Genomic DNA, 187,154 nt, shown 5'->3' with positions numbered 1-187,154 from the left:
AAGAAGTGCGGGTGGACAACCTGACCCGGCGCTTCACCTACAACGACGGCGGCCACCTGACCCGGCTGGACGAAATCGGCTACGGCGAGAACGGTGAACAGCCCCAGCGCGAAACGCTGTTCGAACGCGATCCGATTGGCCGGCTGATGGCCAAGCTCAACCGCGATGCGCGACAAGACTATGCCTATGACGATGTTGACCGGTTGCTGAGCATCCAACGTCAACCCAGCGGCATCGGCAAACAACTCGGCATCACCGAAGAAAAGCTGGAGTACACCTACGACCTGCTGGGCCGACTGACCCAGGAAATCACCCCACAAGGCGTGCTCGGCTACGAATATGACCCGCTAAGCAACCTGACCACACTGACCCTGCCGGACGGGCGCAAGGTCAACCACCTGTACTACGGCAGTGGCCACCTGCACCAGCTGAACCTGGACGGCCAGGTGATCAGCGACATGGAGCGCGATGACCTGCACCGGGAGGTGTTCCGCACCCAGGGCAAGCTCACCAGTTGCTTTGGTTACGATGCGATGGGACGCAAGGCCTGGCAGTTTGCATCGACCCTGCCGGCAGAAAAGCTGTCGCAGGTGCACAACACCGGTATCAACACCTCGTTGCTGGTGGAGCATGCCTACAACCCGATTCACCGTCGCTACCAATACGATCCGGCGGGCGAATTGGTGCGCACGCTGGACAAGCTGCGTGGCGAGATCAAGTACGAATACGAAGCCAACGGCCAGTTGCATAGCCGCGATACGGCTCGTTGGTGGGCAGCGAAGAGTTCCGCTACGACCCGGCTGCCAACCGCCTCGACTTCAATGCGCGGCAACTGGAGAAGGTCAAAGACAACCGCATCAAGCGTTGGCGGGACCAGGAGTATCGCTATGACCCGTGGGCAACCTGATCGAGAAGCGGTCGGGGCACAGCAAGCTGCAGAGCTTTAGCTATGACTGTGAGAACCGGCTGGTGCGGGCGGAGGCGCTGGTGAATGGCAAGCTGGAAAGCACCGGCGCGTATCGCTATGACAGTCTGGGGCGCCGGGTAGTCAAGCAATCCGAGATCAACGGCATCACGGAGCAGAAGCGCTTCCTCTGGCAAGGACTTAGGATGTTGCGTGAGGAGACGCCTGAGCTAAGCATCTTGTACTTGTATGAGCGGGCAGCTATGCGCCGTTGGCACGGGTGGATCAGGCGGAAGGGGAAGGGCAGGAGGTCTACTCCTTCCATACCGATCAAATCGGTACGCCGCTGGAGCTGTCGGATAGCGAAGGCAAGATTGTTTGGCAGGCGACATATCGCTCCTGGGGGGCGATTGAGCAAATGACGGTCAAGGAGGTCGAGCAGAACCTACGCTTTCAGGGCCAGTACTTTGATGCCGAAACTGGACTGCACTACAACACATTCCGATATTATGATGCGGAAGTAGGGCGCTATGTAACAATTGACTCAATCGGACTGGTGGGGGGCAACCTATATAAGTATGCACCTAATCCGGTTAGCTGGCAGGATCCATTAGGTTGGATTACCTATAATACAATGCCGGGAATTGAAGGCTTTCAAAAGCACTATATTGTTCCGCAGCAGCTTTCTAATCATGCGGCCATGCAGGCAGGAGAAGTAAATATTCACAAGCTCTCTAATATAATATATTTGCCTAAGTATGAGGAAAATCATCCTGCTCGAACTGTGCATCGTGGTTCTCTTGCGCAGTATACTGCCGCCGTTGAGAAAGAGCTGGATATTATCCATGATTATGGTAAGAAGAACGGTTGGAGTAAAACCGATTACCAGAAAGCTATCCGTGGAGTAATGGTTGATGAGAGGAAAGGTCTTCGTTCCGGCAAAACAATGTTGAATAAAAATTCTGTTCGAGGGGTGGGTTGTGGCTAATAATTATATTCTGAGTATTTCAGATGACTATCCGGAAAGCTATTGGCTTAAAGCTAAGGTTTTATCGGGCGAGGATTCAAGTATCTTTAAGGAAGGTTTGGTTGTAACAAAATCTGTAATTGTCCGGTTTGAGAGTGCTAAAAGAATTAGTGCTGCAAAGTTATTGACATACGATTTTTTCTTTAGTGATGGACCAAATTTGATCTCGCCGCGACTATACGAGCTAATGATTAAGGAGGGTATTTCTGGTGTTCAGTTTATTGATGCTGGATTAATAATTTCAGGTGTTTCCTATGCCGGCTATAAGATATTCAATGTTGTCACTAGATCGGCTGTTTTTGATTTAGAGAAATCTGAAAGTGAGCCGTTGCTTAGTTACTTGCCGGATGGGGCGAGATGGTATAGTAAGATTGTGTTGGCTGAGAGGGCTAACTTGCCCAGTGATATTGTAAGGGCTGAGGAAGAAATCGCTACCATTGTTGTGGCTGCTCGGGTAAAAACTATTTTTGAGAAAAACAATATTTGTGGCTTGCAGTTCAAGGCATAGCGGCCTTTGGTAAGTCAGGTGTTATGCGTCGCTGTTGAGACTTGATGGTCGTTGGCAGATTGTTCTTTTAAAATTTAGCTTTTTTTTGGGGGGCTTGAACACCGCCTTAATCAATGATTGTTCTTCCTATGACGAGTTGCCACTAACGTTCAACCGGAACGGTCATTGGGTCCGACAGTTCAGTAAGTCGTGGCCGGTTACAGCAACGCACTTGATCTGATCTGCGAGTAACGCTGGCAGCCCGATGGTGAAGTGCTGCGTATCCACCACCCGGATGGCACGGCAGAATCCTTTACCTACAACGCCCTCGGCCAGGTACTGACCCACACCGACGGCAAAGGCCAGACCACGCGTCTGCAGCGCACCTCGCGTGGCTTGCCCAGCAGGCGCCAGGATGTTGCGCCTGAGCCATTCTTTGTGCAAGGAACATCTAACAAACAAAATCCTGTGGGGGTGAATAATCCAAACAGAGAACGTTATCTCGCCGCTGCAGATAATCATAGCGCTTCCAGTGGTAGGCCGAAGTCTAGCGGGACATTAAAAGGAGCTGCGACATTTTGAAATCCTTGAAATGGCAAGAAAATCTTGTTTTGAGCATCCAGGTGGAAGAAGACCTATATGCTATCTCGCAAATGAGGAAAAATCATCTTTTGGAAGTTTTTGATGTGTTTGGTAGTAATGGTGACTGGACAGGTGTTGACTTAAATAAAGTTGACGTATTGTTCACGATCTTTGTTTCCATAAAAAATATTAAAAGTATATTTTCTAGCTTAGTTTCTAGCGAGTCAGTTACGCCAAATGAATGGCCTGTGGAAAAGCGTATGCTATCGGCGATATTTGGCGCTCCAGGAAGTACTGGTGCGAAACTCATAGACCTGTCAGATGAGTATTCGAATATTGGTGCGCAAGTAATCAAGGAGAGCCTCTCTCCACAAGATGACCTAAGCTTGATTCATCGCTACGAACTATGCGGCATGGTTGGTGATCCAGAAAAGATTATTGCACGCATTAAGAACTATCGGGAAACTGGAATTAACTGGGATCCATCTAAGGAATTCTTATTTCCAGGTATTCAGCGCCCTGTAATATGATTTTGGCGTCAGTATGAAAAAAATAGAGGCTGAGGTTTTTTGGGCTCAATTGCAGTTTTTGGAGGGCGATGAGACTTGCTTGTGTGAATTGAGGTCCGTAATTGGTGAATTGGTGGTCGAATTAATTGGCGTTCCTCATGCTCACTATGGTAGCTCGATGCTTCCTCTATTTAGAAGGTGTGTTCTAGGTATTAATGCCATTGGGTTGACGATTGAGACACTTGAAAGAGACTCAGTACTGGAAGTGTTATATCGGCTGGGTGAGATTGTTGGATTGTCTAGAGAGCGTCTCTATCTTGAGGAATGGCGCGGAGATTGGTGAGTCTTTATGTGTCTTTAGTGATGGGTTTGTGTTCTTGTCCACTCTTTAAAGTATAAGTTCGGTTTAGAGGGAGGGAGCCTTCTAATCTTACTACGAATTCGGCCATCTGACCCTTCTGGCCGAAATCGGCTACGGCGAGGACGGTGAGCAGCCACAATGCGGAACACTGTTCGAGCGCGATCCGATTGGCCGCTTTCTATGAGTAGGGTAGCTAGCGCCGTTGGCGCGGAGGGATTAGGTAGAAGGGGAAGCGCAGAAGCTCTACTATTTACACCTAGTGATAGCCACTGGTTAGGGTGTAATTGTTTTGTAGACAACTTCTAGCAAGATTATCAGTCCACATAAAAGCTTTAAATATTGAGGTGTCTATGAATGATCTTTCGGAAGTGAATCTGCAGTTGTCTCAAAATATCGTAGATACAGTTGAATCTGGAAATGAACTTGAAGCATCGGGTGACTACGATGCTGCGCTACAGAAATATAGTAAATCTTGGGACATGCTTCCAGAGCCAAAGGAGAAATGGGATCTCTATCATTGGATTTCCAAATGTAATTCTGAGGTTTATTTGAAAAGGCAGGATTATGAAAATGCTAAAGCATGGGCGTTAAAAGCGGTTGAATCTAAACCTGCTCGAGAAACGTCTAGCTTGATAATTCTGGGTGCCTCTTTACTTGGGTTGGGCGAAATTAATCCTGCATTTGATTCCTTCAAGACGGCTTTCGACATGGGCGGCGAGAGAGCTTTTGAAGGGTTCGATAAACAATATCTGAATGTCGTCGTCAGCTTCAAAGGATAGTAATAAACAGGAACTTGCAGATCAGGCTTCGATCGATCAATTAGGGTTGGCCCCCTTTGTCCTAAGCGCGAAGTTAGGACCAATAGTCAGAGGATAAAGAGAGGTGACGCACCTATTGGCAGAGATGGGTAAGAAGTGAATCTTCATCATCTCACTCAAGATGAGCCTGGCCCCATGGCGGAGGTCTTGAGTACCTCCCACTCGAGGCATGATTGGGTTTTACATATCATTCGGATTAATGAGATAAAAGCTCGGTTGGGCACGATGGCGTTACACGCCTATATAACAGTGCTCTGCTAAGTATAAACAAAGGACTATTCAATACTTGCAAAAAGATCATGCTGGAAAATTTGAGCCTTGAATTTTTTAAGAGAGGTATGTGATGAGTTATATAGATCAACTGGAAGTGGAAATCATTGCGAGTGGGGAGGATCCTGCTTTTGCTGGGGCAGCGTCGGATGACGTAATAAGTGATTTCGAGAATGCTCTGGGTGTTAAGTTTCCCCCATCTTACATACTGTTTCTTAAAAAATATGGAGCGCTATCCTTTGCCGGCGACACGTACTACGGTATTACAAAAGACGGTGTAGACGCTTCAGCCATTCCGAGTGTGGCTTTTGCTACACAAAGTGCGCGTGCAGATGGTGATGCTGATGGGTCGATGATTGTAATTAAAGCATCGGGGTGTGGGCCTATTTACTCTATAGATACCTCGATTATTGGTGATGATGGAGAGCCAGTGGTGGTAGAGACGGAGCTTTCTTTTAAGCGTACAGGTGTAAAAAATATCATGCACTCAGATTTCAAAGAGTTTTTCAGTCATATGATCAGGCAGTCTATTAAAGAGCTGGGTTGATCACTAGTTGATGATTGTGTTGAAGGCTCGGATGTTTTTTGAGTACGACGAGGCAGACCGTCTGCTGAGTCTACAGCGCACGGCGAGCAGTCTAGGCTAACAGTTTGGCATCACGGATGAAAGTCTGACTTACCGCTACGAGCCGCTTGGATGGCTGACACAGGAACTGACCCCGAGCAGTGCGCTGGACTATGAGTAAGACCCGCTCAGCAACCAGACCGATGTTTCGGGGCAATTTCCGACGTGGGCAGATCTATAGGGTTAGGGAGTAGTGTCGGTAGGTTATTTTTGTAAAGTCGCTATCAAGTTCTTTGCAAATCTCTACGAACCCGGTAGCTATGCGTCGTTGGGATAGAGTAGTTTGAAAGCGGACAAAAAAATCAGCAGAATTTGCGTTTTTAAGGGCTGTATTTCCACAGAGAAACATGGTTGCATATAATATATGGATATTATGCGCCGGAGAGTAGTCGGTTGAATGCTCAGGTTCCGCCATTATAATGCCTTTAGATACTACAATCCAAAAAAAATTTCGGTTCAGCTTGGAGTTCGTAGGTATAGCGCAAGATAAGGGGTGGCTTAAAGGTCGCCGTCAAAACACGCATTTTCCACTTGTAGAGTGTTGATAATGACTGACTTTAAACTGTTGCACTGCGGCTCGCGGATCTCTGGTGCTGATATTGAGGCGCTGGAAGCGCAGATCGGCTTTAAGTTGCCCGTGAGGTTTAGGGCGATATATCAAGCATACAATGGCGGTTCACCTGTTAGAGAGTTTTGGATATCAGATGAAGATTTTGAGCCGGTGAGAGTTGAGGGTTTTAAAAGTATTTCAAGTGTAGGAGCTCAGGATGCTAATGAGACAAAATATATCGGTGGATGTTACAGGCGGATGCGCGAGAGAAATGTTATCCCGTCCCAGTTAGTCCCTTTTGCAAATGATGAGGCTGGTAACTTTATCTGCTTGGAGAAAGGTGCGGGGAGAGTTGTCTATTTTGCTGTTGATACTTTTCAAGCGGATCTTGACATGTATCTTAACCATATCAATGCTCAAAGAGTCATGTCGGATTCCTTTGGTGATTTTATCGATTCTTTAGTTGGTGAGGTGGATGTTGATTTTTGATTATATGGGGATCGTTGATCATCTTTGGAAAGATTGTTGAGATCGATGTTAGTATTTGATGGTTGCGGCTGTTGTTTTTCAAATTTGGGACTCTGAGTTTCGATAGCCATATTTAATCTTCAAAAAACTGCTTAATCAAGTGGGGGGCAGCGCGAGCACGACCACTTCTGCTATGACTGCGCAGCGCGCACCAGCTGGGCCACCGCCGTGCTGGGCCGCGAGCTGGAAATTCACTACAACGAAGACCACCGCGTCATCGCCAGCCGCGACTACGGCGGCGAACGCTACGCCATCGACCTGGACGATTTCGGCAACATGGTCGGCCTGACCCTGCCGGACGGCAACAAGTTGCACTTCGAGTACGACGAGTTCGCCCGCCTGCTCGAAGAAACCGACCCGCTGGGCCGCACCATCGCCTACGAATACCACCACCTGAACACCTTGGTGAACAAGGTGACCTACCCGGACGGCAGCACGTGGCAAGCGCGCTACGACGACAAGGGCAACCTGCTGGCCGAGTTCGATGCGCTGGGCCAGATGACCGAGTACCTCAACGGCGAAGAGGGCCTGCCACACACCATCATCGACGCGACGTACAAGTCCAAGTACCTGTGGTGGAACACCCTGGCCCAGGTCGAGCGGTATCAGGACTGTTCGGGCCAGAGTACATTTTAGTTAGAATGAGCGTCATGATCTGGTGGTGGTGATCGATGCGCTAACCCAGACCACCATGCTTGAACCTAAGCCGAACGGAAGCGGGCCGGCCTTAAGCCTGGCGATATTATTGGTGAAATTATTAGGAGTAAGTATGGCTGCTGAATTCTCGGTGATTACAGAAACTGCTACATTGGCGATATTTGATCTTGCCGCTATCCGTCATCGAATGAGTGATACGTTTGATTGGTGGAGTATCCGGAGCGATGAGATCTATGAGATGAATGAGGGTAATATCGCTTTTTTAAATCTCGGTGAAGACGGAAAGTACTTGGTCAAGGTTCTCGCTGAGTTGCCCAATGCTTTAGGCAGTATTTTTCTATCCATTCCTTCCGGGGGCTTATTTATAGGCGCTGGTGAGGATACTACGGGGGGAGGTATGGAGCCTGATGGTTCTGATGCTATACAAGGAGCTTGTATTGCTTTCACTCCAGGTAATTATCAGATGGGATTCGCTTTTGAATGCGGGGTAATAATGCTGTCGTTTGCGCGGGCAGATAGTCATCGCAATAACTTTTCAGATTCAATCCGGCTTGGCTGAATTATAGATACTCCAGAGTTACGAATGTGAAGGTGATCTTTAAAAATGGGCGTGAAGGGTTGAGCGTAGGTCCCAGCCTTCTGGAATTCTCCCTTGCTCATCATGAGTGCGGCCCGCTCATGAACCTGACCATGCTGACCTTGCCACACGGTCGGGAGCAAGATCTATCAGCTGTACTACGGCAGCGACCACCTGCACCAGTTGAACCTGGACGGGCAGGTCATCAGCGACATGGAGCGCGATGACCTGCACCGCGAGGTGTATTGCATGCAAGGTATGGTCAGCAGTTGCTTTGGTTAAGACGCGATGGGGCGTAAGGCGTGGCAGTTTGAGTCGACCTTGGCTGCAGAAAAGCAGAAAGCACATAAATTGATATGGCATGCTGCGTACTCTTTTCGGCAGGCTGGTCCAGGAAAACCAGCCATCGGAACAAAGACATATGATAAGCGCCTGGTAGATATGGAGTTGAACCCCAATGGGGTGATGGCACAAACTCTGCCAAGCTCCCCTAAGATGTGTTTAGAGATGGTGAGCTTACTGATGATAACTTATTCACTAACTAACTTGCGTGATGAGTATCGTGATGCGCTGTTGGGTTTTATGGGCGCTATGTACGAGTGGGAATTGTCTGGGTACAAAAAGAAATTGGCGGCATTTTCGGATGATTCCTTAGAGCAAGAAGTCGAACTGAGCATTAAAAATGACCTTTTGGTAATTTTTAAGAAATATGTTGTTGACGAAGGGCGAAACTATGATCGCGTCAAAAATCTAGTCTGCGGCAGGTTCCCCGATTATGATCTCGTCAGTGATGGAGTTGGGATGTGTGAGTGCAAGGGAGGTGCGGTCTCAGTTATTATCAGGAAGAACACAGGGTTGCGCGCTTCCTTCAAACTGACGTTAATCATGGAGGATGATGCCTGCAAAGTTAGCGGGCGATATCTAGAAAGTGATGGAAGATGGCAAAGGACCTATATCTAGTTGCTGGCGAGTGAGGTTTTTTACCTCGGGCAACGGGGGGCATGATAAGAGATGCGTGCTGACATGCAAGATGTAAAGAGTTTGATTTCAAGAATAGCTGATACTGAATTTTTCTCGAGGATGGGGTGCGATCCAGATTCGAGAGATGATGTAATCTACATAAGGGATGTCTTCAGGGTCTTCGTTGAGCCTGTATATTCAGATTTCCATGGTTATTATGAAAATCTTGAGTGGTTGCCTACTTCTCCTTATCAAGATGATCCGTTCAATTCATTTCCAAAACCACCTAAGGAGCTAGTGAGTTGGCGTATCGATGTCACTAAAACTGTTATGCAGTCGATTAAAGTTGGCTCAACGGTGAAATTCATTGCCGGCCCCCATGATTACAGTCTGGCTGCGCGAGATGGAGCTTGTTTTGCATTTCGCCAGTACATTTCGGAGTCGTACTATGGTGTGTCTGGGGAGTGGTCGAAAGTGATTGAACTTTATTTGTCGGGTAGGTGGCCTGTTGGCTACTCCGACACTAAGCTGATTGTTATTTGAATTCGGCGTGAAAGCCCAAGCGCTTCAACAGCAGTCAAAAAGGGGAGGTGAAGGGTGAGTTTAACTTTTGGACAATGGAGGTACCTAAACTACAGCAAGGATGTAGGATGTCTATCGTAAGGCTGATAAAACTCTCGAGAGGTTCTGGAAAAAGATATGGTCAAAAAAGATGTTGTAGAGGTCGTTCCTGACGCTCTTATGGAATTCATGCAGCAGATGAATGAGTGGGAGTGTGAATTTTTCGATAAGCGCAAAGATGGGTTCGCTGAGGGAAAGGATGACATTGGGTTGAAGCAGGCTTATGCTTCGAAGTTGGAGACAATTTTTGACGCGTTTGCTTTTAAAGATAAGCCGAACTACGGCCGGCTGATTGATTTGGGTTGTACAAGGCCGGCGACTTATGACCCAGGGACTGATGTCATTGAGTTGGTGGCTTGTAGCAATGGTAGTATGGTGGTGCAGGTACAGCAGGTGAAAGGCGCGGAGAGCTGTTCTAGATTTTATCTGGTTATGAAGGGCGGGGAGTGGAAGATAAAAAAGAGAGAGGTATTGAGTTTTGATGGAAAGTGGCAGCGTGTTGCTCTTTAAATGAGCCTGCGGCGCTTGTGGCTATTGCTCACGTCTTGTGAGAAAGGTAATAGTGATAAGGCTGGTTGGAGTGCTGCACTGTACTGAAGTACTCTGAGAGTGGGACGCAATAATGCTCAATGTAACACCCAATCTTAGTCAGGCCGACCTATCACAATACGCTGTTGTTGATGTTGCAAAGAAAATGGCTGCAATCTCAGTGAACGCATAAAAGGAGTAGGGGATGGGGGAGCGAAATAAATTGTATATTTTATTCAGCTCGGTAGTAACGGCTGTGGCCGCGAAAAAATACAAGGTGGGAACCAGTCATGAAGAAGCACAATATTTTGTGCAGGGGCTATTTGATGAGTACATGAGCCAAGGATTGGAAGCACCTACGTTGGACTGGATCGACGCTGCTCCCAAACAAGCCAGATCCTGGATAAATTCTAGGTTGGCTAATAGCTTCCGATGCTACGGATCGTCGCCCAAATGGCTGGATGAGCCAAGCTGGCGATTTTTAGGTAACACCCCTATGGATTTTGTTCATCAGTTCGAGGTAGAGGGTTGCTCTAAAGGTGATCAATACGAGGGTGTGATGACGTATGTGTTTTTTGGTAGGACAGAATGCAAGGATGGAGGTTGGGAACTGGTTGTCAAACTCATACATCAGGATAAGAATGAGCCGGGGTCTGTTTTGGCCGACTGATTGCTTCATTGCAAACACGTCTAGATGATGTGAGTACTTGCGTGAGACGTGCATTTAAATTAAATTCACGTAGGTCGTGAGGCGTGGGGCACGAACAGTGGGTTATTTTCGGCATTGATGCTAATTTCATTACAGCAGTCAACGGAGTGTAATGCATAGTGACGAAAGACAGAAGCGTTTCGGAGCAAATAGTTTTTACGGTCGACTACCAGGCAATGATTTCAGAATTGGCAAAGGTCGGGAGGATAGAGATTGAGTCCGGCTACTCTGAAGTTATTGCGAATTTAGATTCTGCGAAAGTGGTGAGGTCGAAATTAGAAGCGCACGAGATCTTAAACTTTCTCACAGAAAATAGCGCTGAAATTATGCGATATTCGGTCAGCAAGTTTGCTGTACTTTCGAATGAAGAGGATGAAGAGGAATATCCTCTAGGACTGGAGCCAGGACAAGATGAGAAAGCTAAGGTGGTGTCGGCCGGAAAGTACTCTCAAGGCTTTCTCTTGACCAACCTTATTGAATACCTGCTTGCCCGGAAAGGGCGGGAGCAATTGCTGGGGTACTTGAGAACATCACGAGTACCTAAAGCGAAGCAGTATGCGGATCAGATAATTCATCTTATGTGCGCTAAAAGCTAGGTGACAACGTGCCGCCAGAACCGCTGGTACATGTGGCGACTTCTAGCCATGAAGGGCCTAGCAGTTTGGGGGATATTCTGAGCGCCTCTGTGTTCGCGTGCGGGTACGCGCTCTGCAATTAATTTGGGTAGCTCGAGCGCATGAAATCACATTCGCTTGTAGGAGCTGGCTTCCCTGCAATCGGCTGCAACCCAGTCGTCAACTCTACTTCCGCGCTCTGTCAGGCACTGCGCGGATACCGATTTTACGACTGCTTCGCAGCCGATCGCAGGCAAGCCAGCTCCTACAATGCCCGCGATACACATATGTGTCGTGTAGTGCCTAGCTGCCACTCCACGGGCCTACCCGCCGCTGCAGGCACCTCGCGCATTTGATGTTCCACCACGTGAAACCACATTCCGTTGAACTCCCGCCCCACTCGCGCTTATCTGTCCCCAAGCACGACCTGCCTTCCCCGTCGTGATCTCAAAGCGAACAACAAGAACGGGACCCACCCGCGCGAGGAGATTCCCCATGCAGCAACACCAGCACATCCTGGCCTGGCTCAACGACGTGGCCAGCGACCTGCACGCCATCCGCCACGACATCCACGCTCACCCCGAACTCGGTTTTGAAGAAAGCCGCACTTCGGCCCTGGTCGCCCAGTTGCTCAAGGACTGGGGCTATGACGTGCACACCGGCATCGGCAAGACCGGCGTTGTCGGCGTGCTGCGCAACGGCAGCAGCCCGCGCAAACTCGGTTTGCGGGCGGACATGGATGCACTGCCAATCCATGAGGCCACCGGCGCTGCCTACAGCAGCCGCCACCAGGGTTGCATGCACGCGTGTGGCCATGACGGGCATACCACCATGCTGCTGGGGGCGGCACGCTACCTGGCGGCGACGCGGCAGTTCGATGGCACGCTGACACTGATTTTCCAGCCGGCCGAGGAGGGCCAGGGCGGCGCCGAGGCGATGCTGGCCGATGGGCTGCTGGAGCGCTTCCCGTGCGACGCGTTGTTCGGCATGCACAACATGCCGGGGCTGCCGGCGGGGCACCTGGGGTTTCGTGAGGGGCCGATGATGGCCTCGCAGGACTTGCTCACGGTGACCATCGAAGGTGTCGGCGGGCATGGCTCGATGCCGCATTTGACCGTCGACCCGTTGGTGGCTGCGGCCAGTGTGGTAATGGCGCTGCAAACGGTGGTGGCGCGCAATATCGATGCGCAGGAGGCGGCGGTGGTGACGGTCGGTGCGCTGCAGGCGGGCGAGGCGGCCAACGTGATCCCGCAGCAGGCGCTGTTGCGCTTGAGTTTGCGGGCGCTGAACGCCGAGGTGCGGGCGCAGACCTTGGCGCGGGTGCAGGCGATCATCGTCAGCCAGGCGCAGAGCTATGGCTGCACCGCCAGCATCGAGCATCGCCCGGCGTACCCGGTGCTGGTCAACCATGCCGCAGAAAACGCCTTCGCCCACCAGGTCGGGGTCGAGCTGCTGGGGGCTGAGGCGGTGGACGGCAACACCCGCAAGCTGATGGGCAGCGAGGACTTCGCCTGGATGCTGCAGCGCTGCCCGGGCGCTTACCTGTTCATCGGCAATGGCGAGAAGCGGCCGATGGTGCATAACCCGGCCTACGACTTCAACGACGACATCCTGCTGACCGGCGCCGCCTACTGGGGCGCGCTGACCGAGCGCTGGCTCAAGCCCGCCTGACCCCTTCATTGACGACTGCCGCTGGAACCCGGGCGCGACCGCGCCTGGGCGATCACTTGAAGCGTTTCTGGCCAACAGATTGATGGAGTGTTCCGCATGCAGACTTCACACACAGGCGCGTCGCGTACCCGGCAAGTGGTCGCGGCGGTCATCGGTAATGCGTTGGAGTGGTACGACTTTATCGTGTACGGCTTTCTGGCGAGCATCATCGCCCGCCAGTTTTTCCCTTCCGACGACGAGTACGCGTCGCTGCTGATGGCTCTGGCCACCTTCGGCGTGGGCTTTTTCATGCGCCCGGTGGGGGGCGTGCTGCTGGGTATCTATTCTGACCGCAAGGGGCGCAAGGCGGCGATGCAGCTGATCATCCGGCTAATGACGGTGTCGATCGCGATGATTGCCTTTGCGCCCAGCTACCTGGCCATCGGCATGGGGGCGCCGCTGCTGATCGTGGTCGCGCGCATGCTGCAGGGCTTCGCTACGGGCGGTGAATACGCCAGTGCCACGGCGTTTCTGGTGGAAAGCGCGCCGGCCCATCGCAAGGGCCTGTATGGCTCGTGGCAACTGGTGGGGCAGTGCCTGGCGGTGTTTTCGGGGGCGGCGATGGTCGCGCTGGTGACCCACCTGTGCACGCCGCAGGCGCTGGACAGCTGGGGCTGGCGGATCCCGTTCGTGATCGGCTTGCTGATCGGGCCGGTGGGGTTGTGGATTCGCAAGCACATGGAAGAGCCCGAGGAATTCCTCGAAGCGCGCAAGCAGGCCAAGGGCCAGGCGCCGAGCCTGTGGCAGGTCCTGCGTGAGCATCGGCGCAGCTTGCTGGTGTCGATGGGGCTGGCCTGTGGGGCCACCGTGTCGTTCTACGTGGTGCTGGTGAACATGCCGACCTTCGCCCACAAGAACCTCGGCCTGCCGCTGGACCAAGTGTTGCTGGTGCAAATGTTGGCTGTGGGCCTGATGACCGTGGTGATTCCACTGGCCGGCGCGCTGTCGGACCGGCTCGGTCGCCGGCCGGTGTTGATGGCCTTCACCCTGGCGTTCTTCGTGATGGTCTACCCGCTGTACGTGTGGGTGGCCGCGGCGCCGTCGATCGAACGCCTGCTGGTGATGCAGCTGTTACTGTGCACCGCCATCGGCGGTTTCTTCGGCCCCGCGCCCACTGCCTTGGCCGAGCAGTTCCCGATCGAAGTGCGCTCCACCGGCGTGTCGGTGGCCTATAACGTGGCGGTGATGGTGTTCGGCGGCTTCGCCCCGCTGATCGTCACCTGGCTGAGCAAAGCGCTCGGCACCCCGGTGGCGCCGTCGTTCTACGTGCTGTTCGCCTGCCTGCTGACGCTGCTGGGCACCTATTGCCTGAAAGAGGCGCCGCGTGCCGGCAAGCCTGTGGCCTTCAACCTTGGAGTCAAACCGTGAACCAGTTAGCCATCGACCCAATTGTCGCCCTCGATGCCGAGGCGCTGTCCCAGGCGATCCATGCTCGCCAGCTGTCGTGCCGTGAGGTGATGTGGGCCTACCTGGGGCATATCGAGCGCTTCAACCCGCAGGTGAATGCACTGGTGTCGCTGCGCGAGGGCGAGCTTTTGCTGGCAGAGGCCGATGAACGTGACCGGGAGCTCGCGCGCGGTGCGTCGCGTGGCTGGATGCATGGCATGCCGCAGGCGATCAAGGACCTGGCGGCCACGGCAGGCCTGCGCACCACGCTGGGTTCGCCGCTGTTCGCCGAGCAGGTGCCGGCGCACGATGCCGTCAGCGTGGCGCGGGTGCGGGCGAGCGGGGCGATTATCGTTGGCAAAAGCAATGTGCCGGAGTTCGGCCTGGGGTCGCAGAGCTACAACACGCTGTTCGGCACCACCACCAATGCCTACGACCACCGCCGGGTGGCGGGTGGCAGCAGCGGCGGCGCGGCCGCGGCGCTGGCCATGCGCTTGCTGCCGGTGGCCGATGGCAGCGACATGATGGGCTCGCTGCGCAACCCGGCGGCGTTCAACAACGTGTACGGCTTGCGCCCTTCGCGCGGGCGGGTGCCCTATGGGCCGACGCCGGAGCTGTTCATGCAGCAGCTGGCCACCGAGGGGCCGATGGGGCGCACGGTGACGGACGTGGCACGGTTGCTGTCGGTACAGGCGGGGCATGACCCTCGGGTGCCGTTGTCACTGAGTGACGGCCCCCGCGATTTTGCGGCCGGGCTGCAACGTGACTTCAAGGGTGTGCGGGTGGGGTGGCTGGGCAACTTCGACGGCTACCTGCCGATGGATGACGGCGTGCTGAGCCTGTGCGAAGCGGCGCTGGCCGACTTCGCCGAGCTGGGCTGCGAGGTCGAGGCGTGCCAGCCTGGTTTCGACCTGGCGCGTTTGTGGCAATGCTGGCTCACCCACCGCCACTTCCTGGTGCACGGCAACCTGGGCGCAGCCTACGCCGACCCCGGCAAGCGTGCCTTGCTCAAGCCCGAGGCGCAGTGGGAAGTGGAGGGCGGGCTGCGGTTGACGGCAGCGGCCATCTACAACGCCTCGCTCGACCGCAGCGCCTGGTACCAGGCGTTGACTACGTTGTTCAAGCGTTACGATTACCTGCTGTTGCCGTCTGCCCAGGTGTTCCCTTTCGACGCAGCCGAGCCGTGGCCCAAGGTGGTCGGCGGGCAGGTGATGGACACCTATCACCGTTGGATGGAGGTGGTGATCGGGCCGACCCTGGCCGGCCTGCCGAGCATGAGCGTGCCGGTGGGTTTCAATGCCGCAGGGCTGCCGATGGGCCTGCAGATCATAGGCCCGGCGCAGGCCGACCATGCCGTGCTGCAGTTGGCCTTTGCCCATGAGCAGCTGACCCGCTGGGTGGCGCGGCAGCCGCCGATGTGCCTGCAGGCGCGCTGAAAACCCTGGGCAGGCCCGTATCTTGCTGGGCATGATGACCATCCACGCACAGACAGGGAGGTCGAACCCATGGGTACTACGGCAGAGAGCGGCGGCGTGCGCTCGGTGGAGCGGGCGCTGGCCATCGTCGAGTTGCTCGGCGAGCACCAGGCGCTGGGGCTGGAAGAACTGCATTACCTGACCACGCTGCCCAAGGCCACGGTGTCGCGCATGCTGGCTACCTTGCAGGAGCAGGGCTGGGTTTACCGTGGCCTGAGCGACCGGCGTTACCGCTTGTGCGCCCGGCGCCTGTTCGGCGACCGCCAGCAGCGCTTCAAGCGCCAGCTGGTGGAAAGCGCCGCGCCGCTGTTGCTTGAGCTAAGCGAGCGTACTGGCCTGGTGGCCGACCTGTCGTGTTTTGACGGTGAGCGGCTGGAGGTGATGGAAAGCGCCATCCCGCAGGTGCTGCGCAAGCGCTACCCGGTCAACTGCCAGATCGTCGGGCACCATGCCAGCCTGTTTCATTCGGCGATGGGCCGGGCTTGCCTGAAGGAGCTGGCGGCGGACGAGGTGCAGCGCCTGGCGGCACATGAGCCGGTGGGCGGTGATGCGCTGTTACGCGATATCGAGGCGGATGTGCACAAAGGCTTTGGGCAGCGGACCGAAGGGTTTTGGGAGTACCCGGTGCGGTTGCCGTTTCTGATCCGCGCGATTGCCTTGCCGGTGCGGGTGGAGGGGCGGTTGGCGGGCAGCATTGCGCTGCATTGGCCGCTGGACCAGGCGCCGGTGGAGCGGGTGTTGAGTTTGCATCTGAACAGCCTGGCGGGGACGGTGGGTGAGGTGCAGCGCGCGTTGGTGCACTGAGGCGTGTTTTTTGACCACCCGGTGTTCGTCGATCGATTGATGGTGCCGGTGAAACCGAGCGCCGCCCGCGCGGCGCTTCGTGAAGCGCTTGGCTTGGGATCTTCAGCGCCTTTGAGATCGAGCGCCGCCCGCGCGGCGCTTCGCGGGGCAAGCCCGCTCCCACATTTGTTGCAACGCGCCGTTCCAGTCAGGCCATGGTTGTTCGCCTTGGCGCATGGCTGAAAACAGGCGGGGCGCCGGCAGCACCAGCCGAAAAATTGGTTCATGCCAACAAGGCTGGCAACTATGGCCTCACAGGCCATGGCACGTTGCAACAAATGTGGGAGCGGGCTTGCCCCGCGAAGCGCCGCGCGGGCGGCGCTCGATCTCAAGGGCGCTGAAGATCCCGAGGCAAGCGCTTAGCGATGCGCCGCGCGGGCGGCGCTCGATCTCAAGGGCGCTAAAGATCCCAAGGCAAGCGCTCCGCGATGCGCCCCGCGGGCGGCGCTCGATCTCATCGGCGCAAAACATCCACCGCCATGCACCTTACCGCCATACTGCAATAATCACCCATCGACAAAGGTCCCCCCAATGCTGGTAGTCGAACACCTGCGCAAGTCGTTCGCCACCGCCCAAGGCCCGCTTGAGGTACTGCGTGGGGTCGACCTGACCCTGGAACGCGGCAGCAGCCTGGCGCTGATGGGCGAGTCCGGCAGCGGCAAGAGCACCTTGTTGCACCTGCTGGCCGGCCTCGACCGCGCCGACGGCGGGCGCATCCTGATCGACGGCGAACCCCTCGACAGCCGTGGCGAAGCCGCCCTGGCACGCTGGCGGCGTGAGGGCATTGGCCTGGTGTTCCAGCAATACAACCTGATCAGCAGCCTGGACGTTGCTGCCAACCTGGCCTTCCAGGCGCGCCTGGCAGGCCGCCATGATCCTGCGTGGAGCGCGCACCTCGCATCCCGCCTGGGCCTGACCGCGTTGCTGCAACGTTACCCGGAGCAATTGTCCGGGGGCCAGCAACAACGCGTCGCCATCGGCCGGGCCCTGGCAAGCCGCCCCCTGTTGTTGCTCGCCGACGAGCCCACCGGCAGCCTTGATGAAGCCAGCAGCGACGAGGTGCTGGCGCTGCTGTTGCAGCTGGTCGAGGAGGCCGGCAGCAGCGTCTTGATGGTAACCCACAGCCAGCGCCTGGCCGCCCGCTTGCAACGGCGCTGTGTATTGCAGATGGGCCGGGTACAAGCCTGATGAACAACCTGCGCATCACCTTGCAGGCCCTGTGCAGCCATTGGTGGCGCCATCGCCTGCAGTGCATCAGCATTTTCACCGGGTTATGGCTGGCCACTGCGTTATGGACCGGCGTGCAGGCGCTCAATACCCAGGCGCGCAACGACTATGCCTTGGCCAGTGCCGTGCTGGCCGGGCCTGCCCGGGCGCAACTGGTGGCGCGCACTGGGCAGCGTTTCGACCAGGCGCTGTATGTGCAGTTGCGCAGGCTGGGCTGGCAGGTGACGCCGGTGCTGGAAGGGCGCTTGCGCCTGGCCGGCGAGCCGCCGGTCGCGGTGCGGCTGATCGGCATCGAGCCGCTCAGCCTGTTGCCCGGTATGGCAGTCGCCGGTGCCGACGTGCAGGGTTTTGACCTGCAGGCGTTCGTCGGTACGCCCGGGCAGGCGTGGGTCGGGCCGGACACGCTGCGCCAGCTGGGGAGGCAACCCGGCGAGCAGGTCAGCACCGCGACCGGGCAGTTGCTACCGCCGCTTACGTTGCACGGGCAGCTGGCGCCCGGCGTGATCGTGGTCGATATCGGCCAGGCGCAGGCGCTGCTCCAGGCACCAGGGCAACTGTCGCAGCTACTCGGCGACAGCGACTGGCCGTTACCGGCCGCCATCGCCACAAGCCTGAAGCTGCAGCCGCCGGGTGATGACGCCGACCTGCAACGCCTGACGATGAGCTTTCACCTCAACCTCACAGCCCTGGGCCTGCTGGCATTCGTGGTCGGGCTGTTTATCGCCCACGCGGCGATTGGCCTGGCCTTGGAACAGCGGCGTGGGCTGATCCGCACCTTGCGTGCCTGCGGCGTGAGCCTGCGGGTGATGCTTGCGGCCCTGGCGCTGGAGCTGGGCCTGTTCGCCATCGTCGGCGGTGTGGCGGGGGTGGCAGCGGGTTACCTGCTGGCGGCGCTCATGCTGCCCGACTTCGCCTCCAGCCTGCGCGGGCTGTACGGGGCGCAGGTGGCCGGGCACCTGCACTTGCCGCTGCAGTGGTGGTTGCTGGGCATCGCCGTCAGCCTGCTGGGCGCGCTGCTGGCCGGGCTCGACAGCCTGCTGCGGGCGGCCCGCTTGCCGCTGCTGGCATTGGCCCAACCCCAGGCCTGGCGCTTGGCGCAAGTGCCGTGGCTGCGGCGCCAGGCGGTGGTCGGCGCGGTGCTGCTGGTGGTCGCCCTGGGGTGCGGCATTGCCGGCGCAGGGCTGCCCAGTGCATTCGGCATGCTTGCGGCACTGCTGCTGGCGGCGGCACTGCTGTTGCCGGGGCTGCTGGCACTCGTACTCAACGGCCTTGCGCGGTATTGCCAGCGCCCGCTGGCGCAGTGGTTCGTTGCCGACAGCCGCCAGCAACTGCCGGCCTTGAGCCTGGCGTTGATGGCGCTGTTGCTGGCGCTGGCCGCCAGTGTCGGGGTCGGCGGGATGACCGAAGGCTTCCGCCGCACCTTCATTGGCTGGCTGGACCAGCGCCTGGCTGCGGACCTGTATGTCACACCCCGCGACAGCGACCAGGCGCAGCAGATTCATGACCGGTTAGTGCCAGACCCTGCCATCAGCGCCGTACTGCCGAGCTGGCGGGTGGACTGGCGCTTGCAGCAATGGCCGGTGCAAGTGCAAGGGGTGATCGACCATCCGTTCTACCGCCAGCACTGGCCGTTGCTGCAGCAGGCGCCGGGTGCCTGGCAAGCGCTGGCCACCGGCCGCGGGGCCATGCTCAGCGAGCAACTGGCCCGCCGCCTCGGGCTCACTGTGGGCGGTACGCTACGCCTGCCGAGCGACCCTGAGCAGGCGGTGACGGTGGTTGGCATTTATGCCGACTACGGCAACCCCAAAGGCCATGTGCTGGTCAACGCCGACTGGTTGCGCCGCCACGCGCCGGGCGCGAGCCTTTCTGGGCTGGGCCTGCTGGTACGGCCTGGCCAGGTCGCCGCACTGAAGGACGAACTGCAGCAACGCTTCGCCCTGGATGACAATCAGGTCGTCGAGCAGAGCCGCCTTAAAAGCTGGTCGAAAGACATATTCAGCCGCACCTTCGCGGTCACGGCCGCCTTGAACAGCCTGACCCTGGGCGTGGCCGGGGTGGCGCTGTTCATCAGCCAGCTCACCTTGAGCCAGCGCCGCCTGGGGCAATTGGCACCGCTGTGGGCGCTGGGCGTGCCACGCCGCTGGCTGGCCTGGCTGAGCCTGGGGCAAACGCTGATGCTCAGTTGTTTCACCGTGCTGTTGGCGATGCCTTTAGGGCTGCTGCTGGCCTGGTGCCTGGTGGCGGTGGTGAATGTGCAGGCGTTCGGCTGGCGGCTGCCCTGGCATGTGTTCCCCGCGCAACTGCTGCAGCTGGCCGTGCTGGGGCTTCTGACCAGCTTGCTGGCCAGCGCCTGGCCGTTGTGGCAACTGGCGCGCAGCCAGCCCAGCGCGCTGTTGAGGCAGTTCGCCGATGAAAACTGAAGCCTGGGTGTTGATGGCCTGCCTGTTGCTGGCCGGGTGCGACCCGCCTGCGCCCGAACCCAAGAGTTTTGCAGGCCTGGGCGCCGACGCGGCGGCTTTCAAGCAAGTGGTACCGGGCGCGCCGCTGGTCTTTCCCCGCGACCATGGCGCCCATGACGGCTTTCGTATCGAGTGGTGGTACGTCACCGCCAACCTCAAGGATGAACAGGGCCGCGATTGGGGCGTGCAATGGACGCTGTTCCGCTCGGCCTTGCGGCCAGGGCCGGAGACGGCGGACTGGCACAGCCCCAACCTGTGGATGGGCCATGCCGCGCTGACCGGGCCGGGCGGCCACCAGGTCAGCGAAACCCTGGCCCGGGGTGGGGTTGGCCAGGCCGGCGTCGAAGCCCAACCGTTCCATGCGTGGATCAACGACTGGTCGCTGCAAGGCAGCCCCGGTGTCGACCGTTTGCAAATGCGCGCCGGTGGCCAAGGGTTTGGCTATGACCTGGCGCTGAGCAGTGACCGGCCGTTGGTGCTGCATGGCGCGCAAGGCTACAGCGAAAAATCCGGCAAGGGGCAGGCGTCGTACTACTACAGTCAGCCGTTCTACACGGTCAGCGGCGAGGTCGAGCGGGGCGGGCAGCGCATCGCCGTCACAGGCCAGGCATGGCTTGACCGGGAATGGAGCAGCCAGCCGTTGGCGGCCGGGCAAAGCGGTTGGGACTGGTTTTCGCTGCACCTGGCCAAGGGTGCGAAGTTGATGCTGTTTCAGGTGCGTGAAGCGCAGGGGCTGCCTTACCGGGCGGGTACCTGGATCGATGCGCAGGGGCGCTCGCGGGCGTTGCAAGGCGAGCAGATCGCGTTGACGCCGTTAGCCTGGACCACGTTGGCCAATGGCAAGCGGCTGCCGACGCGCTGGCGGGTGGCGGTGCCGTCGATTCAGGTAGATGTCGAGGTCGATGCACTGGAGCCACAGGCCTGGATGGGGACGCGGTTTCCGTACTGGGAAGGGCCGGTACGGGTCAGTGGGAACGGCCGGGGGTACCTGGAAATGACAGGGTATTGACCCTGGCATCGTCTGCTAGCTGCGGGCCTTGCCGCCCCGAAATGCACTCGGGCTCACCCCGCACTGCTTGCGGAAAAACCGGCTGAAATACCCCACATCGGCAAAGCCCAGTTCATGGGCGATCTCCTTCACGCTCGCATCCGAATGCCCCAGCCCTCGCTTGGCTTCCAGTACCAAGCGCGCGTTGATCACGTGCATCGGCGTCATGCCCAGATGCTCCTGGCACAACCGCCCCAGCGTCGCCAGGGTCATGCCCAGCTCGCTGGCATAGAAGCCCAGCGGCCGATGCTCGCGGTAGTGCATGTCCACCAGCTCGCGAAACCCCGTCAACTGCTGGCTGCGCCGTGAGGCCGGGCGGCGCGCTTCGCCCGCAAGCGCAGGTTCGTGGCGCAGCGCCTGGATCAGCAGGGCCAGCAGCAACGACATGCTGCTGGCGACGTGCTCGCGGGCGCGGTTGTGGTATTCCTCGCCCAAGGCGCGGCACAGCGGCAGCAACGGGTCGTCCTCGTCGCGCCACAACGGCAGGGCGATGACATGGGGTTTGCGGATCTGTGCCAGCAGCTGCGGCGCCAGCACCTGGGCGATGCTCTCCAGCGGCGGCTGGGCGGCGGTGATGACCTGGCCATCGACCTGCTGCGTCCAGTTGAACCCGTGCACCACCTGCGCCGGCACATAGACCACGCACGGCGCCTGCACCTGCAGGCGCTCGCTGTCGAACAGCACCTCGCCACTGCCACTTTGCAGGTACAGCAACTGCAGCAGCCCGTCGTGGCGGTGCGCGGCAATCTCCCAGTTGTACGCGCCCGAGCGCAGGGAGATCCGCTCCACATGCAGGGCCTCGTGCCACACCGGCTGCGCGGTTTCGCCATACAGGGCGTAGTTGGGGATCTTGGTCATGGTCTTGTAATTGTTCTGATCGCTACCCGGGCACTGTGCCACAGACCTGCGGCGGGTTCAGGGCGCTGTGGGCGAAATTGTCGGGAATGTGGGGGCGGTTGCAGGTTTTGTCCATTCTGCCGGCAGGCCCACCGGCCATAGGCTGTTCGCCAGACGAAGCGACACTCTGGAGAGCAGCATGCATAACAACAAGATTTCTTCCCACTGGCTTGGCCTGAATTCGGCCGTGTGCGTGGTCACCGGGGCCGCCGGTGGCATCGGCGCGGCGCTGGCCGCCGCGCTGGTCGAACAGCACGCCCATGTGGTGTTGCTGGACCGCGACGGCGACAAGTGCCTGCAACTGGCGGCGACGCTCGGCGAGCACAGCGTCGGTGAGGTCAGTGCCCTGGCCTGCGACATCGCCGACCCGGCCAGTGTCGAGCAGGCTGCCGCGCAGGTGCAGGCGCTGCATGGGCGCTGCGACGTGCTGGTCAACAACGCCAGTGTGCTGCGCCCAGGCGCCCTCGAAACGCTGAGCCTTGAGCAGTGGAATCAGGTGCTGGCGGTCAACCTCAGTGGCTACCTGCTGTGCGCGCAGGCGTTTGGCCGCTCGATGCTTGAAAGCGGGCAAGGGCGCATCGTGCATGTCGCCTCGATCGCCGCGCACTATCCGCAGCCCAACAGCGGTGCCTACAGTGCGGCCAAGGCCGGGGTCGGCATGCTGTCGCGGCAGATCGCCGTGGAGTGGGGGCCGCGCGGGGTGCGCAGCAACGCGGTGTGCCCGGGGCTGATCCGCACGCCGCTGTCTGCCGCGTTCTACGCCGACCCGCAGGTGGAGCGCCAACGCAGCGCCATGACGGCCAACCAGCGCATCGGCGAGCCGCAAGACATCGCCGAGGCCGTACTGTTTCTGGCCAGCCCGCGTGCCGACTACATCAACGGTGCCGAACTGACCGTGGACGGTGGCCTGGAGAGCATGCCCATGGCGCTGATCCCGCGCCCCGGTTTCGAAGGGGTACGCGCATGAACACGCGCACCTGCGATGTGCTGGTGATTGGCGCGGGGGCCGGCGGTTTGGCCACCGCGATCACCGCGAAAAAACAGGGCCTGAAGGTGCTGGTCATCGAGAAGGCCGACTGCTTCGGCGGCACCACGGCGTTTTCCGGTGGCGTGCTGTGGGTGCCGGGCAACCGGCATGACGTGCACCACGACCCGGCGGCAGCATTGGCCTACCTGCGCAACGAAACGGCTGCCTGCTTCGACGCGCCGGCCGTGGAGGCGTTCTTGCGCTACGGGCCGCAGATGGTGGACTTCTTCGAGCGTGAGACCACGGTCAAATTCATCCCCACGCTGTACCCCGATTACCACCCGCAGGCCGAGGGTGGCGTCGACATCGGCCGCTCGATCCTCGCCGCACCCTACGATATCCGCGGGTTGGGCGCCGACATGGCGCGGCTGCGGCCACCGCTCGAGAGCATCACGTTCATGGGCATGATGTTCAATTCATCGAATGCCGACCTCAAGCACTTCTTCAACGTCACCCGTTCGTTCACCTCGTTCGTGTATGTCGCCAAGCGCCTGTTGACCCACTTCAAGGAGCTGGCCTTGTACCGGCGCGGCACTCAGGTCACCAGCGGCAATGCGTTGGCCGCACGGCTGGTCAAGTCGGCCCTGGACCTGGGTATTCCGATCCTCACCGGCACCCCGGCCAGGCAGCTGTTGCGCGAGGGCGGGCGGGTAGTGGGCGCGTTGGCCGGGCAGGGTGGTGGCGAGGTGCGTATCGAGGCGCGGCGCGGTGTGGTGCTGGCCTGTGGCGGTTTTTCCCATGACGTGCAGCGGCTGAAGCAGGCTTACCCGCACGTGCGCCGGGGCGGCGAGCACTTTTCGCCGGTGCCGGCGGGCAACACCGGTGATGGCGCGCGCATGGCCGAAGCATTGGGCGGGCAGGTTGATATCCGCCTGCAAGCGGCGGCGGCCTGGATGCCGGTGTCCAAGGTGCCGATGGGCGCCCGGCAGGTGGCTTTTCCGCACCTGCTAGACCGCTACAAGCCCGGCGTGATTGGCGTACTGCGCTGCGGCAGGCGGTTTACCAATGAGTCGAACTCGTACCACGATGTGGGCGCGGCGTTGATCGAGGCATGCGCGGGCCAGGCCGAAACCGCCATGTGGTTGATCTGCGACCGGCGCACCCTGGCCAAGTACGGCCTGGGGTACGCCAAACCGGCGCCGATGCCGCTGGGGCCGCTGTTGCGCAATGGCTACTTGCTCAAGGGCACCACCCTGGCCGAGCTAGCGCAGAAGGCGGGCATCGATGCGCAAGGGCTGGAGCGCACCGTGCGTGAATACAACCTGGGCGCCGTGCAGGGCGAGGACCGCCAGTTCGGCCGCGGCAGCACCACCTTCAACCGCTACCTGGCCGACCCGCAACAGCAGCCCAACCCGTGCGTGGCACCGGTGGGCGAGGGGCCGTACTTCGCGGTGAAGGTAATCATGGGCGACCTGGGAACGTTCGACGGTATCCGCACCAGTGTGGTGGGCGAAGTGCTCGATGCCGAGCACCAGGCCATCCCCGGGCTGTACGCGGTAGGCAACGACCGGGCCAGCATGATGGGCGGCAATTACCCCGGTGCCGGCATCACATTGGGGCCGATCATGACCTTCGGCTACATCACCGGCCGCCACCTTGCCGGTGTCGAGCAGGGCCTGGCGAGCGCGGGCTCGGCGCGGGAGGTGGCGTGATGGGCAAAGCCATCGTCGACCACCGCATCTACACCATCCGCCCTCGCTGCATGGCGGCGTTTCTCGAAGCCTTCGACCAGTTGGCGATGCCGATCCTGCTGCGCCACCTGGGCGCGCCGCTGGGTTTTTACGTCAGCAGCATTGGCCCGCTCAACCAGGTGGTGCACCTGTGGGCTTATGAAAGCCTGGATGACTTCGAGCGGCGCAGCGCCGCCCGCGATGCCGACCCGGACTTTGCCGCGTACCTGCAGGCTACGCGGGACCTGGTGGTGGCCCAGGAAACGCGGATCATCAAGCCGGTGCAACTGCGCAGCCTTGGCCAGTCGATGCCCCTATCGCCGGCATAGCCAGCGCGAAACCTGTGGGAGCCGGCTTGCCGGCGATGGGCCGCAGCGCGGCCCCAACCATCCTCGAATAAAAACAACAAGAGGCAAGGCAAAAAATGAAAGCCCCCAACCCCGTTGACGTGCGCCAACTGATCGACCAGCTACCCATCGGCCGCTACCAGAAATGGGTAGTCTTCTTGGGCTTTTTGATCATCGCCCTGGATGGCCTTGACGTCGCCATCATCGGCTTCATAGCCCCGCAACTGAAAAGTGAATGGCACCTCGGTGCACAAAGCCTGGGCCCGGTGCTCAGCGCTGCGCTGATCGGCCTGGCCCTGGGGGCGTTGATCGCCGGCCCACTGGCAGACCGCTACGGGCGCAAGGCGGTGTTGCTCGGCAGCGTGCTGCTGTTCGGCCTGTGGACGCTGGCCTCGGCGTTTTCGCCTAACCTGGAAACGCTGATCGCCCTGCGTTTTCTCACCGGCCTCGGGCTGGGCGCAGCAATGCCCAATGCCAGTACGTTGGTCAGCGAATACGCGCCGGCTCGCAGCCGCTCGCTGCTGATCACCCTGGCATTTTGCGGTTTCTCGCTGGGGGCGGCGCTCGGCGGTTTCGTCAGTGCCTGGATGATCCCCAACCTGGGCTGGCGCAGCGTGCTGGTATTGGGCGGTGTACTGCCGCTGCTGGCCCTGCCGCTGCTGTGCTGGCGTTTGCCGGAATCGGTGACCTTCCTGGTCAGCAAAGGCGCCGACCCGCAACGCATTCGCGCCATTGTCCGACGTCTGGCGCCGGAACACTGCGGCCCCGACAGCACTTTTGCGGTGCCGGCCGCCACGCCGAACCCAGGCGGGGCGATCGGCACCATTCTCTCGCCGCGCTACCGCTTCGGCACTTTCATGCTGTGGACGGGCTATGTGCTGGCGCTGTTTCTGGTCTACCTGTTCAGCGGTTGGTTGCCGACATTGGTGAAGGAGGGCGGTGGTTTCTCTGTTTCGCAGGCGGCCATCGTCACGGCGTGCTTCCAGATCGGCGGGCCGCTTGGGGCGATATCGGTGGGTTGGGCGATGGACCGGTGCAACCCGCAGCGGGTGCTGATGCTCACCTTCCTGTTCAGTGGTGCGGTGATCTTCGCCATTGGCCAGGTGGCGGGCGACTTCACCGGGCTGTGCATCATCGCTTCGGCCGTGGGCTTTGGCCTGAATGGGGCAAGCGTGGGGATGAATGCCCTGGCGGCTGCGTTCTACCCCACCGAGGCCCGGGCCACCGGAGCGAGCTGGATGAGTGGTATCGGCCGGTTCGGGGCGATCATGAGTGCGTTTGCCGGGGCGCAAATGCTGGCGTTGGGCTGGAGTTTTGCCCAGGTGTTCGCATCACTGCTGATACCGGCGGGGTTGGCGGCGCTGGCGGTGTTGCTGCAGGGGTGGCACGCGCGCTCGGCGGCACGTGCTGCTGTTGCGTTGGGGTAATGCTGGGCGGAGTACAGATGTACTCCGCTCCATTTGTGTTTACTTGAAGCCGGTCACCGCATGCGGCACATAAGGTGCCTCGAGCCGCGCGATCTCATCGGCGCTGAGCGTCAACGCCAGCGCCGCAATCGCGTCATCCAGCTGCGCCGCCTTCGAGGCCCCAACGATGGGCGCCGAAACCCCCCGCTTGCCCAGCACCCAGGCCAGCGCCACCTGTGCCATCGGCACACCGCGCTCGCGGGCAATCTGCTCGACCACGTCGATCACCCGGCCATCTTCCACCTCGGTGTTGGCGTAGAACGACTGCCCGGAAATATCGGTACGCGTGCGTTCGGTCTGCTGCCCGTGCGGGCGGGTCAGGCGGCCGCGCGCCATCGGGCTCCAGGGCATCAGGCCGACGCCCTGGTCGAGGCACAGCGGGATCATCTCGCGCTCTTCTTCGCGGTAGATCAGGTTGAGGTAGTTCTGCATCGACACGAAGCGGCTCCAGCCGTTGCTCGCGGCTACCTGCTGAGCCTTGGCGAACTGCCAGGCGTACATCGACGATGCGCCGATGTAGCGGGCCTTGCCGGCCTTGACCACGTCGTGCAGGGCTTCCATGGTTTCTTCGATGGGGGTGTGGTAGTCCCAGCGGTGGATCTGGTACAGGTCGACGTAGTCGGTGCCCAGGCGGGTCAGGCTGGCGTCGATATTGGCCATGATCGCCTTGCGCGACAGGCCTTGTTCGTTGGGGCGGGTGCTGCCTTCCCACATGTTGGCCGGGAAGAACACCTTGGTGGCGATGACCGTTTCTTCGCGGCGGGTGAATTCCTTCAGCAACTTGCCCAGGATGATTTCCGAGGTGCCGGCCGAGTAGCTATTGGCGGTGTCGAAAAAATTGATGCCGTGCTCGACAGCGTGGCGGATGATCGGGCGGCTGTCGGCCTCGCCGAGGGTCCAGGGGTGGGTGCCGGCGTCGGGTTCGCCGAAGGTCATGCAGCCCAGGCACAGCTTCGAGATATCCAGGCCGGTGTTGCCCAACTTGACGTACTGCATCCGCGTCTCCTCAGTGATCGTTTGCGATGCAGGGAAGCTTAGCGGGGGTGCGGGGTTGCGGAAATTCCGTATCGGTGCAGGCGACCTCTGCAGAAATTCACAAGCGCAGCAGGGGTTTGACCTGTTGCTGCAGGAAGTCGGTAACGGCCTTGATGCGCGGGGTGTTGCGCACATCCTCGTGCACCGCCAGCCAGATCTCGATGCTCATGGTCTGTGCTTCATCGCCGGTAGCCTGCAGCCCATGTTCCTCGGCCATGAACGCCGGCAGGCAGGCTATGCCGATGCCGCCGGCGGCGGCCTGGGCCTGGATGCGCAAGTCGTTGCTTTGCAGCACGAAGGGTTGGTGGTGGGTCTGCTCAAGCAGCCATTGTTGCTGTGGCGACTTGGCCTGGGACTGGTCGTAGCCGATGTAGCGCGGCGCGCGAGTGCTTTGCAGGTACCCGGGGGCGGCGTACAGGCGGTAATCCAGATAGCCAAGCAGGCTGGCCACCAGCGTCGGTTCGGTGGGCCGGGCCAGGGCGATGCTGATGTCGGCTTCGCGCCGCGCCAACGAGGCGCGGGACTTGCTGCCGACCAGCTTCAGGCGCAGTTGCGGGTAGTGGTTGCACAGCTGGCCTAGCTGCCGCGCGATGATGCTGCCCAGCAGCGCGGGCGGGGCGGCCAGCACCACCTCGCCTGCAACTTGCTGCTGGCCGGCGGTGGCGAAGTGCTCGAGGGCGAACGACGACTGAGTCATCTGTTCGGCGTAGTCGCCCACTCGGCGGCCATGCTCGGTCAGCACATAGGCCCTGGGGCGGCGGTCGACCAGCTTGAGGTTGAGCGCAGCTTCCAGCGCAGCGATGCGCCGGGCCACGGTGGCGTGGTCGACGCCCAGTTGCTTGGCCGCGGCCGAGAGTGAGCCTTGGCTGATGAAGGCAGAGAAATGGCGCAGATCTTCCCAATCGAACATGGCGGGCCTCAGGTAGGGACCACCATGATAAAGCCGTCGGGTACTTCTGTGGGAGCGGGTTTGCCCCGCGGAGCAGGCGACGCGGTGAATGGCACCGGCGTCGCCGGTGTTCGCGGGGCAAGCCCGCTCCCACAGGATTTGCATCAACTTTCACACCGTGACCAGGGCAGTAGATCCCACAGGATTTGCATCAACTTTCACACCGTGACCAAGGCCGTAGATCCCGCAAAGTAGGCCCGAATCGATGCTAGCATTGCTGCCATTTACAGCCCGGACAACGCCATGCAGCCCCTCGATCACCTTTCCCTGCACCTGTTCATCGTGGTCTGCGAAGAGGGCACCATCGCCGGTGCCGGTGAGCGGGCGTTCATGGCGCCGTCGGCCGTCAGCAAGCGTATCTCGGACATCGAGGCGCGCTTTGGCACCGCGTTGTTCAAGCGCAGCAAGCGTGGGGTCGAGCCCACCCCGGCGGGGCTTGCCCTGCTGCGCCATGCCCGTGGCCTGACCCGGGCCATGGAGCGCCTGGACAGCGAGCTGAGCGAGTACGCCGAAGGCGCGCGCGGGCATGTGCGGGTGCTGGCCAACGTGTCGTCGATCATGGAGTTTCTGCCCGAGGAGTTGTCGGCCTTCATGCTGGACAACCCGCTGATCCAGGCCGACATCGAAGAGCGCTTCAGCGCCGATGTGGTCCGCGGGGTGGCGGAGGGCAATGCCGACCTGGGCATCTGCAGGCAGTCCGCTGCAGTCGGCGACCTTGAATTCGTGCCGTATCGGCAGGACCACCTGGCCGTGGTGGTCAGCGCCAATCACCCCCTGGCCGCACGCAGCAGCATTGCCTTTGCCGAAACGCTGGGCTACGAGCACCTGGGCCTGTCGGCGTTCGCCACCTTGAACAATTTCATGCGCACAAGTGCCGAGGCAGCGGGCAAGGAGCTGCGCTTTCGCTCCTATGTGTCGTCGTTCGACGCCGCGTACCGGCTGGTGCAGTTCGGCCTGGGCCTGGCAGTGTTCCCGCAGGAGGCGGTGGCACGCTATGCGCCGTTGTTCGACCTTCGGGTGATCCCGCTGACCGATGACTGGGCGCTGGGCGAGTTCGTCATCTGCATGCGCGACCGGCATGCATTGTCGCTGTCGGCGCGGCGGCTGGTGGACCACCTGCTACTGCGGGCCCCCGCTTGGCAAAGCGTGCGCTGACATCCATCGTGGCTGACGATGGATCAGCCCGTGAAAGACGTCTTTTCTGCCCGTCGCGCTGCTCTTAGTCTGGCCGCACGCTTCAGACAGAGAGCCCCTGATGACAACAATAACCATCAACGAAGTCGGCCTGCGCGATGGCCTGCAGAGCCTGCAGACAGTCATGCCTACCGCCGCCAAGCAGCGTTGGATCGACAGCGCCTATGCCGCGGGCGTGCGCCATATGGAAGTCGCCTCGTTCGTGCCGGCCCGGCTGCTGCCGCAGATGGCCGATGCCAGGCAAGTGGTCGCCCACGCCCTCACATACCCGGATTTGCGGGTGACGGTGCTGGCGCCCAACCTGCGCGGTGCCCAGGATGCGCTGGAGTCCGGGGCGCATCGCATCGTTGCGCCGGTGTCGGTGAGCACGGCGCACAGCCTGGCCAACGTACGCCGTACCCCCCAGGAAATGGTCGAGGAGCTGGGGCGCATGTGCCAGCTGCGCAACGACATGGGCCGCCAGGACGTGCAGGTGATTGCCGGCATGTCGGTGGCCTTCGGCTGCACCCGCCAGGGTGACGTGCCGCTGAGCGACCTGTGCGCATTGACCCGGCAGGTGATCGAGGCCGGCTGCGACCTGGTTTCGCTGGGCGACACCACCGGCTATGCCAACCCAGGCCAGGTCGCCACGGTGATCCAGGCCGTGCGCGCCATCGCCGGCGAGCGGCTGCGTGCCGCGCACTTTCATGACACCCGTGGCCTGGCCCTGGCCAACAGCCTGGTCGCCGTGCAGCAGGGCATCCGCGAGCTGGACGCTTCGCTGGCAGGGCTTGGCGGCTGCCCGTTCGCCCCGGGCGCCTCGGGCAATACCGTCACCGAGGACCTGGTGTTCATGCTGCAGAGCATGGGGCTGCAGACCGGCATCGACCTGCAGGCCCTGATCGATTCGCGCCAGGTGCTGCGCGACGCCTTGCCCGATGAACCGCTGTATGGCGCTATCGCCCGCGCCGGCCTGCCGCTCAACTATTAAGGGATAAAACAATGTCCAGCCTCCCCTTGGACGGCATTCGTGTCGTCGAGATTTCGCACATGGTCATGGGCCCCACCTGCGGCATGATCCTCGGAGACCTTGGCGCCGAAGTGATCAAGATCGAGCCCACCCGCGGTGACGGCACGCGCCGCCTGCTGGGCGCGGGGGCCGGGTTTTTCCGCACCTTCAACCGCAACAAGCAGTGCATCGCCATCGACGTCGAAACCCCCCAGGGCCGCGATGCGGTACTGGAACTGATCGACACGGCCGACGTGTTCATCGAGAACTTCAAACCCGGGCGCATGCACAAGCTCGGTTTCGACTACGCCGCATTGCGCCAGCGCAACCCGCGGTTGATCTACGCCTCGCACAAGGGCTTCCTCAGTGGCCCCTACGACAACCGCCTGGCGCTGGACGAAGTGGTGCAGATGATGGCCGGCCTTGCCTACATGACCGGGCCGGTAGGCCGGCCGTTGCGCGCAGGCAGCTCGGTCAACGACATCATGGGCGGCATGTTCGGCGCCATCGGCGTGCTCGCCGCGCTCAACGAGCGCAACAGCACCGGCAGTGGCCGCGAGGTGCAAAGCGCGCTGTACGAGAACTGCGTGCTGCTGGCCGCCCAGCACATGCAGCAGTACGTGGTGACCGGTGAAGCCGCAGCGCCGATGCCCAACCGCATCAGCGCCTGGGCCATCTACGACGTGTTCACCTTCGCCGGGGGTGAGCAGATGTTCGTGGCCGCCACGGGCGAAGGGCAGTGGAACGCGTTGTGCCAGGTGTTGGGCCAGGCTGCCTTGCGGGATGACCCGACGCTGGCCACCAACAATGACCGCGTGCTGCAGCGCCCGCGCTTGCTGGCGCACCTGGCCGAGGTATTCGCCACCGTCGACGCTCAGCAACTGGCGGTGGAGCTTGAGGCCAACGGTATCCCGTTTGCGCCGATCCGCCGCCCGGAAGAGCTGTTCGACGACCCCCATCTGCAGCAAAGCGGCGGCATGGCCGACCTGACCCTGGAGGACGGCAGCAGCACGCCGATGCCGTTGCTGCCGTTGTCGCTGGATGGCCAGCGCCTGCAACCGCGCAGGCCCATACCACGCATTGGCGAGCACACGCACAAGGTCATGCGCGAGCTTGGCTACAGTGACGCACACATCGCCGAGCTGTGCGCGGCGGGCGTGCTCAAAACCGACGAACAGGGGCGCTAAGCATGGCTATCTATCGCTACGACACACTGACCCCAACCCTGCACCCTGAAACCTTCGTTGCCGAGCAGGCCACGGTGATTGGCGACGTGACCCTGGAGCAGGGCGTCAGCATCTGGCCCCAGGCAGTGCTGCGCGGCGACAACGCAGCGGTGCGCATCGGCCAGCACAGCAATGTTCAGGAGGGCGCGGTACTGCATGCCGACCCTGGCTTTGCGCTGACCGTGGGCAGCGGCGTCACCGTGGGCCACCAGGCGATGCTGCACGGCTGCACGGTGGGCGATGGTGCACTGATCGGCATTCAGGCGGTGGTGCTCAATGGTGCGGTGATCGGCCGCAACTGTCTGGTGGGCGCGGGCGCCATCGTCACCGAAGGCAAGGTATTCCCGGACAATTCACTGATCCTCGGCGCGCCGGCCAAGTTAGTGCGCGAGCTGACGCCTGAAGCCATCGCCCACCTGCACGCCAACGCCGCCGACTACGTTTGCAAAGGGGCCGCCTACAAGGAAAAGCTCGTGCGTATCGGCTGACAGCTTTCAAGCGGCGCCTACAGGGGCGCCGCCGCTCTCCAATAATTACAAGAATGGAGATCCACCATGGTTGCCTTGACCGGTGTTCTGGCGCGTGAGCGCAACGACAGCCACATCAATGAACTGCTGCTGTACCGCCGCGTGGCCTGGCGCATCATGCCGCTGGCCATCATCTGCTTCCTGTTTTCCTACTTCGACCGCATCAACATCAGCTTCGCCAAAACCCAGATGCAGGCCGAGCTTGGCCTGAGCGACGCGGCCTACGGCCTGGCCGCGAGCATGTTTTTCATCGGCTACGTGCTGTTCGAAGTGCCAAGCAGCCTGGGGCTCAAACGCTACGGGGCGCCGGCGTGGATCTGCCGGATCATGGTGTCGTGGGGGCTGGCCACCGCCGCGCTGGTGTTTGCCTACACCCAGTACACGCTGTACTTCCTGCGCTTTCTGATCGGCGTGATGGAGGCGGGCTTCGGGCCGGCGATCCTGTTCTACCTGGCATGCTGGTTCCCGCGTAAACACCTGGCGAAAATGAATGGGCTGTGGTTCCTCGCCGTGCCCTTGGCCGGCGCGGTGGGTGGGCCGGCGGCGGGCTTTCTACTGGGGACCATGGATGGCGTACTGGGCCTGGCTGGTTGGCACTGGCTGTTCCTGATGTCGGGGTTGCCGTGCGTGGTGCTGGGTGTGCTGGTGTTGTGGAAGCTCGACCGTGACATCGAGTCGGCCAAGTGGCTGAGCCGCGCGGAAAAGGACCTGCTGGTGGAAAACCTGGCGCAGGACAAGCGCGCGCAGAAGCCGGTGCTGGGGTCGCTGTGGCGGGTGCTGCTCACCCGCGAGGTGGCGATCATGGCGTTCATCTATTACGTGGTGAAAACCGCGTCCTATGGCCTGAACTTCTGGATGCCCCATCTGATCAAGTCGTCGGGTGTGCAGGACATGTTGTGGGTGGGCGTGCTGTCGGCGCTGCCGTATGCGGTGGCCTGTGTCGGCATGGTGCTGCTGACCCGGCGCTCGGACCGCACCGGCGAGCGCAAGCGCTACCTGGTCTATTGCCTGCTGGCGGCTGCGGTCGGCTACTTGCTGGCGTGCCTGTTCTCGGACTCGTCATGGGCGATGATGGCGGCGCTGGTGCTGGCTACGGCGGGCACGTTCATTGCCATCCCGATCTTCTGGACTATCCCGCAGTCGACCTTCTCGGGGTTGGCGATTGCCACCGGCACGGCGGCGATCAACTCCGTGGGCCAGCTCAGTGGCATCGTGGCGCCGGTGATGGTGGGGCAGATCAATGACCTCACGGGCAGCACGTACATGGGCATGCTGTCGATTGCGCCGCTGATCCTGCTGGCCTGCCTGGTGGTGATGCGCTACGTCAAGAACCCCAAAGCCTGAAACCGCCCGACAACAACAATAAAAAGGCACACCCATGACCACTTCCACCTCCCGGCGGGCATCGCTGATGCTCGCGGTGTTCTGCTGCGCCTGGCAATCGGCCCACGCGGCTTTTGTCGAAAACGGCAAAGGCAGCCTGGAGCTGCGCAACTTCTACTTCGACCGCGACTTTCACGGTGCTGCCGCCAGCCAGTCCCGGCGTGGCGAATGGGCCCAGGGCTTCATGCTCAAATGGCAGTCCGGCTATACCGACGGGGTGCTGGGTTTCGGCCTGGATGCTGCAGGCATGCTTGGCCTGAAACTCGACTCATCCCCAGCGCGCAGTGGTACCGGGCTGTTGCCACGGGGCAGCGACAGGCGCGCGGCGGATGACTACGGCAAGGCGGTTGCCACGTTCAAGGCCAAAGTGTCGCAGACCGAGCTGCAGGTAGGTGGGCTGAGCCCGCAGTTGCCGTTGCTGGCGTCCAACTACAGCCGGCTGTTCCCGCAGTGGTTCAACGGGGCACAGCTGGTGAGCAAGGACCTGGACAACCTGACCTTGACCTTGCTGCAGGTGGATGCGACCAAGCTGCGCGACTCGACCGACTTCGAGGACCTGACGGCGATGGCGCAACAGGGCGCGTATTCAGCGACGGCGACCAGTGACCGCCTTTATTACCTGGGCGCCGATTATCAGCCAATCAAGAATCTGACCCTGAGCGTGCACAGCAGCCAGCTGGATGACCTGTTCCGCCGCGATTACGCAGGGTTACGGTACCGGACCGGCCTGGGTCCGGGCGAAGCCTTTACCGAATGGCGCTGGTTCAATGCGCGGGAACAGGGCAGGGCGTTGCTCGGTGAGGTGGATAACCGAACCTTGAGCACCAATTTCGGTTATAGCCTCAAGGGCCATACCTTCAGCGGCGGGTATCAGAAAGTCAGTGGCGATACGGCCTATGCGTATGTAGGTGGGACAGACACCTATCTGTTCAGCGAACAGCAAGTCAGCACCTTTGCCTTGGCCAATGAACGTGCCTGGATGCTGCGTTACGACTACAACTTTGTGGCCCTGGGCATCCCCGGGCTTACGTTCAATGTGCGTTACGTGAAAGGCGACCAGGTCGACCCACAGCGGATCGCCAGCGCCAAGGGGAGGGCGCTGGCAGCGCGGGGTGGAGAAGGCGCGGAGTGGGAGCGGACCACGGACATCACCTATGTGGTGCAGTCGGGGGCGTTGAAGAACCTGTCGCTGCGCTGGCGTAACGCAAGCATGCGTTCGAACTTTGCCGATGCGGCGGATGAGAACCGGGTGATCGTGGGGTATGTGGTCGAGTTTTGAGGGGGGCATGGCGGCGGTTTTATGGGGATGCGCATCGCGAAGCGCTTGGCTTGGGATCTTCAGCGCCTGTGAGATCGAGCGCCGCCCGCGCGGCGCATCGCGGGCAAGCCCGCTCCTACATTTGTTGCAACGCGCCGTTCCAGTCAGGCCATGGTTGTTCGCCTTGGTGCATGGCTGGAGACAGGTGGGGCGCCAGCAGTGCCAGCCGAAAAATCTCGTCGAGCCACCAAGGCTAACAACTATGGCCTCACAGGCCATGGCACGTTGCAACAAATGTAGGAGCGGGCTTGCCCGCGATGCGCCGCGCGGGCGGCGCTCGATCTCTAACCCACCACACCCCTCAAGCGAACCCTCAAGCGAACCCTCAAGCGAACCCTCAGCGAACCCTCAAGCGAACCCTCAAGCGAACCCTCAAGCGAACCCTCAGCGAACCCTCAAGCGAACCCTCAAGCGAACCCTCAAGCGAACCCTCAAGCGATCCCTCACACTGAAACCGGTTTCAAAACATTTCCGAACCAGCTAGATTACCCGGCTTTCTCAGGGCCTGGCCCCTGATCGAAACCCAGACGGCGCACCCCAAGGCCGCCCCATTGCTGATGAGGATTCGTTATGCCTGAGCATGCTCCCGATAACCCGCGCCGGGATTTCCTGCGCAAAACCCTGACCCTGATACCGGTGGTCACCGTGGCCAGCAGCGGGCTGGGTGCCAGCCAGTTGCTGGCCGAACCGGTTCGCGAACCCAAGGTGCCGGCCACACCACCTGCCGGCAATTACCAGCCGACTTTCTTCACCGCCGAAGAGTGGGCCTTCGTGCAAGCGGCTGTGTCGCGCATCATCCCCGCAGACGAACTCGGCCCAGGTGCGCTGGAGGCGGGTGCCGCTGAATTCATCGATCGGCAAATGAACACCCCCTACGCCACCGGCGCCCAGTGGTACATGCAAGGCCCGTTCAAGGCCGACGCCGCCCCCGAGCTTGGCTACCAGCTGCAACTCAGCCCGCAACAGATCTACCGCCTGGGCATTGCCGCAGCGGACGCGTGGTGCAAGAACGCCAGCGGCAAAACGTTTGCCGAGCAAGACAGCGCTACCCGGGACAAGGTTCTCGGCAAGATCGAAGCCGGTGAGATCGTTTTCGAGCAACTGCCGGCCAAGGTGTTTTTCAGCCTGTTGGTGCAAAACACCCGCGAAGGCTTCTTCTGCGACCCAATCCACGGGGGCAACAAGGGCATGGTTGGCTGGACGCAAATCGGCTTCCCCGGTGCCCGGGCAGATTTCATGGACTGGGTCGAGCGCAACGAGCCGTACCCGTTCCCGGCAGTTTCGATTCGCGGCGAGAGGGCGTAAGGCATGGCCAATGCAATGAAGAAGGTCGATGCAGTCATCGTCGGGTTCGGCTGGGCGGGCGCCATCATGGCCAAGGAACTCACCGAAGCCGGGTTGCAGGTGGTCGCGCTGGAGCGCGGGCCGATGCAGGACACCTACCCCGAGGGCAGCTACCCGCAGGTCATCGATGAGCTGACCTACAGCGTGCGCAAGAAGCTGTTCGTCGACGTCTCGAAAGAAACCGTCACCATCCGCCACAGCGGCAACGACGTGGCGCTGCCCAACCGCCAGCTGGGCGCGTTTCTGCCGGGCAAGGGCGTGGGCGGCGCCGGCTTGCACTGGTCCGGTGTGCACTTTCGGGTAGACCCGATGGAGCTGCGCATGCGCAGCCACTACGAAGAACGCTACGGCAAGCGCTTCATCCCTGAAGGCATGACCATCCAGGACTTCGGCGTCAGCTACGAAGAGCTCGAACCGCATTTCGACTTTGCCGAAAAAGTCTTTGGCACCTCGGGCCAGGCGTGGACCGTGAATGGCAAGGTAGTTGGTGAAGGGAAGGGCGGTAACCCCTACGCGCCAGACCGTTCCAACCCGTTCCCGCTGGTGTCGCAGAAGAACGTGGTGTCGGCCAAGCTGTTTGAAAAGGCCGCTGCAAGCCTGGGCTACAAGCCTTACAACCTGCCCTCGGCGAACACCTCCGGGCCCTACACCAACCCCTACGGCGCGCAGATGGGGCCGTGCAACTTCTGCGGCTTCTGCAGTGGTTACGTGTGCTACATGTACTCCAAGGCGTCGCCCAACGTGAACATCCTGCCGGCGCTGCGCCAGGTGCCGAACTTCGAGCTGCGCGCCAACGCCCATGTGCTGCGGGTCAACCTCGATGACAGCAAGCGCAAGGCCACCGGCGTGACCTACATAGACGCCCAGGGGCGTGAAGTCGAGCAGCCGGCAGACATCGTCATCCTCGCCGCCTTCCAGTTCAACAACGTTCGCCTGATGCTGCTGTCCGGCATCGGCAAGCCCTACGACCCGGTGAAGAACGAAGGGGTAGTGGGCCGCAACTTTGCCTACCAGAACATGGGCACGGTAAAAGCGTTCTTCGACAAGGACACCTACACCAACAACTTCATCGGTGCCGGCGGCAATGGCGTGGCGATCGACGATTTCAACGCCGACAACTTCGACCATGGCCCGCACGGCTTCGTCGGCGGCTCGCCGATGTGGGTCAACCAGGCCGGCAGCCGGCCGATTGCCGGCATCGCCAACCCACCCGGCACCCCCGCCTGGGGCAGCGCCTGGAAGAAGGCCACCGCCGACTACTACACCCACCAACTGTCGATGGACGCCCACGGCGCGCACCAGTCGTACCGCAGCAACTACCTCGACCTCGACCCGACCTACCGTGATGCCTACGGCCAGCCACTGCTGCGCATGACCTTCGACTGGCAGGAAAACGACATCAAGATGAACCAGTTCATGGTCGACAAGCTCGGCAAGATCGCCCAGGCAATGAACCCCAAGGCCATCGCCGTGCTCGGCAAGAAGGTCAAGGAGCACTTCAACACTGCCAGCTACCAGACCACCCACCTCAACGGTGGCGCGATCATGGGCACCGACCCCAGGACCAGCGCCTTGAACCGCTACCTGCAGAGCTGGGACGTGCACAACGTGTTCGTGCCGGGCGCCTCGGCGTTCCCTCAGGGCCTGGGCTACAACCCGACCGGCCTGGTGGCGGCGCTGACCTACTGGTCGGCCAAGGCCATCCGCGAGCAGTACCTGAAAAACCCCGGCCCGCTGGTCCAGGCTTGAGGAGCGATGAACATGAAGACACTGTTGATCGCAACCCTGATGTTTGGCGCAAGCATGGCTGTACAGGCCGATGACGCGCTGGTGAAAAAGGGCGAGTACCTGGCCCGTGCCGGTGACTGCGTGGCCTGCCACACCGCCAAGGGCGGCAAGCCGTTCGCAGGCGGGCTGCCGATGGAAACCCCCATCGGCACCGTGTACTCCACCAACATCACGCCCGACGCCACTGGCATCGGCCAGTACAGCTTCGAAGACTTCGACCGGGCCGTGCGCAAAGGCATCGGCAAGGATGGCAGCACGCTGTACCCTGCCATGCCGTACCCGTCTTACGCACGGGTCACTGACGGCGACATGCGTGCGCTGTACGCCTACTTCATGCAAGGCGTGCAGCCCGTCGCCCAGCCGAACAAGGCCACGGACATCCCCTGGCCCCTGAGCATGCGTTGGCCGCTGGCGGTCTGGCGTGGCCTGTTCGCGCCAGCAGTCAAAGCCTGGCAAGCGCCGGCCGAAACGGACCCGGTGGTAAACCGCGGCGCCTACCTGGTCGAAGGCTTGGGCCACTGCGGTGCCTGCCACACACCGCGGGCGTTGACCATGCAGGAACAGGCGCTGAGCCCCGCAGACGGTGAGCAGTTCCTGGCCGGCAGTGCGCCGCTCGAAGGCTGGATCGCCAAGAACCTGCGCGGTGACCACAAGGATGGCCTGGGCAGCTGGAGCGAGGAGCAGCTGGTGCAGTTTCTCAAGACCGGCCGCAGTGACCGCAGCGCCGTGTTCGGCGGCATGAGCGATGTGGTCGAGCACAGCATGCAGCATCTGAACGATGCGGACTTGACCGCTATCGCCCGTTACCTGAAGACGCTGCCGCCAAGCAACCCGGACGACCAGCCGCATGTCTACGACAAGCAGGTGGCAGAGGCGCTGTGGAAGGGGGATGACAGCAAGCCAGGCGCGGCGGTGTACATCGACAATTGCGCGGCCTGCCACCGTACCGATGGCCAGGGCTACACCCGGGTGTTCCCGGCGCTGGCCGGCAACCCGGTGGTGCAGACGGCCGATGCCACTTCGCTGATTCATGTGGTGCTGGCTGGCGGCACGGTGCCAGCGACCCACGCCGCACCGTCGAACTTCACCATGCCCGCATTCGGCTGGCGCCTGAGCGACCAGGAGGTAGCTGAGGTGGTGAATTTCATTCGTAGTAGCTGGGGTAACCAGGGCGAGGCTGTTACTGCAGGGGATGTAAAAGCCCTGCGCTGATAGCTGGGGGCTTTCACCATTTGGCATGTTCTGTGGTGCGAGTGCATGCCGGTAGGTTCTCGTCGCCATTGAGATCGAGCGCCGCCCGCGCGAAGCGCTTGGCTTGAGATCTTCAGCGCCTTTGAGCTCGAGCGCCGCCCGCGCGGCGCATCGCGAAGCGCTTGCCTTGGGATCTTTAGCGCCCTTGAGATCGAGCGCCGCCCGCGCGGCGCATCGCGGGCAAGCCCGCTCCCACATTTGTTGCAACGTGCCATGGCCTGTGAGGCCATAGTTGCCAGCCTTGTTGGCATGACCCAATTTTTCGGCTGGCGCTGCCGACGCCCCATCTGTCTTCAGTCATGCGCCAAGGCGGACAACCATGGCCTGACTGGAACGGCGCGTTGCAACAATTGTAGGAGCGGGCTTGCCCGCGATGCGCCGCGCGGGCGGCGCTCGATCTAATGATCAACAAATCAACAACGGCGAGCGCCTGCGATCTTGTAGAATCCCGACGAACGGTAGGTGACGAAACCCCGCGGTTTTGATGTATTGAAACCGGTTTCATTCACGTCACCGACAATAATCACAAGGGACCCCAATGACCGACCTGCCTGCCCATACCCGCGAGCGCGTGACCATCAGCGAGGTGGCGCGTGTTGCCGGCGTCTCCAAGGCCACGGTGTCGCGCTACATCGGCGGCGACCGCCAACTGCTCGCCGAAGCCACCGCCACGCGCCTGGCAGAGGTCATCGAGCGCCTGGGCTACCGGCCCAACCAGATGGCCCGGGGCCTCAAGCGCGGCCAGACGCGGCTGATCGGCATGCTGGTGGCGGACATCCTCAATCCCTATTCGGTCGCAGTGATGCACGGCGTCGAAACTGCCTGCCGCCAGCACGGCTACAGCCTGGTGGTGTGCAACACCAACCGCGACGACGAGCAGGAGCGCCACCACCTGGTGGCCCTGCAGTCCTACAACGTCGAGGGCCTGATCGTGAATACCCTCGGCCGTCATCCGGGCGAACTGCTGAACCTGCAGCGTGACATCCCCATGGTGCTGGTCGACCGGCAACTGCCCGAGCTCAACGTCGACCTGGTCGGCCTGGACAACGCCGACGCCATCGAACAGGCCCTGGACCACCTGCAGGCGCGTGGTTACCGCGACATTCTGGCAGTCACCGAACCGCTGGACGGCACCAGCTCCCGCCTTGAGCGGGTGCAGGCGTTTACGGCTTCGATCAGCCGCCGTGCCGGCATGCGTCAGCAACTGCTTGAAGTCGATGCGCACCTGCAAGCCGGGCTCGGTGCCTTCCTTGCTGGCAACGGCCACGGCCCGCAGGCAATCTTCACCTTCAACGGCGTGGCCACCCTGGCGGTGACCCGGGTACTCCACGATACCGGCTGCCAACTGTTCCAGGATGTCGGCCTGATTGCCCTGGACGAGCTGGACTGGTACCCGCTGGTGAGCAGCGGGATCACCGCACTGGCTCAACCCACCGAACGCATCGGCGTTGCTGCCTTCGATTGCCTGCTCGGCCGTTTGCGCGGCGAGAGCGGGGCGCCACGGCGCATCGACTTCAAGGCCGACCTGATTATCCGAGGCTCCACACACCCACGCGATTAACCCACGGGCAGCAATGCTGCCCGTTGCTTCATATCAAAATGAAACCGGTTTCATAAGGACAAAAACAATGCACGCGAACCCCGTTTCCATCAGCCTTTCCAGCTACGGTGCCGACCTGGTTCGGCAGCAAGGCCAGGAGAGCTTTCTTGAACTGCTGGCCGCTGCTGGCGTAACCCGTGTCGAATGGCGCGAAGAGCTGTTCGACGACGCCCCGGACGCCCCGGACGCCGCGGTGCTGTCTGCGGCCAGCCACGCGCTGGGCCTGGAGTGCCTGTACTCCTCGCCACTGGAACTGTGGACGCCCGACGGCCTGCTCGACCCACGCCTGCCTGCCAAGCTGGCGTTGGCACGGGCGTTCGGCGCGGTGGCGCTGAAGGTGTCCCTGGGGCATTACCACCCACAGCTCGACCTGACGGCCTTGCAGGCGCTGCTGCACGACGGTGCCCCCGTATTGCTGGTAGAGAACGACCAGACGCCGCAAGGCGGGCGCATCGAGCCGCTGCTGCAATTCTTCCAGCGCAGCGAAGCGCTGGCATTGCCACTTGGCATGACCTTCGACATCGGCAACTGGCAATGGCAGGGGGAATCTGCGTTACACGCTGCGCAGCAGCTCGGTCGCTGGGTGCGTTACGTGCATTGCAAGGCCGTGCAGCGTGAGGCCAGTGGCCGCCTGGTCGCTGTTGTGCCGCAGGCTGCCGACCTGGTGGCCTGGGAAACGCTGTTCGATGAATTCACCCCGGGGCTGGTACGCGCCGTGGAATACCCGCTGGCCGGCGCCGACCTGCTGGCACTGACCCGCGCCCAGGTCAACAACCTGGCGCGCATCGGCCTGGGCGAGGAGGTGAGCCATGCCTGAGCATGACGTGCTGTGTTTTGGCGAAACCATGGCCATGTTCGTTGCCGAGCAGGTGGGTGACCTGGCCAGCGTCGGCCAGTTCAGCAAGCGTATTGCCGGCGCCGACAGCAACGTGGCCATCGGCCTGGCCCGCTTGGGGTTTCGGGTGCGTTGGCTGAGCCGGGTGGGCGACGACTCGCTGGGCCGCTTCGTGCTCGACAGCCTGCGCCAGGAAGGGCTGGATTGCAGCCATGTCGAGGTCGATGCCAGCCACCCGACAGGCTTCCAGCTCAAGGGCCGCTGCGACGATGGCAGTGACCCGGTGGTCGAGTATTTTCGTCGCAACTCCGCTGCCAGCCACCTTTCCCCCGCATTGTTCAGCCCGGGGTTGCTGCAGGCCCGCCACCTGCACGCTACGGGTATCCCGCTGGCGCTGTCGGCCGGCTGCAGGTCGCTGGCCCATGAGCTGGTGGAGCGCATGCGCGCCGAGGGCCGCAGTATTTCCTTCGACCCCAACCTGCGCCCGTCGCTGTGGCCCGACCGTACGAGCATGGTGCGTGAAGTCAACGCACTGGCAGTCAAGGCGCACTGGCTGCTGCCGGGGCTTGAAGAAGGCCGCTTGCTGACCGGCCTGCAAGCACCGGCCGACATCGCCGCGTTCTACCTCGACCGCGGTGTGGAGCAGGTGGTGATCAAGCTGGGCGGCGAGGGTGCCTACTACCGTAACGCCCAGTGCGAGGGGTGTGTGGCCCCGGTGCCGGTGGCCAAGGTAGTGGACACAGTCGGTGCCGGCGATGCCTTCGCCGTCGGCGTGGTCAGCGGGTTGCTCGAAGGCCGCCCGCTGGCCGAAGCGGTGGCGCGTGGCAACTGGTGCGGCAGCCGCGCCGTGCAATCACGCGGCGACATGGAAGGTTTACCGTTGCGCCACGAGCTGGAGGCATACGCGTTAGCCAAGAGTGCCTGAAACTTTGATCGCCGGTACGCCGGCCCTGCTGCGACAAAAACAACAAGCTCAGGAGCACGCATCATGCAATCGACAAGCCTGGCCCCACGCCGTTGGTGGTACATCATCCCGATCGTCTTCATCACCTACAGCCTGGCCTACCTGGACCGCGCCAACTATGGCTTTGCCGCAGCCTCCGGCATGGCCGACGACCTGAACATCACCCCCGTGCTGTCGTCCTTGCTGGGTGCGCTGTTCTTCCTCGGCTACTTCTTCTTCCAGGTGCCCGGCGCAATCTACGCCGAAAAACGCAGCGTGAAGAAACTGATCTTCGTTAGCCTGATCCTCTGGGGCAGCCTGGCGACCTTGACCGGAATGATCAGCAACGTCTACCTGCTGATCGGCATCCGCTTCCTGCTCGGCGTGGTCGAGGCGGCGGTGATGCCGGCGATGCTGGTGTACCTGTGCCACTGGTTCACCCGTGCCGAGCGCTCGCGCGCCAATACCTTCCTGATGCTCGGCAACCCGGTAACCATCCTGTGGATGTCGGTGGTTTCGGGTTACCTGATCAAGCATTTCGACTGGCGCTGGATGTTCATCATCGAGGGCTTGCCGGCGGTGCTCTGGGCGTTCATCTGGTGGCGCCTGGTGGCTGACCGCCCGGCACAGGTCGACTGGCTGAGCGAGCAGGAAAAAGCCGCGCTGCAAGCGGCCTTGGCGGCTGAGCAGCAAGGCATCAAGCCGGTCAAGAACTACCGCGAGGCATTCCGCTCGCCGCAGGTCATCGTGCTGTCGCTGCAGTACTTCTGCTGGAGCATCGGCGTGTACGGCTTCGTGCTGTGGCTGCCGTCGATTCTCAAACAGGCGGCCAACGTCGATATCGTCGAGGCCGGCTGGTTGGCGTCGGTGCCTTACATGGCGGCGGTGCTGGCAATGGTTGGGGTGTCCTGGGCCTCGGACCGCCTGCAGAAGCGCAAACGCTTCGTCTGGCCGCCACTGCTGGTGGCTGCGCTGGCGTTCTATGGCTCCTACGCCCTGGGCACCGAGCACTTCTGGGCGTCCTATGCGCTGCTGGTGGTGGCCGGGGCGTGCATGTATGCGCCCTATGGCCCATTCTTCGCCATCGTGCCGGAGATCCTGCCCAGCAACGTGGCTGGTGGCGCCATGGCGTTGATCAACAGCATGGGCGCGCTCGGCTCGTTCGGGGGCTCGTGGCTGGTGGGTTATCTCAACGGTGCGACCGGTGGCCCGGGGGCCTCGTACCTGTTCATGTCCGGGGCACTGCTGACCGCAGTGGTGCTCACGGCCGCGCTGAAAACAACACAGACTTCTGGCCAGGCCAAGCCCCGTGGCCAGCGCCTGGCAATCAGCCAATAGGAAACCGACCATGAAAAAGCGAATCGTCCTTTACAAGCGCCTGCCCGAAGCATTGCTCGCGCGCCTGCAGCAGCAGGCCGAGGTGACCTGGGTGGATACCACCGGCACAGACGGCCTGGCGCGGCTGCGCGACGCCTTGCCCGGCGCCCATGGCCTGCTGGGTGCCAGCCTGAGGCTGGACAGCAGCCTGCTGGACCTGGCGCCGCAGTTGCAGGTGGTGTCCAGCGTATCGGTAGGGGTGGACAACTACGACATCGCCGAGCTGACGCGCCGCGGTGTGATGCTCACCAACACGCCCGACGTGCTCACCGAAACCACTGCAGACACCGGCTTCGCCTTGATCCTGGCCAGCGCCCGGCGCGTGGTGGAGCTGGCCGGCTGGGTGCGTGACGGCCACTGGCAGGCCAACCTGGGGCCGGCGCACTTTGGCACGGATGTGCATGGCAAGACCTTGGGCATCGTCGGCATGGGGCGCATTGGCGAAGCCTTGGCCCGGCGTGGCGCCGCCGGGTTCGGCATGCGCGTGCTCTACCACAGCTCGCGGCCCAAGCCTGAGGTGGACGCGCGTTATGGCGCGCGTTATTGCGACCTCGATGCGCTGCTCCGCGAAGCGGACTTCGTCTGTTTGACGGTGCCATTGAGTGCCAGCACCGAGGGCTTGATCGGCGGGCGCGAGCTGGCGCTGATGAAGCCCGAGGCGATTCTGATCAACATCGCGCGCGGGCGAGTGGTGGACGAGCCGGCGCTCATCGAAGCGTTGCGGGAAAAGCGCATTCGCGCCGCCGGGCTGGATGTGTTCGTGCAGGAGCCGTTATCAACCGCCTCGCCGCTGTTGCAGTTCGATAATGTGGTGGCGACGCCGCATATCGGCTCGGCAACCCACGAGACACGCGAGGCGATGGCGCGTTGTGCGGTGGAGAACCTGCTGAGTGCGCTGGCGGGTGAGCGGCCGGTGAACCTGGTGAATGAAGCAGCCTGGAAAGCGGCCACCGGGGCAAACAAAGCTTGAATTGGGGCCGCGCTGCGGCCCATCGCCGGCAAGCCAGCTCCCACAACCACAGCGCAAACCCCAAGCACTGCGCGGCCTCTGTAGGAGCTGGCTTGCCGGCGATGGGCTGCGAAGCGGCCCCAATAACGTCATCTGACTAGTGACCACCCTTCATGCGCCGTGCCACCAGGTAGATACCCAGGCCGGCCAGCGCAGTAGCGGCGCCGATGTAGCCGGTGCTGGTCCAGCCCAACCCGGCACTGATCGCCATGCCGCCAAACCAGGGGCCAAGGGCATTGGCCAGGTTGAAGGCAGCGTGGTTGGAGGCTGCGGCCAGGCTTGGCGCCTCGTGGGCGATGTCCATCAGGCGGATCTGCAGCGGCGCTGCCAGGGCGATCATGGTGCCGACCAGGCCGATGCCCAGCAGAATCGTCCACAGCGAGTGCGCGGCGAAGGTGAAGAACAGCAGCACGGCGGCCGACCACAGCAACACGATGCCCACCGCGCGGAACTGCAGGCGGTCGAACAGTTTGCCGCCGGCGATGTTGCCAATGATGCCACCGGCACCGAACGCGGCCAGGCCGAACGGAATCCACTCCGGCGATACCTTCGTCACCTGCAGCATGGTCGGTGCCAGGTAGCTGAACACACAGAACATGCCGGCAAAGCCGATCGAGGCAATCGCCAGCGCCATCCACACCTGGGGCAGAGTGAACGCTTGCAGCTCCTTGCGCGGGTCGCTGCGCGGCTCATCGTGCGGCTGGGGCACGTAGCGCCACACCAGTGCGATGGTGCACAGCGCGATCACACCCACCAGGATGAATGCCGAGCGCCAGCCGAAAAACTGGCCAAGGAAGGTTGCCACCGGGTTGCCCAGCAACATGGCCAGGGTCAGGCCCATCATCACCCTCGCAACGGCCCCCGCCCGTTGATTGGTCGGCACCATGCTCGACGCCACCACGGCGGCAATGCCGAAGTACGCGCCATGGGGCAGGCCGCTGATGAAGCGGAAGGCGACCATGCTGGTGAACGACGGGGCAAAGGCGGTGGCCAGGTTGCCAACCGCGTACAGCGCCATCAACAGCAGCAGCATGTGCTTGCGCAGCAGCTTGGCGCCGAGAATCGCCAGCGCCGGTGCACCGACCACCACGCCCAGCGCGTAGGCACTGATGGCGTGGCCCACCTGGGGTTCGCTCAACTGCAGGTTGCTGGCGATGTCGGGCATCAGCCCCATGATCGCGAACTCGCCGGTGCCGATGGCAAAACTGCCCAACGCCATGGCCGCTTCCATCTTGCCGATATCGCCTTTGGAGCGGGTGAGCGGCGGTAATTCCTGAACAGACATCTGAATCCTTAGCTGAATCGTTATTTGCTCGTTACATTTTGCATTAATTCGCTGTACTCATAAAATGGCTGAATCAATCCGCCTGTCCGAGTGCGCGCCATGGCCATCAATTTCGACCTCAACGACTTGCAAGCCTTCCGTGCGGTGGTCGACCAAGGCAGTTTCAGCAAGGCCGCGGACGCCGTGCGCATCTCGCAGCCGGCGCTGAGCCGGCGCATCGAAAAGCTTGAAGATGCGCTGGGTGTGCGGCTGTTCGAGCGCACCACGCGCAAGGTCAGCCTGACCCAGGCCGGGCGGGGTTTCATGCCCAGCGTCGAGCGTTTGCTGGACGACCTGGACAACGCGCTGCTGGGCATCAGCGAAGTGGCCTCGACGCGCCTTGGCCAGGTGACGGTCGCCTGCGTGCCGTCAGCGGCGTATTACTTCATGCCCCAGGTGATCGCCCATTACCACCAGCAGTACCCGCGCATCAAGGTCAAGGTGCTGGACTCCAGCGCCCACGACGTGCTGAGCGCGGTGGTGGATGGCGAGGCGGATTTCGGCGTGAGTTTCATGGGCACCCTGGAAGCCGACGTGGAGTTCGAGCCGTTGGTGCAGGAGAGCTACGTGGTGGCGTGCCGGCGCGACCACCCGCTGGCGGGGCGCAGCAGCGTCAGCTGGGAAGCGTTCTACCAGCAGGACTACATCTCGTTGGGCAAGACCTCGGGCAACCGCTTCCTGCTCGACCAGGCGCTCAGTGGCATCGTGCCGCAGCGCCAGAGCATCTGCGAAACCCGCCACGTGACGACCATGATCGGCCTGGTGGAAGCCGGCCTGGGCGTTGCCGCCGTGCCGTTGATGGCGATGCCGGCGGCGGACCACCCGATCCTCACCCGGGTACCGTTGACCGACCCGGTGGTCATGCGCAGCGTTGGCCTGATCAAGCGCCGGGGCCGTACGCTGACCCCGGCGGCGTTGGCGCTGGAGCGCCTGGTGGTGCAGATGAAGATGGGGGGCGGCTAGGGGGCTTGGCATGGCATTTCTGGCGCTCGATCTCATGGGCGCTGAAGATCCCAAGCCAAGCACTTCGCGAAGCGCCGCGCGGGCGGCGCTCGATCTCAGCTGCACCTCATTCCTCTAGCGAGGAAAACCCTCATCACCGCCTCACCGAGTCCAGCCCGGTGGCCTGCACGTCCCGCTGCGCGCCTGGCGAGGCCAGGTAGTCGAGCAGTGCCTTGGCCTGGCGCGGGTGCTGCGCATTGATCGGGATGCCGGCAGCGAAGCGCGTCACCGACTGTACCGCCTCGGGCAACTTGCCGACAAAGCTCACGCCGGGCACCGGCAGCAGCTCGCTCACCTGTTGCATACCCACCTGGTAATCACCCTTGGCAACCACCGAGCCTACCGGGATTTTCGGCACCATCGTGGCTTTGGGCTTGAGCTGATCTTCGATGCCCAGGCGCTTGAACAGCTGATTTTCGACGTACACACCACTGGCACTGTCCGAATAGGCCACCGAGTTGGCCGCCAGCAGGGTCTGCTTCAGCGCCTCCACCGAACCGATATCCGGCTTCGGCGCGCCAGCGCGCACCACCATGCCGATCCGCGAATCGGCCAGCTCCACCCGAGAAGCCGGGTCGACCTTGCCTTGCTTGATCAGCTCATCGAGTGCGTAGCCGACCATGATGACAACGTCGGCCTTTTCGCCGCGGGCAAGGCGGTTGGGGATGGCTTCCGGCGCCTTGCCCATCGACGGCCCGAGGCTCGTTTCCAGGGTATTGCCGCTGGCTGCAGCGAATTTCGGGCCCAGCAGCTGGTACGCCGCCGTGAAGCCGCCGGAGGTCATCACCTGCAGTTGTTCTGCCTGGGCGGCGGTGGCCAGGCCGGCGCTGGCCAGCAAGGCGATGGATTGCAGTAATTTACGCATCGTTGTGTTCTCGGGCAGTAAGGTTCAAGACATCGCCGGTTGCAGGCGCCCGCTGGCGCGGCGATAGAGGAACAGCGTCGCACCCAGCGCGCAGAGCGCCGCGAAACTCATCCAGTAACCTGGCGCTGCCTTGTCGGCGGTGTACTGGATAAGGAAGGTCGAAATCGCCGGGGTGAAGCCACCGAATACGGCCGTGGCCAGGCTGTATGCCAGCGAGAAGCCGGCAACGCGCACTTCGACCGGCATGATTTCGGTCAGCGCCGGGATCATCGCGCCGTTGTACAGGCCGTAGATGAACGACAGCCACAGCAGCACCAGCAGCATGTGCAGGAAGCTGGGTGCGTTGACCAGGTAGTCCAGCGCCGGGTAAGCCGTGGCCAAGGTCAGCAGGGTCATGGCGATCAGCACCGGGCGGCGCCCGATGCGGTCGGACAGCGCGCCGCCCAGCGGCAGCCAGAGGAAGTTGGAGACGCCCACCAGCAAGGTCACCAGCAGCGCATCGGAGGTGCTCAGGTGCAGCACGGTCTTGCCGAAGGTGGGCGCATACACGGTAATCAGGTAGAACGCCGTGGTGGTCAGCGCCACCATGAGCATGCCGGCGAGCACTGTCGTCCAGTGTTGCAGCAGGGTGCGGAACACTTCAGCCATGCCTGGGCGATGCTTGCGTGCGGCGTACTCCTCGGACTCCGCCAGGTTGCGGCGCAGGAAGAAAATGAACGGCACGATCAGGCAGCCGACGAAGAACGGAATGCGCCAGCCCCAGTCAGCGATCATCGCCGGGGCCATCCACTGGTTCAGGCCAAAGCCCAGCGCCGCCGCAACGATGATCGCCACCTGCTGGCTGGCAGACTGCCAACTGGTGAAGAAGCCTTTGTTGCCGGGCGTGGCGATTTCCGCCAGGTACACCGAAACGCCGCCCAGTTCTGCGCCCGCCGAGAAGCCTTGCAGCAGCCGGCCGACCAGCACCAGCGCCGGCGCGAGCAGGCCGATGCTTTCGTAACCGGGCACCAGCACGATCAATATCGTGCCGCTGGCCATGATCGACAGGGTAACGATCAGGCCTTTGCGCCGGCCCACTTCGTCGATGTAGGCACCCAGCACCACGGCACCCAGCGGGCGCATCAGAAAGCCCGCGCCGAACACGGCGAAGGTCATCATCAAGGATGCGAATTCACTGCTGGCAGGGAAGAACACCGCCGCGATCTGCGTGGCGTAGAAACCGAAAAGGAAGAAGTCGAACTGTTCGAGGAAATTGCCCGAGGTGACCCGGAAGATTGCACCGGCCCGGGAACCGCCGGAGGAGGTTGCTGCTGTCATTGCCTGTACTCCATACCGCTTTTGTGACGTGCGCCGGCGGGAGACGGCGCACGGTTCTTATTGGCGGAGCATGGTGCGGCAGGGTGATTGATATGAGAATTGCATTGTTCGCATTGATTGATGTGCAGGTTGGATCAATCCGCCATCTGCAGCTCCGGCAGTTTTACCCGGAACGCGCGGGTCAGCCCCAGCAGGCACAGGAAGCCTGCGGCCATCCAGCACAGGCCGATGGTGAACGACATGCTCGACAGGCTGCTCCATAGCCACAGCGTGCTGAGAAAGCCCAGGGCCGGTATGCCGCCATACAGCAGGTAATTGCGCGAACCCCGCAGCTTGCTGTCGACCAGATAATGCTTGACCACCGCCAGGTTGACGGCCGAGAAGGCGAACAGCGCACCGAAGCTGATCATGTGGGCCACGGTGTCGAGGGTGATGAACAGGGCGACCAGCGACAGCGTGCTGACCAGCATGATCGCCGTGGCCGGCACGCGCTTGCGGGTCGCCAGCTGGCCGAACACCCGGGGCAGGGCGCCGTCACGGCCCATGGCGAACAGCACCCGCGACACGCTGGCCTGGGACACCATGGCCGAGGCGAAACACCCGGCCACGTAGGTGGCGGTGAAGCCTGTGACCAGCAGCTCGCCACCCACCCGGCGCATGACATCCACCGAGGCCGAGTCCGGGTCGGCGAACGTGGCCCATTCCGGGAAGACCATCTGCGCGAAGTACGACACCAGCAGGAACAGCAGGCCGCCGATTACCGACACCGCCATGATTGCCTGGGGGATGCGTGTGGTCGGGTTGCTGGTTTCTTCGGCCATGGTCGACACCGCGTCGAAGCCCAGGAACGACAAGCACAGCACCGCTGCACCGGTCATGATCAACGGCACGCTGAAGCCCTCGTGGTGGAACGGCGCCAGCAGCGAGACCGGCTCGGCCTGCCCGGCCAGGTTACGCACCGACAGGGCAACGAAGACGACGATGAACACCAGCTGGGCCACCACGAGTATCCAGTTGACCCGGGTGATCGACTCGATGCCGATCAGGTTGAGGAAGGTGACCAGGGCAATGGACCCCAGCACCCATACCCAGGCGTGCACTGCCGGAAAGTACTCGGACATGTAGATACCGATCAGCAGGTAGCTGAGCAGCGGCAGGAAGATGTAGTCGAGCAGCAACGTCCAGCCGGCGATGAAGCCGAAATGGCTGCCGAACGCCTTGCGCGTGTAGGTGTAGACCGAGCCGGAGTAGGGGTGGGCCTGGACCATGCGGCCGTAGCTGTAGGCGGTCAGCAGCATGGCGGCGAGGGTCAGCAGGTAGGCGGTGGGCAAGTGCCCCTTGGTCATCTGCGTGACCAGCCCGTAGGTGGTGAAAACAGCGAGCGGGACCATGTAGGCGAGGCCGAACAGCACCAGCGCAGTCATGCCCATGGATTTTCTGAAGCGGCCGGCGGAATCGGGTTGCGACGCAGGGTGGGGTGGATGGGCTGTAGTTGTTGTTGTATGCATTGCTGACTCCTGGTTTTGGATGCAGGACGCCGCAATATGCGAGCGGGCTCGATACTGTGGGTGGCGTTTGATCAGGGGCAGAGCTAGGGGGTGGGGCTGGGGGAATGCTCCCACACTCGCGTCCCCCCCGAAATCACCCTTTGGGGGGAGCTACCTGGGTGCCGATCTGGTTGCGCCTACAGGCTGAGCTACCCCTTCAGGTCAACAGCGTTTCCAGGTTCTGCAGGATCGAAGCAGCGTCGTAAGGCTTGCGTACCACAGGCACATGCTTCAGATGCGCGGGGATGATCACGCTGTCGCCATAGCCGGTGGCGAACAGGAACGGAATGTTGAGCTGCGTGAGCGCTTCGGCCACGCCAATCGAAGTGCCCGCACCAAGGTTGATATCCAGCACCGCCACGTCCGGTTTTCGGCCGGCGAGCACATTCATGGCCTCGGTTTCGGAACTTGCAGTGATGACATCCTCGACCTGCGCATCGGCCAGGATCTGCTCCAGGCCCACGGCGATCACCAGCTGGTCTTCGAGGATCAGCACGCAGGCGTTGGCCAGCCGTGCGCAGTCTACCTGCGGCTGAGCCGGCGCCGTTGCAGGCACCTCGGTGTCGACATCCTCCAACAAGGTCAGGTGCCTGGCGGGAATTCTGAAGCGCCCCAGCAGGCCCTCGGGCCGGTATTCCAGCGCGCTGGTGCCGCCTAGGTCGAATGGGATGCTGCGGTCGATCAGTACCGAGCCGAAGCCGCTGCGCGTGGGCGGGCGCACGGTTGGCCCGTCGCTCTCGCACCAGGTGATGTCGCAGGCGCCGCCAGCATCGATCGCCCAGGTGACCGAAAGCTTGCCGCCTGCCCGCGACAGCGCGCCGTACTTGGCGGCGTTGGTGGCCAGCTCGTGCAGTACCAGCGCCAGTACGGAGAAAGCACGGGCATCGAGCAGCAGGTTGGGGCCGCGCAACTCGAGCGCATCGGCTGCGGTGCGGTAAGGCGAAAGCTCCGCCTCGAGCAGCGCCGAGAAACGCCCGCCACCGTCACCGCGCACCACCTGGTCGTGTGCCAGTGCCAGCGCCTGGATGCGCCCCTTCAGGGTGGCCACGTAGCCGCTGAGGGTCTGGTTTTCCGCTGTGGGGTGCGCCACCAGCGCACCGATCAGCGACAGAATGTTCTTTACCCGGTGGTTGAGCTCTTCGTTGAGCATGCGCTGGCGCACGTCCGACCGGGAACGTTCCTCGGCCAGCAGTTCGCTGTTGTGCAGCGCGACTTCGACGATCGCTGCGCGAATGGCCTCGCCAAACTGGCGGTCCTGCGCCGACCAGGGCAGCGAGTGGTGGTGCACCGTCTGCTTCCACACGGCGAAGCTCTTGCGTGGCGTCAGGCGCTCACCCAGCGGGCCGCTTTCATAGGTCTTGTTCGGGTCGCCGGCCCAATCGAGGGTCTCGATCACCTCTTTGCGGAACAGCACAAGGTAGTCTTTGGGCTGCTGCGACATCGGAATGATCAGCACCCCGGACACCTCGGTGGCATAAGCGTCGGCTGCGGGGTGGGCCATGGACAGGCAATTAGATGCCCAGGTGCAGCCTTGCGCGACACCCTCGGCAAAGCGCAGTAACCCGGGAATGGCGTGCCTGGGCGGGGTCAGCCCGGCGGCGGTCCATTGCCCTTCCAGCACCATGCCGATGCCGTCGCAGGGGATCAAGGCTTCGAAGTCTGGCAGGCGGGCGCGCAGCAGCTCGTCGATATCGGGCGTGCGGTGGGCGTCGTGCAGCAGGTTGTCGAGCACCCGCCGGGCATGCGCGGCGGCCTCGAGGGTTTGCCTGGCCTGCAGGGTCTGGATCTGCAGCGAGAAGAATTCACCGAACATTTCTGCGGCCACCCGTTGGCCCATGCTCAGGATACGCGGCGCGTAGTGGTGACAGGCGATCAGCCCCCACAGTGCGCCGTCGACGATCACCGAAATCGACATGGAAGCGCCCACACCCATGTTGGTCAGGTATTCGCAGTGGATCGGCGAAACGCTGCGCAGGTGGGCGTAGGACAGGTCGAGGGGCTCGCCAGACAGGTCCAGTACAGGCTCGATGGGGACGGTCTTGAACTTGGCATCGGAGATGATCCGCACCGGGTTGCGCAGGTACAGCGCGCGTGCCTGCTGGGGGATGTCCGAGGCCGGGAAGTACTGCCCAAGAAAACTCTCAAGGCCGCTGCGCTTGGCTTCGGCAACGACCTTGCCGGCACCGTCCGCGCCAAGCTGATAAATCATCACCCGGTCATAGCCGAGCAGGGCGCGCACACGCCGGGCAGTATCGGCAATCAGCTTTTCGCTGCGGTCAATCTCACGCAACTGGGCGATCACCGTGCGCACCAGCTCAATCGGCTCGGCGATGCTCGAACCGCAGGGCTCGAACTCGATGATGGCGGTGCCTTTGAACACATGTGCAGCCACATCGAACGCTTGGCCGCAAGCGCTTACCACACCGAACGACAACGCCGGGCGCGAGCCTTCTTTGACGCGGGCCAGGGAGTTGCGCAGGGTGTGCGCCGCTTCGGTACCGATGATCGCTTCAAGGCATTGCCCGTTTATGCCTCCCGTCACGCCCAGCATGCCCGGGGCATTCGCCGAATGGCGCAATACCAGGGTTGCCGAGGCGTTACAGGCCAGCAGGCAGCCGTGCGGCTGGATGCTGCCGGGGATCTGGATCGGCTCACGGTCACAGTTGGTCAAGTTGACGTGGGGTTGCAAAGTCATGGGTACCTGCCGGTTGATCGAAGACCGGCTGCCTGCATGACCGGCGAATTTCAGGCAAACGATATGTTCACAGTCACATTCTGCCTCGGAGTCTAGCTGGCTCGATAATCTTCGTCATCCACGTCGGAACGCCGCGCGCAAGGCTCAGTCGTCAAAGGGCCCGGCCGCCGTAAATGCGCCACCTTGCAAACGTGCGTTGGGGTCATCAGCAGCGGGCTTGGGCAGTTGTTCCATCTGCGGGCGAAAACGCTCGGCGCTGTCTTGCGGGTTGAAGCCCAGGTGCGCGGCGTAGCGGTTGTCCCACCACAGCTCGCGGTTGGCCGAAACGCCATACACCACGGTGTGGCCGACGTTTTCTGCGAGCAGCGCACGCTCCAGCAGGTGCACGAGGTCGGGGTAGCTCAGCCAGGTCGACAACATGCGCAGGTTGCGTGGTTCGGGGAATGACGAGCCGATGCGCAGGCTTACGGTTTCGATGCCATAGCGGTGGTAGTAGAAGGTCGCGAGGTCTTCGCCATACGACTTGGACAGCCCGTAGTAGCAGTCCGGGCGGCGCGGGGTGTGTGCATCCAGCTGCTGGTCCTGCGTATAGAAGCCGGTGACATGGTTGGAACTGGCGAACACCACCCGCTTGATGCCGTGTTTGCGCGCAGCCTCATAGACATGAAAGGTACCGCGGACGTTGGCGTCGAGAATTTCCTCGAAGGCCCGTTCGGTGGAGATCCCGCCCATGTGCACGATCGCATCCACGTCCTGGGCCAGCGCCAGGACTGCGGCCTTGTCGGCAAGGTTGCAACTGATCACTTCTTCATGCGCGCCGGCCGCAGGCGCCATGGCGCTGATGTCCGAGGCGCGCACCACCTGTGCATGGGTTTGCAAGGCTTCGCGCAGGATCAGCCCAAGGCCGCCGGCGGCGCCGGTCAGCAGGATGCGATTGAAGGGTTTGCTCAAGGATGTGGTCATGGCGGGCGCCTGTTGTCGAGGGTTGGTAAATGACGTGGTGCTGCCGTGGGGCAATCCGCTGACTGCCCGGGCCAGGGTTTACAGAAAGTTGTACTGGATCCCCACACGCCAGCGGGCCTGGCGGTCGTCGGTGTAGGAATTGACCTTGATGTCCCCCACCTCCATGAACGGCGCCCACTGCTTGTCGAGCTTGTACTTGATGATCAGGTTCTGTTCGTAGTCGCTCTTCTTGTTGTCGTAGCGGATGTAGTCGGTCTGGAAGTGGATGTACTGGTACTCGAACGCCCAGGGGCCTTTGGGCGTGTAGCCCAGCCAGCCTTCAAGGCGTGTGGTGTTCTGGTTGTCCTTGGCACGGTCGGGCCAGTCATGGTCGACCTGGTCGCGGTCCAGGCTGCGTGCATCCTGGCGCACGCGGCCGGCGACGTACCAGGTGTCGGAGACCTTGTAGCTGTACTTGAGGCCGAACTTGTAGGTGGTGGAGTCCTTGGAGCTGTCCATCTGGAACGCGGGCGTCAGGGTCGATTGGGCGCTGAGCTTGTAGTTGTAGTCGATGGTGAACTCGTGACCGTTGTTGACCATGTTGTCGTAGGCGACGTCTTCGCGATCGCCAGCGGTCTTGTATTTGATCTCGGCGGCGAAACCCAGGCCGCTGTCCTTCCTGTAACTGAGCTTGATCCGGTCGGAGTGGATGCTGTCGTCTTCGGTGTAGCCGTGGCGGTAGTTGATGCTGGCCGAGTCTGCGCAGGCATGGAACGACAGGCCGAGGGTACTGACAGCAACGAGCAGGCGGAGTGTGGTGTTCATGCGATCTTCTTTTGTTGTTTTTGTCGAGGTCGTTATGAGGTGAGGCGTCAGTGGCGGGTTGGTCGAGGGCAGGGCTCCAAGGCAATTTTTGCGTAAGTTATCGTACGACCTCAGGGTTGTCTACGATTTATTCAAATGTTGTCGGACGACCTTGCAGGGCAGCTTTTGAGCACAGTTCTAGAGCTGTATAGACCGTGTTGTCTATACGTGGAGGGCAGGGTACGGGCAAAAATGTGAACCGATCTGGCACCTTCTGAAAGTTTTCGAGGGGTGCTTTCCAAAAGTTGTATGATGACGTAGGATCGCTGCCAGAGCGTGACTCACCCGCCACAAATCCAATAAGAAGGCTCAGACGTCCATGATCATCACCGCCGTAAACGTCCAGGTTTTTTCCTACCCCACCCGCCGCGCCGTCGACAGCGCAGGCCATGCCCACCCAGGCGACGTGACCCAGGCCCAGATGGCCTTGCTGCGCATCCGCACCGAATGCGGCAGCGAAGGGTATGCCCTGGGCGCCCCTGAATTGATCCGCCCGTATGTGCTCGACGGTTTTGTGCGCAAAGTGCTGGTGGGCGCCAACGCCTTCGACCGCGAAAAGATCTGGCACGACCTGGCGCACTGGCAGCGCGGCAGCGCCAGCCAGTTGACCGACCGCGCCCTGGCGCTGGTCGAGCAAGCGCTGTGGGACTGGGCCGGGCGCAAGCTGAACCTGCCGGTACACAAGCTGATTGGCGGCTACCGCGACAAGGTGCCTGCCTATGGCTCGACCATGTGTGGTGATGAGCTTGCCGGCGGGCTGTCGACCCCTGAAGAGTACGGCCGCTTTGCCGAGGCCCTGGTCAAGCGCGGCTACAAGGCCATCAAGTTGCACACCTGGATGCCACCGGTCTCGTTTGCCCCCAGCGTAAGCATGGATATCAAGGCATGCGCCGCGGTACGTGAAGCCGTAGGCCCGGACATCGCACTGATGATCGACGGCTACCACTGGTACAGCCGCACCGAGGCTCTGACCATCGGCCGCGCCCTGGAGAAGCTCGACTTCGCCTGGTTCGAGGAGCCGATGATGGAGGACTCTGCAGAATCCTACGCCTGGTTGGCCGGCCAGCTGGACATCCCGGTGCTGGGCCCGGAAAGCCTGGGTGGCAAGCACCTGAGCCGGGCCAGCTGGGTGAAGCACGATGTCTGTGACATCCTGCGGGCCGGCGTCGCTGGCGTGGGTGGCATCGCACCGTGCCTGAAGGTGGCGCACATGGCCGAGTCATTCGGCATGGATTGCGAGATCCATGGCAACGGCGCGGCCAACCTGGCGGTGGTGGGTGCGATCAAGAACTGCAGCTGGTACGAACGCGGCCTGCTGCACCCCTTCCTCAACTACGACGAGGTGCCGGCCTACCTCAAGCGCCTGGTCGACCCGATGGACGAAGACGGCTTCGTGCACCTGTCCGACCTGCCGGGCCTGGGCGAGGAAATCGACTTCGACTACGTCGAAACCAACACGCTGCGCAGCTTCTGATGCGTGCATGGCGGCACGCGCCACAGCGTGCCGCCCGAGAGTCCAATAACTATAAAAAGGCAATCTCACATGAGCGTTCTCCCCAAATTCTGGGCGGGGGTCCTGGCGGCGTCGCTGGCGATGACCTCAGTGCCTGCTGTTTTGGCCAAAACACCTGCCGACCAGTTGATCGTCGGCATGAGCATGATCAACCTGCTGTCGCTCGACCCGGCCGCTGCCACCGGGCTGGACGTGTCCGAGGTCAACGCCAACCTCTATGACATGCTGCTGGTGCAGGATGCGAACAACCCCGACCAACTGGTCCCGGCGCTGGCCGAGCGCTGGCAGGTCAGCGATGACCGCAAGACCCTTACGTTCAACCTGCGCCAGGGCGTCAAGTTCCAGTCCGGCAACGCGTTGAGCGCCGAGGACGTCGCCTGGTCGCTGCAGCGCGTGCTCAAGCTCAACCTGGCCCTGGCTTCGACCTGGAAGGCTTACGGGTTCACTGCCGGCAACGTCGACCAGCACATGCGCGCGGTCGATGAACACACCTTCGTGGTCGAACTGCCGCGCCCGACCGACCCGATGCTGGTGCTCAACACCCTGGCGACCTCGCCAAGCGCCTTCATCCTCGACCGTAAGGTGGTTCAGCAACACCAGAGGGGCAATGACATGGGCGGCGCCTGGCTGACCACCCACGCGGCCGGCAGTGGCCCTTACATCCTCAATGCCTGGCGCGCCAACGACGTGATCCTGATGAGCCGCTTCGATGGCTACTGGGGCGGCCCGGCCAAGCTCAAGCGGGTGGTCATGCGCAACATGACCGAGTCGCAGTCGTTGCGCCTGATGGTCGAGCGCGGCGACCTGGACCTGGCCAAGGGCATGTCCGCGCCCGACATCGAGGCGCTGGAAAAGTCCGACCGGGTGCGTACCCAGACGGTACAGCGCGGCACCCTCTACTACGTGGCGCTGAGCGTCAAGAACAAGCCTTACGACGACGCCCGCGTGCGCCAGGCCGTCCGGTCGCTGATCGATTATCAAGGCATCGACCAGACCGTCATGCCGCACTACGGCCAGCTCAACCAGCGCCCGCTGCCGCTGGGCTTGCCGGCGCGCCTGGATGACCCGGGCTACAGGCTGAACGTGGCCGAGGCGAAAAAGCTGCTGGCCGACGCGGGTTACCCCGACGGCTTCAAAACCACCATCCGCGTGCTCACCGAGCCGCCGTTCATCAACATCGCCTCCAGCCTGCAGGCGACCCTGGCCCAAGCCGGCATCCAGGCCACCATCGTGACCGGCACCGGCAACCAGATTTACGGCGCCATGCGTGAACGCAGCTTCGACATCCTGGTCGGGCGTGGCGGTGGCGGCGCCGAACGCCACCCGCATTCCAGCCTGCGCACCCTGGTGTACAACCCCGACAACCGCGATGAAGCCAAGCTGAGCAACTTCCAGGGCTGGCGCACCTCGTTCTACAGCCCGGAGCTGAACAGCCTGATCGAACAGGCCGAAGTCGAGCCCGACAAGACCCGCCAGCAAGCCCAGTACCAGCAGATCCAGCAAACCCTGGATGCGCAGGTGGGGGCGATCTTGCCGATCTCGCAGATGACCGACACCGTGGTGCTTTACCACGATGTGCAGAACTATCAGGCCCACAGCGCGGCCACCACCCGTTACAAAGACGTCTACAAGTCGCGATGAGCGGGCCAGGGGCGTGCGCGCCCCGCACGCCACGGTGTTTGCTGAACGTTTTTTCAGGAGCCTGTAATGTTGCTTTCGACTGCCTCTGTGATGGGCACCCGTGTGTCCGCCACTGCCCGCCGCGCCAGCACGGTGCTGGTGACCTTGCTCGGCCTGCTGGCGCTGACCTTTTTCATTGGCCGGGTGATGCCGCTGGACCCGGTGCTGGCCGTGGTCGGGCCGGACGCCGACAGCTCCACCTACGACCAGGTGTACCGGGCCATGGGCCTGGACCAGCCGATCTGGGCCCAGTTCGGGCTTTACCTGAGCGACTTGCTGCACGGTGATTTCGGCAACGCGCTGCTCACCGGCCACCCGGTGCTCGAAGACATCCGGCGCGTGTTCCCGGCGACCATCGAACTGGCCACGCTGGCGATCCTGTTCGGCATCCTCATCGGCTTGCCGCTGGGCGTGGTCGCGGCCAGCAACCAGGGCCGGGTGGGCGACCATGTGGCGCGGGTCATTACCCTGTTCGGCTATTCCACACCGATTTTCTGGGTGGGCATGATGGGCCTGCTGGTGTTCTACGCCTGGCTCGGCTGGGCGGGCGGGGCAGGGCGCATCGACCTGGCCTACGACGGCATGGTGCCAGACGTCACCGGCCTGCTGCTGATCGACACGGCCCTGGCCGGTGACTGGGAAGCCTTCAGCAGCGCCGTGCGCCACATCATTCTGCCTGGGCTGATTCTCGGCCTGAACTCGGTGGCCTATATCAGCCGCATGACCCGCAGCTTCATGCTCGAGCAGTTGTCCCAGGAGTACATCATCACCGCGCGGGTCAAGGGCCTGTCGCGGCGCCAGGTGGTCTGGGGCCATGCGTTTCGCAACATCCTCGTGCAACTGCTGACGGTGGTGGCCCTGGCCTACGGCTCACTGCTCGAAGGTGCGGTGTTGATCGAAACCGTGTTCGCCTGGCCCGGCTTCGGCCAGTACCTCACCAGCAGCCTGATGCTCGGCGACATGAACGCGGTGATGGGCTGCGTGCTGGTGATCGGCCTGATCTTCGTCGCCCTCAACCTGATCAGCGATGCCCTGTACAAGGTGTTCGACCCACGGACCCGCTGAGCCCTGCGGGGTTGGCGTGAACAACTATAAAAAGAAGGACGCTCAATGAAGACACTACGTTACCCACTGCACCTGCACCTGCTGGCTGTCGCCTTGGCGCTGGCGCCGATGGCCGCGGTGCAGGCCAAGACCCCTGCCGACCAGCTGATCGTCGGCATGAGCATGGTCAACCTGTTTTCCATCGACCCGGCAAACGCCCCAGGGCTGGACGCCTCCGGGGTCAATGCCAACCTCTACGACACACTGGTCAAGCGCGACCAGGGCAACCCGGAGCAACACCTGCCGCAACTGGCCGAGCGCTGGGAAATCAGCGACGACGGCCGGCAGGTCACCTTTCACTTGCGCAGCGATGTCACGTTTCACTCCGGTAACCCGCTGACGGCAGAAGACGTCGCCTGGTCGCTGTACCGCGTGATGAAACTCAACTATGGCCTGGCCACCACCTGGAAGGCCTACGGGTACACCTCCGAGAACATCCAGGGGCTGATCCGCGCCACTGACGCGCACACCCTGGTGCTGGACTTGCCGCAACCGGCAGACCCACTGCTGCTGATCGACTCGCTGGCCACTTCGCCCAGCGCGGTGGTGGTCGACCGCCTGGCGGTGTTGAAGCACGAGAAGAACGGCGACCTCGGGGCTGCCTGGCTGGTCACCAACGAAGCCGGCAGCGGGCCTTTCACATTGGCCAAATGGACCGCCAACGACACCTTGGTGATGACCCGTTTCGATGGCTATTGGGGTGGGCCGGCGAGGATGAAACGGGTGCTGGTGCGGCACATGACCGAGTCGCAATCATTGCGCCTGATGCTCGAGCGCGGTGACCTCGACCTGGCGTACGGCATGGCCGCGCCCGACATCAAGGCCATCGAGAACGCCGCCACGCTGCAGGTGCAGCCGCTGCAACGCGGCACCCTGTATTACGTGGCAATGAGCATGAAGCAGCCCGAGTTCGCCAACCGCAAGGTACGCGAGGCGGTGCGCAACCTGATCGACTACCAGGGCATCGACCAGCAGGTAATGCCGCATTACGGCGTGCTCAACCAGCAGCCGATGCAACTGGGCCTGCAGGCCCGCCTGCCAGACCCAGGCTACAAGCTCGACGTGGCCAAGGCCAAGGCGCTGCTGAGCGAAGCCGGTTACCCGCACGGTTTCAGCACCACCATTCGCACGCTGTCCGAGCCGCCATTCATCGACATTGCCGCGCGCATGCAGGCCACCCTGGCCGAAGGCGGCATCACCGCCAACATCGTCACCGGCACCGGCAACCAGGTGTATGGCGCCATGCGCGCGCGCAACTTCGAGATGATCGTGGCCCGCGGCGCCGAGCGTTACCCGCACCCGTACTTCAGCCTGCGCACCTTTGCCTACAACCCGGACAACAGCGACAACGCCGGCCTGCCTAACTTCCAGGGCTGGCGGGCGTCGTTCTTCGACCAGCAGCTCAACGCGCTGATCGACCGGGCCGGGGTCGAGCGCGACGCAGCCGCGCGGCTGAACCTGTACCACCAGGCGCAGCAGCGCTACGACGAACAGGCCGGGCCGATCATGATGATCTCGCAGATGACCGACACCGCCGTCAGCGCACGGGATGTCCGCGGTTTTACCGGTGATGACGCCGAAGCGACCCGCTACCTGGGCGTCTACAAGCAACGTTGAACCTTTCACTTCGAGAGCATGCCGATGATTGCCAACATTTCTTCTACCGGTTCAAGCGCCAAGCCGCAGGCCGACCGGTCGCCTGCTTCAAGCGTCGATGCACTGTACAAAAGCAGCCTACGGGTGCTGCGCCACCTGTTGCGCAACCCCATGACCCTGGCCGGCCTGCTGGTGGCCTTGCTGCTGGTGGTGGTAGCCGCCTTTGCGCCGTGGATCGCCACCCACGACCCGGTCGTGCAAAACCTTGCCAACGCCTTGCAGGCACCCGGTGCCGCGCATTGGTTCGGCACCGATGAATACGGCCGCGACATCTTCAGCCGGCTGGTCCATGGCTCACGCATCACCCTCTACATCATTACCCTGGTGACCGTCATCGTCGGCCCGATCGGGTTGTTCATCGGCACGGTGTCCGGCTACTACGGTGGCCTTGTCGACAGCGTGTTCATGCGCATCACCGACATCTTCATCTCGTTCCCCAGCCTGGTCCTGGCGCTGGCGTTCATCGCCGCACTGGGCCCTGGCCTCGAGCATGCGGTAGTGGCCATTGCACTGACTTCATGGCCACCGATCGCACGCCTGGCGCGGGCCGAAACGCTGTCGCTGCGCAAGGCCGACTTCGTCGTGGCGGTCGAGCTGCAGGGCGCCTCGTCGACACGGATCATCCTGCGCCACATCGTGCCGATGTGCCTGTCGTCGGTGATCATCCGCCTGACGATGAACATGGCCGGCATCATCCTCACCGCCGCGGCCTTGGGCTTTCTCGGCCTGGGCGCGCAGGCGCCGCTGCCGGAATGGGGCGCGATGATCTCCACCGGCCGGCGCTACATGCTCGAATGCTGGTGGCTGGTCGCCGTGCCGGGTGCGGCCATCATGCTGGTGAGCCTGGCGTTCAACCTGCTGGGCGATGGCCTGCGGGACATTCTCGATCCACGTAGCGAATAACTGGAGGTTACATGTCGACGCTCAAACTCAATGTCGATTCGCTCAACGTGCGCTTCGTCAATGGCAAGAAAGAAATGCACGCGGTGCGCGATGTGTCGTTCACCCTGGGCCGCGAGAAACTTGCCATCGTGGGTGAGTCGGGCTCGGGCAAGTCCACGGTCGGGCGCAGCCTGCTCAAGTTGCACCCGGCCAGCACGCAGATCACCGCCAAGGCCCTGGAGTTCGGTGATGTCGATTTGCTCAGCGCCAGCGAAAAGGCCATGCAGAAGATCCGCGGCCAACGGATTTCGATGATCATGCAAGACCCCAAGTACTCGCTCAACCCGGTGGTCAAGGTCGGCGAGCAGATCGCCGAGGCCTACCTTGCGCACCACAAGGCCAGCCGCAGTGAGGCCCGCGAGCGGGTACTGCTGATGTTGGAAAAGGTGCATATCCGCGACCCGAAGCGCGTCTACAACCTGTACCCGCATGAAGTCAGCGGCGGCATGGGTCAGCGCATCATGATCGCCATGATGGTGATCACCAACCCGGAGGTGATCATCGCCGACGAACCGACCTCGGCGCTCGACGTGTCGGTGCGCCAGCAGGTGCTCAACGTGCTCGAAGAGCTGGTGGTCGAGCAGCAGATGGGGCTGATTTTTGTCAGCCACGACCTCAACCTGGTGCGCAACTACTGCGACCGGGTGCTGGTGATGTACGCCGGGCGCGTGGTCGAGTCGCTTGCCGCCTGCGACCTGCAGTACGCCGAACACCCGTATACCCGTGGCCTGCTGGCAGCCTTGCCAAGCATGGACAACCGCCGCCCGCGCTTGCCGGTGTTGCAACGCGACCCGCTCTGGCTCACCTGCTGAGGTAACTGACGATGTCCATGATCCAAGCACACGCGCTGAACCTGAGTTTCGGCGTTGGCCCTGCGCTCAACCAGGTGTTGCACGATGTCGACCTGACGGTTGAAGACGGCGAATCGTTCGGCCTGGTGGGGGAGTCAGGGTCCGGCAAGACCACCGTGCTGCGTTGCCTGGCCGGGCAGTACCGGCACTGGAGCGGGGCGCTGAGCATTGCCGGCGTGGCGCTGCAGCACAAGCCGCCCAAGGAGCACTTTCGCAAGGTGCAGATGGTCTTCCAGGACCCGTATGGCTCGTTGCACCCGCGGCACACCATCGACACCGCTTTGCGCGAGCCGCTGACCATCCATGGCATGGGCGAGCGCGACGACCGGATAAACGACATTCTGGTAAAGGTCGGCCTCAACGACAGTTTCCGCTACCGCTACCCGCACCAGTTGTCTGGCGGCCAGCGCCAGCGCGTGGCGATTGCCCGGGCGCTGATACTGCAGCCACGGGTGTTGTTGCTCGACGAGCCGACTTCGGCCCTTGACGTATCGGTGCAGGCAGAAATTCTCAACCTGCTGGCGGACCTGCGCCAGCGCGAGAAGCTGACCTACCTGATGGTGACCCACGACCTGGGCGTGGTCAGCCACCTGTGCGACAAGGTTGCGGTGATGCAGCAGGGGCGGATCGTCGAACGCCTGGACAGCCAGGCGCTCAGCCAGGACCTGGCCAGCCACGCGTACACCCGCATGCTGGTGCAGGCCAGCCGCGATTTCAGTGCTCAGGCTGCTTCGGCCTGAGTGAACTTGGGGCTGCTTTGCAGCCCATCGCCGGCAAGCCAGCTCCTACAGGGACCGTGTCGCTCAGGGCTGGCACGCTCACTGTGGGAGCCGGCTTGCCGGCGAATGGGCCGCAAAGCGGCCCGGCTCTGGTTAAAACAAGGAAGAGAAAGACATGCACAGAACACTGCTGGCCACCCTGACCATGAGCATTTGCCTTCCGCTGTGGGCACTCGAAGCCCCCAGCAAAGTCCTGGTCCCGACGTTGGCCTACGACGACCAACAGATCATCCTGGTCTGGGAAAAGCCTGCCCACCACGCCGACATCATCGATTACCACGTCTACGCCAACGGCCAGTTGCTCGGGTCCAGCAATGCCAACAATGGCCAGGTATCCCCAGCCAAGCCGCACATCGACCGCTTCTACCAGCAGGACACGCGCAACTTTCACCACCGCATCGCCATCCACAGCTTCACTGCACTGGGCCTCAAGCCCGACAACGAATACCGCTTCACCGTGCGTTCGGTTGGCCGTGACGGCAAGGAGTCAGCCGATAGCCCGGTAGTCGTGCAGCGCACCACCGCCGTGCCGGCGCTGTTCGATGTGCGCAGGTTCGGCGCCAAGGGCGACGGTCATACCCTCGACACCGCCGCTATTCAACGCGCCATCGATGCCTGCACGCCCGGTTGCAAAGTGCTGCTGCCCAAGGGCATCTACAACAGCGGCGCGCTCTACCTCAAGAGCAACATGACCCTGGAGATCGGCGAAGACGCGACCCTGCTGGGGTCAGGGCGTGCCGAGGATTACCCCCGCGATGGCTACATCCAGTACCCGTACTCGACCACCGTGCGCCCGGCTTCGCTGATCAACGCCTTGCCGCGTGACCCGCGCAAACACCAGGCATTCGAGAACATCCGCATCGTCGGCAAGGGCACAATTGACGGCAATGGCTGGAAGCGTAACCCGGACCTGATCGATGAACATGGCCAGGCCTTGCCGGTCTACCGGGCCAGCGACAACACGCGGTACATGCACGACGGCGTGCTGGCCAAGGCCCAGGTCGAGCGCGCGGTGGCCGAAGGCATGAACGTCAAGGACGCCTACGGCCAGATGCGTTCTTCACTGATTACCCTGCGCGAGGTGAAGAATGTCTTCTACGGTGGCTTCACCGTGCTCAACCCGGCGTACCACGGCATCATGAACCTGGAAACCGAAAACGTGGTGCTGGCCAACACCACGCACAAGACCTACGACGCCAACAACGGGGACGGCATCGAATTCGCCAACAGCCGCGGCGCGATGGTGTTCAACAATTTCTTTGACACCGGCGATGACTGCGTCAACTTCGCCGCCGGTACCGGCGCCCAGGCCGTGAAGCAGAAGCCCCAGCAAGACGCCTGGATCTTCAACAACTACTTCGCCAAAGGCCACGGCATGGTCGTTGCGGGCAGCCACACCGGTGCATGGATCCAGAACATCCTGGCCGAGGACAATGTGTCCGATGGCACCGATGCCGGCCTGCGCATGAAAAGCACCAACTTCATGGGCGGCGGGGCGCGCAACGTGATTTTCCGCGATTCGGCGCTGCGCAACACGGTTAAACAGGCGTTCATCTTTACCCTCGATTACAACGACCCCAACGCCATACTGGATTACGAAAAGTCGACCATCGCCGGGCAGTTCCGAGACGTGCAGGTCAGCGACGTGACGGTAGAAAACGCCCAGCTGGCTGCCATCGAGGTCAAGGGCGACAGCCAGCACGGGGCTTTTCACCACCACCTGGCGTTCGAGCGTGTGCGGTTCAGCGGGCCGGCCGTGGCGCGGATCGATGGCCTGAAGGATTCGCGGTTCGACGCGGTGCAGTTCTCTGACACCAACGCCAGCAACCCCTGGCAGGTGAGCGGCAGTACCGGCCTGGCGTTCCACAATGTGGTGCCGGCACCCCAAGCCAAGTAGGCGTTATTCGCTGTAGAAGGCTTGACGCTGCTGCGCCTCGCGCAGGCGCATGCGGCTGTTGCTCAAATGCAGGAACATCGCCGCGCGCGCTGCATCGACCTGGCGGCTGGCGATCGCGTCATAGATCTGCTGATGTTCGGCGTTGATCCCCGCCAGGTAGGTGCTGCGGTTGCTTTGCCCCGTGTAGGCGGAGTTCATCCGGGTGCGCGGGATCAGCTTGGTGCCCAGGTGCTTCATGATGTCGATCAGGTAGGGGTTGGCAGCGGCCTTGGCGATTTTCAGGTGGAACTGAAAGTCGGCATTGATGGTGCTGCCGGACTTTTCCGGGCCTTGCAGCAGCTCCTGCAGGGCTTGCTCAAGCTCTGCCAGGGCCTGCGGTGTGGCGCGTTCGGCAGCCATACCCGCGGCCTGCACTTCCAGGCTGATACGAAAATCCAGCAGGTCGAGGACATCGGACAGCAGGGCGATGGTCGCCGGCCCGACGTTGAAGCCTTCGGGTGCCGGCATGTCGAGCACGAAGGTGCCGACACCGTGCTGGGTCTCGACCAGGCCCGCTGCCTGCATCCGCGACATGGCTTCGCGCACCACGGCCCGGCTGACGCTTTCGGCGGCCATGATCTGCGCTTCGGTGGGGAGTTTGTCACCGCGCTTGAGGGTGCCTTCGCGGATGCGCTGGGCAAAGCGCTCGACCAGCGCTTCGGCGAGGCGGCGAGGTTTGATTGGGGCAGTAGAGGTAACGTTGGACATCGTCTTGCTCTAGTGTGATCAGCGGGCATTATAGTGCTTTCATGCGCAAGCCTGCGGGTATAATCGCGCATCGTTTTGTTTGAATGGATCAAGTGAATGGAGCGCGACACCCCCGACCGACGCCTCAGCCTGGCCCAGCAACTGGTGCTCGACCTGTCGCGCAGGATTCTGGCTGGCGAGCTGCCTGCCGGCAGCAAGCTGCCCACTGAACAAGCGTTCACCGAAGCCCGCGGCGTCAGCCGTACCGTGGTGCGCGAAGCCATGTCGCGGCTGCAGGCAGAGGGCCTGGTAGAGACGCGCCGTGGCATTGGTACCTTCGTGGTGGACACCACCCGGCCGGGTGATTTTCAGGACGGTCAAGGCGAGAAGGGCACCGCCCACGACGCCGTGGCCCGCATCGAGCTGCGCCTGAGCCTGGAAGTGGAGGGTGCCGCGCTGGCGGCGCAACGTGCTACGCCCAGCCAGTTGCTTGCCCTGCGCAAAGCGCTGGATCAGGCCAACGCCGTGGGGCCGTTGCACAAGGACAGCAACCGCATCGAATTCGAGTTCCACCTGCAAATCGCCCTGTGCACTGGCAACAGCTTCTTCATCGATGCCATGACGCATGTCGGCAACACCCAAATCGAAGGCGTTCAACCCACCGTCGACCCGCAACAACGCATGCGCCAGGCACGTGAGCGCGAGCAGATCTGCGCCGCGCTGGAGCGGGGCGACGCCGAGGTGGCGCGTGCGGCGATGCGCCTGCACCTGACCAATTGCCTGCACAGCGCGCAGTGCACGGCGCAGGCAACGGCCGGGTGAGGTTACCTCAGGCCTGGGGCATGACGGCCCGGCAGAACTGGGCGATGGCTGCACAGGCGCTGGCCAGCGAATCATCGTCCAGCGCGTAGGCAATGCGCAGGTACGGGCCGAGCCCGAAGGCACTGCCATGAACCACCGCCACATCGGCTTCGTCGAGCAGCGCCAGGGCCACATCCTCATCGCTGGCCAGGTAGCGGCCGCCGGGTGAGGTCTTGCCGATCAGCCCGGCACAATTGGCAAACGCATAGAACGCACCGGCCGGTGGTTCGCAGTGCAGGCCGGGGGTTGCGCCGAGGGCCTCGACCATCAGGTTGCGCCGCCGCTGAAATACTGCGCGCGAAGTGTGAAGGAAATCCTTGGGGCCTTGCAGTGCAGCCAGCGCCGCTTGCTGTGAAACCGAACAGGCGCCGGAGGTCTGTTGCCCCTGTAGTTTTTCCATGGCTGCCAGCAGCCAGCGCGGGCCGGTCGCGAAGCCGATGCGCCACCCCGTCATGGCATAGGCCTTGGATACCCCGTTCATGGTCAGGGTACGGCCGGCAAGGCGCGGCTCTACCTGGGCCAAGGTGTGAAAGCGCTGATTATCGAAGATCAGGTGCTCATAAATGTCGTCGGCCAGCACCAGCACATCGGGGTTCGCCAGCAACACCTCTGCCAGTGCCTGTAGCGCTTCACGGCTGTACACAGCGCCGGTCGGGTTGCTTGGCGAGTTGAGGATCAGCCAGCGGGTGCGCGGGGTGATCGCCTCGACAAGCGCCTGGGCCGTGAGCTTGAAGCCGCTGCGGGCATCGCAGGTTACGATCACGCTGCGCGCACCGCAGAGCTGGACCATCTCCGGGTAGCTGACCCAGAAAGGCGCCGGCACGATCACCTCGTCACCCTCATTGAGGGTGGCTGCCAGGGCGTTGTAGATCACCTGCTTGCCGCCGCTGCACACCAGGGTGTCCTGCCACTCTACCGGCAAGCCGTTCTCCTCACGGAATTTTGCCGCCACCGCTTCGCGCAAGGCACGGCTGCCGGCCACTTGGGTGTAGCGGGTATGCCCTTGGTCGATGGCCTGCCTGGCCGCCTCACGGATCGGCGCGGGGGTGTCGAAGTCCGGCTCGCCCGCGCACAGGGAGATGATCTTCGCCCCTTCGGCGCGGCGCTGGGCGACGCGGTCGATGATCGCGTAGGTGGCGGAGGGGCGGGCGCTGGCCAGGCGCGTGTTCAGGCGCTGAAGGTTGCCATTGCCGGTCATTGCGCTTCTCGCCACTGGGTCAGCTGCATGAGCTCCAGCGTGGTCGTGCCTTGTTCGATGGCGTGCATCATCAACGCCTCCTTGTCAGCACGCGCCTGGCCCTCGGCGAGGGTGCGCGCGGCATCGGCTTTGGGCACGATGACCACCCCATCGTCGTCGGCCACCACCAGGTCGCCCTGGGCAACCGCTGCGCCGGCGAAATTGAACGGTTGGCCCAGCGAGCCCAGGCTGGCCTTGACCGTGCCCTTGACCGAGATGGCGCGGGCGAACACCGGGAAGCCGCGACGCCGCAGCGCGGCAATATCGCGCACACCGCCATCGATCACCAGGCCAATGACACCGGCGGCTTCGGCGGCAACGGTGAGCACCTCGCCCCAGTAACCGGCGATGAAGTTGCCGGTGCCGACCACCAGCACGCTGCCGCGTGGGACGCGCTCCAGGGCCAGGTGCAGCGCGAGGTTGTCACCTGGCGAGCACTGCAGCGGGTACGCCGGGCCGGCGATGAAGGCGCCTGCCCATACCGGGCGGATGTCGCTGTCTACCGCACAGGGCAGGTGCGAGGCCTCGAACAGGGTGGACGTGCCCAGCAGGCGGGCACGCTCGGCGAAGTCGGCGGGAAATGGCAGGTCGGAATGGTTCATGCTCATCAGGCTTTACTCTGCAGTGTGTGGTAACCCAGGGCTTCACGCGCTTGCCTGAGCGATCTGCCCTGGCTGATCTGCGTACGGATCTGCGCCTCCACCGCTTCGATACGGCGGGCGGTTGCGGCAACTTCGCGGGCGCGCTCACGCGGCACCACCACCACGCCATTGGCGTCGGCGACGATGATGTCGCGGGCGCAGACGCGGGCAGTGCCGATCGACACCGGCTGGTTGATCGCCTGCACCTGCACGCGGTCTTTGCCGGTGCGCATGAAGCGGCCCTTGCTGAAAATCGGGTAGCCGTCGCCCAGGGCCTTGGTTACATCACGGCACACACCGTCGATCACCGTCGCGGCAATACCCTGTTGCCCGGCGTACTGGGTCATGATGTCGCCCCACACCGTGCAGTCGGTACGGCCCTGGTTGTCGATCACCACCACATCGCCCGGGGCGACATCGTCGATGAAGTCGCCAACGGTGCCTGGCGGGGTGCTGGCCGACACGTATTGCACGGTGTAGGCCGGGCCGACCAGCACTGTGTCGTAGTTGGCCAGTGGCATCACGCCCAGGCACTGGCCGGGCAGGCCCAGCTTGTCCAGTGCGTCCGAAACACCGGGCGTGTCCAGGCCTGCGAACAGCGCCACCAGGTCTTTATCGAGGTCGCTCATCAAGGCTGCTCCGTGTTGATGGCTTCGAACTGGCTGTCGTGCATCACCTCAGCCACCGAGCGGCCGGCGCGTACGGCGTCGACCATGCCAGCCTGGCGGCGATCGATGCGCTCGGCCAGGTCCAGCACCTTGGCGATCTGCGCCTGGGCGATGAAGACGGTGCCGCAGGTGTCGGCGATCACGTAGTCATCCTGCGCGACCGCTACCCCGGCCACCTGCACGGGGCAGGCGGCAGCTACCTGAATCACGCGGTTACGCGCGCTGATCATGGTCACGCCGCGGCCATACAGCGGGTAGCCGATCGCGGCGCTGCCGTCGATGTCGCGGCTGCAGCCATCGATGATGCTGCCGCGCACGTTTTTTGCGCGGGCCGCATTGGCCAGGATGTCGCCCCAGCAGGAAACGCCTTCCAGCCCGCCGGCAATGACCAGCACACGGTCAGCCGTGGTGATGGCCTCGACCACCGGGGTGATCAAGTGCGCGGTGGGTGCGCTGTCGGCCTTGGCCGCCAGCTGCACGGTGCTGGCGCGGCCGACCACCTTGGGGCACGGCCACAACGGGCGCAGGCCGAAGGTGGCGCCGGGCAGCCCGAGAAAGTCCAGGGCGTCGGACACGGTATTGGTGTCCAGTGCGGCCAGGCGGTCGAGCACGCTGTCTTCGCTCATGGGTGAACCTCTGTGGTGAAGGAGGCCTGAGTGTCCGACAGCGCATATGATAGGTATATTCCTTATCAAGGATGCTTGACATATGCCCAACCTATGGAACCGCCATGATCAATTTCCGCCTCATCCGCCACCTCTGGCTGTTTCTCGCGGTGGCCGAGGAACGCAACTTCGGCCGCGCAGCCAAGCGCCTGGGCATGACCCAGCCACCGTTGACCGAGCAGATCCAGATTCTCGAGCAGGCGCTCAAGGTCAAGCTGTTCGAGCGCTCCCGGCGCGGCGCGAGCCTGACCCCGGTAGGCGCGGCCATTCTGCCCGCAGTGCGCAAATTCGCCGACCAGCTCGAACGGCTGGAGTTGGCGGTGGAGGAGGCGGTGGCCGGGCACCAGGGCATGCTGACCATCGGCGCCATCTCGTCGGCCATGTTCGATGTACTGCCCGGGGTGATCGAGCGGTTCAAGCACGATCATCCGCAGGTGACGGTGTCGGTGCGTGAAATCGACAGCGTCGAGGCGGTACCCGCGCTGGAGGCAGGCGATATCGACCTGGCGTTCGCCCGGCTCGATGGCGACCTGGGCAAGGGCCTGGAGTGGCGCCCGTTGACTGAAGAGCGGCTGATGGTCGCCTTGCCGACCGAGCACCCCCTCGCCAAGCGCAGCCGCATCGACCTGGCGAGCCTGGGCAGTGAGCCGCTGGTGATGTTCGCCCGCAAGGTCAGCCCGCTGTACTTCGACAACCTGATCGCGACCTGCCGTGCGCATGGTTATTCGCCCCGGGTACTGCACGAGGTGCGCTCGGTGGCTTCGCAAATCGCCTTCGTCAGCTGCGGGCAGGGTATTGCCCTGGTGCCCGCTGCCATGAAAAAGCTTGCGCCGGCCAATGTGGTGATGCGGCCGCTGTCGCAGAAGGTCAGCGTGGTGACCACCACCTATGCCTGGAATACCGCACGGGGCAACCCGTTGGTGGAGGCGTTGGTGGCGCAGTTGGGGGCGGGCAGTCGATAGGTTTGGCGTATGGAAAAGATTGTCGATGAGGAATTTACAGATGGCCGATGACCGTCGAGAGTGAGCGCCCCAACCCAGCAGGAGCTCACCCGTGCCCGACTCGCAATCTTATCGCCAGTGCGTGCTGCCTTTGACGATCGAAGGGGTCAACCTTGAGCTAGCCACTGCGTATCGCCAAGGGCAGGGCGCGCCGATCCTGTTCCTGCATGGTTTCGGCTCGACCAAGGAAGATTACGCCGGCCTGACGCGACAGCCAGCGTTCGCTGGCCGTGGGTTCATTGCGTATGACGCGCCGGGGTGCGGTGAAAGCCGTTGCAGCGACCTGTCGCGGATCGACGTTGCGCTGTTGCTGGCGACCGCGCTCAAGGTACTCGACCACTTTGCCGTCGAGCGCTTTCACCTGGTGGGGCACTCGATGGGCGGCCTGACAGCGCTGCTGCTCGCCGACCACTGCCCCGAGCGCGTGATCAGCTTCGTCGACATCGAAGGCAACATCGCCCCGGAGGATTGCTTCCTCAGCCGCCAGATCTTCGACTACCCGGCTGAGCAACCCGGTGCATTCTTCGATGCCTTCATCGAGCGCACCCGCCACAGCAGCGACCAGGCCAGTGCGCTGTACGCTGCCAGCCTGCCGTACAAGGTGCGGGCCGAGGCGGTAAGGGGCATTTTCACCTCGATGGTACGGCTGTCCGACCAAGGCGAGCTGATGGCCCGGTTTCTCGGCCTGCCGTGCCCGCGCCTGTTCATGTACGGCGAGCAGAACAGCCACCTGTCTTACCTCGCGGATATCCAGGCCAAGGGCGTCGAACTGGCCAGCATCCCTGGGTGCGGGCACTTCCCGATGTATTCCAACCCCATCGAAATGTGGCGCCGGATCGCGGATTTTCACGCCCGGCATTGCGCCTGAACGGTCACTGGCGCCTGGGCACCTTAGCCATGCCGGGCAGGCATAACTGATAGACGCCCGGCAGGCCTTCCGCGAAAACGGCGCTGTGCAAAGCTGTAGCCGAGTCGGTAAAACAATAACAACAAGGGTACTAACATGAATGCAGACATGGGCACGGCCCGTCCGTTGACGCGCAAAGAGCGCACCACCGCCATCGTCGGCGTGTGTTCCGGCAACCTGGTGGAGTGGTACGACTTCTTCATCTACGCCTACACCTCGATCTACTTCGCTTCGCTGTTCTTCCCGGCAGGTGACCAGACCAGCCAGCTGCTGGCCACGGCTGGCATCTTTGCGGTGGGCTTTTTCATGCGCCCGCTGGGCGGCTGGATCTTTGGCTACATCGCCGATACCCGCGGGCGCAAGGTTTCCATGATCATCTCGGTGTTCATGATGTGCGGCGGCTCGCTGATGATCGCGATCATGCCCACTTACGCATCCATCGGCGTCGCCGCACCGGTGTTGCTGGTGGTGGCGCGGCTGATGCAGGGGCTGTCGGTCGGTGCCGAGTATGGCACCGGGGCCACCTACATCAGTGAGGTGTCCAGGGCAGGGCGGCGTTCGTTCTATGGCTCCTTCCAGTACATGACCATCATTGCCGGGCAACTGCTGGCCTTGCTCACCGTGGCCGTGCTGCAGCTGGTGCTTTCCGAGCAGGACCTCAAGGCCTGGGGCTGGCGCGTGCCGTTCCTGATCGGTGCATTGGCCTCTATCGTGGTGGTGTACCTGCGCCGGACCATGCGTGAGACGGCCACCGAGCAAGACATGAAGCGCAAGGAGGCCGGCTCGATCAAGGCGTTGCTGCAACACAAGCGCGCCGTGTTGCTGACCTTCACCATCACCATCGGTTGCTCGTTGTACTTCTACACCTTCACGGCCTACATGCAGAAGTTTCTGGTAGTCAGCGTCGGCATGCCTGCGCCGACGGTAAGCATCATCATGGCAGCGGCACTGGTGATCTTCATGCTCTGCCAGCCGGTCTTCGGCCTGCTCGCCGACAAGATCGGCGTGCGCCGCAACATGATCATCTTCGGCGTGCTGTCGACCTGCCTGGTCATCCCGCTGCTGACCGCCATCAAGTCGGTGCACAGCCCGCTGGCTGCGTTCGCGCTGGTAGTGGGCGGGCTGCTCATCGCAGCGTTCTATACCCCGGTGACCGGCGTGCTCAAGGCCGACTTCTACCCGCCGACCGTACGCGCCCTGGGGGTAGGCCTGCCGTATGCCGTGGGCGCGGCGATGTTCGGTGGCTCGGCCGAATACGTGGCACTGACCTTCCGCTCACTGGGCGTGGAGCAGTACTTCTACCTGTACGTGGCCGCTATCGGCGCCATTACCTTGGTTTCCGCACTGCTGATGCCCGACTTGCGCCAGCACGGCTACCTGGATGGCGACGGCAAGGTCGAGGAAAACATCGGCGTGCGCAAGTTCATGGGGCGCAAGCCGTTGCCTAGCCACGTCAGCCACTGAGGGGCCGGCCAGATGAATTTGAATTCAAAGAAGGTCATGCGTTTCGACGTTTGGTACCACCCGGTAATGGCGCAGACCTTGGCCATGACGCCAGGGGTCGAATTGACCACCGTGGCCCGTGCCGAGCGCCCCGAGGTGATCTTGCGGGCACTGCGCAGCAGCCATGTGTATCAGGTCCCCTCGGCCCGTGATGAGCTGCCCCTGACCTGGCACGTGACTGCGCCCCTGTTGAGCCAGTTGCCGAACCTGTTGTGCGTATCCACCAACGGCGCCGGGTATGACACGGTCGACATTGCCGCGTGCAGCCGGGCCGGTGTGCTGGTGGTCAACCAGTCCGGCGCCAACGCCCAGTCGGTGGCGGAGGCGGCCATCGGCCTCATGCTCGATTGCGCCCGGCGTATCAGCGAGTCGGACCGGCGCTTGCGCTCGACAAGGGGCTTTGCCCGTGAAGATTTGATGGGGGCAGAACTGTACGAGAAGACGCTGGGCATCGTCGGCCTGGGGCAAATCGGAACCCGGGTGGCGCGGATTGCGCAGGCACTGGGGATGCAGGTAATCGCCCATGATCCGCTGCTGGACACCGGACAGATCACTGCCAAAGGAGCTCGGCCGTGTTCGCTGGATGAGCTGCTGCAGCAAAGCCACGTGGTCTCGCTGCATTGCCCGAGAACACCGGCGACACTCAACCTGATGGACGCGGCTGCTTTTGCGCGGATGCGCCAAGGCGCCATCTTCATCAACACGGCCCGCGGTGGGCTGCACGATGAAACCGCCCTGCATGGCGCGCTCGCCCTCGGCCATCTGGGCGGCGCCGGCCTCGACGTCTGGGACGAAGAACCACCCGCGCTCGATCACCCGTTGCTTGCGTTGAACAATGTTGTCGGCCTTTACCACACCGCCGGGGTCACCGCTGAGGCCCGGTGGCGGATGGGGCACTGGGCAGCGCAGCAGATTCTCCAGGTACTGAACGCCGAGCCCGGGCCACGCATGGTCAACCCAGAAGTGTTCCCGATGTACCTGGAGCGGTTACGGGCCAGCGCCCCCTCAATCGCCTGACGGTGTGTGCTGATCGACCGGCGTGCGCTGGCGGACGAACAGGTTCGCCAGGCGCACAACGCCGATCAGGACAAACCCTGCAACCACGCCTTCCAGGCGTATCCAGCCAGGTTCCGGGCTGGCATGCGTGTAGGTGTCGGGCACCATCACCACCAGGTACACCAGCGCGAACTGGGTGCCGGCATAGGCAAAGGCGCGGTTGCTGTTTTCGATATGCCGGCCCAGCAGTACCCCGAGGCACATTATCAAGGTCATGGCGAGCCAGTTCGAACCCAGCAACGCCAGGGCCAGCCCCGCGCAGGCGGCACCTGCCGCGCAGCCGACCAGCCGGTGGATATTGCGCAGGGTGACGGTTTTGCTCCCCGGCACCAACGCCGCCGGCGGCACCATCATCACCGCCATGACGGTGATGGCGGCCTGGCTCAGCCCATCGATCGCCAGCCAGTGGCCGAGCAAGGGTATCAGTGCCAGGGCCAGGCCTGCTTGCAGCACGTGCACCAGCATGCTGCGGGTTATCTGCGCCGGCACAGCGCCCTTGGCCAGGCTGGCGTGCGCACTGACAGCGGGCAGGGCGCGCCTTACTGTGCGGCCCGAAAGCATGGCCACGAACCAGCAGGCCAGGGTGCCGCAAGCGACTTCCTCGACCCGCGTGCGGGCGAAATACAGCACGCCGTCGGCGCTGTCTGCCTGCAGGCTGGCTAGGGCGACCATGGCGAAGGTCAGCCCGGCGAACAGCCAGGCATAGCCATGCGCGTAGCGGATGGCGCACAGCAGGGTGGCAGCGCCGACCAGGCCGATTACCGGCCCCAGCCAATGCCCGGGCAAACCTGCATGGGTTGCCAGCAGCGCAGCGGCCATGGCGCCGGCAGCGGTGCCGATGATTCTCAGCCCACCGCGGTACACGCTGTCGTGCAGGCTCGAGCGCATGACCATGTAGCCGCTGAACGCCGCCCAGCCGACATTGGCCACGCCTAGGTAATGCGCCATGGCGATGGCCAGCAGCACCGAGAGCAGGGTTTCGGCCTCGTCCAGCAGGCGCTGGGGCAAAAGTTTCGGGGCAATGAATTCGGCGCGGATGCCCTGGCAGAAGGCTGCCAGGCTACGCCAGGGGGAGCTGTGATCGGACATTGTGTGACGTGAACCTGTTCGACGGCATGGCAAGGTGCGCCATAGGCCCCTGAGCACAGGATAGGCCAGCCTCGGCCATCACAGGTTTAAACGGCGCAGGGTTGCAGCAGGGCGCGACACATCGCCAGCACGCGTGCTTCGACCCAGCTTTCATCGCAGTGGCCCGGTTCATGGCGCATGCCGTCGGCGGCATCGATGACGGTGAGCATCGCCTGGCAGGTGCGCTGGGGATCAGGCAGGCGCGGTTGTGCGGCCTGGATGATGTGCGTCAGCGGCAGGCTCAACCGCCCCAGCGCCTGGTCCAGCCAACGGCGCTGCCGGCCGTCCAGGTGCCGTGCCTCGTGGCGCAGCAGCATTGATTCGTGAGGGTGGCTGCGCTGGCGCCTGAGCATGAAGCGGACGAACCCGTTCAGGTCGTTGGCGTAGGCGCCGTTGTGCCAGGCATCTATCCGCCGCTCGACCACATCGAGCAGCACGGTCAGCAACAGGTCCTGCTTGCAGGCGACGTGGTGATAGAGGCTGCCGGGCAGCAACCCGACCCGGCTGGCCAGCTGGCGCATGCTCATGGCGACGTAGCCGGACTCCGCCATCAATTGTGCTGCCGCCTGCAACAGGGATGCAGGGCACTGTCTCAACGCTTCAGCCACGATGGGGCCTCCCCAGGGTGCCCCCGGTACAGGCCGCCACTGCGCGTCAGAACAGTGGGGCGTGCCTGTACCGTGGGCATGTCAGTCAATCTGCGTGCAGCAGCGCGCGGGCGCGCAGGATCACCGGGGCATCGACCATCTGCCCGTCCAGGGTAAACACGCCGGCGCCGCTTTCGGCCTGGGCGACCACACGCCGCGCCCAGTCCAGTTCGGCTTCGGCAGGCTTGAGCGCGGCGTGAATGATCGCGACCTGGCTCGGGTGGATGCACAAGGCGCCGCCAAAGCCCATGTCGCGGGCGAACTGTACGTGGCGCTGCAGCCCGGCGGTGTCGTGGATGGCGGGGTATACGCCGTCCAGCGGTGCGGCCAGCCCGGCAACGCGGCTGTGCAGCAGCACGGCATAACGGGCATGCCCCAGCACCTGTTCTGCCGCTTCGCTGCCCGTGGCCAGGCCCAGGTCCAGCCCCAGGTCGAGGCTGCCGAACGACAGGCGATCAACCCCTGGTGCGCTGGCCAGCGAGGGCAGGGCAGCAAGGCCTTTGGCACTTTCGATGATCGGCCATACCGGCTTGCCGGTGGCATGCGCCTGCGCGATCTGCTCGCAGGTTTCGGCCTTGGGCAACAGGATGCCGGCAACCCCAGGCTGGCGCTGGCACAGCCCAAGGTCCGCTTCATGCGCCCAGTGCCCCGGTGCGTTTACCCGCACCAGCACGCTGGCGCCCGATTGCGCGCTGAGAAACTGCTCCAGGTTATCGCGCGCCTGCTCTTTGAGCGCCTCTTCGACCGCATCTTCCAGGTCGACGATGACCCGGTCGGCGCCACTGGCCAACGCCTTGGGGATGCGCTCCGGGCGGCTGGCGGGAACGAACAGTGCACTGCGAACGGTGGCCGGGTTCATGCCTGTACCCCTTGCGTGAATTCGACTTCGCCCACCTGCGCCTGGCCCGCGGCATTGCCAGCCCAGACCTGCGCCGTGCCATCGCCCAGCAGGCGGCCGCCGACTTCGAAGGCGTCGGGGCAGATCAACGGCCGCACCCCGCGGAAGCTGAAGCGGCGCACCTGCGCGTGCGGGTGGGCCTGGACGAACGCGCGCAGGTTCAAGGTCGCGATCAAGGGGCCATGCACCACCAGGCCTGGGTAGCCCTCGGTTTCGGTGACATAGGGCCAGTCGTAGTGGATACGGTGGCCGTTGAAGGTCACCGCCGAATAGCGGAACAGCAGCGTCGGAGTCGGTTGCACCGCCTGCTGCCACTCACCTTGCGGCAGTGGGTCGGTGCCGCTCAACTTGGGCGGCGTGGGCTCGCGGTAGACGATGTCCTGCTCTTCGACCAGTGCGCACTGGCCGTCCTGCACGTACTCATGCTGCACCGTGACGAACAGCAACGAGCCGGTGCGGCCGTGCTTTTCCTGCACATCCAGAATGGTCGAGCGGCGCGTCACCTGGGCGTCGACGCGCAGCGGCTGGTTGAACGTCAGGCGGCCGCCGGCCCACATCCGGTTGCGGTTGTCGGCGGGCGGCAGGAAGCCGCCACGGGCGGGGTGGCCGTCGGCCCCAAGCCCAGGCTCACCGACCGGTTCCTGAAAGAACGCCCAGTGCCACAGCAGGGGCAGGGCGTCGCCGGGGGCTGGGGTGGGCTCGTTGAGCGTCGCGGCCAGGCGCTTTACAAGGTTGTGGCTGATGTGGTCGTGGCTGGTCTCGCTGCGGCCGACCCAGTTCTGCAATGCATCTGTAGCCATGATCGTTATCCTTTCAAAGGGAAGCGGTGAGTTCCGGGACGAGTTCGAACAAATCACCCACCAGGCCGTAATCCGCTACCTGGAAGATCGGCGCTTCTTCATCCTTGTTGATCGCAACGATCACCTTGGAGTCTTTCATGCCAGCCAGGTGCTGGATGGCGCCGGAAATACCCACGGCGATGTACAACTGCGGCGCAACGATCTTGCCGGTCTGGCCCACTTGCATGTCGTTGGGCACGAAGCCTGCGTCCACCGCCGCGCGCGAAGCACCGACCGCCGCGCCGAGCTTGTCGGCCAGGCTGTACAGGTGCTTGAAGTTGTCACCGTTGCCCAGGCCACGGCCGCCGGACACCACAACCTTGGCAGCGGTCAGCTCCGGGCGCTCTGAAGTGGCCAGTTGCTCGTCGACGACGCGTGACAGCCGTGCATCCGTGGCGCCCGCCAGTGCTTCGATCACTGCACCGCCGCCGCTGGCCGGGACGGCATCGAAACCGGTGCTGCGCACCGTGATGACCTTGACCGGCGCGCTCGATTGCACGGTAGCGATGGCGTTACCGGCATAGATCGGGCGTTTGAAGGTGTCGCTGGACTCGACCGCAATGATCTCGGAAATCTGGTCGACATCCAGCAATGCCGCAACCCTGGGCAGGGTGTTTTTGCCGTTGCTGGTGGCGGGCGCGAGGACGTGACTGAAGTCGCGGCCAAGGTTAGCGACCAGGGGCGCGAGGTTTTCCGGTAATTGATGCGCGTAGGAGGCATGGTCGGCGACCAGCACTTTGCTGACGCCAGCAACCTCGGCAGCGGTGAACGCCACCCCTGCCACATCATGGCCGGCCACCAGCACGACGATTTCACCGCCGATCTGCTGCGCCGCTGCCAGGGTGTTGAGCGTGGCGGCGGCCAGCGAATGGTTGTCGTGTTCTGCTACTAGCAAAATAGCCATCAGATTACCTTCGCCTCGTTTTTCAGTTTCTCGACCAGCTCAGCCACTGACTTGACCCTGATGCCCGCGCTACGGGCGGCAGGCGCTTCGACTTTCAGGGTTTTGTTGGTGGAGGCGAGCGATACCCCCAGCGCGTCTGGAGTCACAGTTTCCAGCGGCTTTTTCTTGGCCTTCATGATGTTGGGCAGCGACGCATAGCGCGGTTCGTTCAGGCGCAGGTCGGTGGTGACGATAGCCGGCAGGTTCAGGGCAACGGTCTGCAGGCCGCCGTCGATTTCACGGGTGACGTTCAGCGTGTCGCCCGCCACGGTGACCTTGGAGGCAAAGGTGCCCTGGGCGTAGCCGGTCAGCGCGGCCAGCATCTGGCCGGTCTGGTTGTTGTCACTGTCGATGGCCTGTTTGCCGAGAATGACCAGCTGCGGCTGCTCTTTGTCGACAACCGCTTTCAGCGCCTTGGCCACGGCCAGCGAATTCAGCTCATCGGCGGCTTCGACCAGGATGGCGCGGTCGGCACCCAGTGCCAGGGCCGTGCGCAGCTGCTCCTGGGCGGTGGTCGGGCCCACGGAGGCGACCACGATCTCGCTCACCACACCTTGCTCTTTCAGGCGTACGGCTTCTTCCACGGCGATTTCGCAGAAGGGGTTCATGGACATCTTGACGTTAGCCAGGTCGACGCCGGAGTTGTCCGCCTTGACGCGAACCTTGACGTTGTAATCGACCACACGTTTGATAGCGACCAGCACTTTCATAAGCAGGAGTTCTCTTTTGAAAAAGAGGGGTCAGATGACCCCTGAAGCGCGCAGCTGTTGGATACGTTGGCCAGGCAGGCCCAGTTCGGCCAGGATGGCTTCGCTGTGTTCGCCCAGGGCGGGCACCGGGTCCATGCGCGGGCTGTAGGCATTGCTGGTGGCGGGCGGTAGCAGGCTGGGTACGCTGCCGGCGGCTGTGCCGATCTGCCGCCAGCGCTCGCGCGCCTTCAGTTGTGGGTGCTGCCACACGCCTTGCATGTCGTTGACCTTGGCGTTGGCGATGCTTGCCTGGTCCAGGCGCTGGATGACGGTGTCGAAGTCCAGCGCAGCGAAGGCCTGCACAATCAGTGCACGCAAGGCATCGCGGTTGGCCACACGCTTGAAATTGGCGGCGAAGCGGTCATCGCTGGCCAGCGCTGGCTGCAGCAATACCTGCTCGCAAAACAGTTGCCACTCGCGTTCGTTCTGCAACCCGAGCATGACCGTGCTGCCGTCGCCGATCGGGAACGGCCCATAGGGGTAAATGGTGGCGTGTGCGGCGCCGGCGCGTGGTGGCGGCGGGGCGCCTTGGTAGGCGTAGTACAGCGGATAGTTCATCCATTCGACCAGGGCTTCGAGCATGGACACCTCGACCTGGCTGCCGACCCCGGTCTTCTCGCGCAGCAATACCGCCGAGAGGATGCCGGTGTAGGCGTACATGCCCGCAGCGATGTCTGCGATGGAGTTGCCCGCCTTGGCCATGTGCTCATCGCCTGGGCCACCGGTTACCGACAGAAACCCGCCCTCGCTCTGGATCAGCAGGTCATAGGCCTTTTTCTGCTCGTAAGGCCCGCCGCTGCCGTAGCCGGAGATATCGCACACGATCAGCCTGGGGAACCGCGCATGCAGCGCCTCGAAACTCAAGCCCAGGCGCGCCGCGGCGCCGGGCGCCAGGTTCTGTACCAGTACATCGGCCTGCTCGAGCAATTGCTCGAGGATGTCGCCGGCGATGTCCTGCTTCAGGTCCAGCGCCAGGCTTTCTTTCGAGCGGTTGGTCCAGACGAAGTGCGAGGCGAGGCCGTTGACCCGTTGGTCGTAGCCGCGGGCGAAGTCGCCGCTGCCGGGGCGTTCGACCTTGATCACGCGTGCACCGAGGTCGGCCAATTGGCGGGTGCAGAAGGGCGCTGCAATGGCGTGTTCGAGGCTGATGACGGTGATGCCGTCGAGTGGGCGGGTGGCCGTGGGCTGGCTCATGATTATTATCTCTCCTGGCAAAGACACCCCTCACCGTGGGCGAGGGGAATTGCGGATCAGAACGAGCGTGGCAGCTCCAGCAGGTGTTCGGCCACGTACGACAGGATCAGGTTGGTGGAGATCGGCGCCACCTGGTACAGGCGGGTCTCGCGGAATTTGCGCTCGACGTCGTATTCGTTGGCAAAGCCGAAGCCACCGTGGGTTTGCAGGCAGGCGTTGGCGGCTTCCCAGCTGGCCTTGGCCGCCAGGTACTTGGCCATGTTCGCGGCGGCACCGGCATTGCGGCCGCTGTCGTATTCCTCGCAGGCACGCCAGCGCATCAGGTCGGCTGCTTCGATCTCGATGTGGGCTTCGGCGATGGGGAACTGCACGCCTTGGTTCTGGCCGATCGGGCGGCCGAACACCACGCGGTCGCGGGCGTATTGGCTGGCTTTTTCGACGAACCAGCGGCCGTCACCGATGCACTCGGCGGCAATCAGCGTGCGTTCGGCATTGAGCCCGTCGAGGATGTAGCGGAAGCCTTTGCCTTCTTCGCCGATCAGGCTGCTGGCAGGGATTTCGAGGTTGTCGAAGAACAGTTCGTTGGTTTCGTGGTTGACCAGGTTGGCAATCGGTTGCACGGTCATGCCGTTGCCGATGGCCTCGCGCAGGTCGACCAGGAAGATCGACATGCCTTCGGACTTTTTCTTCACCTCGGCCAGCGGCGTGGTGCGCGCCAGCAGGATCATCAGGTCGGAGTGCTGAACGCGGGAGATCCACACCTTCTGCCCGTTGATTACATACTTGTCGCCCTTGCGCACGGCGGTGGTCTTGATCTTGGTGGTGTCGGTACCGGTGGTTGGCTCGGTCACACCCATCGACTGCAGGCGCAGTTCGCCACTGGCGAGCTTGGGCAGGTAGTAGCTTTTCTGTTCCTCGCTGCCGTTACGCAGCAGGGTGAACATGTTGTACATCTGGCCATGGATGGTGCCGGAGTTGCCACCACAGGCGTTCACTTCTTCCAGTATCACCGACGCTTCGGCCAGGCCCAGGCCCGAGCCGCCGAATTGCTCGGGGATCATCGCCGACAGCCAGCCTGCGTCGGTCATGGCTTTGACGAAGGCTTCAGGGAAGCCTTTCTGCTCGTCGATCTTGCGCCAGTACTCGGCCGGGAAATCGGCGCACAGGGCGCGCACGCCCTCGCGGATGGCCGTCAGTTCTTCGTGGTTGGTTGCAGTCATAACGTTCTCCAGGGTGGGCAGGGCCGGCTGCCTTGGCGTGGTTCGGCAACCGGCCCCACCCGCAAACGGGGTCAAAGCGGCTGGAAGCCCAGGGCCGCGCGAAAGCGATTCTTGATGTAGTGGCCGTCGCGTGGCGGCAACACCCGGGGCGGGTTTTCGGCCTTGACCTTGACGGTCGCAAGCTTCACGCCTTCGCGGCTGGCAAAGCGTTCGCGCAGGTCATGCACACCTTCCATTTCGCGGATTTCACGGGTCCAGCTGAAGCCGCAGGTTTGCGCCACCTGGTCAAGCTTGATGCCGAAGCCGGCATGGCTGACCTGCATGCCGGTTTCGCCGAAGTGGCCGTTGTCCAGCACCACGATGGTGAGGTTGGCGGGCTTCTGCAAAGCGACCGTGGCCAGGGCACCAAAGCCCATCAGCAACTCGCCGTCACCGGTGATGACCACCACCGATTTGCCCGGCTGGGCGTTGGCCAGCCCAAGGCCGACGGTGATCGCACTGCCCATGGCGGCCCACAGGTAGTAGTTGCCGTCATGGTCACCGGCGGCCATCACGTCGTAGGAGGCCGAGCCGAGGCCGGTCACCACCAGCAGGTCCTGGCGATCGGCGAGCAGGGTGCGTACCACTTCGCGGCGGCACAGGGTGTGGTTGGCGCTTACTTGACCCATTTCTTTTCTCCGATCAGGCGCTGGCCGAGCAGCAGGGCAGTGGCGCAATCACCGTTGAAGGCCATGGTGGCTGCGCCATGCAGCAGCGGTGCGACATCTTCCGGCACGTCGGCGCGCCAGGTCATCACCTTCATCAGTTGCAGCGAGGCTTCGGTGGCCTGGCCCATCGGGTTCTGCCAGGCATTGAACTCTGCCCAGTCGCCACGCATGGTCACCACCATCAGCAGCGGGAAGCCTGCGCAGTTCTGCAACGCCAGCGTGTTGATGCAGTTGCCCACGCCGCTGGACTGCATCAGCAGCGCGCCGCGCTCACCGCCAAGCCAGGCGCCGGCCAGGTAGCCGATGCCTTCTTCTTCTGTGGTCAGGACAACCGCTTTGATATCAGGGTCTGCATAGGACATGCGGATGGCAGCCGAGTGGCCGGCATCGGGCACGAACACCACGTGTTTGACGTCGTGGGCCTTGAGCACGCGGAACACGTCCTCTTGCCAGTGCTGTTCTGCTTCTTGCGATGACATGGGTATCTCCAGGGCATGCTGCTTTTGTTTTCCCACATCATGGGGTGAGACAGGCCCAAGGACGACTACCGTTTTTTTCTTTGAGATATGCCGGTTGGGCATAGCTACGGGGCGCGCGGCGCCTGCATAAAACGCTACCGCTTGTCACGTGGTGCAGCCATCTAACTGATATGCCCAATTGCTATAGCTGTTGGAAGAGCCGGTGTTTAGACTGAGGCGTAACCTTAGGCTCAGGCCCTTTACTGCCGTTTGTGGTGATCATCGATGGACGTCGTGCAACTCAAGACCCTGATCCATGTGGCTGAGCTGGGCAGCCTGAGCAAGGCGTCCGACCGCCTGCACGTGGCGCAGCCCGCGCTCAGCCGGCAGATACGCCAGCTGGAGAAAGAACTGGGCGTGTACTTGTTCGAGCGCCATGGCCGTGGCATGGAAATCACCGAAGCCGGCCTGGAGGTGCTCGAGCACGCCACGCGCATCATGGATGAGCTCGAGGCCATTCGTGCGTCGGTGGCAGGCGGGCGCGCGGCGTTCCGCGGCATGGTGGCCGTGGGTACTACGCCGACCATTGCCGAAATCGTCACCGTGCCATTGGTCAAACGCATCCGCGATACCCACCCCGACTTGTCCATCAGGTTCTCGTCTGCCTTCAGTGGCTACCTTCTGGATTGGCTGCAACGCGGTGAACTGGAGCTGGCGATTTCCTACGACCCGCAACCGCTGCACACCTTGCGGATCGAGCCGGTGATGATGGAGAACCTGGTACTGGTGGGGCCACCGGAGGCTGGCCTCGACTGGAACAGCGCAGTGCCCTTTGCCGTGCTGGCCGATGAGCAACTGGTGCTACCCAGCCCGCGCCACGGCTTGCGCAAGATCATGGACCAGTGCGCCCTGGAGCGGGGCTTCAAGCTCACCACCAGCGTGGAGGCCGACTCGTTTGGCGCGATGATCGACCTGGTACGCAACGGCTTCGGGTTTACCGCGCTGCCGCTGGCGTCCATCTATGCGCACCTGAAGCAGGGCACGCTGTGCGCTGCCCCGTTGATCGACCCCACCCCCATGCGCAAGCTGGTGCTGGTTTCGCCGGCGGACCGCCACGTCAGCCCGGCCACGCGCTATGTTGGGCAGACCTTCGTCGACATCGCCTCCGAGCTGGTCGACCAGGGCATCTGGGCGGGGCACATGCTCTGAGTTCAGCTATTCAATCACGGCATAACTGCTAGAGGGATGGTGGTCTGGCAGGCCTGTGGTAGAGCGCGTAGCGTGATTTGGGACTAAAAGCCAGCGCCCTTGACTGGCTTGAAAAATAATAAATCCCAAAAGGTGCCTCATGCACACCCACAACAATAATGCTGCTGTCTCGCCGGCTATCGGCACCCTCACCAACCGGCAACGTATCCGCGCCATCCTCGGGGCCTGCTCCGGCAACCTGGTGGAGTGGTACGACTTTTTCATCTACGCCTATACCTCCATCTACTTTGCCGCGTTGTTCTTCCCCCAGGGTGACCAGACCACGCAACTGCTGGCCACCGCCGGCATCTTCGCCGTCGGTTTTTTCATGCGCCCGCTGGGCGGGTGGATTTTCGGTTACCTGGCCGACACCCGTGGCCGCCGGTTCTCGATGATCCTCTCGGTGTTTCTGATGTGCGGCGGTTCGCTGATGATCGCGGTGCTGCCGACTTATGAAAGCGTCGGCATGGCAGCCCCTGTGCTGCTGCTGATTGCCCGCCTGATGCAGGGGCTTTCGGTCGGCGCCGAATATGGCACCGGCGCCACCTACATCAGCGAAGTGTCCAGGCCAGGCAAGCGCTGCTTCTTTGGCTCATTCCAGTACTTCACGATCATCGCAGGCCAACTGCTGGCCTTGCTGACGGTGGTGGTACTGCAGAACGTGCTGGCGCTGGAAGACCTGAAAGCCTGGGGCTGGCGGATCCCGTTCCTGATCGGCGCGGTGAGCGCGCTGGTGGTGGTCTACCTGCGCCGCTCGATGCTCGAAACCGCCCATGTGCAGGGTGACAAGCACAAGGAAGCGGGCTCGATCAAAGCCCTGCTGCGGCACAAGAAAGCCATTGTGCTGACCCTGGCGATCACTGCCGGCTGCTCGCTGCACTTCTACACGTTTTCGACCTACATGCAGAAGTACCTGGTGGTCTCGGCAGGCTTCGACCCTTCTACCGTGAGTTTCATCATGACGGCGGCGCTGGTGGTGTTCATGTGCCTGCAGCCGGTGTTTGGCATGCTGGCCGACAAGATCGGCTCAAGGAACAGCATGATTGCTTTCGGTTTGCTCTCCAGCATTTTCATCGTGCCTTTGCTGTCGGGGTTGAAGAACGTCAGCAACCCGTATGAGGCGTTTGCACTGGTGATGGGTGGCTTGTTGATTGCGGCGTTCTACACGCCGGTCACCGGCGTGCTGAAGGCCGACCTGTACCCGGCGACGGTCCGCGCGTTGGGCGTGGGTTTGCCGTATGCCTTGGGCAATGCGCTGTGTGGTGGTACCGCCGAGTATGTGGCGTTGTTGCTGCGTGGGGCAGGGGTGGAGTCGGTGTTCTATTACTACGTTGCCGCCATGAGTGCGATCACGCTGCTGGCGGCGGTGCTCATGCCGGATCTTCGTAAGCATGGGTATCTGGACGGTGCGGGCACGGTGGAGGAGAACACCGGCTGGCGTGGGGGTGTTGCGTACTCGGATGCCCGGTGAGTGATTGCAGGGCGGCCGCAGCGGGCCGCCTGCCTTGAGCGGTGGGTCAGAACCCTTCGAGTACTATCTTGCCGCGCGCCTTGCCACTTTCGATCAGGGCATGGGCGCGCTTGAGGTTGTCCGCGTTGATTGCGCCGTAGCGCTCGCCGACCGTGGTCTTGATGACGCCTTGGTCGACCAGGGCCGAGACGCGCTCCAGCAGCTGGTGCTGCTTGATCATGTCTTCGGTCTGATACAGCGAACGGGTGAACATCAGCTCCCAGTGCAGGGACAGCGATTTGCGCTTGAGCGGCATGACATCCAGTTGCGCCGGGTCGTCGATCAGGGCCAGCTTGCCTTGCGGCCGTAGCACTTCCACCAGTTGCGGCAGGTACGTGTCGGTGTGGGTCAGGCTGATCACGTAGTCCACCGGATCTTGCTCGAGGGCTGCCAGTTGCTCAGCGAGCGCGGCCGAGTGGTCGATGACATGGTGGGCGCCCAGTTCCCTGACCCACTGCTGGGTTTCAGGCCGCGAGGCGGTGCCGATCACCGTCAGTTGCGTGAGTTGGCGGGCCAGTTGCACCAGGATCGAGCCAACGCCACCGCCAGCGCCGACGATCAGCAAGCGTTGCCCCTTGCCGCCTTTTTCCTCGACACCCAGCCGGTCGAACAGCAATTCCCAGGCAGTGATGGACGTCAGAGGCAAGGCGGCGGCACTGGCGTAGTCCAGGCTGCGTGGCTTGTGGCCGACGATGCGTTCATCGACCAGGTGCAATTCGCTGTAGCTGCCGGGGCGGTCGATGGCGCCGGCATAGAACACCTCGTCGCCCGGTTGGAACAGCGACACCTCGCTGCCCACCTCGCGCACGACACCGACTGCATCCCAACCCAGAACCTGCGGTTGTTCAGCGTTGCGGCTGGCGCGGACTTTGGTATCGACCGGGTTCACTGCGATGGCCTTGACCTCGACCAGCAGGTCGCGGGGGCCTGGCGTGGGCTGGGGCAGGTCGGTGTCGAACAGGGCATGCGGATCCTGAATAGGCAAACCGGCTTGGGTGTAAACAACGGCCTTCATTGGCGTGACCTCGGTAAAGGGAAGTACTGCAAGGCTAGCTGTATTGGCGGGCTGCAAAAACCAGCGAGACGAGGTAAGACTTTCACTGCTGTGATGAAAATCCGGGGCATTACCTGTATCGGTTTTTGTAAAAGCAATCGGATGGGGCACTTTGTTGTCGTCCAGCAACCGGATGGAGTACAAATGTGCTCCAGTCCTGCCAACGTGATCTTGATAGACTGCGATGACTTGAACGGGCCGCTGGGCCCCTGGAGACAGCGATGATAAAAACCGGCGACGTGGTGCCTGATGTAACCCTTCACGAATACAGCAATGGCGAGGGTGAATGCCCGATCGGCCCGAATGCGTTTTCAGTCCATGAGCGCTGCAAGCAGAAAAAGGTAGTGATCTTCGGCTTGCCCGGGGCATTCACGCCCACCTGTTCGGAGCGTCATGTGCCGGGCTATGTGGCGGCGGCTCAGGACTTGGTAGACGCCGGTGTCGACGAGGTGCTTTGTGTTTCGGTCAACGATGCCTTCGTGATGAATGCCTGGGGCAATGCGCTGCAGGTGGGTGGCACGGTCAGCATGATCGGTGACGGCAACGGCACGTTCACCCAGGCCCTGGGTTTGGCCCAGGATCTGTCGGCGCGGGGTATGGGGCTGCGTTCGCAGCGCTATGCCTTGCTGGTCGAAGACCTGGTGGTCAAGCGCGTCGTCGTGGACGCCCCCGGTAAGCTCGAGCTTACGGATGCCCAGGCCATGCTTGCATTCCTGCGACAGGCTTGAACATGGGCCGCTCCCTGTTCGTTTCGCTCGATGGGCCAAAAGGAACCGGCAAGACCACCTTGCTGGAGGCCGTCACCCACGCCTTGAGGGCAGACAAGCACAAGGTGGTGCGGCTGTGCGAGCGCAACAACGACCCGGGCCGGGCCGAGACCATGGCGCTGGTCAACCGACTCGTGAGAAACCCCAGCCGAGCACTGGAGCTGGAGGTGTGTGAACGCCTGGCCGACAGCCGTCGCTGGATTTCCCTGAACGTGCTGCCCAAACAGCCTGCCGACAGCATCATCCTGATCGATCGCTGGTACCCATCGGATGCCGCGTTCCGTCGCCTAATCCCGTTTGCCGAGGTGCTGCGGTTGAACATGGCGCGAGAGGTGCGCGTGCCAGACCTGCATGTGGGGGTGGTCACCCACCCTGAGATTTCATGGGCGAGGGCCGCGGCGCGCACGGCTGGGCTGCGCAGTACGGTGATGTTTAATCTGGCAGAGCAGGTGGCCAGTACCGAGGCGTTCGAGCGAGCGGTTGCTGATAATGGGTGGGTGTTGTGCCGGAATGAGGGGACGGTTGAAGAGGCGACGAGGCAGGTGGTTGCGCAGGTTGGTAGGGTGCTTGGTGGGCATTAGGAATGGGTTGGTGTGTGGGGTTGCGATAGGTCTGTCGGGAGATAGGGTTGGGGCTACCGGGGGCCTGGCTGGGGTTTTGTGGTGATGCACAAATCGAGCGCCGCCCGCGCGGCGCATCGCGGGCAAGCCCGCTCCTACATTTGTTGCAACGTGCCATGGCCTGTGAGGCCATAGTTGTTAGCCTTGGTGGCTCGACGAGATTTTTCGGCTGGCACTGCTGGCGCCCCACCTGTCTCCAGCCATGCGCCAAGGCGGACAACCATGGCCTGACTGGAACGGCGCGTTGCAACAAATGTAGGAGCGGGCTTGCCCGCGATGCGCCGCGCGGGCGGCGCTCGATCTCAAGGGCGATGAAGATCCCAAGGCAAGCGCTTCGCGATGCGCCGCGCGGGCGGCGCTCGATCTCAAGAGCGCTGCACATGCCGTGGCGGGCACCTCACGCCCGCACCCCCACCGCCCGTTGCAGCCGCACCACGGCCTCGCGCGCCTGGCTGCCCAGTTCCGCCAGGTCCAGACCAGGAATCGCGTCGTTCTCCACGCTCAGGCGCCCGCCTACCAGCAATGCGCGCAATGTCGGCCGGCCACCGCCCACCACCGGGGCAATGCCTACGTCATGCAGGCCGAAGTAGCGCGGCTGGTCCAGCCGATACAGCGCCAGGTCCGCTGCCTTGCCCACCTCCAGCGTGCCCAGTGCATCCAGCCCCAGCACCTGCGCGCCACCGGCAGTGCCCCAGCGCACCACGTCTTCCACGCAGGCAATATGCGCGCCGCCCTCCTGCTGGCCGCCGGCATAGGCTGGCAAGGCCCGCTCGCCAGCCTTGGCCCGCTGCATCAGCCAGGCGGCGTGGGTTTCGCTGATCATGTCGCAGGCTTCGTTCGAGGCGGCACCGTCTACGCCGATCGAAATCGGCATACCTGCCGCTTCCATGGCGACGATGTCAGCGATGCCACTGCCTAGCCGGCCGTTGCTCTGTGGGCAATGAGCAATGCCAGTGCCGGTAGCGCCCAAAAGCTGGATTTCCTCGCGGCTGAGCTTGACCAGGTGGGCGAACCACACGTCGGCGCCGAGCCACTCGTGCTCCGCGCAGAAAGCCACCGGCGACAGGTTGTGGCGGCGCTGCACTTCGTTCTGGTACTCCACCGTTTCGCTCAGGTGGCTGTGCAGGCGGATACCCAGCCTGCGCGCAGCCCTGGCGGTTTCGCGCAGGTGCTCGGGCGGCATCGAATACGGCGGGCTGGTGGGGGCCATCACTACCCGGCGCCAGGCATCGGCGGCGGGGTCGTGATAGGTGCGCACCAGCCGCTCGACGTCACTCAGGTATTGATCCAGGGTTTCCGGCCCAGCGCTTGCCGCGCCTTCGGCCTGGCGCACCTGGGTTGCCCCGCCCCGGCACAGCACGAAGCGCAGGCCTAGCCGCTCGGCCTCCTCGAACAGGATCTGCGCGCTGTCAAACGCCATGCCTGGCAGGTACAGGTAATGGTGGTCGGCCACCGTGCTGCAGCCTGAGCGGGCCAGCTCCACCAGGCCGATACGCGCCGCCAGGCGGAAGCTGTGTTCATCGAACAGGCCGCGGTAGCGGTAGGGCACCGCACCCAACCAGGCACCCAGGCTTTGGTCGATACCTGCCGGGATGCCTTTTAGCAGCGACTGGAACAGGTGGTGGTGGGTGTTCACCCACCCCGGGTAGACCACGCAATCGGTGGCGTCGAGCACCTGCTCGCCTGGCAGCGGTTGCAGCGCCCCGAGGGCGGCGATGCGCCCGTGGCTGATGCGGATGTCTGGGCCAGCATGACGCGCAGGCGCGCCCCGCAGCCCGGTGAGAATGGCGCTGGCGTTACGTATCAGCCAGCTGTCGGCATAGTGCTTCATGTACGGCTCCAGGGGCTTAGCCCAGTTCACTTTCGTGCCAGTGGCGCAGGCTCAGGCGTGCCAGCAGGGCCATCAGGCTGAACAGCGCGACGCCGGTGAGGGCGATCAGCACCAGGGCGGCGAACAGCCGCGCAATGTTGAGTTGAAAGCCCGCTTGCAGGATCTGGTACGCAAGCCCCGCACCAGTCCCACCGGTGCCAGCCACGAACTCCGCCACCACCGCGCCGATCAACGCCAGCCCGCTGGCAATCCGCAGGCCGGCGAAAAAGCACGGCAAGGCACTGGGGATGCGCAGGCGCAGCAGCACCTGCCAGCGGCTGGCGCGGTTGAGGCGGAACAGGTTGACTAGCCCGGGGTTGACGCTGCGCAGGCCCAGTACCGTGTTGGCGATGATCGGGAACACCGCGACCAGCGTGGCGCAGATCACCAGCGCCACGGTGGTGTCGCTGCACCAGATGATGATCAGCGGGGCGATCGCCACCACCGGCGTCACCTGCAGCAGAATCGCGTAGGGGAACAGGCTGGCTTCGATCACCCGGCTCTGCACGAACACGAACGCGGCCAGGGTGCCGATGACGACCGCAAGGGCGAACGACAGGAAGGTGATTTTCAGGGTCATCCACAGTGCCCCGAGCAGCATCGGGCCGTCGATGATCAGCGTGCGGCCGATGTCTGCAGGGGAGGGCACCAGGTACACCGGTACCTGCCAGGCGATGCAGGCCAGCTGCCACAGGCCCAGCAGCAAGGTGCCGACAAGCAGTGGCGAGACGATGCGCAGCACGGCGGGGTTACGTAACCAGGGAGCAGGGGTTTGGCTCATTCAGAGGCCCTCAAGCCGGTTCGCCGTTGGCCTGGGCCAGCAGCTGGGACAGGTAAGCGCATTGCGCGATGAACGCCGGGGAGGTGCAGTAGGCCTCGTCGCGTACCTGCGGGCCGTCGATGGCGACATCGGCGATCACACGCCCGGGGCGAGCCCCCATCACCACGACCCGCGAGGAGAGATACACCGCCTCGAAAATGCTGTGGGTGACGAACACCACCGTCAGGTCACGCTCGGCCCAAAGCTGGCGCAGGTCGCTGTCGAGCTTGTTGCGGGTGAACTCGTCGAGCGCGCCAAACGGTTCGTCCATCAGCAGCAGGTTGGGCTCGGTGGCCAATGCCCGGGCAATCGAGGCACGCATCTGCATGCCGCCAGACAATTCACGCGGGTAAACATTGCCGAACGCGCCCAGGCCTACCTGCTCCAGTGCGGCCTGTACCTTGGCCTGGCTGTCGACTTTGGGCACACCCGCCAGGTCCAGCGGCAGGCGCACGTTGTCCTGCACCTTGGCCCACGGCATCAAGGTGGCTTCCTGGAACACCATGGCCAGGTTGCGGCCCACGCTGGCCGCGCGAGGGTCACCGTCGGGGGCATCCTTGCCCCACCAGCGCACGTGGCCGGCGCTGGGCTGTTCGAGGCCGGCGAACATCTTCAGCAAGGTGCTTTTGCCGCAGCCCGAAGGGCCCAGCAACGAAACGAATTCGCCGCGCTGGATCGCCAGCTTGACGCGGCTCAGGGCATGAGTGCCGTTGCCGTAGGTTTTTTCGACCTGGTTGGCGAACAGCGGCGTATCGGCACCCACGGCGTCGGTATTGGGTGGTAGTTGCAACTGGGCGCTGGCTTTGGACAGGGTCTGCATCAACATGGCGCTCTCCCCACGGGCAATGAGCGGTTGCGTATGCCCCGGCGCACCGGGGCGCTGAACAGGCGGTCAGTGGCTGGCGAACACTTCGCTTTCGCCATGGGCTTCGAGCAGGCCCTGCAGTTGCCGGCGGATCACCAGGCCGGGCTTGTCCGAAGGCATGTGCAGCTCGACGCGCCGGCGGGTATCGACGCAGGCGTCCGGGTCGGTGGCCTCGAGGATGTCGCGGTCTTCGGCGGTGATCGCAGCGTCCCAGTCGATCAGCGCCTGGGTTGAGCACTGTGCTTCGCTGTCGTTGCGGTACAGCCACTGCACCAGCATCAGCCGGCCGTCATCGATCGGCGTGGCGCAGTTGTAGATGATGTGGTGGATGCCGCTGTCCGGGTACATGCAGCCAAAACGCCGGGAGAACGGCAGGTAATAGCGGTTGACCAGATGGCGCTCGGTGATCGGCGCACGGGTGCCGGTGATGGCGAAGCTTTCTTCGGGGTTGCGCACTGGCACGCGGGTTTCGGCCTCGAAGCCGTAATCGGTTTCGCGAAATTCGTAGCGGGCCGGTTGCGGCTGGTCGAACAGGCCGAAGTTGGCCTTGTGCACAAAAGAAAAATGCGAGTTGTCGAAGGCGTTTTCCATGACCCGCAGGGGGCTGGTTTTCCACTCTTCATAGAACTGGAAGATACGCCGGTAGCCGGGTGCGCCGTCTTCGGGGAACTCGGGAATCGGCTGCAGCGGATCGTCCAGGGCCACCCAGGCATAGCCGTATTTTTCCTGGCAGTGATAGGCCTTGACCGCCGCGCGGGGCGGGATGGCGCCCGAGGGGTTCTGCGGGATCTTCACGCAAGTGCCGCTGCAGTCGTATTCCCAGCCATGGTAGCCGCAGGCGATATTGCCGTCTTCGCTGACAAAGCCTTTGGACAGTTTGGCGGTGCGGTGGCAGCAACGGTCGCGCATCGCTACCGGGGTGCCATTCGGGTGCTTCCACAGCACCAGGGCTTCACCGAGCAAGGTGAACGGTTTTGGCCCGTCGTCCAGGGCGGTCATGGGCAGCAGGGCGTACCAGAAGCGGCGCAATACAGGTTGTTTGGTGACCAACATGATCCAGTTTCCTCACGGCGTTGAATGTTGTTATGGGGTTCAGCGGCTGGCGGCCTGGACGTTGCCGGGCAGCACCTTGAGGCCTTGCACGAAGCGGGTGGTGTAGGCCTTCTGCCAAGGGGCGGCGGCACCCAGCAGGCCGGCCTCGACCATGAAGTCGCGCGTGGCTTGCCAGCGGGCGTCGTTCATCGTGCCGATGCCCTGGGTGGCTGCCTCGCCACCGGTCACCAGCTGGTATTGCTTGAGGGTCGAGACGCCCCAGGCCAGCAGCTCATCGCTCATGTTGGGGTTGTCGCGCTTGATCAGCGCGTTGCCTGCGGCGGGGTTTTCCAGGTAGCGCTTCCAGCCTTCGAGTGAGGCGCGGACAAACCCTGCAACGCGCTCCGGGTGCTGCTCGATGACGTCCTGGCGGGTAACCAGCGTAGAGCCGTAGGGCGGGTAGCCGGCATCGGCGAACAGGAAGAAATTGGGTTTCTGGCCTGCCTTGAGGGCCTGGAACAGTTCGGAGCTGGCATAGGCCTGCTGGGTGGTGTCAGCGCCAGCCAGGAACGGCTGCAGGTTGAAGGTGTAGGGCCGCGCCTGGTTGTCCTCGAGCTGGTACTTGCCCTTGAGCCAAGGCCACCAGGTTTGCTGGCCGGAGGTGGACACCAGCACTTGCTTGTTTTTCAGGCCGTCCAGGGCGGCGACGTCGGCGTGGGTCATCAAGCCCTGTGGGTCACCCTGGAATGGTGCGGCTACCGCCACCACCGGCAGCCCTTGCTCCACGCTCTTGAGGACCTGCAGGTCGTAGTTGACGATGAAGTCGGCCTGCTTGCTCACCAGCAGTTGCATGCCATTGACCTGCGGGCCGCCCATGCGGATGGTGACATCCAGGCCTTCCTGGGCGTACAACCCGTCGGCCACGGCCTGGTAGAAACCGCCTTGTTCGGCCTGGGCGTACCAGGAGGTGAGCAACACGACCTTGTCGTTGGCCATCGCCACCGGGGCACTGCCGACCATTGCGGGGAGCACCGCCGCTGCCAACAGCGAGCGAAGCGGGTGAGTCAAAGCAAAGCGGTTTTTCATGATTGTTCTCCACCTCGATTCGAAATCCGCCGGGGTGCTCAGGAGCACGCCGGCAACAGGACCGAGCGGGGAGAACGGGGCACACGATTCAGCGCATTGCACGCAGGATCACGGCCGACACTTCTCTCTTGCCCAGGGCCATCAGGCCGCGGGCAAACATCCGCTCGGATGTACGCCCCATCGGAGGCGCAAGAGCAATGCCCCATGCCATGCCTGGCACTGACCGCTTCTACTCGAGGGTGGACAAAGCCAGAAGCGTGCCAATTTCTCAATGCCGCCTACGCGGCGCCTGCGTTCGTATGGCGAGGTCAGGTCGTGAACCGAGAAGGTGCAAGGCAGCGATGGCCAGCGCCATTAAAGTGCGCAATATGGCTGCTCATCGGTATTCACTGAGTTGGCATATTGGCCACAATCCCCAGCCAAGACTGTATTCGATCACTTGGCACGCGCCCTGCTAAGGCTAAGCCGAGTAGAAGCGGTCAGTGCCTGAAATGGCATGGGACATTGCTCTGGCGGCCTCGCGCCGCACACCCGGCAAGGGTGGCGCCACAGTTTGCACTGTGGCCAGAGGAGAGGTCCGTCCGCTGCGTCCCTTGCCGGTGAACCTCACCGACCTCGACCCAAGGGATGCACATGAAACTCGACCCTCTTGCCTGGCTATGCCACAGCTTCCTGCCACTCTGCGCCTTGGCCAGCGCCAGCGCGCAGGCCGGCCCGTTGATGTGGAGCGACAACAGCCTCAGCTACCTGTATGGCCATAACTACAAAGTCGATGGCACCGGCAACGACATTCAGCAGACCATCACCTTCGAGCATGCCAGCGGCTGGACCTGGGGCGACGTGTTCCTGTTCGTCGACAACAAATGGTCGAACGGGTTGTCCGGCAATGAGGGGCATACCTACTACGGTGAATTCTCCCCGCGCTTGTCGCTGGGCAAGGTCAGCGGGCAGAACCTGCGCTATGGCATCGTCAAGGATGTATTGGTCGCTGCCACCTACGAGCGCGGTGAGGGGCGCAATCGCAAGTACCTGCTGGGCCCTGCCGTGGACCTGCTGATCCCGGGCTTCGACCGCTTTTCGCTCAACACCTACTACCGCAAGCCCGACGGCATCACCGGCAAGGCATCGGGCCAATGGCAGATAAACCCGACCTGGGCGATGACCCTGCCGCTGGGAAGGTCGGACATTCTGTTCGACGGTTACCTGGAGTGGTATGTGAATGATGTCGGGCGCAAGGGCACGTCCAACTACGTGGCGAAGAGTTTTCACTTCAACCCGCAAATCAAATACGACGTGGGCAAGGCGCTGGGCCACACCCCGAAGCGGCTTTACGCGGGGGTCGAGTGGGATTACTGGTCGGACAAGTATGGGATCGAGGACAGCCACGGGTTCCCGACCGATCAGAATGCGCTGAGCCTGTTGCTCAAGGCGCATTTTTGAGTAGTGTTCGATTATCGGGCACTAGGCGCATTCGAGCACTAAACCTTCTGCGAGCCATGCCGAACGTAATGGGCAGTACATTCCAATGCCACTCGGATGCGTCGCCATGCCCCTGCGCCACCTCAACATCGCCACCCGCTCTTACCTGAGTTTCAGCCTGATCGCCGCCCTCGTGGTGGTGCTCGGGCTGTTTTCCATCGACAAGATCTCCAGCATGCGCGAAGCCGTGGTGTACACCGAGCAGGTGACCAACGTCGGCACCCGCTACCTGGGTGAAGTTCGCAGCCATACGCTGGGCTTGCGGGTCATCACCCTGCGCATGGCCATTGCCCGCGAGCCTGCGCAGCTGGCCCCGACCCTGGCGCGCCTGGAGGTACTCAAGGGCTTGCTGGACAACGGCGTCAAAGGCTATGGCGCAGTGATGCCGGCGGCAGGCAAGCCGGTGTTTGCCGAGATGCAGCAGCTGATCGGGCAGTACCACGTGCTGCTCGACCAGTACAAAAGGTTGTCCGAGCAGAACCAGGTGCCGCAGATGCAGGCCATGCTCAGCGGCGCCATGCAGGACATCTCCAACCGCATTGGCGAACTCTACGACAACCTGGTCAAGCTCAGCAGCGACGCCGCCGAACAGTACACGGCCAAGGCCCGCGACGATTACCAGCGCGCCCTGTACCTGACCTTCGGCGTCATTGGCCTGGTGCTGGTGCTGACCATTGCCCTTGCCTGGCTGTTGACCCGCAGCATCGTCAGCCCGCTGCGCGAAGCCATCGGCGTGGCCCAGAACATTGCAGGCGGCGATCTTTCCCACCCCGTGCACGCCACCGGCCGTGACGAGGCCACCCAGTTGATGCATGCGTTGGCTGCCATGCAGGCCAGCTTGAAAGATGCCCTGCGCCTGATCGGCGACTCCTCGCACCAGCTGGCGGCGGCCAGCGAACAGATGTCGGCGATTACCCAGCAAACCTCCCGCGACCTCAATCGGCAAAGCGACGAAATCCAGCAGGCTGCCACTGCAGTAACCGAGATGAGCGTCGCGGTGGAGGAGGTGGCGCGCAACACCGTCAGCACCTCCGAAGTCTCCCGTCAGTCGGAAGACGCGGCACGTCGCGGTCGTGAGCGGGTGGGCGAGGCGATCAGCTCGATCAGCAAGATGAGTGACGATGTGCATGAGGCGTCGCGGCAGATCGAAGCGCTGTCGGTACAGTCCCAGCAGGTCGGCAAGGTGCTCGACGTGATTGGCGCGATTGCCGGGCAGACCAACTTGCTGGCGCTCAATGCCGCGATCGAGGCGGCGAGGGCGGGTGAGGCCGGGCGCGGTTTTGCCGTGGTGGCGGATGAAGTGCGGGCGCTGGCAGCCCGTACCCAGAGCTCGACGCTGGAGATCGAGGAAATGGTCAATGCCATCCGCAGCGGCACGGCGCGGGTAGTGCAGTCGATGCAGAGCAACAGCCAGCAGGTGGGCCATACCTTGCAGGTGGCCGAGCTGGCCGGGCAGGCACTGGATGAGATCAGCAACGGCGCCAGCGCGATCCATGAGCGCAACCTGGTGGTGGCCAGTGCCACTGAAGAACAGGCCCAGGTGGCCCGGGAAGTGGACCGCAACCTGCTGAACATCAGGGACCTGGCGGTGCAAACCTCGGAGGGTGCGGACCAGATCAGCGCGGCGAGCCAGGAACTGGCCAGCTTGTCGATTGGCTTGAACGGGATGATGAAGCGGTTTCAGCTCTGAGCCGCACGCTGCTCAGGCGTGTTGCACCACCTGCGCAATCGGCTGTCATATGCGACCATACAGGCAGTGCAACGAAGAGATGAATCATGGATCGCGAGAGCCTGGGTACTTCCAGCCATACCAGCACGTCTGCGGCGCAGGATCAGGAAAAGGCTTTTCCCACCAATGCCGCCGAGCGATTGCAACTGGCCCTCGACGCCGGCGCCATCATCGGCACCTGGGTGTGGGACATTCCCGACAACCGCGTGACGGCGGACGAACGTTTCTCTCGTTCCTTCGGGCTGCCCGCGGACCGGTGCATGGCAGGGATAGCGATCGAGGAGGCTTTTGCATCCATTCACCCAGACGACCGCGAGGGCGTCTGGGCGGACATCCAGGGCGCCATGGACCGGGGCGGGGCGTTCCGCTGCGAATACCGGGTGCGCCAGGAGGACGGCTGTTATCGCTGGATCGAGGCCAACGGCCGTGCGGAGCTGAACAGCGAAGGCGTGGCGGTGCGCTTCCCGGGCGTGCTGATGGACATCGAATCGCGCCGCTCGGCCGAGGCCGAACGCGACCGGATGTCAGCGTTGCTGCGTACCTTCACCGCTGCGGTACCCGGTGTGGTCTACGCCAAGGACCTTGAGGGGCGCATGCTGGTGGCCAACGACGGCGCCACTCGGCTGATCGGCAAGCCGCCGCAGTTCTATCTGGGCAAGACCGATGTGGAGTTTCTGGAAGACAAGGCCCAGGCCCGCCAGGTGATGGAGACCGATCAGCGCATCATGCGCGGTGGTGTCGCGGAGCAAGTGGAAGAACGGGTGGACATGCCGGATGGCTCGGCAACCTACTGGCTCTCGATCAAGGCCCCACTGCTGAGCGATACGGGGGGGGTGATCGGGCTGATCGGCTCCTCCATCGACGTGACGGCGCGCAAAAGCGCCGAAGCGAAACTGCTGGAGCTGAACCGCACCCTGGAGGCACGGGTCGAGCAGGCGGTTGCTGAACGCGAAGCGGCCCAGGCGGCGCTGCGTCAGTCACAGAAGATGGAAGCGGTCGGCCAGCTGACCGGGGGCATCGCCCATGATTTCAATAATCTGCTGGCGGGGATCACCGGCAGCCTGGACCTGATCCAGATCCGCCTGAAACAAGGCCGTGTCGCCGACGTGGAACGTTATCTGTCGGTGGCGCATGGCGCAGCGCAGCGGGCGGCCTCACTGACCCACAGGCTGCTGGCGTTCTCGCGCCGGCAGACGTTATTGCCGGTGCAAACGGACGTGAACCGTTTGATCAGCGATATGGAAGAGCTGATCCGCCGTACCGTTGGCCCATCGATCAACCTGCGGGTGGCATTGCAGGCGCAATCGAGCATCTGCCTGGTGGACCCTGCACAAGTTGAAAATGCATTGCTGAACCTGTGCATCAACGCGCGTGACGCAGGGGGCGTCGACATCGCCATCAGTACCTGCAACCAAGTGCTCGAGCAGGGGCCGGACCTGGACCCCGAACTTACGCCGGGCACCTTCCTGACCATCTGCGTAGCCGACAATGGCATTGGCATGAATGCCGATACGCTGTCCAAGGCATTCGAGCCCTTTTTCACCACAAAGCCCGTCGGCGCGGGCACCGGGCTGGGCTTGTCGATGGTGTACGGGTTCGCCAAGCAGTCGGGTGGGCAGGTGAAGATCGCCTCGCAAGAGGGGGCTGGTACACGGGTCTACCTGCAGCTACCTGGCCACGCCGCGCAGGTCGAGCGCGAGGAACGTTTGAAACCACCTGTGCAGGCGCCGTCAGCCTCGCCAGGGGAAACGGTGCTGGTCGTCGATGACGAGCCGTCCGTGCGCATGTTCGTGAGCGAAACGCTTGGCAGCTGCGGGTACGTGGTCATCGAGGCCGCTGATAGCCTCGCCGGCCTGCAACTGCTGCGGTCGGACACCCGTATCGATCTGCTGGTGACGGACATCGGCTTGCCGGGCGGCATCGACGGCCGGCAGATGGCCGAGACCGCGCGTTTGTCCCGGCCAGGTTTGCCGGTCCTGTTCATGACCGGCTACGTGCAGCCGCATATTCTTGAAGGGGCTGCGCTGGAAGCCAACACTGCTGTACTGACCAAACCCTTTGCGCTCGAAACGCTGACGCTGAACGTCAGTAACCTGTTGCGGCAACCACGCTTGGGACACCCATCATGCGCAGATTGATGCCTTTACTCGCAACCTTGGCGGTTGCGGGTTGCCAGGCCCCCATGCCAACCGCCAATCCACAGATGGCCTGGGTCGATTTCTCGGTGCCATTTCCCAATGACCGCGTGCTGATGGCTGAGCGTCTGGATAAACAACGCCTGAGCGACGGGCGCTTCTTTCAGGTAAGCCCGGGTAGCCATGAGCTGATCGTCAGGTTCGACTACGAGGTGGGCGGTGGCGGAGGGATGAGCATGATGGGCGGTACCACCGTTCGCCAGTGCTACCTGACGATCCCGTACGGGCATTTCAAAGCGGGCGAACGTTATGTGCTGGAAGCGCGCTCCATGGCGCTGACCCCAGAGGCACGCCTGTACGATGCCAAGGGCCAGATAGTTGCAGAGGTCAGCGAGTTCTATTGCCTGATCTGAGGGGCGGTGAGCGCTGGTTACTGGCGCGAGCGTTGGTACCGCGTCACCGCGATCTGCACGGCGGCGGCCACCACGCACAGCACGCCGATTTTCCAACTGCCCTGCACCTCGTAATGCTCGGCTATTTTGCCAGCGATGATCACGCTGACGAAGATGGCAACAGGCAGGATCAATTTATTCATCAAGGCTTCCAGCGGTAACAGTGGTAGGTAGCGTAGCCAGCAGAAACAGCGCTCAACTGCCAGCACCCTCGTCTGGTCGGGCAAGTCGCTCATGAATGAACTCGACGGCTACGCGGATTTTTGGGATCGAGTATCGAGCCTGCAGGTAAAGCATGAAAATGCCGACCTGATCGCTCCGGGTAACGGATAAGTGCTGCTCGAGCGCCACCGCCACCAACTCACCCCGCGCAAGGTAACCTTTCAAGCTCCATTCTGGTAGCAGAACCATGCCCCGATGCCGGCAAGCTAGCGCCAGGAGGCTGGCGCCGTCGTTGCTGATGAACGCCGGTATGACAGCGGGGTTGATCCAGTGGCTGCCATCGAAGCCAACCCATTTGAGCACGTTGCTCGGGCCGCGATACAGCAGCGCCGAATGGCCGGCCAAATCCGCCAGGGATTTCGGTACGCCACGGGTCGCTAGATACCGGGGCGATGCTGCCAGGACGAAACGGTTCGGGTCGAGCCGACGCGCGACTACGCGGTTTTCAGGCTGCGTGCCGCCACGGATGGTGATATCGAACTGGTCGCCGCCCAGGTCGACCAATTCGTCGCTCAAGTGCACGTCGAGGAGGATGTCCGGGTACTGCTCACTGAAAGCCTGCAGTACCGGCATCAGTATGACCCTGCCGTAACCCGCCATACAGCTGATGCGCAGCGTGCCGCCTGGTTTGTTGCCGCGCTCGCGCACATGCTCTTCTGCGGCGGTGAGCTGGGCCATGCCTACACGCACCTGCCCCAGGTAGAGTTCACCCGCTTCAGTGAGCCGGACCGTGCGGGTGGTCCTGTGCAGCAGCTGCGCGCCGAGGGCGGCTTCAAGCTCGGATACCCTGCGGGAGATCGATGAGGCTGGCACGTCGAAAGCTTTCGCAGCTTCGGTAAAACTGAGGGTTTCGGCCACTTTGAGGAAGTAATTCAGGGCACGCAGTTTGTCCATCACATCACACTCGGGGCACTATTGCCTTAAAGACAAAACATATTACCTATTATGACGATTTCGGGCTGGAGGTTTTTTTCCTAGTCTTGCGGCACCCTGAATGCGAGGAAACCGACCCATGCCAGCCAAACTCCAGGCCCGATACACTGAACGTGGCCCCGTACCTGAAGCCGTTATCGAAGCCGTACCGTTTGAAGTGCCTGACCTGCAACCGGGGCAAGTACTGCTTGAAGTGATGGCAGCGCCTATCAACCCAAGTGATGTGCTGACGCTCACTGGCCAGTACGGCTCCCTGCCGCCACTGCCTGCCGTGGGCGGGAATGAAGGTGTCGGCCGGGTGATCGAACGCGGGCCCGGGGCCGACCCTATCGCGGTCGGCCAGGTGGTGCTGTTGCCCATAGGCTCCGGCACCTGGGCGACCCACCTGGTCGCGGATGCCGCGCGTTTGATTGCGTTACCGGATGTGGCCGATTACGCCCAGCTGTCCATGCTCGCCGTCAACCCACCGACTGCAGCGCTGTTGTTGAGTGATTTTGTGCAATTGCAGCCAGGGGACTGGATCATCCAGAACGCCGCAAACTCGGCTGTAGGCAGTTACGTGGTCCAGTTGGCGGCCTTGCGCGGGGTTCGAACTGTAAACGTGGTACGGCGGGAGTCAGCAGTGGCAGGCGTCGCTGCGCTGGGTGGCGATGTTGTGCTGGTGGATGGCGACGATCTGGCCGCCCGGGTGAAAGCGGCGACCGAAGGCGCAGCTATCAAGCTGGCGATTGATGCCGTGGGCGGCGCATCTACCCGGTACCTGGCAGCCACGCTGGCTGAAAGCGGTACGGTCGTAACCTACGGCGCGCTGAGCGGGGCGCCGTCCGAGCTGTCGGCCCGCGACCTGGTATTCAATGATGTGACTGCCAAAGGCTTTTGGCTGGCTCGATGGTTCCGCACCACCAGCCCGGCGCAACAGGCCAAGCTTTTTGCCGAACTGGCTGGTTTGGTAGCCGCAGGAAAGCTCAGTGCGCCCATCGAAGCGACCTATGATCTGAGCCAAGTCAAGGCGGCGGTCGCTGCCGCAGCCAAGGGCGAGCGGGGCGGCAAGATTCTGCTCGTGCCGAACGCGTCCTGAGGCAGCACCTGGCCTTGCGACAGCGGCAGGGCCAGGCCCCCGTGGCTGGCGTCAAAGTGCCTTGAGCAGCCGCTGCAACTCGCCGTGCTCCCAGGTACTCATCAGCTCGATCGGGTCGGTGCCGAATTTCTGGTCTGAGCCCAGGACATAGGCCCTGCCGTCTGGTGCGTAACAGCTGGCGCAGTAACCCAGGGCGTCGCCGTCGTTGCAGAAGGTGAGCACCCAACCTTCTACCTCCACCGTCATCAAGCCGGGCTGGACCTGCGCCCAGCTTTGCTCGCCAAGGCGGCGCATGGTGCGAATACCCAGCGCGATATCACGTAGCAGCTGGTAGGTTTCACGGGGGGTCAAGGCATTGGAGGACAAAATCGATTTCCGGGCGATTGCATGGCGCGAGGCAGGGTACATGACTGCGCTGCCAACAGCCATGCACAGTACGCGCTTCAGTTGAGCGTCGAGCAATCATCAGTCACTACCCGGTTACGCCCGTTCTGTTTGGCCAGGTACAAACGCTGGTCGGCGCGCTTGAGGATTGCCGGTGCGTCAGGCGTAGCTGGGTCTCGGCAGGCCACCCCGATGGAAATGGTCACCGTGCCGATCTGAGCTATCGAGGTAGCGCTGAGCGTCGTGCGGATGCGCTCGGCCACCTCGCAGGCCGTGCTCAGCGCAGTGTTCGGCAGCAGCAGGCAGAACTCTTCGCCACCGGCCCTGCACGCCAGGTCCCCGGCCCGGGTGCAGTCACGTATCACTTGGGCGACCTTTTGCAAGGCCAGGTCACCGGCGTCATGGCCGAAGGTGTCGTTTACCCGCTTGAAGTGGTCGATGTCCAACGCCAGCGCCGAATAGGTCTGTTGAGTTGAGTCGAGCGTTTGGAGTGCCGCGTTCATCGCGCGCCGGTTGGCAAGGCCAGTCAACGGGTCGGTGTCGGCTGCTGCGTTCAAGGTGCCGATCTTCTGTTGCAGCTGTTGCGACTGCAGTACCAACGCCTGGCGGATCGCCGCTGCCTCGGCGTACCAGGCATTGATCGCGGACAGTTCGGCCGTGGCGTTGGGTGTCGAAAGGTCGATGGCATGGCCGGCCAGTGCCCGCAAGGGGCGGGGTGATCAGCATCACGCCGAGCAGGATCAGCAGCAGCCCAATCACGCCGGCCGGGATAATCCTGACCAGCATGTCGCGCATCAGCTTGCCCAGCGGCGCCAGCGCCTGTTCCCGGGGTTGCTGGACGACTACGGCCCAGTTGGAGCCCTGCACGTGGGCAAAGCCTGCGAGCATGGGCACGCCCTGATAATTGACCGTCTCCAGTGTGCCGCTGTCACCGAGCAAGGCCTTGTCCACCGTCTGGCTCCAGCCGAGCACTTCACCGATGCGCTGCTGGTCGGGGTGGTAAAGCAACCGGCGGTTGCCGTCGGCGACGAAGGCGAAGGCGCCTTCCAGGTGATGTTCGCCGATCAGCGAATGCATCACCCCGCGCTGTTGCAGGAACACCGAGCCACCGACCAGCCCGAGATACTGGCCTGTGGGGCTGAAGATCGGCTGAGAGACGAAAACGATCAGCTTGCCACTGGTTGAGGTAAAAGCCTGGCTGACCAAGGGGCGACGCAGTTCGAGCGCTTGGTGCAGTTCGGCGGAGCTGACGCTCGAACCGATCGGCACCGCAGGCGGGTAAGCCTGCACTACCTTGCCCGCAGGGTCGGTGATCAGCACTGTGTTCAACTCCGAGTCCTGCGCCTGCAGGCGACGCGCTTCTTCCTCGAGCAACGCTTGATTGGCGAAGCCATCACCAAGGCGCTGGCTGCTGTACTTCAGGCGTTCATTCACCGAGTACAGAAACTGATCGATGCTCGAGGCGACCTTGAAGGCGTAGGCACGGTTGGCCTCCAGCGCCGAGTGCACCAACGCTTCGCGCTGCACACCGTAGGCGGTGATCAAGCTGTTGCACAGGGTGGCCAGCACGGCGAGCAGGACAAAGCCAAGAACCAGGCCACGCAGGCCGATACGCGATGACAGCACTTTGCCCATGAGTACGCCTCATCCCTCGATAGCTGGAAAGTTTGGCACAAGCGTAGACGGGGATTGCCGGGCAGGCGGTTGGGAGGTGTGTACGCCAGCGTGACCGCTAACGGTTGCGAGGGGTGCTCAGCGCTGGAGACCAGACGCCATGGCCGCAACGCTCACATGCAGCCGTGCCTTGGGCCTCTTGGTAGGTCGGAAAACCGCAGCTGACGCAGCAGTAGAGGCCGGCAGAGGGCGGGGAGGTGTATTCCGGGCGATGTTCGAAGGGCAGCACTGACAGCCCTGGCTTGGTGTCCTCGGGCTCATAGAAATACAAGCTGAGCTCGCCATCGGTTTCCAACAGGCCCAAACGTACTTGCCCCAGATGCTCTACGCCGCGTTGGCGCAGCTCCATGAACAGCTCATTGGCGGAAATATTCAGATTGCGCAGGGAATGGACCTCGTACATTCCACCTTTCACGACGGTGATGGGCAACCCATCAATCCAGGCTTCGCAGGTCTTGCTGCGCTTCATGAGGTGGACCGTCCCCCGATACAGCAGCAGCAGGGTCAGGAACACCAACGCGACGGGCAGCAGCGGAACATCCTCGTAGAACGTCACATCGCCGGCAGCGGAGCCGAGTGTGAGAATAACGACCAGCTCGAAGCGGGAGAGCTGTTTGATCCCGCGTCGGCCGCTGAACTTGAGGAAGAAGAAGACGGCAGCAAAGGCTGCGAAGACTCTGAGGGCTACCTCCAGAAGAAAGGTCAAGGGCAGGTCGCCCAGCAGCATGCGTTGAAGATCGAACGAGACCATGCGTTGTTCCTGTTCTGCTGGCCAGTGGGTCAAAGCGACATAGGGCTCGTGGCCTAGCAGCCCGCAGCCCACTTCCAAGCTGCGTCGCTGCTGCGGCTAAACTGATGCCTTATTTCCCCAAGACTTCGTCCAACGCCTGCTCGAGGGTGCTGACCGTGCGCTCGATATTGTGCAGTTTTTCGAGCCCGAACAAGCCGATGCGAAAGGTCTGGAAATCGGCAGGCTCGTCGCATTGCAAGGGTACCCCGGCAGCGATCTGCAGGCCGTGGTCGGCAAATTTCTTGCCGGTCTTGATGCCTGCATCATCGGTGTAGCTCACCACTACGCCAGGCGCCTGAAAACCGGCAGCCGCAACGCTTCTGATGCCTTTGCCGGCCAGCATGGCGCGCACCCGGTCGCCCAGCGCCTGTTGCTCGCTGCGGACCTTGTCGAAACCGTAGGCTTGCATCTCCTTCATCACATCATTGAAGCGCGCGAGCGAGTCGCTGGGCATGGTTGCATGGTAGGCATGGCCGCCCTGTTCGTAGGCTTGCATGATCTGGAGCCACTTTTTCAGGTCGCAGGCAAAGCTGCTGCTGTGTGTCTGCTCGATACGCTCGAGGGCCAGCGCGCTGAACATCACCAGGGCGCAGCAAGGGGAGGCGCTCCAGCCTTTCTGCGGTGCGCTGATCAGCAGGTCCACGGCGCATTTGTGCATATCGACCCAGACTGTGCCGGAGGCGATGCAGTCCAGCACGAACAAGCCACCTACCGCATGCACGGCGTCGCCGACGGCCCGCAAGTAGTCGTCGGGCAGGATAATCCCTGACGAGGTTTCAACGTGGGGGGCGAACACGATCTGCGGCTTGTGCGCCTTGATGGCTGCCACAACTTGGTCAAGAGGGGGTGGGGCATACGCTGCCTGGCGACCCGAGTCGATCGGCCGGGCTTTAAGCACCGTGGTGGCCGCCGGAATGTTGCCCATCTCAAGGATCTGGCTCCAGCGGTAACTGAACCAGCCGTTGCGTATCACCAGGCATTGCTGGCCCGTGGCAAACTGCCGGGCCACTGCCTCCATGCCGAATGTGCCGCTGCCTGGCACCACCGCAACAGCCTGGGCGTTGTAGACCTGTTTCAGGGTGCTGGAAATGTTCTTCATCACGCCTTGAAATGCCTGGGACATGTGATTGAGCGAGCGATCGGTGTAGACCACCGAGTACTCGATCAGCCCCTCAGGATCGATGCTGGGGTAAATCGTTGACATGGATAACTCCTTTACATGGATGTCAGTGGTATCGACCCTGCGCCAGGGTTGTACAAACACTTGTGTATCGCCGTCAGTGTAGGAGCTGGCTTGCCTGCGATCGGCTGCGAAGCAGTCGTAAAATCGGTATCTGCGTAGTGCCAGACAGGATGCGGATTCAGGATTTACGACTGCTTCGCAGCCGATCGCAGGCAAGCCAGCTCCTACAGACAACGCAATATCATCATAGCGGGCCAATCGGCGCCCCGGACGGCTGTAGAACATGCCGCTGTGGCCGGTCACCGTCACGAAAGTGTGCGTTTATCGGACGCGGCATTGGCGGTCAGTTTTGGATCCCAAGTTTTTTCCTGAGTGCCGTAAACATTGAGCCTCAAGCCACAGAAGCCCCGGGGCTAGCTGATTTATCCACGAAAAACCACTCACCTTAAGTCGCAGATAAATGCACTAAACCGCTCTAGAAAGGGCGTTTCAACGCCGTTAAAAATTAACTACACATTTAGTAACATGTGCTAGGGTGGCGCCGCCTTGCAGGGGGGCACTGTGCCATCCCTCTTGGGCAGCTCTCCATTCATTGGTACTTCCCATGCTTAGTAGACGAGAATTCTTTGTCTCCAGCGGCGCTGGCATGATGCTGCTGACGCTGGGCGCACCCACACTTCTGCCCAAGGCCCTGGCGGCCGGTGGCGCACTCGAAGTCCCTGTTGCCCCGGCCCCATTCATCGCTCTCGCAGACCAGCTCTGCGGCCAGATCGGTGTCGATCGCGAGCTGATCAACCTGGTTCACCACAAACTGCAGTCGACCCTCCCAGGCCTGGACACGCTGGTCGAGCAGTTGCTGGCAACGCTACCGGAACTGTCGGCGCCCAATACCCCGGCCGAGCGCCTGCAACGACTGGCCAGCAAAGACCCGGCCCTGAAGAACCTGTTCCTGCGCATGAATACCGCGCTGTACCTGGGCACCGTCGAGGATGCCGAAGGGGCACGCGAGTGCGTGGCGTTCGAGAGCGTGGCGGCGTACCAGGCCGTGTCCGATTTCGTCGAGCCCCCGAGTTACTGCACCGGAAGCCCTAACTTCTGGGTCAATCCTCCTGCCTACGCCCTGCAAAAAGATGCCGAACGCCATGCCTGATTCGAATTCCACCCCCATGTCGGCCGACGTGGTCATCATTGGCGCCGGTGCCGCTGGCGGCGCCGCTGCCGTAAAGCTGCTGCGCAAGGGCCTGTCGGTGCTGATGCTCGAGGCCGGCGCACCGCTGGACCAGGGCATGCTGGTGTCCAACTACCGCAATGGCGCGTACAAGAACAACCACATGGCGCCGTACCCGATGATGCCATGGGCGCCACACCCGAACTTCGTCCCCCACGACAACGGCTACCTGATCCAGAAGGGCCCGGCACCCTATACCGCGCAGTACATCCGCGGCGTCGGTGGCACCACCTGGCACTGGGCCGGCCAAGCGTGGCGGCTGATCCCCAACGACTTCCGCATGCAGTCCCTGTATGGCCAATCGGTGGACTGGCCAATCAGCTACGACGAGCTCGAACCCTACTACTGCGAAGCAGAGGTCGAGATGGGCGTGTCTGGCGGCGGTGCGCTGGCCGGTGACTACGGCTCGCCGCGCTCGATGCCATACCCCATGGACGTGCTGCCGCTGCCCTACGCCTTCGAGCGCCTGCGCCAGCGCTACCAATCGGTAGGCCTGGAGCTGCTGCCTGGCCCGCAGGCGCGCAACAGCGCTGCCTACGACGATCGCCCCGCATGCTGCGGCAACAACAACTGCATGCCCATTTGCCCGATTGGTGCTCAGTACAACGGCAGCATGTCGGTGCGCCGCGCCCAGGGCCTGGGGCTGAACCTGATCAGCAACGCGGTGGTGTTCAAACTCGAGACCGGGGAGGGCAACCGAATCGTTGCCGCCCACTTCATCGACCAGAACAAGGAGGTTCATCGGGTCACCGGCAAGCACTTCCTGCTCACCGCCAACGCCATGGAAAGCGTGAAGATCCTGTTGATGTCCAAGGACGAGCGCAACCCCAACGGCGTGGCCAACGCCACCGACCAGGTTGGCCGCCGCCTGATGGATCACCCGGCCAGTGCCGTGGAGTACCTGGCCGACGAACCCCTGTACGTGGGGCGTGGGCCGATGTGCCCGGGCAGCATCAACAACACCCGTGACGGCGCGTTTCGCAGCGAGCGTTCGGCCTTGCGCATCGACGTGCACAACGACAACCCGACCCGTTACCTGACCGAGAAGTACGTGGCCCAGGGTTACTACGGCAACGAACTGAACGACAAGATCAAGCGCGACGCAGAACGCTTCGTGCTGCTCAAATCGATGTTCGAGATGCTGCCGGACCCGGAAAACCGCATCGTTCTCAGCGACCAGAAGGACGCCTGGGGCATCCCCAAGATGGAGGTCCACTACCGCTTCCCCGAGTACGTGCACCGTGGCTACGACGTTTGCCGCGAGCATTTTGCCGACTGCGTGAAGGCCTCTGGCGGCACCGAGGTGAAGTTCTCCGAGCGCGGCCAGTACACCAACAGCCAGCACATCACCGGCACCTTGAGCATGGGTAGCGACCCGCACACCTCGGTGTGCAACAAGCTGGCCCAGGCCCACGACCACGAGAACCTGTACTTCGGCGGGACCGGCGTGATGCCCACCGCCGCACTGGTCAACTCGACGCTGACCGGGGTGGCGCTGTCGCTGCTGGCCGCCGACAGCATCATCAAGGCTTCGGTGTGAGGACCTACGCATGCTGATGAAAACAGGAGCGATCAAAGCGCGCGCACGCCGGCGGGCGCTGGCCTGGGCCGGCCTTGCCGTGGCGGTCGCCGCAGGTATCGGCGCCGGCAGCGTGATCTGGCAGCAAGCGCAGATCGACATGCCGGTGGCCAAGCCGGGGCACGGCGGTGCGGCACTGGTCGAGCGCGGCCGCGCCGTGGCCCTGGCTTCGGACTGCGTGGCCTGCCACACCTCCGATGCGAGCAAGCCGTACGCCGGCGGCATGACCTTCGACACACCGTTCGGCAGGCTCTACTCGACCAACATCACCCAGGACCCGGTCAACGGCATCGGCACGTTCACCGACGCCGAGATCGTCGGCTCGGTGCGCAACGGTATTTCCCAGCATGGCCGGCGCCTTTACCCGGCCATGCCGTACACCTCGTACACGGGCATGTCCGATGACGATGCTCTGGCGCTGGTGGCCTACCTGCGCACGATCAAGCCGATCGACAGCAAACCGCCGGAAAACACCATGAGCTTCCCGTTCAACCAGCGCTGGGCCATGGCGTTCTGGAACCTCATGAACTTCAAGTCCGGGCGCCAGTTGCCGGTAGCCGGCAAGAGCGAAGAATGGAACCGCGGCGCCTACCTGGTGCAGAGCCTGGAACACTGCGGCGAATGCCACACCCCGCGTAACTTCATCCAGGGGCTTGGCAGTGCACACCTGGCGGGCGGCGACCTGGGGATCTGGAAGGCCTATGACATCACCAGCGGGCCTGGCGGTGTCGGCACCTGGAGCGTTAACGAGCTGTTCACTTACCTCAAGACCGGTGCCGTGCACGGCAAGGCCAACGCCGCCGGCCCCATGGCCGAGGCGGTGGAGAACAGCCTGAATCACCTGCCCGATGCCGACTTGCGCGCCATGGTCGCCTACCTGCGTGACCTGCCCGCCAACGGCCACCCGGGTAGCCCGCCCGCCCGCACCGGCCAGGGCCAGGCCTACACCGGCACCACTGCGCTGCGCGCCAGCCATCCGCAGTACGACCCGAACAGCGATGCGCTAGGTGCTGAAGTGATGTTCAACGCCAACTGCGCCACCTGCCATGCAGTCACGGGCAAGGGAGTGGGCGAGTACCCGCGGCTGTTCGGCAACAGTGTGCTCGGCGCAACCGATTCGACCAACGTGGTGTCGGTGCTGCTGCGCGGGGTGCGCCGCAAGGTCGATGGCCAGGAGGTGTTCATGCCGAGCTTCGCCAACCTCAGCGATGCCCAGGTGGCCACCTTGAGCACATTCTTGTTCAAGCAGTTCGGCAATTCCAAGGTGCAGGTCACCGCTGCAGAAGTGGCCAAGCTGCGCTGAAAGCCCTTTACCCACGCACCCGGCTTGCCGGGCGCTTTCGCAACATCCTCAGGAGAACCTCATGTCTGCACGATTCCTGCTGTCCGCCGTGCTTGCCCTGGGCGTCGCCGGTGGCGTCCAGGCTGCCGAAAAGGTGGCCTTGCCTTCGATCAAACAACTGGACCTGGCCGCTGCCGAGCGCATCGCCCAGGCCGCCGACCTGTACGCCAGGCAACAGGGCTGGGCCGGTACGATCGCCGTGGTCGACAATGCCGGTTACCCCATCGTGGTCCGCCGCATGGATGGCGCTACCGCCATCAGCGCAGACCTTGCCATGCGCAAGGCCAAGGCCTCGGCGCTGTTCGGCGCGCCCAGCGTCAATTTCGAAAACCGTGTGAACGACGGCCACCCGGCGCTGCTGGCGCTGGACGTCACCACCCTGGCGGGCGGTCAGCCGATTCTGGTCGACGGCAAGGTGATCGGTGCAGTGGGCGTGAGCACCGCGGTGGGTGCACACGATGACCCGATTTCGGTGGCAGGTGCGCACGCGTTGGACGGCGCTCGCTAACTGTTGAGTTGCTGCACTTGCCGTAATCGATGGCGGTAGTACGCGCTCCAGTTCCCCGAGCCTTGGAAACCAGTGGAGCTGGAGCCTACTGCTTTGAAGTAGCCTTTCAGTGGAATGTCTATGGGAGAGCGGCGAAGGCTGTGATAATGGCGACTATCACGAGGGCCATGTCATGCTGACCATCTCCAATAACGTACATCTGCCGGATGCCGAAATCGAACTGACATACATCCGCGCGCAAGGCGCGGGTGGGCAGAATGTCAACAAGGTGTCCAGCGCCGTGCACCTACGCTTCGACATCCCGGCCTCATCGCTGCCCGAGTTTTACAAAGAGCGTCTGCTGGCGCTGCGTGACAGCCGCATCACCGCCGACGGCGTGTTGATCATCAAGGGCCAGCAGTACCGCACCCAGGAGCAGAACCGGGCTGACGCACTGGCGCGCCTTGCCGAGTTGATCATCGCTGCTGGCAAGACCGAAAAGAAACGCCGCCCCACCAAGCCGACCCTCGGCTCGAAGACCCGCCGCCTCGAAGGCAAAGCCCGGCGCAGCACGGTCAAGGCGGGGCGGGGCAAGGTGGACTTCTAGGCTTGGCAGTTGTAGGCGCTGGCTTGCCTGCGATCAGCTGCGGAGCATTCGTAGACCCTGTATGCGTATTCTGTCTGGCACTTCGCAGATACCGATTTTACGACTGCTTCGCAGCCGATCGCCGGCAAGCCAGCTCCTACAGGGACCGCGATCCATGCCCGGATCCAGGGCCCCCGTGGTGGCCCGTTCAACGCGCCAGGGTTCATGTAGGAGCTGGCTTGCCGGCGATCGGCTGCGAAGCAGCCGTAAATCCTCTATGCGCATCATGGGAGCAGCGATATGTATCCGAGAACACCAGATGGCCGCTATTTTGTAGTCAAAGGCCAGTTGTGGCGGTGCAGCGATCCAGCGCTATCGGAGGAAGAGCATGAGCGCCTTGTGCACGCGCTGATGGAGGCGCGGCGAGCTGTAAGAACCGCGAAATCTTCGGGTAATCCCGAGCAGCTCAGAGCCGCCAGAGCCAAGGTGGACGCTGCAAAGGTCGCTTTAGGGGAAAGGGGCCCGGTGTGGTGGACGGATGGCAGCCCTGACTACAACCGTCGCAAAGCCATCAAGACTCCGTACGCTGATTGGTATCGTGCCCAGACGAATTGCGGATGACCCCCCGAAAAAGCGCTCTGCTTTACAGCTGATGGCTTCACGGGTTGTGGCTGTGTCTATCATGTTGAACGAGTCGTCATAAACAAGAGTCTTCAGGGAACAAGTCTCAGGTCGCTGCAACGAGACGGATATGAACCTAATGACGAGCTGAGTGAGTGCATGCGGGACAAGAAAGCGCGCAAGGTCAAAATCAAGGCTAGGGCAACGATAATCTGCCTTCGAAGCGGCAGTATTCTTTTGGTGCGGAAAAAAAGCGGGAAGTGGAATTTTCCTGGCGGCGCTATCGAGCCAGGTGAGTCGCCTGTGGCAGCCGCTGCACGGGAACTGCAGGAGGAGACGTCCATCGAAGGCCACGGTTTGCTCCCTCTGTGCACCGTGCAGGTTGGGTTGACCGTTCACCACGTATTCACCACCCATTTCGATGACCGAGAAAGGGCTGTGGCTCGCAATGAGATCGTGGCCTGTAAATGGGTACTCAGAGACAAGCTGAACCCAGCGATGCTCAGTGCAACCGCTGCCGGACTTTTATCAAGTCAGCTGCCGGCCTTGACCGCGTAGATCCAAGCTGAAGTACACGGAAGTTGCCTCATGGCCGCCTGGAAGTCCAGCCAGCGCCAGGTTGGATGAGCGGAGATTGGCTTATGAGGCGTATTCAAGCATTCTAAACAGCCGCACTCACGTACCTCGACGATCACTCATGCGCAAGCCTGTTTTTCCCCAGCCTTTTACAGCGATTGGCTGCTCCCAATGTCGCGACCTCGCAAGCTTGGGGTTCGATATTACAATGGCGTTCCAGCCTATAATCCATGTCCCCTCAGGCAAACCCTTTGCCTATGAGGCCCTGGTTCGTGGCCTGAACGGTGAAAGCGCAGCGGACATCCTGGCCAAGGTATCGGCCGACAACCTGTACCGCTTTGATCAGGCCTGCCGAGTGAAGGCCATCGAGCAAGCGGCTGGGCTGGGCTTGGGGCGGGTGGCAGACTGTAAGTTGAGCATCAACTTTCTGCCCAACGCCGTCTATCGTGCCAGCACCTGCATCCGCGCTACCTTGGAGGCCACGCGGATATTCGACTTCCCCGCCAATCGGCTGATGTTCGAAGTGACCGAGGGCGAGCGGATCGAAGACACCGAGCATTTGAAAGCGATCTTCAACGAGTACGACCGACAGGGCTTCACCACTGCGATAGACGACTTCGGCTCGGGTTACTCAGGGCTGAATCTACTCGCGGAGTTTCAGCCGGACGTACTCAAGCTGGATATGGCACTCACCAGGGGAATTAGCCAGGATTCGGTTCGCCAAGCCATCGTCGCCGGTATCGTCCTGGTGGCCGAGCGGCTGGGCATCACGCTTATCGCCGAGGGAATCGAAACTGACGCAGAGTGCCAGGCGTTGGCGGCGCTGGGGATCGACTTGATGCAAGGGTATTTGTTCGCGCGACCGCACGTTAATGGGTTGCCCTTGATCGAGCGGCTTGCAGCATCTTGAGCGGATAGCGCACCCGCTCATTGTCGCGATGGTGGACGGTTGGCAGCATTGCGAAAACGGAGCGACGATGGTGCCCGTCCGTGGGAACCATCACTTCGAAGGGTACTGATTTAGAACGCGTATACCAATGTGGCGGTGGCACTACGTGGCGTGCCATACCAGCCACGTGAGCCGATGGCGGTGTAGTAGGTCTTGTCAAAGACGTTATTGAGGTTGAGCGATACGCTAGTTTGCGGGGTGAAGGCGTATTGCGCCATCAGATCGACCACGCTGTAAGGAGCTTGAGTAAAGGTCTCGTCATTGGGCCCGGCGCCTTTGTAGTATTCGGTACCCTGCCAGCGCACACCGCCACCGACTTTCAACTGCGCCAGGGCCTGCAGACGGTAGGTGGTGAACAGTTTCAGCGTGTCTCGCGGCACCTCAGTGTTCAAGCGGTCGCCATCGGAGTCTTTGCTAACGGCGTAGGTGTAGCTGGCAGACACCTGCCAGTCGGGCAGGATTTCGCCGGCCACTTCCATCTCGAAGCCGCGCGTCTTGGTACCCGATTCGGCGCGGTAGGCCTGATTGCCGTCCGGTGCCAGGTTGCTGCCATCGGCCACTGCCAGGTTGTCTTGGTGAACCTCGAATACGCTGAGAGCAGTCGTCAGACGCCTGTCGAAGAACTCGCTCTTCAAGCCCAGTTCGTAGTTCACGCCCTCCAAAGGATCGAGGTAGGTGCCTGCGACATCCTTGTTGCTCTGCGGCTTGAAGATGGTGGTGTAGCTGGCGTAGGCCGACCAGTTTTCGTTGAGGTCGTACACCAGCCCAAGGTACGGCGTGACAACGCCCGTTTCACTTCGCGAGGTGCGGCTGGTGTCGCCGGTGGCGAGGGTGGTTGAGGTTTCATCACGTTGCCAGTCGATTACCCGCGCCCCGGTGATCAGCGATAGGTCATCGGCCAGGCTCCAGCGCACCGAGGCGACTAGGCCATCCTGGGTTTCATCCAGGGCATCTTCCGATGACTTGGTGTAGATGGCGTCCGGGATCGCCAGCGAGCCGTCCCAGGTGTTGATGTTGTCGATGGTCTGGAAAGACCACAGCGGGTAGCCGGCGTTACGGTAATAGGCTCTGTAGTGACTGGCCCCAAGATACGCCTGGTGCTCGCGGGCAAACAGTTCAAACGGGCCTGCGGCTGACAGGTCGAACGAGGTCTGCCGGGGCTCGCCCGCCCAGCGGCCAGTCCAGGTACTGATGCCGCTGCCATCTGGGTTCACGGTACCGCTGGCGGCCGTTGCGAAGGCGTCGTCATAGCTTCGCCGGTTGTGCTCGGCATTGAGTTTCAACTGCCAGCCGTTGTCCAGCTGCTGCTCCAGGGTGGTGAACACCGTCTTGGTGCGACGCTTGTGATAACTCCAGTCTGAAGCGGAGTTGAACGAGCGGGAAGGGCTGAAGTGGCTACCGTCTGAGTTGTACATCGGAAAGCCGTGGTTACCAGCGCCTTCGTTATCCATCTCCTGGTATTCCGCACCGACCGTCAGCATCGTGCCGTCAGTGATGTCCCATTCCACTACTCCGTAGAACGCTTGCTTTTCCAAGGACTGGCGGTCGACATAGCTCTGGCTGTTGGTGTTCGACGCGACGAAGCGGCCTCGCACGTTGCCGCTGTCGGACAATTTGCCAGACACGTCCAGTTCCTGACGGTAGTCGTCCCAAGAGCCCGCCTTGAGGGTCAGCTTCCGTTGCGTTTCCAGCGTCGGTTTCTTGCGAATCAGATTGACCGTCGCACCTGGATCGCCAGTACCTGACATCAGCCCCGTAGCGCCACGTACCACTTCCACGCGGTCGTAGGACACCATGTCGGCGAGGTCGTCCCGGAACCCGTACGTGTTGGGCCTGTTGATGCCATCCACCTGAATGCTGCCTACCTCGAAGCCGCGCACATAGATATGGTTGGCATCACTACCGGCCGGGCCCATGCTGTCGACGACAACGCCAGGGGTTTGTTCAAGAACCTGGGCAACACTGTTCAGGTTCTGATCTTCGATCTGCTGGCGTGTGATCACACTGACCGATTGTGGCGTCTCACGGGCCGAGAGCCGTAGCCCTGTCGCGGTATTGGCCGAGCCCGTGGTGTAACTGCCGGTGCCTTCGGTAGTGGCACCCAGCCCGACGCTGGAAACCGTCGTGGCGGAAAGCTCCATCGAGCCATCGTGGCTTGGGCGAACCAGCATGTAGCGTTTGTCACCCGCCTGTTGTACCTGGAGGCCGCTACCTTGCAGAAGTTGAGCGAAACCTTGTTCCAGGTCGTAACTGCCTCGCAACCCCTCGCTGCGCAAACCGGCAGTTTCTTCATCGCTGAAGCTGACAGCCACTGCGCTGGCATTCGCGAACTGGTTCACGGCAGTGGCCAAAGACCCAGCCGGGATGCTGTAACTGATAGCCTGCGCATGGGCACTGTTAGCAGCTAGTAAAGAGCTCGAGAGGCTGATCGCCAGTGCGGCTCGGCGGATGCTGGTAGCGGTAGACGGCAAACAAGCGGACATCCATTGACTCCTGTTCGTTGAAATCAGGCCTCCCAATAGGAAACGTATTGCTAATGGGAATCCTTCGCATAAGGGCGGCGTGATAGTCTTTCGTTGAGGTCGCAGTGTCAACGTATGTTTTCCGGTTTTGCTGAATTGGCACACCCTCAAAGACGGAGCTTGAGAAGTTGCTTCCTCATCGCGCATGGCGGCGAGATAGTCGGATCGGCTGCAGCCTATCCCCAACGTTTTTGTCGCCTTGGCGGTAGCGAGGATGTCGGAGTTCTTGCAATGCAGGCAGGAATACAAGCGCAATGGCTACGGATTTGGCCCACTTTCATTCTGGGATTTCTGCGCAGCCCCGAGTTTTTTACTTGTAGCTTGAAACAACATTAGCGCTTCAAACGATCCCACTGGTGCATCACAAATAGCCCGGCACTTGCCAGCCAAGCCATCCATGCGAGGGTGACCTGCCAATGGCTGAACACGGCCAGCGCTTCGCCCATGAAAAACACAGTCGAAGTAAAGGAAAGCAGCAGCGCCATGCCCGCAAGTGGTACACGCAACACTGCGGACAACCAGCGCGTAACATCCCACTTGTTCAGCAGGGTGAGGCTACCCAGCAGCAATGAGATAGCAATCAGGATCAACGGAACGGCAATCAGAGCCATTGCCGGCTCTGCTTCTCCGCCATCCTCCCCAGGTACGTAGTAATTCGCAGACCAGATTTCGCGGCACATTAGTTGGGTGGCATAGATCACGGCAATTTGCGCGACAGGGAAGATCAATAGGCTGATTATGGGGTTGCGGGTATTCATGGGAATCACTTCCTTGTAGTCGGGCAATGTGTCATACCAAGCACTTCTCGGTCGTCAATCACACTGGGGATGAGCCCACGTACTTGACGCCGATCCAGCATACATGGGGACGGGGAGGAGGGGAGTACGCTTGTGGCGCCAGGCAGGTGGGTGGAGCTGTAGGCATGGGCTGTATGATGATTGCCGCATTATGCCAACAGCGACTATGCAAATGAACTCGGTCATGCGTGAGCGATCACATTCATTAGGTTTGATAGCACCTATGCGGTAGGCTAGCGCCACTTTTCAAACAACTGAGGGTCACCTATGTCTCGTTTGGCAGAATTCCGAAAACTGGAGCAAACCTTGGCTGCGCAGCTCGCGGAGCTTGAGGCCATGAAAGGTAGTTCTGAACTGCAAAAAGAAATCGAGTTCGAGACTAAATTGCGAGACCTGCTGACCAAGTACGGCTTCAGCCTCCGAGATATCATCAACATCCTTGACCCGCAGGCAAGCCGACGCGCCGCCGCTCCTGGAGTCGCAGAAAAAGCTCCGCGTCGCGCTCGCCAGGTGAAGCAGTACAAGAATCCGCACAACGGCGAGATCATCGAGACCAAGGGCGGTAATCATAAACTGCTGAAGGAATGGAAAGCCGAGTACGGCTCCGATGAAGTTGAGAGCTGGCTCTCGGCATAATCTGCCGTTTGTTCCCCACCCGGGCGCGGTGCGGCAGGCTGACCATGCCTGGGTGGGCGGTTTGAAGGTGCAAGCGCGCTTCTGAGTGCAGCAGCAACATCATTCGCGTTTAACCACAGTCGCACCCAGAGAGCCGCCTGGATCCCAACTCTGTAAAAGCTTCTGCTTCGCTTAGCCGTTATCAAGGAAGCAAGCGGAGCGCGCTGGCTCCATACGGGCTGGAAGCGTGGAGATGAAAAACATTCTGCAGTAAGGCGTTCTCGCGCGTAGTGACAGTGGTGGGAGGCGCTGGCGACAGGTGCCTGGACGCCTCGCGCTGCTCATTAGTTGTCGTTAGGTGGGAAGTCGATGTCCGTCATGGCCACATTGTTGAGGTAGTTGGTCAGCGTCAGCAGGGAGACTTGGGCGATGACATCGACGATTTTCACGTCATCCAGCCCTGCTTCCCGCGCCGCCGCCAGCTGCACCTCGCTGACCTGGCCTCGGCTTAGCGTCACCGCTCTGGCGAACGCAGCAACGCCATCGAGAGTGCCGGCACGAGCAGCCAGCAGCGCATCAGCATCCAAACCTGCTTTTTCGCCGAAGAAACTGTGGGCGGCGATGCAGTAGTCACAGCCATTCACCGCTGATGCAGCCAGCGCCGCCACTTCACGCTCGGCGGGGCTGAGGCTGTTCCTGTTCAGAGCTTGCGACAGCGCAAGGTAGCCACCGAGGGCTGCCGGCGAATGGGCGAGGGTGGCGAACGCGTTCGGGATAAAGCCCAGACTTTTCTCGACACCCTGCAGGGCGCTACGCGCTGCTGCAGGCGCCTGATCGAGGGTGAGTGCATTTATGCGAGTCATGATTCCGTTTCCTGTACTGGTGATCACTTGGCGTTGTAACGCGGGGCAAGCTGGTTACTGGACAACTGGCTGAACAATGCTTGCCGGCTGGCTTCGTAGTGATGGAAAGCGTGCAAGTCATGCAGCGACGGGATGGAGAGCAGCACATCGTTGTCGAAATCCTGCAGAGCACCGTCGACCAGATCATGAGCGGACATGACGATGCCGGGATCGAGGTTCTCGACAGGCAGGCCGCCGATCTGCCAGAAGTCGGTCGCAGTGGCTCCTGGCAGAACCGCCTGGATCTTGATGCCTTTGTCTGCAAGCTCCTTGTGCAGGGATTGGCTGAAGGCGGTCACGTAGGCCTTGCTGCCACCGTAGACACCATTGAGCAGCTCTGGCGCAAGGCCTGCAATGGACGAGATGTTGATGATGGCGCCTTGCTGGCGGGCGATGAAGCCTGGAACGGCAGCGTAGGTCAGGCGGGTCAAGGCGGTGATGTTGAGGCTGATCATTTCGGCCATGCGTTCGACGTCACTTTCCATCAGGCTTGTGTGAGTGCCGATACCCGCATTGTTCACCAGCAGGCTTATGCTGGCGTCCTCACGAAGTTTGCGTTCTACGTTAACCAGGTCAGCTGCGTTGGAAAGGTCTGCCGGAAAAACTTCCACGTTTCGCTGGGTCTCGGTGGTAATACGGCTGGCCAGGGCGTTGAGACGCTCCCGGTTGCGAGCCACCAGTACGAGGTCGTAGCCACGGCGGGCCAAACGCTCTGCGTATATCGAGCCGATCCCGGTGGAAGCGCCGGTGATGAGCGCGGTGCCTTTGGATTGCTGCGTCATGGTCATGCTCCGTTGTTTGGTGTGAAGCCATGATGCAGAAGGTCGCTTTCGTCTTAAATGACGCATAAGATACGTTTTTAGGACATCGCTCAAGGAGTCATTCGATGCACCGGGTCGGCTATCTGATAACCGAAGGTTTCCAGGTCATGTCTTTGGCCACGCAAGCGGTCTTCGAATTTGCCAACATCGTTGCCGGTGAAATGGCCTATAAGATCCAGAATTTTTCCATCGAGGGTGGGACTGTGCGCTCCTCACTTGGGATGTACATGGACACGCTGCCCTTGGGCGCTCCGGGTTTGGCGGATACCTGGATGGTTACTGGGACGTTGACGCCGCTGACGCCGCCGAGTGAAGAGGTACTTGCCAGTGTGCGAGGTTTTGTCGACGGTGCGCGGCGCACTGCAGGCCTGTGCACAGGCTGCTTCGTGTTGGCGCAGGCAGGCGTCCTGGACAATCGGCGGGCAACGACACATTGGGCCTATGCCAACAAGCTTCGTGAGCTGCATCCGAAAATCGAAGTCGAAGAAGACCGGATCTACATCGTGGATGGGCCGATATGGACATCTGCGGGTATGACTGCCGCTCTGGATATGGCATTGGGGATGGTAGAAAAGGATCACGGCACTGAGCTGGCTCGGTCGGTGGCGCGAAAACTGGTCATGCATCAGCGCCGCTCCGGTGGGCAGTCCCAGCATTCCGAACTGCTGACGCTTTCCCCGAAGTCTGACCGCATCCAGAGCGCCTTGGATTACGCACGCAAGCATCTTGGCCGGCCACTCAGCGTTGAGGAGCTTGCTGAGGTAGCGCATTTGAGCCCCAGGCAGTTCACCCGAGTTTTTACCGCAGAAACCGGACAATCACCGGCGAAGGCCGTGGAAAGCCTGCGTCTGGAAGCTGCCCGGTTGATGATCGAGCAGAGTCGGCACAGCTTGGATGTAGTGGCCAGAGAAACGGGTTTCAGGGACCGCCGGCACATGCGAGAAGTGTTCATTCGTGGGCTTGGCGTTCCGCCTCAGGTAGTACGTAGGGATGCCAGGCGAGTGGTAACCGGATGAGGGAGGAGGGGCCACCGGGGTGGCCCCTCAGGTCGCACTAAGCCGAAATGAAAGCAGCGATGTGATTGGCAGCCGCCTCAGGGTACTGCATGTGAGGCCCGTGGCCGGCGCGAGGAAAGCTCACGAGCGTCAGCGTCGGAAGCTGACTGCTCAGGGCATAGCCTCGACCGGGAAGACGGGGTTCTTGGGCCCGTCCCCGAGCTGCTGAGCTGCCCACTCGACAGGGACTTGGGGGCCGCGATTTCCCTCACGTAAAGCGAGTCGTGCCCAGGCCCTCTCGGCTGTTGCACGACTGTTCTTCGACGCTGGCTCGAAAAACAGGTTTACGAAATCCTCGAAGTCATTGTCTCGACGAGCCATCTCGTAGAACAAGGTTTCACCAGGCTTGACCAGCTGACCGGGTGGCGTCGTACCAATCAGTACGGCATGGCTTAGCAATTGTGGCGCCTGCGCCAGTACCACCTGAGCGGCGATTCCCCCGAGTGACCACCCACCAATCACAACTTTACCGAGCTCCAGCGCCTGGATTAGCTCTACAGCGTCCTTGGCCAGTGCTCCCGGATTGTAGCTAGGTGTACCACTTGATTGGCCCAGACCGCTGTAGTCAAAGATCGTCACCTGAAAACCGCGGCCAGCCAGTTTATCCAAGAACAGCGGATCCCAGTCGTCCATGGTGCCGCGATAGCGCACGAGCAGTTCCACCAACAACGGCGAGATCGCCCGGCAATGGTGCCTGGATGGTCGGGGGATATTGCTGCGTTCTATGTGGGACATCAAAGATGACTTGCAGTCTGGGCCGTGCACACATCGCCGTTGCTCAATTCGGCGAAGGTGAAAGTGACGGTGGAGTTCCTTAGTCGATACTTTCGAGCGCGCGCTTAGCGTGATGGTTTTCAGGATTTTGAAGGCGATTCTCGCTGAAAAAAATATCGCGACGTCCGTTTTTATTATCATCCCCATTCACAATTTTGCGGCGGTAGGGTGGTTGTATCTATCGTGGCGGGTTGACCTTCCAGTCACCCACTGCGGCCATCTCGCCAGCAATGCCTGCATCCACCCTCAACAAGCAGCCCGAGTCAGGCGCGCTGCCGAGCATTTCGAGGTTCAGCGATTGTCGTGCACTGGTGATATACAAGCTGCGACCGTCTTCGCCACCGAAGCACAGGTCGGTGGGTGAGGGCACTGGCAAGCCGATCATGCGGTCCAGATTACCGTCGGCATCGAAACGGGCGAGGCTCCATCCGTCGCGCTGAGTGGTCCAGACACCGCCTTCGGCATCGAGAGCGAGCCCACTGAAGCTGCCTCCCCCAGGTGGCAGGGACGCGAGCCTGCGAATGAGGTTACTGCCTGGCTGCATGAACAGGATATTGCCGACGCTCGACGCGATGGCGTAAACCGCAGACCCCTTGGCATCCCATCGAAAGCTGGTGATCAGCTCGTTGACGCTCCACCCGTTGCGCAGTTCGCCTTCGGCGCTCAGCTCACCGATCACGCAACCCCCCGGTGTTTTCGCACAGGCCCACAATGCCCCCGAAGGGTGGGTAGCCAGCGCCAGCAGACGGCTACCAAGCACATCCTGGACAGGGTGCTCCACACCCTCCCAATCGAACAGCGACCAGCCGCCGGTCTGCGCCACCAGAAGCCCATCGGCGCAGAGCTCCATTGCCGTGATAGGCAGATCAAGACGCATCAGCAACTGGCTGCGTTTGCCATCCCAGTAATGGATCGCCGGCGCCAAGGTATCTGCCCAGTACAGCCTGTTTCGGGTGGGGCACCAGCGCGCAAAGGCACCATGGAATGCCCAGGGGCCCGGGAGCACCACCGTTGCACTGTCGGGGCGTGCCGGGGGCGTGGCGCGTAGCTGCTCGCCCACGCGCCTTGCGGCTTCGGCAAGCTCCGGGCCGAGCAGACCAAGCCGCTCCAATGTCAGGCGGTAGGCTGGCCCTGCAACGCTCAAGGCGCCGCGCACAACGCCCTGCTTGTCGATGATGGGCGCTGCGACGCAGCGCACGCCCAATCGGATTTCCTCATCGTCCAACGCATAGCCGCGGGCTTTGGTGATCTGCAGCTCGGCCAACAACCGACGTCGATCGGTGATGGTCAGCGGGGTCAAAGGCGTCAGCACGACCCCCTTGAGGATTTCGTCCCTGGCGGCTGGCGGCAGCGCAGAGAGAATGGCCTTCCCCTGACCTGTACAGTAAACAGGTTTGCCCTGACCCAGGCTGGCAGAGGAGCGCGTGGTATGTGCGCCATCGCAACGCTCGAGTGACAACACTTGGTCACCGTCCAGTACGGCCAGGTACGCGGTTTCACCCGTCAGGTCGCGCAGCGAGCGCAACTCGCTGCTGGCGGTCGCGACCAGGTCTGGCTCCATATAGGCGTTGCGCACCATCTCCAGGTATTTGAAACCGAGGCGATAGACCTTGCGGGTCGGGTCGCGGCGAATCATGCCTCGCTCGACGAGGGTCGCGAGAATTCGATACAGCGTCGTGCGCGGTAATTGCACTTGCTCAGCCAGCTGCGTCTGGCTGATTCCCGTAGCCATCGCGCCGACTGCCTGCAGCACATCCAGCGCCTTTTCCAGTGCGGCGGTACCTTCACCTGTTTTCATCTGAAATTCCCATCTGTTGGAACGCAGCATTGCCTGAGCGAATTCTGCCTCTTTCTCTCGGTTTTTTCCGCCATAGAATCGATCACAGAAGGGCCGCCATGGCATGCATTCCCAGTATATGGGAACTGCCGGGGGCACGAGTTGAATCAAAACGCCTGGAGAATCCATAACAATGACCGTCATCCACAACTATTCCGACGCCCATGAAAGCGTCTCCGGCAAGCAGGTCAAGGTCAGTGATGAGGTGTTGGCCAAGCTCGCCACCTGCAGCAGCGGCTCGCTGACCACTCAGCTTTTCAAACGCGGCTTTCGTCAGCCTGCCCTGGTCGGCCTGCGTGCCATGACACGTGACGTGAAACCGTTCGCCGGGCGTGCCTTCACCATGCGGTTCATCCCGGCGCGTGAAGATATCGACACTTATTCCACCATGACCACCAAGCCCAACGATGACAACCTGCAATGGGTAGGTGTGGAGCAGATCAAGCCGGGTGATGTGCTGGTTATCGATAGCCGCAACGACCCCGCTGCCGCCTCTGCCGGGAATATTCTGGTGACCCGCCTGCTGGCACGTGGCGCCAAGGCAATCGTCACTGACGGCGCACTGCGCGACGGCAGTGAAATTGCTGCCATGAGCCTGCCGGCTTACGCTCGCGAGATCACCGCGACCACCCGAATTTCCTATCACCACGTAGCTGACCTGCAGGTGCCAATCGGCTGCGCCGGTGTCGCGGTCTACCCAGGCGACATCATCGTCGGTGACGCTGATGGCTTGACCATCGTGCCCGCACACCTGGCCGAGGAGCTGGCTGAAGTGTGCAGCGTACAGGACGACATCGAGAACTACCTGGCCATGCGCATCGCTTCTGGCGAAGCCCTGTGGGGCGTATATCCGCCAAGCCCTGCATCGGTCAGCGATTATCACGCCTGGGTTGCTGCAGGTCGCCCGGCAATTGCGTCCATCATCGACAAGAAGGACTGAGTCATGGCCGAACATAAATACGCCCAGCTCATCCGCCGCTACTTCGATGCCTGCAACGAAGCCGATTACGAAAAGCTGGTGTCCTGCTTCACCCCTGACGCCGTTCATTACTTCCCGGCCGGCTTGCCGGAGATTCCATGGCGCAGCGCCGACACCATTGCGCGCAAGTGGGTCTGGTGTGTGGAGAACCTGGGCTCGCAGTGGACCATCGAGAAAATCCTTGTCAGCCATGACAGCCATGAGGCCGTGATCGAGTGGACGCACTGGAAGGCCAAGCTGGGAACCGCGCTGCGCGGCGATGAATGGTACGTCTTCGATGAGCAAAGCGGGCTGATCAAAGAGATCCGTGCGTACTACGCATCCCCGGCTGACAAAGAGGTGGCGATCAACGAACTGGTCGATTTCGACTACCAGGGTCGCGGCTACAACCTTGCCGCCAAAGCGCGCTGAAGGAGAGCAGTATGACTAAGCTACAAGACCAGGCATTCAGCAACATCGACAAGGTGGTAGCCAAGGCCGTCGCCGCTGCAGACTGCTGGGCCGAATCCGCGCCAGGCGTACGGGCAGCCCTGCTGCGCGGTTTGGCAGACGCACTGGAGCAGCAACAACCTGAACTGGTAGCGATCGCCGACCGTGAAAGTGGTTTGGGCGAAGCCCGCCTGAACGGTGAAGTTGCCCGTACTGCGTTCCAGCTGCGCGGTTTTGCCACTGAAGTTGAAGCACATGTTCCGTACCAGCAGGTAAAAGACGATGCGGTGGCCGGTGCGCCTCCTGCTGGCCGCCCTCGCCTGGCCCGCGTGCAGCGTGCTCTGGGCCCTGTTGCAATGTTTTCGGCGAGCAACTTCCCGTTTGCTTTCTCGGTGCTGGGTGGCGATACCGCTTCGGCGCTGGCGGCGGGCTGCCCTGTGGTGGTCAAGGCCCACTCGGGTCACCCGGAGCTCTCCACTGCCGTGTTCGAGCTGGCCGCTCGGGTTGTACGTGAGCAAGGGTTGCCAGAGGGCGTCCTGACGCTGGTGGAAAGTGCCTCCCGTGCAGGCGGCACTTACCTGGTACAGCATCCCGGCATTGCCGCAGTTGCCTTCACCGGTTCCTACCAAGGTGGCAAGGCCCTGTGGCAAGCCGCTAACGAGCGCCCGCGTCCGGTGCCTTTCTTCGGTGAGCTGGGGTCGATCAACCCGCTGATCGCCTTGCCGTCAGCACTGGCGCGAGACAGCGAAGGCCTGGCCAAGACCCTGGCCGGCTCGATCACCTTGGGTTGCGGCCAGTTCTGCACCAGCCCCGGCGTGATCGTCTTGCTGGATTCGCCGCACAGCCAGCAGTTTGTCGCGCAGCTCGCCGAGGCGATCAAGCCCTTCGCTACCCACCGCATGCTCACGGCGGGTATGCAGAAAGGGTTCGAGTCCGCGGCCAACGTTGTCGCCGAGCATGCCCAGGCCTTGTTCGAGCCCGCGCCTGACAGCGCAGGCCCGGCGCCACGGCTGTTCGCTACCGATGCCGCGTCATTCATTGCCAACGCGCACCTGCGTGAAGAAATGTTCGGCCCTGCTGCACTGGTGGTGACCGCCGACTCCATCGAGCAGGTGGTTGCGCTGCTTGATGCGGTGGGCGGCACGCTCACCACAACCCTGTGGGGCGCCGACGATGTCAGCGAGGATAACCGCAAGCTGGTGCGTGCTGCGCAGCGCGTATCAGGGCGCGTGCTGTTCGCGGGTGTGCCAACTGGCGTAGCGGTGTGTCACGCGCAGCAGCACGGCGGCCCATGGCCGTCGTCCACCGCGCCGCAGACGACCTCGGTGGGGTATGCCGCGCTCGAGCGCTTCCTGCGCCCAGTTGCGTTGCAGGATGCACCTGCCTGGGTGCTGGGCTGAGCGGAGGGCAGTGCGATGATGCGACATATCGTGATGTTCCGGCGCCTGGCCAACGTTACCCCGGAGCCGGTAGTGGAAGCGCGGCTGGTTGAGCGGATGCGCAACCTGGATAAGGAAATCGACTTTATCCGCGACTGGCACGTCGCGGCCAACGAATTGGATCGTCCGATCTGCTGGGATTACATCCTCGAGTCCAGTTTCGACGACGCGGCTGCAGTGGAGCGATACCTGCCACACCCTGCACACCAGTCGCTTGTAAGTGAGTTGAAACAGTACTTTGAGTGGGTAGCGGTCGACTACAGCATCTAGCGGTGCATGCGGCGCGCGCCCCTCATCGGTTCGCGCGCCATAACAACAAGATCCTGTGTTAATAGGCACAGGACGGAGATGCCCATGAACAAGAAAAAGAACTACCGTTGGACGATCTTGACGATGTTGTTCCTCGCCATGATCATCAACTATGTCGATCGCGCTGCCCTGTCGATCGCCATGCCCTTCATCACCCAGGAATACCACCTCACGCCTTCTGAAAAAGGCATGATTTTTAGCAGTTTCTTCTTTGGCTATGCCTTGTTCTGCTTCGTCGGCGGTTACCTGGCCGACCGCTTCGGGCCCAAGCGGGTGCTGACCTGGTCGATGAGCTTCTGGTCCGTCTTGTGCGGCTCGACCGCCCTGGCTTTCAACTTTTGGTCGCTGCTGATCGTTCGCGCGCTGTTCGGCGTGGGTGAGGGCCCGGTGTCGACCACTGCCAACAAGACCGTCAATAGCTGGTTCCCCATCAAAGAGCGCGCCCGTGCCATTGGCATCAATCAGGCGGGTGGCCCGCTCGGCGGTGCGTTGGCCGGGCCAATTGTCGGCTTTCTGGCCCTTTGGCTGGGCTGGCGCGTTGCATTTGTCGTAATCGCTGTGGTCGGTGTGCTGTGGGCGTTCGCGTGGTTCCGCCTGGCAACTTCGACCCCCAAGGAGCATCCACGCGTTTCGGCTGAAGAATTGGCCGAAATCAACGAGGGGCGCGAAACCCCTGTTACCGCTGCTCAGGATGCGCCGCGTACACCGGTGCTGCAGATCATCCTGCAACGCTCGGTACTGGTCACTGGCATCTCGCTGTTCTGTTACAACTACATCTTGTATTTCTTCATGACCTGGTTCCCGTCTTACCTGATCGATGCCAAGGGCATCAACCTGAAGGAAATGAGCATCGTCACGGCACTGCCTTGGTTGGTCGGCACCGTAGGTTTTGTATGCGGCGGTTTGTTGATCGACTGGGTGTTCAAGCGCACAGGCAAGCAGCTGTTTTCGCGAAAGGTCGTGCTGGTGACGTGTCTGTTGATTGCCGCAGTGTGCATTGGCCTGACTGGCCAGGTGCAATCGGTGACCACCACGGTCGTGGTAATGACGGTCGCTATCGGCTTCCTGATGCTGACGGCACCGGCTTACTGGTCGTTGATCCAGGACGCGGTACCGGATCATCAGGTGGGTACTGCAGGCGGCTTCATGCACGGCCTGGCTAACCTCTCCGGCATCGTCGCGCCCACGGTCACCGGCATGATCATCCAGTCGACCGGTACCTACGCCAGTGGTTTTGCGCTTGCAGGTGGACTGGGCATCCTGGGCGCGGTGATCGTTGCATTTTTCGTTGGCCAGAAGCCTGCGAACCAGACCGCAGCAGTGGCGGCGGCTTGAACCTCGACACCCGGCCTCAGGCCGGGCTGTAAATTGAACGGCCAGCCAAGTGCCGGCAATCGATACGAATTTGGGAATTTGCCATGCCTACGCTTCTTGTCACCGGCGCCGCCGGTATCGTCGGAACCGCCCTGCGGCCTTTTCTCCGTCAGCGTTATGATCTGCGCCTGTTCGACCGCAAGCCTGTCGAACATCTGAGTGAGGGTGAAACAGCGTTGGTCGGCGACCTCACTGACCCTGCGTGCGTGCAACGCGCGGTAGAAGGCGTCGACGGCATCCTGCACCTGGCCTGCGCGCATGGTACCGATATTCAGTTCCAGGCGACGGTCGAACCCAATTACCACGCTACCCTCTACCTGCTCGAAGCGGCGCAGCGCCATGGCGTCAAGCGCTTCGTCTTCGCCAGCAGCCACCACGTGCTGGGGCAGTACCGCAGTGACGTTGCACAAAGCTTCGACGACATGCCGGTTGCCCCTGACAGCTACTATGCGCTCAGCAAAGTCTTTGGCGAGGCAGCGTGCGCCACGTTCTCGCAGCGTAGCGAGCTGGCCACGTTCATTATTCGTATCGGCAATGCCGACCCCAAGGTGTCGGATGCCCGCCGCCTGCGCATGTGGACGAGCGCCCGAGACCTGGCGCAACTGACACTGATCGGGCTTGAGCATCCGGATGTGCGCCAAGAGATCGTCTACGGCGTTTCGGAAAGCTCCAACCCGCTGTTCCACAACCGCCGCGCGCGCGCGTTGGGTTATGCGCCGCAAGATACCGCTGACCACAACCTGGCCGAGAACTACTTGCCGTACGAGGCGATGGCGGCGGTTGGCTCGGGCCGTGACCATGTGGGCGGAGCGTATGCCGGTGTGCCCCTCGCCAGCGTGCTGGAGGCCGTATGAAGATCGTCAGAATCGATACCCACATCGTCGAAATCCCGTTCAACGATGGCGGCAAAGGGCAAGGCATAACGCCCACCACCTGGAACACCCTGGAAAACGTGTTGATCCGCCTTGAGGATGAGCATGGCAATGTCGGCTGGGGCGAAGCCTTTGGCTATTTCGTTGCCGATGCCACCAAGGCGTTGATCGATCGTCTGATTGCGCCGTTGCTGCTCAATCGCGAAATTTCCGATATCGCGGCATGGAACCGCGAGATTCAGCTGCGCCTGCACCTCTTCGGTCGTTATGGCGTAACGATGTTCGCCATTTCCGGGGTCGATATCGGTTTGTGGGACCTCGCTGCCCGTCGCCAGGGTATCCCGTTGCACCGCTTGCTTGGCAACGCCACGCGAGAGCAGATTCCCGCCTACGCCAGCATGGTGCGCTACGCGGACAACGAGGTGGCGCCGGGCATTTGTGAAAAGGCGCTGCAAATGGGGTTCAGCGATATCAAGCTGCATGAAGTCACCCTGGATGAAATCGCCTCGTGTCGCCGTGCGATCGGCGACCAGGTACCGCTGGCCACCGATGTGAATTGCTCGTGGAGCGTGGAGAACACCCGCGAATGGCTGCCTGCGCTGCGCGACATGAAGCTTGCCTGGCTGGAGGAACCCATCTTCCCGCCGGAAGATTTCGCAACGCTTGCGAGCCTGCGTGGGCAAGGGGTGCCGCTGTCGGCGGGGGAGAACTGGTGCACAGCATTGCAATTCGAACAGGCGTTGGTCAGCGGCGCTGTCGACTCGATTCAACCCAGCGTGACCAAGGTCGGGGGTATCTCCGAATGCTTGCGTATCGCCGAGGCCGCTAGCCAGCACAAGGCCGTCGTCCTGCCCCATTGCCCGTATTTCGGGCCAGGCCTGATCGCTACGCTGCACCTAGCAGCGGTTCAACCGACGGTACCGCAGGTCGAGTACCTGTTCGTTGAGCCGGCCGGCTGGCTCTACCCGATAGAGGCGCTGCGCCAGGGCAATCAGTTGCACATCCCACAAGGTGCAGGCCTGGGGGTGGACATCGACACCGCTGTCATCGAGCGTTTCCGCCGGAGCTGATCGCTCACCGCCTCACTTAATGCGTTGGCACAGCTGCTACGACCCAGCGGTGTGGGCTGGCTGTGCCTGGAATTCTGATCGAGGAGGCTTTATGCAAGCCATTGAACTGAGCAATGCCGTCTGGTCCCTTCGGTTGCTCCCTGGGTGGGGAGGGCGCGTCGCCGCGCTCAAGGCCGAAGGACTGGATATCTTGCTGCCGGTCAGCAGTACCGTGTTCAACCCATTGGACTGGCCCCGGGCGGGCGCGTATCCGCTGATGCCATACTGCAACCGCCTGAAAGACGCGCGCTTGTCCTTTGCCGGGCAGACTTACCAGCTACCCGCCCACCCTGCGGCACAGCCTCATACGCTTCACGGTATCAGCCATACCCAAGCCTGGGAGGTGGTCAGCGCGGATCAGCAGCAGGTGCTTATCGCTTGCACTTATCAAGGCCCACACTGGCCCTGGATGTTTCGTGCCGAGCAACGGTTCACGCTTGAAGGCAATTGCCTGCGCATTACCCTGGCGCTGGTAAACCTGGGTGACACCGACATGCCCGCAGGTTTTGGGCTGCATCCGTACTTCCAGCGCCACCCCGGCATGCGCGCTCGCTACAGCCGCGGGCGTGAGTGGCTGATCGACGATCAATACCTGGCCACTGGTGAGTTTGTCGACGCAGTCGGCGGCATCACGCTGCAGGCCGATGACCCGGCTGCTGTGGCCCATTACCAGTCCCGCTGGGACGGCAAGCTGAACCTTGAGTATCGCGAAGGTCGTCTGGCGATCAGCGTATCCAGCCCGTTGTCGCATTTTGTCGCCTTTGCACCGGCGAACGCACCGTTCGTTTGCCTTGAACCGGTGTCGCACTTGGCAGATGCGTTCAACCGGGAGCGCTCGGAGTGGCGCGAAGTTGGAACGCACGTGCTTGAGCCCGGGGCGCGATTGACGGCCACCCTCGACTTCGAGTGGCACGGTCACTGAGTACTGGCTCCTGATTTAACCCCCCCCCACTGCACTGAGAATAAAAACAATGAAACACTCCTTGTATGGAGCGGGCTTCGCTCGCGCTGCAAAACCGTTGTCGCTGTTGATCGGCTTAAGTCCTTTTTGCGCGCAGGCTGCGTTACTGGAGGATGGCAAAGCTAATCTGACGTTCCGCAATTTCTACTACAACCATGATCTACGTGACTCGACGAAGCCTGCGCAGTCGAAACTCGAAGAATGGGCTCAGGGTTTTATCTTCAAAGGCGAATCCGGGTACACCGACACCACGATTGGTGTGGGCGTCGATGTATATGCGGGTCTTGGTCTGAAGCTCGACTCATCTCCCTCGCGCAGTGGCACTGCATTGCTGCCTGGGGCCTACAAGCGCGCGGGGGCACCGCGCAATGCTGACCCACGTTCGGCGGATGAATTTTCCGAAGCCACCGCGGCGTTGAAATTGAAGTACTCCAAAAGTGAGCTGAAGGTAGGTGGCCTGTTCCCCAGAATTCCCTTGGTCAGTTCGGGGGATGCGCGCCTGCTGCCGCAGTTTTTCGAAGGTGCCATGCTGGACATTCGCGAAATTGAGAACCTGGACATCGGCCTGGGGCAGATGCGTCAGGTTAACCAGCGAGAATTTGCCGGCAATCGCGATATACAGGTGGGCAACTACCTGAGCGTGACCAGCGACCGCTTCAACTACCTTGGGGGCACCTGGCGCATGACCCCACAGACCTCCGTGGGCGTCTGGGCGGGCCGGCTGGAGGATGTCTACGACCAGACGCTCTATACCGGCACGCATGCAGTGAAGGCGGGCGACTGGAACCTGTCAGGTACGCTCAACTACCTGGATTCCAGCGAATCCGGCAGCGAAAGGGCGGGCAAGCTGGACAGCCGTATGACGTCTGCGATGCTCAGCGCGAACCTCAGGGCCCAGACGTTCCGGATTGGCTACCAGTACAACGCGGGCGACAGCGCGCTGCCGTTCATTCACGACACGGATCTGCCGGGAGCCGCCAATGCCGTGCAGGTGCTGAGATTCGACCGTGCTCAAGAGCGCTCCTGGCAAGCCCGGTACGACCTGGACTTTGCCCCCCTTGGGGTGCCGGGGCTGAGTGCCTTCGCACGGTATGTACGCGGCGACAACTTCAAGGTGGCCGGAGAAGACGCCAGCGAGTGGGAGCGCAACATCGATGTGTCCTATGTGATTCAAAGCGGGCCACTCAAAAACGTGGCCCTACGCTGGCGGAACGTACAGCTGCAAGGCGATGCGACCGGGCGGCGCGACGAAAACCGCGTCATCATCGCCTACACCTTGCCGCTGTTCTGACCTGCCGCCTGCACCACCGACTTCTCGCGGGGACGGTGGATGCAATTTTTTGGAGCTTCGAACCGATGTCTGAACAGCTCAGCCCACACATGAGAGCCTACGTTGAACGTGCCCAGGCCTTCGCGCCGGCAGGGCAGGACCTGCCGGCGCGCAGGCGCGCGTTTCTCGCCGCCTGCCGTGCATGCACCGGTGCGGCACCAGCGCACTGGCGCATCGATGACCTTGAACATGAAGGCGTGCGCCTGCGCGTGTACAAGCCGCAGGCGGCTGCGCCACGCGGTGGATGGCCAACACTGCTGTACGTGCACGGCGGGGGCTGGGATCTGGGTAGCCTGGATACGCATGACTGGTTTGCCTTTGCCCTCGCTTCCCGCCTGCAAGCGGCAATCGTCGCGGTGGAGTATCGGCTTGCCCCAGAGCATCCGTATCCGGCGCCGCTGGACGATTGCCTGAAAGCCTGGCAAGGCTTACGCCAAGGGCGCCTGGCCGACGATCTGTGCACCGAACGGCTGATCGTCGCGGGCGACAGTGCTGGGGGGACGCTGGCTGCAGGGTTATGCATGGCACTGCGCAGGGACGGCGAGGCACAACCGTTGGGGCAGGTGCTCGTTTACCCGGTGCTCACAACCCGCACTGATTTACCTTCCATGTCAGAGCATGCCCAAGCACCTATGATGACTGTTGAAGGCTTGCAGAAATCCCTGGCCGGCTATTTACCTGATGACGCCAATCGGTTCGATGCATGCGCCATGCCCCTTGAGGCAGCCAATCATCAAGGACTGGCGCCGGCGTTTATCGGTGTCGCCGAAATTGACCCGCTGCGCGATCACGGTGTTGCCTATGCCAGCGCGTTAAGCAAGTGTGCCGTGCCCGTTCAGTTGGTGGTAGGACGGGGGATGATCCACTCATCCCTCAGGGCATTTGGCGACGACGAGGTCGAGGCGCTTTACGATCGAATGGCCAAATGGATGGCCGAACGGTTCGAATCACAGCCCTGAGTGCTGTGACCCGAATGGCCCCTCGTTCGCGCGGGGTACTGCAACCGTGACAGCGGCTTAGAAGCCGTTTTGCAGGTTTGCTTGTTTGCCCAGGTACTCCCGGGCCCTCGCAACCTCCGCTGCCGGTATCTCTGGCGCAGCGTTTCCCCAACTGTTGCGCACGTAGGTCAGCACCGCAGCAATGTCGGCATTGCTGAGCTTCCAGTCGAACGAAGGCATGCCGGCACCGGTGACATTTGCCTCGGTGATCGCGGCTCTGCTGCCGGCCAGTACCGTTGTCACCAGGTTGGAGTGGCTTGCTGCACGAATCCCCGGATTGTCGGCGAAGCCGGTAACCATGCCAGGGATGCCCTCACCGCCGACATTGTGGCAGGCCATGCAGTTGTGCTCATAAACGGCGGCACCACGGCGCATGACTGGCGTCGCTTGAGCAAGCGCTTCGGGCTTGGCGGCCTGCGAACCTGGCAGTGAATGCAGGTATTCGGCAATCGCTGCCAGGTCATGATCATTTAAATACTGGCTCGAAAACGCGATGACTTCGGCCATCGTGCCTGATGCCACTGCCTGGTGGTTGCTGCCAGTCTTGAGGTACTGCTGGATCTGCTCGGCGCTCCAGGCCCCTAGACCGTGGTATCGATCCCCGGTGATTTCGGGTGCATGGCTGCCGGCTACATCTGCACCTTGCAGGTAGCGGCCAGTATCGCCGCCGAGCAGGTTCTTCGGTGTGTGACACGAGGCACAATGGCCAGCACCGTCTACCAGGTAACGGCCGCGGTTCCATTGTTCAGACTGCGATGGGTCGGCCTGGAACGGTGAGTTGTCGAAGAACAGCAGGTTCCACCCGTGCATCGCCAGGCGGATGTTGTACGGGAAGCCCAGCGTGTTCTGCTTTGCCGGCTGCTCGACAGGTTGCAGTGAGCGTATATAGGCCCATAAGTCGTGCATGTCATCGTCTTTGAAGCGCACGTAAGCGTTGTAGGGCATGGCCGGGTACAACAGCTGCCCATCCTTGTGCTTGCCGTGGCGCACGGCCCGGAAGAAGTCGCGCTCGGTCCAGTGGCCCAGGCCGGTGTTGAGGGCAGGGGTTATGTTGGTTGAATAGATCACCCCGAACGGCGTCTGCAAACCATAACCGCCGGCGAACGGCTTGCCGCCCGGAACACTGTGACAAGCGGCGCAGTCACCCTGAATCGATACATAGGCACCGCGGGCGATAGCGGCCGGGTCGGCGGGGCTGGCTTGGGCTGCCGTGACCTGGTCGTCGGCGACGTCATCGGCAGCGGTATTGTTGTTGCTGTACAGGGCGGCGCCCAGCCCCACCAGTGCCAGCGAGGCGACAGTCGCTACCAGCAGTTTTTTCTTGCTCATGCCAGCTCTCCTCATGCTTGTACCAATGGGCCAGGGTTTTTCAGGTAGTGCTCGAGGATCGCCTTGGCGGTCCACAACGCCAGCGCACCAATGGTCACGGTGGGGTTATAGCCGCCGTTATTGGGGAACGATGAAGCGCCAAGCACGAACACGTTGTGCGCGGCCCAGGATTGCTGATAGCGGTTCAGTGCGCTGGTGGTGGGGGCGGTGCCCATGACCACACCGCCGTTGGTGTGCGACGAGTCATTGGCGCGAAATGGCGTGTAGTGGTCTGCAGCGAAGTTGTAGGACTCGATATGCTGGCCTCCGACAGCCTTGGCGATCTGCTCGCACTTTTGCCGGATGAACTCACCTGAGCGTTTGTCGTTGAGGTTGTAATCGAACGTCATGCGCATCAGCGGTCGACCGTAGTTGTCCTTGTAGGTCGGGTCCAGGTCGAAGTACATGTCTTCATGCGCGTAGCTGGTGCCTTGGCCCTGGATCATCGCCCAGTTCTGGTAGCTGTGGCGGAACGCCTGCTTCCACCCCTTGCCCCAGGCCGGGGCGCCTTTGGGCAGTACGCCGGCCATGCCAATCGGCAAGCCGCTGTTGGACAACGACTGGATACCCGCACCGCCAATGAACCCCAACCCGCTGTGGTCGAAGTTGTCGGCATTGAAGTCGTCGATCTGAATCGCCAGGCAGCCGGTGTTCATGAACGGATTGAGGTGTGCGTTCTCGAACCACAGGTAGGCATACGAAAGGGTCTGGAAGCTGTAGTTGCGCCCGATCACCCCGCGTCGTGTGCGCGGGTCGTAAGGCTCGCCGATGCCCGAGAGCAGCATCAGGCGCACATTGTCGAGTTGATAGGCAGCGACGATGACGATGTCGGCAGGTTGTTCGCCACGCACGCCGTTCTTGTCGACGTAGCTGACGCCGGTTGCGGTCTTGCCATCGGGCGACTTGTTGATATGCAGGACTTCGGTCTCGGTCAGCAGCTCGAAGGTGGAGTGGCGCATCAATGCGGGCACGACGCAGGCGTTGGGGCTGCTCTTGGACCAGTTGCCGCAGCCGAACAGCTGGCAGTAACCGCAATAGGTGCAGGGCCCCATACGGACACCCAGCGGGTTGACGTAGGCCTGGGATATCGTTCCGGCAGGCACAGGGAACGGGTGATAGCCCATCTGCGTAGTCTTCTCGCTGAAGATGTCGTTCCAGTGGCTCGGGACCAATGGCGGCGTAGGGAATTCACGGCTGCGTGAGCCCTCGAACGGGTTGCCGCCGGGCATGACCACGCCTTGGATGACACCTGCCTTGCCACTCGTGCCGGCAATGCGCTCGAAGCGATCGTAGAAAGGCTCCAGTTCCTGGTAGGTGACACCCCAGTCCTGCACCTGCAGGCCAGGCAGCAAGTGGCCCTTGCCGTAACGCTCCACGGTCTTGCTGTAAGGCTCGAAGTCGAACGGGTTGAAGCGCCAGGAGGCTGCGGCCCAGTGCGTGCCTGCGCCACCCACATTGTTGCCGAGGGTGAGGTTGCTCCACTCGCGAACGGGCAGCGCCTCCTGACGGGCGTTGTTGCGTACGGTGTAGGTTTCCTGGCGCGGTGCCTGAAGAATTTCCCTGCGCGTTGCCCAGCGCAGCTCGTCGGTGTCCACCGAGGGTGGAAAGTCGGTGGCGGTGTCACGCCAGGCGCCGCGTTCGATGGCGACTACCCGCAGCCCAGCCCTGGCCAGTTCCTCTGCAATCACCGAGCCCGACCAGCCCAGGCCGATGACAACCACGTCCGCTTTAGGTCTTGTTGTTTTCATGCGTGTTCCTTGGTTCGCGCGCAGCCGGGCGCCAGCAGATGCCGTGACCGCCCTGCGCGAAGGGTGTGCGATAGGCTGTGTTCCCGGTCAGACTGCCTTGTCGAGAAGGCTCACTGGTTCCAGGTGGAGTGGTTGGCCCTTTTTGTGAAGGTAGGGCCGGTAGTCGTAGCGTGCCCCCGGAAAGCCGATCAAGCGCCAGCCCACCATGTTGCGGTTGCCGCCGTACATCGGGTCAGCCAGGTAACCTTCACGCACGTTCTGCAGCAGCAGGGCGAAGAAACCGGCACCCAGGGGTAATGGCAGGCGGTCCTGGCCGGCTTCCATGGCGCGAAGCAGGTCGTCCTGGCGGTCGGGGTCGAGTGCGCTGAACAGCGTGCCGTACTGGGTGCGACAGTAGTCGCCCAGACGTGCAAGGGCTTCACGGTAACGCTGGGCGGGGGTTAGCTGGAATTGCGGGCCTTGTTCGGGCGTGCCTTGCTTGTAGGGGCCAAGGCGATAGGTGCTGGCCGCCTGGCCGTAGGGGCCGGCCAGCTGGCGGTCAATAAAGACCACGCAACCCGCCTGGCTGGCACTTATGCCCAGCTCGTCTTCGGGAATGAGCCGGTCGAAGATGGCTGTCACTTCATGTGCTTCGGCAGCGGTGAAATACACCAGTGCACCCGGGGTTGGCGGCGACGGCAGCGCATCAGCCTGGGTGCCAACAGGGAAGTGGCTATCGGAACGTATCACGCCGGCGCTGGCGCTGCTGATCGCGCCAAGGGCGCTGATTTGAACAAGCGATATCAAGGCTTCACGTCTGTTCATGTCCATCATCCTCAGGACGTGCATCGACCGCAATCGGTGCCTGGCACCGCGCGATGACGCTTGAGTTATTGTTATCGGCTTGATGCAACGTGCGCCGCACACTGTGTGTTCGGCCGGGCAGGCAGGTCCCCGGCAAGTCACCGACGGGGCTGAACGTTGCTTCGAATCCAAGCGGGGCGAGTCTAGGGCTGTGACAGAACATCGCGCCACGATGCTTTTGATGGGTTTCCTTCAAAATTTTCGCAGGCTACTCTTGCGCGACTTATCGAACGCTGGATCACGGGGTAGGGCAGGTATGTCTTCAGAGGGCAAAGGGCAGGGGCGTGCGGCAGTCACCTTGAGCGACGTGGCTCGTTTGGCCGGAGTTGCGCCCATGACGGTATCGCGCTATCTCAACCAGCCGGAAACCGTGCGTGAGCCTACCCGCCTGAAAGTACGCCGCGCCATCGAGCAAACCGGCTATGTGCACAACCGCCTGGCCGGTTCGCTGAAGTCCAGCCGGACTCGGCTGGTGGCGGTAGTGGTGCCGATGGTAACCAACCCGATTTTTTCCGACGCGTTCCAGGCGATCAACGAGCGCCTGGCCAAGGCTGGGTATCAGGTGCTGTTGGGCGTCTCGGGTTACCAGAGTGAGCAGGAGCAGGAGTTGCTTGAGGTGATCCTCAGCCGTCGCCCGGACGGCATCATCCTCACCGGCACCCTGCATACCACCACCAGCCGCAACCGTCTGCGGGCTGCGGGCGTGCCGGTAGTGGAAACCTGGGATTTGTCAGCCGAACCGATCGATATGCTGGTCGGGTTTTCCCATGAGCAGGCGGGCCGCGACGTTGCTCGGCATCTGCTTGGCCAAGGCTATCGGCATTTCGCCCTGTTCGCTGTCGATGACCCACGCGGTTTGCGGCGCGCTGACAGCTTCAGCCAGGCGCTGGCCGAGGAGGGGTTCACTGACCTGCACCGGCGCACCTGGCAAGGCTTGCCGTCGCTGGCGCAGGGGCGCGAGGGGCTGAGCGCCTTGTTACAGGCTTTGCCTGGCGATGCCAACGAGCCCTTTGTGGTGGTGTGCACCTCCGACACCATTGCTCAGGGTGTGCTCACTGAAGCCGCTGCCCGTGGCATCCGCGTGCCGGATCAGCTGGCGGTAATGGGGTTCGGTGACATGGCATTCGCGGCTCATACCTTTCCCGCCTTGTCCACGGTCAGGATCGACGGCACGCTCATGGGGCAGACAGCCGCAATGATGCTTTTGGAGCGCTTGCAGGGTGATGGCGTGTCGTTGAAAACGGTCGATATCGGCTTTGAGCTGGTGAAGCGCGATAGCACTGTCTAGCGGGATCCAGCGCTGCTTCGTGGTGTAAAGGTAACGTTATCAGATCGACATTTTTTTAATTAATAACTCAAATGCTCTTGTCCATCCTGATGCAATGCGCTAGGTTTTTTAGCGGAAATGGTAACGATACCATTTGGCTGGAATGGATTCAGGATAAGAACAATGTCCAAGATAACCTGCGTTAGAACCCTGCGCCTGCCCGAGCGCCCCAAGCTGATATGGCTGGAGATCGAAACCGATGAAGGGCTTATCGGCCTGGGCGAAACCTTTCGCGGTGCTGCCACTGTAGAAGCTGCGATACACGAACTCATTGCGCCAGGTCTGATCGGCAGGGATTCGCGGCAGATCGAGGCCATCGCCCTGGAACTCAGCAACCCGTACATCGGCTACCACAGCGCAAGCGCTGAAATCCGCGCCGCCAGCGCGGTGGACATCGCCCTGTGGGACCTCAAGGGCCAGCGTCATGGTGTGCCTATCCACGAAGCCATGGGCGGTGCCTGCCGCGAGCGGATTCGTGTGTACAACACCTGCGCCGGCTATGACTTCAACACTCAGCAAGGCGCACGCCGCGAGATCACTGCGGCCGATCGTGCGCAGGGCCCCTACGACGATCAACTGGCCTTCAGCCGCGATGCCGGCGCCCTGGCGATCAGCCTGGTGGAAGAGGGCTACACGGCCATGAAAATCTGGCCGTTCGACCCGTTTGCCCGCCAGCAGGGGGCCAACAGCATCAGCCTTGAAGAGGTGCGCAAAGGCTGTGAGGCGTTCCGCCAGATTCGCCAGGCTGTGGGGGATCGCATCGAAATCATGTGCGAGATGCACAGCCTCTGGGACAGCACTGCAGCCCTGCGTATCTGCCAGGCACTGGAGGCCTTCGATGTGTACTGGGTGGAAGACCCGCTGTGCAAAATGGACGATACCCAGGCCCTGGCCGACCTGCGCAACCGTACCCGGGTGCCGATCTGCGCCAGCGAGACACTCGGCGGCAGCACTGCCTACCGCGACCTGCTCAACGCCGGCAGCCTCGATTATCTGATGCTGGACCTGGTGTGGTGCGGTGGTTTCACCGAGGCACGCAAGATTGCCGCGTTGGCCCAGGCCTACAACAAGCCGCTGGCACCGCATGACTGCACCGGGCCCGTGGCGCTGTACGCCGGCCTGCACCTGGGGCTGCATGCACCCACTGCCGTGCTGCAGGAGGTCGTGCGCGCGTCGCTGTCGACCTGGTATGGCGAATTGGTGACCCAGGTGCCGCAGATCGAAGCGGGCTTCGCGCTCGCGCCGACTTTGCCGGGACTGGGGACGGCGCTGCGGCCGGAAATCCGGCGGCGGGCGGACGCAATCATCCGAGAAACCCACTGCTGAGTGGTTGCGGTGCAGCAACTTGACTGCGCCGCCAATCCGCCATCGAGAATACAATGAAAAAAACACATTCTCTGCGCCGTTTTTTTGCCGAACATCGCCGCTACGAAGTCATCATCCTGCTGTTCGTGATGATGATCATCAACCAGGGCGACCGCGCCACGCTGTCCATCGCCGGCGCCAGCCTGGCCGACGAAATGGGTTTGGGGCATGCCCAGATGGGCTGGCTGTTCTCCGCCTTTGCCTGGGCCTACATGCTACTGCAACTGCCCGGTGGACTGGCCATTGACCGGTTCGGCAGCATCCGTGTGCTGGGCCTGGCGATCGTCGCCTGGTCGGTATTCACCGGCCTGATTGGCACGGTGGCGATGATGCCGGTAGGGCTCGCGTTTTTCGCCGTGTTCATCCTGCGCTTCATGGTCGGTGCGGCCGAGGCCCCGTGCTTTCCTGCCAACAGCAAGATCGTTTCGATGTGGTTTCCCACTGCCGAGCGCGGTACTGCAACGGCGATCTTCAATTCCTCACAGTATTTCGCAGCGGTAGTCTTCACACCGCTGCTGGCCTGGATATCCACTCGCTGGGGCTGGCCGTGGGTGTTCTACGTGATGGGCCTCGCCGGCGTGCTCATGGGGTTGGTGTTCATCCGCCGAATCAAAGCGCCGGTCGAGCATCCCTCCATCACACCTTCGGAGCTGGAGGCCATGCGCGTCGGAGGCGCCAGCCTGCGAGAGCATGCGGCCAGCCGCCCGCAGGCAGGGGGCTGGAACCAGACCTGGGAACGTGCCCGCGGCTTACTCAGGCAGCGCATGTACCTAGGGATCTACCTGGCCCAATTCTGCATCAGTACCTTGACGTTTTTCTTCCTCACCTGGTTCCCCGTGTACCTGGTGCAGCAGCGTGGGCTGTCGCTGCTCGATGCCGGGTTGCTCGCCGCAGTGCCGGCGATCTGCGGCTTCGTGGGGGGAATCACCGGGGGCATGGCGTCCGACTGGATGCTGCGCAAAGGCATGTCGTTGACCCTGGCGCGCAAGCTGCCGATCTTCATCGGCATGGCGCTGTCGATGAGCATGATCTTGTGCAACTACGTGGACACCAACCTGCTGGTGGTGCTGTTCATGGCGCTGGCGTTCTTCGGCAAGGGCGTGGGCGCCCTGGGTTGGGCAATCATCGCGGACGTCTCGCCCAAGGACAGCATTGGCATGAATGGCGCCATCTTCAATACCTTCGGCAGCCTGGCCGGCATCGTCACACCGGTGGTGATTGGCTACATGGTGCAGTCGATGAACTCGTTCAACGGCGCTTTGATCTACGTCGCCCTGAATGCCGTCGGTGCGTTCGTCAGCTACCTGGTGATCGTCGGCCCGCTGCGCCGCCCAGACGAGGGCGCCAACGGCCAGGATGATGCGCGATCCGGCCCGTCTCTCAACGCTGCGGCTGCCAATTGATACCCGCTGTGGCCACATTACTGACAAGGACAACAATAATGTACAAGAGCAGAAAGCTGTTCCGCGCCTTGAGCCTGGCAACGTGCCTGACCGGCCTGGCCGGCACCCCGCAGGCACACGCCAGCCAGTGGCCGGCCATGGGCCCCGCGCTCACTGAAGTGGCACGCCTGGATTGGCTGTGCAATGCGGTGGCGCTGACCTCTGACGGTCGCCTGTTCGTCGGCCTGCCGCGCTGGCCGGGGTTCGAGAAAACCCCCTCCATTGCTGAGGTCATGCCTGATGGCAGCCTCAAGCCCTTCCCAGGCGGGCAGTGGAACGACTGGGCGCCGGGCAAGCCAAGTGCGGCCGCGCTGGTAAAGATCAACACCATCCACATCTTCGACGATGACACCTTGTGGGCGATCGACCAAGGCGAGGATGCAGGCCCTGAAGGCATCAATCCCGGGCAGAAGATCCTCCAGTTCGATACCCGCAGCGGCAAGCTGTTGCGCAGCATCAGCCTACCCGCCAGCGTGCTGCCGGCTGGCGCGAACCTCAATGATTTGCGCCTGGACAGCGAACACGCCTATGTGACCGACTCCGGCCTGGGTGGGGTCATCGTCGTCAACTTGCGCACCGGTGACGCTGTCAGGCGGCTGGCGGGGCACCCGTCGACGCAGATGATTCCAACCCGACGGCCAATCGGTGAAGACGGCCATGTGTTGTTGCTGCCGGACGGCAGTGATCACCAGGTGCACTCAGACCCCATCGAGATCAGTCCCGATGGCCAGTGGCTCTATTACCAGCCGCTGAGCGGGCCATTGTGGCGGGTACCGACCGCCGGCCTGCGTGACCCAGGGCTGAGCGATGAGGCGTTGGGCAAGCAAGTGCAGTTCGTCTACAACACCAACCCGCTCACCGGCACCGCAATCGACAGTGCCGGCAATATTTACATGGGCGAGTACGACAAGCCTCGGGTCACCGTCTACTCGCCGGATGGCACCCTGCGCGTTGTCGCGGAGGACGAGCGCTTGGCCAATCCCGACGCGATGATCATTTCCGACCAGCGCGAGCTGTATATACCGGTTCCGCAGAGTGCCCGCATGGCGTCTAACCGTGGGCCGGGCGGAAAGGATGCGCTGCAGTTGCCATTCAAGATCTACAAGCTGCAGCTGCCCAAAAACCTTGGCGATCGGGAGAAAGTCCCTGGACTGGTCGGCAAACCGTTAGCCACCACACGTTGAGCCCCCGGGCAGGTGTTGCGGCGCCTGCCAACCCTGCACCTTTCACACCCATGATCCAGCGGCCGTCATTGGCGGCCGCAGGGTGCCTACGCCTGCGCAAAAGGCCCCCATACATTTTCCAAGCCTGCCTGTGCAATGGCGCACAGGTCGTAAACCCAGGAGTTGTAACCATGAAAACAAAAAACAGCATGGCCGCTTTGAGCTTCGCCTTCATCGCTTCCGCTTTCACCCATGTGCAGGCGGCTAATGCGCCGAGTACTTCAGTGGTCACCCAGGAAAACCTGTCGACCGCTGCGGCCCAGCAGTTGGCCGAACGCGCAACCGAGATGGCCCGCAGCCGCAGCATGAACATCTGTATTGCCGTGACCGACGCCGACGGGCATCTGCTGGCCTTTACCCGCATGCAGGGCGCTTACGCCGGTTGCGTCGAAGCGTCGATCGCCAAGGCCAAGTCTGCAGCGCGCTTTGCCATCAATACCATCACCTTCTACGACCTGGCGCGAAAAGAGAACCTGGCCATCGGCACCATTCCGGGCATCCTGCCAGCGGTGGGCGGCGTAGTGGTCAAGCATGACAACAACGTGATTGGCAGTGTGGGCATCAGCGGCGCGACAGACCTGACCGAACAGAAACTGGCTGAAGACGTGGCGGCCACGTTCCATTGAGGCAGCGGCCTCCGGTGTTGCTGGGGGCCGTATTTGACCTGCACTTTGTCTGCAAGGAATCGAACATGAGCTTGTCACGTTTACTGTTAAGCGCCGCTGTCGCGGGAGCCTTGCCTCTGGCCAGCGCCGCCGATACACCTGAGCCATTGCTTGGCACGGCGAACCTGTCGCTGGCCGGAGCCTCCGCGCTGCTGGACCGGGCAGTTGCCAAGGCGATTGGCGAAGGGTTGCACCCATGCATCGCGATCACCGATGCCAGCGGTTACCTGCTGGCGTTCAAACGCATGGATGGCGCGGCGCCGGGGTGCGTCGAGGCAGCCATCAAAAAAGCCAACTCGGCCGCAATCAACGATGTCGACACGGTGGTGTTCTACGACATGGCGCGCAAGGACAACCTGCAACTGGGCAGCATCCCGGGCATCCTGCCGGCGGTAGCGGGCCTGGTGATACGCCAGCAGGGCCAGCGCGTCGGCGGAATGGGAGTGGCGGGTGGTGCCAGTGATGCCCAAGAGCAGCGCTTTGCCACCGAAGTCGTTCGCGCCTTCGAAAAAACGCTGCCTGCTCCGCAACCCCTCAAGGAGACCCATCCATGAACAGTGCCACCCTGCGTCTTGACCCTGTCGATGGCGCTTCTGCCAGCGATTATGGCCTCCTGAAGCCTTCGACCATGCCTCACTCGCTCAGCGTGGCGGGGCTGGCGGCTACGCTGCTGGCCGCTGTCTACTGTGGCTGGGGCAACCATACGTTGCCAGATTTCGCAGCCTGGTCCAGCACCTTCTGGATGGGTGTGGCCTTGCTCAGCGCCGTAATGATCACACCCAGGGTGTTCGCGCCTGGCTACCTGTTGTCGCTGCTGCCGTTTCTGCTCGCCTGGCGCGTCGCGGCCATGAATGACGCGCAGGTAATGGTGTGGGTCGCGAGTATCGCCGCCATTCCGATCTTTCTACAGTTCGTGGACTGTGCCTTCAGCGACCTGCGCCGAGACCGCTCCAAGCCAGGTGCGTGGTTGGGCACCTTGTTGTGGCAGGCGACGCTCGTGCGCATGTACTTCGGCTTGAACGAGCTCTGCCACAGCGCTGAAAAGATCTTTGCCGGCATGGGCTGGTTTCATAAGCTCGAAGCGGGCTTCCAGGGTTTCGGCCTGGGGGAAATGGCTGCGGCATTCGTGATTCTGGGCGGTTTGATCGAGTTCGCCAGTGCAGTCAGTGTCGGTCTTGGCCTGTTTGCCAGGCTGGGCGCGTTCGTCAGCCTCATCTACTTCCTGGTGGCCACCGTCGGTTTTGGTGGGGAATGGAGCCGCGGTTACGCGTGGGCCTCGGCAGGCGGTGGTGGTTGGGAGTACGTGATGCTGCTGATGATCGTGTTCGGCGGGGTGATGATGACGGGCGCCGGGAAGTTTTCACTGGACGGCTGGTTGTTGCATCGTCGGCTTATCCCGCGGCGGTTTGTACCCTTGGCGGTCAACAAGCAAGGGCAGGGCTGAGCTCGACGGCAGTAGGCTAAAACCGGGCAGGCATGGCAGACTGCCCGCTTTAAGTAACTGGATGTTGCAAGGTGGACAAGATCGAGCGTCGCCAGCGCATGGCCGATGTTGCCCGTCAGGCAGGGGTCAGCCTGAGCACCGTGGACCGCGTGTTGAACGAACGCGGCAGTGTCTCCGACAGTAAGCGCCGCAAAGTGCTGCAAGCGGCGCAGGCTCTAGGGCTCAAGCGCTTACTGCCATCGCCGGTGCACGGTCTGCTGCGTTTCGACCTGCTGATGGTCGACAGTGCAACCGATCACTTCCAGCGGCTGACGGCAGCGTTCGTTCAGCAGGCGCAGATGCACCGCTCGCGCCTGGTCCTGCAGCGCCAAGTCTGGCAAGAGCGAGATCCGCAGCAGTTGCTGGCGTTGATCAATAAGCCCAAGGTGCCGCGCCAGGGCATGATCGTGGTGGCTCAGGACACCCCTGAAGTACGCGCTGCGCTGAAGGCGCAAATGGATGCCGGCGTTCCGGTGGTGCTGCTGACCAGCAGCCTCTCGGGGCTGACGGGCGCAACCTATGTCGGCATCGATAACCACAAGGCCGGCCGTGCCGCCGGCCGGCTGATGAGCCAGTGGGTCCGCCCGGGTCAGGGCCCGGTATTGCTGGTGACCAATTCGCTGCTGTACCACGCTCATCAGCAGCGGGTTCAAGGGTTTCTCGAAGTCATGGGCGAACGGGCGCCGAACGTCGCGGTGCTTGGGCCGTTGGAATGCTTTGATGATGACGACCTGAACGCGGCGACACTCAGCGAATACGCCAGCCAGGCTGCGCCAATCGCCGGGTTGTATACCACGGGCAGTGGATCGACCGGAGTGCATCGCGGGCTGAAGCGTTTCAAGGCAAGCCCTGTCTGGATCAGCCATGAGGCGACGCATCAGCATGCCGCGATGCTCGCCGAAGGGGTGCTGTCGTTGGTACTCGACCAGGACCCTGAAGGGCAGGCAGAAGCCGCCATCCAGCAACTGCTCTACGCCAACGGTGACCTGGCCGCGCCCCCGCAAGTGCACCCACAGCTGCGTATAGTGATCGACGAGACCGTTGATTCTGTCCGACCCTGATGGTGTTTTGACGTAAACACGTCAAAGCCTCAATGGCGTGGCGTAATGTCGCGCCCTACACTGGCGCCCGCCGTGATTGGCAGGTCGCCAGGTACACCTCCCAGCATCCCGCGCTTTTCGTTCGCCCACTGCATCCCCATCGCTTCGACGTGCTCATCCGTGCGCGCCGTGTGCCTTTGTGCGCCCGAAAAACCGCTACCTGCCCACGGTCCCCCGTGATTGTCGATAAGGAGAATTCCATGAAGCGTAGGGACGCCTTGCGTTCTATGGGTGCGCTGTTCGCCGCCGCAGGCCTTGCCAAGGTCGGTGCGGTGGAACTCAAGTCGGTGCCCTCAGAAACCGGCTTGACCCGCGAAATGCTGCCGTCACCGGTCATGAGCGGCGGCCAGGGCAACGTGTTCAAAGGCCAGGCTCGCGCCACCCTGACGGCGGTGTTCGACCGCTTGATCCCCCAAGACCAGCTTGGGCCATCGGCCAGTGAAGCGGGGTGCGTGGACTTTCTCGATGCCCAGATGAATGGGCCCTATGGTGAGTCGAAAGACCTCTATCTGGACCAGCCGCTGCGCGCCGACGAGTCGCAACTGATGGGCCTGACCATCAGCCTGCGCACCCGCCGCGACTACACCCTGGCTGGGCTCGCGTTCATTGACCGGCACGCCCGGGCGCGCCATTCCAAACCCTTCGCCGAGCTCGAAGGCGAGCAGATGGACGCTGTGCTGTCTGATCTGGAGGCCGGCAAGCTCGATTGGGAAGGCAAGGGCAGCAGCAACCGGCTGTTCGAGTTCCTGCTGATGAGCGTGCGTGAGGGCTACTTCTCCGACCCGCTTTACGGCGGCAACCGCGGGATGGTCGGCTGGAAGCTGGTTGGCTTCCCCGGTGCCCGTTACGACTACCGCCAATACATCGACCGGCGCGGTCAGGACTTGGGCCTTGAGCCCATCAGCCTGATCCCGGTGAGCTGAGCCCAGGAGATACCCATGGCAATTCAACGCAAGAAAGCTGACGTCGTGATCGTCGGCCTGGGCTGGGCCGGCTCGCTGATGGCCGAAGAACTCACTCGAGCCGGACTGGAAGTGGTGGCCATCGACCGCGGCCCCTGGCTCGACACCTCCACCGATACCCCGCCAGCGGTCGACCCGGACGAACTGCGCTGGACCATACGCCGCGAGCTGCTGCTGCAGCCAGGTGATTACACCCTGACGTTCCGCAATCAGTCAGGCCAGACCGCGGTGCCGACGCGTGAACTGAAGGCCTTCCAGATGGGCAAGTCGGTCGGTGGCGCAGGCTTCCATTGGGCCGGCATGGCCTGGCGCTTCTCCGAGTGGGACTTCCGCGTGCGCTCGGCCACGCTGGAGCGCTACGGCGCGAGCAAGCTCAAGGGCCTGGAGCAGGTGCAGGACTGGGGCATCACCTATGCCGACCTCGAGCCGTTCTACGACCGCTTCGAGCGCATCGCCGGTATTTCCGGTGTGGCTGGCAATATCAACGGCAAGCTGCAACCTGGTGGCAACCCCTTCGAAGGGCCACGCAGCCGGGAATTCCCGACGCCAGCGCTCAAAGAATCGCAGCTGATGCAGATGTACCGCGACAGCACTGCGCAAATGGGCCTGCACCCGTTCTACATCCCCGTCGCCCACGTCGGCGCGGCCTATGTGAACCCGCTCGGGGTAAGCATGGCGCCTTGCACCTACTGTGGCTATTGCATGTTCCACGGTTGCGGTAACTACTCCAAGTCTTCGCCCCAGGCCTGCGTGATCCCGGCGCTGATGCGGCGCAAGAACTTCACCCTGATCACCCAGGGTTACGTGACCAAGATCCATAAGGCTGAAGACGGCAAGACCGCCACCGGCGTGAGCTATTTCGACGAACAGGGCCGCGAAGTGATCCAGCCGGCCGATATCGTCGCGCTGTGCTCGTTCACCTATGATAACGCGCGGCTGATGATGATCAGCCAGATCGGTCAGCAGTACGACCCGGTGACCCAGACCGGCACTCTTGGCCGTGCCTACAACTACCAGACCTGCTCGGGCGCCCACGTGTGGTTCGAGGACCAGACACTCAACCCGTTCATTGGCGCTGGTGGCCTGGGTATCCAGGTCGACGACTACAACGGTGACAACTTCGATCACAGCCAGCACGACTTCATTGGCGGCGCCGGCTTGCTCACTGTTTCCCGCGAGGGCATGCCGATTGGTCGCTCCGGCCTGCTGCCGCCTGGTACCCCGCGCTGGGGTAAAGGCTTCAAGCAGAACTACCAGGACAACTACCAGAACTACGGCATCATCTTCGGCCAGGGCACCTCGATGCCGACCCGCGATGCCTACTTGTCACTGGACCCGAACTACAAGGACCGCTGGGGCACACCGCTGCTGCGCATGACCTTCGACTGGAACCAGAACGACCGCAACATGGCCCGCTTCATCGAGCAGCGCGCAGTGGACATTGGCAAGAAGATGGGTGCCAAGCACGTACAAACGTTCAATTCGGCGGCAAAGTCCTGGAGCCCGTACGACGAGAACTCCAACCACACCCAAGGCGGCATGATCATGGGCGAAGACCCGCTTACCAGCGCGGTCAACACCTACCTGCAAAGCTGGGATGCACACAACGTGTTCGTGGTCGGCGCATCGGCGTTCCCGACCAACGCGGGTTACAACCCCACCAGCACCGTCGGCGCTTTGGCCATTCGTACGGCACGCGCGATCCATGAAAAGTATCAGCACAACCCCGGTTCCCTGGTGTGAGGCCCGCGATGCTCAACAAGAAAACCGCCCTGATCGGCGGCGGCGTGCTGGCCTTGGCTGGTGCCGTGATGCTCGGCCTGGTCATCCAGGCCAACTCCACCGCACGCTCGCAGGTGGCTGACGATACGGTGCGTCTTGGCGATTTCAAGTCCACTGATGCGGCGCTGATCAAGCAGGGTGAGTATGTAATGCGGGGCGCTGACTGTGCGGCCTGCCATACGGCCAAGAGTGGCGATTTTGCCGGTGGCTATGTGATCGGCACGCCATTCGGTGATATTCAGTCGTCCAACATTACCCCCGACCGCGAAACCGGTATAGGCAACTACACCCAGCGCGACTTCTTCAATGCGGTGCGCCAGGGCCAGGGCCGTCATGGCCTGCTGTTCCCGGCAATGCCTTACACCGACTACACGCGCATGAGCGACGATGACCTGCGCGCGCTGTGGGCATTCTTCAGCACGATCGAGCCGAAGGCGCACAAAGTCGACGAGCTGGCGGGCATGAACTTCCCGTTCAACCAGCGTTTGCTGATGGCCGGCTGGAACTGGATGTTTTTCGACAACCAGCCATACGCCCCCGATCCTGGGCAAAGCGTGGAGTGGAACCGTGGCCGGTACCTGGTTGACGGGGCAGGGCACTGTGCAGCCTGCCACAGCCCGCGTAACGCCTTGGGTGGCCCGATTGCCAGCCAGGCCCTGCAGGGTGGGCTGGTAGGCACTTGGTTCGCGCCTAACATCACCAACGACCCGCACCAGGGCTTGGGGGACAGCTCGGTCGAGCAGATCGTCGACTACCTGAAAACCGGCAGTGACGGTGTGGCAGTGGCCAGTGGGCCGATGGCCGAAGCGATCGAGAACTCGACGCAGCACCTGACCGAGCAAGACCTGCGCGCCATTGCGGTTTACCTCAAGTCGTTGCCTGGCACGCCGCAACCCGCACCTCAAGCACTGGCCGCAAGCGATGCGCGCATGCAACGCGGCGGGCAAGGGTACGAGGTGCACTGTTCGGCCTGTCACGGCACTGCGGGCGAGGGTGTGAGCCATATGATCACTGGTTTCGCCGGCAACAAGGCGATCCTGGCGACCAACACCGACACGCTCACCAGCGTGGTCCTGGGGGGGGCGCGTGCGGTGCATACCCACACCTACACCACCGGTGCCGGCATGCCGGCGTTCGACTGGAAGCTCAGTGACAGCGAGATCGCCGACATCCTCACATTTGCCCGCAACAGCTGGGGCAACAGTGCCCAGCCGGTCACAGCTGCGGAAGTGACGAAGATGCGCAAGCAGCTTGAGCTGCCTGAGCAAATGCGCGCCAGCGTTCAGTAATCACCCGCGGCTGAACCTGCGGCACAGGTGGAGCACGGCCATTGGCCCTGTGCACCACCTGTGCCGCAGGCCCTTTGGCGGCGAGAGCCGCAACAGGCAGCATCCAATAACAAAGAGAACCATCAATGTCCATTTTCAAACAGCGCGTCTTGCTTGCCGCTTTGGTCTGCGCCCCGACCGTTCATGCTGCAGAGCCTTTTGCCAGCGATTCCCCTTGGGCGCTGGGCGACTGGAATGGCGCCCGCAGCGACCTGGCTCAGCAGGGCGTGGACTTCGAATTCGCTTATGTCGGCGAAATCGGTGCCAATCTTGGCGGCGGCTACAACAACGACCGTACTGCCCGTTACAGCGACCAATATTCCTTGGGCGCCCGTTTCGACCTGGAGAAACTGCTCGGCTGGCACGACGCGCGCTTCCAGCTGACCGTGGCCAACCGCAACGGCGACAACATTTCCAACGACCGCGTTGGCGACCCCCGCACCGGTACGCTCAGCTCGTCGCAGGAAGTCTGGGGCCGTGGCTCGCATTGGCGCATGACCCAGCTGTACTACCAGCAAGCGTTCTTCGATCGGCACCTGGATATCAAGGCGGGGCGCTTCGGTGAGGGTGAGGACTTCAACAGCTTTGACTGCAACTTTCAGAACCTGACTTTTTGCGGCTCGCAGGTCGGGAACTGGGGTGGCATCTGGTACAACTGGCCGATCACCCAGTGGGCGCTGCGGGTCAAGTACCAGCTCAGTCCCGAGCTGTTTGCGCAAATCGGCGCGTACGAGCAGAACCCGTCGAACACTCAGAACGACAATGGCTTCAAGCTCAGTGGCAGCGGCACCGAGGGAGCGGTGCTGCCGCTGGAACTGGTATGGCAGCCGCGCATTGACGGCCTACCGGGTGAGTACCGTGCCGGTTATTACTACAGTACGTCCAACGCCAAGGACGTGCTCAAGGACAGCCGTGGCCAGCCTGCTGTAATAAGCGGAGCAGCCTATCGCAGCGCATCGAACAAGCACGGCGTGTGGCTGGGTGCCATGCAGCAGATAACCCAGCACGCTGGTGATGCTTCACGCGGGCTGACCGTTTTTGCAATGGGCACGGCTCATGACCGTAAGACCAGCAAGGTCGATCACTACTTGTCGGTGGGCGCTATCTACAAGGGCCCATTCGATGCACGGCCAAAGGACGATGTCGGCCTGGCACTATCGGAAGTCCATGTGAACGCGGCCTACCGAAAGAATGCGGCGCTGACCAATCAGGTCAACGGGATCGATGACTACGGCAACCCCGACTATTTGCCGATCCAGGAGACCGAGTACAACGCCGAGCTGAACTATGGCATTCATCTAGCCGATTGGCTGACGGTGCGGCCGAACCTGCAGTTTGTGCGTCACCCAGGCGGGGTGAAACAGGTTGACGATGCCTGGGTAGGCGGTTTGAAGGTGCAAGCGAGCTTCTGAGTACAGCAGTGCTGGTACGCGCGCCGGGCAAGGCACAAGCCTTGCCCTGCTTGCAAGCGGGTCAGCCTTGCTGCAACAAGTGCCGTGCCGCAGCCAGGGCCTGGCTGCGGAGCGTGGCTGTATCGAGCCCGATGAGTTGGCCCCCACGTTTGACGATACGGCCGTCGGCGATCACGGTGTCGACGTCTGCTGGAGTCGCCGACTGAACGATGCACGCCACGGGATCGTTGACTGGGAACATGCCCAGCCTGCGGGTGTCGATCAGTGCCAGGTCGGCCCGCTTGCCCACAGAGATCGAACCTGTTTCCTGGCCGATGCCCATGGCATGCGCCGCCCCCTGTGTGGCCCAATGCAACGCATCCCTGGCGGTCATCAGTTGCTCATCACCGGAAGTGCCGATAGCCAGGTTGAGGCAGGTCTGCATGAGCATGAACGGGTTGGCATTACCACCCAGTATCAACGTGTCGATGCCGAGCGTGACCGGTAGTTTCGCGCGATGCAGCGCCGCCACTGGGGGCAGTCCATAGCCAACACGCATTTCAGTCAAGGGTGTGATGCACACGGTCGCGCCCGCCTGCGCGATGCTGGCCATGTCTTGTTCATCGGCGTGGGTGGCATGCACCAGCTGCACGGACGGGCTCAACAGGCCTCGGCTAGCCAGTTGTTGAATAGCCTTTTTCTCCTGCATCTGGCGGCTGACGGCAATATGGGTGGATACAGGCAGACCATGGGCTTTGGCAAATGCAAATTCTTCTTCCCAGATCGGCGCTTCGGTGCGTTCCGGGCCGCGGCTGGCCAAACCAAGATCGATACGCCGATGCGCGGAGGCCTGCAGTTGGGACTGGATACGCTCGATGTCCTTGAAGTCCATTAAGCCGGTGGCCGGCAAGTCCTGCGCGTAGCCGTACCACAGCCGCGCCCGCAATCCGCTGGAAGCCAGCGCGCGCAGTTCGGCCTGTGCGAAGTCGGGGTCGCGGATGTTGTGCGCCCAGCTGTTGACCGTGGTGATGCCCGCGTGAACGGCCTCAGCCAGCCCGAGGCGGACGCTGAGTTCGGTGAGGGCAGGGGTAAAGCGCTTGCTGGTGGCTTGCTGGCTAACAAAGAAGGCAGGCCCACCCGGAACAGGCGCGCTGTTGCGCAGCAGGCTGTTCCACAAATGCCAGTGGGTATCGATGAACCCTGGTATCACGATCATGTCCGTTGCGTCGATTACCTGGGCCTGAGAGGCGTCCAGGCCCGTGCCGAGCTGGCGGATAATGCCGTGCTCGATCAGTACGTCGGCACTGTTCATGTCGCCAAGCGCGGGATCCATGGTTGTCACAGTGGCATTGCGAATTAGCAGGCGACCAGCGCGCTCTTGTGGGAGGACGCTGGCCTGAACTGGAAGCATCAGACTGGCGCCTGCTAACGAGCCGAGTTGTAGCAATGTGCGGCGATCAATGGCCATTAAGCTTTCATCCTGGAATGTGGTGCTACAGAGTCACTTCGCCAGCGAAGCGAGCATTCGTAAATGCGACAGTGATGGTGGAGCTCGAGTTCGTTGGTGCGGCGGCGCTGGGGTGATGTGCTGATTACAGGCGGGTGTTGATCGTTTGCGAAGTAACGAATAATACTGCATTTAACATAATATGCATTATGCGAACCTACGTATTTTGCTGCTGGGCCGGAGGTGACAGATTTGAAACCAGGCCAATCTCCAAAAGCCCGAATCCGGCCATTCCTTGACCCAGGTTAACGCCACCTCACTTCCCCGTGATTAAAATGCGGGCTCCGCACCCTCACGGGGAATCTGGCATGACGATCATCGTAACCGGCGCCGCGGGCTTTATCGGTAGCAACCTCGTTCAGGCGCTCAACCAACGCAACGAAACCGAAATCATCGCTGTCGATGACCTGACTGACGGTGACAAATTCCGCAACCTGGCCTGCAGCGAAATTTCCGATTACCTGGACAAGGACGACTTCCTCGAGCGCTTCAGCCGTGGCCAGTTCGGCAAGGTGCGCGCCGTACTGCATCAAGGCGCATGTTCGAGCACCGTTGAAGCGGACGGTCGCTTCATGATGGATAACAACTACCGGTTCAGTCGTGAGTTGCTGGCGGCTGCTCAACATCAGCAGGTCCCGTTTTTATACGCATCATCGGCAGCCGTCTACGGCGCAGGCCAGGACTTTCGCGAACAACGTGAATGTGAGCGCCCGCTGAATGTTTACGGCTATTCGAAATTTCTCTTCGATCAACACGTACGCCGGCAGCTACCGGCCGCACGCAGCCAGATCGTCGGGTTGCGTTATTTCAACGTCTACGGGCCCCATGAGCAGCACAAAGGCACTATGGCGTCAGTGGCCCTGCACTGCTACAACCAGTACCAGGCCCACGGCAAAGTCAGCCTGTTCGGCAGTTATGGCGAGTACCCGAACGGTGGCCATCTGCGTGATTTCGTCTCTGTGGAGGATGTGGTCAAGGTGAACATGTTCTTCCTTGATAGCCCGCAATCCAGCGGCATCTTCAACGTAGGCAGTGGCCGCGCCCAGCCATTCAATGACGTGGCCTTGGCCGTGATCAATCGGCTGCGTGAGCGGCAAGACCAACCCCCGTTGTCACTCGAGATGGCCTTGCTCGAAGGCATTCTGGAGTACAGCGAATTTCCTGAGCATTTGCGGGGCAAGTACCAGTGTTACACCTGCGCAGACCTGAGGTGCTTGCGCGCTGCCGGCTATACGGCGCCTACATTGACTGCCCAGCAAGGCGTGGCCCGCTACTGCGATTGGTTGCAGGGTATCCAAAGCCCGTCACCGGCTCCGTTGAAGAATGCGGCGGCAGCTTGATATTGCGCATTCAAGCCCAGTCCGGGTACTTTCAGCTGCTCCTCAGGCATTTATTGGCTAAATCTTGGCGATAACTACACTAAATAGTCATTTAGTGTAGTTAGGATTTAACCATGACCGTAGCGTCTGCCTTGGTAGCCTGGCTGATTGCTGGATCGGCCAACAGCTCAGTCACCCGACTTGCAAATGCTTGCAAGGTAAACGGCTTGGTCAGCACTTGCCTCCCCGCTGCTTGCACATATCCCGTGATGAACATTGTTTTCAGAGCGGGTTGGATCGCAGTCGCCTGTTCGGCCAGTTGCCACCCATCCATTGCGCCAGGCAAGCCCACATCGCTAACCAGCAGGTCGACGTCTCCCCCTGAGCGCAACAGTTCGAGCGCTGCGACACCATCGCCCGCCTGGAGCACCTGGTAGCCCTGTTCCTCCAGGGTTTCCTGCAGGATAATGCGCATCGTGTGCTCATCTTCCACCAGCAATATGACCTTTCCCTGCTGTAGCTCAATCTCAGGCGCTTTTGCCGCGTCCTGCTCGGGTTCGGCCACATCACCGCTATGCCGAGGCAAATAAAGATCGACCCGCGTGCCTTCATCCTGCTTCGAGTGGATCTTCACCTGGCCGCCCGATTGCTGCGCGAAGCCGTAGATCATCGAAAGCCCCAGCCCCGTGCCCTGCCCTACGGGTTTGGTGGTGTAAAAAGGTTCGAAGACATGAGGTAGCACCTCAGGCGCGATGCCGATGCCGGTGTCGGTTACGCTCAGGTGCAGGTATTGCCCAGGCGCCAGGTCATGTTGTGGGGCCTCGTGCACCGTCAGCGCCAGGTTGCGCGCCGCCAAGGTGATCTGCCCCCCGCCAGGCATGGCATCGCGAGCATTATTGCAGAGGTTCAGCAACGCGTTCTCAAGTTGGCTGGCATCGACGAACGCGGGCCAAAGTGCCACGTCGCACAGGGTATCGACCCGAATGCCGGGCCCTGCCGTGCGCTGTACCAGCTCACTCATGCCATGCAACAACGTGGGGAGCTCCACAGCCTTGGGCTCCAGTGTCTGACGCCGCGAAAACGCCAACAGGCGGTGGGTCAAAATGGCAGCGCGGCTGGCGGCGCTTCGTGCGGCACTGATGTGCTTGTCGACTTCCCCCATGCGGCCCTGATGGATGCGATGGCTGAGCAGCTCGAGCGAACCACTGATGCTGCCAAGCAAGTTGTTGAAATCGTGCGCCAGGCCGCCGGTCAATTGGCCAACCGCTTCCATTTTCTGCGACTGGCGCAGTTGTTCTTCGGCAGCCATCAACTCTGCCGTGCGCTGGCTAACCCTTTGCTCCAGCGTCTCGTTGAGTTCGCGCAAGGCTTCTTCGGCTATTGTCCGCTCCAGCAGGTCAGCGGCTGTTCGCGCCAGAATGTCGAGCAGGCGCAAAACCCGCTCCGAGGGCTGATGCGGTTGGCTCCAGTGCGTAGAGATCATGCCCAGCAACTGGCCGCTGCGCGATTGCAGTGGCGTGGTCTGTGCTGCCCGGATGCCGGCATTGCGGAAGCACAGCAGCTCTTCGGTGCCGGTGATCTCGTCCCACCGTTCAAAGTCCGAGACGACCGCACGCTCGCCACGCCTGAGGGCCAGGCCGCAGCTGCTCAGCGCATCGTGGCGCACCCACTGCCAGAACTGCACGGCCTCGGGGGGCAGCCCGCGCGAGCACAGCAATTGCAGCTGCCCGCCATGCCCAGACGGATGATCGGGCGGGCAAAGCACCTGCATCGTCGCAAATTGCGAGCCGGTGATGCTGGCGGCGGCGTCGACGATCTTGTCATAGAGCGCCCGGCGGTCCTGCTCGCCGATCAGGGTAACGCTGATGCTGTGCAACAGGTCGATGTCGGCCAGCGCGGTGGTTGTCATGTCGGTCCCTCGAGGTGGTCAGCCTTGCAGCCTCAAGCCAACCCACCAAATCGTTTGTAGAAGCTTTCGTTCACGTCCGGCAAAGGGCCATCGGCCGTTTCCAGTGCCGTATTCAACCACGCCTCCGCCTGGGCGAACACCAGCCGATACAGGTTGCGGCACAACTGCCTTGCCGCCCTGCCTTCCCAGTCACCCGGCAAAAGCTCGTCGGGCAGCTGCGGGTCGCGCAACAGCAGCCTGCGGTACTCGTGGATCAACAAGGTGCGGGCCAGGAAGCAGTCTTCAGGGTTGAGCGCGTCCTGTTCTTTCAAGCCTTGCCACAGTGGCCGGAACAGCTGGATGAACTCGCTGTACTGTTGCCCCAGTTCGTCAATACGCCAGCTTTCGCGCACCTGCGCGCGCATGGCCTTGGAGGCCAGTACTTCCTGCGTATGGGTTTCGAAGACGATGCTGTCGTCGCTCGCTTCCAGCTCGCGCAGGGTCGCGGCCAGGTCGGCGCGGTCCGCGCGCGGGCAACCGAGCACGTTCGGGGCCATGGCGCCGAAACCCTGCCATTCCAGTTCTTCGCGCACGGCCTTGCGTTTGCCGGGGTCGAGTTGCGACAGCAAGACCAGGGTCCAGGCGCCGTCCCAGGCCGGCTGGCTGGGGCTGTAGACACGCTTGAACGCCTTCTCGAAACGCCTGCGGCCGGTACCGGTAAGGCTGTAGTAACTGCGCCGGCCGACCTTTTCAGCGGTCAGCCAGCCTTCCTTGGTCAGGCGGAAGATAGACGTGCGGATCAGCCGTTCGTTGATGCCGACAGGTTCCAGCAGGTTGATCAGGCTGCCGAGCCAGACCGTACCGCCATGGGGCTCGATGGCATCGCCGTACAGGGTGATGATCAGCGAGCTGGCGCGGATCGGCGTCTGCTCCTGAAAGCGGGTGATCAGGTGGTTCAGCGGGGCGAGGTTGCTCATAGAGGAACTGTGCGCGGAGAAACCACCGACTATACCTGTGCGGCGGCCCGCCTGGCCATTGCGCGCTGCAGGGAGGTTCATGCGCCCTCCTCGCCTTTGGGCCGGAAGCCGCCGTCACCCATGCGCGGGCGCTGGGGTTCGGCTGCGGCCAGTGGTGGGCATTCGACCAGGCTGGCCATGCAGCGCTGGCTGAGGCGTTGATATTCGGCGGTGCCGCGTTGCTTCCAGCGCAGTTCCTGCTCGGTCAATGGGCGTTTGGCCTGGGCGGGTGAGCCGATTACCAGGCTCTGTTCGGCGCACTCGAACCCGGCCTTGACGAACGCCGTGGCGCCGACGATGCAGCGCGGCGCGATGCGGGCGCCGTCCATGACCACCGCATTCATGCCGATCAGTGCGTCAGCGCCCACGCGGCAGCCATGCAGCACCGCACCATGGCCAACATGGCCGTTGCGCTCGATCACCGTGTCGCCACCGGGGAAGCCATGCATCACGCAGGTGTCCTGCAGGTTGGCGCCCTCCTCCAGGACGATGCGCCCGAAATCACCGCGCAGCGAGGCCAGTGGCCCTACATAACAGTGCGCGCCGACGATGACGTCACCGATCAATACGGCGCTTGGGTGGACATAGGCCGTCGGATCGATGACGGGGGTCAGGCCGTCGAGTCGGTAGCAGGGCATGTCGTATCTCCTGAAATGATTCGTATCGTATCTTGATCTTGTATCGTATGCCTGCTGGGCGTCAATCCTCTTGAACGCAGCTAAATTGCTTGTTCCTGGGAGAATCTACAGAGCTAAAGGTCGTATAACGAGATACACAATCCGTATTTCGCTATTGATTGTGTGTATCGCATGGTGTTTATATTGACCGCACCTGGGCACGCTCACCCGTCGCCCCTGCAGACAATTCCAAAAAAAGCCGGCCACTCGATGCGCCGGGCCAAGCAGCTTGAGGACCCCGACATGCCGCGTTATCTCCTAGTGCAGGCGCCGGAACACGGCGTTCGCCGGATCACCCTGCAACGCCCAGAGGCCCTCAATGCCCTGTGCACCGAACTGCTGGCAGAGCTGGCCGCCGAACTGGATGCCGCAGAGCGCGACGAGCAGACCCGCGCCGTGGTCATTACCGGCAGCCGCAAGGCGTTCGCCGCCGGTGCCGATATTCGCGAAATGGCCGAGCGTGACCTGGTTGGCATTCTCAATGACCCGCGGGTTGCCCACTGGCAGCGCATTGCGGCCTTCTGCAAACCCCTGATCGCTGCCGTGAACGGCTACGCCCTGGGCGGTGGCTGCGAGCTGGCGATGTGTGCCGACATCGTGATCGCGGGCAGCGATGCCCGCTTCGGCCAGCCTGAAATCAACCTTGGCATCATCCCCGGTGCCGGTGGCACCCAGCGCTTGCTGCGCGCCGTCGGCAAGCCCCTGGCGATGCAGATGGTCCTCACCGGTGAAGCGATTGACGCCCGGCATGCCCTGCAAGCCGGCCTGGTCAGCGAAATCACCCAGCCAGAACTGACGGTGGAGCGCGCTACCCAAGTTGCCCGCAGCATCGCCGCCAAGGCGCCGCTGGCGGTGCGCCTGGCCAAGGAGGCGCTGCTCAAGGCCGGCGACACCGACCTTGCCAGCGGCCTGCGCTTCGAGCGCCACGCCTTCACCCTGCTGGCCGGTACCACCGACCGCGACGAAGGCATCCGCGCCTTCCAGGAAAAACGCCCGGCCCAGTTCAAAGGCCGTTGATTTGCCCTTCCCATCGCCTGACGGAGCAAGCCTTCCATGACGTTCGAGCACATTCTGTTTTCCATCGAGGGCGGTGTTGCCCAGCTCATCCTGAACCGCCCCGAGCAACTCAACAGCTTCAACACGCAGATGCACATGGAGGTGCGCGAGGCGCTCAAGCAGGTGCGCCAGAGCAGCGAAGCACGGGTGCTGCTGGTAACCGGGGAAGGCCGCGGCTTCTGCGCAGGCCAGGACCTGTCCGACCGCAATGTCGCCCCTGGCGCGGCAATGCCTGACCTGGGCGAGTCCATCGACACGTTCTACAACCCGCTGGTGCGCACCCTGCGTGACCTGCCGCTGCCGGTCATCTGCGCAGTCAATGGCGTGGCGGCAGGCGCCGGGGCGAACATTGCGCTGGCCTGCGACCTGGTGCTGGCGGCCCGTTCCGCCAGTTTCATCCAGGCCTTCTGCAAGATTGGCCTGGTCCCCGATTCCGGCGGCACCTGGTTGCTGCCGCGGCTGGTTGGCATGGCACGGGCCAAAGCGCTGGCGATGCTCGGCGAGCGCCTGAGCGCCGAGCAGGCGCAGCAGTGGGGCCTGATCCACCGCGTGGTCGACGATGCCGAGCTGCGCGACGAGGCCATCGCCCTCGCCCGCCACCTGGCCAGCCAGCCCACCTACGGCCTGGCACTGATCAAGCGCAGCCTCAATGCCAGTTTCGACAATGGCTTCGACCAGCAGCTGGAGCTTGAGCGCGACCTGCAGCGCCTGGCCGGGCGCAGTGAAGATTATCGTGAGGGCGTGAGCGCCTTCATGAACAAGCGCACACCCGCGTTCAAGGGGCGTTGAACATGCAAGCACTTCAAAGCAGTGCCGTGGTCGCAGTGATCGGTGCGGGCGCCATGGGGGCTGGTATCGCCCAGGTGGCAGCCCAGGCTGGCCACCCGGTAAAGCTCTACGATAACCGCCCCGGTGTTGCGGCGCAGGCCGTGGCCGGTATCGATCGCCAGCTCGGTCGCCTTGTAGAAAAAGGCAAACTGCAGCCCGATGCCCGCGAAGCGATCGTGGCGCGCCTGCAGCCGGTGGAGGTGATCGAAGCCTTGGTCGACGCCCGGCTAGTGATCGAGGCCATCGTCGAAAACCTGCAGGTCAAGCAAGACCTGTTACGCCAGCTGGAAGCACTGTGCGCAGAGGACTGCATACTCGCCAGCAATACCTCGTCCCTGTCGATCACCAGCCTGGCGGCGGGCCTTGCCCGGCCGCAGAACGTGGTCGGCATGCACTTCTTCAACCCTGCGCCGTTGATGGCGCTGGTTGAAATCGTTTCGGGCCTGGCCACCGAGCCAAACGTCGCCGCCGTGCTTTATCACACGGCAAAGGCCTGGGGTAAAAAGCCGGTTCACACCCGTTCCACGCCCGGTTTCATCGTCAATCGCGTGGCGCGGCCGTTCTATGCCGAAAGCCTGCGCCTGCTGCAGGAGGGCGCGGCCGACTGCGCAACACTCGATGCCTTGCTGCGCGATGCCGGTGGTTTCCGCATGGGCGCGTTCGAACTCACCGACCTGATCGGGCATGACGTCAACTACGCCGTCACCTGTTCGGTGTTCGATGCATTTTATGGTGATTCCCGCTTCCAGCCCTCGCTGGTACAGAAGGAGCTGGTCGATGCGGGCCGTCTCGGGCGCAAGAGCGGGCATGGCTTCTATCGCTACGCCGAAGGCGCCGAGCGCCCGCCCGTGGCAGAACTTGCCAGTGCGCTGACGGTTGACCGCTGCGTGGTCGAAGGCCATCTCGGGGCGCTGCAGCCGCTGGTTGAGCGCTTGCGCGACAGTGGGCTTGCCATTACCGAACGCGCAGGCCGTGGCGTGATCCAGGTCGGCGATGCGGCCCTTGCGCTTTGCGATGGGCGCCTGGCCAGCCAGCGTGCCCGGGATGAGGGCCTGCGCAACCTGGTGCTGATCGATCTGGCCCTGGATTACCGCACGGCTTCGCGCATCGCCATCAGCTGGTCGGCCGACACCACTGCCACGGCACGTGACCAGGTTGTCGCACTGCTGCACCGGGCAGGCATCCAGGTGGCCGCGGTTGCCGACCTGCCTGGCCTGGTGGTGCTGCGGACCGTGGCCATGCTTGCCAACGAGGCCGCCGATGCCGTGTTGCAAGGCGTCGGCAGCGCCGCCGACATCGACCTGGCCATGTGCGCCGGGGTCAATTACCCACGCGGCCCATTGGCCTGGGCCGAGCAGATCGGCCTGGGTTACACGCTGTGCGTGCTGGAACACCTGCAGGCCAGCTATGGCGAAAGCCGCTACCGCCCTTCCCTGCTGCTGCGCCGCAGCCACGCCCAAGGAGCCCGCCTGCATGACTGAATTGCAACGCACCCCGGACGAACTGGCCCAGGCCTGCGCCGCCGCCCTGTTCTCCCGCGACCAGGCCAGCCAGGCCCTGGGCATCCGCCTGCGCAGTGCCGGCGCAGGCCAGGCCCGCCTGAGCATGCCGGTGCGCGCCGACATGATCCAGGGCCACGGCACCTGCCACGGTGGTTTCCTCTTCGCCCTCGCCGACTCGGCCTTTGCCTTCGCGTGCAACAGCTACGACGAAGCCACGGTCGCCCTGGGCTGCAGCATCGACTACGTCGCCCCCGCACTGTGCGGTGATGTGCTGACTGCAAGTGCGGCCGAAATGAGCCGCAAGGGCCGCACCGGGCTGTACGACGTGCGCATCGAAAACCAGCGCGGCGAGCTGATCGCCCTGTTCCACGGCAAATCCTACAAAGTGCGCGGCACGGTGCTCGCGCAGGAGACCGCAAATGACTGAACACCCTCCCCTCGATGCGCTGATCATCGATGCCGTGCGCACGCCGATCGGCCGTTACGGCGGCGCCCTCAGCAGCGTACGCGCCGACGACCTGGCCGCCGTGCCAATCAAGGCGCTGGTCGCGCGCTACCCGGCGCTTGACTGGTCCGCCATCGACGACGTGATCCTTGGTTGCGCCAACCAGGCCGGTGAGGACAACCGCAACGTGGCGCGCATGGCCGCGCTGCTGGCCGGCCTGCCGATCAGCGTGCCCGGCACCACGATCAACCGCCTGTGCGGCTCCGGCATGGACGCCATCGGCAACGCCGCCCGCGCCCTGCGCTGCGGTGAAGCCGGGCTGATGCTGGCCGGCGGCGTCGAGTCGATGTCGCGTGCACCTTTTGTCATGGGCAAGTCCGAGCAGGCCTTTGGCCGCAGCGCCGAGCTGTTCGATACGACCATCGGTTGGCGCTTCGTCAACACACTGATGCAGGCCGAGTTCGGCATCGATTCGATGCCCGAAACGGCCGAAAACGTCGCCGACCAGTTCGCTATCTGCCGTGCCGACCAGGATGCTTTCGCCCTGCGCAGCCAGCACAAGGCCGCCGCCGCCCAGGCCCGCGGCCGGCTGGCACGTGAAATCGTGCCGGTGGAAATCGCCCAGCGCAAAGGCCCGGCCATTCGGGTCGAGCAGGATGAACACCCGCGCGCCGACACCACCCTGGAGCAACTGGCCAGGCTGGGTACGCCGTTCCGTCAAGGCGGCAGCGTCACGGCGGGCAATGCGTCGGGGGTCAACGATGGTGCGTGCGCGCTGTTGCTGGCCAGCAGCGCAGCCGCCCGCCGCCATGGCCTGAAGGCGCGAGGGCGGATCGTCGGCATGGCGGTGGCCGGCGTTGAGCCACGCATCATGGGCATCGGCCCGGTGCCGGCGACCCACAAGGTGCTGGAACTGACCGGCCTGTCACTGGCCGACATGGACGTCATCGAGCTCAACGAAGCCTTCGCCGCCCAAGGCCTGGCCGTGTTGCGCGAGCTGGGCCTGGCTGATGACGACGCGCGGGTCAACCGTAACGGCGGCGCCATTGCACTTGGCCACCCGCTGGGCATGAGCGGCGCCCGCCTGGTCACCACCGCCCTGCACGAACTGGAAGAAAGCGCCGGCCGCTACGCCCTGTGCACCATGTGCATCGGTGTCGGCCAAGGCATTGCCATGGTCATCGAACGCCTCTGACCAATGGCTTGTTACTGAACGCGACGCCGCCGGTTATGCTGCGTCCATGACACTCACGGCGCCGCTCCTTATAGAGGAAGGCGCCGGTCTACAAGAACAATTCGAGTGATGCCATGAACATGTACCATGATGCCGATCGTGCCCTGCTGGACCCGATGGAAACCGCCAGTGTCGACGCCCTGCGTCAGCACCAGCTGGAGCGGTTGCGCTGGAGCCTGAACCACGCCTACGACAACGTGCCGCTGTACCGTAAACGCTTCGACGAGTGCGGCGCCCACCCGGAGGACCTGAAGTCCCTCGACGACCTGGCGAAATTCCCCTTCACCGGCAAGAACGACCTGCGCGACAACTACCCCTACGGCATGTTCGCCGTGCCCCAGCAGGAGGTGGTGCGCCTGCACGCCTCCAGCGGCACCACAGGCAAGCCGACCGTGGTGGGCTACACCCAGAACGACATCGACACCTGGGCCAATGTGGTCGCCCGCTCGATCCGCGCTGCAGGTGGGCGCAAGGGCGACAAGGTGCATGTGTCCTACGGCTATGGCCTGTTCACCGGCGGCCTGGGTGCGCACTATGGGGCGGAGCGCCTGGGGTGTACGGTAATCCCCATGTCGGGCGGCCAGACCGAGAAGCAAGTACAGCTGATTCGGGACTTCCAGCCCGACATCATCATGGTCACGCCCTCCTATATGCTCAACCTGGCCGACGAGATCGAGCGCCAGGGCATCGACCCGCACGACCTCAAACTGCGCCTGGGCATCTTCGGTGCCGAGCCATGGACAGACGAACTGCGGCGCTCCATCGAGCAACGGCTGGGCATCGATGCGCTGGATATCTATGGCCTGTCCGAGATCATGGGCCCGGGCGTGGCCATGGAGTGCATCGAGACCAAGGATGGCCCGACCATCTGGGAAGACCACTTCTACCCCGAAATCATCGACCCGGTGACCGGCGCGGTGCTGCCTGACGGCCAACTCGGCGAGCTGGTGTTCACTTCGCTGAGCAAAGAGGCGCTGCCGATGGTGCGCTACCGTACCCGCGACCTGACGCGCCTGCTGCCCGGTACGGCGCGGCCGATGCGGCGTATTGGCAAGATCACCGGGCGCAGTGACGACATGCTGATCATTCGTGGGGTCAACGTGTTCCCGACGCAGATCGAGGAGCAGGTACTTAAAGTCAAACAGCTTTCAGAGCTTTATGAGATTCATCTGTATCGCAATGGCAATCTGGACAGCGTCGAGGTGCACGTGGAGCTGCGGGCTGAGTGCCAGACCATGGAGGACGGCCAGCGCAAGCTGCTCACCGGTGAACTGAGCAAACAGATCAAGACCTACATCGGCATCAGCACCCAGGTGCGACTGCAGCCCTGCGGTACCCTGAAACGCTCCGAAGGCAAGGCGTGCCACGTGTTCGATAAACGGTTGGCTGGCTGAGTCATCGGCTGCCTTTGCGCCCCGGCCTGGCCCGGGGCTTTTTTTGCCTGGGAGAAAGCTGGGGGCTGCTTTGCAGCCCACGGCCTCCCCAAACGATACATAAAACTCATCTGATACACATAAAACTGTTTGACGTTATGTTTTGTATCGCTTACAAATGACTCATGCCTTAGCAGGAGTCGGAACATGTACGCACAGCTAGTGGAAACCGGAGTAAAACGCGTCAAGGCGCTGGACGAGATGTCGCCTGAAGAACGCCACTTCCAGGAAAAGATCGACGCCGAAATCAAGATCGAAGCCAAGAACTGGATGCCCGAGGCCTATCGCCAGACCCTGATCCGGCAGATCTCCCAGCACGCTCATTCGGAAATCGTCGGCATGCTGCCCGAAGGCAACTGGGTCACCCGCGCCCCCAGCCTCAAGCGCAAGCTGCAACTGATGGCCAAGATCCAGGACGAAGCCGGCCACGGCCTGTATCTGTACAGCGCCATGGAAACCCTCGGCGCCGACCGCGACGAAGAAATCGCCAAGCTGCACAGCGGCAAGGCCAAGTATTCGAGCATCTTCAACTACCCGACCCTGAGCTGGGCCGACATGGGCGCGGTGGGCTGGCTGGTCGATGGCGCTGCCATCGTCAACCAGGTGGTGCTGCAGCGCACCTCCTATGGCCCCTACTCCCGCGCCATGGTGCGCATCTGCAAGGAAGAAAGCTTCCACCAGCGCCAAGGCTACGAGCTGCTGCTGACCATGATGCGCCAGGGCACCCAGGCACAGAAGGACATGGTCCAGGACGCCATCAACCGCCTGTGGTGGCCGTCGCTGATGATGTTCGGCCCCAGCGACGAACACTCCCCCAACAGCGCCCAGTCGATGGCCTGGAAGATCAAGCGCCAGACCAACGATGAACTGCGCCAGCGCTTCATCGACCAGACCGTGCCGCAGCTCGAACTGCTCGGCTGCACGGCGCCCGACCCCGACCTCAAGTGGAACGAAGCCCGCGGCCACTACGACTTCGGCGAAATCCAGTGGGACGAGTTCTACGAAGTCATCAAGGGAAACGGCCCGTGCAACCAGGAACGCGTCGCCACCCGGCGCAAGGCCATCGAGGATGGCGCCTGGGTGCGCGAAGCGGCCGTGGCCTACGCACGCAAGCAACAGAACAAGAACGCCGCCTGAGCGGCGATTGATGCGGAGATCTGAAATGTCTGTCTGGACCCTCTACGAAGTGTTCGTACGCAGCAAGCACGGCCTGAACCACAAGCATGTCGGCAGCGTGCACGCCGCCGACGCCGCCATGGCCATCGAGAACGCGCGCGAGCTGTACACCCGCCGCAGCGAAGGGGTCAGCCTGTGGGTGGTGCCTTCGGCACTGATCACCGCCACCTCGCCTGACGAAAAAGACCCGCTGTTCGCGCCGTCGGACGACAAGGTCTACCGCCACGCCAGCTTCTACCAACTGCCCGACGAAGTCGGGCACATGTGAGGTTGGCCATGTACAAGCACGATCTCATCCCTTACCTGCTGTTGCTCGGCGACAGCGCCCTGGTCCAGGGCCAGCGCCTGTGCGAATGGTGTGGCCACGCACCGGCACTGGAAGAAGAGCTGGCCTTGATGAACGTCGGCCTCGACCTGGTGGGCCAGGCGCGCAACTGGCTGGATTACGCCGCCGAGTTGCTGGACGACGGCCGCGACGCCGACGCCCTGGCGTTTCGCCGTGACGAGCGCGCGTACCGCAACCTGTTGCTGGTTGAGCAACCCAATGGCGACTTCGCCGTGACCATGGCCAAGCAGTTCTTCTATGACGCCTGGCACTACGCGGTGCTGCAGCGGCTGGTCGACTCCAGCGACGAACGAATTGCCGGCATTGCTGCCAAGGCCCTCAAGGAAGTCACTTACCACCTGCGCCGTTCGGCTGAATGGGTGCAGCGCCTGGGCGGCGGCACCGACGAAAGCCGTCGGCGCATGCTCGAGGCGATCCCGGCGTTGTGGCGCTTCACTGTCGAGCTCGCGGCAGGCAGCGCTAACGAGGTGCAACTGGCCGAAGCCGGCATCGCGGCCGACCCTGCGCAGGTTGGCGCAGATTGGCTCAAACAGGTCAGCACCCTCTTCGCCTCGGTCGAACTGCCCCTGCCCAAGGCAGCCAGCCACTTCTACCTCAGTGGCCGCCAAGGCCTGCACACCGAACACCTGGGCCTGTTGCTGGCCGAAATGCAGTGCCTGCCAAGGGCCTACCCCGATGCAACCTGGTGAGCTGATTGCCGGTGACCGCGGTGCCCGGGCGCCGCAAAGCGACGACCTCGCGCGCGCCTGGGCGGTACTGGGCGAGGTCATGGACCCGGAAGTGCCGGTGGTCAGTGTGGTGGACTTGGGCATTGTCCGTGACCTGGGCTGGCGTGCCGGCCACCTGCACCTGGTGGTCACACCCACCTACTCGGGTTGCCCAGCCACCGAAGTGATCGAGGGCGATATCCGCCAGGCGCTGGAGCAGGCCGGTTTTCCGGCGCCCGACCTTGAGCGTCGGCTGACCCCGGCCTGGAGCACCGACTGGATCAGTGCGTTGGGCCGTGAACGCCTGCGCGCCTACGGCATCGCCCCACCCAGCGGCAGCGCCAGCAAGCGCAGCCTGCTCGGCGAGGCGCCCCAGGTGTGCTGCCCGCAGTGCGGCAGCCACCACACCGAACTGCTCAGCCAGTTCGGCTCCACGGCCTGCAAGGCGCTGTACCGCTGCCGCGAGTGCCTGGAGCCGTTCGACTATTTCAAATGCATTTGAGCCGTGGAGGCCACCATGAGCCAGTTTCACAGCCTGACCATCAAGCAAGTGCGCAACGAAACCCGCGACGCGGTATCGATTGCTTTCGACGTGCCACCACACCTGCAGGACGCCTTCCGTTTCACCCAGGGCCAGTACCTGGTGATGCGTACCCAGCTGGACGATGAAGAAGTACGCCGCTCCTATTCCATCTGCAGCGCCGTGCAGGATGGCGAGCTGCGCGTAGCCGTCAAACGGGTAGCCGGCGGGCGTTTCTCGGCTTTTGCCAATGACACGCTCAAGGCCGGCCAGCAACTGGAGGTGATGCCGCCGGCAGGCAGCTTCTTCGTGCCGCTGCAGCCGACCCGCCAGGGCAACTACCTGGGCGTGGCCGCTGGCAGCGGCATTACGCCGATCCTGTCGATCATTGCCACTACCCTGGCCAGCGAGCCGCACAGCCGCTTCACCTTGTTGTACGGCAACCGCGCAAGCGCCGGCGCGCTGTTTCGCAACACGCTCGAAGACCTGAAAAACCGCTACCTCGACCGCCTCAACCTGATTTTCGTGTTCAGCCGCGAGCAGCAGGACGTCGACCTGTACAACGGCCGCATCGACGCCGACAAGTGCGGCCAGCTGTTCTCCCGCTGGATGGACGTGGCCAGCCTCGATGCTGCGTTCATCTGCGGCCCGCAGGCCATGACCGAGACCGTGCGCGACAGCCTGCAGGGCAACGGCATGGCCAAGGATCGCATCCATTTCGAGCTGTTCGCTGCTGCCGGCAGCGAGACCCGTCGCGAAGCCCGCGAGGCGGCGCGCCAGGCCGATTCGGCGCTCAGCCAGATCACCGTGATCAGCGATGGGCGGGCTTTGAGCTTCGACCTGCCGCGCAATACCCAGAACGTGCTGGACGCCGGCAACGCCATCGGCGCCGAACTGCCCTACTCGTGCAAAGCCGGGGTGTGCTCGACCTGCAAGTGCCGGGTGATCGAGGGCGAGGTGGAGATGGACAGCAACCATGCGCTGGAAGATTACGAAGTGGCGGCCGGGTACGTGTTGTCGTGCCAGACCTACCCGCTCAGCGACAAGGTGGTCCTCGACTTCGACCAGCTCTGAAACCGAGTCACCCTTTTCGCGGTGAATTCGTTCCTACGGGCCTGCTCGGCCCATGTAGGAGCGGATTCATCCGCGATAGGGCCCTCAGCAACACCGCAACACCCGCGTGACCTCAACAAAAACAATTACAACACCAAGAGATCGCTTGCCATGACCCCCGAACACATCGAGAGCATCAGCAACCACCCCGATTTCCAGCACCTGGTACGGCGCAAGCGCCGCCTCAACGGCAGCCTGACACTGGCCATGCTGGTGATCTACTACGGCTTCGTCCTGCTGGTGGCGTTCTCCCCCAGCACCCTGGGCCAGTCCCTCAGCGGCGGCGTGACCACCGTCGGCATGCTGGTCGGGGTGCTCATGGTGCTGGTGTCCTTCGCCCTCACCGGCATCTATGTGCACCGCGCCAACAACGTGCTCGACCCGCTTAACGACAAGGTCAAGCAGGAGTGCGCGCAATGAACTGGACCGCCATCTCGATGTTCATGGTGTTCGTCTGCTTCACCCTGCTGGTGACCCGCTGGGCGGCCTTGCGCACCCGCTCGGCCAGCGACTTCTACACCGCCGGCGGCGGCCTGACCGGCATGCAGAACGGCCTGGCAATTGCCGGCGACATGATCAGCGCAGCGTCCTTCCTGGGCATTTCAGCGATGATGTTCCTGAATGGTTACGATGGCCTGTTGTATGCCCTGGGCGTACTGGCCGGCTGGCCGATCATCCTGTTCCTGATCGCCGAGCGCCTGCGCAACCTGGGCAAATACACCTTCGCTGACGTGGTTTCCTACCGCCTCGCGCAAACCCCGGTGCGCCTCAGCTCGGCGTTCGGCACCCTGGCTGTGGCACTGATGTACCTGGTGGCGCAGATGGTCGGGGCCGGCAAGTTGATCGAATTGCTGTTCGGCATCAGTTACCTGTACGCGGTCATGCTGGTCGGCGTGCTGATGGTCGCCTACGTCACCTTCGGCGGCATGCTCGCCACCACCTGGGTGCAGATCATCAAGGCGGTCATGCTGCTCTCGGGCACCACCTTCATGGCGTTCATGGTGCTCAAGCATTTCGGCTTCAGCACCGAAGCGATGTTCGCCAACGCCGTGGCCGTGCACGCCAAGGGCCAGGCGATCATGGCGCCGGGCGGCTTGCTGTCGAACCCGGTGGATGCGATTTCGCTGGGCCTGGGCATGATGTTCGGCACCGCCGGGCTGCCGCATATCCTGATGCGCTTCTTTACCGTCAGCGACGCCAAGGAAGCGCGCAAGAGCGTGTTCTACGCCACCGGCTTCATCGGCTACTTCTACCTGCTGCTGATCGTCATCGGTTTTGGCGCCATTGTCATGGTCGGCACCGAACCGGCCTACCGCGATGCCAGCGGCGCGATCATCGGCGGCGGCAACATGGTCGCCGTGCACCTGGCGCAGGCGGTGGGTGGCAACCTGTTCCTGGGCTTCATCTCTGCCGTGGCGTTCGCAACCATTCTGGCTGTGGTGGCTGGCCTGGCGCTTTCCGGGGCTTCGGCGGTGTCCCATGACCTGTATGCCTGCGTGGTGCGCAAGGGCCAGGCCACGGAGCAAGAAGAAATGCGCGTGTCGCGGATCGCCACGCTGGTGATCGGCATGCTGGCGGTGGTGCTGGGGCTGGTGTTCGAGTCGCAGAACATTGCCTTCCTGTCCGGCCTGGTACTGGCCGTGGCCGCTTCGGTCAACTTCCCGGTGTTGCTGCTCTCCATGTTCTGGAAGGGCCTGACCACCCGCGGCGCAGTGTGCGGCAGCATGGCCGGGCTGGTTTCGGCCGTGGTGCTGGTGGTGCTGGGCCCGGCGGTGTGGGTCAACGTGCTGCACAACGAGCGGGCGCTGTTCCCCTACAGCAACCCGGCGCTGTTCTCCATGAGCCTGGCGTTCCTTGGCGCCTGGGTGTTCTCGGTGACGGACACCTCCGTGCGTGCCAGCGAAGAGCGTGGCCGTTACCTGGCGCAGTTCATCCGGTCCATGACCGGCATCGGCGCCGCTGGCGCAAGCAAGCACTGACCCTTGAATATGTCGGGTATAAAAACAATGAACCGCATGCAACTCACTTCTGCCGCTTGGCTGGCCACCCTCGCCCTGCCCGTGCCGGCCCTTGCCGACTTCATCGGCGACAGCCATGCACGGCTGGACCTGCGCAACCACTACATCAACCGCGATTTGCGCCAAAGCAATGCCCCGCAAGCCAAGGCCGAGGAATGGGGCCAGGGCTTTACCGCCCGGCTGGAATCCGGCTTTACCGACGGCCCGCTGGGCTTTGGCATGGACGCCATCGGCCAGCTGGGCATCAAGCTCGATTCCAGCCGCGAGCGGCGCAATACCGGCCTGCTGCCGTTCGGCCCGAACAGCGGTGAGCCGGTCGATGACTACAGCGAGCTGGGCCTGACCGGCAAGGTGCGCCTGGCCAAGAGCACCCTGCGCCTGGGCACGCTGCAGCCGATCCTGCCGGTGGTGGTGTACAACGACACCCGCCTGCTGGCCTCGACCTTCCAGGGCGGCCAGCTGACCAGCCAGGACATCGACCGCCTGACCGTCAATGCCGGGCGCCTGACCAAGGCCAACCTGCGCGATTCGTCCGGGCGCGACGATATAGGCTACGGCGCCGCCAGCAGCGACCACCTGGATTTCGCCGGCGGCAGCTACGCGCTCACCCCGCAGACCAGCGTGAGCTACTACTACGCCAAACTCGAAGACATCTACCGCCAGCAGTTCATCGGCCTGATCGACACCCGCCCGCTGGCTGAAGGCGTTAGCCTGCGCACCGACCTGCGCTACTTCGACAGCCGCAACGACGGTGCCCAACGCGCCGGCAACATCGACAACCGCAACTTCAACGCCATGTTCACCCTGGGTGTCCGGGCCCACAAGTTCACCGCCACCTGGCAACAGATGTCCGGCGACAGCGCCTTCCCGTTCGTCAACGGCGGCGACCCGTTCACCGTCAACCTGGTGACCTACAACACCTTCACCCGTGCCGGGCTGGACGCGTGGCAGGTGCGCTACGACTACGACTTCGTCGCCCTGGGCATCCCCGGCCTGAGCTTCATGACCCGCTACACCGACGGCCGTCACGCCGAGACCGCCACGGTCAGCAACGGCCGTGAGCGCGAGCGTGACACTGACCTCACCTACGTCATCCAGAGCGGCCCGCTCAAGGACGTCAGCCTGCGCTGGCGCAACGTCACCTTCCGTTCCGGCAATGGCCTGACCAACGCCGTGGACGAAAACCGCCTGATCATCGGCTACACCCTGGCGCTGTGGTAACAGCGCCCTTCCTGACATCAGAACAGCATGGAGAACAGCATGTCTGACGCCCCAACCTTGCAGAGTTTCATCGCCGGCCGCTGGGTCGGCCAGCACGGCGCCCAGGCCTTGCGCAGCGCCCTTGACGGCCATGTCCTGGCCTACAGCCATGAAGAACGCCCGGATTTCGCCGAGGCCGTGGATTTTGCCCGCGCCCGTGGCCTGGCTGAGCTGATGGCCATGGACTTTCAGCAACGCGCTGCCCGCTTGAAAGCCATTGCCTTGTACCTGGCCGAGCGCAAGGAACAGTTGTACGCGCTGTCCCACCACAGCGGCGCCACCCGCGCCGACAGCTGGATCGACATCGAAGGCGGCAATGCCACGCTGTTCGCCTACGCCGGTATCGGCAGCCGCGAGCTGCCTTCGGGGAACCTGGTGCATGAAGGGCCGGCGATCCCGCTGGGCAAGCAGGGCCATTTTGCCGGTAGCCACATCCTGGTGCCGCGTGCCGGTGTCGCCGTGCACATCAACGCGTTCAACTTCCCCATCTGGGGCATGCTCGAGAAGTTCGCCCCGACGTTCCTCGCCGGCATGCCGTGCATCGTCAAACCGGCGACGTCCACCAGCTACCTTACCGAAGCCGTGGTGCGCCTGATGAACGCGTCCGGCCTGCTGCCAGCTGGCAGCCTGCAACTGGTGATCGGCAGTACCGGCGACTTGCTCGAGCGCCTGCAGGGCCAGGATGTGGTGACCTTCACCGGCTCTGCCGACACCGCGGCAAAACTGCGCGTCACGCCCAACCTGATCCGCAATTCGGTGCCGTTCACCGCCGAAGCCGATTCGCTCAACTGCGCCATCCTTGGCCCTGATGTGGCCCCGGACAGCGAAGAGTTCGACCTGTACATCAAGGAGGTGGTGCGTGAAATGACCACCAAGGCCGGGCAAAAATGCACCGCCATCCGCCGCGCCATCGTCCCGGCCAAGCACCTGGATGCGGTGGCCACGCGCCTGCGTGAGCGCCTGAGCAAGGTGGTGGTCGGCGACCCTTCGCTTGAAGGCGTGCGCATGGGCGCGCTGGCCTCGCATGACCAGCAGCGTGACGTCGGCGAGCGCGTGCGCGCCCTGCTGCAAAGCTGCGACCAGCTGTTTGGCGCCAGCGACGGTTTTGCCCCGCGTGGTGAGGGTGTTGCCGAAGGGGCCTTCTTCGCCCCGACCCTGCTCCAGGCCCGCGACCCGCATGCCGACGGCGGCGCCCACGATATCGAGGCGTTCGGCCCGGTCAGCACGCTGATGGCCTACGACGACCTCGACGAGGCCCTGGCCCTGGCGGCACGCGGCAAAGGCAGCCTGGTGGCGACCCTGGTTACCGCTGACCGCGCCGTTGCCGCCCGGGCAATCCCGGTGGCCGCCGCCTGGCACGGTCGCCTGCTGGTGCTGGACAGCGAGGCCGCCAAGGAGTCCACCGGCCACGGCTCGCCATTACCACAGCTCAAACACGGCGGCCCCGGCCGTGCCGGTGGCGGCGAGGAGCTGGGTGGCCTGCGAGCGGTCAAGCATTACCTGCAGCGTGCTGCCGTGCAGGGGTCGCCGAGCATGCTCACGGCGGTGACCGGTGAATATGTGCGCGGCGCGGAAGTGATCGAGACCGAGGTGCATCCGTTCCGCCGGCATTTCGAGGACCTGCGCATTGGTGAATCGCTGCTCACCCACCGGCGCACGGTGACCGAGGCCGACCTGGTCAACTTCGGTTGCCTGTCGGGCGACCACTTCTACATGCACTTCGACGAGATCGCGGCCAAGGCGTCGCAGTTCGGCAAGCGCATTGCCCACGGCTATTTCGTGCTGTCGGCGGCGGCCGGGCTGTTCGTTTCGCCAGGCGCTGGGCCGGTGCTGGCCAACTATGGGCTGGACACCCTGCGTTTCATCAACCCGGTGGGGATCGGCGACACCATCCAGGCGCGGCTGACCTGCAAACGCAAGATCGACCAGGGCAAGGCCAGCCCGCTGGGGCAGCCGCAGGGCGTGGTGGCGTGGGATGTCGAGGTGACCAATCAGCTGGGTGAGCTGGTGGCGAGCTATGACATTCTGACGTTGGTGCTGAAGCGCTAGGTTTGTGGCTTGTCGAGAGAGAATTGGCGGTTTTGAGATCGAGCGCCGGGCGCTTGCCTTGAGATCTTCAGCGCCCATGAGATCGAGCGCCGCCCGCGCGGCGCATCGCGAAGCGCTTGCCTTGGGATCTTCAGCGCCCTTGAGACCGAGCGCCGCCCGCGCGGCGCTTCGCGGGGCAAGCCCGCTCCCACATTTGTTGCAACGTGCCATGGCCTGTGAGGCCATAGTTGCCAGCCTTGGTGACACGACGTGATTTCTCGGCTGGCGCTGCCGGCGCCCCACCAGTCTTCAGCCATGCGCCAAGGCTAACAACCATGGCCTATCAGGCCATGGCACGTTGCAACAAATGTGGGAGCGGGCTTGCCCCGCGAAGCGCCGCGCGGGCGGCGCTCGGTCTCAAGGGCGCTGAAGATCTCAAGGCAAGCGCTTCGCGCGGGCGGCGCTCGATCTCAAGGACGCTAAAGATCCCAAGACAAGCGCATTGAATGACAGGCTCGCCTTCAAACAACACCCCCCCGCATCCCCCGCAGCGCCGCCCGCAACTGTGCCGGCCTCACCGGCTTGGACAAAATGGCAATATTGCGCCCGTGCACCACCGCCTGGATTCTCTCCAGGTCATGCCCGGTCATGATCAACGCCGGCACCTCCCAGCCCCGCTGTTGCCGCAGGCTTTCGATGCAATCGACCCCCGTGGCCTCCTGCCCCAGGTCATAATCGGCCACGATCACTTCACACTGGCTGCTCAGCCCCACCGGCGAACTGTGCGCCTCCACCTCGCAGCCCCAACGCTGCAGCAGCGCCGAGGTTGCGCGCAGCACGTTATGGTCATCCTCTACCAGGCACACCCGCAACCCGCCGAGCATCGCGTTCTGCACGGCCTGTTGCTCTACGCCAAGCGCCGGTTTTTCCGCCGCTAGCCGGGGTAAACCCTGCAGGCTGACCGCCGTGCCTCGGCCCAGCCGCGAACGCAAGCGCACCTGCAAGCCCATCAACCGCCCCAGCCGCTTGACGATCGACAACCCCAACCCAACGCCTTCGACATCCTTGTCCCGCACCTGGCGTACGCGGTAGAACTCCTCGAACACCAGCCCCTGGTGTTCATCGGCGATGCCTCGCCCCTGGTCATACACCACGATGGCCAGCCCATCGCCGTGGCGGCGAACAGCAATCAGCAAAGGCCGATGGGCCGCGTACTTGAAGCTGTTGGAAAGCACGTTCTGCACCATGGTCGCGAGGATTCCGCGGTCGGCGCGGGTCCAGTGCCGGCAAGGGCGCAAGCGCATCTCCACACCGGCCCAACGGGCCGCTTCGGCGTTCTGGCGCAGCAGGTCGGCAAGAAAATCACCCAGGGCGAAGGTTTCGCACTTGGGTTGCACGCGGCCGTTGTCCAGCGTGTACAGGTCGAGAATCGAGCGGAACAGCTGCGACACGTTGAGCAGCGAACGGTCGATGCTGTCCACCAGACGCCGCTCCTGGTCGCCCAGGGGCGCCTCGCGCAGGCAGGCGGTGAACAGGCCGATGGAATGGATTGGCTGACGGAGGTCGTGGCTGGCCTGGGCGAGGAAGCGCGATTTCTCCCGGGTGGCGGCCATCGCCAGCTCCGAAGCCTTGCGGGTGCGCTCCAGCAGCATGTGGGCATAGATCGGGATCACGGTACTGGTGGTCAGCAACATCAGCACCATGAACGGGTTGGCCTGCCAATAAGGGTTCAGCTGGTACACCACCAGCAGCGCCGTCAGCGCCAGCACGGTGGCGATGATCAGGTAGCGGGTGCCGAAACGCATGCCATTGCCCAGGTTCACCCAGACCATCACCGCATACAGCGGCAAGGCCGCTTCGCCCCCCAGCACCAGGCCAAAACAGGTGCCGGTATAGTCATGCACGATGCCCAGCACACGCCGCCACGGGTAATGCCCCGGCCAGCGGGCGATGGCCTGGCGCAAGCCGATCGACAACAGGATGAAACTGACGATGTAGTAGATGACCGGCAGGTAGTCCTGCAGCGAATGGCCGGGCAGAAACCCCAGCACGGTGATGTACACCAGCGCGCAGCTGGCGACGATGACCCGCAGGTTGGCCTGGTCGAGTTCGTTGTTCTTGTTGTAGTCCATGGTGACGTCCCTGTGCACGGGGTCGCATATCTGCCATTTCGGCGCGACGCTAGCCGTTGTCACCTGCTAAATTAGCACGACCCGGAAAACCGGCGTTCACAGGGAGTGCCAGGACGTGACGTGCCGCATCATTGTGGCGGATGACCATCCGCTGTTCAGGGAAGCGATGGCCCGTACCGTGCAGCGGGTGTTGCCGGATGCCCTGCTGGAAGAAGCCGGCGACCTGCAGCGGGTGCTCGAACTGGCCAGCCAGGGCGAAGCCCCCGATACCCTCATTCTCGACCTGCGCTTCCCTGGCCTGACCGGTATCGACCGCCTGGTCGACCTGCGCCAGCAACTACGCAGCACCACGCTGATCGTCGTCTCGATGGTCGATGAGCCATCGCTGATCGAATTGGTCATGGCCAGTGGCGTTGACGGTTTCATTGGCAAGAGCATTGCACCGGATGAAATCGGCGCGGCGATCCTGGCCATCCGCGAAGGTGAAGTGCTGGTCAAGTACGCACCGTCAGGGTTGTTGCCAAACCTGGGCAGCGACGCCGAGCTGGAACACCTCACCCACCGGCAGCACGAGGTGTTGCGGCTGATCGCCCAGGGCAAGACCAACAAGGAAATCGCCCGGGCGCTGGATATCTCGCCGTTTACCGTGCGCATTCATGTGTCGTCGTTGCTCAAGGCGCTGAACGTCACCTCGCGCACGGCGGCGGCGGTCAAGTACACCGGCACCTGACGCCGCTGGTCGGGACGGCGCCCGTGCAGCACGATCATCCACGGGGCATAGGCACTCTAACGTGCACATGCCACCAAGGAGAGCGTTATGAACGAGACACTGCGAATGGGCGGTGGGAATGCCCAGGATGACTGGCCCGAACTGGAGCCGGAAAGACGCAACGACCGGGCAGACGATCCGGATGCCGACCCGAACGTCGCCGATGATGAGCAAAACCGCCCTGGGGTACCTGCCAGCGACCCGGAATCGGGTGCATGACGCGTTGGAGCGGGCCTGAAAGCCCGCTCCCTCATTTAGCTGATAACTGCAGAATCGCCAACCGACTGGCTCGGCTTGCCTCCCGACACCCGCCAACTGACGGCGGTTATGCCGTAGCGCTCGGCCATGGGCCGGCTGACTTTCTTGATTTTTTCGCGGCCGAACTTGGGAATGATGCCGATACCCGCATCACAGCTAGCCCAATGCCAGGCTTCGGTATTGTCCATCCGCTCCATGCGAATGATGAAACTGCGTGGCTCGCCATGCAGTTGGTAGTCGATGATGTACAGCTGGGGGTTAGGCATCACGGGGCCCTCCTCTTCTCCATGGATGACTTCTTCATTGAGTGATGCCCGCCTGGAAAGATTCAAAAAAATTGTCGAACAATTGCACGGTTAGCAAACCCGCCGGGCATACCCCAGCGGGCCTGGCGCGCCGCTGCGGTTTAACCGTGCTGCTGGCGGCCCCCGCCGTGGCTGTTCTGCCCACCCTTACGGCCGGCTTCGGATGCCCGTTGACGGTCGTTGGCAAAGTTGCCGCCCGACGCCTGGCCGCCTTTGTGGCCAGCTCGGGACGCCCGTTCGCGGTCATTGGCGAAGTTGCCCGGGTTGGTTTCCTTGGTGCCGCCACGTTGTCCGGTCCGCTCTTGATCACGAGCCATGTCGTTTCTCCTTGCGTTTGGATGGAATGACGCATGAATCTGTGCCATGCCTTGTTTCCGAACCGGCTAGGCACGCGTCTGCTCAATCCAGATGGCCGCAGCTGACGGGTGGCGCGAAACATCGGCAAGGCAAATGCTTGCGCGCCATTTTTACCTGACGCTTTCAGGCATGCACGCTCCACTGGGTGGACGCAGCCTCGATGGGCATTTCGTCGATGGCATGAATCATCCCGCTCTCAAGCGCCTCCTTGGGCCCAAGAATGCGCGGATACGCCATCAGGTAGCGCGGCACATCCAGCACCTCGCGGCTGCCTTGCGTGCGCTCGGCCACGATTTCTGCATACAGGCGCAAGTCGTAATCCAGGCTCATCGCATATTCGGCCATGCGTGCATGGTCTATCGAGCCGTGCAGCGTCCAGTGGAACGGGTGGAACAGGAACTTGCTGTGGGCGCAGGCGGTGCGATGCTCGCCCGCCAGGAACAGGATGTTGCCCATCGACTCCACGGTGCCCAGGTTGTGCGTATGCACGGGTATCGGCAACGTGCGCAGGAAGTTGTACAGGGTAAAGCCGTAGCTGCATTCCCCGCCCATGGTAGCGATGTTCAACTGAACAACCTCGGCCCCTTGCTGCAACACCTTGGAGCACGTGTTGATCAGGTTGCCGCAGGTAGAAGAATTGATCGGGCCGGTGAAGTGGATGATGTGTCTGGCCATGCGTGCCTCCAGGGTGGCGGTCATTGCAGATGAACGGGCAACCCTTCAATCGCGCGCGTCATCCTCGTTGGAGGGCCCAGTTGGCCAGGGCTTGGGCGAAACGGTCGAATTCCATGCCAACGGTCCTCGGCACTCTGTCCTTCGGTGGAAACGCTGGCGGGCGCAAAGTTCCCTGCGCAGGCCTGCCGGCCATTGGTCACACACCCTGGAACCGTTTGCGTTGGCGGCGGGTCGCTATTCAAGGGACAGCAATGAGGATGACAGTGTGAGCGAGATCCGTATCGGCATATCCGGATGGCGCTATGGCCCCTGGCGCAAAGACTTCTACCCCAAGGGCCTGCGGCAGGACAGCGAGCTGGCCTTTGCCTCCCGGGCGGTCAACAGCATCGAGATCAACGGCTCGTTCTACAGCCTGCAGACACCGGAACGTTACCGGCACTGGCACGATGACACGCCCGAGGACTTCGTGTTTTCAGTCAAAGGGCCGCGTTACATCACCCATGTGCGCCGGCTGAAGGACATCGAGGAGCCCTTGGCGAATTTCTTTGCGTCCGGCCCCTTGCTGCTTGGCAGCAAGCTCGGGCCGATCCTGTGGCAATTCCCGCCCAACATGAAGTTCGATGAGGCCCGGTTTTCTCGCTTCCTCGAGCTGCTGCCCCGCGACCGTCAGGCAGCCCGGGCCTGTGCCCGGCACTGCGCCGAGCGCCTCGAAGGCAATGGCAGCACCGACATCCGTGGCAATGCACGCCTGCGCCATGCCGTGGAGATCCGTAACGAGAGTTTCCTCTGTGAAGCCTTCGTCCAGCTGCTGCGCAAGCACGGCGTGGCCTTGGTAGTGGCCGACAGCGCGGGCAAGTGGCCGTGTGTCGAGGACGTGACCGCCGATTTCGTGTACATGCGCCTGCACGGAGATGTCGAGCTTTACAGCAGTGGCTATACCGCGCGTGCCCTGCGCCACTGGAAACAGCGGATCCTGCGCTGGAGCCAGGGCGAGCAACCAGACGATGCCCAGCTGATCGTTGACAAGCCGCCACGGCGGCGGGCCTCGCGGGATGTCTACTGCTACTTCGACAACGACCAGAAGGTTCACGCCCCGTTCGATGCCCGGCGCCTGCTGCAAAAGCTGGCCCTGGACGGTGAGCTGGTGACCGAGCCCGGCGTCGAGCCGGAGGTGGCCCTGTGAACAAGACCCTGCCCAGCCCCGGTTGCATCATCGACCGCATTACCACGGTACACCGCCTGAACGTGATGACGATCAATGTGCACAAGGGCTTTACCGCGCTGAACCGCCGCTTCATTTTGCCGGAGCTGCGTGAGGCCGTGCGCGCGACCGGGGCCGACCTGGTGTTCCTGCAGGAAGTGCATGGTAGCCACCAGCAGCATGCGCTGCGCCACCCAGCCTGGCCCGAGGCCCCGCAGTATGAATTTCTCGCCGACAGCATGTGGCCGCAGTTCGCCTATGGGCGCAACGCCGTTTATCCGCACGGTGACCACGGCAACGCACTGCTGTCGAAATTCCCCATCGCCGACCACCGCAACCTCGACGTGTCGATCCGTGGCAACGAAGAGCGCGGCCTGCTGCACTGCCGCCTGGATGTGCCAGGCCACGACGAGGTACACGCGATCTGTGTGCACCTGGGCTTGCGCGAGGCGCACCGGCAGCGTCAGGTGGGCCTGCTGCTCGAGCTGCTGGACAGCCTGCCGGCCGATGCGCCGGTGATCATCGCGGGCGATTTCAACGATTGGCGCCTGAAAGCCGATGCCATGCTCTCGCCGCATGTGGTTGAAGCCTTTGGCAGCCCGGCACGCAGCTTCCCCGCGCGTTTGCCGCTGCTGCGCCTGGACCGCATCTACCTGCGCAACGCGAAGGCGAGCAAAGCGCAGGTGTTGTCGAAATACCCATGGTCGCACCTGTCTGACCATGCCCCCTTGGCCGCGGAGATCGATTTGTGAACAGACCTTGGGTAGAGGGCAACAGCGTCGAGCTGTTGATCAATGGCGAAGACTATTACCCCCGCGTGTTCGAGGCCATGGGCCAGGCACGGGAAGAAATACTGCTGGAAACCTTCATCATCTTCGACGACAAGGTCGGCCAGCAGCTGCAGCAGGTGTTGATCGACGCCGCACGCCGTGGCGTACGCGTGGAACTTGCAGTCGATGGCTATGGCACGGCAGACCTGCCGGATGGGTTCATCTCGGCCATGACCGAAGCCGGCGTGAACTTCCACGCATTCGACCCGCAGCCACGCGTGGCGGGTATGCGCACCAACCTGTTCCGCCGCCTGCACCGCAAGATCGTGGTGGTCGACGGCGAGCGGGCATTCATCGGCGGCATCAACTACAGCGCCGATCACCTGGGCGATTTTGGCCCGATGGCCAAGCAGGACTATGCCGTGGAGGTCCGCGGCCCGGTGGTGGCGCAGGTGCATGCCTCCAGTAAACGCTTGATGGCCCCGGTGCTCGACCCGCCCAGCGAAGTGCGCCCGCTTACCGCGCCTGCTGGCCAGGTCAGCGCGGTGCTGGTGGAACGCGACAATGCCCGGCACCGCACCGATATCGAGGCGTGCTACCTGCAAGCGCTGCGCGCAGCCCGCCAGCGTATCGTGGTGGCCAACGCCTACTTCTTCCCGGGGTATCGGCTGTTGCGCGAACTGCGCAATGCGGCACGCCGGGGTGTGCAGGTAACCCTGATTCTGCAGGGCCAACCGGACATGCGCTGGGTGCGCGCGCTGTCACGGCTGCTCTACAACTACCTGTTGCGTGACGGCGTGCACATTCACGAGTACTGCCAACGGCCCCTGCACGGCAAGGTCGCCCTGGTGGACGATGAGTGGTCGACCGTGGGTTCGAGCAACCTCGACCCGCTGAGCCTGTCGTTCAACCTGGAGGCCAACCTGCTGATCCGCGATCGGGCGTTCAACCAGCACCTGCATGAGCACTTGACGTCCCTGGCCAGCGAACAATGCAAAGCGGTGACCCTGGAACGGATGATCCGCGGTTACTGGTGGCGGGCACCGCTGATCTTCATCGGTTTCCACCTCACCCGTTACTTCCCGCGCATTGCCGGCTGGTTTCCAGCGCACCGTCAGCGCCTGCACTCGGTGCAGCCGGAAATGCAGGCCCAGGGCGACCTTCACGAGGGCAACACCTGATGACGCATAAACCGTGGCACACCTGGGGCAAGCGCCTGCTTACCCTGCTGTTCATCGTGCTGATTCCCGTGCTGCTATTTTTGCTGGCGCGCAACCTGGACTGGAACGAGGTGCGCCAATCCCTCGTTGCCTACAAACCGAGTACCTTGATCATCGGCCTGGGGCTGGCGTTGTGCAGTTACCTGACCTTTGCCAGCTACGACCTGCTGGCGCGGGCCTACACCGGGCATCACCTGCCAGCGCGCCAGGTATTGCCGATCGCTTTCGTCTGCTACGCGTTCAACCTCAACTTCACCACCTGGGTGGGTGGCGTGGCTTTGCGTTACCGGCTGTATGGGCGCCTGGGGTTGGATACCGCAACCATCACCAAAATCCTGACCCTGGGCCTGTTGACCAACTGGATGGGCTACATGCTGCTGGCCGGCACGGTGTTCGCGCTGCGGCTGGTCAAGCTGCCGGAAAGCTGGGCGGTGGGCGTGACCGGGCTGCAGCTTATCGGCTTTCTGCTGCTGGGCATTGCACTGGCGTACCTGCTGGCCTGTGGCTTCGCCAAGCGCCGCACCTGGCGCGTGCGCGAGCATGAGATCACCCTGCCCTCGCTGCGCCTGGCGCTGTGCCAGGTGGCGCTGGGCGCGAGCAACTGGGCCTTGATGGCGGCGCTGATCTACTGGTTGCTGCCGGCTGACCTGTTCTACCCCTCGGTGCTCGGCATTCTGCTGATCAGCTGCGTGGCGGGCGTTGTGGCGCACATTCCCGCAGGGCTCGGGGTGCTCGAAGCGGTGTTTCTCGCCCTGCTGCACGGTCAGTTGGGCCAGGGCACGCTGGTGGCAGCGCTGCTGGGCTATCGCACCCTCTACTACCTGATCCCTCTGCTGCTGGCGGTGATCACCTACCTGGTACTGGAGAAACGCGCGCGGGCCATGCGCCAACGCGGCGAAGCGACATTACGCAAGACCTGAACGCGGGCCAGGTGCCCGGGAGGTGACACATGCGTCTAACCCTGCTGATGGTGATGCTGGGCAGCCTGGCCAGCGGCGAGGTATTGGCCGAAGCCTGCGAAGTCATGACCCGCTCTTCAAGCGAAGCGGTCAAGCCGGTGGAAGGCCGAACCTGTTACAGCTACAGCAACATGCCGGCTGAAGCGATCAACTGGTCGTGCAGCAACGAAAGCAAGGAAATGCTCAGCACCGAGAAACACAAGGTGGCACGTTGCGCCGACGGCAGCGTCGGCAGCTGCATTGCACCGTTGACCCAGGAAAGCCTGGCCAACCCCAAGTCGGCAGGCCGCAGTGAGCCCTCGACCAAGCCTGCGCTACCCAAGGACGCCCGGGTGATCACCTACTACTACGACACCCCAAGCCTGGGCCAGGCACGCGCCGACTGCGAGCGCAACGACGGGATCTGGCAGACGCACTGAGTGAAGGGAGCAAGCAGACATGGCACGTGGCGACAAAGACAAGTACACCGAGAAGCAAAAGCGCAAGGCCGAGCATATCGAGGAGAGCTATGAGGCCAAGGGCATTTCCAAAGATGAGGCCGAGGCGCGTGCCTGGGCGACGGTCAACAAGCAGTCCGGCGGCGGAGAGCGCAAGGGCGGCGGCGGTCAGGCGAAAAGCCCGGCCGCCAAGGCCAAGGCGCGTGAGTCTTCGGCCAAACGCGCGGCGGCAACCCGTAAAGGTGCGCCGCGCCCGGGGCAGCAGTTGGCCGACATGACCAAGGCTGAGTTGATGGAACGCGCCCGCAAGCACGACATTGCCGGGCGGTCGACCATGCGCAAGGCCGATTTGCTAGAGGCTTTGGCTAAGTACCGATCGTAAAACGGAGTGCGACAGGGCCGAACCTTTAGTCGATGTCATCGACCCTGTCGCGAAAGGTCAGCCCTTGGGCTGCTCATCAACCACGTCATCCGTCCAAGGCTCACCATCCAGCGGCGCAGACCGCGCCAGCTCGGCCTCGTCCAGGCCAATGCCGCCGCCAATCTCATCCGCATCGACCTGGCGCAGGCTTTGGTCGGCAGGCCCATCGCCATCGCCCGGTTCGTAGGGGTCTCGTGCGCCGGTTTCGTCAAACAGCGTGTCAGGGCTCAGGTCGTCGTCGGTGACATTGTCCTCGTGCAGGCTGTCGGTCAGCGCCTCACCGCCGGTCATGCCGCTTTGCGCGACGCGCCCTGGGGGGAACTCCTTGTCCACTTCAGCTGCCGGGCGTTCGTCGCCAATCCGCCCCTGGCGGTCATCGTTGCGTTCGCTGAAGTCCAGCTCGTGAACGCTGCCCATGCGGTCTTCGGTGTCGTCGATCTCGCTTGGCGTGTAAGGCTTGCGGTCAGTGGGTTGGCTCATATCGGCTCTCCGTCAGCGGGGTGTATGCGGTCGACTCCACATCACCGCCGAAGATTCAGAGTTTTTCGCACCGGCGCTGAAATGAAATTTTGAACTACCACCCCGCCCACTGCCTCCCTAATTAGAGACCGCGACCCCTATTTTGGAGCCTGTCATGGCCAAGCCCCTGCAGGAATATGCGCGCAAGCGCGACTTCAATGCCACCCCCGAGCCCAGTGGCAAGCGCGGCCGCGCCAAAGGTGCACATGCCCTGCAGTTTTGCATCCAGAAGCATGACGCCAGCCACCTGCATTACGACTTTCGCCTGGAGCTGGACGGCACCCTGAAAAGCTGGGCGATCCCCAAAGGCCCCTCGCTCGACCCGAAAGTCCGCCGCCTGGCCGTGCATGTGGAGGATCACCCCCTCGACTATGCCGATTTCGAAGGCAGCATCCCCGAAGGGCATTACGGTGCCGGCGACGTGATCGTCTGGGACCGGGGTATCTGGGAGCCCGAGGGTGACGCCCATGAAGCCTATGCCAAGGGCAAGCTGCGCTTTCGCCTGCAGGGCGAGAAGCTCAGCGGCGTTTGGAACCTGTTCCGCACCCACCTGGGTGGCAAAAAAGAGCAGTGGATGCTGGTCAAGTCCCATGACGGCCAGGCGCGCAGCGAGGCCGAGTACAGCATTGTCGATGCGCAACCCGACAGTGTGCTCAGCGATCGCACGCTGGTACCGCGCCGTGCGGCCAAAGCCGATAAAGCCGCCAAACCTGCCAAACCTGCGAAGCGCAAGCGTACCCGCGCCGCCCATAAAACGGCCTTACCCGATACCTTGCAGCCTCAATTGGCGACTTTGGTCGATTCGCCGCCCGCGGGCGACTGGCGCTATGAAGTGAAGTTCGATGGCTACCGCATCCTCGCCCGCATCGAAGGCGACGATGTGCGCCTGTTTACCCGCAACGGCCACGACTGGAGCAGCAAGATGCCCCGGCAGGTTGCTGCGCTGCGGGCATTGGGCGTCGATGCTGCCTGGCTGGATGGCGAGATGGTGGTCAACGGCGAAAACGGCACGGCTGATTTCCAGGCCCTGCAGAATGCATTCGATACCTCACAGGACGAGCAGATCATCTATTACCTGTTCGACCTGCCTTTCCTTGGCGGCGAAGACCTGCGCGAGCAGCCTGTCGAGGACCGGCGCGAGGCCCTGCGCCAACTGCTGGAGCAGGACACGTCTGATGTGTTGGCCTTCTCTGCCGACTTCGACCAGCCCGTGGCGTCGCTGCTCGACAGCGCCTGCCGTATGGAACTCGAGGGCCTGATCGGCAAACGCGCCGGCAGCCCGTACAGCGGCCGGCGCAGCGCCGACTGGGTCAAGCTCAAGTGCAAGCAGCGCCAGGAATTCGTGATCGTCGGCTTCACCGACCCCAAGGGCAGCCGCAGCGGCTTCGGCGCCCTGTTGCTGGCCCTGCATGACCCGGCCAGCGGTGAGCTGCAGTATGCCGGCAAGGTGGGTACCGGCTTCAGCGCCACCACGCTCGCCAGCATCCATGCCCGCCTCAAACCCCTGGAAATCGCCAAGCCCGCCCTGCCCCGGCCGCCCACAGGTGCCGAAGCCCGGGGCGTGCACTGGCTCAAGCCGCAACTGATGGCCGAGGTGGCGTACGCGCAGATGACCCGGGACGGCATCGTGCGCCACTCGGTGTTCCACGGCCTGCGCGATGACAAACCTGCCAGCGCCATCGACCTGGAGCGCGCCATGCCTGCCAAGACCGTGTCCAAACGCAAGCCCGCGAAAGCACCCGAAGCCATGGGCGATTTGCGCCTGACCCACCCGGACCGGGTGATCGACGCCAGTATCGGCGCCACCAAGCGGGACGTTGCCGAATATTACGCCGGGGTCAGCGAGTGGCTGCTGCCGCAGCTCAAGGACCGCCCAGTGGCGCTGGTGCGTGCGCCGGAGGGGCTCAATGGCGAACTGTTCTTCCAGAAAAACGCCGACGCGCTGCACATCGCCCATGTGGTCAGCTATGACAAGGCCCAGGCCGGCCAGGCGGCGATGGTCATCAACCGCCCCGACACCTTGCTGGGCGCGGTGCAGATGAACATGCTCGAACTGCACACCTGGAACGCGACCGACAAGGACTTCGACAAGCCCGACCGCTTCGTGCTCGACCTCGACCCGGACCCGGCACTGCCCTGGAAGGCGATGATCGAAGCCACCCAGTTGGCGCTGACCCTGCTCGACGAGCTTGGCCTTACGGTCTTTCTCAAGACCAGTGGTGGCAAAGGCATGCACCTGGTGGTGCCGCTGACCCGGCGCGCCGGCTGGGACGAGGTGAAGGACTTCAGCCATGCCATCGTCAATTATCTGGCCAAGCTGTTCCCTGACCGCCTGAGCGCGGTGTCGGGGCCGAAAAACCGGGTCGGGCGGATCTTCATCGATTACCTGCGCAACGGCAAAGGGGCAACCACGGCCTGCGCCTATTCCTTGCGGGCACGCGAAGGCCTGCCCGTGTCGGTGCCGATCTGGCGCGAGGAGCTGGCCCAGCTCAAGGGCGCCAACCAGTGGCACATCGGCAACCTGCACGAGCGCCTGGCCGAGGTCGACGACCCTTGGGCGAACATGGCCAAGACCCGGCAATCGATCACCGCACGCATGCGCAAACAGATGGGGATGGCATGAGCATCATTCAGGACTTCAACTTGAGCAATCTCGACAGCTTGCTGCGCACTTTCAGCGAGCGGTCGCAGGCCCTCAACCTGGACACCAAGCTTGCGCAACTGATGCAGGCGTTGCTGGCCGACCACCTCGACCTGCTGCCCCTGCCCGGCCAGGGCCACACGCTGCAGCGCTGGCAAACCCTGGCGCGGGTCGCCGGTTGCGACCTGGCGCTGGCCAAGCTGTACGAGGGCCATACCGACGCGCTGGCGATCCTCGCCGAATGTGGCAGCGCTCACCTGGTGGGGGATGCCATCTGGGGCGTGTGGGCCGCC

The 187,154-nt window shown here is 62.6% G+C and carries 175 protein-coding genes and 5 pseudogenes (1 of these 180 running past the window's edge); 124 read left to right on the top strand and 56 right to left on the bottom strand.

Annotated elements, in window-relative coordinates:
- The 24 genes and pseudogenes from ABEH27_RS10290 to ABEH27_RS10175 all read left to right on the top strand — a co-directional run.
- Nucleotides 1–1,892, top strand: a pseudogene (locus ABEH27_RS10290) (RHS repeat-associated core domain-containing protein); the annotation flags it as partial.
- The gene (locus tag ABEH27_RS10285; protein WP_346613476.1) at nucleotides 1,885–2,439 is read left to right on the top strand and encodes a hypothetical protein; all 555 of its coding nucleotides are present in this window, start codon (nucleotides 1,885–1,887) and stop codon (nucleotides 2,437–2,439) included. The pseudogene ABEH27_RS10290 and the gene ABEH27_RS10285, both read left to right, overlap by 8 nt.
- 237 nt (nucleotides 2,440–2,676) lie before the next feature.
- Nucleotides 2,677–2,835: pseudogene (locus ABEH27_RS10280) on the top strand (RHS repeat domain-containing protein); the annotation flags it as partial.
- A 161-nt stretch (nucleotides 2,836–2,996) separates the two neighbouring features.
- Nucleotides 2,997–3,530, top strand: a complete 534-nt coding sequence (locus tag ABEH27_RS10275) for a hypothetical protein (protein ID WP_346613475.1) — start codon at nucleotides 2,997–2,999, stop codon at nucleotides 3,528–3,530.
- A gap of 13 nt (nucleotides 3,531–3,543) precedes the next feature.
- Nucleotides 3,544–3,852 carry a hypothetical protein gene (locus tag ABEH27_RS10270; protein ID WP_346613474.1) on the top strand — a complete coding sequence of 103 codons (309 nt, stop codon included), beginning with the start codon at nucleotides 3,544–3,546 and terminating at the stop codon, nucleotides 3,850–3,852.
- A 368-nt stretch (nucleotides 3,853–4,220) separates the two neighbouring features.
- Nucleotides 4,221–4,649, top strand: coding sequence for a hypothetical protein (locus ABEH27_RS10265; RefSeq protein ID WP_346613473.1), 429 nt, complete (start codon nucleotides 4,221–4,223; stop codon nucleotides 4,647–4,649).
- A 174-nt stretch (nucleotides 4,650–4,823) separates the two neighbouring features.
- Complete coding sequence (locus tag ABEH27_RS10260; protein ID WP_346613472.1) at nucleotides 4,824–4,949, top strand: hypothetical protein; 126 nt, start codon at nucleotides 4,824–4,826, stop codon at nucleotides 4,947–4,949.
- Nucleotides 4,950–5,031: 82 nt separating this feature from the next.
- Entirely contained in the window at nucleotides 5,032–5,505 is a 474-nt protein-coding gene (locus ABEH27_RS10255; protein ID WP_346613471.1) for an SMI1/KNR4 family protein, read from the top strand.
- Between the two features lie 625 nt (nucleotides 5,506–6,130).
- On the top strand, nucleotides 6,131–6,622 hold the full coding sequence (locus ABEH27_RS10250) for an SMI1/KNR4 family protein (protein ID WP_346613470.1): 492 nt from the start codon (nucleotides 6,131–6,133) through the stop codon (nucleotides 6,620–6,622).
- A gap of 153 nt (nucleotides 6,623–6,775) precedes the next feature.
- A pseudogene (locus tag ABEH27_RS10245) lies at nucleotides 6,776–7,376 on the top strand (hypothetical protein); the annotation flags it as partial.
- Nucleotides 7,377–7,430: 54 nt separating this feature from the next.
- A complete protein-coding gene (locus ABEH27_RS10240; protein WP_346613485.1) occupies nucleotides 7,431–7,877 on the top strand; it encodes a DUF6386 family protein in 447 nt (148 codons plus the stop codon).
- Between the two features lie 101 nt (nucleotides 7,878–7,978).
- Nucleotides 7,979–8,174: pseudogene (locus tag ABEH27_RS10235) on the top strand (hypothetical protein); the annotation flags it as partial.
- A 42-nt stretch (nucleotides 8,175–8,216) separates the two neighbouring features.
- Nucleotides 8,217–8,855 carry an NTF2 fold immunity protein gene (locus ABEH27_RS10230; RefSeq protein WP_346613469.1) on the top strand — a complete coding sequence of 213 codons (639 nt, stop codon included), beginning with the start codon at nucleotides 8,217–8,219 and terminating at the stop codon, nucleotides 8,853–8,855.
- Nucleotides 8,856–8,906: 51 nt separating this feature from the next.
- Nucleotides 8,907–9,398, top strand: a complete 492-nt coding sequence (locus ABEH27_RS10225; protein WP_346613468.1) for a hypothetical protein — start codon at nucleotides 8,907–8,909, stop codon at nucleotides 9,396–9,398.
- 156 nt (nucleotides 9,399–9,554) lie between these two features.
- Nucleotides 9,555–9,986 carry an NTF2 fold immunity protein gene (locus ABEH27_RS10220; RefSeq protein ID WP_346613467.1) on the top strand — a complete coding sequence of 144 codons (432 nt, stop codon included), beginning with the start codon at nucleotides 9,555–9,557 and terminating at the stop codon, nucleotides 9,984–9,986.
- 223 nt (nucleotides 9,987–10,209) lie between these two features.
- A complete protein-coding gene (locus tag ABEH27_RS10215; protein ID WP_346613466.1) occupies nucleotides 10,210–10,674 on the top strand; it encodes a hypothetical protein in 465 nt (154 codons plus the stop codon).
- A gap of 158 nt (nucleotides 10,675–10,832) precedes the next feature.
- A complete protein-coding gene (locus ABEH27_RS10210) occupies nucleotides 10,833–11,309 on the top strand; it encodes a hypothetical protein (protein WP_346613465.1) in 477 nt (158 codons plus the stop codon).
- A gap of 513 nt (nucleotides 11,310–11,822) precedes the next feature.
- Complete coding sequence (locus tag ABEH27_RS10205) at nucleotides 11,823–12,998, top strand: M20 aminoacylase family protein (RefSeq protein ID WP_346613464.1); 1,176 nt, start codon at nucleotides 11,823–11,825, stop codon at nucleotides 12,996–12,998.
- Between the two features lie 96 nt (nucleotides 12,999–13,094).
- Nucleotides 13,095–14,405, top strand: a complete 1,311-nt coding sequence (locus ABEH27_RS10200; RefSeq protein WP_346613463.1) for a citrate-proton symporter — start codon at nucleotides 13,095–13,097, stop codon at nucleotides 14,403–14,405.
- A complete protein-coding gene (locus ABEH27_RS10195) occupies nucleotides 14,402–15,859 on the top strand; it encodes an amidase (protein WP_346613462.1) in 1,458 nt (485 codons plus the stop codon). The genes ABEH27_RS10200 and ABEH27_RS10195 overlap by 4 nt, the downstream gene beginning before the upstream one ends.
- Before the next feature lie 69 nt (nucleotides 15,860–15,928).
- Nucleotides 15,929–16,702, top strand: coding sequence for a helix-turn-helix domain-containing protein (locus tag ABEH27_RS10190; protein WP_346613461.1), 774 nt, complete (start codon nucleotides 15,929–15,931; stop codon nucleotides 16,700–16,702).
- Between the two features lie 570 nt (nucleotides 16,703–17,272).
- A complete protein-coding gene (locus ABEH27_RS10185; RefSeq protein WP_346613460.1) occupies nucleotides 17,273–17,929 on the top strand; it encodes an ABC transporter ATP-binding protein in 657 nt (218 codons plus the stop codon).
- Nucleotides 17,929–20,388 (top strand): FtsX-like permease family protein, encoded by a 2,460-nt coding sequence (locus tag ABEH27_RS10180; RefSeq protein ID WP_346613459.1) that lies wholly within the window; start codon nucleotides 17,929–17,931, stop codon nucleotides 20,386–20,388. Before ABEH27_RS10185 ends, ABEH27_RS10180 begins: the two co-directional genes overlap by 1 nt.
- Nucleotides 20,378–21,436 (top strand): lipocalin-like domain-containing protein, encoded by a 1,059-nt coding sequence (locus tag ABEH27_RS10175; RefSeq protein ID WP_346613458.1) that lies wholly within the window; start codon nucleotides 20,378–20,380, stop codon nucleotides 21,434–21,436. The genes ABEH27_RS10180 and ABEH27_RS10175 overlap by 11 nt, the downstream gene beginning before the upstream one ends.
- 15 nt (nucleotides 21,437–21,451) lie before the next feature.
- Here the strand turns inward: ABEH27_RS10175 and ABEH27_RS10170 are convergent, their stop codons facing one another.
- Entirely contained in the window at nucleotides 21,452–22,333 is an 882-nt protein-coding gene (locus ABEH27_RS10170; RefSeq protein WP_346613457.1) for a helix-turn-helix domain-containing protein, read from the bottom strand.
- 178 nt (nucleotides 22,334–22,511) lie between these two features.
- Between ABEH27_RS10170 and ABEH27_RS10165 the strand changes: the two genes are divergently transcribed.
- The 4 genes from ABEH27_RS10165 to ABEH27_RS10150 all read left to right on the top strand — a co-directional run bounded on the left by ABEH27_RS10165 (nucleotide 22,512) and on the right by ABEH27_RS10150 (nucleotide 26,843).
- A complete protein-coding gene (locus tag ABEH27_RS10165; RefSeq protein WP_346613456.1) occupies nucleotides 22,512–23,339 on the top strand; it encodes an SDR family oxidoreductase in 828 nt (275 codons plus the stop codon).
- Entirely contained in the window at nucleotides 23,336–25,051 is a 1,716-nt protein-coding gene (locus ABEH27_RS10160) for an FAD-dependent oxidoreductase (RefSeq protein ID WP_346613455.1), read from the top strand. Before ABEH27_RS10165 ends, ABEH27_RS10160 begins: the two co-directional genes overlap by 4 nt.
- On the top strand, nucleotides 25,051–25,398 hold the full coding sequence (locus ABEH27_RS10155) for an NIPSNAP family protein (RefSeq protein WP_346613454.1): 348 nt from the start codon (nucleotides 25,051–25,053) through the stop codon (nucleotides 25,396–25,398). Before ABEH27_RS10160 ends, ABEH27_RS10155 begins: the two co-directional genes overlap by 1 nt.
- Before the next feature lie 95 nt (nucleotides 25,399–25,493).
- Nucleotides 25,494–26,843, top strand: a complete 1,350-nt coding sequence (locus ABEH27_RS10150) for an MFS transporter (protein ID WP_346613453.1) — start codon at nucleotides 25,494–25,496, stop codon at nucleotides 26,841–26,843.
- A 39-nt stretch (nucleotides 26,844–26,882) separates the two neighbouring features.
- Here the strand turns inward: ABEH27_RS10150 and ABEH27_RS10145 are convergent, their stop codons facing one another.
- Both ABEH27_RS10145 and ABEH27_RS10140 read right to left on the bottom strand, forming a co-directional pair.
- A complete protein-coding gene (locus ABEH27_RS10145) occupies nucleotides 26,883–27,878 on the bottom strand; it encodes an aldo/keto reductase (protein ID WP_346613452.1) in 996 nt (331 codons plus the stop codon).
- A gap of 97 nt (nucleotides 27,879–27,975) precedes the next feature.
- Nucleotides 27,976–28,827 carry a LysR family transcriptional regulator gene (locus ABEH27_RS10140; RefSeq protein ID WP_346613451.1) on the bottom strand — a complete coding sequence of 284 codons (852 nt, stop codon included), beginning with the start codon at nucleotides 28,825–28,827 and terminating at the stop codon, nucleotides 27,976–27,978.
- A gap of 282 nt (nucleotides 28,828–29,109) precedes the next feature.
- Between ABEH27_RS10140 and ABEH27_RS10135 the strand changes: the two genes are divergently transcribed.
- The 14 genes from ABEH27_RS10135 to ABEH27_RS10070 all read left to right on the top strand — a co-directional run bounded on the left by ABEH27_RS10135 (nucleotide 29,110) and on the right by ABEH27_RS10070 (nucleotide 45,610).
- Entirely contained in the window at nucleotides 29,110–30,021 is a 912-nt protein-coding gene (locus tag ABEH27_RS10135; RefSeq protein WP_346613450.1) for a LysR family transcriptional regulator, read from the top strand.
- 100 nt (nucleotides 30,022–30,121) lie between these two features.
- Nucleotides 30,122–31,030, top strand: coding sequence for a hydroxymethylglutaryl-CoA lyase (locus ABEH27_RS10130; RefSeq protein WP_346613449.1), 909 nt, complete (start codon nucleotides 30,122–30,124; stop codon nucleotides 31,028–31,030).
- Nucleotides 31,031–31,041: 11 nt separating this feature from the next.
- Nucleotides 31,042–32,235, top strand: a complete 1,194-nt coding sequence (locus tag ABEH27_RS10125; RefSeq protein WP_346613448.1) for a CaiB/BaiF CoA-transferase family protein — start codon at nucleotides 31,042–31,044, stop codon at nucleotides 32,233–32,235.
- 2 nt (nucleotides 32,236–32,237) lie between these two features.
- On the top strand, nucleotides 32,238–32,762 hold the full coding sequence (locus ABEH27_RS10120) for a gamma carbonic anhydrase family protein (protein ID WP_346613447.1): 525 nt from the start codon (nucleotides 32,238–32,240) through the stop codon (nucleotides 32,760–32,762).
- A gap of 66 nt (nucleotides 32,763–32,828) precedes the next feature.
- Nucleotides 32,829–34,145, top strand: coding sequence for an MFS transporter (locus ABEH27_RS10115; RefSeq protein ID WP_346613446.1), 1,317 nt, complete (start codon nucleotides 32,829–32,831; stop codon nucleotides 34,143–34,145).
- Nucleotides 34,146–34,179: 34 nt separating this feature from the next.
- Entirely contained in the window at nucleotides 34,180–35,463 is a 1,284-nt protein-coding gene (locus ABEH27_RS10110; protein ID WP_346613445.1) for an OprD family porin, read from the top strand.
- Nucleotides 35,464–36,072: 609 nt separating this feature from the next.
- Nucleotides 36,073–36,807 carry a gluconate 2-dehydrogenase subunit 3 family protein gene (locus ABEH27_RS10105; RefSeq protein WP_346613444.1) on the top strand — a complete coding sequence of 245 codons (735 nt, stop codon included), beginning with the start codon at nucleotides 36,073–36,075 and terminating at the stop codon, nucleotides 36,805–36,807.
- A 3-nt stretch (nucleotides 36,808–36,810) separates the two neighbouring features.
- A complete protein-coding gene (locus tag ABEH27_RS10100) occupies nucleotides 36,811–38,595 on the top strand; it encodes a GMC family oxidoreductase (RefSeq protein WP_346613443.1) in 1,785 nt (594 codons plus the stop codon).
- A gap of 12 nt (nucleotides 38,596–38,607) precedes the next feature.
- Nucleotides 38,608–39,846, top strand: a complete 1,239-nt coding sequence (locus ABEH27_RS10095; protein WP_346613442.1) for a cytochrome c — start codon at nucleotides 38,608–38,610, stop codon at nucleotides 39,844–39,846.
- Between the two features lie 577 nt (nucleotides 39,847–40,423).
- Nucleotides 40,424–41,446, top strand: a complete 1,023-nt coding sequence (locus ABEH27_RS10090; protein WP_346613441.1) for a LacI family DNA-binding transcriptional regulator — start codon at nucleotides 40,424–40,426, stop codon at nucleotides 41,444–41,446.
- Nucleotides 41,447–41,513: 67 nt separating this feature from the next.
- Nucleotides 41,514–42,302 (top strand): AP endonuclease, encoded by a 789-nt coding sequence (locus tag ABEH27_RS10085; RefSeq protein WP_346613440.1) that lies wholly within the window; start codon nucleotides 41,514–41,516, stop codon nucleotides 42,300–42,302.
- Nucleotides 42,295–43,245 carry a sugar kinase gene (locus ABEH27_RS10080; RefSeq protein ID WP_346613439.1) on the top strand — a complete coding sequence of 317 codons (951 nt, stop codon included), beginning with the start codon at nucleotides 42,295–42,297 and terminating at the stop codon, nucleotides 43,243–43,245. Before ABEH27_RS10085 ends, ABEH27_RS10080 begins: the two co-directional genes overlap by 8 nt.
- A 63-nt stretch (nucleotides 43,246–43,308) precedes the next feature.
- Nucleotides 43,309–44,601, top strand: coding sequence for an MFS transporter (locus tag ABEH27_RS10075; RefSeq protein WP_346613438.1), 1,293 nt, complete (start codon nucleotides 43,309–43,311; stop codon nucleotides 44,599–44,601).
- Nucleotides 44,602–44,611: 10 nt separating this feature from the next.
- The gene (locus tag ABEH27_RS10070) at nucleotides 44,612–45,610 is read left to right on the top strand and encodes a D-glycerate dehydrogenase (RefSeq protein WP_346613437.1); all 999 of its coding nucleotides are present in this window, start codon (nucleotides 44,612–44,614) and stop codon (nucleotides 45,608–45,610) included.
- 136 nt (nucleotides 45,611–45,746) lie between these two features.
- On the opposite strand, the gene ABEH27_RS10065 is transcribed toward ABEH27_RS10070, so the two are convergent.
- A complete protein-coding gene (locus ABEH27_RS10065) occupies nucleotides 45,747–46,934 on the bottom strand; it encodes an MFS transporter (protein ID WP_346613436.1) in 1,188 nt (395 codons plus the stop codon).
- A gap of 99 nt (nucleotides 46,935–47,033) precedes the next feature.
- Here ABEH27_RS10065 and ABEH27_RS10060 point away from each other — a divergent pair, with 99 nt between their 5' ends.
- Nucleotides 47,034–47,936 (top strand): LysR family transcriptional regulator, encoded by a 903-nt coding sequence (locus tag ABEH27_RS10060; protein WP_346613435.1) that lies wholly within the window; start codon nucleotides 47,034–47,036, stop codon nucleotides 47,934–47,936.
- A 133-nt stretch (nucleotides 47,937–48,069) separates the two neighbouring features.
- On the opposite strand, the gene ABEH27_RS10055 is transcribed toward ABEH27_RS10060, so the two are convergent.
- The 6 genes from ABEH27_RS10055 to ABEH27_RS10030 all read right to left on the bottom strand — a co-directional run bounded on the left by ABEH27_RS10055 (nucleotide 48,070) and on the right by ABEH27_RS10030 (nucleotide 56,166).
- The gene (locus ABEH27_RS10055; RefSeq protein WP_346613434.1) at nucleotides 48,070–48,840 is read right to left on the bottom strand and encodes a substrate-binding domain-containing protein; all 771 of its coding nucleotides are present in this window, start codon (nucleotides 48,838–48,840) and stop codon (nucleotides 48,070–48,072) included.
- A gap of 24 nt (nucleotides 48,841–48,864) precedes the next feature.
- Nucleotides 48,865–50,157, bottom strand: a complete 1,293-nt coding sequence (locus tag ABEH27_RS10050) for an MFS transporter (protein ID WP_346613433.1) — start codon at nucleotides 50,155–50,157, stop codon at nucleotides 48,865–48,867.
- 134 nt (nucleotides 50,158–50,291) lie between these two features.
- Nucleotides 50,292–51,665, bottom strand: a complete 1,374-nt coding sequence (locus ABEH27_RS10045) for an APC family permease (protein WP_346613432.1) — start codon at nucleotides 51,663–51,665, stop codon at nucleotides 50,292–50,294.
- 196 nt (nucleotides 51,666–51,861) lie between these two features.
- Nucleotides 51,862–54,399 (bottom strand): HWE histidine kinase domain-containing protein, encoded by a 2,538-nt coding sequence (locus ABEH27_RS10040; protein WP_346613431.1) that lies wholly within the window; start codon nucleotides 54,397–54,399, stop codon nucleotides 51,862–51,864.
- A gap of 144 nt (nucleotides 54,400–54,543) precedes the next feature.
- Nucleotides 54,544–55,362 carry an NAD(P)-dependent oxidoreductase gene (locus tag ABEH27_RS10035; protein ID WP_346613430.1) on the bottom strand — a complete coding sequence of 273 codons (819 nt, stop codon included), beginning with the start codon at nucleotides 55,360–55,362 and terminating at the stop codon, nucleotides 54,544–54,546.
- Nucleotides 55,363–55,440: 78 nt separating this feature from the next.
- Nucleotides 55,441–56,166, bottom strand: coding sequence for an oligogalacturonate-specific porin KdgM family protein (locus tag ABEH27_RS10030; RefSeq protein WP_346613429.1), 726 nt, complete (start codon nucleotides 56,164–56,166; stop codon nucleotides 55,441–55,443).
- Nucleotides 56,167–56,524: 358 nt separating this feature from the next.
- Here ABEH27_RS10030 and ABEH27_RS10025 point away from each other — a divergent pair, with 358 nt between their 5' ends.
- From ABEH27_RS10025 to ABEH27_RS09990, 8 genes are all read left to right on the top strand, one after another.
- Nucleotides 56,525–57,679, top strand: coding sequence for a mandelate racemase family protein (locus ABEH27_RS10025; protein WP_346613428.1), 1,155 nt, complete (start codon nucleotides 56,525–56,527; stop codon nucleotides 57,677–57,679).
- A 69-nt stretch (nucleotides 57,680–57,748) separates the two neighbouring features.
- Nucleotides 57,749–59,359 (top strand): ABC transporter substrate-binding protein, encoded by a 1,611-nt coding sequence (locus ABEH27_RS10020; protein WP_346613427.1) that lies wholly within the window; start codon nucleotides 57,749–57,751, stop codon nucleotides 59,357–59,359.
- A 66-nt stretch (nucleotides 59,360–59,425) separates the two neighbouring features.
- Complete coding sequence (locus ABEH27_RS10015; RefSeq protein WP_346613426.1) at nucleotides 59,426–60,463, top strand: ABC transporter permease; 1,038 nt, start codon at nucleotides 59,426–59,428, stop codon at nucleotides 60,461–60,463.
- Between the two features lie 45 nt (nucleotides 60,464–60,508).
- Nucleotides 60,509–62,119, top strand: a complete 1,611-nt coding sequence (locus ABEH27_RS10010) for an ABC transporter substrate-binding protein (RefSeq protein WP_346613425.1) — start codon at nucleotides 60,509–60,511, stop codon at nucleotides 62,117–62,119.
- A gap of 24 nt (nucleotides 62,120–62,143) precedes the next feature.
- Nucleotides 62,144–63,061: an ABC transporter permease gene (locus tag ABEH27_RS10005; RefSeq protein ID WP_346613424.1), complete on the top strand. Its 918-nt coding sequence runs from the start codon at nucleotides 62,144–62,146 to the stop codon at nucleotides 63,059–63,061.
- An 11-nt stretch (nucleotides 63,062–63,072) separates the two neighbouring features.
- Nucleotides 63,073–63,912, top strand: a complete 840-nt coding sequence (locus ABEH27_RS10000; protein ID WP_346613423.1) for an ABC transporter ATP-binding protein — start codon at nucleotides 63,073–63,075, stop codon at nucleotides 63,910–63,912.
- 11 nt (nucleotides 63,913–63,923) lie between these two features.
- A complete protein-coding gene (locus ABEH27_RS09995) occupies nucleotides 63,924–64,691 on the top strand; it encodes an ABC transporter ATP-binding protein (protein ID WP_346613422.1) in 768 nt (255 codons plus the stop codon).
- A 154-nt stretch (nucleotides 64,692–64,845) separates the two neighbouring features.
- Entirely contained in the window at nucleotides 64,846–66,627 is a 1,782-nt protein-coding gene (locus ABEH27_RS09990) for a glycoside hydrolase family 28 protein (RefSeq protein ID WP_346613421.1), read from the top strand.
- Nucleotides 66,628–66,630: 3 nt separating this feature from the next.
- Here the strand turns inward: ABEH27_RS09990 and ABEH27_RS09985 are convergent, their stop codons facing one another.
- Complete coding sequence (locus ABEH27_RS09985) at nucleotides 66,631–67,374, bottom strand: FadR/GntR family transcriptional regulator (protein ID WP_346613420.1); 744 nt, start codon at nucleotides 67,372–67,374, stop codon at nucleotides 66,631–66,633.
- Nucleotides 67,375–67,470: 96 nt separating this feature from the next.
- Here ABEH27_RS09985 and ABEH27_RS09980 point away from each other — a divergent pair, with 96 nt between their 5' ends.
- Nucleotides 67,471–68,175, top strand: a complete 705-nt coding sequence (locus ABEH27_RS09980) for a FadR/GntR family transcriptional regulator (RefSeq protein WP_346613419.1) — start codon at nucleotides 67,471–67,473, stop codon at nucleotides 68,173–68,175.
- A 7-nt stretch (nucleotides 68,176–68,182) separates the two neighbouring features.
- Here ABEH27_RS09980 and ABEH27_RS09975 read toward each other — a convergent pair whose 3' ends face one another.
- The 4 genes from ABEH27_RS09975 to ABEH27_RS09960 are packed head-to-tail and all read right to left on the bottom strand — an operon-like array spanning nucleotide 68,183 to nucleotide 71,386.
- A complete protein-coding gene (locus ABEH27_RS09975; protein ID WP_346613418.1) occupies nucleotides 68,183–69,412 on the bottom strand; it encodes a pyridoxal phosphate-dependent aminotransferase in 1,230 nt (409 codons plus the stop codon).
- Entirely contained in the window at nucleotides 69,409–70,059 is a 651-nt protein-coding gene (locus tag ABEH27_RS09970) for a dimethylmenaquinone methyltransferase (protein WP_346613417.1), read from the bottom strand. Before ABEH27_RS09970 ends, ABEH27_RS09975 begins: the two co-directional genes overlap by 4 nt.
- Nucleotides 70,059–70,721 carry an RraA family protein gene (locus ABEH27_RS09965; protein WP_346613416.1) on the bottom strand — a complete coding sequence of 221 codons (663 nt, stop codon included), beginning with the start codon at nucleotides 70,719–70,721 and terminating at the stop codon, nucleotides 70,059–70,061. The genes ABEH27_RS09970 and ABEH27_RS09965 overlap by 1 nt, the downstream gene beginning before the upstream one ends.
- Nucleotides 70,721–71,386, bottom strand: a complete 666-nt coding sequence (locus ABEH27_RS09960; protein WP_346613415.1) for an RraA family protein — start codon at nucleotides 71,384–71,386, stop codon at nucleotides 70,721–70,723. Before ABEH27_RS09960 ends, ABEH27_RS09965 begins: the two co-directional genes overlap by 1 nt.
- A gap of 104 nt (nucleotides 71,387–71,490) precedes the next feature.
- Between ABEH27_RS09960 and ABEH27_RS09955 the strand changes: the two genes are divergently transcribed.
- The 4 genes from ABEH27_RS09955 (at nucleotide 71,491) to ABEH27_RS09940 (ending at nucleotide 75,853) form a co-directional block, all read left to right on the top strand.
- Nucleotides 71,491–72,387 carry a LysR substrate-binding domain-containing protein gene (locus ABEH27_RS09955; RefSeq protein ID WP_346613414.1) on the top strand — a complete coding sequence of 299 codons (897 nt, stop codon included), beginning with the start codon at nucleotides 71,491–71,493 and terminating at the stop codon, nucleotides 72,385–72,387.
- 91 nt (nucleotides 72,388–72,478) lie between these two features.
- Nucleotides 72,479–73,294 (top strand): alpha/beta hydrolase, encoded by an 816-nt coding sequence (locus tag ABEH27_RS09950; RefSeq protein WP_346613413.1) that lies wholly within the window; start codon nucleotides 72,479–72,481, stop codon nucleotides 73,292–73,294.
- Nucleotides 73,295–73,441: 147 nt separating this feature from the next.
- Nucleotides 73,442–74,797 (top strand): MFS family transporter, encoded by a 1,356-nt coding sequence (locus ABEH27_RS09945; RefSeq protein ID WP_346613484.1) that lies wholly within the window; start codon nucleotides 73,442–73,444, stop codon nucleotides 74,795–74,797.
- Between the two features lie 36 nt (nucleotides 74,798–74,833).
- Complete coding sequence (locus ABEH27_RS09940; protein WP_346613412.1) at nucleotides 74,834–75,853, top strand: hydroxyacid dehydrogenase; 1,020 nt, start codon at nucleotides 74,834–74,836, stop codon at nucleotides 75,851–75,853.
- On the opposite strand, the gene ABEH27_RS09935 is transcribed toward ABEH27_RS09940, so the two are convergent.
- The 10 genes from ABEH27_RS09935 to ABEH27_RS09890 form a co-directional block, all read right to left on the bottom strand.
- Nucleotides 75,842–76,981, bottom strand: a complete 1,140-nt coding sequence (locus ABEH27_RS09935) for an FUSC family protein (protein ID WP_346613411.1) — start codon at nucleotides 76,979–76,981, stop codon at nucleotides 75,842–75,844. The genes ABEH27_RS09940 and ABEH27_RS09935 overlap by 12 nt on opposite strands.
- An 86-nt stretch (nucleotides 76,982–77,067) precedes the next feature.
- A complete protein-coding gene (locus ABEH27_RS09930) occupies nucleotides 77,068–77,628 on the bottom strand; it encodes a helix-turn-helix domain-containing protein (RefSeq protein ID WP_346613410.1) in 561 nt (186 codons plus the stop codon).
- Between the two features lie 85 nt (nucleotides 77,629–77,713).
- Nucleotides 77,714–78,526, bottom strand: a complete 813-nt coding sequence (locus ABEH27_RS09925) for a CoA ester lyase (protein ID WP_346613409.1) — start codon at nucleotides 78,524–78,526, stop codon at nucleotides 77,714–77,716.
- Nucleotides 78,523–79,365 carry a MaoC family dehydratase N-terminal domain-containing protein gene (locus ABEH27_RS09920; protein WP_346613408.1) on the bottom strand — a complete coding sequence of 281 codons (843 nt, stop codon included), beginning with the start codon at nucleotides 79,363–79,365 and terminating at the stop codon, nucleotides 78,523–78,525. Before ABEH27_RS09920 ends, ABEH27_RS09925 begins: the two co-directional genes overlap by 4 nt.
- Nucleotides 79,366–79,378: 13 nt before the next feature.
- The gene (locus ABEH27_RS09915; protein WP_346613407.1) at nucleotides 79,379–80,308 is read right to left on the bottom strand and encodes an FAD-binding protein; all 930 of its coding nucleotides are present in this window, start codon (nucleotides 80,306–80,308) and stop codon (nucleotides 79,379–79,381) included.
- A complete protein-coding gene (locus tag ABEH27_RS09910; protein WP_346613406.1) occupies nucleotides 80,308–81,057 on the bottom strand; it encodes an electron transfer flavoprotein subunit beta/FixA family protein in 750 nt (249 codons plus the stop codon). Before ABEH27_RS09910 ends, ABEH27_RS09915 begins: the two co-directional genes overlap by 1 nt.
- Nucleotides 81,058–81,087: 30 nt before the next feature.
- Nucleotides 81,088–82,290: a CaiB/BaiF CoA-transferase family protein gene (locus tag ABEH27_RS09905; RefSeq protein ID WP_346613405.1), complete on the bottom strand. Its 1,203-nt coding sequence runs from the start codon at nucleotides 82,288–82,290 to the stop codon at nucleotides 81,088–81,090.
- Nucleotides 82,291–82,346: 56 nt separating this feature from the next.
- Nucleotides 82,347–83,510, bottom strand: coding sequence for an acyl-CoA dehydrogenase family protein (locus tag ABEH27_RS09900; protein ID WP_346613404.1), 1,164 nt, complete (start codon nucleotides 83,508–83,510; stop codon nucleotides 82,347–82,349).
- Between the two features lie 71 nt (nucleotides 83,511–83,581).
- Nucleotides 83,582–84,178, bottom strand: a complete 597-nt coding sequence (locus tag ABEH27_RS09895) for a thiamine pyrophosphate-dependent enzyme (protein ID WP_346613403.1) — start codon at nucleotides 84,176–84,178, stop codon at nucleotides 83,582–83,584.
- The gene (locus ABEH27_RS09890; RefSeq protein WP_346613402.1) at nucleotides 84,166–84,696 is read right to left on the bottom strand and encodes a thiamine pyrophosphate-binding protein; all 531 of its coding nucleotides are present in this window, start codon (nucleotides 84,694–84,696) and stop codon (nucleotides 84,166–84,168) included. The genes ABEH27_RS09895 and ABEH27_RS09890 overlap by 13 nt, the downstream gene beginning before the upstream one ends.
- Nucleotides 84,697–84,960: 264 nt before the next feature.
- Between ABEH27_RS09890 and ABEH27_RS09885 the strand changes: the two genes are divergently transcribed.
- Entirely contained in the window at nucleotides 84,961–85,884 is a 924-nt protein-coding gene (locus ABEH27_RS09885) for a LysR substrate-binding domain-containing protein (RefSeq protein WP_346613401.1), read from the top strand.
- A gap of 139 nt (nucleotides 85,885–86,023) precedes the next feature.
- Entirely contained in the window at nucleotides 86,024–87,394 is a 1,371-nt protein-coding gene (locus ABEH27_RS09880; protein WP_346613400.1) for an MFS family transporter, read from the top strand.
- A gap of 46 nt (nucleotides 87,395–87,440) precedes the next feature.
- Here the strand turns inward: ABEH27_RS09880 and ABEH27_RS09875 are convergent, their stop codons facing one another.
- Nucleotides 87,441–88,448 carry a zinc-binding alcohol dehydrogenase family protein gene (locus ABEH27_RS09875; protein ID WP_346613399.1) on the bottom strand — a complete coding sequence of 336 codons (1,008 nt, stop codon included), beginning with the start codon at nucleotides 88,446–88,448 and terminating at the stop codon, nucleotides 87,441–87,443.
- 260 nt (nucleotides 88,449–88,708) lie between these two features.
- Here ABEH27_RS09875 and ABEH27_RS09870 point away from each other — a divergent pair, with 260 nt between their 5' ends.
- Together ABEH27_RS09870 and ABEH27_RS09865 are read left to right on the top strand one after the other, a co-directional pair.
- On the top strand, nucleotides 88,709–89,215 hold the full coding sequence (locus tag ABEH27_RS09870) for a peroxiredoxin (protein ID WP_346613398.1): 507 nt from the start codon (nucleotides 88,709–88,711) through the stop codon (nucleotides 89,213–89,215).
- 2 nt (nucleotides 89,216–89,217) lie between these two features.
- Nucleotides 89,218–89,835 carry a dTMP kinase gene (locus tag ABEH27_RS09865; protein ID WP_346613397.1) on the top strand — a complete coding sequence of 206 codons (618 nt, stop codon included), beginning with the start codon at nucleotides 89,218–89,220 and terminating at the stop codon, nucleotides 89,833–89,835.
- 436 nt (nucleotides 89,836–90,271) lie between these two features.
- On the opposite strand, the gene ABEH27_RS09860 is transcribed toward ABEH27_RS09865, so the two are convergent.
- From ABEH27_RS09860 to ABEH27_RS09840, 5 genes are all read right to left on the bottom strand, one after another.
- Nucleotides 90,272–91,705: an amidohydrolase family protein gene (locus tag ABEH27_RS09860; RefSeq protein WP_346613396.1), complete on the bottom strand. Its 1,434-nt coding sequence runs from the start codon at nucleotides 91,703–91,705 to the stop codon at nucleotides 90,272–90,274.
- Nucleotides 91,706–91,721: 16 nt separating this feature from the next.
- Nucleotides 91,722–92,450 carry an ABC transporter permease gene (locus ABEH27_RS09855; RefSeq protein ID WP_346613483.1) on the bottom strand — a complete coding sequence of 243 codons (729 nt, stop codon included), beginning with the start codon at nucleotides 92,448–92,450 and terminating at the stop codon, nucleotides 91,722–91,724.
- Between the two features lie 85 nt (nucleotides 92,451–92,535).
- Nucleotides 92,536–93,390, bottom strand: coding sequence for an ABC transporter ATP-binding protein (locus ABEH27_RS09850; RefSeq protein WP_346613395.1), 855 nt, complete (start codon nucleotides 93,388–93,390; stop codon nucleotides 92,536–92,538).
- A 66-nt stretch (nucleotides 93,391–93,456) separates the two neighbouring features.
- Complete coding sequence (locus ABEH27_RS09845; protein ID WP_346613394.1) at nucleotides 93,457–94,482, bottom strand: aromatic ring-hydroxylating dioxygenase subunit alpha; 1,026 nt, start codon at nucleotides 94,480–94,482, stop codon at nucleotides 93,457–93,459.
- 39 nt (nucleotides 94,483–94,521) lie between these two features.
- Nucleotides 94,522–95,547, bottom strand: a complete 1,026-nt coding sequence (locus ABEH27_RS09840; RefSeq protein WP_346613393.1) for an ABC transporter substrate-binding protein — start codon at nucleotides 95,545–95,547, stop codon at nucleotides 94,522–94,524.
- Nucleotides 95,548–96,180: 633 nt separating this feature from the next.
- Here ABEH27_RS09840 and ABEH27_RS09835 point away from each other — a divergent pair.
- The 4 genes from ABEH27_RS09835 to ABEH27_RS09820 all read left to right on the top strand — a co-directional run bounded on the left by ABEH27_RS09835 (nucleotide 96,181) and on the right by ABEH27_RS09820 (nucleotide 101,303).
- Entirely contained in the window at nucleotides 96,181–96,987 is an 807-nt protein-coding gene (locus ABEH27_RS09835) for a hypothetical protein (RefSeq protein WP_346613392.1), read from the top strand.
- Nucleotides 96,988–97,093: 106 nt separating this feature from the next.
- Nucleotides 97,094–98,716: a methyl-accepting chemotaxis protein gene (locus tag ABEH27_RS09830; protein WP_346613391.1), complete on the top strand. Its 1,623-nt coding sequence runs from the start codon at nucleotides 97,094–97,096 to the stop codon at nucleotides 98,714–98,716.
- An 86-nt stretch (nucleotides 98,717–98,802) separates the two neighbouring features.
- Nucleotides 98,803–100,893, top strand: coding sequence for a PAS domain-containing protein (locus tag ABEH27_RS09825; RefSeq protein WP_346613390.1), 2,091 nt, complete (start codon nucleotides 98,803–98,805; stop codon nucleotides 100,891–100,893).
- Nucleotides 100,881–101,303, top strand: a complete 423-nt coding sequence (locus tag ABEH27_RS09820) for a hypothetical protein (protein WP_346613389.1) — start codon at nucleotides 100,881–100,883, stop codon at nucleotides 101,301–101,303. The genes ABEH27_RS09825 and ABEH27_RS09820 overlap by 13 nt, the downstream gene beginning before the upstream one ends.
- Before the next feature lie 17 nt (nucleotides 101,304–101,320).
- Here ABEH27_RS09820 and ABEH27_RS09815 read toward each other — a convergent pair whose 3' ends face one another.
- Both ABEH27_RS09815 and ABEH27_RS09810 read right to left on the bottom strand, forming a co-directional pair.
- Nucleotides 101,321–101,485, bottom strand: a complete 165-nt coding sequence (locus ABEH27_RS09815; protein ID WP_346613388.1) for a hypothetical protein — start codon at nucleotides 101,483–101,485, stop codon at nucleotides 101,321–101,323.
- A gap of 52 nt (nucleotides 101,486–101,537) precedes the next feature.
- Complete coding sequence (locus ABEH27_RS09810) at nucleotides 101,538–102,458, bottom strand: LysR substrate-binding domain-containing protein (RefSeq protein WP_346613387.1); 921 nt, start codon at nucleotides 102,456–102,458, stop codon at nucleotides 101,538–101,540.
- A gap of 118 nt (nucleotides 102,459–102,576) precedes the next feature.
- On the opposite strand from ABEH27_RS09810, the gene ABEH27_RS09805 reads away from it, so the two are divergent.
- A complete protein-coding gene (locus tag ABEH27_RS09805) occupies nucleotides 102,577–103,575 on the top strand; it encodes a zinc-dependent alcohol dehydrogenase family protein (protein ID WP_346613386.1) in 999 nt (332 codons plus the stop codon).
- A 51-nt stretch (nucleotides 103,576–103,626) separates the two neighbouring features.
- On the opposite strand, the gene ABEH27_RS09800 is transcribed toward ABEH27_RS09805, so the two are convergent.
- From ABEH27_RS09800 to ABEH27_RS09780, 5 genes are all read right to left on the bottom strand, one after another.
- Nucleotides 103,627–103,941: a hypothetical protein gene (locus tag ABEH27_RS09800; RefSeq protein WP_346613385.1), complete on the bottom strand. Its 315-nt coding sequence runs from the start codon at nucleotides 103,939–103,941 to the stop codon at nucleotides 103,627–103,629.
- Nucleotides 103,942–104,018: 77 nt separating this feature from the next.
- Nucleotides 104,019–104,462 (bottom strand): GGDEF domain-containing protein, encoded by a 444-nt coding sequence (locus tag ABEH27_RS09795; protein WP_346613384.1) that lies wholly within the window; start codon nucleotides 104,460–104,462, stop codon nucleotides 104,019–104,021.
- Nucleotides 104,359–105,594 carry a cache domain-containing protein gene (locus tag ABEH27_RS09790; protein WP_346613383.1) on the bottom strand — a complete coding sequence of 412 codons (1,236 nt, stop codon included), beginning with the start codon at nucleotides 105,592–105,594 and terminating at the stop codon, nucleotides 104,359–104,361. The genes ABEH27_RS09795 and ABEH27_RS09790 overlap by 104 nt, the downstream gene beginning before the upstream one ends.
- A gap of 97 nt (nucleotides 105,595–105,691) precedes the next feature.
- A complete protein-coding gene (locus tag ABEH27_RS09785; RefSeq protein ID WP_346613382.1) occupies nucleotides 105,692–106,384 on the bottom strand; it encodes a YetF domain-containing protein in 693 nt (230 codons plus the stop codon).
- 109 nt (nucleotides 106,385–106,493) lie between these two features.
- Nucleotides 106,494–107,627, bottom strand: coding sequence for an alanine--glyoxylate aminotransferase family protein (locus ABEH27_RS09780; RefSeq protein WP_346613381.1), 1,134 nt, complete (start codon nucleotides 107,625–107,627; stop codon nucleotides 106,494–106,496).
- A gap of 583 nt (nucleotides 107,628–108,210) precedes the next feature.
- Between ABEH27_RS09780 and ABEH27_RS09775 the strand changes: the two genes are divergently transcribed.
- The 8 genes from ABEH27_RS09775 to ABEH27_RS09740 all read left to right on the top strand — a co-directional run bounded on the left by ABEH27_RS09775 (nucleotide 108,211) and on the right by ABEH27_RS09740 (nucleotide 114,935).
- The gene (locus ABEH27_RS09775; RefSeq protein ID WP_346613380.1) at nucleotides 108,211–108,756 is read left to right on the top strand and encodes a sugar dehydrogenase complex small subunit; all 546 of its coding nucleotides are present in this window, start codon (nucleotides 108,211–108,213) and stop codon (nucleotides 108,754–108,756) included.
- Nucleotides 108,749–110,374, top strand: a complete 1,626-nt coding sequence (locus ABEH27_RS09770; protein WP_346613379.1) for a GMC family oxidoreductase — start codon at nucleotides 108,749–108,751, stop codon at nucleotides 110,372–110,374. The genes ABEH27_RS09775 and ABEH27_RS09770 overlap by 8 nt, the downstream gene beginning before the upstream one ends.
- A gap of 10 nt (nucleotides 110,375–110,384) precedes the next feature.
- Nucleotides 110,385–111,716 carry a cytochrome c gene (locus ABEH27_RS09765; protein ID WP_346613378.1) on the top strand — a complete coding sequence of 444 codons (1,332 nt, stop codon included), beginning with the start codon at nucleotides 110,385–110,387 and terminating at the stop codon, nucleotides 111,714–111,716.
- A gap of 61 nt (nucleotides 111,717–111,777) precedes the next feature.
- Nucleotides 111,778–112,263, top strand: a complete 486-nt coding sequence (locus ABEH27_RS09760; protein WP_346613377.1) for a heme-binding protein — start codon at nucleotides 111,778–111,780, stop codon at nucleotides 112,261–112,263.
- Nucleotides 112,264–112,435: 172 nt separating this feature from the next.
- On the top strand, nucleotides 112,436–112,849 hold the full coding sequence (arfB, locus tag ABEH27_RS09755; RefSeq protein ID WP_346613376.1) for an alternative ribosome rescue aminoacyl-tRNA hydrolase ArfB: 414 nt from the start codon (nucleotides 112,436–112,438) through the stop codon (nucleotides 112,847–112,849).
- A 279-nt stretch (nucleotides 112,850–113,128) separates the two neighbouring features.
- The gene (locus tag ABEH27_RS09750; RefSeq protein WP_346613375.1) at nucleotides 113,129–113,449 is read left to right on the top strand and encodes a hypothetical protein; all 321 of its coding nucleotides are present in this window, start codon (nucleotides 113,129–113,131) and stop codon (nucleotides 113,447–113,449) included.
- 159 nt (nucleotides 113,450–113,608) lie between these two features.
- On the top strand, nucleotides 113,609–114,007 hold the full coding sequence (locus tag ABEH27_RS09745; protein ID WP_346613374.1) for an NUDIX hydrolase: 399 nt from the start codon (nucleotides 113,609–113,611) through the stop codon (nucleotides 114,005–114,007).
- 139 nt (nucleotides 114,008–114,146) lie between these two features.
- Nucleotides 114,147–114,935: an EAL domain-containing protein gene (locus ABEH27_RS09740; RefSeq protein WP_346613373.1), complete on the top strand. Its 789-nt coding sequence runs from the start codon at nucleotides 114,147–114,149 to the stop codon at nucleotides 114,933–114,935.
- Nucleotides 114,936–115,045: 110 nt separating this feature from the next.
- Here the strand turns inward: ABEH27_RS09740 and ABEH27_RS09735 are convergent, their stop codons facing one another.
- Together ABEH27_RS09735 and ABEH27_RS09730 are read right to left on the bottom strand one after the other, a co-directional pair.
- The gene (locus tag ABEH27_RS09735) at nucleotides 115,046–117,457 is read right to left on the bottom strand and encodes a TonB-dependent siderophore receptor (RefSeq protein WP_346613372.1); all 2,412 of its coding nucleotides are present in this window, start codon (nucleotides 117,455–117,457) and stop codon (nucleotides 115,046–115,048) included.
- 371 nt (nucleotides 117,458–117,828) lie between these two features.
- A complete protein-coding gene (locus ABEH27_RS09730) occupies nucleotides 117,829–118,254 on the bottom strand; it encodes a hypothetical protein (protein WP_346613371.1) in 426 nt (141 codons plus the stop codon).
- A 306-nt stretch (nucleotides 118,255–118,560) separates the two neighbouring features.
- On the opposite strand from ABEH27_RS09730, the gene ABEH27_RS09725 reads away from it, so the two are divergent.
- Nucleotides 118,561–118,929 carry a histone-like nucleoid-structuring protein, MvaT/MvaU family gene (locus ABEH27_RS09725; RefSeq protein ID WP_346613370.1) on the top strand — a complete coding sequence of 123 codons (369 nt, stop codon included), beginning with the start codon at nucleotides 118,561–118,563 and terminating at the stop codon, nucleotides 118,927–118,929.
- Nucleotides 118,930–119,252: 323 nt separating this feature from the next.
- On the opposite strand, the gene ABEH27_RS09720 is transcribed toward ABEH27_RS09725, so the two are convergent.
- Complete coding sequence (locus ABEH27_RS09720; protein WP_346613369.1) at nucleotides 119,253–119,771, bottom strand: peroxidase-related enzyme; 519 nt, start codon at nucleotides 119,769–119,771, stop codon at nucleotides 119,253–119,255.
- 23 nt (nucleotides 119,772–119,794) lie between these two features.
- Nucleotides 119,795–120,592 (bottom strand): SDR family oxidoreductase, encoded by a 798-nt coding sequence (locus ABEH27_RS09715; RefSeq protein WP_346613368.1) that lies wholly within the window; start codon nucleotides 120,590–120,592, stop codon nucleotides 119,795–119,797.
- Nucleotides 120,593–120,696: 104 nt separating this feature from the next.
- Here ABEH27_RS09715 and ABEH27_RS09710 point away from each other — a divergent pair, with 104 nt between their 5' ends.
- Nucleotides 120,697–121,647: a GlxA family transcriptional regulator gene (locus tag ABEH27_RS09710; RefSeq protein ID WP_346613367.1), complete on the top strand. Its 951-nt coding sequence runs from the start codon at nucleotides 120,697–120,699 to the stop codon at nucleotides 121,645–121,647.
- A 150-nt stretch (nucleotides 121,648–121,797) separates the two neighbouring features.
- On the opposite strand, the gene ABEH27_RS09705 is transcribed toward ABEH27_RS09710, so the two are convergent.
- Complete coding sequence (locus ABEH27_RS09705; RefSeq protein WP_346613482.1) at nucleotides 121,798–122,319, bottom strand: alpha/beta fold hydrolase; 522 nt, start codon at nucleotides 122,317–122,319, stop codon at nucleotides 121,798–121,800.
- A gap of 19 nt (nucleotides 122,320–122,338) precedes the next feature.
- Between ABEH27_RS09705 and ABEH27_RS09700 the strand changes: the two are divergent.
- Nucleotides 122,339–122,529: pseudogene (locus ABEH27_RS09700) on the top strand (LysR family transcriptional regulator); the annotation flags it as partial.
- Nucleotides 122,530–122,638: 109 nt separating this feature from the next.
- On the opposite strand, the gene ABEH27_RS09695 reads toward ABEH27_RS09700, so the two are convergent.
- Nucleotides 122,639–124,441 (bottom strand): IclR family transcriptional regulator C-terminal domain-containing protein, encoded by a 1,803-nt coding sequence (locus ABEH27_RS09695; RefSeq protein WP_346613366.1) that lies wholly within the window; start codon nucleotides 124,439–124,441, stop codon nucleotides 122,639–122,641.
- Between ABEH27_RS09695 and ABEH27_RS09690 the strand changes: the two genes are divergently transcribed.
- From ABEH27_RS09690 to ABEH27_RS09645, 10 genes are all read left to right on the top strand, one after another.
- Nucleotides 124,431–125,237 carry a ribonuclease activity regulator RraA gene (locus ABEH27_RS09690; protein WP_346613365.1) on the top strand — a complete coding sequence of 269 codons (807 nt, stop codon included), beginning with the start codon at nucleotides 124,431–124,433 and terminating at the stop codon, nucleotides 125,235–125,237. The two genes, ABEH27_RS09695 and ABEH27_RS09690, sit on opposite strands and share 11 nt — an antisense overlap.
- 3 nt (nucleotides 125,238–125,240) lie before the next feature.
- Nucleotides 125,241–125,687 (top strand): nuclear transport factor 2 family protein, encoded by a 447-nt coding sequence (locus ABEH27_RS09685; RefSeq protein WP_063426073.1) that lies wholly within the window; start codon nucleotides 125,241–125,243, stop codon nucleotides 125,685–125,687.
- Between the two features lie 11 nt (nucleotides 125,688–125,698).
- Nucleotides 125,699–127,105, top strand: a complete 1,407-nt coding sequence (locus ABEH27_RS09680; protein WP_346613364.1) for an aldehyde dehydrogenase (NADP(+)) — start codon at nucleotides 125,699–125,701, stop codon at nucleotides 127,103–127,105.
- 15 nt (nucleotides 127,106–127,120) lie between these two features.
- Nucleotides 127,121–127,414 (top strand): Dabb family protein, encoded by a 294-nt coding sequence (locus ABEH27_RS09675; protein WP_063426077.1) that lies wholly within the window; start codon nucleotides 127,121–127,123, stop codon nucleotides 127,412–127,414.
- 84 nt (nucleotides 127,415–127,498) lie between these two features.
- Nucleotides 127,499–128,788 carry an MFS transporter gene (locus ABEH27_RS09670; RefSeq protein WP_346613363.1) on the top strand — a complete coding sequence of 430 codons (1,290 nt, stop codon included), beginning with the start codon at nucleotides 127,499–127,501 and terminating at the stop codon, nucleotides 128,786–128,788.
- Between the two features lie 83 nt (nucleotides 128,789–128,871).
- Entirely contained in the window at nucleotides 128,872–129,681 is an 810-nt protein-coding gene (locus ABEH27_RS09665) for an NAD(P)-dependent oxidoreductase (protein ID WP_063426081.1), read from the top strand.
- Nucleotides 129,678–130,769, top strand: a complete 1,092-nt coding sequence (locus ABEH27_RS09660; protein WP_346613362.1) for a mandelate racemase/muconate lactonizing enzyme family protein — start codon at nucleotides 129,678–129,680, stop codon at nucleotides 130,767–130,769. The genes ABEH27_RS09665 and ABEH27_RS09660 overlap by 4 nt, the downstream gene beginning before the upstream one ends.
- A gap of 91 nt (nucleotides 130,770–130,860) precedes the next feature.
- A complete protein-coding gene (locus ABEH27_RS09655; protein ID WP_346613361.1) occupies nucleotides 130,861–131,730 on the top strand; it encodes an aldose 1-epimerase in 870 nt (289 codons plus the stop codon).
- A 49-nt stretch (nucleotides 131,731–131,779) separates the two neighbouring features.
- The gene (locus tag ABEH27_RS09650; RefSeq protein WP_346613360.1) at nucleotides 131,780–133,060 is read left to right on the top strand and encodes an OprD family porin; all 1,281 of its coding nucleotides are present in this window, start codon (nucleotides 131,780–131,782) and stop codon (nucleotides 133,058–133,060) included.
- 65 nt (nucleotides 133,061–133,125) lie between these two features.
- Nucleotides 133,126–134,058 carry an alpha/beta hydrolase gene (locus ABEH27_RS09645; protein WP_346613359.1) on the top strand — a complete coding sequence of 311 codons (933 nt, stop codon included), beginning with the start codon at nucleotides 133,126–133,128 and terminating at the stop codon, nucleotides 134,056–134,058.
- Between the two features lie 57 nt (nucleotides 134,059–134,115).
- Here the strand turns inward: ABEH27_RS09645 and ABEH27_RS09640 are convergent, their stop codons facing one another.
- The 3 genes from ABEH27_RS09640 to ABEH27_RS09630 all read right to left on the bottom strand — a co-directional run bounded on the left by ABEH27_RS09640 (nucleotide 134,116) and on the right by ABEH27_RS09630 (nucleotide 138,017).
- Nucleotides 134,116–135,426 carry a c-type cytochrome gene (locus ABEH27_RS09640; protein ID WP_346613358.1) on the bottom strand — a complete coding sequence of 437 codons (1,311 nt, stop codon included), beginning with the start codon at nucleotides 135,424–135,426 and terminating at the stop codon, nucleotides 134,116–134,118.
- Nucleotides 135,427–135,437: 11 nt separating this feature from the next.
- Complete coding sequence (locus ABEH27_RS09635) at nucleotides 135,438–137,213, bottom strand: GMC family oxidoreductase (protein WP_346613357.1); 1,776 nt, start codon at nucleotides 137,211–137,213, stop codon at nucleotides 135,438–135,440.
- An 87-nt stretch (nucleotides 137,214–137,300) separates the two neighbouring features.
- Nucleotides 137,301–138,017: a gluconate 2-dehydrogenase subunit 3 family protein gene (locus tag ABEH27_RS09630; protein ID WP_346613356.1), complete on the bottom strand. Its 717-nt coding sequence runs from the start codon at nucleotides 138,015–138,017 to the stop codon at nucleotides 137,301–137,303.
- Nucleotides 138,018–138,312: 295 nt separating this feature from the next.
- Between ABEH27_RS09630 and ABEH27_RS09625 the strand changes: the two genes are divergently transcribed.
- The 12 genes from ABEH27_RS09625 to ABEH27_RS09570 all read left to right on the top strand — a co-directional run bounded on the left by ABEH27_RS09625 (nucleotide 138,313) and on the right by ABEH27_RS09570 (nucleotide 152,145).
- On the top strand, nucleotides 138,313–139,344 hold the full coding sequence (locus tag ABEH27_RS09625; protein ID WP_259135943.1) for a LacI family DNA-binding transcriptional regulator: 1,032 nt from the start codon (nucleotides 138,313–138,315) through the stop codon (nucleotides 139,342–139,344).
- A 162-nt stretch (nucleotides 139,345–139,506) separates the two neighbouring features.
- Nucleotides 139,507–140,709 carry a mandelate racemase/muconate lactonizing enzyme family protein gene (locus ABEH27_RS09620; protein WP_346613355.1) on the top strand — a complete coding sequence of 401 codons (1,203 nt, stop codon included), beginning with the start codon at nucleotides 139,507–139,509 and terminating at the stop codon, nucleotides 140,707–140,709.
- 53 nt (nucleotides 140,710–140,762) lie between these two features.
- On the top strand, nucleotides 140,763–142,151 hold the full coding sequence (locus ABEH27_RS09615; protein WP_346613354.1) for an MFS transporter: 1,389 nt from the start codon (nucleotides 140,763–140,765) through the stop codon (nucleotides 142,149–142,151).
- 38 nt (nucleotides 142,152–142,189) lie between these two features.
- Complete coding sequence (locus ABEH27_RS09610) at nucleotides 142,190–143,374, top strand: L-dopachrome tautomerase-related protein (RefSeq protein WP_346613353.1); 1,185 nt, start codon at nucleotides 142,190–142,192, stop codon at nucleotides 143,372–143,374.
- 170 nt (nucleotides 143,375–143,544) lie between these two features.
- Nucleotides 143,545–144,039, top strand: a complete 495-nt coding sequence (locus ABEH27_RS09605; protein WP_346613352.1) for a heme-binding protein — start codon at nucleotides 143,545–143,547, stop codon at nucleotides 144,037–144,039.
- A 65-nt stretch (nucleotides 144,040–144,104) separates the two neighbouring features.
- Nucleotides 144,105–144,632: a heme-binding protein gene (locus ABEH27_RS09600; RefSeq protein WP_346613351.1), complete on the top strand. Its 528-nt coding sequence runs from the start codon at nucleotides 144,105–144,107 to the stop codon at nucleotides 144,630–144,632.
- On the top strand, nucleotides 144,629–145,522 hold the full coding sequence (locus tag ABEH27_RS09595; RefSeq protein ID WP_346613350.1) for a DoxX family protein: 894 nt from the start codon (nucleotides 144,629–144,631) through the stop codon (nucleotides 145,520–145,522). Before ABEH27_RS09600 ends, ABEH27_RS09595 begins: the two co-directional genes overlap by 4 nt.
- Before the next feature lie 71 nt (nucleotides 145,523–145,593).
- Complete coding sequence (locus tag ABEH27_RS09590; RefSeq protein ID WP_138736632.1) at nucleotides 145,594–146,622, top strand: LacI family DNA-binding transcriptional regulator; 1,029 nt, start codon at nucleotides 145,594–145,596, stop codon at nucleotides 146,620–146,622.
- A gap of 239 nt (nucleotides 146,623–146,861) precedes the next feature.
- Nucleotides 146,862–147,584: a gluconate 2-dehydrogenase subunit 3 family protein gene (locus tag ABEH27_RS09585; RefSeq protein WP_346613349.1), complete on the top strand. Its 723-nt coding sequence runs from the start codon at nucleotides 146,862–146,864 to the stop codon at nucleotides 147,582–147,584.
- 15 nt (nucleotides 147,585–147,599) lie between these two features.
- Nucleotides 147,600–149,366 carry a GMC family oxidoreductase gene (locus tag ABEH27_RS09580; RefSeq protein ID WP_346613348.1) on the top strand — a complete coding sequence of 589 codons (1,767 nt, stop codon included), beginning with the start codon at nucleotides 147,600–147,602 and terminating at the stop codon, nucleotides 149,364–149,366.
- An 8-nt stretch (nucleotides 149,367–149,374) separates the two neighbouring features.
- Nucleotides 149,375–150,694, top strand: coding sequence for a cytochrome c (locus tag ABEH27_RS09575; protein ID WP_346613347.1), 1,320 nt, complete (start codon nucleotides 149,375–149,377; stop codon nucleotides 150,692–150,694).
- Nucleotides 150,695–150,819: 125 nt separating this feature from the next.
- The gene (locus ABEH27_RS09570; protein ID WP_346613346.1) at nucleotides 150,820–152,145 is read left to right on the top strand and encodes a carbohydrate porin; all 1,326 of its coding nucleotides are present in this window, start codon (nucleotides 150,820–150,822) and stop codon (nucleotides 152,143–152,145) included.
- 61 nt (nucleotides 152,146–152,206) lie between these two features.
- On the opposite strand, the gene ABEH27_RS09565 is transcribed toward ABEH27_RS09570, so the two are convergent.
- Nucleotides 152,207–153,592 carry an amidohydrolase family protein gene (locus tag ABEH27_RS09565; RefSeq protein ID WP_346613345.1) on the bottom strand — a complete coding sequence of 462 codons (1,386 nt, stop codon included), beginning with the start codon at nucleotides 153,590–153,592 and terminating at the stop codon, nucleotides 152,207–152,209.
- Between the two features lie 347 nt (nucleotides 153,593–153,939).
- Between ABEH27_RS09565 and rfaD the strand changes: the two genes are divergently transcribed.
- Nucleotides 153,940–154,971: an ADP-glyceromanno-heptose 6-epimerase gene (gene rfaD / locus ABEH27_RS09560; RefSeq protein WP_346613344.1), complete on the top strand. Its 1,032-nt coding sequence runs from the start codon at nucleotides 153,940–153,942 to the stop codon at nucleotides 154,969–154,971.
- Between the two features lie 100 nt (nucleotides 154,972–155,071).
- On the opposite strand, the gene ABEH27_RS09555 is transcribed toward rfaD, so the two are convergent.
- From ABEH27_RS09555 to paaY, 3 genes are all read right to left on the bottom strand, one after another.
- Nucleotides 155,072–156,859: an ATP-binding protein gene (locus ABEH27_RS09555; protein ID WP_346613343.1), complete on the bottom strand. Its 1,788-nt coding sequence runs from the start codon at nucleotides 156,857–156,859 to the stop codon at nucleotides 155,072–155,074.
- A 32-nt stretch (nucleotides 156,860–156,891) separates the two neighbouring features.
- Nucleotides 156,892–157,815, bottom strand: a complete 924-nt coding sequence (paaX, locus tag ABEH27_RS09550) for a phenylacetic acid degradation operon negative regulatory protein PaaX (RefSeq protein WP_346613481.1) — start codon at nucleotides 157,813–157,815, stop codon at nucleotides 156,892–156,894.
- A gap of 77 nt (nucleotides 157,816–157,892) precedes the next feature.
- Entirely contained in the window at nucleotides 157,893–158,492 is a 600-nt protein-coding gene (gene paaY, locus ABEH27_RS09545; RefSeq protein ID WP_346613342.1) for a phenylacetic acid degradation protein PaaY, read from the bottom strand.
- 282 nt (nucleotides 158,493–158,774) lie between these two features.
- Here paaY and paaF point away from each other — a divergent pair, with 282 nt between their 5' ends.
- The 15 genes from paaF (at nucleotide 158,775) to paaZ (ending at nucleotide 174,218) form a co-directional block, all read left to right on the top strand.
- Complete coding sequence (gene paaF, locus ABEH27_RS09540; RefSeq protein ID WP_346613341.1) at nucleotides 158,775–159,548, top strand: 2,3-dehydroadipyl-CoA hydratase PaaF; 774 nt, start codon at nucleotides 158,775–158,777, stop codon at nucleotides 159,546–159,548.
- Nucleotides 159,549–159,584: 36 nt separating this feature from the next.
- Entirely contained in the window at nucleotides 159,585–160,376 is a 792-nt protein-coding gene (gene paaG / locus ABEH27_RS09535; RefSeq protein ID WP_346613340.1) for a 2-(1,2-epoxy-1,2-dihydrophenyl)acetyl-CoA isomerase PaaG, read from the top strand.
- Nucleotides 160,377–160,378: 2 nt separating this feature from the next.
- A complete protein-coding gene (gene paaH / locus ABEH27_RS09530; protein WP_346613339.1) occupies nucleotides 160,379–161,896 on the top strand; it encodes a 3-hydroxyacyl-CoA dehydrogenase PaaH in 1,518 nt (505 codons plus the stop codon).
- The gene (paaI, locus tag ABEH27_RS09525) at nucleotides 161,889–162,344 is read left to right on the top strand and encodes a hydroxyphenylacetyl-CoA thioesterase PaaI (RefSeq protein ID WP_346613338.1); all 456 of its coding nucleotides are present in this window, start codon (nucleotides 161,889–161,891) and stop codon (nucleotides 162,342–162,344) included. Before paaH ends, paaI begins: the two co-directional genes overlap by 8 nt.
- Complete coding sequence (gene pcaF / locus ABEH27_RS09520) at nucleotides 162,337–163,557, top strand: 3-oxoadipyl-CoA thiolase (protein ID WP_346613337.1); 1,221 nt, start codon at nucleotides 162,337–162,339, stop codon at nucleotides 163,555–163,557. The genes paaI and pcaF overlap by 8 nt, the downstream gene beginning before the upstream one ends.
- A 113-nt stretch (nucleotides 163,558–163,670) precedes the next feature.
- A complete protein-coding gene (paaK, locus tag ABEH27_RS09515; protein ID WP_346613336.1) occupies nucleotides 163,671–164,990 on the top strand; it encodes a phenylacetate--CoA ligase PaaK in 1,320 nt (439 codons plus the stop codon).
- A gap of 186 nt (nucleotides 164,991–165,176) precedes the next feature.
- Nucleotides 165,177–166,166, top strand: a complete 990-nt coding sequence (paaA, locus tag ABEH27_RS09510; protein ID WP_346613335.1) for a 1,2-phenylacetyl-CoA epoxidase subunit PaaA — start codon at nucleotides 165,177–165,179, stop codon at nucleotides 166,164–166,166.
- A 25-nt stretch (nucleotides 166,167–166,191) separates the two neighbouring features.
- A complete protein-coding gene (paaB, locus tag ABEH27_RS09505) occupies nucleotides 166,192–166,473 on the top strand; it encodes a 1,2-phenylacetyl-CoA epoxidase subunit PaaB (protein ID WP_346613334.1) in 282 nt (93 codons plus the stop codon).
- A gap of 8 nt (nucleotides 166,474–166,481) precedes the next feature.
- Nucleotides 166,482–167,240 (top strand): 1,2-phenylacetyl-CoA epoxidase subunit PaaC, encoded by a 759-nt coding sequence (gene paaC, locus ABEH27_RS09500; RefSeq protein WP_346613333.1) that lies wholly within the window; start codon nucleotides 166,482–166,484, stop codon nucleotides 167,238–167,240.
- Nucleotides 167,227–167,760, top strand: a complete 534-nt coding sequence (gene paaD, locus ABEH27_RS09495; RefSeq protein ID WP_346613332.1) for a 1,2-phenylacetyl-CoA epoxidase subunit PaaD — start codon at nucleotides 167,227–167,229, stop codon at nucleotides 167,758–167,760. Before paaC ends, paaD begins: the two co-directional genes overlap by 14 nt.
- A 15-nt stretch (nucleotides 167,761–167,775) precedes the next feature.
- A complete protein-coding gene (paaE, locus tag ABEH27_RS09490) occupies nucleotides 167,776–168,852 on the top strand; it encodes a 1,2-phenylacetyl-CoA epoxidase subunit PaaE (RefSeq protein ID WP_346613331.1) in 1,077 nt (358 codons plus the stop codon).
- Nucleotides 168,853–169,002: 150 nt separating this feature from the next.
- Complete coding sequence (locus ABEH27_RS09485) at nucleotides 169,003–169,311, top strand: DUF485 domain-containing protein (protein WP_346613330.1); 309 nt, start codon at nucleotides 169,003–169,005, stop codon at nucleotides 169,309–169,311.
- A complete protein-coding gene (locus tag ABEH27_RS09480) occupies nucleotides 169,308–170,870 on the top strand; it encodes a cation acetate symporter (protein ID WP_346613329.1) in 1,563 nt (520 codons plus the stop codon). Before ABEH27_RS09485 ends, ABEH27_RS09480 begins: the two co-directional genes overlap by 4 nt.
- A gap of 27 nt (nucleotides 170,871–170,897) precedes the next feature.
- Nucleotides 170,898–172,130, top strand: a complete 1,233-nt coding sequence (locus ABEH27_RS09475) for an OprD family porin (RefSeq protein WP_346613328.1) — start codon at nucleotides 170,898–170,900, stop codon at nucleotides 172,128–172,130.
- Between the two features lie 39 nt (nucleotides 172,131–172,169).
- On the top strand, nucleotides 172,170–174,218 hold the full coding sequence (paaZ, locus tag ABEH27_RS09470) for a phenylacetic acid degradation bifunctional protein PaaZ (RefSeq protein WP_346613327.1): 2,049 nt from the start codon (nucleotides 172,170–172,172) through the stop codon (nucleotides 174,216–174,218).
- Nucleotides 174,219–174,718: 500 nt separating this feature from the next.
- Here the strand turns inward: paaZ and ABEH27_RS09465 are convergent, their stop codons facing one another.
- Nucleotides 174,719–176,329, bottom strand: a complete 1,611-nt coding sequence (locus ABEH27_RS09465) for a hybrid sensor histidine kinase/response regulator (protein WP_346613326.1) — start codon at nucleotides 176,327–176,329, stop codon at nucleotides 174,719–174,721.
- A 115-nt stretch (nucleotides 176,330–176,444) separates the two neighbouring features.
- Here ABEH27_RS09465 and ABEH27_RS09460 point away from each other — a divergent pair, with 115 nt between their 5' ends.
- Nucleotides 176,445–177,059 (top strand): response regulator transcription factor, encoded by a 615-nt coding sequence (locus ABEH27_RS09460; RefSeq protein WP_346613325.1) that lies wholly within the window; start codon nucleotides 176,445–176,447, stop codon nucleotides 177,057–177,059.
- A gap of 87 nt (nucleotides 177,060–177,146) precedes the next feature.
- Nucleotides 177,147–177,317, top strand: coding sequence for a hypothetical protein (locus ABEH27_RS09455; protein ID WP_346613324.1), 171 nt, complete (start codon nucleotides 177,147–177,149; stop codon nucleotides 177,315–177,317).
- Nucleotides 177,318–177,352: 35 nt separating this feature from the next.
- Here the strand turns inward: ABEH27_RS09455 and ABEH27_RS09450 are convergent, their stop codons facing one another.
- From ABEH27_RS09450 to ABEH27_RS09440, 3 genes are all read right to left on the bottom strand, one after another.
- Entirely contained in the window at nucleotides 177,353–177,622 is a 270-nt protein-coding gene (locus tag ABEH27_RS09450) for a DUF6555 family protein (protein ID WP_346613323.1), read from the bottom strand.
- Nucleotides 177,623–177,762: 140 nt separating this feature from the next.
- The gene (locus ABEH27_RS09445) at nucleotides 177,763–177,978 is read right to left on the bottom strand and encodes a general stress protein (RefSeq protein ID WP_346613322.1); all 216 of its coding nucleotides are present in this window, start codon (nucleotides 177,976–177,978) and stop codon (nucleotides 177,763–177,765) included.
- A 163-nt stretch (nucleotides 177,979–178,141) separates the two neighbouring features.
- Entirely contained in the window at nucleotides 178,142–178,693 is a 552-nt protein-coding gene (locus tag ABEH27_RS09440; RefSeq protein WP_346613321.1) for an ATP-dependent Clp protease proteolytic subunit, read from the bottom strand.
- Nucleotides 178,694–178,958: 265 nt separating this feature from the next.
- Here ABEH27_RS09440 and ABEH27_RS09435 point away from each other — a divergent pair, with 265 nt between their 5' ends.
- Genes ABEH27_RS09435 through ABEH27_RS09410 form a run of 6 tightly spaced genes read left to right on the top strand, consistent with a single transcriptional unit; the run spans nucleotide 178,959 to nucleotide 183,662 of the window.
- Entirely contained in the window at nucleotides 178,959–179,876 is a 918-nt protein-coding gene (locus ABEH27_RS09435) for a DUF72 domain-containing protein (RefSeq protein ID WP_346613320.1), read from the top strand.
- A complete protein-coding gene (locus tag ABEH27_RS09430; protein WP_346613319.1) occupies nucleotides 179,873–180,646 on the top strand; it encodes an endonuclease/exonuclease/phosphatase family protein in 774 nt (257 codons plus the stop codon). Before ABEH27_RS09435 ends, ABEH27_RS09430 begins: the two co-directional genes overlap by 4 nt.
- On the top strand, nucleotides 180,643–181,845 hold the full coding sequence (gene clsB, locus ABEH27_RS09425) for a cardiolipin synthase ClsB (RefSeq protein WP_346613318.1): 1,203 nt from the start codon (nucleotides 180,643–180,645) through the stop codon (nucleotides 181,843–181,845). Before ABEH27_RS09430 ends, clsB begins: the two co-directional genes overlap by 4 nt.
- Nucleotides 181,845–182,804 (top strand): lysylphosphatidylglycerol synthase domain-containing protein, encoded by a 960-nt coding sequence (locus ABEH27_RS09420; protein WP_346613317.1) that lies wholly within the window; start codon nucleotides 181,845–181,847, stop codon nucleotides 182,802–182,804. The genes clsB and ABEH27_RS09420 overlap by 1 nt, the downstream gene beginning before the upstream one ends.
- A gap of 29 nt (nucleotides 182,805–182,833) precedes the next feature.
- Entirely contained in the window at nucleotides 182,834–183,262 is a 429-nt protein-coding gene (locus ABEH27_RS09415; protein WP_346613316.1) for a hypothetical protein, read from the top strand.
- A 19-nt stretch (nucleotides 183,263–183,281) separates the two neighbouring features.
- Complete coding sequence (locus ABEH27_RS09410; RefSeq protein WP_346613315.1) at nucleotides 183,282–183,662, top strand: Rho termination factor N-terminal domain-containing protein; 381 nt, start codon at nucleotides 183,282–183,284, stop codon at nucleotides 183,660–183,662.
- Nucleotides 183,663–183,719: 57 nt separating this feature from the next.
- Here the strand turns inward: ABEH27_RS09410 and ABEH27_RS09405 are convergent, their stop codons facing one another.
- On the bottom strand, nucleotides 183,720–184,181 hold the full coding sequence (locus ABEH27_RS09405; RefSeq protein WP_346613314.1) for a phosphotransferase system, HPr-related protein: 462 nt from the start codon (nucleotides 184,179–184,181) through the stop codon (nucleotides 183,720–183,722).
- A 154-nt stretch (nucleotides 184,182–184,335) separates the two neighbouring features.
- Between ABEH27_RS09405 and ligD the strand changes: the two genes are divergently transcribed.
- Both ligD and ABEH27_RS09395 read left to right on the top strand, forming a co-directional pair.
- Nucleotides 184,336–186,843 carry a DNA ligase D gene (gene ligD / locus ABEH27_RS09400; protein WP_346613313.1) on the top strand — a complete coding sequence of 836 codons (2,508 nt, stop codon included), beginning with the start codon at nucleotides 184,336–184,338 and terminating at the stop codon, nucleotides 186,841–186,843.
- Nucleotides 186,840–187,154: the start of an acyl-CoA dehydrogenase family protein gene (locus tag ABEH27_RS09395; protein WP_346613312.1), read on the top strand. 729 nt of this gene lie beyond the right edge of the window; the window shows 315 of its 1,044 coding nt (coding positions 1–315); it begins with the start codon at nucleotides 186,840–186,842; its stop codon lies beyond the right edge, outside the window. Before ligD ends, ABEH27_RS09395 begins: the two co-directional genes overlap by 4 nt.

Source organism: Pseudomonas sp. P39-UII1 (assembly GCF_039672635.1).
In the GTDB taxonomy this organism is placed as follows: Bacteria; Pseudomonadota; Gammaproteobacteria; order Pseudomonadales; family Pseudomonadaceae; genus Aquipseudomonas.
This window is presented reverse-complemented; position numbering and strand designations above follow the sequence as displayed.

Excerpts from the sequence above, each read along its gene's own strand:
- ABEH27_RS09895 (WP_346613403.1), bottom strand. The coding sequence starts at position 84,178 with ATGGGTCAAGTAAGCGCCAACCACACCCTGTGCCGCCGCGAAGTGGTA.
- ABEH27_RS09780 (WP_346613381.1), bottom strand. The coding sequence starts at position 107,627 with ATGTCAACGATTTACCCCAGCATCGATCCTGAGGGGCTGATCGAGTAC.
- ABEH27_RS10080 (WP_346613439.1), top strand. The coding sequence starts at position 42,295 with ATGCCTGAGCATGACGTGCTGTGTTTTGGCGAAACCATGGCCATGTTC.
- ABEH27_RS10120 (WP_346613447.1), top strand. The coding sequence starts at position 32,238 with ATGGCTATCTATCGCTACGACACACTGACCCCAACCCTGCACCCTGAA.
- rfaD (WP_346613344.1), top strand. The coding sequence starts at position 153,940 with ATGACGATCATCGTAACCGGCGCCGCGGGCTTTATCGGTAGCAACCTC.
- ABEH27_RS09615 (WP_346613354.1), top strand. The coding sequence starts at position 140,763 with ATGAAAAAAACACATTCTCTGCGCCGTTTTTTTGCCGAACATCGCCGC.
- ABEH27_RS09690 (WP_346613365.1), top strand. The coding sequence starts at position 124,431 with ATGACCGTCATCCACAACTATTCCGACGCCCATGAAAGCGTCTCCGGC.
- ABEH27_RS09745 (WP_346613374.1), top strand. The coding sequence starts at position 113,609 with ATGCGGGACAAGAAAGCGCGCAAGGTCAAAATCAAGGCTAGGGCAACG.
- ABEH27_RS09960 (WP_346613415.1), bottom strand. The coding sequence starts at position 71,386 with ATGAGCGAAGACAGCGTGCTCGACCGCCTGGCCGCACTGGACACCAAT.
- ABEH27_RS09655 (WP_346613361.1), top strand. The coding sequence starts at position 130,861 with ATGCAAGCCATTGAACTGAGCAATGCCGTCTGGTCCCTTCGGTTGCTC.
- ABEH27_RS09905 (WP_346613405.1), bottom strand. The coding sequence starts at position 82,290 with ATGAGCCAGCCCACGGCCACCCGCCCACTCGACGGCATCACCGTCATC.
- ABEH27_RS10010 (WP_346613425.1), top strand. The coding sequence starts at position 60,509 with ATGAAGACACTACGTTACCCACTGCACCTGCACCTGCTGGCTGTCGCC.
- ABEH27_RS09870 (WP_346613398.1), top strand. The coding sequence starts at position 88,709 with ATGATAAAAACCGGCGACGTGGTGCCTGATGTAACCCTTCACGAATAC.
- ABEH27_RS10150 (WP_346613453.1), top strand. The coding sequence starts at position 25,494 with ATGAAAGCCCCCAACCCCGTTGACGTGCGCCAACTGATCGACCAGCTA.
- ABEH27_RS09770 (WP_346613379.1), top strand. The coding sequence starts at position 108,749 with ATGCCTGATTCGAATTCCACCCCCATGTCGGCCGACGTGGTCATCATT.
- ABEH27_RS10225 (WP_346613468.1), top strand. The coding sequence starts at position 8,907 with ATGCGTGCTGACATGCAAGATGTAAAGAGTTTGATTTCAAGAATAGCT.
- ABEH27_RS09865 (WP_346613397.1), top strand. The coding sequence starts at position 89,218 with ATGGGCCGCTCCCTGTTCGTTTCGCTCGATGGGCCAAAAGGAACCGGC.
- paaC (WP_346613333.1), top strand. The coding sequence starts at position 166,482 with ATGTACAAGCACGATCTCATCCCTTACCTGCTGTTGCTCGGCGACAGC.
- ABEH27_RS09885 (WP_346613401.1), top strand. The coding sequence starts at position 84,961 with ATGGACGTCGTGCAACTCAAGACCCTGATCCATGTGGCTGAGCTGGGC.
- ABEH27_RS09485 (WP_346613330.1), top strand. The coding sequence starts at position 169,003 with ATGACCCCCGAACACATCGAGAGCATCAGCAACCACCCCGATTTCCAG.
- ABEH27_RS09835 (WP_346613392.1), top strand. The coding sequence starts at position 96,181 with ATGAAACTCGACCCTCTTGCCTGGCTATGCCACAGCTTCCTGCCACTC.
- ABEH27_RS09760 (WP_346613377.1), top strand. The coding sequence starts at position 111,778 with ATGTCTGCACGATTCCTGCTGTCCGCCGTGCTTGCCCTGGGCGTCGCC.
- ABEH27_RS09830 (WP_346613391.1), top strand. The coding sequence starts at position 97,094 with ATGCCCCTGCGCCACCTCAACATCGCCACCCGCTCTTACCTGAGTTTC.
- ABEH27_RS10165 (WP_346613456.1), top strand. The coding sequence starts at position 22,512 with ATGCATAACAACAAGATTTCTTCCCACTGGCTTGGCCTGAATTCGGCC.
- ABEH27_RS10045 (WP_346613432.1), bottom strand. The coding sequence starts at position 51,665 with ATGCATACAACAACAACTACAGCCCATCCACCCCACCCTGCGTCGCAA.
- ABEH27_RS09820 (WP_346613389.1), top strand. The coding sequence starts at position 100,881 with ATGCGCAGATTGATGCCTTTACTCGCAACCTTGGCGGTTGCGGGTTGC.
- ABEH27_RS09555 (WP_346613343.1), bottom strand. The coding sequence starts at position 156,859 with ATGACAACCACCGCGCTGGCCGACATCGACCTGTTGCACAGCATCAGC.
- ABEH27_RS09640 (WP_346613358.1), bottom strand. The coding sequence starts at position 135,426 with ATGAGCAAGAAAAAACTGCTGGTAGCGACTGTCGCCTCGCTGGCACTG.
- ABEH27_RS09695 (WP_346613366.1), bottom strand. The coding sequence starts at position 124,441 with ATGACGGTCATTGTTATGGATTCTCCAGGCGTTTTGATTCAACTCGTG.
- ABEH27_RS09975 (WP_346613418.1), bottom strand. The coding sequence starts at position 69,412 with ATGACCGGCAATGGCAACCTTCAGCGCCTGAACACGCGCCTGGCCAGC.
- ABEH27_RS09995 (WP_346613422.1), top strand. The coding sequence starts at position 63,924 with ATGTCCATGATCCAAGCACACGCGCTGAACCTGAGTTTCGGCGTTGGC.
- ABEH27_RS09810 (WP_346613387.1), bottom strand. The coding sequence starts at position 102,458 with ATGGACAAACTGCGTGCCCTGAATTACTTCCTCAAAGTGGCCGAAACC.
- ABEH27_RS09565 (WP_346613345.1), bottom strand. The coding sequence starts at position 153,592 with ATGGCCATTGATCGCCGCACATTGCTACAACTCGGCTCGTTAGCAGGC.
- ABEH27_RS09420 (WP_346613317.1), top strand. The coding sequence starts at position 181,845 with ATGACGCATAAACCGTGGCACACCTGGGGCAAGCGCCTGCTTACCCTG.
- ABEH27_RS09715 (WP_346613368.1), bottom strand. The coding sequence starts at position 120,592 with ATGACGCAGCAATCCAAAGGCACCGCGCTCATCACCGGCGCTTCCACC.
- ABEH27_RS09990 (WP_346613421.1), top strand. The coding sequence starts at position 64,846 with ATGCACAGAACACTGCTGGCCACCCTGACCATGAGCATTTGCCTTCCG.
- ABEH27_RS09635 (WP_346613357.1), bottom strand. The coding sequence starts at position 137,213 with ATGAAAACAACAAGACCTAAAGCGGACGTGGTTGTCATCGGCCTGGGC.
- ABEH27_RS10105 (WP_346613444.1), top strand. The coding sequence starts at position 36,073 with ATGCCTGAGCATGCTCCCGATAACCCGCGCCGGGATTTCCTGCGCAAA.
- ABEH27_RS09665 (WP_063426081.1), top strand. The coding sequence starts at position 128,872 with ATGCCTACGCTTCTTGTCACCGGCGCCGCCGGTATCGTCGGAACCGCC.
- ABEH27_RS09735 (WP_346613372.1), bottom strand. The coding sequence starts at position 117,457 with ATGTCCGCTTGTTTGCCGTCTACCGCTACCAGCATCCGCCGAGCCGCA.
- pcaF (WP_346613337.1), top strand. The coding sequence starts at position 162,337 with ATGACTGAACACCCTCCCCTCGATGCGCTGATCATCGATGCCGTGCGC.
- ABEH27_RS10270 (WP_346613474.1), top strand. The coding sequence starts at position 3,544 with ATGAAAAAAATAGAGGCTGAGGTTTTTTGGGCTCAATTGCAGTTTTTG.
- ABEH27_RS10140 (WP_346613451.1), bottom strand. The coding sequence starts at position 28,827 with ATGTTCGATTGGGAAGATCTGCGCCATTTCTCTGCCTTCATCAGCCAA.
- ABEH27_RS09445 (WP_346613322.1), bottom strand. The coding sequence starts at position 177,978 with ATGGCTCGTGATCAAGAGCGGACCGGACAACGTGGCGGCACCAAGGAA.
- ABEH27_RS10155 (WP_346613454.1), top strand. The coding sequence starts at position 25,051 with ATGGGCAAAGCCATCGTCGACCACCGCATCTACACCATCCGCCCTCGC.
- paaB (WP_346613334.1), top strand. The coding sequence starts at position 166,192 with ATGTCTGTCTGGACCCTCTACGAAGTGTTCGTACGCAGCAAGCACGGC.
- ABEH27_RS10205 (WP_346613464.1), top strand. The coding sequence starts at position 11,823 with ATGCAGCAACACCAGCACATCCTGGCCTGGCTCAACGACGTGGCCAGC.
- ABEH27_RS09405 (WP_346613314.1), bottom strand. The coding sequence starts at position 184,181 with ATGAGCCAACCCACTGACCGCAAGCCTTACACGCCAAGCGAGATCGAC.
- ABEH27_RS09785 (WP_346613382.1), bottom strand. The coding sequence starts at position 106,384 with ATGGTCTCGTTCGATCTTCAACGCATGCTGCTGGGCGACCTGCCCTTG.
- ABEH27_RS09790 (WP_346613383.1), bottom strand. The coding sequence starts at position 105,594 with ATGGGCAAAGTGCTGTCATCGCGTATCGGCCTGCGTGGCCTGGTTCTT.
- ABEH27_RS09920 (WP_346613408.1), bottom strand. The coding sequence starts at position 79,365 with ATGGCTACAGATGCATTGCAGAACTGGGTCGGCCGCAGCGAGACCAGC.
- ABEH27_RS09765 (WP_346613378.1), top strand. The coding sequence starts at position 110,385 with ATGCTGATGAAAACAGGAGCGATCAAAGCGCGCGCACGCCGGCGGGCG.
- ABEH27_RS10215 (WP_346613466.1), top strand. The coding sequence starts at position 10,210 with ATGGGGGAGCGAAATAAATTGTATATTTTATTCAGCTCGGTAGTAACG.
- ABEH27_RS09970 (WP_346613417.1), bottom strand. The coding sequence starts at position 70,059 with ATGAGCATGAACCATTCCGACCTGCCATTTCCCGCCGACTTCGCCGAG.
- ABEH27_RS10250 (WP_346613470.1), top strand. The coding sequence starts at position 6,131 with ATGACTGACTTTAAACTGTTGCACTGCGGCTCGCGGATCTCTGGTGCT.
- ligD (WP_346613313.1), top strand. The coding sequence starts at position 184,336 with ATGGCCAAGCCCCTGCAGGAATATGCGCGCAAGCGCGACTTCAATGCC.
- ABEH27_RS09410 (WP_346613315.1), top strand. The coding sequence starts at position 183,282 with ATGGCACGTGGCGACAAAGACAAGTACACCGAGAAGCAAAAGCGCAAG.
- ABEH27_RS09725 (WP_346613370.1), top strand. The coding sequence starts at position 118,561 with ATGTCTCGTTTGGCAGAATTCCGAAAACTGGAGCAAACCTTGGCTGCG.
- ABEH27_RS10005 (WP_346613424.1), top strand. The coding sequence starts at position 62,144 with ATGATTGCCAACATTTCTTCTACCGGTTCAAGCGCCAAGCCGCAGGCC.
- ABEH27_RS09720 (WP_346613369.1), bottom strand. The coding sequence starts at position 119,771 with ATGACTCGCATAAATGCACTCACCCTCGATCAGGCGCCTGCAGCAGCG.
- ABEH27_RS09795 (WP_346613384.1), bottom strand. The coding sequence starts at position 104,462 with ATGAACGCGGCACTCCAAACGCTCGACTCAACTCAACAGACCTATTCG.
- ABEH27_RS10035 (WP_346613430.1), bottom strand. The coding sequence starts at position 55,362 with ATGACCACATCCTTGAGCAAACCCTTCAATCGCATCCTGCTGACCGGC.
- ABEH27_RS09840 (WP_346613393.1), bottom strand. The coding sequence starts at position 95,547 with ATGAAAAACCGCTTTGCTTTGACTCACCCGCTTCGCTCGCTGTTGGCA.
- ABEH27_RS09825 (WP_346613390.1), top strand. The coding sequence starts at position 98,803 with ATGGATCGCGAGAGCCTGGGTACTTCCAGCCATACCAGCACGTCTGCG.
- ABEH27_RS10040 (WP_346613431.1), bottom strand. The coding sequence starts at position 54,399 with ATGACTTTGCAACCCCACGTCAACTTGACCAACTGTGACCGTGAGCCG.
- ABEH27_RS10265 (WP_346613473.1), top strand. The coding sequence starts at position 4,221 with ATGAATGATCTTTCGGAAGTGAATCTGCAGTTGTCTCAAAATATCGTA.
- ABEH27_RS10115 (WP_346613446.1), top strand. The coding sequence starts at position 32,829 with ATGGTTGCCTTGACCGGTGTTCTGGCGCGTGAGCGCAACGACAGCCAC.
- ABEH27_RS09440 (WP_346613321.1), bottom strand. The coding sequence starts at position 178,693 with ATGGCCAGACACATCATCCACTTCACCGGCCCGATCAATTCTTCTACC.
- ABEH27_RS09880 (WP_346613400.1), top strand. The coding sequence starts at position 86,024 with ATGCACACCCACAACAATAATGCTGCTGTCTCGCCGGCTATCGGCACC.
- ABEH27_RS09730 (WP_346613371.1), bottom strand. The coding sequence starts at position 118,254 with ATGAATACCCGCAACCCCATAATCAGCCTATTGATCTTCCCTGTCGCG.
- ABEH27_RS10065 (WP_346613436.1), bottom strand. The coding sequence starts at position 46,934 with ATGTCTGTTCAGGAATTACCGCCGCTCACCCGCTCCAAAGGCGATATC.
- ABEH27_RS10240 (WP_346613485.1), top strand. The coding sequence starts at position 7,431 with ATGGCTGCTGAATTCTCGGTGATTACAGAAACTGCTACATTGGCGATA.
- ABEH27_RS09710 (WP_346613367.1), top strand. The coding sequence starts at position 120,697 with ATGCACCGGGTCGGCTATCTGATAACCGAAGGTTTCCAGGTCATGTCT.
- ABEH27_RS10100 (WP_346613443.1), top strand. The coding sequence starts at position 36,811 with ATGGCCAATGCAATGAAGAAGGTCGATGCAGTCATCGTCGGGTTCGGC.
- ABEH27_RS09595 (WP_346613350.1), top strand. The coding sequence starts at position 144,629 with ATGAACAGTGCCACCCTGCGTCTTGACCCTGTCGATGGCGCTTCTGCC.
- ABEH27_RS09685 (WP_063426073.1), top strand. The coding sequence starts at position 125,241 with ATGGCCGAACATAAATACGCCCAGCTCATCCGCCGCTACTTCGATGCC.
- ABEH27_RS09620 (WP_346613355.1), top strand. The coding sequence starts at position 139,507 with ATGTCCAAGATAACCTGCGTTAGAACCCTGCGCCTGCCCGAGCGCCCC.
- ABEH27_RS10220 (WP_346613467.1), top strand. The coding sequence starts at position 9,555 with ATGGTCAAAAAAGATGTTGTAGAGGTCGTTCCTGACGCTCTTATGGAA.
- ABEH27_RS09980 (WP_346613419.1), top strand. The coding sequence starts at position 67,471 with ATGGAGCGCGACACCCCCGACCGACGCCTCAGCCTGGCCCAGCAACTG.
- ABEH27_RS10020 (WP_346613427.1), top strand. The coding sequence starts at position 57,749 with ATGAGCGTTCTCCCCAAATTCTGGGCGGGGGTCCTGGCGGCGTCGCTG.
- ABEH27_RS09480 (WP_346613329.1), top strand. The coding sequence starts at position 169,308 with ATGAACTGGACCGCCATCTCGATGTTCATGGTGTTCGTCTGCTTCACC.
- ABEH27_RS09660 (WP_346613362.1), top strand. The coding sequence starts at position 129,678 with ATGAAGATCGTCAGAATCGATACCCACATCGTCGAAATCCCGTTCAAC.
- ABEH27_RS09805 (WP_346613386.1), top strand. The coding sequence starts at position 102,577 with ATGCCAGCCAAACTCCAGGCCCGATACACTGAACGTGGCCCCGTACCT.
- ABEH27_RS09575 (WP_346613347.1), top strand. The coding sequence starts at position 149,375 with ATGCTCAACAAGAAAACCGCCCTGATCGGCGGCGGCGTGCTGGCCTTG.
- ABEH27_RS09455 (WP_346613324.1), top strand. The coding sequence starts at position 177,147 with ATGAACGAGACACTGCGAATGGGCGGTGGGAATGCCCAGGATGACTGG.
- ABEH27_RS09740 (WP_346613373.1), top strand. The coding sequence starts at position 114,147 with ATGCGCAAGCCTGTTTTTCCCCAGCCTTTTACAGCGATTGGCTGCTCC.
- paaA (WP_346613335.1), top strand. The coding sequence starts at position 165,177 with ATGTACGCACAGCTAGTGGAAACCGGAGTAAAACGCGTCAAGGCGCTG.
- paaF (WP_346613341.1), top strand. The coding sequence starts at position 158,775 with ATGCCGCGTTATCTCCTAGTGCAGGCGCCGGAACACGGCGTTCGCCGG.
- ABEH27_RS10095 (WP_346613442.1), top strand. The coding sequence starts at position 38,608 with ATGAAGACACTGTTGATCGCAACCCTGATGTTTGGCGCAAGCATGGCT.
- ABEH27_RS10000 (WP_346613423.1), top strand. The coding sequence starts at position 63,073 with ATGTCGACGCTCAAACTCAATGTCGATTCGCTCAACGTGCGCTTCGTC.
- ABEH27_RS09910 (WP_346613406.1), bottom strand. The coding sequence starts at position 81,057 with ATGAAAGTGCTGGTCGCTATCAAACGTGTGGTCGATTACAACGTCAAG.
- ABEH27_RS10200 (WP_346613463.1), top strand. The coding sequence starts at position 13,095 with ATGCAGACTTCACACACAGGCGCGTCGCGTACCCGGCAAGTGGTCGCG.
- ABEH27_RS10110 (WP_346613445.1), top strand. The coding sequence starts at position 34,180 with ATGACCACTTCCACCTCCCGGCGGGCATCGCTGATGCTCGCGGTGTTC.
- ABEH27_RS09610 (WP_346613353.1), top strand. The coding sequence starts at position 142,190 with ATGTACAAGAGCAGAAAGCTGTTCCGCGCCTTGAGCCTGGCAACGTGC.
- ABEH27_RS10090 (WP_346613441.1), top strand. The coding sequence starts at position 40,424 with ATGACCGACCTGCCTGCCCATACCCGCGAGCGCGTGACCATCAGCGAG.
- ABEH27_RS10015 (WP_346613426.1), top strand. The coding sequence starts at position 59,426 with ATGTTGCTTTCGACTGCCTCTGTGATGGGCACCCGTGTGTCCGCCACT.
- ABEH27_RS09650 (WP_346613360.1), top strand. The coding sequence starts at position 131,780 with ATGAAACACTCCTTGTATGGAGCGGGCTTCGCTCGCGCTGCAAAACCG.
- ABEH27_RS10175 (WP_346613458.1), top strand. The coding sequence starts at position 20,378 with ATGAAAACTGAAGCCTGGGTGTTGATGGCCTGCCTGTTGCTGGCCGGG.
- ABEH27_RS09475 (WP_346613328.1), top strand. The coding sequence starts at position 170,898 with ATGAACCGCATGCAACTCACTTCTGCCGCTTGGCTGGCCACCCTCGCC.
- paaE (WP_346613331.1), top strand. The coding sequence starts at position 167,776 with ATGAGCCAGTTTCACAGCCTGACCATCAAGCAAGTGCGCAACGAAACC.
- ABEH27_RS10135 (WP_346613450.1), top strand. The coding sequence starts at position 29,110 with ATGCAGCCCCTCGATCACCTTTCCCTGCACCTGTTCATCGTGGTCTGC.
- ABEH27_RS10085 (WP_346613440.1), top strand. The coding sequence starts at position 41,514 with ATGCACGCGAACCCCGTTTCCATCAGCCTTTCCAGCTACGGTGCCGAC.
- paaD (WP_346613332.1), top strand. The coding sequence starts at position 167,227 with ATGCAACCTGGTGAGCTGATTGCCGGTGACCGCGGTGCCCGGGCGCCG.
- ABEH27_RS09680 (WP_346613364.1), top strand. The coding sequence starts at position 125,699 with ATGACTAAGCTACAAGACCAGGCATTCAGCAACATCGACAAGGTGGTA.
- arfB (WP_346613376.1), top strand. The coding sequence starts at position 112,436 with ATGCTGACCATCTCCAATAACGTACATCTGCCGGATGCCGAAATCGAA.
- ABEH27_RS09605 (WP_346613352.1), top strand. The coding sequence starts at position 143,545 with ATGAAAACAAAAAACAGCATGGCCGCTTTGAGCTTCGCCTTCATCGCT.
- ABEH27_RS10070 (WP_346613437.1), top strand. The coding sequence starts at position 44,612 with ATGAAAAAGCGAATCGTCCTTTACAAGCGCCTGCCCGAAGCATTGCTC.
- ABEH27_RS09625 (WP_259135943.1), top strand. The coding sequence starts at position 138,313 with ATGTCTTCAGAGGGCAAAGGGCAGGGGCGTGCGGCAGTCACCTTGAGC.
- ABEH27_RS10055 (WP_346613434.1), bottom strand. The coding sequence starts at position 48,840 with ATGCGTAAATTACTGCAATCCATCGCCTTGCTGGCCAGCGCCGGCCTG.
- ABEH27_RS09985 (WP_346613420.1), bottom strand. The coding sequence starts at position 67,374 with ATGTCCAACGTTACCTCTACTGCCCCAATCAAACCTCGCCGCCTCGCC.
- ABEH27_RS09415 (WP_346613316.1), top strand. The coding sequence starts at position 182,834 with ATGCGTCTAACCCTGCTGATGGTGATGCTGGGCAGCCTGGCCAGCGGC.
- ABEH27_RS09570 (WP_346613346.1), top strand. The coding sequence starts at position 150,820 with ATGTCCATTTTCAAACAGCGCGTCTTGCTTGCCGCTTTGGTCTGCGCC.
- ABEH27_RS10255 (WP_346613471.1), top strand. The coding sequence starts at position 5,032 with ATGAGTTATATAGATCAACTGGAAGTGGAAATCATTGCGAGTGGGGAG.
- ABEH27_RS09915 (WP_346613407.1), bottom strand. The coding sequence starts at position 80,308 with ATGGCTATTTTGCTAGTAGCAGAACACGACAACCATTCGCTGGCCGCC.
- ABEH27_RS09580 (WP_346613348.1), top strand. The coding sequence starts at position 147,600 with ATGGCAATTCAACGCAAGAAAGCTGACGTCGTGATCGTCGGCCTGGGC.
- paaH (WP_346613339.1), top strand. The coding sequence starts at position 160,379 with ATGCAAGCACTTCAAAGCAGTGCCGTGGTCGCAGTGATCGGTGCGGGC.
- ABEH27_RS09945 (WP_346613484.1), top strand. The coding sequence starts at position 73,442 with ATGGGCACGGCCCGTCCGTTGACGCGCAAAGAGCGCACCACCGCCATC.
- ABEH27_RS09860 (WP_346613396.1), bottom strand. The coding sequence starts at position 91,705 with ATGAAGCACTATGCCGACAGCTGGCTGATACGTAACGCCAGCGCCATT.
- ABEH27_RS10185 (WP_346613460.1), top strand. The coding sequence starts at position 17,273 with ATGCTGGTAGTCGAACACCTGCGCAAGTCGTTCGCCACCGCCCAAGGC.
- ABEH27_RS09955 (WP_346613414.1), top strand. The coding sequence starts at position 71,491 with ATGATCAATTTCCGCCTCATCCGCCACCTCTGGCTGTTTCTCGCGGTG.
- ABEH27_RS09940 (WP_346613412.1), top strand. The coding sequence starts at position 74,834 with ATGCGTTTCGACGTTTGGTACCACCCGGTAATGGCGCAGACCTTGGCC.
- ABEH27_RS10260 (WP_346613472.1), top strand. The coding sequence starts at position 4,824 with ATGGCGGAGGTCTTGAGTACCTCCCACTCGAGGCATGATTGGGTTTTA.
- ABEH27_RS09845 (WP_346613394.1), bottom strand. The coding sequence starts at position 94,482 with ATGTTGGTCACCAAACAACCTGTATTGCGCCGCTTCTGGTACGCCCTG.
- ABEH27_RS10145 (WP_346613452.1), bottom strand. The coding sequence starts at position 27,878 with ATGCAGTACGTCAAGTTGGGCAACACCGGCCTGGATATCTCGAAGCTG.
- ABEH27_RS09935 (WP_346613411.1), bottom strand. The coding sequence starts at position 76,981 with ATGTCCGATCACAGCTCCCCCTGGCGTAGCCTGGCAGCCTTCTGCCAG.
- ABEH27_RS09775 (WP_346613380.1), top strand. The coding sequence starts at position 108,211 with ATGCTTAGTAGACGAGAATTCTTTGTCTCCAGCGGCGCTGGCATGATG.
- ABEH27_RS10050 (WP_346613433.1), bottom strand. The coding sequence starts at position 50,157 with ATGACAGCAGCAACCTCCTCCGGCGGTTCCCGGGCCGGTGCAATCTTC.
- ABEH27_RS09465 (WP_346613326.1), bottom strand. The coding sequence starts at position 176,329 with ATGGACTACAACAAGAACAACGAACTCGACCAGGCCAACCTGCGGGTC.
- ABEH27_RS10190 (WP_346613461.1), top strand. The coding sequence starts at position 15,929 with ATGGGTACTACGGCAGAGAGCGGCGGCGTGCGCTCGGTGGAGCGGGCG.
- paaG (WP_346613340.1), top strand. The coding sequence starts at position 159,585 with ATGACGTTCGAGCACATTCTGTTTTCCATCGAGGGCGGTGTTGCCCAG.
- paaI (WP_346613338.1), top strand. The coding sequence starts at position 161,889 with ATGACTGAATTGCAACGCACCCCGGACGAACTGGCCCAGGCCTGCGCC.
- ABEH27_RS09750 (WP_346613375.1), top strand. The coding sequence starts at position 113,129 with ATGTATCCGAGAACACCAGATGGCCGCTATTTTGTAGTCAAAGGCCAG.
- ABEH27_RS09450 (WP_346613323.1), bottom strand. The coding sequence starts at position 177,622 with ATGCCTAACCCCCAGCTGTACATCATCGACTACCAACTGCATGGCGAG.
- ABEH27_RS09670 (WP_346613363.1), top strand. The coding sequence starts at position 127,499 with ATGAACAAGAAAAAGAACTACCGTTGGACGATCTTGACGATGTTGTTC.
- paaY (WP_346613342.1), bottom strand. The coding sequence starts at position 158,492 with ATGCCCTGCTACCGACTCGACGGCCTGACCCCCGTCATCGATCCGACG.
- ABEH27_RS10125 (WP_346613448.1), top strand. The coding sequence starts at position 31,042 with ATGTCCAGCCTCCCCTTGGACGGCATTCGTGTCGTCGAGATTTCGCAC.
- ABEH27_RS10060 (WP_346613435.1), top strand. The coding sequence starts at position 47,034 with ATGGCCATCAATTTCGACCTCAACGACTTGCAAGCCTTCCGTGCGGTG.
- ABEH27_RS09815 (WP_346613388.1), bottom strand. The coding sequence starts at position 101,485 with ATGAATAAATTGATCCTGCCTGTTGCCATCTTCGTCAGCGTGATCATC.
- ABEH27_RS10180 (WP_346613459.1), top strand. The coding sequence starts at position 17,929 with ATGAACAACCTGCGCATCACCTTGCAGGCCCTGTGCAGCCATTGGTGG.
- paaX (WP_346613481.1), bottom strand. The coding sequence starts at position 157,815 with ATGAGCAACCTCGCCCCGCTGAACCACCTGATCACCCGCTTTCAGGAG.
- paaZ (WP_346613327.1), top strand. The coding sequence starts at position 172,170 with ATGTCTGACGCCCCAACCTTGCAGAGTTTCATCGCCGGCCGCTGGGTC.
- ABEH27_RS09850 (WP_346613395.1), bottom strand. The coding sequence starts at position 93,390 with ATGTTGATGCAGACCCTGTCCAAAGCCAGCGCCCAGTTGCAACTACCA.
- ABEH27_RS09675 (WP_063426077.1), top strand. The coding sequence starts at position 127,121 with ATGATGCGACATATCGTGATGTTCCGGCGCCTGGCCAACGTTACCCCG.
- ABEH27_RS09630 (WP_346613356.1), bottom strand. The coding sequence starts at position 138,017 with ATGAACAGACGTGAAGCCTTGATATCGCTTGTTCAAATCAGCGCCCTT.
- ABEH27_RS09875 (WP_346613399.1), bottom strand. The coding sequence starts at position 88,448 with ATGAAGGCCGTTGTTTACACCCAAGCCGGTTTGCCTATTCAGGATCCG.
- ABEH27_RS10075 (WP_346613438.1), top strand. The coding sequence starts at position 43,309 with ATGCAATCGACAAGCCTGGCCCCACGCCGTTGGTGGTACATCATCCCG.
- ABEH27_RS10130 (WP_346613449.1), top strand. The coding sequence starts at position 30,122 with ATGACAACAATAACCATCAACGAAGTCGGCCTGCGCGATGGCCTGCAG.
- paaK (WP_346613336.1), top strand. The coding sequence starts at position 163,671 with ATGAACATGTACCATGATGCCGATCGTGCCCTGCTGGACCCGATGGAA.
- ABEH27_RS09705 (WP_346613482.1), bottom strand. The coding sequence starts at position 122,319 with ATGGACGACTGGGATCCGCTGTTCTTGGATAAACTGGCTGGCCGCGGT.
- ABEH27_RS10170 (WP_346613457.1), bottom strand. The coding sequence starts at position 22,333 with ATGACCAAGATCCCCAACTACGCCCTGTATGGCGAAACCGCGCAGCCG.
- ABEH27_RS09890 (WP_346613402.1), bottom strand. The coding sequence starts at position 84,696 with ATGTCATCGCAAGAAGCAGAACAGCACTGGCAAGAGGACGTGTTCCGC.
- ABEH27_RS09600 (WP_346613351.1), top strand. The coding sequence starts at position 144,105 with ATGAGCTTGTCACGTTTACTGTTAAGCGCCGCTGTCGCGGGAGCCTTG.
- ABEH27_RS09925 (WP_346613409.1), bottom strand. The coding sequence starts at position 78,526 with ATGAACCCGGCCACCGTTCGCAGTGCACTGTTCGTTCCCGCCAGCCGC.
- ABEH27_RS09585 (WP_346613349.1), top strand. The coding sequence starts at position 146,862 with ATGAAGCGTAGGGACGCCTTGCGTTCTATGGGTGCGCTGTTCGCCGCC.
- ABEH27_RS10030 (WP_346613429.1), bottom strand. The coding sequence starts at position 56,166 with ATGAACACCACACTCCGCCTGCTCGTTGCTGTCAGTACCCTCGGCCTG.
- ABEH27_RS09965 (WP_346613416.1), bottom strand. The coding sequence starts at position 70,721 with ATGAGCGACCTCGATAAAGACCTGGTGGCGCTGTTCGCAGGCCTGGAC.
- ABEH27_RS09900 (WP_346613404.1), bottom strand. The coding sequence starts at position 83,510 with ATGACTGCAACCAACCACGAAGAACTGACGGCCATCCGCGAGGGCGTG.
- ABEH27_RS10160 (WP_346613455.1), top strand. The coding sequence starts at position 23,336 with ATGAACACGCGCACCTGCGATGTGCTGGTGATTGGCGCGGGGGCCGGC.
- ABEH27_RS09645 (WP_346613359.1), top strand. The coding sequence starts at position 133,126 with ATGTCTGAACAGCTCAGCCCACACATGAGAGCCTACGTTGAACGTGCC.
- ABEH27_RS10025 (WP_346613428.1), top strand. The coding sequence starts at position 56,525 with ATGATCATCACCGCCGTAAACGTCCAGGTTTTTTCCTACCCCACCCGC.